The sequence below is a fragment of the Streptomyces sp. NPDC107528 genome, assembly GCF_055639295.1.
In genome coordinates this window covers 210825-435496 of the sequence record NZ_JBVKAV010000002.1, presented here as the reverse complement: position 1 = coordinate 435496, position 224672 = coordinate 210825, and the positions used below count along the sequence as shown (strand labels likewise).

The window sequence follows — 224672 nt, the reverse complement described above, 5'->3', positions numbered from 1 at the left end:
GAGACCTCGACGTTCATGAGCGACCTGCTCGGCGGCCGGCTGGGCGTGGACGCGTACGCGCGCTACACCGAGCAGCTGTGGTTCGTGTACGAGGCACTGGAGACCGGCACCGAGCGGCTGGCGTCGGACCCGGTGACCGGACCCTTCATCCAGCCGGAGCTGTTCCGGCTGACGTCACTGGAGCGGGACCTGGCGCATCTGCGGGGTCCGCGGTGGCGGACGGGGCTGTCGGCACTGCCCGCGACGCAGGCGTACGCGGACCGGGTGCGGGAGTGCGCCGACACCTGGCCGGCCGGCTACATCGCCCACCACTACACGCGCTACCTGGGCGACCTCTCCGGCGGCCAGATCATCCGCGACAAGGCGGAGAAGACCTGGGGCTTCGCCCGCAAGGGCGACGGGGTCCGCTTCTACGTCTTCGAGGAGATCACCAACCCGGCGGCGTTCAAGCGGGGTTACCGCGAACTCCTGGACCAGGTCCGCGCCGACGACCTGGAGAAGCAGCGGATCGTGGCGGAGTGCAAGAAGGCGTTCGCCTTGAACACGGCGGTGTTCCGGGCACTGGGCGAGGAGTTCCCGCTGAGCGCCTGAGCGTACGAGCTTGCGAGGCTCAGCGCTCCAGGAGGACCCGCCCTCCGATCTCCACCCAGCCCTCGGGCTGCGGTGCCGTGAGGATCTGGGACCCGGCTCCCTGGGTGATGTTGAGGGCGCGGCCCAGGCGGTCGGTGAGCAGCAGGGCCGCCGCGCCGGTCGCCTCGTCCTCGTCGATGCCGTCACCGCGGCCGGGGAAGGCACGCGCCCGGATACGGCCGGCCGCCTCGTCCTCCCACGCCCACGCGTAGATCCACTCTCCTGGCGGGGGCACGTCGAGGTCGTCCACCTCGGCCGCCGTCCCGTACTGCCGCAGGGTGCGCGGCGGAGCCCACTCCGCCCGTGCCTCGATCCAGCTGAACTCGCCGTCCAGCCGTGCCCCGACCACGCCGGCCGGGGTGATCAGTTCGGGCACGTCGAGGAGCCAGGCCGTGCCGACGCAGGGGTGACCGGCGAAGGGCAGGCGCAGGGTCGGGGTGTAGATGTCGATGACTCCGCGCTCGGGGTCGTCGACGAACACGGTCTCGCTGAAGCCGAGCTTGCCGGCGAAGGCCTGCCGGTCGGCCCGGTCGGGCATGACGGAGCCCTCGCGGACGACGCCGAGTTCGTTGCCGTATCCGCCGTTGGGGCCGCAGAAGACGCGCAGGACGTCGAAGTCAGTCACGGGGGAAATTGAAACATCACCCGGGCGGCGAGCTCGTCCCAGGCGGCGGCTCCGCCGGGGAGGGGCAGGAAGCGGGTGGGGGGCACGCCGTAGGGCAACGAGGCGATCGTGTCGCCGTACGCCCTTTCCATGCCGGCACGTTGGCGTTCCGCGCCCGGGTCGTCGGCGCGCGCCGCCAGGCCTTGCATACGGTGCTCGTGGGCCTCGGTCACCTCGCCGGCAGCCCGGCGCCACTCCTCCTCGTCGGGCACCCGGCCCAGTTCCACGCACTGCGGCGTGCGGTCCTCCGCCAGTGCCGCCACCGCCCGGTCGTGACCGTCGAGGATCACCCAGCCGTCCAGGAAGGACACCCACCACAACAGGACGGGCGCGAGTGTGCCGTCGCGGGCGTGCTTGCGGTACGCCTTCACCCGCGCGGCATCCGGCGCGGAGAGCCGGCGCAGCGGGAGGACTCCGTGCCAGCCGCCCCCGCAGTACAGACCCAGTCGGCCGCCGGGCCAGTCCCGTACGAAGTCCTCGGTCCAGATGCCCGGCGGGAAGCCGGTCCGCAGGGCCAGCTCCCAGCGTCCGTCCCGCAACGGGGTCCCGTCCGCTCCCTCAAGCCAACGTGCGTACTGGTGCGGCCAGTTGAGCGACGACCGCATGGCCGACGAGCGCAGCGGCGGCAGCGGTGAGCGGTAGCCGTCGAGGCGGTGCAGATGGAGCTCCGGGCAGCAGCCCTCGCCCACCGACCGGCCCAGCAGCACAGGGCGGTCCCCCTGCCGCAGCAGCAGCCGTCCCCGGTCCGCGGTCTCGAAACGCAATGCCGGCGGGCCGGGACGGTCTCGTACGTTCAGTACCAGCCGCCCCGGCCCCAGCAGTTCTCTGTGCCCCCTGTTCATGGGGACAGTCTTACGCGTCGGTACGCCGCCTGCGCATCGCGAACACCACGGCCGCGCCCGCGGCTGCGGTCACCGCGGCGGCCGTGCCCAGCGCCGCCACAGGCACGTCCGAACCGGTGTTGGCGAGGCCGCCCGTCACACCGCCGGTCGTCGAGCCCGTGCCGCCGGTGGTCGAACCCGCCGTGCCGGAGGAGCCGCCGCTCGAACCGCCCGTGGAACCGCCGGTCGATCCCCCCGTCGAGCCGTCGTCGTCGCCGGGCAGGTCCGCGTCGGCCGTCAGGGCCACCGCCAGGTCGACCGGGTCGAGTTCGGTGCCGGCGGTGTAGAAGCCGCCGAAGGCCTTCGCGCCGGCCTCGGTGAGGGTGGCCTCGACGTCGTCGACCGTGATGACGTCGTCCTGCGCGGTCAGGTCGGACTCGTTCGCCTTCAGGTCGGCCAGGACCACGTCCTCGGTCTTCTCGCCGAGGCTTGTGACATTGGCGGTGAGTTCGCCGGTGCCCTCGTCGAGGGTCGCGCGGAGGTTGTTCAGGGTGAGGTCGAGGCCGTACCCGCCGTTCTCGCCCTCACCCTTGTGGCCCTTGAAGTTGAAGGCGCCCTCGAAGCTCGCGGAGAGGGTGCCGGCGTCGGTGTCGTACTCCCCCGTCGCGTCGACGAAGGTGAAGGCCCCGTTGCCGGTGGCCTGCGAGGCGCCGTCCGACGTCGTGATCTCACCCTTCGCCACATTGCCCACGACGTACGTACGGAAGGACTGCTTAACGCCCCAGTCGAGCGTGCCGTCGGCTATGTCGCCCTGGGCCGGCGCCTCGGGGGCGGACTCGGAGGGGTCGGCGCTCGTGGACGGCGAGGCGGATCCGGTCGCCGTGGCGGTCGGGGTCGGGGACTGCGTGGCCGTCGCGGTCGGCGTCGGGGTCGGGGTCGGGCTCGGGGACTGCGTGGCGGTGGCCGTGGGGGTCGGCGTGGGCGTCGGCGACTGGGGCGGAGTCTTCTGTACGACGGTGAGCGGGTCCCCCGCCGCGCCCTCGTAGCTCGCGCTGCCGAAGACGTCCGCGGCCTCCTTCGTCAGCTTGGTCGCCATGTCGCTCATCGCCCGGGTCACGGTGACGTCGGCGAGCGGCACGTCCTGCGCGGTCGTACCGGACTTGGTGACATCGGCGGTGATCTCGGCGGCCGCGCTGTCGAACCGCACGTCGGACAGGGCGATGTCGAAGCCGTGCAGCTTGGAGACGATCTGGAGGTCGCCCTTGAAGGCGAGGTCGACGGTGTGGGCCGTGGAGTCGTAGGTGCCGGTGCCGTCCGTGAAGGTGAACGCGCCGTTCCCGGCGGCCTGCGAGGCACCGTCCTTCGCGGTGAAGCTGCCGGCCGCCATGCCGGTCACGTAGGTGCGGTACGACTGCTTGATGCCCCACGTCAACTCGTAGCCGCTGAGCGGGACTTCGGCCGCCGATGCGGTGCCGGCGCCGAGGGTGGCGAGTGCGGTGGCGCCCAGCGCGGCCGCGGTGGCGACAGCGGCGGCGAGGGTGACGGGACGGCGTCTGCGGGAAGTGGCGGACATGGTCGGGGTTCTCCTTGCGGTGGGTGGGAGTCCGTGGGCGGGTGTCCGCCGCGGCGGCCGGGGGCGGCGCGGGCACGGCGGTCGGGGCTTGGGGGGAAGTCCTCTTGGGACGTTCAGTCCTCGTCGGACTGAGGGACGGCCTCACCGGCCGGCCGGGTACGGCGCCTGCGTACGGTGACGAACGCGAAGGCCGCGCCCGCGAGCAGCAGGAACCCGGCCGCGAGGCCGATGGGCAGGGCGGGGACGCCGTCATCGTCGGAGGTGCTCGCGACGGGTTCGGCCGACGGGCCGGGGGACGCCGACGACTGGTCCGGCGTCGCGCTCGCCGTGGGGGTGCTGCCCAGGTCGGGCAGGGCGGGCAGTTCGGCGTCGTCGGTGGTGGCGACGGCCAGCGACACCGGGTCCATCTCGGTGCCCGCCTTGTACATCCCGCCGAAGGCCTTGGCACCCTCGGCGGTGAGCCTCGCGGGGGCTTCGGTGATCTTCGCCAGGCCGTCCTTCGCCTTGAGGTCCTCGGCCGTGAAGGTGACCAGGGGGACTTTGTCGCCTGTGAAGCCGGCGCCGGCCACGTCGGCGAGGAGCGTGCCCTTGCCGTCCGCGACGGTGGCACGGACGCCGCTCAGTTCCAGGTCGAGGCCCTGTGCCCCGGTGAAGCGGACCGCGCCCTTGAACGACGCCCTGAGGTCACCTTCCTTCAACGTCCCCTCCCCGTCGGGGAAGCGGAACAGCGCACCGCCGTCCTCGGCGCCGGACGACAGGGCCCACTCGCCCTTGGCGATGTCCCCGGTGACGTACTCCCGGAACGTGCGGCGCACACCCCAGTCGACGGCGCCGTCCACGAGCTTGCCGCCGGAAGTCTCCTTCTTCGCCGGGGACTTGGTGGCACTCGGCGTGGGCGAGGGTGCCGGCTTCTTGGTCGCCGCCGCCCGCACGTCCGCCGACAGGCTCACCGGGTCGAGCGCGGTCCCGGCGGTGTAGTACCCGGCGAAGGACTTGGCGCCCTGCGCGGTGAGCGTGGCGGGCAGGTTGTTGAGGGCGACCGTGTCGCCTCCGCCCCTCATGTCGATCCCGCCGAGGGAGAGGGAGGCGAAGGGCACCTGCGAGGACGTCGTGACCGCCCCGGTGCCCTTCGCCTTGCTGGTGACGTCCACGAACAGCGTGCCGCTTGAGCCGGAGATCCGGACGGTGGGCCGGCTGATGGTGAGGTCGAGCTGGTAGGTGCCGCCACCCGTCTTGTGGCCGACGAAGTGGACGCCGCCGGAGAAGGACGCGGTGAAGGCGCCGGTGTCGCCGTCGTACGTCCCCGTGGCCGAGTGGAAGCGGAAGCCGCCGCTGCCCACGGTGGCCGCGCCGCCGGTCAGGGAGTAACTGCCCTTCGCGATGGGCCCGGTGACGTAGCTCTGGAAGGACGCTTTGACGCCCCAGTCGAGCCGCCCGCCCTGCACGGTGCGGCTCGCGGCGGACGCGGCGGTCACCGGGAGCAGGGCTCCGAGGACGACCGCGCAGAGCACGGCGACCAGGACACGTAGGCGGACAGGCATGAGAGGTCCTCCGGAGACGACGGACACGACGACCGGTAGCGAACGAAGGTAAGGCTAACCTAAGCTTTGGCCAGCTGAAACGGCCGTGACCGAGCTGAAACGGCATACCGAGAGGAACGGACGGACCGTGCGACCCTTGCGCACACGACTGACGGGCGCCCTGCTGGCGGTGCTCGCCCTCACCACGGCGACGGCCTGTGGTGGCCCGTCGGCAGCGGACCCGGCGAAGAAGCCGGCCCCCACGACGACGACCGCCAACCGGGTCGAGCCCCTGGAGAACACCCCGGCTCCGAGCCTTCCCGCCACGGTCTCCGCGGCCGACGGCAAGAAGGTGACGGTCGAGAAGGCCCGGCGCCTCGTCCCCCTCTCCGGCAGCCTCAGCGAGATCGTCTTCACGCTCGGGCTCGGCGACCGTGTCGTCGCCCGGGACATCACCGCCACGTTCGAACAGGCGACGAAGCTGCCCGTCGTCACCCGGGGCCATGACGTCTCGGCGGAGAGCGTGTTGTCGCTCAAGCCGGACCTGGTGCTCGCCGAGACCACCACCGGCCCCGAGGAGGCCATGGACCAGATCCGTGCCGCGGGCATCCCGGTCCTCGTGGTCGCCCCGGCCCACGGCCTGGCCGACGTCGGCCCGCGCATCCAGGCCGTCGCCGACACCCTTGGCGTGCCGTCGGCCGGCCGGCAGCTGGCCGAGCGGTCGCAGGAACGGATCACCGCCGTACGCAAGGGAGTTCCCCGGCAGAGCGAGAAGCCGCGGGTCGCCTTCCTCTATCTGCGCGGCTCCGCCTCCGTCTACCTCATCGGCGGCAAGGACTCCGGCGCCGGCTCCCTCGTCGAGGCGGCCGGCGCGGTCGACGCCGGGGCCGAGTCGGGACTGGACAAGGACTTCACCGCCATCACCAGCGAGGCCCTCATCAAGGCGGCGCCGGACGCGATTCTCGTGATGTCCAAGGGACTTGATTCCGTCGGCGGCGTCGACGGACTGGTGAAGATCCCGGGCGTCGCCGAGACCCCGGCGGGAATGAACCGCCGGGTCGTCTCGATCGAGGACGGCGCACTGCTGAGCTACGGCCCGCGCACCGACCAGGTGCTGAGGTCGGTCGTGGAGCAGCTCTACAAGAAGAGAGACGCGGCATGACCGTGCTGGAGAAGGCCGCGCCCGAGGCGGTGGCCGAAAGGCCGCTCCGCAGCCGGCACACCACCGCGTGGCTGCTGACCGTCGGCATGAGCGTCGCCCTCCTCGTGCTCGTCCCGGTCGCCGCCGGGATCGGCGCCTACCCGATTCCGGTCGGGGACGTCCTCGGCTCCCTGCAGCACAAAGTCGGGCTCGGGGGCGGCGAGTTGGACCGGGTCGCCGAGTCCGTGCTGTGGAACGTGCGCTTCCCTCGGATCGTGCTCGCGCTGCTCATCGGGGCCTCGCTGGGCTGCGCCGGAGCGCTGATGCAGGGCGTGTTCGGCAACCCGCTCGCCGAGCCGAGCACCATCGGCGTCTCCCTGGGCGCGGCCGTCGGGGCGGTGGCCTCCATCTCGCTCGGGCTGACCTTCCTCGGCAACTGGACCCTGCCCGCGATGGCCTTCGTCGCCGGGCTCGGCACCGTACTGCTGGTGTACTCGATGTCCCGGTCGGCCGGCCGTACGGAGGTCGTGACCCTGATCCTCATGGGCATCGCGGTCAACGCCTTCGCCGGGGCGCTCATCGGCCTGTTCATCTACCTCGCGGACACCGCCGCGGTGAACCAGATCACCTTCTGGCAGCTCGGCTCCCTCGCCCAGTCCACCTGGCCCAAGGTGACGGCGGTCCTGCCCTGTGCGGTCGTCGGTCTGGTGGCGGCACCGCTGTACGCACGCCGCCTGGACCTGCTCGCGCTCGGCGACCGGCCCGCGCGGCATCTGGGGGTGGACGTGGAGCGGATGCGCGTTGCGTTGATCCTGGTCGTCGCGCTGCTCACCGCTGCCGCCGTGAGTGTCTCCGGGGTCATCGGGTTCATCGGGCTCGTCGTGCCGCATCTGCTGCGGATGGCGGCGGGGCCGGGGCATCGGTTTCTCATTCCGGGGAGTGCGCTGGGTGGGGCGGTGGTGCTGCTCGCGGCGGATCTTGCGGCGCGGACGGTTGCGGCGCCGGCGGAGTTGCCGCTCGGTGTTTTGACCGCGCTCCTCGGCAGCCCGTTCTTCTTCTGGTTGTTGCGCAGGACGCGGCGGCGACAGGGAGGTTGGGCCTAGGGGGAGGTCGTGTGTCGTCCGCGGGTGGGTGGGGGCTCGTCGCACAGTTTCCCGCGCCCCTTAGGTTCCTCAGTCCCCTTCTCAAGAAGGAGCCCTCTCATGAGACTTCTCCGCCCTCGTCCCGTTCCCCCGGCCCCCGCCGACCCCGGCGACACCCTCGCCGAGACCGAGAACCTCCATGTGCGCCTCGGCTCCCGCGAGGTGCTGCACAGCGTCTCCGTGACCGTCCGCGCCGGCGAGGTCCTCGCTCTCGTCGGGCCCAACGGCGCCGGGAAGTCCACCCTGTTGAGCGCGCTGGCCGCCGATCTTCCGGCCGCCGAGGGGGTCGTACGGATCCACGGGCGTCCGGCGGGCGACTGGTCGGCGCCCGAACTCGCCCTGCGCCGTGCCGTGCTTCCCCAGTCGGCGTCCCTCTCGTTCCCCTTCGCGGTCGAGGAGGTCGTCCGGATGGGCCGCGCCCCCTGGGCGGCCGTACACCCCGGCGGGGACGACCGCGCCGTCGCCGAGGCCATGGCCGCCACCGAGGTGACGGAGTTCGCCGTACGGCCGTTCTCCGCGCTCAGTGGTGGCGAGCGGGCCCGGGTCGCGCTCGCGCGGGTGCTGGCGCAGCGTGCGCCGTTGCTGCTGCTCGACGAGCCGACGGCGGCGCTGGACCTCAAGCATCAGGAGCTGGTGCTGCGGTTGTGCCGGGAGCGGGCGCGGGCCGGGGACGCGGTGGTGGTCGTGCTGCACGATCTGGGGCTCGCGGCGGCTTACGCGCACCGGGTGGCGATCCTGCGTGCCGGGCGGGTCGCGGCGGACGGGCCGCCCGCCGAGGTGTTCTCCGACCGGCTGCTGTCGGAGGTCTACGACCAGCCGGTGGAGGTGCTCCCGCATCCGCGGACGGGAGAGGTCCTGGTGACTCCGCGGCGCTGAAGGCGGGCAACCTTTGACGTTCCTTTGACTTCCCCATGGGGGCGATTTTGGCCAATTCGGCGATCCTTAGGTGCGTTAGGTGAGCCTCACCTTCCCGTTCCGCGTGAGGCCCGTCCCCGTCGTGCACTCTTTTCGGCCACCCACTGGAGCCCTCATGCGACCCGCCAGACTCTCCGTCGTCACCGCCGCCGCCACCGTGGCGGCCCTGACCGCCGTCACGGGGTGCACCGAGAAGGGCAGCTCGGCGGGCGATGACCGGGTCGTCAACGTGACCGCGACGGACGACAAGTGCGAGGTGTCGAAGAAGGAGTTCCCGGCCGGGCACGTCGAACTCGCCATCGAGAACAAGGGTTCCAAGGTCACCGAGGTCTACATCCTCTTCCCGGACGACCGCATCGTCACCGAGCGCGAGAACATAGGCCCCGGCACCAAGCAGACGGTGACCGCCGAGGTGAAGGCGGGCGACTACACCATCGCCTGCAAGCCCGGCATGAAGGGCGACGGCATCCGGCAGACCGTCAAGGCCACCGGCAAGGGCACGGCCGCCAAGCGCGACCCCCGGCTGGACAAGGCCGTCGCCGCCTACCGCGAGTACGCGCAGGAGCAGGCCGACGAGACACTGCCGAAGGCGGAGGCGTTCGCCAAGGCCGTCAAGGACGGCGACATCGAGGCCGCGAAGAAGGCCTACGCCCCCTCCCGCATCGGCTGGGAGCGCACCGAGCCGGTCGCGGAGTCCTTCGGCGACATCGACCCGAAGGTCGACGTCCGCGAGGACGGCCTGGAGGACGGCCAGAAGTGGACCGGCTGGCACCGCCTGGAGAAGTCCCTCTGGCAGGACAAGAAGCTCACGGCGGAGGACACCACCCTCGCCGACCAGCTGATCACCGACCTGAAGGACTGGCAGAAGCGGGTCGGCAAGGCCGAGATCACCCCGACCTCCATGGCCAACGGCGCCAAGGAACTCCTCGACGAGGTCGCCACCGGCAAGGTCACCGGCGAGGAGGAGCGCTACTCGCACACCGACCTGGTCGACTTCAAGGCCAACGTCGAGGGCGCCGAGAAGGCCTACGAGCTGCTGAAGCCGGTCGCGCAGGAGAACGACCCGGCGCTGGTCACCGAGCTCGACAAGCAGTTCGCGGCGCTGGACACGCTGCTCGACAAGTACCGCGCGGACAAGGCGTCGTACGACTTCACCTCGTACGACAAGGTCGGCAAGGCCGACCGCAAGGAGCTGTCGGACGGCGTCAACGCCCTCGCGGAGCCGCTGTCCAAGCTCGCCGCCGCCGTCGTCGTGAAGTAGGGACAACGCCATGACGGAATCGACCGAAGGCACTCCCTCCCGGCGTTCCCTGATCGGCTGGGGCGGTGCCGGGCTCGCGCTCGGTGCCGTCGCGGCCGGCGGTGCCGTGGCCATGACGCGCACCGGCAACGACGTGGAACCGGTGGGCGCGGCGGCAGGCGGTGCCGTCGCCTTCCACGGTGACCACCAGGCCGGTATCGCCACGCCGGTGCAGGACCGGCTGCACTTCGCCGCGTTCGACGTGAAGACCGACGACCGGGCCGAGTTCGTGCAGATGCTGAAGGACTGGACGGCCGCCGCACGCCGGATGACCGCCGGGCAGGCGGTCGGCGAGGGCGGGTTCGGCGGTCTGGCCGAGGCGCCGCCGGACGACACCGGTGAGGCCCTCGGGCTGAAGCCGTCGCGGCTGACCCTGACGATCGGCTTCGGGCCGTCGCTCTTCGAGAAGTACGGCGAGAGCTTCGGCATCGCTGACGCCCGCCCCGAAGCCCTCGTCGAGCTGCCGAAGTTCGCCGGCGACAACCTGGACCGGAACCGCAGCGGCGGCGACCTGTGCATCCAGGCCTGCGCGGACGACCCGCAGGTCGCCGTGCACGCGATCCGCAACCTGGCCCGCATCGGCTTCGGCAAGGTCGTCATCCGCTGGTCCCAGCTGGGCTTCGGGAAGACCTCGTCTACGACCCCCGAGGAGCAGACCCCGCGCAACCTCATGGGCTTCAAGGACGGCACCCGCAACATCGCGGGGACGGAGACGGACCGTCTGAAGAAGTTCGTGTGGGTGGACCCTTCGGAGGGTCCCGCGTGGATGAGCGGCGGTTCCTACCTCGTCGCGCGCCGCATCCGGATGCACATCGAGACCTGGGACCGCACGTCCCTCCAGGAGCAGGAGGACATCATCGGCCGGGACAAGGGCGAGGGCGCCCCGGTCGGCAAGGCGAAGGAGCGCGACGAGCCGTTCCTGAAGGCGATGCTGCCCGACGCGCACGTCCGGCTCGCGCACCCCGACTCCAACGACGGGGCGACGCTCCTGCGCCGCGGCTACTCCTTCACCGACGGCACCGACGGCCTCGGCCGCCTGGACGCGGGCCTGTTCTTCCTCGCCTACCAGCGCGACCCGCGCACCGGGTTCATCCGGATCCAGCGCAACCTGGCCCCCGACTCGCTCAACGAGTACATCCAGCACGTGGGTTCGGCGCTGTTCGCGGTCCCGCCCGGCGTCCGCGACAAGGACGACTGGTGGGGCAGCACGCTGTTCTCCAAGGAGGCGTAGTCCGTGTTCTCCAACTACCTGATCGGCCTGCGCGAGGGACTGGAAGCGAGCCTCGTCGTCTGCATCCTCATCGCGTACCTGGTCAAGACCGACCGTAGGGACGCGCTGAAGCCCATCTGGATCGGCATCGCGGTCGCCGTCGCGATCGCGCTCGGCTTCGGCTGCGCGCTCGAATTCGGCTCGCAGGAGCTGACGTTCGAGGCACAGGAGGCGCTCGGCGGCTCCCTGTCGATCATCGCGGTGGGCCTGGTGACGTGGATGGTCTTCTGGATGCGGCGCACCGCCCGGCACCTCAAGTCCGAGCTGCACGGCAAGCTGGACGCGGCCCTGCAGATGGGCACGGGCGCGCTGGTCGCGACCGCGTTCCTGGCCGTCGGCCGGGAGGGCCTGGAGACGGCCCTGTTCGTGTGGGCATCGGTGCGCGCGGCCGGCGACGGCACCCCGCGCCCGCTGATCGGCGTCGCCCTCGGCATCGCCACGGCAGTCGTCCTGGGCTGGCTGTTCTACCGCGGCGCCGTGCGCATCAACCTCGCCAAGTTCTTCACCTGGACGGGCGGCATGCTGGTCGTCGTGGCGGCGGGCGTCCTTGCGTACGGTGTCCACGACCTCCAGGAGGCGCGCTGGGTGCCGGGCCTGAGCGACAAGGCGTTCGACATCAGCGACACCATCGATCCGTCCAGCTGGTACGGCACCCTGCTGAAGGGCGTCTTCAACTTCCAGCCGGACCCGACCGTCCTCCAGGTCACGGTGTGGCTGCTGTACCTGATCCCGACACTCGCGCTGTTCCTCGCCCCGGTAGGGTTCGCCTCCGGGAAGGGGAAGGTGAAGGCACCTGATGAGCAGGGATCGCGGCCCTCGAAGGCTCCGCAGGCTTGACCGGAGCGCACTGATAGCGGCATCGCTGACCGCTTTGTCGTTGACGGCAAGCGGATGCGTGGTGGTCCACGGGGAGAAGGAAGTGCTCCCCTCGGCCACCAAGGCGGAGGCCGCCAAGGCCCTCCAGCAGTTCACAGCCGCGTACAACAAGGCCGACAAGGCCTACGACAGTTCCCTGGACGCCGACCATGTCACGGGCGCCTTCGGCGCCATCGACGAGGCGCGGCTGAAGGCGGGCAAGGCGGTCAGTCCCGACGGCAACGCGAAGCACGCGCCGCTGGAGCTGTCGGACACCAAGTTCACGATCCCGAAGAAGGCGGGCTGGCCGCGCTGGTTCGTGGCCGACGCGGCCGCCAACAAGGGCGGCAGCGCCCGCTGGGTCTTCGTGTTCAGCCGGGACAGCCTGGCCGATCCGTGGGAGGCGGCGTATCTGACGCTGCTGGCCCCCGATGACGTACCGCAGTTCAAGACGGACAAGGACGGCTGGGCCGAGGCCGTGCCCGCGAACTCGACCGAACTGGCCGTGGCGCCCGAGGACTTGAGCAAGGACTACGTGACCTACCTCAAGGACGGCGGCGACACCTTCGCAAGCGGCCGCCACACCAGCGCCTGGCGTACCGAGCGGTCGCAGAAGGCCGAGCGGCCGGGCTTGGTCAGGCAGTACATCGACGAGCCGTTGACGAGCGGCGACTACCAGCCGCTGGCGCTGCGCACGAAGGACGGCGGGGCGCTGGTGTTCTTCACCACGCGTCACTACGAGAAGGAGACCGCCCACACGGGTGCGGCCGTCCCCACGCCGGGCAAGGGCGTGCTGGCGCTGACGAACGGCGAGATCAAGCAGTCGCTGACGATGGAGTTCGTCTCCACCGATGTGGCGCTGGACCCGAAGGGCTCCGGAAAGGTGAAGGTCATCGGCCGGATCCAGGGAATGACCTCGGCGAAGGGCGAGTAGCGCGCCGCCGGGACTCAGTGGCGGCGCAGGGGCCAGGCCGCGGAGACGTGGTCGGGCTCCTCGCCGACGTAGCGGGCGCAGGCGTCGGTGAGTGTCTCCAGGAGGCTGAGCGGGTCGGGCAGCGGGTGTTCGAGGCCGCGTACCCAGTGCACGGACTGGTCACCGGGCAGCTGCGCCGGCGGTACGAGGACGTACGAGCCGCGGCAGTGCCAGCGCAGTCCCGGGTGCTCGTCCATGGTCTCGGGGTGGCAGTCCAGCTCGCAGGGCCACCACTCGTCCTCGTCCTCGGGGGTGCCGCGGGTGAGGGTGAAGAACAGCAGGCGGCCGTCGTCGCTCTCGGCGACGGGACCGACCTCGATGCCGGCGCCGAGCAGCCGCTCCAGGGCCTCCAGCCCGGCCTCGACCGGGACGTCCATGACGTCGTGCACCATGCCGGTGGCGGTGATGAAGTTGGCCTGCGGCTGGTGGCGGGCCCAGCGCTCGATCTGGGCACGGTCGGTGGTGGACTGCGTCTGCCAGGCGAAGGACACCGGGTGCCGGGCGGGCGTGGGACAGCCGACGCGATCACAGGAACATCGGTAGCCGGCCGGGTGTGCGGCGGGCGCGAGCGGCAGTCCCGCCGCGGCGGCGGCGAGCAGCAGGGCCTCCCGGCCACCGTCGCCGGCGGCCTCCTTGGGGCGGCGTCCGCGCAGCCACTGGGAGAGTTTGCCCTGCAGGCCGGTCCGGCCCAACTCCGCGCTCATCTATCCCCTCGCCTCGCTGTCGTGCGGAACAGCATGCCCTATGGTCCCACCATCGTGCGCTTCGGGGGGCCGTAGCGGACAACCGGGCCAGGTGGGGCGAGGCGTACACAGCACCTGGATCATCAGCAATGCGCCGCTTCGGCGTCATTCACGCCCTTACCGCGTGCGCGGGGCGATGCCGTGGAGGGCGTAGTCGACCAGGGTGTCCGTGTACTCGTACGTGATCGGGCCCGTGTACTGGAGCCAGCGCTGGGCGAGCGGGGAGACCCAGAGTTCGAGGGCGATGCGCGGATCGACATCCTGGCGGACCTGGCCGGCCTCCTGGGCGGCGCGCACCCGGTCGACGTACAGCTGGAGCGAGGGCGCGAGGAGCTTGGCCACGAAGACCCGCCCGAGCTCCTCGTTGACCACGCCCTCGGCGGCCAGGGCACGGGACGGGATCTCGAAGCTGGGGTCCTTGAGCTGGTCGACGGTGAGGCGCAGCACGGCCTTGAGGTCGGCGGCGAGGTCGCCGGTGTCCGGGATGGCGAACTCGTACTCCGGGCCTGCGTCCCGGGACGCCTGTTCACTCAGGTCGAGGAAGGCCTCCAGCAGGACGTCCGCCTTCGACGACCACCAGCGGTAGATCGTCTGCTTGCCGACACCGGCGCGGGCGGCGATGCCCTCGATCGTGGTCCTGGGGTAGCCGACCTCCCCGACGAGGGCGAGGGCGGCGTCGTAGATGGCCCGGCGGGACTTCTCGCTCCGGCGGGTGCTGTTGGGTACGGGTTGAACGGACTTCTGAGCTGCCATGGCTCGAATTTATCAGGTTGACAAGACGGAGCGTCTCGCCGGATCCTGAGAGGGCAATCGAGACGATACGTCTCGTCACCCTGCGGATGGCGAGAACGGAAGCGGAGAGGAGCCACACCATGGCCCGAGGCGGAGGAAACATGCTGGGCGTCGGCGGCACCCGCCGGCACCTCGGCCGCACGGAACTGCGCGGCGGCGGCCGCAACGGCCGGATCGGCGGCGCGGTCGACCCTCAGGCGCAGAAGAAGGAGCTGCTGCGCAGGTTCCAGGAGAAGAACGCCGACCACGAGGCGCACGAGGAGGGGGCGGAGGTGTCCCAGGAGAACGAGCAGGCGTCCTAGGCCTTGTCGTTTGGATCATCCCGGCGTCGCGGGGTCTGGCACGCACATCTGCGGCGTTGTCGTCGGTCGCCGACTCCCTCCTCCGCCTTGCAGCTGCACGCCCCGGACCCCGCTCGGGTCCGCCGAGAGGAACCGATCCTCACAGCCGAGCTGATCCAAACGACGGGGCCTAGTCGACCGCCGGCGGCCACGCGTCGCCCCAGTCCGCGTCGCGGGCCGCCTTGTAGAGGTCGCCGTGGCGCTTGGTGACCGTGGTGCGGCGCAGGGCCGGTTCGGACTCGCAGAGGTCGAGCAGGACCTGGCCCTTGCGGATCTGCGGCTTGCGGACGATACGGGCGGGGGCCGGGGTGACCGGGAGGCGGGTGGCGGCGACGTAGCTGAACTTCTCGTCCTCGTAGGCGAGGGAGCCGCCCTTGATCTGGCGGTGCAGGGAGGAGCGGCTGACCCTTGCCGAGAAGTGGCACCAGTCAGTGCCGGGGACGATCGGGCAGTCGGCGCTGTGCGGGCAGGGTGCGGCGACGTGGAACCCGGCGCCGATCAGGCGGTCGCGGGCCTCGATGACGCGGGCGTAGCCGTCGGGGGTGCCGGGCTCGACGATCACGACGGCCTGGGCGGCGGACGCCACGGTGTCGATGAGGGTGGTGCGGTCGGGGGCGGTGAGCTCGTTCAGGACGTAGGAGACGGTGACGAGGTCGGTGGGGTCGAGGGTGAGGGCCGAGCCGATGCGGGCCCGCTGCCAACGGGCTTGTTGCAGCGCCGGGTTGGCGGCGGCGATCTCCCTGCCGGTCTGCAGGGCGGGCTCGGCCCAGTCCAGCACGGTGACGCTGCGCTCGCCCGGCCAGGTCGCGGTGACGGCCCAGGTCGCGGCGCCGGTGCCGCCGCCGACGTCGGTGTGGCTGCCGGGGGTCCAGTCCGGTACGGCCTGTGCGAACGCCTCCAGCGCCGAGTGGACCGCCTCGAAGGTCGCGGGCATCCGGTACGCGGCGTAGGCCGCCACGTCGGCGCGGTCGCGGAGGATGGGGGCGTCGGTGGGGGTGGCGCCCCGGTAGCTGGCGATCAGCCGCTCCACGGCCTGCGCGGCCTGGCGGGGCGGGAGGCCGTCGAGAAGGGTGGCGAGGCTGCTGCGCAGGGCGTCCGCCGGGGATGCTGGGTCGTTCACCCGGCGATTCTATGGGGGCGGAGGGGCTGGGTTTCCAGCGCCGGTCCAGGAAATCCAGCCCGTCTGGGGGTGCCCCCTCTGGGGGAGTTTGAGGACGAGGCCCGTTCGGGGCCGAAGCGGGGGGCTGGGGGCGGCAGCCTCCAGGAGCGGGACGGGTAGGGGCGGCGGGGGCGAGGACAACGGCCCTACAACCCCCGCACCGCCCGCGCCACCCGAGTCCCCGCCCGCGCCCGCGGCCCGCTGTCCGGCGGCCGGCGTCGCGGATGCACCGCATTCGCCAGCAGCACCACGAACGTGTCCGTCACCGGATCCACCACCAACGACGTCCCCGTGAACCCCGTATGCCCCGCAGCCCCGTGCCCCGCCAACTCCCCCATGAACCAGGGCTGATCCACCGCGAACCCCAGCCCGGGCGCGTCCAGCAGCAGCTCCACGAAGTCCGGGCCGAGGATCCGGGCCGGACCGTACGCGCCGCCGGAGAGCAGGGCCCGGCAGAAGACCGCGAGATCACGCCCCGTGGAGAAGAGGCCGGCGTGACCCGCCACCCCGCCCAGTGCCCAGGCGTTCTCGTCGTGGACGACACCCCGCAGCATCCCCCGGTCCGCCTTGGCCCACGGCCGCCGCTGGTCCTCGGTCGCCGCCGCATCGGGGCAGGGGCCGAAGTGGGTGGCGGTCATGCCGAGGGGCCGGGTGATCCCGTCGTGGATCAGGACGTCGAGCGTGCGGCCGCTGATGCGTTCCAGGACGTGTTGCAGCAGCAGGAGGTTCAGGTCGGAGTAGCAGTACGTCCCCGGCACCCCCACCGGCGGCTCCGCCCGCAACCGCTCCAGCCGGTCCGCGTCGTCCGCACAGTCGTACAGCGGCAGTTCGGGCCGCATCCCCGAGGTGTGCGTCAGTAGCTGACGCACCGTGACGTCATGCACGGCCGCCGCGCGGAAGTCCGGCAGATACGCCCCGACGCGCGCGTCGATCCCGAGCGTGCCGCGCTCGATCTGCTGCACCGCGGCGACCGAGGTGAAGAGCTTGGTGAGGGAGGCGAGGTCGAAAGGGGTCGAGGTGGTCATGGGGACCTGCCTGTCGGGCGGCAGTTCCACCCCGGCGTCCTTCTGCTCGTCGTAGGAGGCATACCGCAGCGCCCAGCCCGCGGCCTCCTCGACGGCGAGGTAGGGTCCCCGCCCGACGATCAGCACCGCCCCGGCCGCCCAGGGGCGGGAGCCGGTCGTGAGGTCGTGGACCTCGCGGACGAGCTGACGGATCTCCTCGGGGTCGAGCCCGGCTCTCTCCGGCGTGTCCCCGCGCAGTCTCGGCGCGCTCAGCTCTCTGCTCCCTCCGCACCCGCACGGCTGTTCCAGGGACGGCACATTCCCATGAAGCAGGCCAGGGCCACCAGTGCTGCGGCCAGTTGGACGACGGCCATCGGGACGGCGGTGTCCTCGCCCGCGATACCCACGAGGGGCGAAGCGACGGCGCCGATGAGGAAGGAGGACGTACCGAGCAGCGCGGACGCGGACCCGGCGGCGTGCTTGGTGCGCAGCAGGGCGAGGGCCTGGGTGTTGGGCAGGGTGACGCCCATCGCGGACATCAGGACGAAGAGCGCCGCCGCCACCGGTACCAGTCCGACCTCGCCGAAGACGCCCAGCGACATCAGCAGCAGCGCGCTCGCGGCCAGGATGACCACGGCAAGACCCGCGCCCAGCACCCGGTCCAGGCTGACCCGCCCCACCAGCACCTTGCCGTTGATCTGACCGACGATCACCAGCCCGACCGAGTTGAGCCCGAACAGCAGGCTGAAGGTCTGCGGCGAAGCCCCGTAGATCTCCTGGATCACGAACGGCGACGCGGCTATGTAGGCGAACAGCGCGGCGAAGGCGAACCCGCCGGCCAGCATGTACCCGGCGAAGGCGCCGTCGGCGAGCAGTCCGCGCATGGCCCGCAGGGCCTCGCCGACCCCGCCGCTGTGCCGGTCCTGCGGCGCCAGGGTCTCGGGGAGGCTGCGCCAGACGAGGGCGGCGAGCAGTACGCCGACCACTGTCAGCACGACGAACACGCCCCGCCAGTCCGTCACCCGCAGGACCTGGCCGCCGATGAGCGGCGCGACGATCGGGGCGACCCCGGAGATCAGCATGAGGGTGGAGAAGAAGCGGGCCATCGCCACGCCGTCGTACAGGTCGCGTACGACCGCCCTCGCGATCACGATCGCCGCCGCCCCGGCGAGGCCCTGCGCCAGCCGGAAGGCGACGAGGAAGCCGATGTTGGGCGCGAGCGCGCAGAGCGCGGTGGCGACGACGTACACGGCAAGGCCCGTCAGCAGCGGGCGCCTGCGGCCCCATCGGTCGCTCATCGGGCCGACCACCAGCTGCCCGAGCGCCATGCCGGCCAGGCAGGCGGTGAGCGTGAGCTGCACGGTCGCGGCGGGCGCGTGCAGGGACCCGGTGACCTCGGGGAGCGCCGGGAGGTACATGTCCATCGCCAGCGGAGGTGTCGCCGTCAGACCGCCGAGGATGAGGGTGACGAGCAGACCGGTGGTCCGCAGGGACCGGGTGGGCGGTCTGTCCTTCTTCGGTACGGCCGACCGCGACACGTCCGGTATCGGCTCCGCCGGCTGTATCGGCCCCCCACGGTCGCCCATGCGCCCCTCCCTCTCCGAGTGATCCGCCCTCTATGCTCTCAGCTCGAACGGAGTGCCGAGGGTCACATGAGCGAGGGGCGGGGCCGCAGTGACGGAAGGAAGCGTGCGGTGGGGGATTCTGGCGACCGGTGGGATCGCGGCCGCGTTCACCGCGGATCTCGTGGACCTGCCGGATGCCGAGGTGGTGGCCGTGGCCTCGCGGAGCCAGGGCTCCGCCGACGCGTTCGCCGAGCGCTTCGGGATCCCGCGGGCGTACGGCGACTGGAACGCGCTCGCCGAGGACGGCGATGTCGATGTCGTGTACGTCGCCACCCCGCACTCGGCGCACCGAGTCACCGCCGGGCTGTGCCTGGAGGCCGGGCGCAACGTGCTGTGTGAGAAGGCGTTCACGCTGAACGCGCGGGAGGCCGAGGAACTGGTCTCGCTGGCGAAGGCGCGCGGCAGCTTCCTGATGGAAGCCATGTGGATGTACTGCAACCCGCTGATCCGGCGGCTCAAGGCGCTGGTGGACGACGGCGCAATCGGCGAAGTGCGCCATGTGCAGGCCGACTTCGGGCTGGCCGGCCCCTTCCCGCCCGCGCACCGGCTGCGCGACCCGGCACAGGGCGGCGGCGCGCTGCTGGACCTCGGCGTGTACCCGGTCTCCTTCGCCCAGTTGCTGCTCGGGGAACCGTCGGACGTCACGGCGCGCTCGATGCTGTCCGCCGAGGGCGTCGACCTCCAGACCGGCGCCCTGCTGTCGTGGGACAGCGGTGCCCTCGCCTCCCTGCACTGCTCCATCGTCGGCGGCACGGCCACCTCCGCGTCGGTCACCGGCTCGGGCGGCCGTATCGACATACCGCACGGCTTCTTCTTCCCGGACCGTTTCGTCCTGCACCGCGACGGCCGTGACCCCGAGGAGTTCACGGCCGACCCGGCGGACGGACCCCGCAACAGCCTGCGGCACGAGGCCGCCGAGGTGATGCGGGCCCTGCGCGCCGGCGAGACCGAGTCACCGCTGGTCCCGCTGGACGGCACGCTGGCCGTGATGCGGACGCTCGACGCGATCCGGGACCGCGTCGGCGTCCGCTACCCGGGCGAGGCCCCTGAAGCGGACCGCGCGCCCGAACTCACGCCTGCGTGAGCCCCGGCTCCCCCACCTCCGTCACGAAGGACGCGGCCGTCGTGACGGGCGCCCCGGGCCTGGTCACGTACGGCACCGTCTTGAAGTCGGTCCGCGCGAGCTGCTGCCCCAGCGCGACGGTCACATAGCCGCGCCGCCCGTTGTAGAACTTCATGTGCGGGTTGGCCTGCATGTACGTGTCCCAGTTGGCGGGCTTGTCGATGCCGTCCCGGCCGCTGGCGATCGACGTGGCGACGATCTCCGTGCCGAGGGTGGCGGAGTCGGGGTCGTCGAAGTCGGCCTTGATGTCGAAGCCGTACCCGACGTGGACGTCACCGGTGAGCACCATCAGGTTCTCGACGCCGGCGGCCCTGGCGCCGTCCAGCACACGGCGGCGGGAGGCGCGGTAGCCGTCCCAGGCGTCCATCGACACCCGTGACGGCTCGGTGAGGTCGAACTTGCGCTGGGCGAAGGTGACCTGCTGCGGTACGACGTTCCACAGCGCCGCCGAGTCGCGCCAGCCGTCGAGCAGCCACCGCTCCTGCGTCGCCCCGGTCATCGTGCGCGCCGGGTCGTCGACGTCCGGGCCGGGGATCTGCGAGCCGTCGCCGTATGCCTGGTTGGAGCGGTACTGCCGGGTGTCCAGCACGTCGAACTGGGCGAGCCGGCCCCAGCGCAGACGCCGGTAGAGCTGCATGTCGGGGCCGGCGGGCCGCTGCGGGCGGCGCAGCGGCTGGTTCTCCCAGTAGGCGCGGTAGGCGGAGGCCCGGCGCAGCAGGAACTCCTCCGGCGGGACGCTGTTCTCCGGGATGTCGTCGGCGTAGTTGTTCTCGGTCTCGTGGTCGTCCCAGGTGACGACGAACGGGTGCGCGGCGTGCGCGGCCATGAGGTCGGGGTCGGACTTGAAGAGGGCGTAGCGCAGGCGGTAGTCCTCCAGGGTCACCGTCTCGCGGTTGAAGAGCGCGGGGAGCGTGCGGTCGGTGTAGTTGCGGTAGCCGCCGACCGAGTTGACCGCGTACTCGTACAGGTAGTCGCCGAGGTGGAAGACGATGTCGACGTCGTCCTGGGCGAGATGGCGGTACGGCGTGTAGTAGCCGTCCGTGTACGCCTGGCAGGAGACGGCCGCGAGGGTCAGCGCGGTCGCCGTGCCGGTCGGCGCGGGGGCGGTGCGGGTACGGCCGGTCCCGCTGATCCAGGTGCCGGCGCGGAAGCGGTAGTAGTAGACGCGGTCCGCGTCGAGCTTGTCGACCTCGACGTGGACCGTGTGGTGGAACTCGGGGTACGCGATGGCGGCGCCGCGTCTGGCGATCCTGGTGAACTGCTCGTCGTGCGCCAACTCCCAGTGCACGGTGATCCGTTGGGCGGGCAGCCCGCTGTCGGGCTGGTACGGGGCGGGGGCGAGGCGGGTCCACAACAGGACGGAGTCGGGCAGCGGGTCGCCGGAGGCGACGCCGAGGGTGAAGGGATTGTCGGTGATCCGGCGGGCGTCGAGCTCGGCGGCGCTCGCGGCGCCCGCGGCCGGCAGGTTCACGGCGAAGGCGAGCGCGGCGGCGGCGCCCGTGACGGTCAGGAAGCGGCGGCGGCCGATGTGGCGGGCTGCCGCACGCAGTTCGGGGGCGTGCTGCTGGGGGTGTGCTGCGAGTGTCATCCGGTCCTCCCCTGACTGATGGATGCATGAGGCATTGGAGTGGCCGGGGACGACACTCGCTTGGCGCGTACACAACACTCGGATGGCGGATAAATGAGTTCCGGATGGCGGACCGTCCCGTACCCTGCGGCCCCATGAATGACAGGCAAACGGACACGAGGACGGACGCGAGGACCGCCGTGGTGACCGGCGCCGGCTCCGGCATCGGCCGCGCGGTCGCGGTGGAGCTGCTGCGCGCGGGCTGGTCGGTGGCGCTGGCGGGGCGGCGCGTCGAAACCCTGGAGGAGACGGCTGCGCAGGCACCCGGGGCCGCCTCGCTCGCCGTACGGACCGACGTGTCACGGCAGGAGGACGTGGCCGCGCTCTTCGCCGCCACGGTGGAGCGGTTCGGGCGGGTGGACCTGCTGTTCAACAACGCGGGGACGTTCGGGCCGGGCGGAGTGCCGGTCGAGGAGCTGCCGTACGACGCCTGGCGGCATGTCGTGGACACCAACCTCAACGGGGCGTTCCTGTGCGCACAGGCGGCGTACCGGCAGATGAAGGAGCAGGACCCGCAGGGCGGCCGGATCATCAACAACGGCTCGATCTCCGCGCACACACCCCGCCCGCACTCCGTCGCCTACACGGCGACCAAGCACGCGCTGACCGGACTGACCAAGTCCCTGTCACTGGACGGGCGGCCGTACGACATCGCCGTCGGCCAGATCGACATCGGCAACGCGGCGACCGACATGACCGCACGCATGCAGACGGGCGCCCTGCAGGCCGACGGCTCGGTGGCGCCCGAGCCCGTGATGGACGTGGCCGATGTGGCCCGGACCGTGCGGCACATGGCGGAGCTGCCGCTGGCGGCGAACGTGCAGTTCGCGACGGTGCTGGCGACGGCGATGCCGTACGTGGGCCGTGGCTGACGGCTCACCCGCCCACCCGCGATCTCCACAACTCACACAATCGGAATGTTGAATTCCGGCACATCGCGGCCGGTAAGCGACTTATGCTCAAGTCGTTCTGCACCAGAGCTTCACATATGAAGCAGACGGCTTCCGCAGGCCACTCCGAGGGGGGAGGCGGCAGCCGTTCCATGACACCGGGTGGGGGTGGACCTCGCGTGGGACCGCGAGGTACGCACCGGTGCGTGGAACGGCTGCCGGTTGAGCGGTACGACGGCGCTCAGCGGCCGAGGATCCGGTCGACGTCGGCCAGCTGCGCGGCGGTGAGCGGCCCCTTGGCGATCGCGCCCGCATTCTGCTCGGCCTGCTCGACGGAGCGGAACCCCGGGATCGGCACCGTGCGCGGGCTACGGCCCCACAGCCGGGCGAGGGCGCCCTGCCCGAGCGTACGGCCGCCGCTGGTGAGGACGTCCTTCAGCGCGTCCACGCGGGCGACCCACTCCGGATCGGCGTTGGACCCGTCCTCGAACCCTTCCAGCCACTGCGGCGGCCGGCTGCGGATGTCCCCGGCCTCCAGGGCCTGCCCGGTCCTGCGCCTACCGGTCAGCAGGCCCATCGCCAGCGGGCTGCGGATGGGTCCCCCCTAGAGCGGAGCCGAGAGTGAGGGAGCTCGCCAACTCCAGCTCCTCACACAGCGCGAACATCTCGGGGGGCGTCCCGGAGCACGTTGGCCGCGTGCTGCACCGCCGCGCAGTGCACCCCCCGCGCGAACACGGCGGCACGGGCCGGGTCGTCGGTGCTCCACGCGTAGGCCCGGATGAGCCCCTCGCGCACGAACTCCTCGCAGACGTCACGCAGCTCGGCGGCACGTTCCGGGTCGGCGTCGGACAGGTGCAGCTGGTACAGGTCTACGTAGTCGGTGCCCAGGCGCTTCAGCGAGGCGGTGTGTGCCCGGCGCGCGTACGGCACGGTGTCGTCGGCGCCGGTGAGGGTGCGGGCCTCCTCGTCGAGGACGTTGCCCCACTTGGTGGCGACGACGACATCGGCGCGGCGCTTGCCGAGAGCGCGGCCGAGGACGCGTTCGCTGTGTCCGGCGCCGTAGGTGTCCACGGTGTCGAAGAAGGTGACGCCCAGGTCGAGGCGCGCCGGACGGCCCGTACGGACTCCTCGTCGTCGACCTTGCCCCAGCCGAGCGGCTGCCCGTCCGCGGACTGCCACTCACCGCCGATGGCCCAGCAGCCGAAGCCGAGCGCGCTGACCTCGATGCCGGTCCGTCCCAAAGTCCTCTTGGTCTCCATGAGGGGGGACGTTGGAAGTTGGAGCGCACACGAGGGCAAGCGCTTGAGCGGTTGTGAGGGTGGGGGTGGCTTTGTGGCTCCCGGCTATGCCTGGCCGGTCTCGAAGCGGGAGATCCTGCCGTCGCCCTCTACCTCGAAGTGCCAGCGGGTGCGCATCTCGCCATAGGTGTCGTTGCGGTAGCTGGCGAGGAGGTCGCGACCGCGGTTCGACTCGTTGTCGACTTCCATGTGGCCGTTGGAGGAGAAGATCTCCCGCTCGATCCAGTCGGCGAGGTCGCGGTCGTTGCCGTCGTCCGCCATGGTCGCGCCGGGCGCGAGGATGCTCATGAAGCCCTCGCGGTCGTGGGCGTTGACGGCAGTGACGAAGGCACGGACGGCGGGGTCGCTGAGCTTGGACGTCTGAATCGTCATACCGGTCAGCCTCACACCGCCCCTGCGGCCCCGCCACCCGAACGGCGGCCAGGGCGGGCCGGGCGGGTGACCGAGATGCGACGGTGGAGCCGAGGGAAGGGATCCGCCACCGGTGGTCCGTTTCCGGGAGTCATCGTGCGTCATCGGGAGTCATTGTGAGTGCTTACGACCGACGTGATCTGGGCCTGCTGTTGCTCCGGCTGGGCGCCGGCGGCGTACTGTTCGCGCACGGCACGCAGAAGCTGTTCGGCTGGTTCGGCGGACACGGCATCGAGGGCACCGGCCAGTTCATGGAGTCGATCGGCTACCAGCCGGGCAAGGCCAGCGCGACGGCGTCGGGCCTCGCGGAGGCCGGCGGTGGCACCCTGCTGGCGCTGGGCCTGGCGACACCGGCGGCCGGTGCGGCGGCGGCCGGCGGCATGGCGGGCGCGGCCGCGGTGCACGCCCCCAACGGCTTCTTCAACCAGGAGGGCGGCTACGAGCACGCGGCCACCCTCGGTCTCGCCGCGACCTGCCTCGCGATCGCGGGCCCCGGCCGCCTCTCCCTCGACCACGCCCTCGGCCATGTCGTCGACCGCGGCTGGATGGTTCCCACGGCCCTGGCGACGACGGCGGCGGTGACGGCCGTGGTGATCGGGGTGCGGAACAAGAGGCTGGCCGAGGGGAGGACGGAGAGGGAGGAGCAGGCGGGGGTGTCGCAGGATCAGGAGGCCTTGTTCGAGGAGTAGGCAGCCGCTGTGCCAAGCTGCCCGCATGACCGATCAGGCAGCCCCTCCCGGCACCGCCGCCGAGCCCTCCGCCGACCTCTGGGCAACCATCGACGCCCTGTGGACCTGGCTCGACACCGACCAGCCGATCGGCGGCAAGGAGGGCATGCTGCTGCGCATGCTGAAGCTGTCGGAGGAGGTCGGCGAGGTCGCCGAGGCGGTGATCGGGGCGACCGGCCAGAACCCGCGCAAGGGCGTCACCCACACCTGGGATGACGTACAGGGCGAGCTGTGCGACGTGGTGATCACGGCGCTGGTGGCGCTGCGGACGCTGACGCCGGAGACGCGGGAGGTGTTCACCCGGCATTTGGCGCGGGTGCGGGAGCGGTCGCTGGGTCAGCCGGGCCGGTAAGTCCGAAGACTGCCTGAGTAGATGAAGCCCGATACTCCGGCCTCCGAATACGGACCGCAAGTAGGAGGGATGCGCGCGGCGGAGCCCGGAACGGCCGCCACTGACGGCCCGCGCGGATGGGCCGACGATCCGGCAGGCGGCATGCCGACCGGATCTTCGGCCTCTGTATGGTGCAGTTGATGATCGGTACGACCGGTCATCTCGGCGTGACATTGGTGGCTGGCACGGGGAGACACCCGTCCATGGGGGATCACTTCAAGACGGATGTGGATCAACTCGCGCGGTTCCTCAAGAACCTTGAGGACTGCGTGCGCGAACTGGACGAGTTCCTGTTGATCCGGGTCCGGCACGGACGGCGCCTCGGGGTGTGTGAGCAGGTGCTGCGCACGTATCCCCTGGAGTACCGCGACCGCGTGGACAAGCGCGGCTCCGAGCGGCTGTTGCTCGGCACCGTGCACACGGTGAAGCTGTCCGTCCGCGGGCAGCACGATGCGCGCCGTCAGCGCGTCCACGGTCCGCCGCTGGCCCCAGGGCGCCGAGAACGGCGCGTGGTTCGCGGGAGACCCGGCGTTCGGCGGCGTCATGGTCGTCGCCGGCACGGGCGACATGCTGTTCCTGCAGCCCGCCGACTGGCAGAAGTACGAGGCCGAGCGCGCCCAGGCCGAGCCGCAGCGCCGTGCCCTGGCCGCACAGGCGGGAATCTCCGGCCTCTTGGAGAAGGAAGTGAACACGATCGCGGCGCTGGGGGGCTGAGCAACGCCGTCCGTACGCGCGTCAGGCACCTCGGCGCTGCTGTCGCAGGTCAACGCCCGTGCCCGGCCGGGCGCTTCCGGATGCCGCGCGGCAGTCGGCCCTGGGGGCCAGGGGCGCGTTCCCCGGCCAGGGGGCCTGAGCGGCAGACGAGTCGGGCTGTACGCCGGGTTCTGTTCCCAGCGTTCCTCGCGGAGCCCTGGGCGACGGCCATCCATCTACGACCGGCGTTGCCGCCGGCCTCTTGCGGTCTACCCGCGGACTCGGGCGGGCAGCCCTCGAACGTCCGCGCAGGGTCACCGGTTAAGGCGGCCCCTTCTTGACCTTGCTCCGGGTGGGGTTTACCTAGCTGCCCAGGTCGCCCTGGGCACTGGTGGTCTCTTACACCACCGTTTCACCCTTACCCGGCGCCGAAGCGCCGGGCGGTTTGCTTTCTGTGGCACTGTCCCGCGGGTCACCCCGGGTGGCCGTTAGCCACCACCCTGCCCTGTGGAGCCCGGACGTTCCTCGGGAAGCCCCCTGAGGGACTTCACGCGGCCGCCCGCCCGGCTCGTCTGCCGTGTGGACCATGTTACCGGCCTGCGGGGGGCCGTCGTCGCCAGGACCGAGCCCGCCAGGATCAGGGCGAAGGCCACGGCGATCCCCGCGGTCAGGGATTCGTCCAGGAACAGGGCCCCCGCCGCCACCGCGACCGCCGGATTGACGTACGTGAAGACCGTCGCCCGCGTCGGGCCGACCTCCTTGATCAGCTCCAGGAAGGCCACGAAGGCGACTGCCGTGCAGATCACGCCCAGGGCGGCCAGGGCGGCCAGACTCTCGGCCGACGGCATCGCGGCAGGCCACGTCAGCGCTGCCGCGGGGGCGTAGACCAGGGCCGCCAGGGTCAGGCAGGCTGCCGTCAGGTGGAGGGAGGGGACGTCCCGCAGCCAACGCGCCGCGATCAGCGGGGCCGTCGCATAGCCCAGCACCGTCAGCAGGACCTCCGCCAGGGAGCGGGCGTCGCCGCCGGTCAGGTGGGGGACGGTGAGGGTCGCCACGCCTGCCAGGCCCAGGGTGAGGCCGGTCAGGCGGCGGACGCCCAGGTGTTCCGTCTGGCCGAAGAAGCGGGCCAGGGCGACGCCGACTATGGGTACGCCTGCGATGAGCAGGCCCGCCGTCGAGCTGGACAGGTGGCGTTCCGCGTCCGTCAGCGTCCACCACGGGCCGATGATCTCTATGCACGCGAAGGCCAGCATCGGCTGCCAGTGCCGTCGTATCGTCCGGGGCAGGCCGCCCTGGCGGATTGCGAAGGGGAGCAGGAGCGCCGCGCCGAGGGCGCATCGCGTGAAGACCACCATCGACGGGGAGACCTCGTCCACCGCCACCTTGATCATCAGGTACGGGATGCCCCAGACCACGCTCATCAGGGCGAAGAGAAACCAACCGCGTGCTGTCATGCGGCGAGTTTCGGTCGGCTCACCCTCCCGTGTCTTGAACGCTGTTGCGGTACGCCGCCGGGGTGACGCCCAGTACTCGGCGGAACCAGCGCGTCAGGTGCGCCTGGTCCGCGAAGCCGACCAGTCCGGCGACCTCGGCCGGGCGCAGGCCGGTTTCCAGCAGAACTCGTGCCCTGCTCACCCGGTGCTGGGCGAGCCAGGCGTACGGCGGTACCCCCATCGTCGTACGGAAGGCACGCAGGAGCTGGTAGCGGGAGAGGCCGAGGTCGGTGGCCAGGGACGCGAGGGAGGGTGGGGCCGTGAGCTCGTCGGCGAGGCGGTCGCGGACACTCCTCGCTATGTGATCGGCGCCCGCGACCGTGTCGGTCGTCGCCCGGGCTGTGGAGTGGCGGCGGGTCAGGGCCGTCATCAGCCACGGGATGCGGGACTCGGCCTCCAGGGGGTCCGGGCAGGCGGCGAGCTCGGCGTGCGTGCGGCTCAGGGCCGTGGCCAGGTCGGGGTCGTCGAGGAGGGGGTCGCGGAAGTGCGGGGCTGCGGTGCCGAGGGTGCCGTCGGTGAGCAGGGACGTATCGGCGTACAGGGCTCGGTAGGCGTATCCGCCGGTCTCGGCCGGGCCGCCCGTGTGCATCTCGCCCGGTGCCAGTACGACGATGGAGCCGGGGGCGGGGCGGAGGCGGCCGCCCCGGTAGTCGATGATCTCGCTGCCGCCGACGCAGACGCCGATCGTGAACTCGTCATGGGCGTGCGGGGCGTACACGTGCCGGTCGAAGCGGGCGGTGAGCAGATCGAGAGGCGGACCGTCCCGGCCGAGCCTCGCCCTGGTCCACAGTGCCTGTTCCTTCACCGCGCACCCCCAGCGTGTCCTCCTGGGGGTGCAACACCGGAAGCGTCACAGAAAGTCCGCTGTCTCCAGCTCGAAACCGAAGGGCTCCGGGAGAGAGAGTGGTTTGCCCATCGGACGGGTGCAGTGCTCCCGGTAGTCGTCCTTCTCGGGATCGCTGAACAGCGTGATCGAGGAGGCTTCGCGGTCAACGAGCAAGTAGAGCGGGATGCCTCCGCGGGCGTAGCACCGTCGCTTTGCCTCACGATCGGCCCTGGGCTTGGTGGATGTCACCTCAAGGACCAAGGTGACGCCGTCGCAAGGCATCCATGGGGCGGCACCTCGGTAGAGGCGGAGTTCCCTGGGCGCGAAGGTGCCGTCAGGGATCACACGGTCTTTCTGGCCACCCTCGCTGCCCCGCAGGATCAAGCCCTTGGTTCCGGCGAACTGCATCCTGGTCCGGGAATTCAGATACACCTGCTCCACGATCAGCCCGATGTAATCCTCGTGATCCCCGTCCGGCGGCGGCGTCACAACGATCTCCCCCTCGATCAGCTCGGCCCGGAAGCCCTCCGGCGTGTCCAGGGCGAGGAATCCCTCCAGCAGGACCTCTTCCTGCGTGAGCGGCTCATGGGCCATGGCAGTCATGTCACGCCCCTCCTTCGGTCGCTCGCCAGCCTGGGACATCGGAAGATCACCTGTCCGAGAGATCGGGAACCGTTCCCTCGATCGTGGCACACGACCAGCGCCACCGTCAGGCGCCGAGCCGGTCACTTGACCCTGCCGCAACGTCAACGTCTCTACTGATCCCATGCGGATCGGAGAACTCGCCGCCGCCGTCGGCGTCACCACGCGCACGGTGCGGCACTACCACCATCAGGGGCTGTTGCCCGAGCCTGATCGGCGGCCCAACGGCTACCGGGAGTACACGTTGCGGCATGCCGTCGTGCTGGCGCGGATTCGGCGGCTGACGGAGCTGGGGCTGGGACTCGCGGAGGTGCGGGACGTGCTCGCGGAGGATGCCGGGAAGGATCTTGTCGAGGTGCTCACCGAGCTCGATGCGGATCTTGCCCGGCAGGAGGAGGCCATCCGGGAGCGGCGGGCGCGGCTGCGGGCGTTGCTGGAGGCGGAGGGCGGGCTGCCCGTCGAGGGGCCCGTGTCGCCGCAGTTGGCCGCGCTGTTTCGGGACATGGCGCATGTCACCGACTCCCCCATGGCGGCCAAGGACCGCGAGATGCTCGCGCTGATCGAGACCACGGCCGGTCCCGAGGCACGGGAGCAGCTCATGGGCGCGCTGGGGAGCGCGCTGGACCGGCCGGGCGGCAAGGAGCGGGCCCTCGCCGCCTACGCCCTGCTCGACGACCTCGCCGACGCCGACCTCGCCGATCCGCGCGTGGAGGAGGCGGCCCGGGCCCTCGCCGAGTGCCTGCCCCGCGATCTGCTCCCGGAGCCGTTGGACGTCGACCCGGACAACAGCTTCCTGCGTGCCTTCTACGCCGACTTCGCCCCTGCCCAGGCGGCGGCCATCCGCCGCACCTTGCGCCTGCTCATGGAAGGGGACGGGCCGTGATGCGGACCGCGCTCACCCTTCTCCGGCACGAGGTGCGGCTGGTCGCCAGCATCTGGCTGTGGGCGATCCGGCGCCGGCACGGGATCGGGGACGGTACCGGCTTCGGGTACGCGCGCGGGCAGGGCACGATGCTGCTGGGATTCGGGTTCGTGATCGTGATCGAGTCGATCATGATGTCGGTGCTGCTGCGGAACTACCCGGCGGTGCAACGGGGGTGGTTCATGGTCGACATGTACACCCTCGTGATCATCATCGGGATACACGCCGCCTCTGTCGTACGACCGCACGTCCTCGACGCGGGCTTCCTGCGCATCCGCCGTGCCGCGCACGTCGATCTGCGCATACCGCTGGAGAAGATCGCGCACGTGCGCCGCGAGCTGCGCACCACGCATGAGCGGGCTGACGGTGAGCTCAATCTCCCCATCGGGGCGCAGACCACCGTGACGCTCGAACTCGCCGAGCCCGTCGCCCACTTCACCTTCCTCGGCCGCCGGCGGGACGTCCGCCTCGTGCGCTTCCACGCCGACGAGTCCGACGGCCTCGTGCAGGCGCTGGTGCCGGCGGTCAGGCAGGCTCGAACCGCACCTTCGGCGCTGCCGGATCTGCCTGTGTGAGGCGGACCCGGATCCGCTCTCCCAGTGGCAGCGCGTCCGCGCCCTCGATCCGGCCGATGATGGCCGGTGACTCCAACTGCACGGTTCCCAGGGCGGGTTGACGTTCCTCCACCTCCACCACCCAGCCGTCGAACACCTCCCCCACCCGGTCCTTCAGCAGCGCCGCCTCCACGAGGTCGACGCAGGCACGCTCGACCGTGCCCGCGCGTCGCGTGCCCTCGGCCATGCGGGCGGGCAACGCGTCGAGAACCATGAGAACCCAGTCGGGAATCGGCCGCCCGGCGGCGGCCGCGAGGCAGATCTCGGAGGTGTGGCGATCGGCCAGGCGGCGCAAGGGGGCCGTGCAGTGGGCGTAGGGGGCCGCCACGGCGGAGTGGGTGGTGATGTCCGGCAGGGCTCCGTCCCGGAAGACCGTGTAGCCGGCGCCGCGCAGCAGCGTCGTGCACTCCTGGAGGAAGGCCGCGTGGTTCGGGCGGTGGGGGTCGAGGGAGCGGACGAGTTCCGCGTACGAGACGTGGTGCGGCCAGTCGATGTGCAGGGCGTGCGCGGTACGGCGCAGGCGGCCGACGGCGCCGTCGGGGGCGGCGGGGAGGGTCCGCAGGATGCCGGTGCCGGCCGCGAGCATCAGGTCGGCCGCGGCCATACCGGTCAGCAGGGAGATCTGGGAGTTCCAGCCGTCGGCGGGGAGCGGGGCGCGGAAGGCGAGCTCGTAGGCGTGATCGCGCTCCACGATCTCCTGCTCGGGCACGTTGAGCGAGATCCCGCCCCGCTCCACCTCCAGCCGCTCCCTGAGCTCCCCGACCGTCTTGAGCAGGGCCGGCGATTCCTCGGCGGTTCCCTCGTCGATCTGCTTCTGCACGCCGGCGTAGTCCAGCTTGGCCCGGCTGCGGACGAGGGCGCGGCGGACGTCGACGGCGAGCGTACGGCCGTCCCCGTCGAGGTCGATGGTCCACAGGACGGCGGGCCGGTCCTGGTCCGGGAGCAGGCTCGCCGCGCCCTCGCTCAGCAGCTCGGGGTGCAGCGGGACCTTCCCGTCGGGGAAGTAGAGGGTGGTCACCCGGCGCTGCGCCTCCTGGTCGAGCGCGCCCGACGGTGCGACGAAGGCGGCGACGTCGGCGATGGCGTACCGGACGCGGTAGCCGGTGCCCTGCCGGGACAGGTGCATCGCCTGGTCGAGGTCGGTGGAGGTGGGCGGGTCGAGGGTGAAGAACGGGATGTCGGTGGCGTCGGACGGAGGGAGGGCCGGGGCCTTCGCGGTCCGCTCGGCCTCCGCCAGCACCTCGGGCGGGAAGCTCCCTGGGACGCCGAGTTCGGTGCGCAGCGTGGTGAGGGCGGCCCGGAGGGGGGCTTCGGGGGCGCCGGTCACTCGGATGTGGCGGCGGGGCATGAGTCGAGCGTAGGGCGAGGCCGGCCGGGTGGCACGCCGTACCCTGTGGCGGGGTTCGATCGAAGGAGTACGTGTGCTTGTCCTGCTGCCGCCTTCCGAGGGGAAGGCCCCGTCCGGTCGGGGTGCCTCGCTGAAGCTGGAGTCGCTGTCCTTGCCGGGACTCACCGAGGCCCGGGAGGCCGTACTGAGTGAGCTGGTCGAGTTGTGCCGCGGCGACGAGGACAAAGCGCGGGACGTGCTCGGGCTGAGCGAGGGGCTCCGGGGGGAAGTCGCGAAGAACGTCGGCCTGCCCACGGCGGGGGCGCGGCCGGCCGGGGAGATCTACACCGGCGTGCTGTACGACGCCCTCGACCTGGCGTCGCTGGACGCGGCGGCGAAGAGGCGGGCGACTCGGTCGCTGCTCGTCTTCTCGGGGCTGTGGGGCGCGGTGCGCGTCAACGACCGTATTCCCTCCTATCGCTGCTCGATGGGCGTGAAGCTGCCCGGCCTGGGTGCGCTCGGGGCACACTGGCGGGCGCCGCTGGCGGACGCGCTGCCCGAGGCGGCCGGGGACGGGCTGGTGCTGGATCTGCGGTCGTCGGCGTACGCGGCGGCGTGGAGGCCGAAGGGCGAGGTGGCCGGGCGGACGGCGTCGGTACGGGTGCTGCATGCGCCGACCCGGAAGGTCGTCAGCCACTTCAACAAGGCGACCAAGGGGCGGATCGTACGGAGCCTGCTCACGGCGGGGGCCGTGCCCGCGGGTCCGGCCGAGCTGGTGGAGGCGCTGCGGGACCTCGGGTACGAGGTGGAGGTGGAGGCGCCGGCCAAGGGCGGGAAGGCGTGGACGCTGGATGTGCTGGTGACGGAGATCCACTAGCGGTTCGGCGGCCGCACAGGCGCCCATTGCAGCATGCGCAACACGCTTTGCGCATGCTGCGCGCCGTCGGCAGGATGAGGCCATGACCTCAGTCCTTGATCTCGCGCCCGTCGTCCCCGTGGTCGTGGTCGACGACCCCTCCGACGCCGTACCTCTCGCGCGGGCCCTGGTCGCAGGAGGGCTGCCCGCCATCGAGGTGACGCTGCGGACACCAGCCGCCCTGGAGGCGATCCGGGCCATCGCGGACGCGGTGCCGGACGCGGTGGTCGGCGCGGGCACCGTGATCACACCGGAGCAGGTGACGCGGGCGGTCACGGCGGGGGCGCGTTTCCTGGTCAGCCCCGGCTGGACGGACCTGCTGCTGGAGGCCATGCGGGCGTCCGGAGTGCCGTATCTGCCGGGAGTGTCGACCACGTCCGAGGTGGTGGCGCTGCTGGAGCGCGGGGTCCGGGAGATGAAGTTCTTCCCGGCCGAGGCGGCGGGCGGCACCGCCTATCTCAAGTCGCTGAACGGCCCGCTGCCCCAGGCCCGGTTCTGCCCGACCGGCGGAATCGGTCCGACGACGGCACCCGACTATCTCGCGCTGCCCAACGTCGGCTGCGTGGGCGGCAGTTGGATGCTTCCGGCGGACGCGGTGGCGGCACGGGACTGGGGGCGGGTCGAGGCGCTGGCGCGGGAGGCGGCCGGCCTCACAGGCTCACGCGCGCAAGTGTGACGTGTCGTTGAACAGCCGCACGCTCGCGTTGCCGTCGGCGTAGTACGCCACCGCCGAGAGGGAGGCGGCCGAGAGTTCCATGCGGAACAGGGACTCGGGCGGGGCGCCCAGGGCCAGGCGTACGAACGTCTTGATCGGCGTGACGTGCGTGACGAGGAGGACCGTGCGGCCGGCGTACGCCGCGATCAGCTTGTCGCGGGTGGCGGCGATGCGGGTGGCGGTGGCCGCGAAGCTCTCGCCGTCGCCGGTGGGCCGGGCCCCGGGGTCGGCCAGCCAGGCGTTGAGGTCGTCGGGGTACCGCTCGCGGACCTCGCCGAAGGTGAGCCCCTCCCAGGCGCCGAAGTCGGTCTCGCGCAGCCCGTCGTCGACGCTCACGTCGAGGCCGAGGCGGGCGGCGACGATGCCGGCGGTCTCCCGGGTACGGGCCAGCGGCGACGCCACGACGGCCTGGATGGTCCCGCGCCGGGCGAGCGCGGCCCCGACCCGCTCGGCCTGCTCGCGGCCGACGTCGGAGAGGGACGGATCGGTACCGCCGCTCCCCGAGAACCGCTTCTGCGGCGTCAGAGGCGTCTCTCCGTGCCGCAGCAGAACGAAGGTCGCGGGCGCCCCCATGTCGGCAGGAGCCCAGCCGGACGACGGAGCGGCCACGGTGCGGGCAGCCCTGACATCGGCCTCGGCCTTCACGGCCGCGCCGGCAGTGTCTCCCGGTGGGCCGGAGGGTTGACCGGAGGGCTGATGGGACGGCTGGCCGGAGGGCTGATCGGAAGGCTCGGCCTCAGCCGCGGCCCGCGCTGCCCGTGCGTCCGCCGCCGCCAGCTCCGCCGTGGACGCCGCGGCCGACCACTGCTCGCCCCGCTTCCCGGCATCCATCGCCTCGTTGGCGAGCCGGTCGGCGTGCTTGTTCTGCTCGCGGGGGATCCACTCGTACGTCACCTGGGACGCCGGCAGGACGGCCGCCGCCTCGAAGGCCAGCGGCTTCATGTCGGGGTGCTTGATCTTCCAGCGGCCCGACATCTGCTCGATGACCAGCTTGGAGTCCATGCGGACGTGCACCCGGGCCGTCGGGTCCAGTTCACGAGCAGCGCGCAGGCCCGCCAACAGGCCCCGGTACTCGGCGACGTTGTTCGTGGCGACGCCGATGTACTCGGCCGCCTCGGCCAGCGTCTGGCCCGTGGCAGCGTCGATCACGACCGCGCCATAGCCCGCGGGCCCCGGGTTGCCCCGTGACCCGCCGTCGGCCTCGACGATGAACTCCCGCACGGCACAGGCTCCTAGAGGCCGGACTCGGCCGTACGCACCAAGATCCGGCGGCAGTTCTCGCAGCGCACCACGGTGTTCGGCGCCGCCTGGCGGATCTCGTTCAGCTCGGTGATGGCGAGCTCCTGACGGCAGCCCTGGCAGCTGCGCTGGTAGAGCTTGGCCGCGCCGATGCCGCCCTGCTGCTGGCGCAGCTTGTCGTAGAGCTTGAGGAGGTCCGCGGGGACCGAGCCCGCCATGACCTCGCGCTCCTTGGTGACCGTGGCCGCCTCGCCGTCGATCTCCTCGAACGCGGCCTCACGGCGGGCGGTCGCGTCGTCGACCTTGCCCTGGACGGCACCGACCCGCTCGGTCAGCTCGGCGACCCGCTCCTGCGCGGACTCGCGGCGCTCCATGACCTCGAGGACGATGTCCTCCAGGTCGCCCTGCCGCTTGGCGAGGGAGGCGATCTCGTGCTGGAGGTTCTCCAGGTCCTTCGGGGAGGTGACGGCACCGGAGTCCAGGCGCTGCTGGTCGCGGGCGGCGCGCTGGCGCACCTGGTCCACGTCCTGCTCGGCCTTGGTCTGCTCGCGGGCGCAGTCGCTGTCCTCGGTCTGTGCGGCGACGAGCAGGTCGCGCAGCTGCGTGTGGTCCTTGGTCAGCGACTCGATCTCGGCGTGCTCGGGCAGCGACCTCCGCCGGTGCGCGAGCTGCTGGAGGCGGACGTCGAGGGCCTGGACGTCGAGGAGGCGGATCTGGTCGGCGGGCTCGGCGTTCAGTTGGGGGCTCCAGATGTATCCGTGATGGCGGACGCCGCATGGGCGGTCCAGGGGTCGGTGACCGTCTTCGAGACGTGGACGCGCAGGTCCCATCCGTTGCGGTCGGAGATCTCGTCGAGCTGGGTTGCGGCCAGCTCGCACCAGGGCCATTCAGTGGCCCAGTGCGCCGCGTCGAGCAGCGCGAGAGGACTGTGGGCGGAGCTGTGGGCGCGGTCCGCGACGAACTCCGAGGCCGGGTGGTGACGCAGGTCCGCGGTGAGGAAGGCGTCGACGCCGGCGGCGCGTACGTCGTCGAAGAGGCTGTCGCCGGAGCCGCCGCTCACCGCGACCGTACGGACCGTCGCCTCCGGGTCGCCGGCGACGCGGATGCCCTGCGCGGTGGCGGGCAGCCGCTCGGCGGCGCGGGCGGCGAGTTCACGGACGGTGAGCGGGTGGTCGAGTTCGCAGATCCGGCCCAGGCCCCTGCGGCCCTCCGGGTCGCTCGGGTCCGGCACCAGCGGGCGTACGACGCGCAGGTCCAGCGCACCGGCCAGTGCGTCGCTCACGCCCGGGTCCGCCGTGTCGGCGTTGGTGTGGGCCACGTGCAGGGCGATGTCGTTCTTGATGAGGGTGTGGACGACCCGGCCCTTGAAGTGGGTCGCCGCGACCGTCGTCGTGCCGCGCAGATAGAGCGGGTGGTGGGTGACCAGCAGGTCGGCGCCCAGCTTCACCGCCTCGTCCACGATGTCCTGGACCGGGTCGACGGCGAACAGGACCCGGGAGATCTCCTGGTCGGGGTCGCCCACGACGGTGCCGACCGCGTCCCAGGACTCGGCCCGCTCGGCGGGCCACAGGTTGTCCAGCGCGGCGATGACTTCAGACAGACGGGGCACGCAGGCAAGGCTACCTGCCTGGTCCGTACGGCTGTACCGGTACCGCAGCGGGCGCAGGGCTCCCGCGGGCAACGCCCCGGCCCTCCCCGGGTCGTCCGGGGCCAGCCCTCCGGTCACCCCTGGCCCCGCTCAGCACAACCACCCCCGTTTCCTCAGGCGAATCGTTCCTGGGCCACCCCTTTGTGTGAAGCGAACCTGGCCGGTCCCACGCCTGTGCGTGCGAAAACTAGCTTCGTTACCGGAGGTGACCGGACCATGACGGCCTGTGCGATCGAGCCCGCGGCGGAGCACGAGGACGACGACGCGCCTCGGGCGGGATGCACCATCACGGCGGACGGTTCCTACGCCGCCCGCCTCGCGCTGGACGGCGAGAGCTGGTTCCCGGAGCGCTGGACCCTGGACGGCCCCGAGCCCTACGCCGTGCCGCTGCCCGCCCACCAGCCGGAGGAACCCGGCACCGAGGTGCAGCCGATGGGCGACGGGCGGGTCCTGATCTGCCGCGCGACCGACGGACGGCACATCTTCTCGCTGCTGTACCCGACCGGGCCCGGCACCGGCGAGCTGCTGCTCGGCGCGGTCCAGTGCCCGCCGGAGCAGACCCGCCTGCGACTGCTGCCCCCGGCACCGGGCGGCGGCAGGGCCTACGCCCTCGCGGTGGGCCGGCACTCCAGCGCGGTGTGGCTGGTGGCGGGGGGTGCGTTCGGGCCGGAGCAGCTCGCGGAGGTCCCGGGGCGCTGCTCGGGCGGGGTGTGGCTGGACCGGGGCGGGCGGATGCTGGCCCTCGACCGTCTCGACCCGGAGCCAGGGGGCCGTACGAAGGCCGTCGTGGTCGATCTGGAGCGCGGCGGAGAGGTCTCCGAGCTGCTGCAGATCGCGGACGACAGCGACGACCGGCTGCTGCTCGCCGACCCGGACAGCGGGCTGCTGCTGATCGGCTCGGACGCGCCGTCGCCGGGGCAGGAACGATTGGGCTGGGGCGTGCTGGGCAGCACACTGCCGGTGCGCTTCCCGGAGTGCCTGCGGATGCCCGACTGCGCGGTGACGCCGTTCGCGATCCAGCCGGGGCAGGTGCTGACGCCGGAGAGCTGCGGGGTGGCGTTGCGTGTGGACGGGCCGGTCGGCAGTTGGATCGGGGTGTGGCGGCCCGCCGAACGGCAGGTACGTCATCTTCCGGCGCCCGAGGGGTGGTTGGCGGGAGCCGGGTTGTGGACGCCGGACGGGGTGCTGCAACTGCCGTATGCCACCGGGGCGGTGCGGTGCGGGGTGGCTCGGGTGGAGGTGCCTTCGCCGGGGGCGGCCTCCGCGAACTCGGCCTCCACCACGCCGGATTCGGCCTCACGTGAGCCGTCGGAAACGGATGCTCCGGCTCCCGTCACGCCCCGCCCCGTGCCCTTGCAGCAAGCCCCGTTGGGCGGTCTTGTAACGAAGTAGTGGCGGTTGGCGCGGCCGCCTGGATCCGGCCCCTGGGGGGTTGGTTAAACTCGCCCGGCTGTGAGCAAAAGATCATGTTGACGGGGTGAGTTTTCCGATGAGCAGCGCCAGCACGACCCAGCCGGGGCCGGCCGACGTTCACGACGTTCAGAAGGACACCGGTCACGGCAGGCACCGGGGTCCGGTGTCCGCCCAGGACGGCGAGACGGCCCCCCGCGGCCGTCACCGCAAGCCGGCTGAGGAAACCGAGACGGCAGCCTGACGCCGACTGCGCACGGCCCCGCCCTTCACCGCGAAGGGCGGGGCCGTTCTCGTTCCCACGCCCCGCTCCCGTTTCCGCGCTGTCCTCGTGCTACGCCCTTTTGAGCCCCAGCACCTCCACCGCTCCGAACGTCTCCCCCTCCGGCAGCTCCGCGTAGTGCGGGGTGAGCAGCGCGTCCAGCTCGTCGTACGTGAACGTCTCCTGCTTGCTGTCGAACTTCGCGGCCACCCGGGGCCGTTCGACGACCGCCACCATGCCGCCGTGCACGACGAGCAGCTGGCCGTTGATCCGGGCGGCGGCCCGGGAGGCCAAGTAGCCGACGAGCGGGGCGACATGCTCGGGGGCGAGCGGGTCCAGGCCGTCCTCCGGCCGGTCGAGGCCCGCGAAGACGTCCTCGGTCATGCGGGTCCGGGCGCGCGGGCAGATGGCGTTCGCGGTCACGCCGTACTTGGCGAGCGCGAGGGCGGTGGAGGTGGTGAGCCCGACGATGCCGCCCTTCGCCGCCGCGTAGTTGGGCTGCCCGGCGGATCCGGCGAGGAACGCCTCCGAGGACGTGTTCACGACCCGCCCGTACACCGGCCCGCCCACCGCCTTGGACCGCTCACGCCAGTGTGCGGCGGCGAAGCGGATGGTGTTGAAGTGGCCCTTGAGGTGGACCCGGATCACCGAGTCCCACTCCGCCTCCGCCATGGAGAAGACCATGCGGTCGCGCAGGATGCCGGCGTTGTTGACCAGGATGTCCAGCTTGCCGAACTCCGCGACGGCCAACTCGACCAGCGCGCCCGCCTGTGGGAAGTCGGCGACGTCCCCGGTGTGGGCGAGCGCCGTGCCGCCGGCCGCGCGGATCTCGGCGGCGACCTCCTCGGCGGGCGCGGCGGAGGCCTCGCCCGAGCCGTCCCGGCCGGACTGCCCGTAGTCGTTGACGACGACTGCGGCGCCGAGCCGGGCGAGTTCGAGCGCCTCGACCCGGCCCAGGCCCCGCCCGGCGCCGGTGACGATCGCGGACAGTCCTTCGAGTGGCAGTGACATCGGGCTCCTAAGGAAGCGTGGCCGTCAGATTTCTATGCAGGTACGCAGTGCCGTGCCCGTCCGCATCTGGTCCAGGGCCTCGTTGATGTCGGCCAGCGGCACCCGGTGGGTGATCAGGCCGGCGAGGTCGATCCGGCCGGCCCGCCAGAGCGCGATCGTCCGCTCGTAGGAGCGCAGGACGTCACCGCCGCCGTACATGGACGGCAGGATCCGCTTCTCGTCGAAGAACAGCTCGAACATGTTGAGCTGGAGGAAGTCGTCCATGGCTCCCGCGCCGACGACGACGAGCGTGCCGCCGCGCCGGGTGTACTCGTACGCCGTGCGGGCGGTGGCGGACTTGCCGACGACCTCGAAGACGTAGTCGAAGCCCTCGCCGGCGGTGACCTGCTGCTTGGCGTCGGCCAGCTCGTCCGGTGAGACGGCCCTGGTGGCGCCGAACCTGAGCGCGGACTCGCGGCGGGAGGCCACCGGGTCGACGGCGACGATCTCGGCGGCGCCCTTGAGCCGGGCCCCCTGGATCGCCGAGATGCCGACGCCCCCGCAGCCGATGACCGCGACCGACGAACCGGCCTCCACATCGGCCGTGTTGAGGGCGGCGCCGAGTCCCGTGGTCACGCCGCAGCCGATGAGGGCGGCGATGTCGAAGGGCACGTCGTCGGGGATCGGCACCGCGCAGCCGGCGTCGACGACGACCTCCTCGGCGAAGGTGCCGGTCCCGGCGAAGCCGAAGACGTCACCGCCGGGGCGCTTGAAGTTGGGGGTGCCGGCGTTCATGAACCCGGCCAGGCACAGCTCGGTCTGGCCGCGCTTGCAGGCGGGGCAGGCTCCGCAGGCGGGCAGCCAGCACAGGACGACCCGATCGCCCGGCTTGAGGTGGGTGACGGCCTCCCCGACCTCGATGATCTCGCCCGCTCCCTCGTGGCCGGGCACGAAGGGCGCCGGCTGGGGCAGCACCCCTCCCATCGCGGACAGGTCGGAGTGACACAGCCCGGTGGCCCGTACCCGGACCCTCACCCGGCCGGGGCCGAAGCCCACCGCCTCGACGTCGTCGAGGACCTCCAGCTTGTCCTGGCCGATCTCGTGCAGTACGGCTGCGCGCATGGTGCGGCTCCCCTCGTACGGCGTTTCTTGACTCAGGTGTGTTCGACGACGGTGTCGGCGAGAACGGGCGCGTCGTCCCGCTCGACGGCGCTCACGGCCACGCGGACGGTGCCCGCACCGGGCCACATGCGGATGCGCAGGGTCTCCCCCGGATACACGACCCCGGCGAACCGGGTGTCGTAGGACCGCACCCGGGTCACGTCCCCGCCGAGCAACGTGTCGACGACCGCCTTGAGGGTCATGCCGTAGGTGCACAGGCCGTGCAGGATGGGCCGCTCGAAGCCGGCGACCTTGGCGAACTCCGGGTCGGCGTGCAGCGGGTTCCAGTCGCCGGAGAGGCGGTACAGCAGGGCCTGGTCCTCGCGGATCGGCCGCTCGACGATACGGGCGGGCGCGCCCTCGGGGGGTTCGAGCCGGGCGGAGGGGCCGCGGTCGCCGCCCCAGCCGCCCTCGCCGCGGATGAAGATCTGGGCGTCGTTGGTCCACAGCGGGCCCTCGGCGTCGGCGACTTCGGTGCGCAGCACCAGCACGGCCGCCTTGACCTTGTCGTACAGGGCGGCGATCCGGTTGGTCGCGGTGGCCGTGCCCGCCGCCGGGATGGGCCGGTGGATCACGAGGCTCTGGCCGCCGTGCAGGACGCGGGCGAGGTCGACCTCGATGCCGGGCATGGACAGTCCGCTGATCACTCCGGGCGAGCCGGAGCCCGCGACGGTGGCGAAGCTGGGCAGCACGTGCAGCCGGGACTCCAGGGTGTAGCGCAGTTCGTCGGGGTCGGTGGCGGGGCTGCGCCGGTCGGGATTGGCGGCGGCGCCGATGCCGAGGTGGTAGAGCTGGACGTCCTTGGAGTTCCAGGAGATCTCGCCGGTCCGGGGCTCGGCGGCGAGGGCCTTGGCTGCGTCGATGGGCATACGGCTCCTGAAGGTGGCGGAGTCAAGACCCCGGTACGGCCGTCCGCACCGTCGGCCGCACCGAGGTCGTCACGGGCCGTTCTAGAACGCGTTCCAGTCCGGCGCCCTCTGTATAGCCGAGCGCTCCGCAGTTGTGAAGGCTCCTGACGTGGCATCAGATCCGGATTCGCGTCCCTCGGCTCGGCGGGGCCGTGACATTTGTCCTGCCGGAGTGCTGACAACCGGACCTGCCGTACGCGGGCCTCGATCCGTAGCGTCTGAGCCATGACACTGGGGACGGAACCGACGAACGGGGGACGGGACATGTCCTGGACGCGCAAGGTGTCGTGCACACCGACTCCGCTGAGGGCCGGACGGTTGCCCGACACCCCGGGCCCGCACCCGACCGGCTTCGCCCTGCTGCCGTGGCTGCTGCTGGGGATGGGCTCCTTCTCGAACCTCTTCCAGGGGGAGACGGCCAACCCGTGGATCGGCGGCCTGGGCCTGCTCACCTTCAACTCGCTCTACATCTACGTGTCGTTCCGCGCGTTCGTGAAGGAGAAGCGCGAGGCCCGCTCCACGCACGTGGCGCTGGGCCTGCTGGCGGCGGTGACCTGCGGACTCGGCCTCGGCTACGGAGGCAGCTGGCTGCTGTTCTTCCCCCTGCTCGGCCTCGCGACGGGCGCGGTCGTACGGATGCCGCGCCTGCGTCTGACCGGGGCGGCGGTGACCGTGCTCTCCGGCGTGGTCGCCTTCGTACGGGACGGCTGGGGCGGCCTCGACATCGCGTACGCCACCTGGATCTCGACGATCGTGACGGCGGCGATCCTGTCGCTGTCCGAGGCGGTACGGGAACTGCGCGCGGCCCGCGAGGAGCTGGCCCGGCGGGCGGTCGAGGAGGAACGCCTGCGCTTCTCCCGCGATCTGCACGACCTGCTCGGTCACACCCTCTCGGTGATCGTGGTGAAGTCGGAGGCGGCGCGGCGGCTGGCCGTGCGGGACATGGACGCGGCCGTCGCCCAGGTCGCCGACATCGAGTCCGTGGGCCGGCAGGCGCTCACGGAGATCCGCGAGGCGGTGACCGGCTACCGCAGGGGCAGCCTGGCCACGGAGCTGGACCGCGCCCACTCGGCCCTGGCGGCGGCGGGGATCACCCCGGCGTTCCACCAGTCCGGCCCTCCCCTCCCCCAGCAGACGGAGGCCCTGCTGGGGTGGGTGGTACGCGAGGCGGTCACCAACGTCGTGCGGCACAGTGGCGCGGCCCGCTGCGAGATCACGGTCGCGGGCAGCACGGAACGCGTCCGCCTGACCGTCACCGACGACGGCACCGGCACGCCCGTGACCACGCCCCGGGAGGGCGTCGGCGGCACCGGGCTGAGGGGCCAGACGGAACGCCTCGCCGCGGCCGGGGGCACCCTGACGGCGGGACCCGGGCCACGCCAGGGGTTCGTGGTGACGGCGGAACTGCCAGCGGAATCAGCCGAGTTGACGGTCGCGGCCGGCTCGCCCGACATACGTGAACCGGTACGCGCGGGCATCGGCTGAGAGCACTCACTTTCGGGGCGCCGACCAGTACGCGCAGGACAGGTTCGACCGAGCCCCGTGCGCCCTACCCTTGCCCCGTGAACGAGATGCCGCGGGATCACCGACCCGCCAAGTCCATCCGTGTTCTGCTCGCCGAGGACCAGGGCATGATGCGCGGCGCACTCGCCTTACTGCTCGGGATGGAGCCGGATATCGAGGTCGTGGCGCAGGTGGCGGCGGGCGACGTGATCGTGGACGCCGCCCTCGTCCACCGCCCGGACGTCGCCCTCCTCGACATCGAACTCCCGGGCCGCAGCGGGCTGGACGCCGCGGCCGAGCTGCGCGAGCAGGTCCCCGACTGCCGGGTGCTGATCCTGACGACCTTCGGCCGCCCCGGCTATCTGCGCCGGGCCATGGAGGCGGGCGCCGCCGGCTTCCTGGTGAAGGACGGTCCCGTGGAGGAACTGGCGGCCGCGGTCCGCCGCGTACTGACCGGCGAGACGGTGATCGACCCGGCCCTCGCCGCGGCTGCCCTGAGCGCCGGGCCCAACCCGCTCACCGCCCGCGAACGCGACGTACTCAACGCCTCGGCGGACGGTGCGACGGTCGCCGACATCGCGACCCGGCTCCACCTCTCCGAGTCGACGGTCCGCAACTACCTGTCCTCCGCGATCGGCAAGACGGGCACGCGCAACCGGATGGAGGCGATGCGGGAGGCTCGGCAGCAGGGGTGGCTGTAGGGGGCCCGCCACTCGGTCGATGCAGATCCCAGGCCCCTGCTCGTCACAAGCGACCTCACAAGCGTCGCTTCAGTGCCCAGCCCCCCGCCGCGGCAGCCAGACCACCATCAGCACCACTCCCGCGGCCAGCACCCCCGCCCCCGTCCGGAACGCCAGCGCATACCCCTCCGTCAGCGCCTCCGGCGTGTCGCTGCCGCCCGAGCGGGCCGCCGCCAACGTCGACATGACTGCGAGGCCCAGTGAACCGCCCATCGTGCGGGAGGTGTTGACGAGACCCGAGACCAGGCCTGCCTCCCCGGGCTCCGCGCCGGACGTGGCCAGGGCCGCGAGGGGGGTCGCCGCCAGGCCCGCGCCCAGCATCATCAGGATGCCCGGCACCATGATCGAGGTCAGGTACGCGCCGTCCACGCTCAGCGTCGACTGCCAGCCGAAGCCGACGACCGCGACGAGCGTGCCGGCGGCCGCGACGGTGCGCGGGCCGAACCATCGCATGAGCAGCGGCGCCAGCTTGGAGCCGAGGATCACGGCCAGCGAGCTCGGCACCAGTGCCAGGCCGGCGTCCAGCGGGCCGTAGCCGAGCACGTTCTGCGCGTACAGCGTCATGAAGTACCACATGCAGAACATCGCCGAGCCGCACAGGAACATCGCCACGTTCGCCGACGACACCGCCCGCACCCGCAGCAGCCCGAGCGGCATCAGCGGCGCCGCCGTACGCGACTCCACCACGAGGAAGACGCCGATCAGAGCGGCCCCGGCGAGCAGGGGCACAACCGTGTCCGCGGCCGTCCAGCCGGAGGCCTCCGTCTGCGAGATGCCGTACGCCAGCGTCGCCAGCCCCGCCGTCACCAGCACCGCCCCCGGCAGATCCAGCCGCCGCCGGTCCCCGGCCCGGCTCTCCGCGAGCCACAACGCGGAACCGGCCAGCACGACCGCGCCCACCGGCACGTTGATCAGCAGGACCCAGCGCCACGACAGCGCTTCCACCAGCAGTCCGCCGACGAGCCCGCCCGCCGCGCCACCGCCCGCTCCGACGGCGGTCCACGTACCTATGGCCCGCGCCCGGGCCGCCCCCTCCGGCACGGCCGCCGTGAGGATCGTGAGCGTCGAGGGCGCCAGCACCGCAGCGCCCAGCCCCTGCACGGCCCGCGCGGCCAGCAGCTGCCACTCCTGCTGGGCCAGCCCGCCGGCCAGCGAGGCCAGGGTGAACACCGCGAGCCCGACGAGGAACATCCGCTTACGGCCGTACAGGTCACCGGCCCGTCCGCCGAGCAGCATGAACCCCGCGAAGGCGATGGCGTACGCGTTGACGACCCACTGCAGTCCCTGGGCGCTCATGCCCAGGTCGGCCCGCATCGAGGGCAGTGCCACGTTCACGACGGACACGTCGAGCACGACCAGGAACTGCCCCGCACAGGCGAGCGCCACCACCAGCCAGGTGGGCGGCGCGGTACGGCGGGGGGCACGGGTGACGTCGGCGGCTTCGAGCATGCCTGTCATGCTCTCAACGACGGACGCTCCTGGCATCGGAAATTCGCCCTAGGCCAACGGCCCGGGCCGACCTGGACCGCGGTCCGGGCCGGCCCGTTCCCCAAGAGAAAGTCAAGATTTTGTTAGTGACCCAAAGCATCGGAATAGTTGCCCAGGCACACGGAGTTCGAGGTACACATGACACAAACGACGACCGAAAAGCCCACCGGCGGAGCGACCGGCCCCCTCGTCCCGGTCCTCGCCTTCGCGGGCATCGTTGTCGCGGTAATGCAGACCCTGCTCGTCCCCGTCATCAAGGACCTGCCGCAGCTGCTGAGCACCGCGCCCAGCAACGCCACCTGGGTCCTGACCTCGACTCTCCTCTCGGGCGCCGTCGCCACCCCGATCATGGGCCGCCTCGGTGACCTCTACGGCAAGCGCCGGATGCTGATAGCCAGCCTGTCCGTGATGGTGGTCGGTGCGCTGATCAGCGCGTTCACCAGCACCCTCCTCCCCATGATCGTCGGGCGCACCCTGCAGGGCTTCGCGATGGGCGCCATCCCGCTCGGCATCGGCCTGATGCGCGACATGCTGCCCCGCGAGAAGCTCGGCTCGGCCATGGCCCTGATGAGCTCCTCGATAGGCGTCGGCGGCGGACTCGCACTGCCCGCCGCGGCCCTGGTCGCCCAGCACGCGAACTGGCACGCCCTCTTCTACGGCGCCGCCGGCCTCGGCGTCCTCGCCATCGTCCTCACCCTCATCGTCGTACCGGAGTCCAAGCTCCGCGCGGAAGGCTCCTTCGACCACCTCGGCGCCGTCGGCCTCTCCGCGGGTCTCGTCCTCTTCCTCCTGCCGATCACCAAGGGCAGCGACTGGGGCTGGACGTCCGTCACCACGCTCGGCATGTTCGGCGCATCGGCCGCCGTCCTGCTCCTCTGGGGCATCTACGAGCTGCGCACGAAGGCCCCCCTGGTCGACCTGCGCACCACGGCCCGCCCGGCCGTCCTCTTCACCAACCTCGCGTCGATCATGGTCGGCGTCAGCTTCTATGTCGTCTCCCTGGTCCTCCCCCAGCTGCTCCAGCTGCCGAAGGAGACCGGCTACGGCCTCGGCCAGTCGATGGTCGTCGCGGGTCTGCTGGTGGCGCCGCTGGGCCTGACGATGATGTTCACGGCGCCGGTCTACGCCCGCCTGTCCGCGAAGTACGGCCCCAAGACGACCCTGATCCTCGGCATGCTGATCATCGCGATCGGCTACGGCGCCGGCCTCGGCCTGATGAGCGCCCCCTGGCAGAGCCTCGTCATCGCCGTGATCCTCGGCGCGGGCATCGGCCTCGCCTACTCCTCCCTCCCCGCCCTGATCATCGGCGCGGTCCCGGCCTCGGAGACGGGCGCGGCGAACGGCCTCAACACGCTGATGCGTTCCATCGGTACGTCGGTCTCCAGCGCCGTCATCGGCATGGTGCTGGCCAACACCGCGAACAACGTCGGCGGCGTCGAGATCCCGACCATGCACGGCTTCCGCGTCTCCTTCCTGATCGCGACCGCCGCCGTGGCCGTCGGCCTCCTGCTGGCCCTCTTCCTCCCCAAGCAGCGCCCGGCCGCCGCCCACCCTCAGCTGCGCGCCAGCAGCGAGGAGGACGCCAACCTGGAACGCGCCGAGGAGGCCCTGCGCGGCTTCCGCGGCCGCGTCCTGGACGCCACCGGCACGCCCGTCGCCCGCGCCAAGGTCACCCTCATCGACCGCCGCGGCCGCCAGGCCGGAGCGACCCTCTCCGCGGACGACGGCACCTACGCCCTCACCGTCCCCGCCCAGGGCCCCTACGTCCTGGCCGCGCGAGCCGACGGCCACGCCCCGCTCGCCTCCTCGGCGACCCACGCGGGCGACGACAGCCCGGTGGACGTGGACCTGTCGCTGCCGGAGGAGACGGTCTCGGCGTAGCCGGCCTCGCTTGTCGCTTCTTCTCGCTGACGCCGTACCCCCTGTCGCCCAGCGACCAGGGGGTACGGCAGCATGGGGCGCCCAGACGCACGCTCGACCGGAAGGCGCCCCTCCCATGACCCCGGCCCCCAAGCCCGAGATCCTGGCCGCGTTCGAGGCCTCGAAGGGCTTCATGCCCACGGGCGAGGGCCTGGCCCTGTACGCGGCTGCCGTGGAGGCCGGCCGCCTCGGCCTCCCCCTCCTGGAGGTCGGCACCTACTGCGGCCGCTCCACCATCCTGCTCGCCGACGCCGCCCGCGAGGCCGGCGTGACCGCCCTCACGGTCGACCACCACCGCGGCAGCGAGGAGCAGCAGCCGGGCTGGGAGTACCACGACCCGCAGACCGTCGACCCCGAGCTCGGCCTGATGGACACGCTGCCGACGTTCCGCAGGACCCTGCACCGGGCCGGCCTGGAGGAGCACGTGATCGCCCTCGTCGGCCGCTCCCCGCAGGTCGCGAAGATCTGGAACTCCCCGCTCGGCCTCGTCTTCATCGACGGCGGCCACACCGACGAGCACGCCACCGCCGACTACGAGGGCTGGGCCCCGCATGTCGCCGAGGGCGGCCTGCTCGTCATCCACGACGTGTTCCCGGACCCGGAGGACGAGTTCACCGGGCAGGCGCCGTACCGGGTGTATCTGCGGGCCCTGGAATCCGGGGCGTTCACGGAGGTGTCGGTGACGGAGTCACTGCGGGTGCTGAAGCGGACGGGGCCAGGGGTCTGAACTCCGGCGCCGCTCGACCGCGCCTTCCCGGCGCACGCCATGTTCGGCCCGTAAGGTGTCACGCGTGTCGTACGTAGGTCCGGACTTCGATCCTCCCCAGCCCCGCCGCAACCGCCGCCGAACCCTGACCGTCGCGGTCGCCGCCCTGGTGCCGGGGGCCCTGCTCGGTTGGGTGATGTACGAGGCGCTGGGCGACCCCGGCGACAGCGGCGGCTCCGGCACCGCTGCCGTACGGCCGTCCTCGCCCGCGTCGGACTCGCCGCCGACGGCCTCCTCCACGAACGACGACAAGCCGCCGGGCCCGACCCCCACCGCGGACTCCACGTCCGCGTCCGGCCCCCTCCAGGGCAAGGTCGTCGTCATCGACCCGGGCCACAACCCGAACAACTTCCAGCACGCCGCCGAAATCAACCGCAAGGTGAACATCGGCACGAACTGGAAGGAGTGCGACACCACGGGGACATCCACCAACGACGGCTACACCGAAGCCAAGTTCACCCTGGACGTCGCCCACCGGATGCGCACACTGCTCCAGAAGCAGGGCGCCACGGTCAAGTTCACGCAGGACGGCGACCGTTCCTGGGGTCCCTGCGTCGACGAGCGCGCCGAGATCGGCAACAAGGCCGACGCCGACGCGGTCGTCTCCATCCACGCGGACGGCGCCGGCGCCGGCCAACGCGGCTTCCACGTCATCCTTCCCGGCAAGGTCGACGCGGGCGCCGCCGACACCGGCCCCATCGTCGCCCCCTCCCGCGACCTCGGCGAGCGCATCGCCGGCTCCTTCGTCCGCGTCACGGGCAACGCCCCCTCCAACTACATCGGCGACGGCACCGGCCTCGTCACGCGTAAGGACCTCGGCGGTCTCAATCTGTCAACGGTTCCCAAGGTGTTCATCGAGTGCGGCAACATGCGCGATACCAAGGACGCGGCGTTGCTCACCAGCGGGACGTGGCGACAGAAGGCTGCGCAAGGGATCTCTGAGGGAATCGTGAGTTTCCTGCGCGGGTAATGGTCCACGGGTTGATCCCGGCAGACACCCTCGTCGGTCGGACGATAAGGTCATTCCTACGATGAGGGGCCACCCCCGCGCTTCACTCAGGGGCCTGACGGCGACATGGTGACAGCGACGCCTCCAGCGATGCCGATGTTGAGACGACTGACGAAGGACCTGAAGTGAATATCCGCTCCCTCACTCGAGGCGACGGCGTGGTGATCGGAGCAGCGGTATTGCTGTTCATCGCGTCGTTCCTGAATTCCTATTCCGTTGAAGGGTTCAGCGTGGACTCCAACGCGTGGGACTCCCTTGGCATGGGCCTCGGCATCTACATGGGTGGTGTCATCGGCGGCGCCCTGATCGTCGTCAACCGCAGCCTGCCGCAGCCGCGCAAGGTATTGGGCCTGGACCTCGGTACGGTCGGTGCGGCGTTCACCGTCCTCACTGCGTGGAGCATGTTCTGGGCACTGGTGGACGTCCCTGAGCGCGCCAGCGCCGCCGCAGGTCTGATCCTCGGCTTCATCGCCGCCCTGATCCTCGCAGCCGGCGCCATCGCCACCCCCCTCGTCCCCGCCCTCCAGGCCGCCCTCCTCCCGGCCCCCCGCCCCGCAGCCCCGCAGCCCTACGGTGCCCAGCCCCCCGGTGGTTACGGCTACCCGGGTGCTCAGCAGCCGCAGCAGCCGTACGGTGGGCAGCCGCAGGCCGGGCAGCCGTTCGGGGGTGGGCAGCCGCAGGCGCCGCAGGCTCCGGCCGGGGACTTCTCGCCGTTCTGGTTCGCCGTGCCCGTGCCGCGCCCGCTGTTCGGGGAGGACGGCTCGCCGAGCCCGATCGCCGAACTCGCGCCGGGCACCTGGTACCTGGCCGTCGAGCAGCGCGGCGCCACCCTGGTCGCGCAGACGCAGGACGGCCGCCGTGGCGTGCTGCAGGACACCTCGGGTATTCAGCGCGGCTGACTCCCTGACCGTCCCGTACGGCCCCTCGCCCTTCCCGGTGAGGGGCCGTCGTCGTACAGTCGCAAGCCCAATGCGTAACTGACGGCACGTCAGGAGGCGGACATGCGGATCGGGCTCGCACTCGGCTACTGGGGCCGCGGTCCCTCCGCGGACCACGTACCCCTCGCCCAGGAGGCCGAGCGGCTCGGCTACGACTCCGTGTGGACCGCCGAGTCCTGGGGCTCCGACGCCTTCGGGCCGCTCACCTGGATCGCCGCGCGGACCTCAAGGATCAAGCTGGGTACGGCCGTTGCGCAGATGGCCGCCCGCTCCCCCACGACCACGGCGATGCACGCCCTCACGCTCGACCACCTCTCCGGCGGTCGCATGATGCTGGGGCTCGGGCTGTCTGGGCCGCAGGTGGTGGAGGGGTGGTACGGGCGGCCGTTCCCGAAGTCGCCGTTGACCGCGACGCGGGAGTACGTGGACGTCGTACGGCAAGTGCTCCGGCGGGAGGCGCCCGTGGAGCTCGACGGGCGGTTCCATTCCCACCCGTACCGCGGTCCGGACGCGTCCGGCATCGGCAAGGCCCTGAAGCCGATCACCCATCCCCTCCGCCCGGACCTTCCCGTGCTTCTCGGCGCCGAGGGTCCGAAGAACGTCGCCCAGACCGTCCGCATCGCCGACGGCTGGCTGCCGTTGTACTGGTCGCCGAGCAGGCCGGACGTGTACGGGGAGGCGGTCGGTGATCTTCCCGACGGTTTCCTCGTCGCCCCCATGGCCCGGGTGCAGGTCTGCGACGACGTCTCCGAAGGCCTCCTCCCGGTCAAGGCCATGCTCGGCTTCTACATCGGCGGCATGGGCCACGCGGCCCGCAACTTCCACGCCGATCTCATGGCGCGCATGGGGTACGAGGAGGAGGCCCGGCGGATTCAGGAGCTGTTCCTCGGCGGCCGTAAGCAGGAGGCCGTCCTCGCCGTGCCCGATGCCTTCGCCGACGAGATCTCGCTCGTCGGGCCCCGTGAACGGATCGCCGAGCGGCTGGAGTCGTGGCGCAAGGGGCCGGTGACCGATCTGCTCGCCCTCTCGCCCGATCCGCACACGCTGCGGGTGCTCGCCGAGCTCAACTCGTAGCCGAGGAGCGGTCGTTCACTGGAAGACGGAGATGGGGTCCAGGGTGAGTTCGCCCGTGGTGCCGTTCCAGGTGCGTACCCGGCCCAGACATGTGGCCGGGAACTCCTCGTCCGCCGAGAAGCTGTCGACCCTGAACTCCTCCTCGCGGACCCAGGACCGCTCGCAGGTGATCTTCATCTGAGCGCGCGGCTCGCCGGTGCCGTAGCGGGCGCGCAGGACGACGTCCTCACCGTCCCTGCGGACGGTGAAGAGGCCGGAGACCGAGACGTAGGTTCCCCTGACGGCGGTCAGCGGTGTGCCCCTGGCCTCCGTGCCCCGCAGTTGATCGGCGAGGGCCGCGGTGAGGAAGAGCTGCTCGGTCGCGAGGTCGGCGTCCACCACCATGTCCCGCTCCCGCAGCCGGTCCATGATCAGGCGGATCGTCTTCATGGGGGTGTTGGGTTCCCAGTACTCCGTGCGCGTCTGCGTGTTCCGGTCGCGCTCGGCCCGGCCGCCGAGGGTGAACCGGCTGAACAGCCCGAAGCCGGTGGAGAGGCTGGTCTCGTGGGAGACGTTCACGTCCGCCTTCGGTATGCCGAGGATGTCCGCGACGCCCTCGACCCGCGTCTCATGCAGGTAGATGCACATACCGGAGAACATGCGCCCGTCCCTCAGGCGCCGCCTGCGCCGGGCGGCCACCCAGCGCGCCACCACGTACTGCGCCACCACGGCCACGCAGGCCGCCGTCAGGAGCCAGACGGCCATCCACGGCCACCGCATGCTCCACCACTGACTGTCAATGACACCCACGGATCTCCTTGAACGCGTCGGAGAGGGAGGAACGATTGGCGTCGACCATGCGCCCGCCCGTCGCGTCGGCCGCCTTCTTCAGTGCCGCAGCGTCGGCCTCGCCGAAGTGGACGGGGAAGGTGGGCACTTCGCGGGCATCGGCGCCGAGCCGGTCGCGGCGGCGCAGGAACTCCTCGTAGGAGATGCCCGCGTTGCTCTCGCCGTCCGTCATCAGCACGATGGCGACGGGCCGTTCGGGGGCCTCGCGCACGGCGTCCGCGGCGATGCGGTAGCCGCGGTCGAGGGCCGACCAGACGGCGGTGGAGTCGTCGAAGGATTCGGCGGCCACGACCTTGCCGAGGGTGCGCAGATCGCCGTCGCCGCGCACGGTCACCGTGCGTTCCTGAAGGACCCGGCCGCCGAACCGTACGACGGTGAGGTGCTCGCCCCGGTAGAAGCGGGCGAACTTGCCGGTGGACGTGGGGTCGGCGCCGCTCAGCCCGGCGAAGGCGGCGCGCAGGTCGGCGATGCGTCCGCCGCGCATGGAGCCGGAGAAGTCGAGCAGGAACACCACCTGGTCGGTGGTGGCGCTCGCGGGGTCGCCGTAGTCGGTGACCAGTTGCTCCACGATGGAGAGCCGGTCGGGGAAGGACAGGGCGTTGCCGATCGCCGTGCGCAGGGGCTCGGCCGGAGTGACGTCCTGGTTGACGGGCCGGCGCCAGGTGCGCTGCATCAGCTTTTGCTGCACGTCGTCCGTCAGCAGCCAGTCGACCACCTTGCGGTACGCGGCCCGCCGACCGGGGTCGAGCAGGAGCAGCGGGAAGTCGGAGAGCACCATGCCGTCCTCGGGGTGGACGATCCGCAGGGGCTCGCGCAGCTTCTTCGTGGCGTTGAGGGACAGCAGCTCGGATTCGTGGGCGATGAGTGCGTTGGCCTCTTTCTGATGGGCCGGGTACGACGCGATGAGCTCTTGTGAGCTGGCGGCGGTGAGTGTCTGCCCGGAGCGGAAGCCGCGCAACCGGTCGCAGGAGACGTCCTGTTCGCGCAGCGCGCTGCCGGTTCCGGCCGCGGCGGTGGCGACGCCGACGAGGGCCGCGCGCCCGGTGTCGCTGCTGCGCGGATCGGCCATCCCGAACCGTACGGTCCCGTCGGCGGCGGCGTCCGCGATGTCGGCCCACGACAGCCGTCCGCCGGGTACGTCGGCGCGCAGCTTGTCGGCGACTTCCGGGGTGAGGCCGACCACCACGGGCGAGCGCATGATCGAGGTCGACTCGGGCCGGGCCGTCTGCTCGCCCTTCGCCAGGAGCCGCAGCAGATACGAGCGGTCGGAGGCCGGCCAGGCGAGGTCGTACGACGAGCTGCGGGCGCCGGACAGGTCGGCCGTGGCCCGGTAGTCCATGTCCAGCGTGACGCCGGTGTCGTCCTTCAGCTCGCCCAGCAGGGGCTCCAGGTCGGCGAGTTCGGGGCTGGCGAGGACCCGCAGGGTCACCTCCTCGTCGCCCCGGGTGCAGGAGGTGAGGGCGGCGAGCAGGGTCAGTGTCAGACAGGCGGTGAGGGTGCGTGCGTACCGCTTCATGGCGCGTCCGGCACGGGTGGCGGGCAGGAGCCCACGGAGTTGATGATCTCCTGGAGGACGTCCAGGTCGGGTTCGTACACCTTGGTCTCGTCGCGGTTGGGCGTGGGCACCTGGATGCCGTGTGCGCTCAGGTAGTCGTTGAGCTGGTCGCTGGTGCCCTCCTCGCCGGAGAAGCGGACGCGGAAGCCCAGCTCGATGGCCCGCTGGCGCAGTTCGGGGTCGTCCTCGATGGCGCGGACGAGCCGGTCGCCCTTGCCGGTCAGGGAGATGAGCTGGGGCTCGGTGAGGGCGTAGGGGGTGGGGTAGAGCAGGACCCGGTCGGTGTCCTGCTTGCCGTATTTCTTCCGGTACTCGATCTGGTGGGCCAGGTACTGGTGCTCGTAGATCAGGGAGATGGGCGCGATGCTCTCGCCGAGGTCGGAGAGGTAGCTGTCGGCCTGTTCGTCGGCCCACATGCCCTGGAGGTCGATGAGGGGCTTGATCTTCCGTGCGACGGTCTCGGCCTCCCGCGTCGCCCTGGCCTCGTCGTCCGCGCCCGCGCCGGGTGTGCTGTCGCCGTTCGCGACGAAGGCGAGGATGCTCAGGTAGGTGCCCGCGGCGTTGGACTCGCAGACGCTGGAGGTGCGGACCAGGACGCGGCCGCTGTTGCTGCGCACGCCGGCCTTGTCGAAGCCGATGCCGTTCCAGGTGTCGGCGCGTTCGGAGGTGCCGTCCCCGTCCTGGTCGCCGGTCTCGCGGCCGCCGGCCTTTCCGTCCAGCAGGTCCATGAACTTGCGCATGTCGAGGTCGTAGTAGAGCGTCCCGCCGCTGTCCGTCATGGGCTGCGGGGTGGCCACGCCCATCTTCCGCAGGGTCTCGGCGTAGTCCCGGAACGTGCCGAGCACCAGCGGCGTCACGAAGGGGCGGACCGAACGCACGGAGTGGTCCTGGCGGTTGAGGATCAGCTTCGCGGCGGGCTGGCCGGACGGGAAGACCGCGTCCATGCCCTTGAGGGACTGGGTGGCGATGCCGCGGGAGCCGAGGCGGTGGATGTCGACGCGCAGGCCGTGCTTCAGCAACAGCCGCTGCACCTCGGGATCTTTGAAGTAGTCCGACTTGGAGGCCATCCTGGCCTCGATGGTGGTGATGCGGTCGAACGGCCGCAGCGCGTTGCCCGTGATCAGCAGGGCGATCAGCCCGGCCAGGGCGAGCGGAAGAGCGATGACGACGTGGATCGGTAACCGTGCGCGGGGCCGGCCCCTGTCGCGGGTGCGCAGTCGTGGTTCCGGCGCGGTGCGTGGTCGGTCGGCTTCGGATGTGGCGTGCGGTCTGTCTGCTTCGGACACCGGCTCTCCTGCCCTCTCCGGGAGGAGGATCGTCGGGGATCACGATGAACGGTGAACGACCTTGTGTGGAACGTCAGTTGAACGTGAGGACCCGTTCGGGTTCCGGTCACGGCCTCGGGAACGAGTTCTGGCCAGGGGTTTTCGGTAGCGGGTTTCAGTCACGCGTCCCGGGCAACCCGCAGGGCATGTCCCCTAGATATCGCAACGGTTCCAACCAGGCCGGCACGGCCATAGCGATCGTCGCTGACGTCATGGCCCTCATCCTGGGCATGTGGATCCTGATGTACCTGCTGGACGCCAACCGGGCGAACGACTTCGTCCAGTTCGTCCATGACGCGGCCCGCTGGTTGGCGGGCTGGTCCCACGACCTGTTCACCTTCGACGAGGAGTGGGCGAGGGTCGTGGCGGGGTACGGCCTGGCGGCGGTCGTGTACCTGTTCGTGGGCCACGCCATCGCCAACCGGGTCCACCGCCACTGACCCCGTCGTCAGCCGCAGCAGTCCGGGTCCAGCCCGGTCGGCAGACGATCCCCACCGAACACCGCGCAGGTCGCGTCGTGCCCACCCAGCGCGGCGACGGCCAGCAAGAGCGACCCCGCCGTCCACGTGGTCAGCTCGCGTGGCCAGACTGCGGCGTCCTCGAAGACATAGCCCGTCCAGTAAAGGCCGCTCTCCGGGTCCCGCAGGTGCTGGATCGACTGGAGGATGTCCAGCGCGCGGTCGGACTCGCCCATCGCCCACAGGGCCAGGGCGAGTTCGGCCGACTCGCCGCCCGTGACCCACGGGTTGGGCACGACGCACCGCACCCCGAGCCCGGGCACGACGAATCGGTCCCAGCCCTCCTCCATACGGGACTTGGCCTCGGCGCCCGTCAACGCCCCGCCCAGCACCGGGTAGTACCAGTCCATCGAGTAGCGGTTCTTGTCCAGGAATCGCTCGGGGTGGCGGCGGATCGCGTGCCGCAGCGCGCCCGCCGCCAACTCCCAGTCCGGCTGGGGCTCTTCCCGCTGCTCGGCGATCGCGAGCGCACACCGCAGCGCGTGGTGGATCGACGACGAACCGGTCAGCAGCGCGTCCGCGGTCGCCGTGCCGTCGTCGTCGCGCCTCCAGCCGATCTGCCCGCCCGGCTGCTGGAGCTGGAGGACGAACTCGACGGCCGCGTAGACGGACGGCCACATCCGGTCCAGGAACGTGTCGTCGCCGGTGGAGAGGTAGTGGTGCCAGACGCCCACGGCTATGTAGGCGACGAAGTTGGTCTCGCGGCCGGAGTCGGTGACGTCGTCGTGGGCCCCGTCGTGGTACGCGGCGTACCAGGAGCCGTCCTCGTTCTGGTGGGTGGCCAGCCAGGTGTACGCCCGCTCGGCGGCCGCGTGTTCACCGGCCGTGTCCAGCGCCATCGCCGCCTCGACGTGGTCCCACGGATCGAGGTGGTGCCCGCGGAACCACGGGATCGCCCCGTCCTCCCGCTGTACGGCGACGATCCCTGCGACGGTCGCGGCGGCCTGCTCGGCGGTGAGGACCCCGGGCAGGACCAGGTGTTCCGTCCGGGGGGTCGTCACTTGGCGGCCGCCTCGGAGAGCCGGGGCAGGTGGGGCTTGGTCGCGTACGCCACGAAGCTCTTGCCGATGAGCGGGTTCAGCGCCTGTTCGGCGACCCGGGTGGCCAGCGGTTTCTTCATGATGTCCCAGACCAGCAGCTTGTGGTACGCCCGCACCGGCAGCGCCTTGTCGTTGTCGACGCCGAACGCGCACTTCAGCCACCAGTAGGGCGAGTGCAGCGCGTGCGCGTGATGCGTGCCGTACGGCTTCAGCCCGGCCTCACGGATCTTCGCGAGCAGTTCGTCCGCCTTGTAGATGCGGATGTGGCCGCCCTCGACCTCGTGGTACGCGTCGGAGAGCGTCCAGCAGACCTTTTCGGGGCCGTAGCGCGGGACGGTGATGGCGATCCGCCCGCCGGGCTTCAACACCCGCACCATCTCGGCGAGTACGCCCTTGTCGTCAGGGATGTGCTCCATGACCTCGGAGATGATCACGACGTCGAAGGACTCGTCGGGGAAGGGCAGCGCGAGCGCGTCACCCTCCATCGCCGTGGCGGTGGCACCCTCGGGGGCCTCCCCCGCCTCCTCCATCGCCGCGAACCACTTCGCGACCTCGCGGATCTCCTCGGCATTCTGGTCCAGCGCCACGACCTGGGCACCGCGCCGGTAACACTCGAACGCGTGCCGGCCGGCCCCGCAGCCGAGATCCAGAACACGGTCCCCCGGGGCAAGCGGGAACCGGGAGAAGTCGACGGTCAGCACGTGGCCCTGCTTTCGCGGTCGGAAGGGTGAGAGGAGGAGCGGGAGCAGCTGGGGTGGGCGGGCGGGCGTACGACGGTCACTGGGCGGCCTCGGACACGCGCGCGACTTGGCCGATTCCGGCCGCCGGCACGGCGTCTCCCGCCACGGCGACCTCAACTTCCTTCACCTGTACGGAATCACCGGACTGCGCGGCCTCGGCCGCCTTGCCTGCCCCGGCCCCCCTGCGCTCCCCGTCGCGGCCCCCCGAGCGGGCTATGGCCTCGCGGTAGCGGGACACGGTCCCCTCTGCGGCCTTGGCCCAGGTGAAGTTGCGCAGGACTCGGTCGCGTCCGGCCGCGCCCAGGCGGTCGCGGAGTTCGGGGTCGCCGAGCAGGCGGCTCAGGCCGGCGGCGAGGGCGCCCGGGTCGCCCGGTGGCACCGCCAGACAGGTCTCGCCGTCGCGGCCGGCGACCTCGGGGATCGCCCCGCCGGTCGTGGCGACGAGCGGCGTGCCCGTGGCCATGGCCTCGGCGGCCGGCAGGGAGAAGCCCTCGTAGAGCGAGGGCACGCAGGCGACCTGTGCCGAGCGCACGAGGTCGACGAGCTCCGCGTCGGAGATGCCCTTGACGAACTCGACAGCGCCTTCCAGGCCGTAGCGCTCCATGGCCTGGGCGACCGGGCCCTCCTCGGGCCGCTTGCCGACGACGACGAGGTGGGCGTCCGGGTGCTCGGTGCGGACCTTGGCGAGGGCCTCGACGAGGAAGACCAGGCCCTTCAGGGGGACGTCGGCGCTGGACGTCGTGACGATGCGGCCCGGGATCTGCCGTACCGAGGGATCTGGCGAGAACAGGTCCGTGTCCGCTCCGATGTGCACCACGTGGATACGGTCCTGCCGGACGCCGAGATGGTCGACGATCTCCGCGCGGGAGGTGCCCGACACGGTCAGCACCGACGGCAGCCGGCGCGCGACCCGCTTCTGCATGCGTGTGAAGGCGTACCAGCGGCGTACGGACATCCGCCGCTTCCAGCCCTCCGCCGCGTCCAGCTCCAGCTGCCGGTCCACGGTGATGGGGTGGTGGATGGTGGTGACGAGGGGCGCGCCGACGTCGCCCAACAGGCCGTAGCCGAGGGTCTGGTTGTCGTGCACCACGTCGAACTCGCCGCGCCGGGCGCGCAGATGGCGGCGGGCACGCAGCGAGAACGTCAGCGGCTCGGGGAACCCGCCGGTCCACATGGTCGCCACTTCCAGCGCGTCGACCCAGTCGCGGTACTCGTCACGCTTCGGCGTGCGGAAGGGGTCGGGCTGGCGGTAGAGGTCGAGGCTGGGGAGCTCGGTGAGGGTCAGACGGTCGGCGTAGTCATCGCCCTCGTCGAGGACGGGGTAGGGCTGGGAGCCGATGACCTCGACGCGGTGCCCGAGGCGGGCCAGCTCGCGGGAGAGGTGCCGTACGTAGACGCCCTGGCCGCCGCAGAACGGGTTCCCTTTATAGGTGAGAAGCGCGATGTCGAGCGGTCGCTCGCCGTCGGCGGCAGGGTCCGTCGGGGACCCGGCCTCCCTGGCCTCAGCGGTCACTCTGGGCCCCCTTCTCCCTGCACTGTCCCGCGAGATTACGCCGGGACGCTAATCTAGAACAAGTTTCAGACTTGATCGTTCAAGAGGCTCTGAATCTACCGGCAGGTAGCGCCGCTGTGAGCGATGGATCAGGTGATTCACGCCACGACCGACGCGCTGGCATGCTCTGTCCGGTCACTCACCCTCACCGACTGTCACGGAACGGGATCCATGCCTGCGGAAGTCAGTAGCGCGAGCCCCGCCTCACCGCCCCTCACCGAGCGGCAGGAGGCCCGCCGTCGGCGCATCCTGCACGCCAGCGCGCAGCTCGCCAGCCGGGGCGGTTTCGACGCGGTGCAGATGCGCGAGGTCGCGGAGTCCTCGCAGGTGGCGCTCGGCACGCTGTACCGCTACTTCCCGTCCAAGGTGCATCTGCTGGTCGCCACGATGCAGGACCAGTTGGAACACATGCACGGCACGCTGCGCAAGAAGCCGCCGCAGGGGGAGACGGCGGCGGAGCGGGTGGCGGAGACCCTGATGCGGGCGTTCCGCGCCCTGCAGCGCGAGCCGCACCTGGCCGACGCGATGGTCCGCGCCCTGACCTTCGCCGACCGCAGCGTCTCCCCCGAGGTCGATCAGGTCTCCCGGCAGACCACGGTGATCATCCTGGACGCGATGGGCCTGGAGAACCCGACGCCGGAGCAGCTCTCCGCGGTCCGCGTCATCGAGCACACCTGGCACTCGGCACTGATCACCTGGCTGTCGGGCCGTGCCTCGATCGCCCAGGTGAAGATCGACATCGAGACGGTGTGCCGGTTGATCGACCTGACGGCGCCCCCGGACGCGTGAAGGACCTACGAGACGGGTTCCCTTCGCCGGTATGGTCCGGATCAGGTGCTGGAGGTCGCCTTCCGGCCCGACTGCTGCCTTCCGGCCTCTCAGCCCGGACCGTCGATGTCGGCCCCAGCGGAAGCCGTCTGCTTCTCGCCAGAGTCGGCTACTCCGGTTCGGACTCCCTCACTCGTCCCGTAGGCCGGTTTCCAGAATAGAACATTCGCCCGGAAATGAACCCGCCGAAAGGGGATTTTCTGGTGCTACTCCTCCGGCGGAAACACCGGCTCCCCGCTCCCCAGCAGCGTGATCACGATCGCCTCCACCGGGCAGCTCTCCGCCGCCGCCAGGATCGTCTCGTTCGCGTCGGTCTCCGGGTCGGCCGGATGGGACTGGCGGGCGGTGTCGAGGTGGAAGGCGGCGGGGGCGTGGTGGACGCACTGGGCCGAACCGATGCACACCGACCGGTCGACCTCGACGTGCCAGCGGTCGCCCATCCCTATGCCTCCCAGCCGGCCGGCAGGTGGATCATCTTGTGCTCAAGGAACTCCCCGTACCCCTCGGGGCCGAACTCCCGCCCCAGGCCTGAGTTCTTGTAGCCGCCGAACGGGCCCAGCATGTCCAGGCTGAAGGTGTTCACCGAGTAGGTGCCGGTACGGACCTGGCGGGCGATGTCGATGCCGTGCGCGGTGTCGGCGGTCCAGACGCTGCCGCTCAGGCCGTAGTCGGAGTCGTTCGCGATCTTCACGGCCTCGGACTCGTCGCCGTAGGGCAGGAGGCAGATCACCGGGCCGAAGATCTCCTCGCGGGCGATGCGCATCGAGTTGTCCACGTCCCCGAAGAGCGTCGGCTCGACGTACCAGCCCTTCTCCAGCCCGGCCGGACGCCCGCCGCCGGTCAGGATCTTCGCGCCCTCTTCCTGGCCGATGCGGATGTAGTCGAGGTTCCTGCGCTGCTGGCGCTGCGCCACCAGCGGGCCCACCTGGGTCGCCGGGTCCAGCGGGTCACCGACCACCAGCGCGCCGGCCGCCGCGGCGAAGGCCTCGGCGAACTCGTCGTAGCGGGAGCGCGGGAGCAGGATGCGGGTCTGGGCCACGCACGCCTGGCCGTTGTTCATCCAGGCCGCCGGGACGACACCGGCGACGGTCGCCTCGACGTCCGCGTCCGGGAGGACGACGGCCGCCGACTTGCCGCCCAACTCCAGCGTCACACGGGTGAGGTTGCGGGCCGCGACCTCCATGACACGCTTGCCGGCCGCCACCGACCCGGTGAAGGAGACCTTGTCGATCCCCGGGTGCCCGACCAGGTACTCACTCACCTCGCGGTCCGCCGGGAGGATGGACAGCACGCCCTCCGGCAGCCCGGCGTCCTTCGCGATCTCGGCGAGGAGGTAGGCGTCGAGCGGCGATTCCGGGGACGGCTTGAGGATCACCGAGCACCCGGTCAGCAGCGCGGGCCCGAGCTTGGCGGCGGCGACGAACTGCGGGACGTTCCAGGGCACGACGGCGGCCACGACCCCGACCGGCTCACGCCGCACGAGGATCTTCCCCAGCACGCCGTCGCGTGCCTCCTCGTACGTGAAGTTCCGCGCGACCGTGATCGCCGAGTCCCACACCATCATCGCGCCGAGCGCCTGCGCGAGGACGCTCCAGGAGTACGGGGAGCCGTTCTCGGAGGAGATCACGCGGGCGATCTCCTCGTGCCGTACGGCGATCGCGTCCTTGATCCGCGTGACGACCTCGATCCGCTCGTCGAGGCTCATCCGCGGCCAGGGCCCCTCGTCGAACGCCTTGCGTGCCACCGCGACCGCCCGGTCGACGTCGGCCGGCGAGGCGTGCGGCACGCGGCCGATGACCTCTTCCGTGTGCGGCGAGATCACCTCGATGACGCCCTCGCCCAGGGGATCGGTCAACTCCCCGCCGATGAACAGCTGTCCGTGTTCCACGAGCTCGGTCATGGCGACTGCCTCCCCTGGAGCGAGACTCTGACTCTGGCTCTGACTCTGTTCTCTGCTTATGACTCTGACGATCCATCAGATATCCCTGAACTGATACCAGTTCCACTCCGAGGAGTCCACGGACCGCACATGGATGACTCGGGCTCCCATCGAAACGCGTTCTAGTTATAGTGGGCCGAGTCGGCCGGAAACGTGTCGCGGCGATTGGGGAGCCCATGGCGCAGGTGTATGACCACGGCGGCGGCGTCCGGTCCATCCAGGTCCCCATCCCCGACAACCCACTCGGCCACACCCTCGTCTACGTCGTCGACACCGACCGCGGCCCGGTGCTGATCGACACCGGCTGGGACGACCCGGCCTCCTGGGACACCCTCGCCGAGGGCCTGGCGGCCTGCGGCACCGCGCCCGCCGACATCCACGGCGTGGTGATCACCCACCACCACCCGGACCACCACGGACTGTCCGGCAAGGTGCGCGAGGCCTCCGGTGCCTGGATCGCGATGCACGCGGCGGACGCGGCGATCGTGCGGCGCACCCGCACCACCCAACCCGAGCGCTGGTTCACCTACATGGCGGCCAAGCTCACGGCGGCCGGCGCCCCCGACGCGCACGTGGCCCCCCTGCGCACGGCCCGCCGCCCGAGCACGCTGCCCGGCTTCTCCCCCGCCGCCCCCGACCGCGAGATCGTCCCCGGCGACCTCCTCGACCTCCCCGGCCGCCGCCTGCGCGCGATCTGGACCCCGGGCCACACACCGGGCCACGTCTGCCTGCACCTGGAGGAGGACCACCCGGCCCGACTCCCCGGCCACGGCCGCCTGTTCTCCGGCGACCACCTGCTCCCCCGGATCACCCCGCACATCGGCCTGTACGAGGACCCCGACGACACGACCGTCACCGACCCCCTCGGCGACTACCTCGCCTCCCTGGAACGCGTCGGCCGTCTCACCCCCGCCGAGATCCTCCCGGCCCACCAGCACACGTTCACCGACGCCCCGGCCCGCGTGAGCGAGTTGCTGACCCACCACGAGACCCGCCTCACCGACCTCCTCACCCTGCTCGCCACTCCCCTCACCCCCTGGCAGCTCGCCGAACGCATGGAGTGGAACCGGCCGTGGGAGCAAATCCCGTACGGATCACGGAACATCGCGATCGCGGAGGCGGAGGCCCATGTGCGGCGACTGGTGAAGCTGGGGCGGGCGGAGGCGGTGGCGGGGAGTGAGCCGGTGACGTACGTGGCGGTGTGAAGCATCACCATGAACGCCATGAACCCGGTGGACCCCGTGGACCCCGTTGACCCCTAGGCCCCCTTGGAACTGCTGCTCGCCGAGCGAGCCTGCGAGCGCCTCGTCATCGACTTCGTCCACCGCCTCGACTCGTCGCGGGGCGGAACGCGCCGGCCGCGTACTTCGGCTCCCGTCCCGCCGACCGGCTCTCGCGTCGCCTGATGTCCAACGTCCTCGTGACGGTGCCGTCCCCCGGCACCGCGACGGCGACCTCGTACTTCACGACGTACCGCGTCGACGGCCACGAGTCCGGCGGTCGCCGGACGGCACCTGGCCTTCGGCGGCCCGACCCCGCGGCCGCCTAGGCCATGAACGACCGGACCAACTCCGCCGCCTCACCGAGCACTTCGACTTCCGGCACGGTCATCGTCGGGTTGGCGGCCCGTCGGCGCAGGGCCTCCGTCAGGCCGTCACCGGTCAGGTCGGAGGGGTCGGCGAGGAGGGCGGCGAGCGTCGCGCGGACGGGCTGTGCGAACTGCTCGTCCACCAAGGCCACCTGCGCGAGGATCACGGCGGACATGCCCCAGTCCAGGCCCGGGTCGCCCTCCTCGGCGTTGGCCCAGTCGATGACGTAGGGGCCGTCGGGCGTGAGCATCACGTTCTCCGGGTGGAGGTCCAGGTGGACCACTCGGCCGGGGACGGCGTGCAGCTGCCGCAGGAGGCCGGCCAGCATCGCCCCGGACTCACGCGGGTCGATCCGTCCCGCGACGAAAGGCCTCCAGCATCGTCGGCCCGTACAGCCGCTGCATCACCAGCTCGGAGCGCGAGGAGTCGGCGAGCCGCACCCGGGGGCACCGGGTAGCCGTGGGCGCGCAGACGTTCCATCAGGGCGCCCTCGGCGAGGCCGTCGGCGTAGCCCTCCCGGTCGCGGCGCAGCACCCACGCCTCGTCGATCTCGTACACGTCGGACGCGCGCCCCGAACCGAGCAGCCGTCCCGCCCTCCCGCTGATCCCCATGATCCCCCTGCGCCCGAAGCTGCCCCCGCTCACAGCCTCCCCTCAGCCACTTCCCTACGGGCCGGTAGAGTGGCGGCGTCGTCATCACACCCGTACGGGGGAAAGCCGGTGCAAATCCGGCGCTGACCCGCAACCGTGAACCGGTCGTCGAAGGCCGGTGAGCCGGATCGCCGCGTACGGGACAGTGACCGGCTCACGTGCACCGGCAGCCTGCCGGAGCGCGGCACCGTCGAGGTATACGGAGCCGAGCCGCCGGGGGTTTTCCCTGTGCTGCCCGGTTCCCCTTAGGGAAGGGCACCCGCCGATCATGTACGTCCGCCGCAGCGCAGCGGTCCTGGCCGCCACCGTCGTGATCGGCGCGGCCGCGCCCGCCGTAGCCGCCGACCCGACCCCCTCCACGTCGCCGTCGCAGGCGTTCCCCGCCGAGCTGTACGGCGACTCCGACCCCACGTACGACGGCGTCTGGCGCCAGTCCCTCGCGCTGCTCGCGCAGGACACCGTGGACGTGACGCCGGCGAAGGGTGCGGTGGACTGGCTGGTCGGGCAGCAGTGCGCGAACGGGGCCTTCGCGCCCTACCGCGCCGACACGGGCGCGGACTGCGGCGCCAAGACCATGATCGACACCAACAACACGGCCGCCGCCGTCCAGGCACTGACCGCGCTCGGCGGGCACGACGCCGTCGCCGACAAGGCGGTGTCCTGGCTGAAGTCGGTCCAGAACAAGGACGGCGGCTGGGGCTACACCCCGGGCGGGGCCACCGACGCGAACTCGACCTCGGTCGTGGTCGGCGCGCTGGCCGCAGCCGGCGAGAAGCCGGCGGAAGTCGTCAAGGGAGGCAAGTCCCCCTACGACGCCCTGCTCGAACTCGCCCTGCCCTGCAAGGGCGCCGACGCGGGTGCCTTCGCGTTCCAGCCGGACAAGAAGGGCGGCCTGGCCGCCAACGCGGACGCGACCGCGGCGGGCGTCGTCGGCGCGCTCGGCAAGGGCCTCGTGGTGAGCGCCGGCAAGCAGTCGGACCCGTCCTGCAGCGACGCCGGCTCAGCCACCCCCGAGCGGGCCGCGGCCAACGGCGCCGCGTACCTGACGAAGGCGCTCGCCAAGGACGGCCACCTGAAGTCCGCCCTCCCCGGCGCCGAGGACCAGCCCGACTACGGCAACACGGCCGACGCGGTCGTCGCCGTCGCCGCGCAGAGCGGGGCGAGCGCCGCCCGGAAGCCGCTGGGCTGGCTGGAGCAGAACTCCTCGAAGTGGGCCGTGCAGAGCGGCCCGGCCGCCTACGCCCAGCTGATCTTCGCCGCCCACGCGACCGGCGCCGACCCGCGTGACTTCGGCGGCACTGACCTGGTCAAGCAGCTCAACGCGACGGGCCCGGCACCGCAGTCGGCGCCGAACGGGTCGGTGACGACGTCGGCGAAGGCCTCGGACAAGCAGGAGGACGACGACAAGGGCTTCGGCGTGTGGTGGTTCGTCGGCGTCTGCCTGGTCGCCGGAATCGGCGTCGGCTTCCTGCTGAGCGGCCGCTACAAGGCCAAGCGATCGTGATCCGCCGCGCCCTCACCCTCCTCCTGGCCGCGCTGGTCCTCGTGACCGGCGCGGCCCAGGCCGCCCAGGCGACCGGCTACCGCTACTGGTCCTTCTGGGACCGCGACGGCGACAAGTGGACGTACGCCACCCAGGGCCCGTCCACCGCCCGCCCCTCCGACGGCGACGTCCAGGGCTTCCGCTTCGCGGTGAGCGAGGACTCGAAGGACGCCGCCCAGCCGAGGGGCGCGGCCGTGTTCGCGGTGATCTGCGCACGGACGCCCGCACAGGACGGCAAGAAGCGGGTGGCTCTGGTCATCGACTTCGGTACGACGGCCGACGCCCCGTCGGGCGGAACGCCCCCGGCCCGCCGCACCGTGTGCGCCCGCGTCGCCCCGGACGCGACCACCGCAGAGGCCCTGGCCACGGTGGCCAAGCCCCTCCGGTACGGCACGGACGCGCTGTTGTGCGCGATCGGCGGCTACCCGGAACAGGGGTGCGGGGAGCAGGTGGCCGGCGGCGACACGTCGACGACGGCGTCCCCGAAGTCGCCCTCCGAGGAGTCGTCCTCCGCGCAGTCGTCCTCCGCCGAGTCGTCTTCCGCTGAGAAGAAGGACGCCTCGGACGACGGTCCGTCCCTGGGCCTGGTGGCGGGGATCGCCGTGGTGGCGGTGCTGGGCGCGGCAGCGGTCTGGCAGGCACGGCGGCGGCGAGGCTGATGGCAAGCCGCCCCAGCCGGCCCGCGGGCACTCGTGCCGCCGGGGCGGCGCCCGTCCCGAAGAGCGGCGGCACCGCACCGGCGCCGGCAGGCGGCCCCACCCCCCAGCCGCGCCCCCGCGCACAGCTCCACCCCGGCGCCTGGTGGCTCTGGGCCCTCTCCCTGGGTACCGCGGCCACCCGCACCACCAACCCCCTCCTCCTCACCCTCCTCATCGCCACGTCCGCCTACGTGGTGGCGACGTGCCGCCCGAACACCCCCTGGGCCCGCTCCTACTCCGCCTTCGTCAAGCTCGCCCTTGCCGTCCTCCTCATCCGCCTCTTCTTCGCCGTGGCCCTCGGCTCCCCCATCCCCGGCACGCACGTGGTCGTCACCCTTCCCGAAGTCCCCCTCCCCGACTGGGCCCAGGGCATCCGACTGGGCGGCAGGGTCACCGCCGAGGCCCTCGTGTTCGCCCTGTACGACGGCCTGAAGCTCGCCACGCTGCTGATCTGCGTGGGTGCGGCGAACGCCCTCGCCAACCCCACCCGTCTGCTGAAGTCCCTCCCCGGCGCCCTGTACGAGATGGGCGTGGCGGTGGTCGTCGCCCTCACCTTCGCCCCCAACCTGATCGCCGACGTCCAGCGCCTGCGCGCCGCCCGGCGTCTGCGCGGGCGACCCGACCGCGGCATCCGCGGCCTCCTGCACGTCGGACTCCCGGTCCTGGAGGGCGCGTTGGAGCGTTCGGTCGCCCTCGCCGCCGCGATGGACGCCCGCGGATACGGCCGTACCGCACAGGTCCCCGCGCCCGTCCGCCGCACCACCACCGCCCTCACCCTCGGCGGCCTGCTGGGCGTCTGCGCGGGAACGTACGGCCTGCTCACCGCCCAGGGCGCCGCCTACGGCCTGCCCGTCCTCCTCGCCGGCCTGGCAGCCGCGCTGGCCGGCCTGTGGCTCGGGGGCCGCCGTACCCCTCGTACCCGCTACCGGCCCGACCGCTGGGACGTCCGCGCCTGGCTCGTCACCGGTTCCGGCGCCGCGGTGGCCGTACTGCTCACCCTCGCCGCATCCCGGGACCCCGAGGCGCTGCACCCCGGTGTGGTCCCCCTGGTCGCCCCGACCCTGCCCCTGTGGCCTGCGGCGGCCGTACTGCTGGGCCTGCTGCCCGCCTTCGTGATCCCCAAGGAGCCGTCGTGATCCGCTTCGAGGATGTATCGGTGACCTACGACGGTGCCCTCGAACCCTCCGTCCAGGGGGTCGACTTCGAGGTGCCGGAGGGCGAGCTCGTCCTCCTGGTCGGGCCGTCGGGCGTGGGCAAGTCCACCGTCCTCGGCGCCGTCAGCGGCCTGGTCCCGCACTTCACCGGCGGCACCCTGCGCGGCCGCGTCACGGTGGCCGGCCGCGACACCCGCACCCACAAGCCGCGCGAACTCGCCGACGTGGTGGGCACGGTGGGGCAGGACCCGCTCTCCCACTTCGTCGCGGACACGGTCGAGGACGAACTCGCCTACGGCATGGAGTCGCTGGGCCTGGCCCCCGAAGTGATGCGCCGCCGCGTGGAGGAAACCCTGGACCTCCTCGGCCTCACCGACCTCCGGTCCCGCCCCATCGCCACCCTCTCCGGCGGCCAGCAGCAACGCGTCGCGATCGGCTCGGTCCTCACGCCGCACCCCCGGGTCCTCATCCTCGACGAGCCGACGTCGGCCCTCGACCCGGCCGCCGCGGAAGAGGTCCTCGCGGTCCTCCAACGCCTGGTCCACGACCTCGGTACCACGGTACTGATGGCCGAACACCGCCTGGAACGGGTCATCCAGTACGCCGACCAGGTCGTCCTGCTCCCGTCGCCCGGTGCACCCCCGATCCTGGGCACCCCGGCGGAGGTCATGGCCGTATCGCCGGTGTACCCGCCGGTCGTTGCCCTGGGCCGCCTGGCGGGCTGGTCCCCGCTACCACTGACGGTCCGAGACGCGAGGCGGAGGGCGGCAAACCTACGTCAACAACTTGAGGGGCGGAACTGCAACGCCGCCAAGGGGCGCGGGGAACTGCGCGACCAGCCACGACGGGCCCGCACCCGCAACGAATCCGCACCCTCCACCCCCGTGGGCGCCACCCCCCGCTGGTTCCGCCGCAAACGCACCGAACCCACCCCGCCCTCCCCCCACACAGCCGAGGTACAAGCCCTCTCCGTAACCCGCGACGGAATCCAAGCCCTGCGCCACGTCGACCTCACCGTCACCCCCGGCGAAACCATCGCCCTCATGGGCCGCAACGGCGCCGGAAAATCCACCCTCCTCAACACCCTCGTCGGCCTCGTGGAACCCTCAGCCGGCACAGTCCAAGTAGGCGGAGCCACCCCTCACCGCACCCCGCCCCGCGACCTCGTACGCAAAGTGGGCCTCGTCCCCCAGGAACCCCGCGACCTGCTCTACGCCGACACGGTCGCAGCCGAGTGCACGTCAGCCGACGCCGACGCCGGCGCAGCCCCCGGCACCTGCCGCACCCTCGTCTCCGAGCTCCTCCCGGACATCCCGGACGACATCCATCCCCGCGACCTCTCCGAGGGCCAGCGCCTCACCCTCGCCCTGGCCGTCGTACTGACCGCCAAGCCACCGCTTCTCCTGCTCGACGAACCGACCCGTGGTCTGGACTACGCGGCGAAGGCCCGTCTGCTCGGCATTCTGCGCGGGCTCGCCGCCGAGGGGCACGCCATCGTCCTGGCCACCCACGACGTGGAGCTGGCCGCCGAACTGGCCCACCGGGTGATCCTGCTCGCCGACGGAGGGGTGATCGCGGACGGCCCGGCGGCGGACGTGGTGGTCGCCTCCCCGTCCTTCGCCCCGCAGGTGGCCAAGATCCTGGCCCCGCAGAAGTGGCTCACGGTCGCCGAGGTACGGGAGGCCCTGGCATGACGGGCCGCTCCGCTCACCCCACCCCCCAGGCCCGAGCCGTCCGCCTGGGCCCCCGCTCCATCGCCGCCCTGGCCCTGGTCAGCGCGGTCGGTGTCGCGGCGTTCGGCTGGCCGTTCCTGACCCCGCCCACCTCTCAGCTCAGCGCGCACGCCCAGGACGCCCCCTGGCTCTTCTCGGCTCTCCTGGTCCTCCTCGTCGCGGTGGTCGCCGCCACGATCTCCGAGTCGGGGCTCGGCCCGAAGGCGGTCGCGATGCTCGGCGTACTGGCGGCGACGGGGGCGGCACTGCGGCCGATCGGGGCGGGTACCGCCGGTCTGGAGCCGATGTTCTTCCTGATGGTGCTCAGCGGGCGGGTCCTCGGGCCGGGCTTCGGGTTCGTGCTCGGCGGGGTGACGATGTTCGCGTCGGCGCTGCTGACAGGCGGGGTGGGCCCCTGGATGCCGTTCCAGATGCTGGCGATGGGCTGGTTCACGATGGGCGCGGGCCTGCTGCCGGGCCAGGACCGCCTGCGCGGGCGGGCGGAGCTGCTGATGCTGGCCGTCTACGGCTTCCTCGCGGCCTTCGTCTACGGCACGATCATGAACCTCGCCGGTTGGCCCTTCATGGGCGCCCTGGCCTCGAACGTCGCCTTCGACCCCGACGCGGCCGTCCCCTCGAACCTGGCCCGCTTCGTGACGTACTGCCTGGCGACCTCCCTCGGCTGGGACCTCGGCCGGGCCCTCGTCACCGTCGTCCTGACCGTCACTCTCGGCCCGGTGATCCTGCGGGCGCTTCGCCGTGCCACGCGCCGGGCTGCTTTCGAGAGCCCGGTCACATTCGACGCACCCACAGGGTGAGGGGTCACGCGCGGTCTGTGATCCACACGGTGAACCACCCCACATGACTCACATCACCTACGATCCACCCTAGTCGGACAAATCGGATGCCATGCGCATGACGATAGCGGTCCTGACCTGTGCATTGAGAGCCACGTCACACGAAGACCGCTGCCCCCGCATACGACCACAACTAGCAAAAGGGACCATTGCGGACACCCTCCCGGCCTGTTTCTCTGGACGACGTCGCACGGCGCCGACGTGCCCTCAGGGGCCGCGGCGCCGACGTACGCCCCCGCCCCGCATCGCGTGGTTCCGGCTTGCCTGCGGCCCCTGTCCCCGAAGAAAGGCTCTCCGTGTCCGCGATTTCCACCTTCCGTCGCATCTCCGCCCCGAAGAAGGCTCTCGCCGGTGCCGCCCTGGCCGCCACCGCCGCGGGCACGATGTTCGCCGCCGCGCCCGCCCAGGCCGCGACGACCGAAGCCGGCTCGGCGCAGAAGGTCGCGAAGAAGATGATCTCGGACTCGGCCCAGTACCAGTGCTTCTCCAAGATCGTCGACCACGAGAGCGACTGGAACGTGAACGCCACCAACTCCTCCAGCGGCGCCTACGGCCTCGTCCAGGCCCTGCCGGGCAACAAGATGGCCTCGGCCGGCTCGGACTGGAAGACCAACGCGGCCACCCAGATCGAGTGGGGCCTGGACTACATGAAGGACCGCTACGGCAGCGCCTGTGGCGCCTGGGACTTCTGGCAGTCGAACGGCTGGTACTGAGCCGACCCCGCCAGACCCTGAACCGAAGGCGGCGGCCCCCGATCCCCGGGCCGTCGCCTTCGCCATGTCCACGAGTCCCCCACGCACGGACGGAGCCGTCTCGGGGGAGGCAGGAACGGGGCGTAGGGATAAGGGGTGCTCCTGCCTCCCTCGGGACGGGCCGACGGCGCCGGGAAGCCGTCGGCCCGAGTGTGGCGCCGTGCGTCTCGTCAGTCGGCGGTCACCTGGAGTTCCTTGACGCCGTTGATCCAGGCGGAACGCAGTCGGCGCGGGTCGCCGACCATCCGCAGGCCGGGCATGGCGTCGGCCACGGCGTTGAAGATGAGGTCGATCTCCAGGACCGCCAGGGACTTGCCGAGGCAGTAGTGGGGACCGCCCCCGCCGAAGCCCAGGTGAGGATTGGGGTCACGGGTGATGTCGAAGGTGTCCGGGTGGTCGAAGACCTCGGGATCGTGGTTCGCCGAGGCATAGAAGATTCCTACCCGGTCCCCCTTGTTTATGCGCTTTCCGCCCAACTCCGTGTCCTGAGTGGCGGTCCGCTGGAAGGAGACGACGGGCGTCGCCCAGCGGACGATCTCCTCGGCCGCCGTCGCCGGACGCTCCCTCTTGTACAGCTCCCACTGCTCGGGGTGGGTGAGGAAGGCGTGCATCCCGTGCGTGATGGCGTTGCGGGTGGTCTCGTTGCCGGCCACCGACAGCATCAGCACGAAGAACCCGAACTCGTCGGAGCGCAGGTTGCCCTCGTCCTCCGCCGCCACCAGTGTGGTGACGAGGTCCTTCGCCGGGCACTCCTTGCGGTCGGCGGCCATGTTCATCGCGTACGAGATGAGTTCGGTGGCCGACTCCTGCCCGACCTCCTCGGTGATGGCGTACTCGGGGTCGTCGTACGCGATCATCTTGTTGGACCAGTCGAAGATCTTGGCCCGGTCGTCCTGCGGGACGCCGATAAGCTCGGCGATGGCCTGCAGGGGCAGTTCGCAGGCGACCTCGGTGACGAAGTCGAAGGGGCCGGAGTGCTGCCGGGCGTTGGCGGCGATCGACAGCGCCCGCGCGCGCAGGCGCTCCTCCAGGGCCCGGATGGCTCGCGGGGTGAAGACGCGCTGCACGATCTGGCGGACCCGGGTGTGCTCGGGCGGGTCCATGTTCAGCAGGATCAGCCGCTGCGCGTCGATGGCGTCGCGCTCGATGTGCTCGTTGAAGCGGATGATCGCGGTGTTCAGTGAGGACGAGAACAACTCCGGATGCGTGGATACGTACTTGACGTCCGCGTGCCGGGTCACCGCCCAGTAGCCCTCGTCCTGGAACCCGGCTACGTTGCCCGACTGCGGGATCCAGCGGACCGGTTCAGCCTGGCGCAGCTCGGCGAACTCAGGGAGGGGTACGCGGTGTTGCAGCACATCGGGATCGGTGAAGTCGAACCCGTCGGGAAGCGCTGGACAAGGCATCGGCAACTCCAGCCATCTAGCCATGTAGCCATCTGACGGACCATCAGAGCAAGGATTGCCGCGAAGGTAGTAACGGGTTCTACAAGTGGCAAGAGGCGCGGCACCCCGAATTGCGTGCGGGATTCGTGCAGATCTCCGCAGATCAACACTTCAGACGCTGCACGACTCTTGCGGCAGTCGACACGCTGTCAGCAGACTGCAATGGGAACTAGTACGTGTTCTAGTTCCGCGTGGCGGGGCCGGCCGGGACGCCCCCGCGCCGCGCGGGTAACCGAGGAGAGGACACTCCCCATGGCCGCGGAACCCGTGATCGTCGAAGCAGTACGCACCCCCATCGGCAAGCGCGGCGGCGCGCTCGCCAACCTCCACCCCGCCTATCTCCTGGGCGAGACGTACCGCGAACTCCTGGGCCGCACCGGCATCCCCGCCGACGCGGTCGAGCAGATCGTCGGCGGCACGGTGACCCACGCCGGCGAACAGTCCATGAACCCCGCGCGCACGGCCTGGCTGACCATGGGCCTGCCGTACGAGACGGCCGCGACGACCGTCGACTGCCAGTGCGGGTCCTCGCAGCAGGCGTCGCACATGACGGCCAACATGATCGCGGCGGGCGTCATCGACGTCGGCATCAGCTGCGGTGTCGAGGCGATGTCGCGGGTGCCGCTGGGGTCGGGGTCGAAACACGGGCCGGGCAAGCCGTTCCCCGACGAGTGGAACGTGGACCTGCCCAACCAGTTCGAGGCGGCGGAGCGGATCGCCCGCCACCGGGGGCTGACGCGCGAGAACGTCGACTCACTGGGGCTGGTCTCGCAGGAGCGGGCGGCTGCCGCCTGGGCGGAGGAACGCTTCAAGAGGGAGACGTTCGCCGTCCAGGTCCCGACGACCGAGGACGAGCAGCGCGCCGGGCAGGGCATGTGGCGGCTCGTCGACAAGGACGAGGGCCTGCGCGACACGTCCATGGAGGCCCTGGCGGGGCTCAAGCCCGTCATGCCGACGGCCGTGCACACGGCGGGCAACTCGTCCCAGATCAGCGACGGCGCGGCGGCGATCATGTGGGCGTCCAAGCGGATGGCGCGTGCGCTGAAGCTGCGGCCCCGGGCGCGGATCGTCGCCCAGGCGCTGGTGGGCGCCGACCCGCACTTCCACCTCGACGGCCCGATCGACGCGACGAACGCCGTGCTGGGCAAGGCCGGGATGTCCCTGAAGGACATCGACCTCGTCGAGATCAACGAGGCTTTCGCGTCAGTGGTGTTGAGCTGGGCTCAGGTCTTCGAGCAGGACCTGGAGAAGGTGAACGTGAACGGCGGCGCGATCGCCCTCGGGCACCCGGTGGGGGCGACCGGGGCCCGCCTCATCACGACCGCCCTGCATGAACTGGAGCGGGCGGACAAGGAGTTCGCGCTGGTGACGATGTGTGCGGGGGGTGGCTTGGCCACCGGCACCATCATTCAGCGGCTATAGCCCAACCCAGGAACGCGTTGAATGCGGCGGGGTCGAGGGTGACGATCGGCCCCGCCGGGTTCTTGGAGTCGCGGATGGCGATGGTGGTGTGCGTTTCACCGACCTCGACGCAATCGCCGCCCTGGTCACTGCTGTACGGCGACTTCCGCCAGGCCAGGCGGCCGAGCGGAGCGCATTCGACGCAGGATCCGCCCTGATCACCGCTATAGCTGGACTTACGCCACTGCATCCCCGCCGGAATCGCCTTGCTCGCCATAGCGTTCCTCCATTACGCGCCGGATCAGCTTCGCCGAGTCTTTGAGGGAGAGCGCGGCGGCTTGAAGATGATCGTAACGGAGCGAGCAGTCCTTGACGGTGTCTGGGTTGGCGCTCGGATGCCCGCTGCCGTAGCCCTCCGTGTAGACGATGGTCGGGTCGCTCGGGAAGCGGAAGAGGTCGAACGAGCCTTGCATTCCCGCGTGCGCCCCAGCCGAGAACGGCAATACCTGGATGTTGATCCGGGGGTTGTCCTCGAACGACAACAGCATGGCGAGTTGCTCCCGCATCACCTCGGGGCCACCGATCCCTTGATGCAGAACTGCTTCACTGACGATCGCCCAGAACACTGGCGGCTCGACCTTGTCGAAGATGCGCTGGCGCGCTAGCCGCACCGAGGTACGGTCTTCGAGGTTGCTCTGGTCCACCGCACCGAGCACAGCACACGCGTATGCCTCGGTCTGCAACAGACCATGCACCAGGTGAGTGTGAAAGGTGCAGATCTCAATCGCCCGCCCCTCCAACTCTGCCACCTGTTGAAACCAGGCCGGAAGTTGACTACGCATCACCAGCTCGTGGAGCCGGGACAGCGCCCCGCCCGTCCCCAACGCCACATCCACCCGCTCGCTGAACGGCAACGTCGGCAGCTTGCGTGCCGTCTCGATCTGGCCGACCAGGGACCCCGTGCAGTACACGATGTCCCCGAGCTGCTTCTGGGTCAGCTCCGCGGCCTCGCGGTAGCGGCGTAGTTCGAAGCCGTAGTAGTCGAGTGGCGAGGCGCCCGGGTCGAGGATGTTGATGTGGGTCACGCAGCGGCCCCTCTCGCGCAACTCGGCCCACTTCGGGACCTGTTGTATCCGTTCGGTAGCCCAGAGTAGTTGCGCGAGGTCACGCTCGTACCGTGAACGGATACATTCCCCCCACCTCCCTGGTCCCCTTCCGTGCGCAATACCGGCTGCGCCTCACCGTCGGCGAACACTCGGCCCGGCACATCCGCACCATCGCCCGCTCGCTGCTCGCCGAGTGGGCGATGCCCGCACTGACCGACGCCGTGGAGCTGGGCGTGACCGAGCTGGTCGCCAATGTCGTACGGCATGTTCCGGACCGCCGGTGCGAGGTGCTGATCTGGCGGCAGCCGGGCGGTGTGCGGGTCGAGGTGACGGACGGCTTCGCTCAACTGCCCGCGTTCGCCGTGCAGTCGGGGCCGGACGACGAGGGCGGCCGGGGGCTCGTGCTGCTGGACGCCGTGGTCGGCAAGTGGGGTGTGGATCCTGTGGCAGGGGGCGGCAAAGTGGTGTGGTTCGAGTGCTGGTGCGGAAGTACCTGAGCGTGCCGATCCTGAGAGAAGACCTCTTCGAGAATCTGCTGCCGGGCGTTCTGGAACGCCGTGAAGTCAGCGGAAGTGGAGTGAGCGAGCGCGTCCTGCGGGAGGCCGCGCAAGCACAGCGTGAGGACATTCTCGGGGAGGCCCGGGACGCGGAGAACAGGTATCAGCAGGCTGTCTCCCGGGCCGACCTGGAGGCGGAGCTCCGCGCGCTGTTGCTGAAGATCGGCACGCTGCTGCTTCTGATGCTGCTCATCACAGTGGCCGCATACGGCTGGAGCGAGGCGCTCAAGGACGCTCTGGCTCATGACCGTCCCGTCTCGATCAGGTCTGTCGCGGGCAAGGGGCTGGAAATCCTCCTCGGCATCGCCTTGATCACCGCCGGCGTGGCCTTCGTGCCCTGGTTCGCCTACTACCTTCTGTCACGCGACGCGCGGGCGGGCACACCGGCGGCCAAGGGGCGTCAACTGCTCGTCACTGGTGGCGTCGCGTACTGCCTTCTGGCGGTGGTGGGCTCGCTCGGTGTGGGGATGGCCCCGGCGGACGTCGCCTGGCAGCTCCAGCACGACCGGCCGCTCGAAGAGGGTGCGGGGGCCGGCTGGGGCTTCCTGGTGACGACGGCCGCGTTGACGGTGTCCGTACTCCTGCCCGTGGCGCTTCGCCTCTTCGCGTCGTCCGCGGCGAGGCAGTCGCTCTCCCTCTCCTACCTGATCGCCGTGCTCGATACGCGGGAGCGGAGGCAGGCGGCACTGCGAGGGGAGACCGAATGGCGGGCGGCCTTGGAGCAGGCCTTGGTGAGCTTCATTCGGGCACGCATCAGTGAACGCACCGAGCGCGTCTTCTCCACCGAACTCACCATCACCGACGCCCCTGGCCTCAGGCAGCTCCACGCCGGCCAGGAGCACGTGCCGACTCGGGCCGACCGTCAACTGGCCGTGATCAGCGCGGGGATGGAAGGCGGGAGCATTGCTCTGGCCGGTCCGCGCGGTGTGGGCAAGAGTCAACTGTTGCGGAACTTCTGCAAGGTCGAGGGAAAAGATCGCTCACCCCAGTTGAGCCTCGTCGAACCGGTACCGGTCCTCTTCGACCGGCGGGAGTTCATGCTCCACCTCTTCTTCAAGCTCTGCGACCTCGTGATCGAGGAACGGCTCGGCACGGCGGCGGAGGCCGAGCGGCACAAGCGCTCGATCCGCTACTTGCAGACCCAGTCGGACGAGGCGGCCCTCAGCGCCGGCTGGCGGAGCTGGAACCTGTCGACGCGCAGGGCGACATCGCTCGCCGAGCAGCCACAGACGTACCCCGAGATCGTGGACGCCTTGAAGAGGTTCCTCAGCCGTACCGCACAGGAGCTGGACGAGAAGGGCCGGCGGCTGGTGATCGGGGTCGACGAACTCGACCGGATCGAGCCCGCCGCCACCGCGCGCACCTTCCTCAACGAACTCAAGGCCGTCTTCGACGTGCCGAAGTGCCTGTTCCTGTTGTCGGTGTCCGACGAGGCGCTGCGGGACGCGGAGTTGGCGCCGGTGGGCCGGCGGGATGCCTTCGACAGCGCGATCGACGAGGTCGTGCGGGTCGAACCGCTGGATCAGGAGACGGCCGAGCGGCTGCTGGCACGTCGGGTGGTGAAGCTGCCGGTCCCGTTCGCCGCCCTGTTCCACTGCCTGTCGGGCGGCATGCCGCGTGATCTCCTGCGGACGGCACGCGCGGCCTTCTCGTACGTGTCGACGGAGGACGCACGCGCGCTGGGCGACCTGGCCGCACGGCTGGTGGAGCGCGAGGTCGACCGCATAGCCAACACCGCCGGCGGCTCCGAGGAGCACGCCGAGCTGGCGCAGCTCTTCCACCGGGACGTGCTCGCCGAGGACGCCCCGCTCGGCGCACTCGGAAACATCATCCATCAGCAGGCCGGGGCGACCGCCGAACGTGCCCGGATGGGCGCGACGCTGGCCAACCGCGCCTACCACCTGGACACCGTGCAGCAGATCTTCACGAACCGACTCACCGAGCAGCGGATCATCACGGCCTCCGATCCCCACCACCCCGGCTCCTTCGCCGCCCTCGCCAGAGCCCAACGCGAGATCGGCACCGCGGACACCCTCGCCCGCGCCACACTCCAGCGGGTCAGAACAGCCTGGTCACTGCCCTCCCTGCCGTCCATGCCCATGGCCTGAAGCGGAAGGAAGGCAGCCACTTCATCGGCCGATGAACGTTCCCACCCCGTTCCACGTCTTCGATCACGTGGCCCAAGCCGACCTCACCAGCACCCGCACCCGCCCGAGCGCCCCGCAGCAGGCACCCCCTGCCCGGGAGCGGTTGCTGGACACGATCTGGGCCCGCCACCGAATACCCCTCCTCGCCACCCTCCCCACCGTCCCCCTCTACGCGATCTGGGCCCTGTTCCTCGCCACCGGCGGCGGTGACCTGGCCGCGCAGGACGCCTGGACCGGCTTCGCCACCCGGCACGGCGGTTCGGCCTACAACCTGTTCTGGTACGGGGGCACGCACACCGCCAACTACAGCCTGATCTCGCCCTACCTGATGGCCGCGCTCGGCGTCCGCACGGTGACCGTCGTCTCCGGGCTCGCCGCCACCTGGCTGGCGGCGGTCCTCATCACTCGCGCCAAGGGCATCCCGCGCCCTCTCGGCCCGGCCCTGCTCGCGGCCTTCGCCCTGTGGTGCAACGTGGCCTCCGGCCGCACCACCTTCGCGCTCGGTGTGGCCTTCGGACTGGCCGCCTGTCTGCTGCTGACCCGTGAGAAGCGGCTCGTGCTCGCCGCCGCGTACGCGGCCCTCGCTACGATGGCGAGCCCCGTGGCCGGACTGTTCCTCGTCGTCGTGGGCGCCGCGTTCCTCCTCACCCGCGACTGGGCCCGCGCCCTCACTCTCCTCCTCCCGCCCGCCGTCACCGTCGGCGCGACGACCCTCCTCTTCCCCTTCAAGGGCGAGCAGTTGATGTTCGCCGACCGCATATGGCCGCCCTTCTTCCTGGGCCTCGCCGTCACGTTCCTGGCCCCGCGCTCCTGGCGTGTCGCCCGCTGGAGCGGTGCCGTCTACGCGGCCGGGGCGGTCCTGACGTATCTCATCCCCTCCCCCATCGGCACGAACGTCGAGCGCTTCGCCGAGTTGTTCGCGCCCGCGGCCCTCCTCGCCGTCCTGGTGGCCCAGCCCCGGCTCGCGAAGGTCCGCCGGAATCTGCTGATCGCCGCCCTCGTCTTCTCGGTCGGCTGGGTCACCAAGAAGACCGGCGACGACCTCTACGTCTCCACCACCGTGCCCGCCTGGGCCGTCGAGACCCAGGGAGTGGTCCGCGCCCTGGACCATCTCGGCGCCGACCGCACCCGCGTCGAGGTCGTGCCCGCCCGCAACCACCGCGAGGCCAGCGGACTCGCCCCGCACGTGAACATGGCCCGCGGCTGGAATCGTCAGCTGGACATGGAGCGGGCCAGGCTGTTCTACGACGGGTCGTTCTCCGCGGGGACCTACCGGAAGTGGCTGGACCGCTGGGCCGTCGGATACGTCGTCCTCCCGCTGGGCAAGCCCGACGGGTACGCCAAGGTCGAGGCCCGGCTCATACACGAGGACCGGCCCGAGTGGCTGGAGCCCGTGTGGCAGGACGAGCACTGGCGGATCTTCCGGGTGCGGGAGGCCGTACCCCTCGTCTCCGATCCCGCGAGCGTGGTGTCGACGTCCAGCGCCGACCTCGTCGTACGCATGTCCCGGGCCGGATCGGCGACCGTACGGGTCGCCTACTCCCCCTGGCTGCACGCCGACGGCGGCGGCTGCCTCACGCGGCAGGGCGAGTTCACCCGCCTGACCGTCACCGCCCCCGGCGAGTACCGGATCAGCTCGGAGTACGGGCCTTCGCCGGAGCCCGGGAGTCGCTGCTGACCTTCTCGGCCTGTGCCGTGACCGTCCGCGCGCGTGGGCCCTGGAACAGGTACGTCATCCCGAAGCCCGCGCCCACGACGGCGGCGCCGCCGACCGCGTCCAGGACCCAGTGGTTGCCGGTGACGACGATCGCGGTGAGCGTGAACAGGGGGTGCAGGAGGCCCAGGGCCTTCATCCACCATCTGGGGGCGAGGATGAGGATCACCAGGCCGCACCACAGGGACCAGCCGAAGTGCAGGGACGGCATTGCCGCGTACTGGTTGGTGAGTTCGGTGAGGGTGCCGTAGTCGGGCCTGGAGAAGTCCTGTGTGCCGTGGACCGTGTCGATGAAGCCCAGGCCCGGCATCAGGCGCGGGGGCGCGAGCGGGTAGAGCCAGAAGCCGATCAGGGCGAAGACGGTGGCGAAGCCGATGGCCGTGCGGGCCCAGCGGTAGTCGACGGGGCGGCGCCAGTAGAGGACGGCGAGGATGGCGAGCGGGACGCCGAAGTGGAACGACTCGTAGTAGAAGTCGAAGAAGTTCCGGACCCAATCGACCTGCACGACGGCATGGTTGGCCCAGCGTTCGATGTCGATGTGCAGGGCGCGTTCGATCGAGTAGATCTCCTCGCCGTGTTCCTCGGCGGTGACCCGGCCTGCCGAGTTGGAGCCGCCCGCGGCTGCCAGGCGGATCTGGGCGTAGGCGTAGTACGTGACCCGGATGAGGAGCAGCTCGAAGAGCAGGTTCGGGCGGGTGATCACGCGGCGCAGGAACCGCACCAGCGGGATGTGCCGGAAGCGGGACGGGACCGGTGTGGCGTACTCGGTGGGGATCGGTGTCTGCCAGTACTGCGACGTGCGGGACAGGAAGGGCACGACGGCGGCCGTGGCGAGGGCGGCCAGGAGGACGAGGTCGGCGCGCAGGGGGTGGAGGAACACCTTGTCCGGCACCATCATCCGGGCCGGCAGCGTCATGATCAGGATGACGGCGACCGGCCACACGTACCGGTCGGAGTCCCGTTTGCCGACCTGGCCGACGATCGCGAGCAGCACCCACAGCAGCTGGTGCTGCCAGGCGGTGGGGGACACGACGATCGCCGCACAGCCGGTGACGGCCACCGCCAGCAGGAGCTGCCCGTCGTGGGCGTAGCGCACGGCCCGGCGCATGGCGAGGACGGCGACGGCGGCGCCGAGGACCAGGAAGAGGGCGATCTCCAGCGGGCCGGTCAGCCCCAGCCGGAGCAGGGCGCCGTGCAGGGACTGGTTGCCGAGGTCGTCGGCCCGGCCGCCGAGCCCGACGCCGACCATGTGGTGCACCCAGTAGGTGTACGAGTCGCGCGGCATCGCCGCCAACGCGAGTGCCGTGCACGCGGCGAACGTGGCCCCTGTGGAGAGCGCGGCCCGGCGCCGGCCGGTGAACCACAGCAGCGGGGTGAACAGCAGCAGGGTCGGCTGCAGCGCGGCCGCGACGCCGATGAGCACGCCGCTGGTGCGCTCGCCGCGGGCGGCGAAGCAGCCGAGCAGCACGAGCAGGACCGGCATGATGCTGGTCTGGCCGAGATAGAGGGTGTTGCGCACCGGCAGCGACAGCATCAGCAGGCTGATCGCGACGGGCGCGGCGAGCAGCGAGGTCCGGCGGCTCACGGGCTGCGGCAGGGCACGGGCGGCGACCAGGCCGAGGGCGACGACGAGCAGGAGCGTGCCGAAGGTCCAGCCCCAGCCGAGGGCCTGTTCGGCGGCGCGGGTCAGCGGCTTGAGGACGAGCCCGCCGAACGGCGTACCGGTGAACTGCGTCGAGTCGTACAGCGAGCCCTTCACATGCAGGACGCCGTTCGGCCCGACCCAGGTCTCCAGATCCGTCAGCCGCTCCCCGCGCGGCGTACTGAGGACGACGGCCACCTGCCGTAGGGCGAGCATCGCGACGACCAGCCACAGACCGAGGCGCGCCACGCGCACGCGTGCCTGGACCCTGCCGACGGCCGTGGCTCCGAGTGCCTCCGCCGGTCGCCCACCGTGATCCGCATTCGCCACGCCTCGTCGGCCTCCCGCCCCGGTCGTCACACACGTCCCACGCGTCAGGAATCCTTACGAACCCTATGCGGCTCGCACCCCCGGAGGGAGAGACGCAGGCAACCCCGACTTCACCTGACGTCCGCTCTCCTTTTGTCCGGAGACGATAGTCGCGGGGCTGTTCGCCCGCCTCCGGTGGGTCACCCCGGCGGGCCGGAATCGATCACATCGCCGGACCCCGGCCACGGAACCGCACCATCCGCCGTACCGTCTGAACCGCCGCCGTCATGGTGGTGGAGGGGCTTGCGGGGATGGAGGGGCTGCGCGATGGCGGACTTACTGCGGGCAGGTACGGGCAGGCGGGTTCTGACGGTCGTCCTGGCGTTGCTCGCCCTCCAGCTCGGCCGGTTCGCGGCTCCCGCCCGGGCGTGCGGCTGCGGGGCCATGGTGCCCGGCGACGCGGCGCGCGTGGCGGTCGGGCGTGAGGAGTCCGTCGTGCGGTGGGACGGGGTGCGCCAGCAGGTCGTGATGCGGCTGACCGTCGGCGGGGACGCCGAGCGGGTCGCGTGGATCATGCCGGTGCCGGGCCGCGCCACGGTTCGTCTCGGCGACCCGGCCCTCTTCGAGGATCTGCACGACATCACGGCGCCTGTGCGCCGCACCCGCTACCACTTCTGGCCCGAGGACGGCGACTGGCCTCTGGTGAGCGGCGACGGCTCCGCGGGCGCCCCGCCGCCCCCGCCCGGTGCCGGCGCTCCGGTGGGCGTCGTCGGCCGGCAGCGGCTCGGCCCGTTCGACGTGGCCCGGCTGACGGCCACCGACCCCGGTGCCCTGGACGGCTGGCTGGACAGCAACGGCTTCGCACTGCCGCCCCGCCTGACGGGAGCCCTGCGCCCCTATGTCGACCAGCGCTGGGAGTACGTGGCCGTCAAGCTCACCCCGCGGACCACCGGTACTCCCCTCACCGGCGCCCTCGACCCCCTGCACCTCACCTTCCGCACCGACGAGCCGGTCTACCCGATGCGCCTGTCGCGCCCCGCGGACACACCGCAGTCCCTGGGCCTGTACGTCCTCGCCGCACACCGTATGGAACCGGCGTCCCCGATCGGCGGGGAACGTCCTCGCGTCACCTACGCCGGCCGGGTCACGGCGCGGACGGGACCGCTCGCCGAACTGGCGGCCGGCACACCGTTCCTCACGGCGATCGGCCAGGAGTTCCCGTTCCCCGAACGCATCGTGGGCGACCACGAGCTGCGCCGGGCACCGGCCGACGACCCCTTCCAGCAGGTGATCCACGAGGACCGGCTGCGCAAGGTGGCCGGAATCCCGGCGTGGCTGCTGACGGTGACGGGCGGGCTCGGCCTCGCCCTGGCGACGGCCGCCTGGTTCGCCGTACGACGCACCCGGCGGCCGGAGCTGCCGACACCCCCCGTGCAGCCGCCTGCGCCGGCTGCCTGAATCCACCATTCTGGTATCACCGACGGCGAAGACGGGTAGTTAGCGCATCTAACTAGCCATAGGAAAGGCAAGGCGATGAGCGAGTCGCAGCTCTGGGACGACGTCGACGAGTACTTCTCCGCCCACCTCTCACCGGATGACGAAACACTCCAGGCGGCCCTGCGGGAGAGCGACGCGGCCGAGCTCCCGCAGATCGCCGTCAGCCGGTCCCAGGGTAAGTTCCTCCAGCTCCTCGCCCAGATCCAGGGCGCCCGCAACATCCTGGAGATCGGCACGCTCGCCGGGTACAGCACCATCTGGCTGGCCCGCGCCCTGCCCGCCGACGGCCGCCTGATCTCGCTGGAGTACGACCCCCGGCACGCCGAGGTCGCCACCCGCAACGTCGCGCGGGCCGGCCTGGACAAGCTCGTCGAGGTCCGGGTCGGCCCGGCCCTGGAGTCGCTGCCCAAGCTGGCCGACGAGAACCCGGCCCCCTTCGACCTGGTCTTCATCGACGCCGACAAGGCCAACAACCCGCACTACGTCGAGTGGGCCCTCCGGCTCACCAGCACGGGCAGCCTGATCGTCGTCGACAACGTGGTGCGCGGCGGCGGGGTCATCGACGCCGACAGCACGGCCCCGGACATCCGGGGCACCCGGACCGCCATCGAACTGATCGGCAGCCACCCGAGGTTGAGCGGCACGGCGATCCAGACGGTGGGCAGCAAGGGCTACGACGGCTTCGCGCTGGCGCGCGTACTGGCGTAAGGCGCGGCTCAAGCCTCGTGGTAGAAGCCGACGTTGATGCTGCGCGGCTCGGTGCGGTCATGGATGACGATCTCGCCGCTGCCGCCCCTGGGCAGCGGCACGGTCCCGCCGTAGCCGATCGGCTGGGCGTACTGCCCCACGGTCAGCCGTACCTCGGAGGACGGGTCCGGCTGAGAGCCGCGCAGCCACGTCACCTGCCAACTGCCGTCGGGGCCGCACAGGAACTCCAGGTGGACCCGGGAGATGAACAGCCACTCGTCCGGCGTCACCAGCCGGCACACCGACTTGTCGCGGCCCACCCGCAACACGGCGCCCGGCTCGCTGGGCGCGTCGGCCATGAGCATGCCGGCCGTGGCACCCTCGTCCGCCGCGGACACGGCGGCCATGGTGAGTTCGAGCACGTGCGCTCCTTCTGAAACGTCCTTGTACGGCGGCCGTTTTGGCCACCGAGGCCGCATGATAAATCGCCCGGCACCGCCGCGTCCGGCACAATGAACTCATGACCGAGCGAAAGCCCCCCGGCGTCCCGTTCGAGTCCTGGGTCGACAAGCAGATCCACGACGCACAGTCCCGCGGCGACTTCGACAGACTGCCCGGCACCGGAAAACCGCTGCCGACCGACCTGGAAGCGCCGTACGACGAACTGTGGTGGGTCAAACGCAAGATGGCCCGTGAGGGCCTGTCGGTCCTGCCCCCGGCCCTGGCCCTGCGCAAGGAGGCGGAGGACGCCCTGACCGCGGCGTACGCGGCTCCCACGGAACGGACGGTCCGGAAGATCATCACGGACGTCAACGTCAAGATCCGCGACATGCTGCTGAAGCCGCCGCCCGGCCCTCCCCTGGGCCGTAAGCCGTACGACGTCGAAGAGGTCGTACGGCAGTGGCGGGAGAGGCGCCGGGCGGCGGGCGAGTCGGGTGTTGCGTCAGAGGCGTAGGAGCCGCTCCGCCAGCTCGCGATAGTCGCGCAGCGCGAGCCGCAGCTGCTCGGTGTCGGTGGACGACGCGCCCTTGCCCTCGGCCGGATCGTTGGCCTGCCAGGCCCCGCGCAGAGTACGGCGGCGCTGCGTCACCGCCTCGGTGAAGCGGGCGGCGAGCTCCTCCAGCACCCGGTCGGCCTCCTCCACGGCACCCCGGGGGCCGTCGACGAATCCGGAGACCGCGTGCTGGAGCTTGAGCTCGTACTTGTCGGACTCGTCGTGCGGGAAGAGCCGCGCGCCCGCACGCCCGCCCTTCACGGGAGCCGCCGCACGCGCCTCACTGCCACGCCGCTCGCTCCCACCGGTGGGCGCGACCGGGGGCGCGCTCTTCGCGAGGTCGTGCTCCGTCACCTTGCCGGCACCCATGCCGGTCGCAGCATCGGTCATGTCACTCAACTCCCCTTCGCGTGACGGGTGAACGTCCACGGCAGATGCCCGCGGTGCCCGTTGCTGCGGACGGGTGCCTGCCCGTCGGTGTCCCTGCGGGACTCGTGGAAAGCCCGCCGCCGCCCGACCGGCCCCGACAGTTCCTCGAACAGGGCCCGGGCCTCGATCATGGCCTCGCGCATCTCCTCCGTACCCGCACCTCCGCCTTCCCGTTCGGCACCCCCGCGCGCGTGGGCGACGTGGTGCACGTGCCGGTAGCCCTGCACATGGTCCGCGTGGTGCACGGCCAGCGCAGCGAGCTGCTCCTCGTACCGCGCGCCGTCCGGGAACCCGCGTGCCTGCGCCAGTTCCGCGAGCAGCCGGTCCGCCTCGTGGACGGCCTCCTTGGGCGACTCGACGAAGTGCTCCTGGGCAGCAGCCCAGCGCGCCTCGAACCGCTCGGCCTCGGTCGGCTCCAACGGCCGCTCCCGCAGCCCGCCGTGCCGCTCCACCAACTGAGCCAGCTCACGCTCGGCAGCCTTGACGTCCCCGTCGTGCCGGGCCACGGCCCGCTCGTATTCGGGCCCGAAGCGCCGCTTCAGACCCCGACCGCCCTGCGCACCCCGAGTACGCAGGGCCAGCACGGCCACGCCGAGCACGACGACGACCGCCGCTATCACGATCAGAATGATCACACCTGTGGACATGTGTGCCGGGTTGCCCCCAGAACGCTCCTCAAACGGCCGCCGAACCGGCCGCCCACAAACTCGGTTGCGAGCCCACCAGTCCTCTCACCGACAATGCGGCCATGACCTGGACCGTAGCCCACGAACCCGCCGACTCCCCCGTAGCCAAGGCTCTCTGGCGGGCGTACTACACCGAGGTCAGCGACCGCTACTACCTGCTCCACAAGGGCCACCCCACCGACCCGTCCGAATTGTCCCGCGAGCTCGCCAACCCACCGACCACCGAACTCACCCTCCCCAAAGGCCAGTTGCTGGTGGCCCGCTACGAGGGCGAGCCGGCCGGATCAGTCGGCATCAGACTGCTGAACCCGAACACAGCAGAACTCACCCGGGTGTTCGTGCACCCGAAGATGCGAGGCAAGGGCGGCGGCAAACTCCTGGTCCTCTCAGCCGAGGCCACAGCCCGCACGCTCCACGCGACCCGCATGATCCTGGACACCCGCCACGACCTGACAGAGGCACGCGCCCTGTACACAGCCCTGGGCTACGAGGAAACACCCCCACACAACGACGGCGTCTACGCCGAGCACTGGTTCACGAAGCCCCTGCTCTGATGCACGGCGGATGTCGGCCCCCGCGGCGCGGCATCCGCGTACGGCGGCAAGGGGACGTGCCGGGGGGGTCCGCCCGCAGGCGCTAGGCGAACCCCACCGGACAGCGACGGGCCGCCGCAGACACCCGGCGCTCAAGAATCCCGCGGCTGCTCCCGATCGGACCCGCACAACTCCTCGGTCAACTCCTTCACCAACTGCGCCAGATCGGTAGGCCGATCCGGCCCCCACCAGTCCCCCAACAACTCCGCCAACGACTCCTCCCGAACGAGCGCCAACCGCTCGGCAACCTCCCGCCCCCGATCCGTCAGCACCAGATCGAGCCCCTCCCGAACAGCCAACCGCCGCCCCTCCACCTGCCGAGCCGCATCGAGAATCACGGACAGCGGTACAGAACTCCGGTCGGCGAGCACCCCCGGCTCCACCCACCCGTACCTCTTGATCCGCAACAACAGCCAACTGGCCGCCGGCAACAGGTCGTACCCCGCCCGCTCGGTGATGTCCCGGTACACCTCCCGCCGCCCCTCCCGGGTACCCAGCACCGACAACGCCCGGCACACCTCGTCGTAGGACGACCGCTCGACGGGATTACTGGCCAGCGTCTCGGTGACGTCGGGCGCGGTCACGGACCCCCGCAGCTTGTCCTCCCGCAGGAACCAGGCGAGCACGAACCCCACCAGCGCGACCGGCGCCGCATACAGAAACACATCGGTGATCGACGACGCATAGGCGTCCAACGCGGCCGGCCGCAACGCCGCAGGCAGTTCCCCAATGCCCCGCGGATCCGCCTCCAGCCCCTCCAACGAGACCCCGGCCGGAAGCGAGACCCCCCGGAACGCCTCGACCAGCTTGTCATCGAGCCGGCCGGCGAAGATCGTCCCGAAGATGGCCACACCGAACGACGCCCCGATGGACCGGAAGAACGTCGCCCCGGAGGTGGCCACGCCGAGATCCTCGTACGACACGGCGTTCTGCACGATCAGCACCAGCACCTGCATGACCAGCCCGAGCCCCAGCCCGAAGACGAAGAAGTAGACGCTCATCTCCCAGGCGGAGCTGTCCATGTCCAACTGGTGAAGCAGCAGCAGCCCCAGCGTGGTGACCCCCGTCCCCGCGATCGGGAACACCTTCCAGCGTCCGGTACGGCTGACGATCTGCCCCGACCCGGTGGACGCCAGCAGCATGCCGGCCACCATCGGCAGCATGTGCAGCCCGGACGTGGTCGGGCTGACTCCCTGCACGACCTGGAGAAACGTCGGCAGGTAGGTCATCGCGCCGAACATGGCGAACCCGACGATGAAGCTGATGACAGCGGAGAGCGAGAAGGTCCGCACGCCGAACAGCTTCAGCGGCAGCACGGGCTCGGCAGCCCGCCGCTCAACGGCGACGAACGCAACGGCGAGCACCACCCCGAGCACCGCCAGCCCGACGATCTGAACCGACCCCCACGCCCATGTGGTCCCGCCGAGGGAAGCAACCAGCACGAGACACGTCGCGACAGACGCGATGAGGAAAGTGCCCAGGTAGTCGATGACATGCCGCGTCGACTTACTCGGAAGGCGCAGCACGACAGCGATGACGGCAAGGGCGACGGCCCCGATGGGCAGGTTGATGTAGAACACCCACCGCCAGCTCAGATGCTCCGTGAACACACCGCCGAGCAACGGCCCGAGCACACTCGTCGCCCCGAACACGCCCCCGAACAGCCCCTGATACCGCCCACGCTCCCGCGGCGGGACGATGTCGCCGACGATCGCCATGGAGAGCACCATGAGCCCGCCGCCCCCGACCCCCTGAATGGCGCGGAAGGCGATGAGCTGGGCCATGTCCTGCGCCATGCCGCACAGCGCGGAGCCGACGAGGAAGATCACGATCGCGATCTGGAACAGCCGCTTGCGCCCGTACTGGTCACCGAGCTTGCCCCACAGCGGAGTCGCGGCCGTGGACGCCAGCAGATACGCGGTCACGACCCAGGACAGATGCTCCAGACCGCCGAGGTCGCTGACGATGGTGGGCAGGGCGGTCGACACGATGGTCTGGTCGAGTGCGGCGAGCAGCATGCCGAGGAGCAGCGCGCCGATGGAGACGAGGACGTTGCCGGGCACGTTCTCGTGCGCGTCGGCTCGCCGTTGCGGGGGCTGCGCGTCACGCACATCTCCCGTCATACCGTGCGCGTCCTCGGCCATGAAGACCTCCCGAGCGTCTCGTTACACCTCCCATGCATCTCCCATCGTGATCGATTTGATCAGTTATGGCCTGTCGAGTCCCTTTGGAAGCGGTCCTTCCGGGGGTTGCGGAGGCGACGTGATGAACGTCTGCATAATCTGGGGAGTTCGCGAGGGGAGGGACGAACACGTGACTGAGCCGACGGGGGCGCAGGGTTCGAACGGCCAGGACGGCCAGGACGGCCCGATAGGCCGGAACGGTCACCTCTGCCCGGAGTGCGGTACGCCGAGAGGGGCCGACAACACCCCGTCCTGCGGCTGCGGCCTGCGCGTGTCCGAGGCCCTGCGAGACGCCCGTACGGCGGAGGCGGCCGCGGCGGAGGACTTCGATCCCCTGCGGATACGGCCATACGTGGAGCTGGAGGGTACCGGCGAAGCGGACGGCGGGACGATGCCGCTGCGGGCGGTGCCGGCACCGCCGCCCACCCCCATGGCGCCCTCGGCCACGACGCCGAGCGCGGATGACCTGATCCTTTTCGAGCCGGACGGGAAGTCCGACGGGCCGGATCCGACCGGCGGTGATCCTGGCGTGGCCGCCGCCCGTCGGCGTCGTAGGCGTACGGTCCTGCTGGGGGCGGGCGGAGCGCTCGTGGCTGTCTTCACGGCGGCGGGGCTGGCGAGCGGTCTGTTCACGTACGAGGCGCCGGTACGAGAGACGGCGCTGCCGGACGACGTACGGGCGAGCGTGCCCGCGCCGTCGACCAGCGATACCCGGGAGACGCCGTCGCCCACGGAGGCGTCGACGCGGCCGGCGGCGCCGGCGTCGACTCCGTCGCCCACCCAGAGCGCGTCCACTTCCCCGTCGCCGTCGAGGTCGAGCGCGTCGTCCCCTCCTCCGTCACCGACGACGGAACCGACGAACACCCCGTCCACCACCGAGGCCGCCGACTCCCAGGAGGACTCCGCCGCCGCGCGGGACCCCGGCCCTGCGACCCTCCAGCGCGGCGACCGTGGCCCCGAGGTCACGGAGCTCGAACTCCGCCTGACCCAACTCGGCCTCTACACACGGGAGGCCAGGGGCAACTACAACGAGGGCGTCGAGGACGCGGTCATCCGCTACCAGTGGGCCAGGGGCGTCCAGCCGGACGAGTACGGGGTGTATGACCTGGCTACGCGGGAGAGGTTGGAGTCGGAAACGACGGAACCGTGACGCGGTGCGCCTGAGAGCTCGGGGGTCCGGGTCCCATGGCGCCTGCGGACCGCGCGTGGCTGGTCGCGCAGTTCCCCGCGCCCCTTAGGGGGTGCAGTACCGTCAGCTGTTCGGCCGGCCTGGCCTGGGCCCACCCGCCGGCGCGGGTGAGCGTCCCGGCCTCCGCGCTCAGCCCCATGCGGGGCGCCCCGCGACAGCAGCCGCTCCCTAGCCGACGTACACCCGCATCGTCCCGTCCCCCACAGCCTCCACCCGAACCTCCCGCAAGTCCGAGACCAGCGCGTCCGGTCCGTGGAACCCGGCACGGGAGCCGACCCCCACGACCCGCATCCCGGCCGCGCGCCCCGCCTCGATCCCCGCGCCCGAGTCCTCGAACACGATGCAGTCCTCCGGCGCGATCCCCAGCTCGGCGGCCCCCTTGAGGAAGCCCTCCGGGTCGGGCTTGCTGGCGCCCACGGATTCCGCGGTGACCCGCACATCCGGCTGCTCAAGGCCGGCGGCAGCCATCCGCGCCGTGGAGAGCGGCACATCGGCGGACGTCACGAGCGCATGCGGCAGCCCCCGCAGGGAGGCCAGGAACTCCGGCGCCCCAGGAATCGGCACCACGCCCTCCACATCCGCCGTCTCCTCGGCGAGCATGCGCGCGTTGTCGGCGTAGTTCTGCTCCATCGGCCGGTCGGGCAGCAGCAGGGCCATCGAGGCGTACCCCTGCCGCCCGTGGACGACCTTCATCACCTCGTCGCCGTCGAGCCCGTGCCGCTCGGCCCAGCGACGCCAGATCCGTTCCACGACGGCGTCGGAGTTCACGAGGGTGCCGTCCATGTCGAGCAGGAGGGCACGGGCGGTGAGCACGGCGGGCGTGGGCGTGGTGGGCACGGCGGTGGCCGACATCGGCAGCTCCAGGGCGAGGGGCGCGGGGGTACAGAGGTGGCCCCCGGAGGGACAAGGTGGTCCCGCCCGCCGGTCAGGGAAAACGGGCGGGGACCACTTTGTTCCCCCACGGTACAAAACGCGGCCCCCTTCGCGCCACCGTCTCCGGAAACCATTCACCGACAGTTCAGCCGGCGATCGGTTCAGCCGGCGATCGCCTCCCACAGGCTCCACAGGCCCAGCCCGAGCATCAGCAGCGCCGCCACCTTGGTGATCAGCTTCAGCGGCACCCGCCGCATCAGCGCCTTCCCGCCGACGATGCCGATCGCCGCCACACTCCACAGCGCCAGCACCGCACCGATACCGACCGACAGCGGATCGTCGTAGCGGGCCGCGAGGTTCGCCGTCATGATCTGCGTCAGATCACCGAACTCGGCGACCAGGATGAGCATGAACCCGGCGCCGGACACCTTCCAGAAGGACTGGTTCTCCGGCTTGCGGACCTCCGTCTCGTCCTCGTCCTTCTTCATCAGCAGCACCGCGGCGCCGCCGAGGAAGAGCACACCGGTGAGCGCCTGCACGAGCTGCTGCGGCAGCAGCGTCAGTACGCTGCCGGCCGCCACGGCCAGCGCGACATGCACCGCGAACGCGGCGGCGACACCGGCGAAGACGTACGAGGCGCGATAGCGGGTGCCGAGGACGAGCCCGGCGAGCGCGGTCTTGTCGGGCAGTTCGGCGAGGAAGACGACTCCGAAGACGACCGCCGTCACGGTAAAGCTGATCAAGGTTCCTCAATCGGTCGGGCTGCCCCACCGAGAGCACTGTCACTGCACTGCGACACCTCGGCACGGCAGCACACTCGGCACCCGTGCCGTAGGGCACGGGCGTGCACTGCTTGCCGAAGGTCTCGCTGGCCGACCTCGGATTCGAGGTCCGCCTCCGGGCGCCGGCTCAGACGAGCTGAGCAGTATGTCGACGGTCCGGCGAAGAGCTACTCCCCTTCTGCGCCACCCATCGTACGCGAGCCCGCTCACCGGTCCACAGAAAGAAAGTCCCGCCCTCAACCTTGTCGTGTCATGAACGCGACACTAACTTCTCACCCGACGCACACCTCCCCGCAACACGGCGAGACGAGCATTCCATCGCTCGCTCGCCAACACCCCCACCTCCCAAGGGAGTCAGCATGTCGAAGTTCTACGCGCGTCGACGGGTCAGCATACTCGCGGCCCTCAGCGGCCTCATAGCCTCCGTCGCGCTTTTCAACGCTCCGACCGCCTCCGCCGCGCTCCCCACGCCCGTCAGCGGCGCCACCGCCCGCAGCTACCTCGCCCAGCTCACCGTGGCCACCGAGGACCGCACCGGTTACGACCGCGACCTCTTCCCGCACTGGATCACCCAGTCCGGCGCCTGCAACACCCGTGAGACCGTCCTCAAGCGCGACGGCTCGGGCGTCGTCACCGACTCCTCCTGCGCCGCCACCAGCGGCAGCTGGTACTCCGTCTACGACGGCGCCACCTGGACGGCCGCCTCCGACCTCGACATCGACCACCTGGTCCCGCTGGCCGAGGCGTGGGACTCCGGCGCCGACAGCTGGACCACCTCGCGGCGCCAGTCCTTCGCCAACGACCTGACCCGCCCGCAGCTGATCGCCGTCACCGACAACGTCAACCAGGCCAAGGGCGACCAGGACCCGGCCACCTGGATGCCGTCGCGCACGGCCTACCGCTGCACCTACGTGCGCGCCTGGGTGCAGGTGAAGTACTACTACGGCCTCTCGGTCGACTCGGCGGAGAAGTCCGCCCTGACGAACTACCTCTCCGGCTGCTGACGAGGCACCGGGGCGGCGAGGCAGCGCCGACGCGTGCCTGACGCGGTCCCGCCGGAGTTCGGCAAACCGTGATCTGCGGAACCTCCCCGTTCCCCTCCGTCGTTCCGTACCGTACGGGGCGACGGAGGAGGGCGATCACGTGACCGAACTGCGGCTTGGCCCACTGCTGAGGTACGCCGACGGCACGTCCGCGACCGTCTGGGTCGAGGCGAGCCGCCCGTGCGCGGCCGAGGTGCGCGGCGCCGACGGCGCCCACGGAGAGTCCCGTACCTTCCAGGTCGCGGGCCATCACTACGCCCTGATCCCGGTGACCGGCCTCACTCCGGGCACCGCACAGCCGTACGAGGTCCTCCTCGACGGCGCCCGCGTGTGGCCGCTGCCCGACTCGCCCTTCCCGCCCTCCCTCATCCGCACCCCCGTCGACGGCGACACCGACACCGTCCGCCTCTCCTTCGGATCCTGTCGCTGGGCCGCACCGCCCGCCGGTGAGCCGGACCCGGTCGGACCGGACGCCCTGGACACCCTGGCCGCGCGGATCGCCGCCGAGCCGGACGGGGAGCGGCCGGATGTGCTGGTGCTCCTGGGTGACCAGGTGTACGCGGACGAGACGTCCAAGGCGACCAGGCGCTGGCTGGCCGCGCGCCGCGATCTGAGCGAACCGCCGGGCGACGAGGTCGCGGACTACGAGGAGTACACCCGGCTGTACTACGAGTCCTGGCTCGACCCCGAGGTGCGCTGGCTGCTGTCCACCGTGCCCAGCTGCATGATCTTCGACGACCACGACGTCATCGACGACTGGAACACCTCGGCCGCCTGGCTCGCCGACATGCGGGAAACGAGCTGGTGGCGCGAGCGGCTGCTCAGCGGGCTGATGTCGTACTGGGTCCACCAGCACCTCGGCAACCTGTCGCCGGCCGAGCTGGCCAGCGATCCGCTCTACGCCGCCGTACGTGACACCCCCGACGGCACCGACCTGTTGCGCTCCTTCGCCTGCAAGGCGGAGGCCGAGCCCGCCTCCGTCCGCTGGAGCTACCGGCGCGACTTCGGCCGCGTACGGCTGCTGATGGTGGACACCCGGGCGGCCCGCGTCCTCGACGAGGGCTCGCGATCCATGCTCAACCCGGGCGAGGCGCGATGGCTGCGCGAGCAGGCGCTCGACGCGCGTGGTTCGTACGACCACCTCCTGATCGGTACGTCCCTGCCGTGGCTGCTGCCGCACCTGGTGCACGACGCCGAGGCGTGGAACGCCTCGCTGTGCCGGGGTGAACGCGGCGAGCGCTGGGCGCGCTTCGGGGAGGATCTGCGGCGGCGGGCCGATCTGGAGCACTGGGCGGCCTTCCCGTCGTCCTTCGACGCGTTGACGGAGCTGATCGCCGAGGTCGGGTCGGGGGCGCAGGCACCGGCGACGGTGTGCGTGCTGTCGGGGGACGTGCACCACGCGTACGTGGCCGAGCCGACCTGGCCGGACGGCAGTGGGCCCGACGCCCGTGTCCTTCAGCTGACCTGCTCGCCCGTCCACAACGCCATCCATGCGGCGATCCGGCTCGGCTTCCGCTTCGGCTGGAGCGGAGTGGGCCGCTGGCTCGGACGGCGGTTCGCGGGGCACGGAGGATGTCCCCAGCCGCCGGTCGACTGGCGCCGCACGGGCGGGCCCTGGTTCGGCAACCAGCTCATGACGCTGACGCTGCGGGGGCGTTCGGCCCGGCTGCGGCTGGAGCAGGCACGGGCGGTGCGAGGGGCGGGGGCCGAGGGTGCCCGGGGCCGGGGTGCCGCGGCGCGGCTGCGGACGATCGCGGAGTCCGAACTCGCCCCGTAAACAGACGGTTCCACCGCATAGAGGCTCGCGTGTGGCGTGACGCACGTGATGTTCGTGATGCATCCCACACTCACTCGTCCCAGGACTCGGTTCACGCCGCTCCCGACGGCATGATGAGCCGGACCGTCCGCTTCCACCCGACGGTTCGCTCCAATGCGCCCCACACGCCCGGGAGTCACCCTTTTGTCTGCACCGCCCTCCGCACCGACCCCGGGCTCCCCCACGGTCTCCGTCGCCCTGGTCGGCGCCGGCCCCCGCGGCACCAGCGTCCTGGAACGCCTCTGCGCCTCCGCTCCCGAACTCCTCCCGCCCAGGGCGCGTCTCACCGTCCATGTGATCGACCCGGCACCGCCCGGGCCGGGGCGCGTCTGGCGGACCGCGCAGTCGCCCGAGCTGCTCATGAACACGGTGTCCTCGCAGGTCACGCTGTTCACCGACGACAGCGTCGACTGCTCGGGCCCGATCCGGCCCGGCCCCAGCCTGTACGAGTGGGCGGCGGGCACGCTGGACCCGGACGAGTACCCGACCCGAGCCCACTACGGCCGGTACCTGGAGTGGGTGTTCGCGACGGTCGTCCGCGAGGCGCCGCCGGCCGTGCACGTCGAGACGTACGCGGCCCGCGCCGTACGGCTGGACGACGCCCCCGACGGCAGCCAGGCCCTCACCCTCGACGACGGCAGCGTGCTGCCCGGCCTGTCCGCCGTGGTCCTCGCGCAGGGGCATCTGCCGACGGCCGCCGACGCGCTTCAGCGCCGCCTCACCGCGTACGCCGAAGGCCACGGCCTGCACTACGTGCCGCCCGCGAACCCGGCCGACATCGACCTCTCACCCGTATCCCCCGGCGAACCGGTGCTGTTGCGCGGCCTGGGCCTCAACTTCTTCGACCACATGGCCCTGTTGACGACGGGCCGCGGCGGCAGCTTCGTCCGCGCCGAGGGCCGTCGGGGTCTGCGCTACGTCCCGTCCGGCAACGAGCCGCGCCTGTACGCCGGTTCGCGGCGGGGCATCCCGTACCAGGCGCGCGGCGACAACGCGAAGGGGGCGTACGGCCGCCACCTCCCGCTCGTCCTGACGCCCGAGGTGATCGCCGGTTTCCGCAAGCGGGCGGACTCGGGCGAGGCACCGGACTTCCTCGCGGAGATATGGCCGCTGGTGGCGAAGGAGGTGGAGACGGTGTACTACGCGGCACTGATACCGCAGGCGCGACAGCGGGCGGCCTTCACGGAACGCTTCCTGCCCCTCCCCCACCGCGCACCTCAAGAGGCGCTGCTGCTCGACGAGTTCGGCGTCCCGGAGCGTGAGCGCTGGAGCTGGGACCGGGTGTCCCGGCCGTACGCGGGATGCGACTTCGCGGATCCGGGGCGGTGGCGCGACTGGCTGCTGGAGTATCTGCGCGAGGACGCGGCCCAGGCCGCCCGGGGCAATGTGCACGGTCCGCTGAAGTCGGCCCTCGACGTGCTGCGCGACCTGCGCAACGAACTGCGGCTCGTCGTCGACCACGGCGGCCTCACCGGCTCCTCCCGCCGGGACCACCTGGACCGCTGGTACACCCCGCTCAACGCCTTCCTCTCCATCGGCCCGCCCCGACGGCGTGTGGAGGAGCTGGTGGCGCTCATGGAGGCGGGTGTGGTGGAGGTGCTCGGGCCGCGGCTGGAGGTGCGGGAGGAGCGGGGAGCGTGGGTGGCGCACTCCCCCGAGGTGCCGGGCTCGGCGGTGCGGGTGACGGCGCTCGTCGAGGCGCGGCTGCCGGAACCGGACCTGCGCCGCAGCGCCGACGACCTGCTGGCGCAACTGCTGAAGACCGGGCAGTGCCGGCCGCACACCCTGAATGGCTACGAAACGGGAGGACTTGACGTCACACAGCGGCCGTACCGCCTGATCGACCGTCAGGGACGCGCACACGAACGGCGGTTCGCGTTCGGGGTGCCCACGGAGGGCCCGCACTGGGTGACGGCGGCTGGGGCGCGGCCAGGTGTGGATTCGGTCACTCTTTCGGATGCGGACGCGGTCGCCAGAGCGGTGCTACATGCGGTTGTTCCTGGGCCGGGAGGGGGCACCGAGGCGACGCGATGGCCGAATGTTGAACTTGCAAGTGTTGATTAGGGCTACCTAACGTGGGGCTTACCGATCAGTATCCGTCCCCACACCCGTCCCGCCATGGGACCGGTACACCTCAGACCGAGGGAGTCCCCACATGACCGGACGCCTCAACAGCGCCCAGCCGTATGCCATCGGCCTGTTCCGCATCGTCGTCGGCCTGCTCTTCGCCTGCCACGGCGCCATGTCCCTCCTCGGCGCCTTCGGCGGCGTCGACGGCAAGGGCGGGACCGCCGCGACCGGCGCCTGGCCCGACTGGTACGCGGCCGCCATCGAGCTCGTCGGCGGCAGCCTGGTCCTGCTCGGCCTCGGCACCCGCATAGCCGCGTTCATCGCCTCCGGCGCCATGGCCTACGCGTACTTCAAGGTCCACCAGCCCGAGGGGCTGTGGCCCATCGAGAACAGCGGCGAGGGTGCCGCGATGTACTGCTGGGCCATGTTCCTGCTGATCTTCACCGGGTCCGGCGCGTTCGGGCTGGACCGGCTGTTCGCCAAGCGCTCCGGCACGCAGGGCAGGACGGCGCCGGACCAGACGCCGGTCACCGCCTGACGGCCACGGCTCGCGCATGACGGCGCCCGCACCCGCGAGGCTCACGCGGGTGCCGGCGCCGTTCGCTTCGCTGCGGCCGTGTGAACATGCTGTGCCGAACACACGAGCCCCCGATGAACCTCCTGTCACACCCCCGGCGTACGCTGTATGGCTGTCATAGGCCGCCCCTGCCGCTCCCCCGCGACGTCGCGGCACGGTCTGGCCACGGGGGGAAACACGGGGAGTTGCGGTGCTCGAGGGTCTCGAGGACGTGGGTTCGCTGACAGCGGGCCCTTGGATCTATGTGGTGGTGGGCCTGTCGGTCCTGCTGGACGTGTTCGTACCGGTGCTGCCCAGCGGCGTTCTGGTGATCACAGCGGCGACGGCGGCGGCCGCCGGCTCGGGTGCCGCGACCGGTCAGGTCCCCGGCGAGGTCCCCGACATCCTGGCCCTGACGCTGTGCGCCGCGACGGCCTCCGTCCTGGGTGACCTGGTCGCCTACCGCCTCGCCTGGCGCGGCGGCGCCCGACTGGACCGCGCCATCGCCCGCTCCCGCCGCCTGACCTCTGCGCAGGAACGTCTCGGCACAGCCCTCGCCCGAGGCGGCGGCGCCCTGGTGGTACTGGCCCGCTTCGCCCCGGCCGGCCGCTCGGTCGTCTCGTTCGGCGCCGGCGCCACCCACCGCAGCGCCCGCGACTTCCTTCCCTGGTCCGCCCTGGCCGGCCTCGCCTGGGCCGTCTACAGCGTGGCCCTCGGCTATTTCGGCGCTCAGTGGCTGGGAGCGACGTGGCTGGCGACGGCGGTGTCGGTGGGGGCGCTGTTCACGGCGGGAGCGGTGGCGACGTACTTGGTGCGGCGCAGGCCGGCGTAGACCTCTGTGACGCTGAGTGGCCGCACGAGCACATCGCGTGCACGATGGATCCCACGCAATGGGGCAGGCGCCGCCTACCAGGTCGCTCGACGTCAGTCAGCGCGATGTCGGCCAGGTCGATGTCCATCAGGCCGACCGATGGGTTCGCGTCCGTCTCGCCCCGCCGCCGCGAGGAAAGGGACCCCCCTGGCATGAGTGCCCGCGCGCCGAAGGCCACGAGACCATCGCAGCGCTCCCGCGTGCGCGCAGCCCTGGCAGGACTGCTCCTCGCGGCCACCGGTGCCGCGACCCTGGTCTCCTGCGGCGGGGGTGACGAAGGCGACGGCGCCGCCTCTCCCAGGCCGACCCCTACTCCCCCCGATACGGCCTCGTTCTCCGGCACGGCGGCCACGGCTCTCTCCTCGCTCGAGGCATCCGCCCGCGAACGGGCCTCCGCCGCGGCCTCCTCCGCCTCCGCCCGCGCCTCGGAGTTCGAGGCATCGGTGTCGGCCGAGATCATGCGGGCCAACCAGGCCGCCCAGCGGGAACTCGAGGACGTCGACGGCCGCGGCAACGCCACCGGGGACGTGTCGCTCACCGGAAAGCCGCGCGCCGATACGGGCGGTCTGCTGGCCGTCGTCGTGAACATCACCAACCGCACCGACGAGACCGCGTCCTACGCGGTGCAGGTCGACTTCCGCGACCCCGAGGGCAAGGTCGCCGAGACCCGGTTCGTGGGTGCGGAGGACCTGGAACCCGGCGAGAAGGCACAACCGCTCGCCATCAGCCGTAAGCCCCCCGAGCCACGCCTGACCGCCGAGATCGCCAAGGCGCAGCGGTACTGACGCCCACGATCACGGGAAGGCGCGTCACCTCGATCCGGCGGGCCCCGGAGGAACCCTCTAGCCCGCCCGGCGGACGGCCTGCCCCCGGATCTCCAGGCCGGCCAGCAGGTCGGCCGTGGCTTCGGCGATCACATCCACGGCGCGGTCGAAGACCTCCTGGTTGTGCGCGGCCGGGGCGCGGAAGCCGGAGACCTTGCGGACGTACTGCAGGGCGGCGGCGCGGATGTCTTCCTCCGTCGCCTCTTCGGGCAACGCGGGCGGACGAAGTGTCTTGATGCTGCGGCACATGCCTAACAGTCTCCCTCGGACAGGGCCATGTCTGCCATGATCACGCCCAAGGCGGCCACCAGTGAGGGGCCGACCGACGAGAGGAACCGCATGACGGCGCATCGCATGACGGCGAACGACCGACGCACGGTGGCGGTACTGGGCCCGGGCGGCATAGGCGGCCTGCTCGCCGCACTCCTGTCCAGGTCCGGGCACCGCGTCATCTGCCTGGCCGGCGACGAGACGGCCAAGGCCCTGCGTACGACCGGAATCCAGGTCCGCAGTGGCCGTTTCGGGAACTTCACGGCTCAGGTGGAGGCGGACACCGAGCTCCGTGAACCCGTCGACGCCTGCCTGATCACGGTCAAGGCCACCGCCCTCGACACGGCCCTGACCCGCGCCCCGCGCACAGCGCTCGGCGACGCCGTGATCGTCCCCTTCCTGAACGGCGTCGAACACCCGGAGACCCTCCGCGCCCACTACGCCCCGGACCGCGTCGCCCCCGCAGTCATCCGCGTCGAGTCGACCCGGGTGGCGCCCGGGGAGATCGAGCACACAAGCCCCTTCGCGGAGATCGACCTGACGGGCGACACCGCCCCCCGCGACCACCTCGAAGCCCTCGCACAGACCCTGAACACAGCCGGCCCCACCACCCGCGTCCTCCCGGACGAGACGGCGGCCCTCTGGGCGAAGATGTCCTTCCTGGCCCCCTTCGCCCTCCTCACCACCCGACACGCCCTCCCTCTCGGCGACGTACGCACGCACCACCGCGAGGAGTTGACGTCCCTGGTCGAGGAGACGGCAGCCGTCAGCCGTGCCTGCGGCGGCCCCGCCGACCCGATCGCGGCCCTCGCCCGCTACGACGCCTTCCCGGCCGCCACCAAGTCGTCCATGCAACGCGACGCCGAGGCCGGCCGCCCCCTCGAACTGGACGCGATCGGCGGGGCGTTGCTACGAGCCGCCGAACGCCACGCGGTACCGGCACCCGTAACGGCACGCCTGGTGGCCGAGTTGAGGGACGCGGGCCACTAGCCACCGCACACCCGTTGTGACTGAGCGCTCCGGTCAGCGGGTGGCGAGGAACTCGAGCGTGTCGATCACGCGGTTCGAGAAGCCCCACTCGTTGTCGTACCAGGCGACCACCTTGACGTGGCGGCCGTCGACGCGGGTGAGGGCCGAGTCGAAGATCGACGAGGCGGGGTTGCCCACGATGTCGGACGAGACCAGCGGGTCGTCCGAGTACTCGAGGACGCCGGCGAGCGGCCCTTCCGCCGCGGCACGGTACGCCGCCAGCACGTCGTCGCGGGTCACGTCGCGGGCGACGGTCGTGTTGAGTTCGACGATCGAGCCCACCGGCACCGGTACGCGGATCGAGTCGCCCGACAACTTGCCTTCGAGGTTCGGCAGCACCAGGCCGATCGCCTTGGCGGCACCGGTCGTGGTCGGCACGATGTTGACGCCGGCGGCCCGGGCGCGACGGGCATCGCGGTGCGGGCCGTCCTGGAGGTTCTGCTCCTGCGTGTAGGCGTGCACCGTCGTCATGAACCCGTGCTCGATACCGGCGAGTTCGTCGAGCACCTTGGCCAGCGGCGCGAGCGCGTTGGTGGTGCAGGAGGCGTTCGAGACGATCGTGTGCAGGGCCGGGTCGTAGGAGTCCGTGTTGACCCCGAACGCGAGCGTGACGTCGGCGCCGTCCGACGGCGCGCTGACGAGTACCTTCTTCGCGCCCGCGTCGAGGTGGGCGCGGGCGGCCTTCGCCGAGGTGAAACGGCCTGTGGCCTCAAGGACGATGTCGACGCCCAGCTCGGCCCACGGCAGCTGCGCCGGTTCACGCTCGGCCAGCACCGTGATCCGGCGGCCGTCGACGACGAGGGCGTTCCCGTCGACGGTCACCGGGCGCCCGAGCCGGCCGGCCGTGCTGTCGTAGGCGAGCAGCCGGGCGAGAGTGGCGGGCTCCGTCAGGTCGTTGACGGCGACGACCTCCAGGTCGCTGCCGCGCTCCAGCAGTGCGCGCAGCACATTGCGTCCGATGCGGCCGAAACCGTTGATGGCGATGCGAGTCATGAGTGATGTCCCTTCCCTTCGCCACCAGGGTCGCCCGCGGCTCGCGCCCCTGACAGTGGCGGGATCGCCATGGTTCAAAAGGATCACGCCACACGACTCAAGAGGACCCCGCCACACTCCGCCATACGGTGCGGACGGGTCACTCGCCCCGGGTGAAGGTGCGCCGGTACTCGCTCGGTGTGGTGCCGAGGATGCGCTGGAAGTGCAGGCGCAGGTTCGCGCCGGTGCCGAGCCCGATGTCGGCGGCGATCTGTTCGACGCTGCGCTGCGAACGTTCGAGCAGCTCACGGGCCAGGTCGATGCGGGCGCGCATCACCCACTGCATCGGCGTGTATCCGGTCTCCTCGACGAAGCGCCGGGAGAACGTCCGCGCCGAGACCTCGGCCTGCCGCGCCAGTGTGTCGAGGGTGAGGGGCTCGCCGAGCCGGTGCAGCGCCCACTCGCGGGTGGCGGCGAACCGCTCGCCGAGCGGCTCCGGGACACTGCGCGGCACGTACTGGGCCTGACCGCCGCTGCGGTAGGGGGCGGCGACCAGACGCCGGGCCGCGTGGTTGGACGCGGCCACGCCGAGGTCGCTGCGCAGGATGTGCAGGCACAGGTCGATGCCGGAGGCGGCGCCGGCCGAGGTGAGCAGGCTGCCCTCGTCGACGAACAGCACGTTCTCGTCGACCTGGACGAGCGGATGCCGGGACACCAGCGCTCGCGTGTAGTGCCAGTGCGTCGTGGCGCGCCTGCCGTCGAGCAGGCCCGTGGCGGCGAGCGCGAAGGCGCCTGTCGAGATGGCGGCGAGCCGCGCGCCCCGCTCGTGGGCGGCGATCAGCGCATCGACGACGGCCTGCGGCGGGTCGTCGCGGTCCGGGAACCGGTAGCCGGGGACGAAGACGATGTCGGCCCACGCCAGCGCCTCGAGACCGTGCTCGACGTAGTACGCCAGACCGTCGCCACCGGCCACGAGCCCGGGCGCAGCCCCACACACCCGCACTTCGTACGGCATGCTCGCGCGGGTCGTGAACACCTGCGCGGGAATCCCGACATCGAGCGGCTTCGCACCCTCCAGCACAAGGACGGCGACGCGATGCAGAGGGGAGGCAGGCACAGGAAGAGGTTACGTGGGCGCTCACCAGCCAACTGACCTCTCAGTCCCACCCGTTCGCATGAACCCCCCAAAGACGCTCGCAACCCAAAATCGAACAGGCGTAGCATTGAGCCGTGGCTACGCCCTATGACTTTCCGAGTGACCTTCTCGCCGGTCAGGAGGAGCTACATCAGGTCCGGGCCGAGCTGTCGGCCCTCCTGAAGCAGCTTCCCTGGTCGGTCGTACCCCTGGACGGCTTCAGCGACGACAACGGCTGGCGCAAGGTCGAGCGCCCCGCCTCCCCCGGCTGGACCCAGGACCAGCAGGCCGAAGTGGAGAAACTCCGGCAGCGCGAGCACGAACTCGCAGTCTTCGTCAGCGGCCACCGCTTCTGGTCGGAAGTCACGGGGGCAGAGCGCGTGGACGCCCGCACAAAGCTGAAGCACGCCCACGCGCCGTCGGCCGACGAGCAGTAGCCGGCCCGGACTTGACGGCACGGAGCCCCGGGGCATGACCGGCCCCCGGAGCAAAGGCCCGCCACTGTGCGGGCCTTCGTCATTTCCTGACCGTGCTTCACATAAGTCACAGAATCATTTCAGCGCCTTCACACATCCCACACATCGGCTAGGTTCACCCTCCACGCAGATTGCGCCAAGGGGGCACATGAGCCAGCAGTACCCGCAGCAGCCCGGATACGGGGCACCACAGGAGCCGACGCAGCCCGGATACGGCTACCCGCAGCAGCCCGGCTGGGGGGCTCCCCCGCCCCAGCCGCCGAAGCGGAAGACCGGGAAGATCCTCGGCATCGTCGGCGCCGTGTTCGTCGGCCTCATCGTGATCGGCGCCATCGCCGGGGGCGGCGACGACTCCACCGACAGCAGCAACAAGGACAAGGCCGTCGCCGCCACCTCCGACAAGCCCAAGGCTGCCGAGGAAGCCGCCGACAAGCCCGCGGAGGAAGCCGCTGACAAGCCGGCGGAAGAGGCACCGGCCGCCGACAAGAGCCAGGCCGAGCAGTTCAAGGACTGCGTCGGCAAGTCCGGCACCGGCGCCGAGAAGGCAGCGGTCGGGCACGTCACCAAGGTGACCGGCGCCGACAAGAGCAACGACATCCTCGACGCCGCCGAAGTCTTCACCGACTACAGCGGCGGCTTCATGAGCGAGAACGCCGGCGACGCCAAGCTGATCGCGTCCGCGTTCGCTTCCTGCTACGAGTCGAAGAACGGGCTCGTGACGGTGTACGGCAAGGACGGGGACATGATCTCCAACGGGAACTACTGACCCGTCGCCGACTGACCGTCGCTGACCGGCCCGGCTCGCGCCCGTGCGCGGCCGGGCCTTCGCACGCCCGGCGGTGTGGACCCCGGCCACGAGAACGGCCCCCCGGAGATCTCTCCGAGGGGCCGCGAAACCCAAGCTGAGCTGGGGCTTGAAACTGGTGGGCGCGGACGGTTTCGAACCGCCGACATCCTGCTTGTAAGGCAGGCGCTCTACCCCTGAGCTACGCACCCGAGAACGATTCGACAGCCTACCTTGCCAGGGGCCATGCCCCGCAAACCCGTATCGCGGACGTCCGGGAAGGCCGTGAAGACCGGGGATCCCCCTGGGGTTATCCCCACCACGGATCCGGGAGCGGCCCGGATCCCGCCCCGAGCCGCGGGTCCGTACGGTCGAACCACCACCGCACCCCTGGACCGAAAAGGTCGGTTCCAGGGAAGTCCGAGGAAGCCCTGGGGGAGATCGTCATGGCCCGTACCGTTCCCGTCCGTGCTGTCGTGGTTGCCGGGGCCGTCGTGGTGCTTCTCGGTGGGGTCACCGCGTGCGGGGCCTCCGCCGGGGACGACAAGGAGCCGGACCGGCGGTCGTTCGCGCTGCAGGGGCGGACGCTGACCATCGACTCCGACGACTCCGCGCTGGAGATCGTGGCCGCCGACACGAACAAGGCAGGCGCGGTGCAGGTGACCCGGTGGTTCCAGGGGTCGGTCGCGCTCGGGTCGGATCCGAAGGTGACGTGGGCGATGGAGGACGACCGGCTGGTACTGCGGGAGAAGTGCTCGGGCATGATCGCGAACTGCTCGACCAAGCACCGTATCGAGGTGCCGCGCGGAGTCACCGTGAAGGTCGAGGACGGGGACGGGAGCGTGCGGGCGCGGGGGTTCCGGGATGCGTTGAGCGTGCGTACGGGAGACGGGTCCGTGCGGGTCACCGACTCCAGCGGGCCGCTGGACCTGAGGACGGGGGACGGGTCGGTGCGTGTGTCCGACGTGTCCTCGCGGCAGGTCAAGGCACAGACCGGGGACGGTTCGGTGCGCCTCGAACTCGACACCGTGCCGGACCTGGTGGAGACCCGCAGCGGCGACGGTTCGGTGACCATCGAGCTGCCCCGGGCCACGTACCGCGTGTCCACCGAGACCGGTGACGGCGCGGTCGATGTGTCCGTGCCCCGGGACGACACCAGCTCCCACGTCGTCTCCGCCCGCACCGGTGACGGAAAAGTCACTGTCCGAACCGCGAACTAACCGGCCCGTGTGTTCGTCCTAAACCGGTGGGAGAATGACACCGGGCAGGGTGAATGACAGCACGGGAGAGGGATGTGACGGCGACACCTCCGCAGCCGAACTCGCCGTCAGTGCCGGGCGCGCAGGGACATCCCGCGCGGCAGGCCGCATTTCCCGTACGTCGTGCCCGGGGCGCGCGCCTCGCCGTCCGCGACACCCTCGCCCTCATCGCGCTTCCGCTCGTCGCCGCTCTCGTCCTGCCCGCCGCGTTCGCCGGTGGGGGTACGAGGCGGTGGTTCGGTGGGCGGGCCGAGAGTCAGCGCGCCGAGGCGCAGGCCGCGAAGGATGCCGCGGCCGCCGCGTTCTACGAGCTGGACACCGCCCAGCGGGATCTGCGGATCTCGATCGAGACGATCTCGGCCGTCGACGACTCCCCGGCGGCCCGCCGGGCGATCACCGACTTCGAGGCGCTCGGGCGGCGTATCGACGAGGTCAGTCACCAGTACATCCAGGCTGTCGACGTCCATGACCTCGACCGTGACGACCTGGAGGCGTCGGCCGCGGCGCATGCCCGTACGGAGCTGACGAAGGCCAAGGACGAGCTCGACAACGCCAAGCGCGAGCTGGATCGGTTCACGGACGGGCTCGGGCCGCTGCTCGGCAAGGCCGAGACTCAGCTGGCCCGTCTCGCCCCGGCCGTGGAGCGCGCCCGGCAGGGCCTGCTGTCCGCGTCGAACGCCCTGGATGCCGTACGGGGATCGGGGCTCCAGGCGGACGACCTGGCGGCCCGGCTCGCCGCCCTCGCCCCGGAGCTGACCAAGCTGAACCAGGGCGCCGGGCAGCATGGCGTGCCGCAGACGCTGGAGCGGGCCGAGCGGGTCGCGCGGGAGGCGGAAGCGGTCCGGGTGGAAGCTGAGCGGCTGCCGGAGAAGGCCGCCGAGATCGATCACCGGCTGGTGTCGCTGCGGACACGCGCGCAGGCGCTGACCACGCGTGCCGGGCAGGTGGAGCCGGTGCTGAGCGAGCTGCGGCGGCGGTTCACGGTGGCCTGCTGGCAGGACCTGCAGGGCGTCCCGGACCACGCCGGGGAGAACGTGCGGCAGGCCGAGCTGAAGCTGAAGGAGGCGCAGGCAGCGCGCGACGAGCAGCGCTGGCCGGACGCCACCGCGTTGCTGTCGACGGTGCGGGCGCTGCTGAACAGCACCGACGAATCGGTGTCCGCCGCCGGCGACCGGCTGAGGCAGCTCAACGCCGTGCAGAAGGATCCGCAGCAGGAGATCGACCGGACCCGTTTCGCGATCCGGGACGCCCAGCGGCTGGCCATGGCGGGACGGAACACACCCGATCCACGGCACGCGCGCCCCCTGGACGACTCCGTCGCCCGGCTGGAGCGGGCCATCGGCACGCTGGAGGGCCGCCACCCGGACTACTGGCACTTCCTGACCGAGACGGAGGCGGTACGGCAGACGGTGGCCCGGGTCGTCGCCCAGATCCGCGAGGAGCGCGGCGGCGCTCACTGACGGGGCTCAGCTCGGTCCCAACGACGGCCCGGGACGCCGGTTAACCTGTGCGCATGCCTCGCTACGAGTACCGCTGCCGCAGCTGCGGCGACACGTTCGAACTGAGCCGCCCGATGGCGGAGTCCTCCGCCCCCGCCGCGTGCCCTGCGGGGCATGACGACACGGTGAAGCTCCTGTCCACGGTCGCCGTCGGCGGCACGGCAAGCGCCCCCGCGGCCCCGAAGCCGAGCGGCGGGGGTGGCGGGTGCTGCGGCGGAGGTCGCTGCGGCTGAGCTGCGGCTGAGCTCCGCGGGCTGAACGGAGTTGGACCGGGTTGGACGGGGCTGCTCGGACGGCTCCGCGGCCGGGCTGACGCCGACCGCGGCGGGTTCCCTGACTGACGTCGCTTACGGCGAGCACTGGCGCGACCGGGCGCCGCGTCGGCGCCAGTTGGGTCGACGCTGCTGCCGGCGTCGCCCACGGTGAGGACGGACGATCACGGCTGACAGCGTGCTGAGGCGCCGGCCCCACCAGCGAGACCCCTACCTATGCGGCCAGACCCCTCGGTTCTGCCCCCCGCTGACCGGCGCCACGCCGCCGGCCCCGCGGGCGTACGGCCCTGAGGGCGCCCGGCACCCACCCCGGCCGTCCACCACACCGCCGTGCCGCAGGCGCCCGCAAGCCCTGCCGCAGGCGCTCTCCGGTTGCGAGCCGCGGCACCCGCCGGCCGCCGACACCGCCCCCGGGCGCCCGCGGCGCCCACCCGGGCCACCCGGGCCACCCGGCCCCCGGCACCGGCTCCCCCCCCAGCGGTGCCTCGCGCCTACTCGGCTCCCCGAGTCACGCTCAAGAACTCCCGAAGAATCCGCTCCCCCGCCAGCACCCCCCGCTCCGGCAGCGCGCTGATCGCCGGGGCGGTGAAATCGGTGTCGGCCAGCTCGCCGTGCCCCGGGCGCCAGCCCTTGTCGGCGGCCAGCAGCAGGTCGGCGTCCAGCAGGGAGTCACCGGCCGCCAGCGTCAGTTCCGCACCGGTGCGGCGGGCGACCTCGTGCATGGCGGCGCTCTTGGTGAGGGGCTTGGGGACGGCGTAGAGCTTGCGGCCCTGCAGGGACACCGTCCAGCCGCGGTTCTCCGCCCACACCGCGAGCTCCTTCACCCACTCCTCGGGCAGCAGTTCGCGCTCGACGACGAGGTAGGCGAAGAGGTCCTCGGCGATCCGGTGCTTGCGCACCCACGCCGGGGACGCCGACGCCATGAGGTGGTCCTGCACCTCGGCGAGCGGCGCGCACTGCTCGGCCAGCCGGGCCGTGACCTGTGCGTTCCAGTCGGGGTCGGAGACTCCGTCGACGAGCAGGTGGCCACCGTTGGCGCAGATCGCGTACTTGGGCTCGGGGCCCGGCAGGTTGATGCGCTGGTACTGCTTGCGGGTCCGGGTCGTCGTCGGCACGAAGACCGCCGCGTCGCCGAGGTCGGTCAGCAGCTGGGCCGCGGTCTCGGTCATGTACGACAGCGGCTTGCTCTCGTGGACCTCCACACACAGCAGCCTGGGCGCCCGCGCGTCCGGCATGGTCAGCGCGAGGGCCGCGGCGGAGTAGATGAGCGTACGGTCGAGGTCGCTCGCCACCAGTACCGGCATCAGACGTTCACCGCCTTGCCGTCGGCACCCGTCGCGCCCCGCGTGTACTTGGGGTGAATCAACCCCACGCAGGTGTACGGCAGTTCGGCGACCTCTTCCACCGGGACCCCTCTCTGTTCGGCCAGCAGACGTACATGGTCCAGGTCGGCTCCGGCGCCGGCCCGGGCCAGGATCTTCCAGGGCACCCGGCGCAGCAGCACGCGCGTGGTCTCGCCGACGCCGGGCTTGACGAGGTTCACGTCGTGGATGCCGTACTCCTCGCTGATGCGCTCGACGGCGGCCCAGCCCTCCCAGGTCGGCGTGCGGTCGCCGGACAGCAGTTCCTTGGCCGTCGCCTCGACCGCGTCGACGACCTCGGGGAAGCGTGCCGCCACGGCGTCCAGGAAGGCGACGGAGACGTCGGCGCCGGCGAGTTCGCGGTAGAACTTCGCGCCGTGGTAGTCGTTCGGTCCGACCAGGTCCGCGCGCAGGACCGTACGCGAAATCAGGCCGGACACCGTGGAGTTGAGGCACGCGGACGGGATGAGGAAGTCCTCGCGGGTGCCGTACGTCCGCACGCACGAGCCCGGGTCGGCCAGTACGGCGATCTCGGGGTCGAAGCCGGTGACGCCGTCGGACTTCTCGAACTCCTCCAGGGCCACGGCGAGTTCGCGGGTGATGGCGCCCTTGCCGGTCCAGCCGTCGACGAAGACGACGTCACGCGGGTCGTGGTGCCGCGCCAGCCAACGCAGGGCGTTGGCGTCGATGCCTCGGCCGCGCACGATCGACACGGCGTAGTGCGGGAGTTCGAGGTCGTGCCGGAACTGGGCCCAGCGGCGCATCAGGACGCCTACGGGGGTGCCCGCGCGGGCGAGCGAGACGAGCACGGGGCGCGGTGACCGCTCGGCGAGCACGAGTTCGGTGACGGCGCCCACGGCCTGCGCCAGTCGCGCCGCGGACTCCTCCAAGGCCGTGTGGAACAGGGCCTGGTACTGCTCGCTCGGCTGGTACTCCACCGGCAGCGACTCGGCGTAGTGCGCGCCGCCGCTCTGGATGGCCTCCTCGCGTTCCTCGGTCGGCGCCTCCAGCGTCACGTCCGAGAGGTCCTGCAGCAGCCAGCCGACCTCCTCGGGGGCGTACGAGGAGAAGGCGGGGCCGCGGAGGGGCTCGTGCAGCATGGTGGTGGTGTCTCCAGGAGAAACGGCGAGGCGCGGCGGCGGCTCGGGGACGTACGACGGCACGACCGCGAGCAGGACGCGCGGGGTGTGGGCGGCGAGCTGGGCCAACAGGCCGTCGGGCGCGTGCAGTTCGGGGGTGTCGGCGGCCGAGTCGACGACGGCTATGACGGCGTCGAAGCCCGCGCCCGCGACGTTGTAGGCGTAGCGCTCGCCGGGGCCGTCGTCCGGGTCGTCGTGGGCCGGGAAGACGAGGCGGGTGCGTATCGCGTAGCCGGGGTCGTCGACGGCGAGGACGGGTGAGCGGGTGGTGGTCGAGTAGCGGACCTCCGCGTCGGCGACCTGCTCCAGCTCGCGGGCGAGCCTGAGGGGCGCGTACATCAGCTCTTCGAACCCGAGCACGAGGACGCTCCGCGCGTCGGCCGGGAGCGCCTCCGCGAGGCGGGCTGCCATGGCGGGGAGGGCGGCTTCGAGGCGGGTGCGGTGCGCGGGCGTGAAGCCGTGCCGGCCGCCGTCGGGGAGCCGGCGGGGCCAGGCCAGGTCGACACGGGTGATGTGGGGGGCGGTGCGGTTGTCGTCCGGGTGCGAACCGGTGGGGGCTGGTCGCGCCCCCGCGGCGGAAGCCGCAGATTCAACACAGTCCCGCGCCCCTGAGGGGTGGTCGTGCACGTCGGCTTCGAGGCTCGGCGCAGAGCCGACCGTCGCCTCCTCGGACGGGGCCACGGCAACGCCGCTGTTTGGGGGCGCGGGGAACTGCGCGACCAGCCCCGACGGCGCCGCAGACGACGAACCACCCCCCGCGGCACTTTCCGCCTCGAATCGCGCCACCAACGCCTGCCCCTTCTCCAGCACCCCCTCAGGCAGCTGCACGGTCCCCGAAGCGGCCGCCACCAGGTCGACCCGCGCACCGATCTCCCCGGCGAAATCCGCGAGGCGCCCCGCGTCAGCGGCCGACCGCATGTCGACCAGCGCCACCACGACGTACCTCCGCCGCGGATACCGCGAATGAAGATCCCGAACGGTGTTCAGCACCGTGTTCCCCGTGGAGAACTCGTCGTCGACCAGAACCAGCGGCCCGTCACCGGCCAGCAGCGCCGGGTCCTCCGGCAGCAGCAAGTGAGACGTGGCGTGCGAGTGGGACTCCTCGAAGCCGCCCGCACGGGCAACCCCGGCGACCGGGCGGCGCGTGGAGTGCAGATACGGAGCGAGACCCACACCGTCGGCGACGGAGTGGCCGAGCCCGGTCGCCGTCTCCGCGTAGCCGAGGACGACCGCCCTGGCGGCCTCCTCCGCGCCCAGCAGGTCCCGCACCCGGCGTCCGAGGGCGAAGCCGGCGCCGTACACCACGGAGGGTGACTGCGGTACGTGCTTGCCGAGCACGTTGGAGACGAGCAGATGCGCCCGCTTGGGGTTGCGGCGCAGGGCGAGCCCCAGCATCTGGGTGAGCCCGTCGTCGCCCACGAGCTGGACTCCGAGCCGCTCGGCGACCCAGCTCCCGGACCAGACCCCGTCGTTCACTGCGTTGTTCATGCGTCCCTTGGTCAACAGTCGTTCGGCCGGTGGATTGCGGCCGTTCGGCCTGGTCAGGCCGGGATTCCGGCGGCGAGCAGTTCCACGAAGCCGATGTCCTCGTTGGCCACGCCGAACACCTCGGCCCGCAGCATGGTCCGCTCGGCCCACGCCCGGTGCGGCTTCACCTCGTTCATCTTGTTCGTGTACTGCGACCTCAGTACACCCCCGCCGCAGCGCTCGGGCTGCAGGATGTCCTTGGCATCGCTGTACTCCTCGTGGCTGACCACGGACAGTGCGTGTACGGGCAGCACGTGGGAGGGGTGGATGCAGGTCTTGCCGAGCAGGCCGTTGGCGTGGTCGAGCGTGATCTCGCGCAGCAGGCCGTCCATGGAGTGCTCGATGAGGGCCTCGCGCAGCTCCTCGGCCTGCCCTTCGAGGAAGGGGCTGCGGCGCAGCTGCGGCTTGAACATACGTTCCTGCACGCGGAAGTACTCCCACACCGGGCCGGTCACCGTGAACCCGGTGCCGTCGGCCCGCCCCAGCATGTTCACCACGTCGGCGATCACGGAGGCGACGATCTGGACGTCGTACGCGGTCATGTCAGGGGCCCGGCGCAGTCCGTACGACGAGCAGAAGTCGGTGACCCCGAGGCGCAGCGCCAGCACCCGCTCCCGGTACTTGTCGACGGCGCGGAAGATGCCCTCCAGGCTCTCCACGCGCGACTCGCGGTACAGCAGGGCGGGCGACTCCAGCACCGGCATGGCGAACAGTCGGCGCCCGCTTTCGGCCTCCGCGAGGGCGAGGGCCTCCAGGAAGGGCATGCCGCGCTCTTCGGTGAACTTCGGCAGCACGAATCCGGACAGCAGCCGTACGGCGGGTCCGAACCGGCGTACGAGATCGGGGATCTGCTCGGGCGTACGGACGCGGACGAAGAGCAGCGGGAGATCCGCCGCGCCCTCGCGCCCGGCGAGGTCGGTGAACTGGCGGACCAGGTTCTCCTCGCCCTCCGCCACGTCCTCGTCGCGGATGGAGTCCTCAAGGCACAGCACCATCGAGACCACGCCGCGTCCGGTCTGCTTGACGATGTCGTCCGCGAGCCGCGGTCGCGTGGCCGGACTGTAGAGCGTGGCGCCCAGGGCCGCGGAGAGCAGCCTCGCCGGAGAGTCGGCGGAGAATTCACATGGCTCCCGGTGGAAGAGGCGCTGCCGCACCTCCGGGGCGATGTGCCCGAAATGACGCATAGAGCTCCCCCGTGGTGGCTATGTGGCCCCTGTGACCGGTTCACAGGTGGCCGGTAATAGTACGTAGATACCCATGTCAGGGGTTCCCGACAGGCATGAATTTCTGGTAACGCGGACAAACACGGGCGCACACGGCCTGTGTACCCCGCGTTGTCGTGATCAGGACGGAGAGGGCAGGATGATCGCATGACGCACGCGATGTTGAAGGGGTCGAACGTCCCGCTCGAAGCCACGACGGTACGCGCCGTGCTGCGCTGGACGCCCGGGCAGGGGGTCCCGGATGTCGATGCCTCGGCACTCCTCCTCGGCCCCGACGGTCGCGTGCGCTCCGACGAGGACTTCGTCTTCTACAACCAGCCCCGGCACCCCTCGGGGCAGGTCTGGCGGCTCGGCAAGAAGCGGGGCGCCGAGGGCCTCACCGACACGATCCAGACAGATCTGTCCGGTGTCGAGCCGAGCGTCGGCCAGATTCTTCTGGTCGCCTCGGCGGACGGCGTCGCCTTCGACCGCGTACGGGATCTGCGCATCCTGCTGTACGACGCGGCAGCCCCGGACGGCGATCCGCTGGCGTACTTCGACATCAAGCCGGAGACGGGCGAGGAGACCGCCCTGATCTGCGGCGAGCTGTACCGCCGTGGCGAGGTCTGGAAGTTCCGCGCCCTGGGCGAGGGCTACTCGGACGGCCTGCGGGGCCTGGCCACGGACTTCGGTATCTCGGTGGACGAGTCGGAAATGGCCGAGGAGCCGACGCCGGTCCCCGCACCGGAGATCTCCCAGCCCCTGCCCCCGGAGCAGCCCACGACGACGCTCCCGCCCCAGCCGTCGTACGGCTACCCCCAGGCCCCGCAGCAGCCCCCGCCGACCCAGCCTGCCTACGGCTACCCGCAGCCGACCAGCCAGCCGGCGACGGCCCAGTCGGGTTACGGCTACCCGCCCCCGGTGACGGCCCCCGCGACCCAGGGCTTCAGCCTGCCGCCGCAGGGCCCGCAGTTCATCGGACGCTAGCCGCAACGCCCCGAGGGACGCGGGGCTGCATCGATGTGCGGCTCCGTCGCGCGGGCGCGACCAGCCACAACACACCCACAGCCGCGACACGACGGTGCGCCCCGAGCTACTGGGCGCACCGGCCAAGGCCCGGCGTCAGCGCTCCGCCTTCGTTTTGTAGCCGCGCCCCCACTGCAACCCCCACCCGAACAACCGGTCCAGCTCGGCCTGGAAGCCGTAGACGAACTTGACCTCACGCCGGACCCAGATCTCCCCCTTCACGTTCTCGATCATCACCACCGCACAGGACCGGGCCTGCGGATGCCGCTCGTCGAGGCCGATCTCGATACGGGGCCCGTTGCTCGGGTAGAGCGTGACGATCGCGTGCGTGCGGTCGAACGCCGGCGTCTGGTCGTAGATGTACACGAAGACCAGCAGCCGCTTGATGTGCTCCCGGTGGTCGAGGTTGACGTAGATCGTCTCCCCCGACGCCGACCCGAACCGGTCGTCCCCGCTGAGCTTCACGTACGGCGGCCCGTTGGCGTCCCCGAGGAACCCGCCCAGCGGCTGGACGACGCCCTTCGTCCCGTCGGTGAGTTCGTACAGCGCCCCGAGGTCGAGGTCGACGTTGACCATGCTCTGGCTGTGTCCGACCACCTCCGGCGGCTTGAGCGCCTTGAACGGATGCCGCAGCAGGCTCTCCCGCTGTGACCCGCCGATGTCGGACGTGCGCATGCGCCACGTCAGGTTGATCCGCAGATGCCCCGTGGCTGCGCCCTGCTTGGTGAGCGAGACGCGGTCGTGCCGCTTCGTCAGCTCGATCGAGTTCGATGACGCGCTGCCCGAGTCGAACTCGGCCGCCCGGCCCCGCCAGAGTCCGTCCAAGAACCCCATTCCGCCCCCACGTCCCACGATGACCTGCGTTCACTTGGAAAAACCGGCGGGGCGGCCGGACGTCCGGCCGCCCCGTCGAGAGCGTTCCTCAACCGCAGGGGTGTCACACCCCGGACGAGACCTCAGTCTTCTCGTCCGAGCCCTCCGCTTTTCCCTCCGCTGCCGCCAGCGCGCGGTTGCGGCGCACCGAGGACCAGAAGGAGGCGCCGATCAGGACGACACCGATCAGGCCGGTGATGATCTCGTTGATCTCGTACTGGATGGTGACCAGCAGGATCATGGCGAGGGCGCCGATGGCGTAGTGCGCGCCGTGCTCCAGGTAGACGTAGTCGTCGAGGGTGCCCTGGCGGACCAGGTAGACGGTGAGCGACCGGACGTACATCGCGCCGATGCCGAGGCCCAGCGCCATCAGGACGATGTCGTTGGTGATGGCGAAGGCGCCGATCACGCCGTCGAAGGAGAAGGACGCGTCCAGGACCTCGAGGTACAGGAACATGAAGAAGGCGGCCTTGCCGGCCAGGGCGACCGCGGAGCGGGGCTTGCCGGTGCGCTCGGCTTCCTCCTCCGCCTCGTGCTCGCGTTCCTCCTCCTCTTCGAGCTTGTCCTCGAAGAAGCCGGAGAGACCGCCCACGATCATGTAGGTGATCAGGCCGCCGATGCCGGAGAGCAGGACCGTCTCCGCCTTGTCGACATGCGCGCCGCCGTGCTGGTGGGCGTTGGCCGCGAAGGTCAGCGCGGAGATCAGCAGGACGATCAGCGCGATGCAGACCGACAGCATGTCGACCTTGCCGAGCTTGGCCAGCGGGCGCTCCAGCCAGCCGAGCCACTTGATGTCCCGGTCCTCGAAGATGAAGTCCAGGAAGATCATCAGCAGGAACATGCCACCGAAGGCGGCGATCGCCGGGTGCGCGTCGGTGACGAGCTCCTGGTAGCGGTCCTTGTCGCTGAGCGCGAGGTCGACCGCCTCGATCGGGCCGAGCGATGCACTGATCGCGACGATCACGACGGGGAAGACCAGTCGCATACCGAAGACGGCGATCAGGATGCCGATGGTGAGGAAGATCTTCTGCCAGAAGGCATTCATCTTCTTCAGAATTCCGGCGTTGACCACCGCGTTGTCGAACGACAGCGAGATCTCGAGGACGGAGAGGATCGCCACGATGCCGAGGGCGGTCCACCCCCCGAAGAGGACCGCTGCAACGAGGCCGAGCGCGGTGACCGCGAACGACCAGCCGAAGGTTTTCAGAACCACTGGCTACCCAATCCCTGTGTGTACGGGTCTGCCCCGCGCACCCGGCTTTACGAAACTTTGAACCGAAGTCTAGTCGGCCACCCTTCGTACCCCACCGGGGCCCGGCTTTTGCTCATAACGCGTTATGAGACGTTGACCCCGAAGTCGAGTGCGATGCCCCGGAGTCCGGACGCGTACCCCTGTCCCACCGCTCGGAACTTCCACTCTCCCTGGTAGCGGTAGACCTCGCCGAAGATCATGGCGGTCTCGGTGGAGGCGTCCTCGCTCAGGTCGTAACGGGCGAGTTCCTGGCCGTCGGCCTGGTTCACCACGCGGATGAAGGCGTTGCTGACCTGACCGAAGGTCTGGCCGCGCTCGTCTGCCATGTGGATCGAGACGGGAAAGACGATCTTGTCGCAGTGGGCCGGCACCTTGGAGAGGTCGATCAGGAGCGACTCGTCGTCGCCGTCACCTTCGCCGGTGAGGTTGTCCCCGGTGTGTTCCACCGAGCCGTCCGGGCTCTTGAGCTGGTTGTAGAAGACGAACCACTCATCGCCCAGGACCCGGCCGCTGCTGCACACCAGTGCGCTGGCGTCGAGGTCGAAGGGGGCTCCGGTGGTGGAGCGCGCGTCCCAGCCGAGCCCGATCATCACCTGGGTGAGATTGGGTGCGGCCTTGGACAGGGAGACGTTTCCTCCCTTGGCGAGCGTGACGCCCATGATGCTGGTCCTCCCCGCGTGATGCTTGTTTGGTTGTCCTGCGCATCCGGCGCCGCACCCAAACGGATGCGACGCCGGACTCAGCCAGTGGTGTCCTGAACGGTCACCCCCGATGTCGAACTCAGACGTTCACACCGAAGTCCTGCGCGATGCCGCGCAGACCCGACGCGTAGCCCTGGCCGATGGCGCGGAACTTCCACTCCGCACCGTGCCGGTACAGCTCGCCGAAGACCATCGCGGTCTCGGTGGACGCGTCCTCCGAGAGGTCGTAGCGCGCGATCTCGGCGCCGCCGGCCTGGTTCACGACGCGGATGAACGCGTTGCGCACCTGACCGAAGGACTGCTGGCGGTTCTCGGCGTCGTAGATCGACACCGGGAAGACGATCTTCTCGACGTCCGCCGGGACGCCGGCGAGGTTGATCTTGATCTGCTCGTCGTCGCCCTCGCCCTCACCGGTGAGGTTGTCGCCGGTGTGCTCGACCGAGCCGTCGGCGCTCTTCAGGTTGTTGAAGAACACGAAGTTCGCGTCGCTGGCGACCTTGCCCTCCGCGTTCGTCAGCAGCGCGCTGGCGTCGAGGTCGAAGTCGGTGCCGGTCGTGGTGCGGATGTCCCACCCCAGACCGACGATGACCGCAGTGAGGCCCGGGGCCTCCTTGCTCAGTGATACGTTGCCGCCCTTGCTGAGGCTGACTCCCACGAGTCCTCCATTGGTTTCCAGGGGCGGGGAGCCCCGCCGTGCGTTTGATATCGGATCAACGAGTCGATCCTAGTAACGGGTTCCCGTGGCTTGCATGCCTTGGTACCGAAGAATCACGGGTGTCGGTCACCAGAGGGACCGGACGGGATCAGAGGGTGTCGAGCGCCTTGACGTACTCGCTCAGGTCGCGCGCGTCCGGCAGGGCGTTCACGACGGTCCAGCGGACCACGCCCTCCTTGTCGATGACGAAGGTGCCGCGCACCGCGCAGCCCTTGTCCTCGGCGAAGACACCGTAGGCACGGCTGACCTCGCCGTGCGGCCAGAAGTCGCTGAGCAGCGGGTACTCAAGGCCCTCCTGCTCGGCGAAGACGCGCAGGGTGTGGATGGAGTCGTTGGAGACGGCGAGGACCTGCGTGTCGCGGTCGGAGAACTGCGGCAGGTTGTCACGCACCTCGCACAGCTCGCCGGTGCACACGCCGGTGAAGGCGAAGGGGTAGAAGAGCAGGACGACGTTCTGTGAACCGCGGAAGTCGGAGAGCTTCACGGTCGCGCCGTGGTTGTCCTTGAGCTCGAAGTCGGGGGCCTTGTCGCCGACCTGGATCGCCATCGTCGTGAATGTCCCTTCGGTGAGGCTGTTCGGGTGGCATCCACCCTACGCAGCGATCTCCGGGGCACACGCATGAGCCGGGCTGGACTTTGCAGTCCAGCCCGGCAAGGTGGGCCCGTACGGCCGCTCCGGCACCTACGGAGCCTCTCAGCCGTGGGTCACTTCGATTCGACTACTTCTTGGACTTCGCGGCCTTGGGCGTCACCAGCCGGCTGCCACTCCAGTCCTTGCCGACGCTGACGCTCTTGGACGCCGACAGACCCGCTGTGGTCGACGCTTCAGAGATGTCGCTGGGCTCCACGTAGCCATCACGGCCGGTCTTGGGCGTGAGGAGCAGGATCGAGCCGCCTTCTTCGATGTACGTGGTGGCGTCCACCAGCGCATCCGTCAGGTCGCCGTCCTCGTCGCGGAACCACAGCACCACGGCATCGGCTACGTCGTCGTAGTCCTCGTCCACGAGTTCGCTGCCGACGACTTCCTCAATGGACTCGCGGAGTTCCTGGTCTACGTCCTCGTCGTAGCCGATCTCCTGGACCACCTGCTCGGGCTGGAACCCCAGCCTGACGGCAGGGTTCGTCCGCTCCTCCGCGTGGTCCGCGGTCGCGCTCACGGGTTGCCTCCTGATCATGTCTTGGGAATAACTCAGCCACGCGCGTGCGCGAAGCATTGGCCGTAGTCCACACGGGCGGGGCGGATCGCGCAAGTACCCGGCCGTTCAGACCGCCGAAACGGTGACGTTCCTGAACGTGTCACCGCAACTCCAGGCACGCCACCATCGTCTCAAGGTGACGCCCGCCACACCAATCTGCCCCCTTTGTGCGTTTGGGAACCATCCATGGTCACTCCGCCGTTCACCAGGCCCCGGGTTACCTCACAGTAGAGATGACGTTTGGCGCCCCGAGGTACACGATGGGGAGCGGTGCAGACCATCAGAAACACGGCCCTCTGACAGGTAAGGAACAGCGTGGCTTCCGGATCAGATCGCAACCCGATCATCATTGGCGGCCTTCCGAGTCAGGTTCCTGACTTCGACCCCGAGGAAACCCAGGAGTGGCTCGACTCCCTCGACGCCGCCGTGGACGAGCGCGGCCGGGAGCGGGCCCGCTATCTGATGCTGCGGCTGATCGAGCGGGCCCGCGAGAAGCGCGTGGCCGTGCCCGAGATGCGCAGCACGGACTACGTCAACACGATCGCCACCAAGGACGAGCCGTTCTTCCCGGGCAACGAGGAGATCGAGCGCAAGATCCTGAACGCGACCCGGTGGAACGCCGCGGTCATGGTGTCCAGGGCCCAGCGCCCCGGCATCGGCGTCGGCGGCCACATCGCCACGTTCGCCTCCTCGGCCTCCCTCTACGACGTGGGCTTCAACCACTTCTTCCGCGGCAAGGACGAGGGCGACGGCGGCGACCAGGTCTTCTTCCAGGGCCACGCCTCCCCCGGCATCTATGCGCGCGCGTTCCTGCTGGACCGCCTCAGCGAGCAGAACCTCGACGCCTTCCGGCAGGAGAAGTCGAAGGCACGGCACGGCCTGTCCAGCTACCCGCACCCGCGGTCGATGCCGGACTTCTGGGAGTTCCCGACCGTGTCGATGGGCCTCGGCCCGATCGGCGCGATCTACCAGGCGCGGATGAACCGGTACATGGAGGCGCGCGGCATCGCGGACACCTCCAAGTCGCAGGTGTGGGCGTTCCTGGGCGACGGCGAGATGGACGAGCCGGAGTCGCTCGGCCAGCTGTCCATCGCCGCGCGCGAGGGCCTGGACAACCTCACCTTCGTGGTCAACTGCAACCTCCAGCGCCTCGACGGGCCGGTGCGGGGCAACGGCAAGGTCATCCAGGAGCTGGAGTCGATCTTCCGGGGCGCCGGGTGGAACGTCATCAAGCTGATCTGGGACCGCACCTGGGACCCGCTGCTCGCGCAGGACCGCGACGGCCTCCTGGTCAACCGGATGAACACCACGCCGGACGGCCAGTTCCAGACGTACGCCACCGAGACCGGCGGCTACATCCGCGACCACTTCTTCGGCGACGACCAGCGGCTGCGCACGATGGTCGAGGGCATGACCGACGACCAGATCCTCCACCTGGGCCGTGGCGGTCACGACCACAAGAAGATCTTCGCGGCGTTCTCGGCGGCCAAGGCGCACAAGGGTCAGCCGACGGTGATTCTGGCCAAGACGGTCAAGGGCTGGACGCTCGGTCCGAACTTCGAGGGCCGCAACGCCACGCACCAGATGAAGAAGCTGACGGTCGACGACCTCAAGCGCTTCCGCGACCGGCTGCACCTGCCGATCGCCGACAAGGACCTGGAGAGCGGGCTCCCGCCGTACTACCACCCGGGGCGGGACTCCGAGGAGATCCAGTACATGCACGACCGCCGCAAGGGGCTCGGCGGGTACGTCCCGACGCGTGTCGTGCGCTCCAAGCCGCTGGCGCTGCCGGACGACAAGACGTACGCGACCGTGAAGAAGGGCTCGGGGCACCAGTCCATCGCGACGACCATGGCCTTCGTCCGGCTCCTCAAGGACCTCATGCGGGACAAGGAGATCGGCCGGCGGTTCGTGCTGATCGCGCCGGACGAGTACCGCACGTTCGGCATGGACTCGTTCTTCCCGAGCGCGAAGATCTACAACCCGCTCGGCCAGCAGTACGAGTCGGTCGACCGAGAGCTGCTGCTCGCCTACAAGGAGTCGCCGCAGGGACAGATGCTGCACGACGGCATCTCGGAGGCGGGCTGCACGGCCTCACTGATCGCGGCGGGTTCGGCGTACGCCACGCACGGCGAGCCGCTGATCCCGGTGTACGTCTTCTACTCGATGTTCGGATTCCAGCGCACCGGCGACCAGTTCTGGCAGATGGCCGACCAGCTGGCGCGCGGTTTCGTGCTGGGCGCGACCGCCGGCCGTACGACCCTGACCGGTGAGGGTCTCCAGCACGCCGACGGCCACTCGCAGCTGCTCGCCTCGACGAACCCGGGCTGTGTCGCGTACGACCCGGCGTACTCGTACGAGATCGCGCACATCGTGCAGGACGGTCTGCGGCGGATGTACGGCGGGGACGCCGAACACCCCCACGGCGAGGACGTCTTCTACTACCTCACCGTCTACAACGAGCCGATCCAGCACCCGGCCGAGCCGCAGGACGTGGACGTCGAGGGCATCCTCAAGGGCGTCCACCGGATCAGCGAGGGCACTTCGGGGTCGATTCCGGCGCAGATCTTGGCGTCCGGTGTGGCGGTTCCCTGGGCCGTCGAGGCTCAGAAGCTCCTCGCCGAGGAGTGGGACGTCAAGGCGGACGTCTGGTCTGCGACGTCGTGGAACGAGCTGCGGCGCGAGGCCGTGGCGTGCGAGGAGCACAACCTGCTGCACCCGGAGGAGGAGCAGCGGGTGCCGTGGGTGACGCGGAAACTGAGCGGCGCCGAGGGTCCGTTCGTGGCCGTTTCCGACTGGATGCGGTCGGTGCCGGACCAGATCGCGCGGTGGGTGCCGGGGACGTACCAGTCGCTGGGTGCGGACGGGTTCGGCTTCGCGGACACCCGCGGTGCGGCGCGGCGCTTCTTCCACATCGACGCGCAGTCGATCGTGGTGGGGGTGCTCACCGAGCTGGCCAAGGAGGGCAAGGTGGACCGGTCGGTGCTGAAGCAGGCGATCGACCGCTACCAGCTGCTCGACGCGTCGGCGGCGGACCCGGGGCCCGCGGGCGGCGACGCGTAGCGTCCGTCAACTGCTCGATGGGGTGGTGTGCCCGAGGGTGACCTGCGGGCTACACCACCCCTTCACGTTTCCTACGATGCGGCCATGAAGCGACCGCTCGCGCAAGTCCGTTGGGAACGGTTCACCCAGCGACCCCTTTTCGCCCTCGCCCTGGCCTTTGCCGTGGCCTATGCCGTGCCGATCGTCTCGCCCGACGCGGGCCGGGACGTGGTGGACGTGTGCCTCGCGGTGGAGTGGGTGGTGTGGGGTGCGTTCGCGTTGGACTACGTGGTCCGGCTCGGACTCGCCGAGCGGCGCGGGGAGTTCGTGCGGTCGCACTGGCTGGACCTGGGCGCGGTGCTGCTGCCGGTGATACAGCCGCTTCGCTTGCTGCGGCTCGTGTCGACGCTGCTGCTGGTGGGGCAGCGGGCGCGGATGGCTTCGCAGATACGGCTGACCACGTATGTCGCCGGGGCGGTGGTCGGGCTGCTGATGTTCGGGTCACTGGCGGTGCTGTCCGTGGAGCGGGACTCGCCGAACGGGAACATCAAGACGCTGGGTGACGCCGTGTGGTGGTCGTTTACCACCATGACGACGGTCGGGTACGGGGATCATGCGCCGACCACCGGGGTGGGACGGATGCTCGCGGTGGGGCTGATGCTGTCCGGGATCGCCCTGCTGGGTGTCGTGACGGCCAACATCGCCGCATGGTTCATAGCGCGGTTCGAGAAGGACGACGTGGAGGAACGACGGCAGACGGAGGCGATACAGGTGCTGACGGAGGAGGTTCGGGCGCTCCGGGCGGAGGTTGCGCTGCTGTCGGGGGCGACTGTGCCGGGGCAGGTTGTCGAGAAGCGGCCACGTTGACCGATGGGGCGGGGTCGGCACGCTCGCCCGCGCCGGCGGAAGCGGGGCGGGTCGGCTCAGGTTGCTGGTGACAGCCCTGTTCAGCCGGAACCCCGGCAACGGGCTGACGCAGGGTCGGCGCGCTCGCCCGTGCCCACACGGGGTGCCGCTGCACCCGCCCGTACCGCCCCACCGGCACGCATGCCCGCGGCTCGGGGGCGCCGCCACTCGGGCACGGTTGCCTGTAGCCAGGCGGACACGGCGCCCGCGGCCGCACGGCACTGCCGCACGGCACTGGAGACGCAGCCACATCCGCAGCAGGGGGCACAGCCACACCGGCACAACGGTTGCCGCAGCGAGGTGGACCCGGACACTCGTGGCCGCATCGGCGTGCTGGGCGCGACGCCCCGGCCAATCCGCGCCGGCGGCGCAGGACCAAGGCACAATCCACCGCAGCCGTACGGGTCCGGGCACACCGGCCACGTCGGCACGCGTGCGCGCAGCCACCCCCGCGCAGTGGTCCGCGGCCATGCGGACCAGGCGCCCCTGGCCGACTCAGCAGGGTGGCCCGCAGTCGGCCCAGGCGCCTTCGCCCGCGGCTGTGTCAGAAGAAGCCGTAGCCCGGTGTCGCCGTTCCCGCCAGCCACAGGATGGCCAGCAGGGTGTCGATGGCGCCCAGGACCACCGCGACCAGAGCGGGGACGGGGCGGGCTCCTGACCAGGTTCGGCCCATGGCCAGCCAGCCGCAGATAATTGCTGCCGGGCCGAGGATCAGGCCCAGTACGAAGAAACCGGCGACCGCGCAGATGGTTCCGACGATCCCCAGAGTCGCGCGATCCGGCCCGGTCCGTGACCACGTCCGGCCACGTGAGCGGGGGTGCCTGCGCGTTCCGTGCGAGAAGCCCGCCATCGTCAACTCCCTGATTCGGCGTTCGACTTGGCGAGTACCCACGGTGCGCGGCTCATGCCTGCGCGTCCGGGCCTGTGGCGCGCCGACCCCCTCCGGCAGCGCGCCACAGGCCCTGGCTTGACCCACTGTGACCTGCACGCTTGCCGGAGGGGAGGGATCTTCGGCGGAGTCACTCTGATAGGCGAACTCCGGTGGAATCCCGTCAGATGTGGGCCGCGCCCGCACCCGCTTCCGCGTTCTCGCCCCGCTTGGTGAGGAACGCCACGAAGACCGCGACGACCGCCACACCGGCGGCGACCAGGGACGCCAGGCTCATGCCCGAGATGAACGTGTCGTGCGCGACGTCCGTGATCTTCGCGGCGATGGCGTCCGGCGTACCGGGAGCCAGCGGCGCCACGCCGACCTGGACCGCCTCGGAGGCCTGGGCCTCCTGCGCGGTGGTGAGCGGCGGCAGGCCCGCGGACGTCCAGTTACCGGCGAGGTCGCTGTCGACCTTGGAGGCCATGACGGCGCCCAGGACGGCCGTACCGAGGCTGCCGCCGATCTGCATCGCGGCCTGCTGGAGACCGCCGGCGACACCGGACAGCTCCATCGGCGCGTTGCCGACGATGACCTCCGTGGCGCCGACCATGACCGGCGCGAGGCCGAGGCCGAGCAGGGCGAACCAGACCGACATGATGCCGCTGCCGGTGTCCGTCTCCAGCGTGGACATGCCGTACATGGCGATCGCGGTGAGCGCCATGCCGCCCGCCAGCGGAACACGCGGACCGAACTTGGTGATCATCGCGCCCGCGAGCGGGGAGCCGACGATCATCATTCCGGTGAGCGGCAGCAGGTGCAGACCGGCGTCGATCGGGCTCATGCCGTGGACGTTCTGGAGGTAGAACGTCACGAAGAACAGGCCGCCCATGAACGCGATGGCCATCAGGACCATCAGCACGACACCCGCGGAGAGCGGGACCGAGCGGAAGAGGGCCAGCGGGATGAGAGGTTCCTTGACCCGCGTCTCCCAGAACGCGAAGAGCGCGAAGCCCACTACCGACCCTGCGATGAACAGCCACGTCTGACCGGCGCCCCAGCCCCACTCCGGGGCCTTGATCAGGGCCCAGACCAGGGAGAACATCGCCGCCGAGAGCAGGGCTATGCCGAGGATGTCGAAGGAGCGCGGCGCCTTCTCCGCACGGTGGTCCAGGAGGATCACGACGCCCAGGACGACGGCGAGGATGCCGACCGGCACGTTGATGAAGAACACCGACTGCCAGTTGACGTGCTCGACGAGGACACCGCCGAGGATCGGGCCGCCGGCGGTGGAGGCGCCGATGACCATGCCCCAGATGCCGATGGCCATGTTGAGCTTCTCGGCCGGGAAGGTGGCCCGCAGCAGGCCGAGCGCGGCCGGCATCAGCAGCGCGCCGAACAGGCCCTGGAAGACACGGAAGGTGACGACCGCCGCGATGCTGCTGGACAGGCCGATCGCACCAGAGGCGGCGGCGAAGCCGACCACACCGATCAGGAAGGTCTGACGGTGCCCGAACCGGTCACCGAGCTTGCCTGCGGTGATCAGGGCGACCGCGAGGGCGAGGAAGTAACCGTTGGTGATCCACTGGACCTGGGCGAAGGTGGCGCCGAGGTCCTTCTGGATGGCCGGGTTGGCGATGGCCACGATGGTGCCGTCGAGGGCCACCATCATGACCCCGACCGCGACGGTGATGAGAGTGAACCAAGGGTGGCCTCGCAGCCCCTTGGCCGGCGTCGCATCCGACGGGGCTACTGGCGCCCGGTCCCCCGGCCCCGTCGTTTTGATGGTGGTCTGACTAGTCATGCGTTCGAGGCTAATGACAGCCACTGACAATTGACAAACCAATTCACAAGTCGGTTACTGACACGTATGGAAACACTGCGCGAACGCAAGAAGCAGCGCACCCGGGAAGCACTGCTGCGTACCGCGCTGGAGCTCTTCACCACCCAGGGTTACGAGCACACCACCGTCGACGACATCGCGGCGGCCGTCGACGTGTCACAGCGCACGTTCTTCCGCTACTTCGCCGGCAAGGAGGAGGCCGCCCTCGCCCTCCAGGACATGACGGTGGCGCACTTCCTGGAGGCGGTGCGCGAGCGCCCGCCGCACGAGGCCCCCATGGAGGCGCTGCGCCAGGCGGTGCTGGAGGGCTGGGACACGCTCAACGAGGTGATCCAGTCCGTCGTACCCGTCGAGCTGTATCTGCGGATGTACCAGGTGGTCGAGTCGACACCCGTCCTGCTCGCCGCGCATCTGCGCCGCTCGGTGGAGATCGAGGAGGCGATCGCGCGCATCCTCGCCGAGCGCGAGGGGGTCGACCTCGACACCGATCCGCGACCGCGGCTGGCGGTGGCCCTCTTCGGCGGGGTGATGCGGCTGACGGAGCGTCAGTGGAGCTCCGGGGAGGACGTCAGCCTGGACGCCATGCGGGCACTGACCGTCTCACATCTCGAACAGGTGGGCCCGGCACTCAGCGAGAGCTGGCGAACACGCTGAGGTCATCGGCCCGTTTACAGCACCTTGATCGAAACGTGATACCTATCACTTGGTTAACGCGAGACCCTCTCGTTCTCCTAGTGTGTCCTCCCAGTGACTTCCTTCGACACGTCCCCGCAACTGAACGTCTGGCGCGCCCTGCTCGCACTGGCCGTGGTGTTCGTGATGCTGGCGACCACCGGCTGGACCGCTCTGCGCCACCACCGGAGCGCCGCACCGCTGCAGGCCTCGGTCAGCGCCTGGGAGCACGGCAGCATCGCCGGACGCGCCCTGCCGGACGTCGGCTCCTCCCCCACGAAGCTCGCCCGGTTCTTCGCCTCGCTCACCGATGCGCAGCGCGCCGGCCTCGTGCAGCGCTATCCGCTCGCGGTCGGCAACATGAACGGCGCGCCGGTCGAGCTGCGCTACAACGCCAACCGCGTCGCGCTCGACCAGGCCCGCAAGGTCGAGCGCAAACGCATGCACGACGAACGGCTCACGCCCTCCGGTCAGCGCGAGGCCGGGCGCCGTATGCACCGATTCGAAGCGATGATGGAGCCGGACCGGCACATCCTCGCCTTCGACCCGGACGGCGCGGGACGCGTCGCGGAGGTGTTCGGCGATCTGAACCGGGCCGAGCGGATCTCGGTCGTCGTCCCCGGCGTCGACACCGACGTGCTCACCTTCCAGCGCACCAACACCAGCCGCAAGTACTCCGCCCCGGTCGGCATGGCGCAGTCCCTGTACGCGACCGAGCGCGAGGTCAGCCCCTCGACACGCACGGCCGTGATCGCCTGGGCCGACTACACCTCCCCCGGCGGACTCGGCATCGAGTCGGCGACCGCGATGCGGGCGCAGAGCGGGGCCGTACGTCTGAACGCGCTGGTGCGCGGCCTGCCCGGCAGCTCGCCTGTTTCCCTCTTCTGCCACAGCTACGGCTCGGTGCTGTGCGGCCTCGCCGCGCCCGAGCTGCCGGACCGCGTGGCCGACATAGCGGTGGCCGGCAGCCCCGGCATGCGGGTCGCGAAGGCATCCCACCTGCACACGTCCGCGCATGTGTGGGCGATGCGGGACGCGGACGACTGGGTCCAGGACGTGCCGTATCTCGAGGTCGGCGGGCTGGGGCACGGCGAGGACCCGGTGTCTTCGGCGTTCGGGGCGCGCGTGCTGTCGGCGCGCGAGGCGAAGGGACACGGCGGCTACTTCGAGCCGGGTACGGACAGTGTGGCGAACTTCGCCGAGATCGGAGTTGGCGCATATGACTCCGTGCAGTGCGCGGACGATGCCGAGGCCTGTCGGGTGGGTTTGTCCGACACGGCGTCGGCCGGACGCGCGTAGAAGCACAGGAATTGCGGTCTGCGCGGGGTGGCGACGGAGGAGCACGTGCCGCATACGATGAGCCGCATGGGTGACGTACTGGCCGGATTTCATGCCGCCTGGGAGTTCGAGTCCGACTCCGTGCTCATCCGTTACGAACGCGGGATTCGAACACCCAAGCTGTTTCAGGCGCTTGGGGAACGCCGGGTGCCGCTGGAGGCGATCGCCGGGGTGACGCTGACTCCGGGCAGGCGCGGGACGGTCGTGCTGCGCGTCGAACTGCGGCCCGGTGCCGATCCGTTGATGGAGGCGGCCGCCGGGCAGCTGAAGGAGGGCGGCGATCCGTATCGGCTGGTGCTGCCTGCCGAGCGGGAGACCCTGGCCGAGTACTACGCCGACGAGTTGCGGGCGCAGCTGAAGGCGTCGGGCGCGGCGGACGAGTTCCTCGTGGACGCGCCGGAAGTGCCGTTGTCGTTCAAGGCGTACGACGGGAAGGCGTCCTTCGACGGCGAGAACGTGCGCTTCAGGTGGTTCTGGACCGGAGCCTCGTCGGCGAAGTGGAAGGCGGGGGATCAGAGCTTTGCCGTCGCCGAGTTGAGCGGGGTCGAGTGGCGGTCACCGGAAGTCTTCGAGGGGCATCTGCGGTTGCTGCGGCGGGACTCCGTGGACGACCAGCCCGCGCAGGTCGATCATGATCCGGCGGCTGTGGTGTTCGGGCTGGGGTACGGGCCGGTGCACGAGTCGTTGCCGTTCGCTGCGGCGGTGTTGTCCGCGGTGCGGGACCGCTCCGCGGGGGACGCGGCTGTCCCGGCTGCGGCTGTGCCGCGCCGGGATCCTGCCGACATCGCCGAGCGGATTCGTCACCTCGGGGAGTTGCATCAGGCCGGGTTGGTGACGGATGAGGAGTTCTCGTCCAAGAAGGCTCAGTTGTTGGCGGAGTTGTAGGGCCAGCTCGTCTGCCGGGTTCTGCTGTTCGGCGGGTGCGGGCCCGATGTGGCTGGTCGCGCAGTTCCCCGCGCCCCTGACGGCGTTGCGGCTCCCGGCGCCTTCAAAGGCGCACTCACTCCCCGCCGGCCAAGGACGTACTCACTCCCTGCCCGCGGACGTGAAGGACATGTCCGTGTAGCGGTTGCCGGAGACCTTCGCCGCGATCGGCTCCAGCAGGGCCAGCTCCTCCTCGCCCAGCACGATCCTTGTCGCCGCCGCGTTCTCCGCCACCCTGGCCGGCTTGCGTGTGCCCGGGATCGGGACGATCGGCAGGCCGTGGACCGAGGCTCGTTGCTGCACCCAGGCCAGCGCGATCTGGCCGAGGGTGGCGCCGTGGGCCTCGGCGACCGTGCGGATCGGGTCCAGGAGTGCGGCGTTGGCCGCCGCGTTCTCGCCGGTGTAGCGGGGCTGTTGGCGGCGGAAGTCACCGGCCGTCAGGTCCTCGGCCTTGGCGAACGAGCCGGTGAGGAAGCCGCGGCCCAGCGGGGAGTAGGGGACCAGGGTCACGCCCAGGTCGCGGGCTGCCGGGACCACGCTCGCCTCGATGTCCCGGCTGAACAGGGACCACTCCGACTGCACGGCCGCGATGGGGTGGACGGCGTGGGCGGCGCGCAGTTCCGTCGCCGTCACCTCGCTCAGGCCCAGGTGCTTGACCTTGCCCTCGCGGACCAGTTCCGCCATGACGGCGACGGTCTCCTCCAGAGGAACGTCCACGTCACGGCGGTGCATGTAGTAGAGGTCGATCGCCTCGACGTCGAGGCGCTTGAGGCTCGCCTCGATGCACTGGCGGATGTAGGGCGTGTCGTTGCGGATGATCCGCTTCGTGGGGTCGTCGGGGTGAATCGCCAGGCCGAACTTGGTGGCGATGACGACCTCGTCGCGGTGCGCCTTGAAGAAGGGGGCGAGGAACTTCTCGTTCTCGCCGGCGCCGTACGCGTCCGCCGTGTCGTACAGCGTGACGCCCAGTTCGAGTGCCCGCTCCAGGGTCGCCCTGGACTCGCCCGCGTCGGAGGGGCCGTACCCGAAGTTCATGCCCATGCAGCCGAGGCCCTGGACCCCCACCTCGGGGCCCTGCGCGCCGAGTCGTGCTGTCGCGATCCTGCTGTCCGTCATCCGGCCTGCTCCGCCTTCTCCTGCTCGTACGTGTCCTGCTTGTACGTGTCCTGCTTGTACGTGTCCTGCTTGTACGTGTCCTGCTCGTACAGACGGCCCGCGTCCGCGTAGAAGCTGATCTTCCGGTCGAGCACGGCCAGCGTGTCCTGGAGCTCGGCGATCCGGGCGAGGACGTCGCGGCGGGTGGTCTCCAGGAGCTCGAAGCGCGCGCCGAACGTGTGGTCGCCCTCGCGCACCAGCTCGGCGTACCGGACCATGTCGGCGACCGGCATGCCGGTCAGCCGCAGCTTGCCGACGAGGTCGAGCCAGTCCAGGTCACGGTTGCTGTAGCGGCGCTGACCCGTGTGCGAGCGGTCGATGTGCGGCATGAGGCCGATCCGCTCGTACCAGCGCAGGGTGTGGGCCGTCAGGCCGGTGAAGGCGACGACCTCGCTGATCGTGTAACTGTCCTGGCCCGCCGGCCGCCGGTGCGGATGCGGCGGGGCGGCACAACTGTCGGTCCTGGTGCTCGTGGTCTCCATCACCGTCATGCGTTCCACGCTATGGCCTTGGAGTGCGCTCCAAGCAAGCGGAAACGGTAAGAAAACCGCGGGACATGGCGTGATCAGCGTGGTTAGCGTGCGGGGCATGAGTCTCGTACGCCGTGCCCTGCCCGAGGACGCCGCCGAAGTGCTGCGGCTGCGTCAGGTGATGATCGACTCGCTGGCCCGGACGGCCGGGGCGACTCAGTGGCACGGGGAGGCGCTGCCGACGCTGCGGGCCAGGCTCGCCGAGCCTCAGGGAGACTTCGCGGCGTTCGTCGTCGATCACCCCGAGCGGCCGGGGACGCTGGCCGCGCTGGTGGCGGGGACGCTGGAGTACCGGATCGGCCGGGCCGGCCACCCGCACGGGATGATCGGGTACGTCTTCAGCGTCGCCACCGACCCGGACGCCCGGCGCCGCGGGTACGCGCGCGCGTGCATGGAGGAGCTGCTCGACTGGTGCCGCGAACGGGGTGCCAGTCACGTCATGCTCACCGCGTCCGCCGACGCCGAGCCGATGTACACGGCACTCGGCTTCACCCGGGACTCGGACCCCTCGATGCGGCTCTACCTGTGAGCGGCTTAGGCTCACAGGCATGTCGCTGAGCAGCCTCGCACTGATCGATAACTGGCCGGTTCCCTCCGCCGCGGCGGGTGTCGTACGGGCGGACGGCACGGTCCTGGGTACGCACGGCCCGGTCGCGCACCGCTTCCCGCTGGCCTCGGTCACCAAGCCGCTGGCCGCCTACGCGGTCCTCGTCGCGTACGAGGAAGGGGCCGTCGAGCTCGACGAACCGGCCGGGCCGCAGGGCTCGACGGTGCGGCATCTGCTCGCGCACACCTCGGGGCTGGCCTTCGACGAGCACCGGGTGACGGCCCCGCCCGGGGAGCGGCGGCTGTACTCGAATGCCGGGTTCGAGCAGCTCGGAGACCATGTGGCCAAGGCGACGGACATCCCGTTCGGGGAGTATCTGCGGCAGGCGGTGCTGGAGCCGCTGGGCATGACGGCCACGTCGCTGGAGGGCTCCCCGGCGAAGGACGGGGTGTCGACGGTCGAGGATCTGCTGCGGTTCGCGGCGGAGGTGCAGGCGCCGCGGCTGCTGGACCCGCGGACGGTGGCGGCGGCGATGACCGTGCAGTACCCGGGGACGAAGGGTGTGCTGCCGGGGTACGGGCACCAGAACCCGAACGACTGGGGGCTCGGCTTCGAGATCCGGGACGGCAAGTCGCCGCACTGGACGGGTTCGGCGTCCTCGCCGCGCACCTTCGGGCACTTCGGTCAGTCGGGCACGTTCCTGTGGATCGACCCGGACGCCGGGGCGGCCTGCGTCGCGCTGGCGGACCGGGCGTTCGGGCCGTGGGCGGCCGAGGTCTGGCCCGGCTTCACGGACTCGGTTCTCGCCGAGCTGTAGTCCCGTCCGCCGCGAGGGCCTCGCCCTCCCCTTCGGTGTCGATGTGCGGCAGCAGCCGGTCCAGCCAGTGGGGCGTCCACCAGGCGTGCGGGCCCAGCAGCGTCATCACGGCGGGCACCATGAGCAGCCGGACCACCGTGGCGTCGATGAGCACACTGACGGCGAGGCCCAGCCCCAGCATCTTGACCACGATGTTGTCGCTGATGATGAACGCCGCGAAGACGCTCACCATGATCAGCGCGGCGCAGGTGATGACGCGTGCGGTGATCTCCAGCGCGTGGGCGACCGAGTCCTTCGCGTTCCCGGTGCGCAGCCAGGCCTCGTGCACGCGGGACAGCAGGAAGATCTCGTAGTCCATGCTGAGCCCGAAGATGATGGCGAACATCATCATCGGCACATAGCTCTCGATGGGCACCTTCCCGTGGACGCCCAGTGCGGGCCCGCCCCAGCCCCACTGGAACACGGCGACGACGACGCCGTACGAGGCCGCGATCGACAGGACGTTGAGGACGGCCGCCTTCACGGCGACGAGCAGGCCGCGGAAGACCGCGAGGACGATCAGGAAGGCGAGGCCGACCACGACGGCGATGATCACCGGCAGCCGCTGGGCGATGATGTCGCGGAAGTCGACCTGGACGGCCGTCGTCCCGGTGACGTAGCCCTTGGCATCGGTGCCGGAGGCGGCGTCGGGGAGGGTGTGGTCGTAGAGCCGGTTCGTGAGGTTGGTGGTGTCCTTGTTCTGCGGGGACACCGACGAGTAGACCGTGCCGACCAGGACGTCGCCGTCCTGCGTCGGCATCAGCGGGCTGACGAAGGACGTCCCGGGCTCGTCGTTCAGGGCCTGCTGGATCTTCGAGGCCAGGTCCGAGCGCTGCGAGTCCGGTACGGAGGTCTGGTCGACGACGACGGTGAGCGGCCCGTTGGAGCCGGCGCCGAACGCGTCGGTCATCAGATCGAAGGCCCGCCGGTCGGTGAAGGACTTGGGGTCGGCGCCGTCGCCGATGTGGCCGAGTTGGATCGAGAAGACGGGGATGGCCAGCACCGCGACGGTGACGACGCCGGCGGACAGGTACCGCCACGGATGGTGCTCGACGCGCTTGGCGTAGCGGTGCCAGGTCCCCTCGGACGTGTCGCTGCCGGCCTCGGTCTCGGCGATGGGCTTGCGCACATGCCAGCGGTCGATGTTGCGGCCGATCAGCCCCAGCAGGGCCGGGACCAGGGTCAGCGCGCCCAGGACGGCGGAGACGACCGTGACGGCCGCGGCGACGCCGAGCAGGCCGATGAAGCTCACGCCGGACACCCACAGGCCCATGAGGGCGACGATCACCGTGGTGCCGGAGACCAGGACCGCGCGTCCGGAGGTGGCGGCGGCGTGGCCGGCGGCGTGCACAGGGTCGGCGCCGTCCATGAGGTTCTGCCGGTGCCGGGTGAGCAGGAAGAGGGCGTAGTCGATGCCGACACCCAGGCCGATCATCGTGGCCAGGGTGGGCGAGACCGTGGCGAAGGTGAACGCGAGGGCAAGCAGTCCGAGGCAGGCCAGGCCGCCGACCACCGCGATCAGTGCGGTGACCAGGGGAAGTCCGGCGGCGAGCACACTGCCGAAGCCGATCAGCAGGACGACGATGGCCACCGCGAAGCCGATCAGCTCGCTGATCCGGTCGTTGCCGGCGGGACGGGCCAGCTCGCCGAGCGATCCGCCGTACTCGACGTCGACGCCGGCCTGTCTGAGCGGCTCCACAGCGCTGTCGACGCCGTTCAGGTAGCTCTCGCCGAGAAGGGAGGGCTGTTCGTTGAAGCGGATGGTGATGTAGCCGGTCTGCCCGTCCGAGGACAGCGGCCCGACCTTCGAGGAGGTGGCCTCAAGCGGGTTCTGCACCGACAGCACCTTCGGCAGCTTCTCCAGGTCGGCGACGGCGGTCGACATCTGCGAGCTGACCGAGGTCAGGGACTTGTCCGCGTCGTGCATGACGATCTGGCTGCTGTAGCCGCCGGCCTGCGGATCATGCTCCTTGAGGACGTCCAGGCCCTCCTCGGACTGCACGTCGGACAAGGCGAAGTTGTTCTCGTACTCCCCGCCGTGGATGTGGTTGAGAGCCTGGAGCACGCCGAGCGCCACGACCCAGGCGACGATCACGATCACGAAGTGGTGGGCGCACCACTCACCGAGCCGTCGCAGTCCCCCGGCCCGGGTCCGGTCCTGTCCCCCTGCTGCTCTGCCTTTTGCCATGGCCCCCGGCTCTTCTCTGCCGAGCGAGTGTCGGACCCCTTCATTTGAAGTCCCTGGGATCACTCCGGCATCCCGAGCCCCGCACCTACTGGGCCATTGGGGCCATCTCCCACACCAGCAGTTCCGCCGCGGTCACCGCGACGGCCTCCACGTCCTTGGCGTCCGTGATGCGCCCCGCGTCGCCGGCGCCCAGCTCCTCGCCGTCCAGGCGCACGTCGCCGCGCACGACATGCACGTACAGGAACGCCCCGTCCGGCACCGCCGTCCGCTCCCCCGCCCCCAGCCGCCGCACATGGAGCATCGCGCCCGCCTCCGGGACGGCGTACGGCGTCGAGTCCGCGATGCCATGGACGATCTCGTACGCCGGGTCGCCGCCCGGCGTCAGCGGGGCCAGCCAGGTCTGGATGAAGGTGAGGGGCGTGCCCGCGTCGTTGCGTTCGACGTGCCGTACGCCGCCCGCCGAGCTCAGCCGCTGGACGTCCCCGGGGCCGACCCGGGTCTCGTGGCCCGTGGAGTCGCGGTGGGTCAGTTCGCCCTCGACGACCCAGGTCACGATCTCGGTGTGGCTGTGGGGGTGCTCGTCGAAGCCGGCGCCGGGGGCGAGCCGCTCCTCGTTGCAGGCGATCAGCGCGCCGAAGCGGAGGTTGTCGGGGTCGTAGTGCGGGCCGAAGGAAAAGGCGTGGCGTGACTCGATGCCCGCTGCCGGATCCCCTCCGGGATAGCGCTCCGCGGCGCGCCGTACGTCCATCACGGGCACCACGGTAGCCCTGCCGGGCGGCCGGGCACGGCTAAGTGCCCACCAAGGCTCACTGTGCCGACGCGGAGGCCCGATGGGTCGAGCACGATCGCCGTCCCGACACCGGCTGAGGCGCCCCGGAGGCGACCGAGCCATCAAGCACAACCCCCCTCTGGCACGCACTCGCGTCCGGATAAGGCAGTCTTGTCCCCGTGCCCGAACCCGTATCCCGAAAGTCCGAACCCGCCGCGCGCGACGTCCACCAGCACGCAGCGACCCTGAAGCGGCTCGAGAAGTCCTCCGGATCGCTCGCCGCGCAGGCCATCACGCGGATGGACGAGACGCTGCCGTGGTACCGGGCCATGCCCCCGGAGAACCGTTCCTGGATCGGCCTCGTGGCCCAGGCCGGTATCGCCGCCTTCACCGAGTGGTTCCGGCATCCCGACGCGCCCCAGGCGATCTCCACCGACGTCTTCGGGACCGCCCCGCGCGAGCTGACCCGCGCGATCACCCTGCGCCAGACCGTCGAGATGGTGCGCACGACCATCGAGGTCATGGAGTCGGCCATCGACGAGGTCGCCGCTCCCGGCGACGAGAGCGTGCTGCGGGAGGCCCTGCTCGTCTACGCCCGGGAGATCGCCTTCGCCACCGCCCAGGTCTACGCCCAGGCCGCCGAGGCGCGCGGTGCCTGGGACGCGCGCCTGGAGTCGCTCGTCGTGAACGCCGTGCTCAGCGGCGAGGCCGACGAGGGAGCCGTGTCACGGGCCGCCGCACTCGGGTGGAACTCGCCCGAGCATGTGTGCGTGGTGCTCGGGACGGCGCCCGACGGGGACAGCGAGCTGACGGTCGAGGCCATCCGGCGGGCCGCCCGGCACGCGAAGCTCCAGGTGCTGACCGGGGTGCTCGGGGACCGGCTGGTCGTCATCGCGGGCGGCAGCGACAGCCCGCTCGCGGTCGCCAAGTCGCTGATCGGGCCGTATGCCGCGGGTCCCGTCGTCGCCGGGCCCGTCGTACCTGATCTGCTGGCCGCCACGCGGTCCGCACAGGCCGCGGCGGCCGGGCTGAAGGCGTGTACCGCCTGGCAGGACGCCCCGCGGCCGGTCCTGGCGGACGATCTGCTTCCGGAGCGTGCCATGGCGGGCGATCCCAGTGCGCGCGAGCAGTTGGTGGAGGAGATCTACAGACCGCTGGAGGAGGCCGGGTCGGCGCTTCTGGAGACGCTTTCCGTCTATCTCGAACAGGCGAGCAGTCTGGAGGGCGCCGCGCGGATGCTGTTCGTGCATCCCAACACCGTGCGCTACCGGCTTCGACGTGTGACTGACGTCACCGGCTGGTCGCCGTCCGATGTACGCTCCGCGTTCACTTTGCGGATCGCGCTGATCCTGGGGCGTCTGGTCGACGGCGATCTCCAGCTCTAGGCTTTTGTCGGGGGCCCACAAAACGCCCCCGTGTTCTTCGTCCTTGTCCTCACGGGCGGCCGTGCCCGTCCCCAAGAGAGAGTGTGAGAGTGCTCGTACTCGTCGCTCCCGGCCAGGGCGCCCAGACGCCCGGCTTCCTGACCCCCTGGCTCGAACTCCCCGGTGTCCGCGGTGCCCTCGAGGCATGGTCCGACGCCGTGCAGCTCGACCTCGTCCGCTACGGCACCGAGGGCGACGCGGAGGAGATCCGCGACACCTCGGTCGCCCAGCCGCTGCTGGTGGCTGCCGGGCTGGCCTCCGCGTACATGCTCTTCGACGACCCCGCCGAGCTGCCCCGGAAGGTCGGCGCGATCGCCGGGCACAGCGTCGGCGAGCTGACCGCCGCCGCCCTCGCCGGAGTGCTCCCCGACGAGGAGACCGTCCGGCTCGTCCGCGCTCGTGGCCTGGCCATGGCCGAGGCCGCCGCGATCACCGAGACCGGCATGTCGGCGCTGCTCGGCGGCGACCCCGAGGTCAGCGTCGCGCACCTGGAGAAGCTGGGCCTGACCCCGGCGAACATCAACGGCGCCGGGCAGATCGTGGCCGCCGGCACCATGGAGCAGCTCGCCGCGCTGAACGAGGACAAGCCCGAGGGCGTGCGCAAGGTCGTGCCGCTGAAGGTGGCCGGTGCCTTCCACACGCACCACATGGGCCCCGCCGTCGAGAAGCTCGCCGAGGCCGCCAAGGAGCTCGTCCCCGGCGACCCGCGGCTCACCTACGTCTCCAACAAGGACGGCAAGGCGGTCGCCACCGGCACCGAGGTGCTGGAGCGGCTCGTCGGGCAGGTCGCCAACCCGGTCCGCTGGGACCTGTGCATGGAGACCTTCAAGGAGCTCGGCGTCACGGCCCTGATCGAGGTGTGCCCGGGCGGCACGCTGACCGGTCTGGCCAAGCGCGCGCTGCCGGGTGTGAAGACCCTGGCCCTCAAGACCCCCGACGACCTGGACGCTGCTCGCGAGCTCATCGCAGAGCACGCCTGACAAGGAGCCCTGAGCATGGCGAAGCTGAAGCCCAGCAAGGGCGCCCCGTACGCGCGCATCCTCGGCGTCGGCGGGTACCGTCCGACCCGGGTCGTGCCCAACGAGGTGATCCTGGAGAAGATCGACTCGTCCGACGAGTGGATCCGTTCGCGCTCCGGCATCGAGACGCGGCACTGGGCGAACGACGAGGAGACCGTCGCCGCGATGTCGATCGAGGCGTCCGGCAAGGCGATCGCCGACGCGGGGATCGCCGCCGAGCAGATCGGCGGCGTCATCGTCTCGACCGTGTCGAACTTCCGGCAGACCCCGGCCGTCGCCACCGAGATCGCCGACAAGCTCGGCACGAACAAGGCAGCCGCCTTCGACATCTCGGCCGGCTGCGCGGGCTTCGGCTACGGCCTGACCCTCGCCAAGGGCATGATCGTCGAGGGTTCCGCCGAGTACGTCCTCGTCATCGGCGTGGAGCGCCTGTCCGACCTCACCGACCTGGAGGACCGTGCGACGGCCTTCCTGTTCGGCGACGGCGCCGGGGCGGTCGTGGTCGGTCCCGCCCAGGAGCCGCACATCGGTCCGACGGTGTGGGGCTCGGAGGGCGACAAGTCCGAGACGATCAAGCAGACGGTGCCGTGGGACCAGTTCCGGATCGGCGATGTCTCCAAGCTTCCGCTGGACAGCGAGGGCAACGTCAAGTTCCCCGCGATCACGCAGGAGGGCCAGGCGGTGTTCCGCTGGGCCGTGTTCGAGATGGCGAAGGTGGCCCAGCAGGCGCTGGACGCGGCCGGAATCACCTCGGACGACCTGGACGTCTTCATTCCGCACCAGGCCAACGAGCGGATCATCGACTCGATGGTGAAGACACTGAAGCTGCCGGAGCACGTCACGGTCGCCCGCGACGTACGCACCACCGGCAACACCTCGGCCGCCTCGATTCCGCTCGCGATGGAGCGGCTCCTGGCGACCGGTGAGGCGAAGAGCGGCGACACCGCACTAGTCATCGGATTCGGGGCGGGTCTCGTTTACGCCGCCACGGTCGTTACTCTCCCCTAGGCACTCCGTGCCGGATCATGCGAGCCGGCACGGGAAAACGCACCACCTGCCGCTGCTGCGGCGGGCGCGCCAAACCCTCTGAAGAACCTGAACAACAACGAAGGAGCGCCAAGATGGCCGCCACTCAGGAAGAGATCGTCGCCGGTCTCGCCGACATCGTGAACGAGATCGCCGGCATCCCGGTTGAGGACGTCCAGCTGGACAAGTCCTTCACCGACGACCTGGACGTCGACTCGCTGTCCATGGTCGAGGTCGTCGTCGCCGCCGAAGAGCGCTTCGACGTGAAGATCCCGGACGAGGACGTCAAGAACCTCAAGACCGTGGGCGACGCGACCGACTACATCCTCAAGCACCAGGGCTGATCCCCTGATCAGGCCCCAGGGCTGACTGCCCCGCCACCCGGCGGTGGCGCCGCTGAATCCTCGTATCCGTTGGAGAAAGAATTCCCGTGAGCTCGACCAATCGCACCGTGGTCGTCACCGGTATCGGCGCAACCACACCGCTGGGTGGCGACGCAGCCTCTACCTGGGAGGGCCTGATCGCCGGACGTTCCGGTGTCAAGCCCCTGGAGCAGGACTGGGCCGCCGACCAGGCGGTCCGTATCGCCGCGCCGGTCGCGGTGGAGCCGACCGAAGTCATCCCGCGGCCGCAGGCCCGCCGACTGGACCGCTCGGCGCAGTTCGCGCTGATCGCCGCGCAGGAGGCCTGGAAGGACGCCGGCTTCGAGGCGAAGGCCGGGGAGGACGCCACTGTCGACCCGGACCGCCTCGGTGCTGTCATCGCCTCCGGCATCGGCGGCGTGACGACCCTGCTCGACCAGTACGACGTGCTCAAGGAGAAGGGCGTCCGCCGCGTCTCCCCGCACACCGTCCCCATGCTGATGCCGAACAGCCCGTCCGCGAATGTGGGTCTGCTGGTGGGCGCCCGCGCGGGTGTGCACACGCCGGTCTCCGCCTGTGCGTCGGGCGCCGAGGCCATCGGCTACGCCATCGAGATGATCCGCTCCGGCCGCGCCGACGTCGTCGTCGCGGGTGGCACGGAGGCGGCGATCCACCCGCTGCCGATCGCCGCGTTCGGCAACATGATGGCGATGTCCAAGAACAACGAGAACCCGCAGGGTGCGTCGCGTCCCTACGACATCGCCCGCGACGGCTTCGTCCTCGGTGAGGGCGCCGGCGTGATCGTCCTGGAGTCCGCCGAGCACGCGGCCAAGCGCGGTGCCCGCGTGTACGCAGAGGCGGTCGGGCAGGGCATCTCGGCCGACGCGCACGACATCGTGCAGCCGGAGCCCGAGGGCCGCGGCATCTCGCACGCGCTGCAGAACCTGCTGGACCGCAACGACCTGAACCCGGCGGAGATCGTGCACGTCAACGCGCACGCGACGTCGACGCCGGCCGGTGACATCGCCGAGCTCAAGGCGCTGCGGAAGGTGTTCGGCGACGACGCCGACCACATGGCGGTGTCCGCGACGAAGTCGATGACCGGGCATCTGCTCGGTGGCGCCGGTGGCGTCGAGACGGTGGCGACGGTGCTCGCGCTGTACCACCGGGTCGCTCCGCCGACCATCAACGTCGAGAACCTCGACCCGGAGGCCGAGGCGAACGCCGACGTCGTCCGCGGTGAGGCGCGCAAGCTGCCCGTCGAGGGCCGGATCGCCGCGCTGAACGACTCGTTCGGCTTCGGCGGCCACAACGTGGTGCTGGCGTTCAGGACGGTCTGACTTTCCTGCCGTGAACGGCGAGTGGCCCGCACCCCGGGTTGGGGGCGGGCCACTCGCCGTTTCGTCATCTGCTGTGGGCCGGGTGCGGGCCGGTGGGGGGCTTCTCGCGCAGTTCCCCGCGCCCCTGAAACGCCCGGCGTCGCCGCCCTGCCTCTCTAGACCACCTGGTGGAGCCAGCGGACCGGGGCGCCCTCGCCCGCGTATCTGAAGGGCTCCAGTTCGTCGTCCCACGGCTTCCCGAGCAGCTTGGCGATCTCTGCCTCCAGGTCCGTCTCGCCGTGCTGGGAGCGGGTCAGGGCGGCGCGCAGGCGGTCCTCCGGGATGAGGATGTCGCCGTGGATGCCGGTGACGGCGTGGAAGATGCCCAGGTCGGGGGTGCAGCTGTAGCGCTCGCCCTCGGCGGTGGGGCAGGGCTCGGCCGTGACCTCGAAGCGCAGGAGGTGCCAGCCGCGCAGGGCGGAGGCCAGCTTGGAGGCGGTGCCCGCCTCGGCCTGCCAGGAGAACTCCGAGCGCCAGGTGCCGGGCGCGGCCGGCTGCCGGATCCAGTCGAGGTTGACGCGCGTGCCGAGCACCCCGGCGACGGCCCACTCGACATGCGGGCACAGCGCGCGCGGCGCGGAGTGCACGTACAGAACTCCACGTGTCGTCACCGGGACCTCCGGGCAGAGCGGACATCTTGCGAACTGGCGGACGATAGTGGCCGGGCAGCCACGTTGATGGCGAGGCTACCGTGCGGCGGCGCAAGGAGTGTGACGTACCGTCGGTCCAGGTGCCGGGAAACGCCCGTCATTCACCCGGCAGGACGCTTGTACGGGTGTGAGCCGTTGCATGAGACGGCCGGGAACCCTCGTGCGTTGTTATTGGTTGTGCACCATGACAGGGCCGAGTGAGGGGATGGACCGGGTATGCGGAAGCGGCGGCATCTCTCACGCGCTGTCCTCGCCGCCGTGACCACGGCAGTGCTGGGCGTGGCCGGTTGTGACGCCGTCGGCGGCAACTCCCCGGAGCCGTCCGGCAGCGACGCGCCGAGTGCGCGGCCGAAGCCGACTCCGACCTGGGACCGCAGCCCTGCCTCGGTGGCGGCCGTGGGCGACTCCATCACGACCGGTTTCGACGCCTGTTCGGTCCTGTCGGACTGCCCCGAGGTCTCCTGGGCGACCGGCAGCAGTCCCCGCGTCGACAGTCTCGCCGTCAGGCTGCTGGGCAGGGCGAAGGCGGCGGAGCGGAGCTGGAACTACGCGGTGACCGGGGCGCGGATGGCCGACGTGCCCGGGCAGATGGCGCAGGCGGTGACACGCAGGCCGGAGTTGGTGGCGGTGATGGCGGGGGCGAACGACGCCTGCCGGGACACGACCGCCGCGATGACCTCGGTGGCCGACTTCCGGACGCAGTTCGAGGACGCGATGGGCACGCTGCGCGAAGCGCTGCCGAAGACTCAGGTCTACGTCGCGAGCGTGCCGAATCTGATGCGGCTGTGGGAGCAGGGCCGTACGAGCCCGATGGGTAAGCAGGTCTGGAAGCTCGGCATCTGCCCGTCGATGCTGGGCGACGCCGACTCCCTGACCGCGGCGGCGAACCAGCGGCGCGAGACGGTGCAGGAGCGGGTCGAGGCGTACAACGACGTGCTGGAGCAGGTCTGTGCGAAGGACCGCCGGTGCCGGTTCGACGACGGCGCCGTGTACGAGTTCCGCTTCGGCGGCAAGCAGCTGAGCCAGTGGGACTGGTTCCATCCGAGTGTCAACGGCCAGGCACGGCTTGCCGAGATCGCCTACCGGACCGTCACGAACTAGTGTTTCGCTCATGAGCGAACACTTCGGCACACTTTCCGACGGCACCCCGGTCCATCGCTGGACGCTGGAGCGCGCGGGCCTGCGGGTACGGGTGCTGTCGTACGGCGGGATCGTGCAGTCGCTGGAGGTGCCCGACCGGGAGGGGCACGCCGCGAGCGTGGTGCTGGGGTTCGCCGACCTGGAGGGCTATGTGTCGCACCCGGGGCCCTATCTCGGCGCCCTGATCGGGCGGTACGCGAACCGGATCGCGCACGGCCGCTTCCCGCTGGACGGCCTGACGTACGCGCTCGACCCCAACGACCCGCCCAACTCCCTGCACGGCGGCGCACGCGGCTTCGACAAGCGGGTGTGGGAGATGACGCCGGTCGAGCACGGTGTGCGCCTGAGCCGGGTCAGCCGGCATGGCGAGGAGGGCTTCCCGGGGCAGCTGGAGGTCTCGGCGACCTACACGCTGTCGTCCGACGGAGCGCTGCGTATCGCGTACGAGGCGGTGACGGACGCGCCGACCGTGGTGAACCTGACCAACCACAGCTACTTCAACCTCGCCGGAGCGGGTTCGGGCAGCGCGAGCGGCCATGAACTGCGGCTGGCCGCCTCCCGGTACACCCCGGTCGACGCGGACCTGATCCCGACCGGCGACCTGGACGAGGTCGCGGACACCCGCTTCGACTTCCGCCGGACCAGGAAGGTCGGCGCCGGGTACGACCACAACTTCGTGCTGGACAAGGGGGTGACGGGAACTGCGGAGGAGGTCGCCGAGCTGCACGACCCGTCGACCGGGCGGGCGCTGACGGTGGCGACCACCGAGCCCGGTCTCCAGCTGTACACCGCCGAGCATCTGACCGAGCCCTTCGCCCCGGGCGACGGCATCGCGCTGGAGACCCAGCACTTCCCCGACTCCCCGAACCGGCCGGAGTTCCCGAGCACGGTGCTGCGGCCGGGCGAGGTGTTCCGGTCGGAGACGGTGTACGGCTTCTCCGTCCGCTAGCGGGAGCCCAATCCGCGGCCTGCCCGGGGACGAGCCCCGGCCCGGGCGTCAGGACCGGACCGGGGCTGTTCCTGGGGCACTTCTCCCGCGTCAGACGTTAATCGTCGCCGTCACCCGACGGTCGGCGATCGAGCGGCCCACCTGAATCTCGTACGAACCCTTCACAAACGTCCACGAATTGGTCTGCTCGTCCCACATCTCGAAAGCGCGGCGCGGAAGTTCGATGACGGCCTCGGCCGTCTCGCCGGACCCCGCCGCCACGCCCGCGAATCCGGCCAGCCCGCGCGCCGGGCGGTCGGTGCCGGGCTCGGCCGGCGCCAGGTAGACCTGCACGACCTCGCGCCCCGCACGCTCGCCGGAGTTGCGGAGGCGGACCGTGACCGTGGTCCCCTCGACCTTGACGGACTCGTACGTCCACTCGGTGTAGCCGAGGCCGTGCCCGAAGGGGTACGACGGGACCCGGCCCTCCTTCTCCCAGGCGCGGTAGCCGATGAAGGCGCCCTCGTCGTAAGGGAGTTCGCCCGCCGAGGGCACTACCTGGGTGACCGGGGCGTCGGTCAGGGAGCCCCAGGTGGTGGGCAGCCGGCCGCCGGGCTCGTGGGCGCCGGTGAGGACGTCCGCGAGTGCCGCTCCGGCCTCCTGGCCGGGGAACCAGCCGAGCAGCACCGCGGCGACGTCCTCGCGCCACGGCAGCTCCACCGGGGAGCCGGAGTTGACGACCACGACGGTGTTGGGGTTGGCGGCGGCGACGGCGCGGACCAGGTCGTCCTGGTGGCCGGGCAGGGTGAGGTCCGTGCGGTCGAAGCCCTCGGACTCCACGCGGTCGGTGGTGGCGACCACGACGACGGCCGTGTCGGCGGTGCGGGCGGCCTCGACTGCTTCGGCGATCAGCTCGTCGGGGTCGCGCTGCGGCTCCTGGTGCGCGAGGGTGAAGCCGACGACCCTCAGCGGGGCGCCCTCGGGGAACTCGACGACGTGGGTGAGGGAGACCTCGACCGGTGCGCCGGCGGTGAGTTCGGGCTGGGCGCGGGGGACGGGAGCGCCGAAGAAGGCGGCGAAGGGGTCCTCCTTGGCGGGGCGCTCGACGTCGTCGTAGTACGTCGTGCCGTCGATCGTGAGCCTGAACGCGCCGATGCCCTTGATGCCGAAGGTGTGCGGGCCGGTGTCGCGCGGGGTGAAGGTGCCGGTCAGCTCGACGGTGCGCAGGGTCTCGTGGGTCACGCCCTCGGGGAGGTCGCCGCCCATCCACTGGATGTGGCCGTTGGGGGCGGAGCCGGTGCCGATGACGTTCCCGTCGGCGTCCCGGCACACGGCCCGCAGTTCGAAGCCCTTGTCGGCGATGCCGAGTTCGGTGTTCGGGTCGGCGCCGACGGCGTAGGTGAGCGTGCCCTCGGGGAGGGCGGCGGTGAGGCCGTCGAGCGGGGAGACGATCCGGTCGGGGAAGACGGTGGCGGAGCCGCCGCCCAGGACCCGGGCGTCCCGGGCTGCGGCGCCGATCAGCGCGACGGTGGCGTTCGGCCGCAGCGGGAGGGCGCCGGCCTGGTTGCGGACCAGGACGAAGGAGCGGCGGGCGATCTCGCGGGCGAGTTCGGGGCCGTCGACGCTCTCGGGGTACTCGGTGACGACGGGTTCGGCACCGTCGAGGATGCCGACACGGGCGGCGAGCCGCAGGACGTTGCGCACGGCGTCGTCGACCTTGGCCTCGGTCACCTTCCCGTCCCGTACGGCCTGGGCGAGGGGCTCGCCGTACACGGTCTGCGGGCCGGGCATGGCGACGTCGAGGCCGCCCTCAATGGCGCCGACGGTGGACCGGGCGGCCATCCAGTCGGAGACGTTGTAGCCGTCGAAGCCCCATTCCCCGCGCAGGACTTCGTTCACGAGGTACTGGTGCTCGCTCATCGTCGTGCCGTTGACCGTGTTGTAGGCGGTCATGATGCCCCAGGGGTGGGCGTTTTCGACGATGATCTCGAAGGGCGCCAGATACAGCTCGCGCAGGGCGCGTTCGGAGACGAGGTTGTTGACGGTGAAGCGCTCGGTCTCGGCGTCGTTGGCGACGAAGTGCTTCACGGTGGTGCCGACACCGCCGGACTGGACGCCGTTCACATAGCCCGCGCCGATGGTCCCCGTCAGGTAGGGGTCCTCGCTGTAGGCCTCGAAGTGGCGGCCGCCGAGCGGGGAGCGGTGGAGGTTGACGGTGGGGGCGAGCAGCACGTGGACGCCCTTGCGGCGGGCCTCCTGGGCGAGGAGGGTCCCGGCACGGCGGGCCAGGTCCGGGTCCCAGGTGGCGGCGAGGGCGGTGGGCGAGGGCAGCGCGACGGACGGGTCGTCGGCGGTCCAGTGCACGCCCCGCACACCGATCGGGCCGTCGGACATGACGAGGGACTTCAGGCCGATCTCGGGCAGTGCGGGCAGGGTCCAGGTGTCCTGGCCGGAGAGCAGCCGCGCCTTCGCGTCGAGGTCGAGCGCGGCGAGGGCGGCCTCGACAGCCGCCTCGCGTGCTTCGTCGGCCTGAGTACGGGTTCCCGCCATCGCGGTTCCTCCTCGTTGAGTCCGGACTGTGCCTCCATCCTGCATCGGCTACCTGTAGACCGGTAGGTTTCGTTATCTTGCTGTTATATTATGGGTACGACGATGCCGTACGGTGACGCCATGAACGCCAGGGTCAGAAGCGAGGAGCGCCGCGCCGAAATCGTCCGGGCGGCCCTTGAGGTGATCGCCGAGCGCGGTTACCGGGGGGCGAGCCTCGCCGCGGTGGCCGAGCGGGTCGGGCTCACCCAGCAGGGGCTGCTGCACTACTTCCCGACCAAGGACGCGCTGCTCGTCGCGGTGCTCCAGGAGCGGGACCAGTGGGACGCCGTACCCGACACCCGGTGGCGCGTCGACCTGCTCGCCTCGCTCGTCGAGTACAACGCGATGCGGCCCGGCATCATCCAGACCTTCTCGGCGCTGCTCGGCGAGAGCGTCACCGAGGGGCACCCCGCGCGCGAGTACTTCACCGAGCGCTACACGCGCGTGCGGGCGAGCATGGCGGAGGTCCTGCGCGTCGAGTACGGCGACCGGCTGCCGAACGGGCTGACACCGGAGCGTACGGCGCCCCTGCTGGTCGCCGTCATGGACGGATTGCAGTACCAGTGGCTCCTGGACCCGGAGTCGGTGGACATGCCGGGCGCGTTCCGCGACTTCCTCAGCCTGCTGGGCGAGGACGCGGACTGAGGGCGGCGACGACCTCTACCTCCACGCGGGCCTGAGGCCTGAACAGCCTCGGCACCTCGAAGGTCATGCTGGTGGGCGGGGTGCCGGCGAGGAACTGCCGCCGTACGGTGCCGTATTCGTCCAGGGTGCCGATGTCGGTGAGACAGGTGCGGATGTTGATGACGTCCGCCAGCGTGGCGCCATGCGCCTTGAGCAGGGCGGCGATGGTCTCGAAGATGCCGCGGGTCTGCTCGGCGACCGTGGCGCCCTCGGCGATCTGCCCGGAGAGGAACAACAGCGCGCTGCCGTCGGCGTGTTCGACGCGGGCGACCTGGGAGTAGTAAGGGCTCAGGGGCTGGGGTGCGGAGGGCGGGTTGTCGACGGTGATCTGCATGCCGTCGACGCTAGGTGCGGGCTTGCGATGCGACAAGCGAATGTCCAGCATGGCTGCCATGTCGAAACAGCATGAGTATCAGCAGGAGACTCAGCTTGAGTTCCCCGAGGTCTCCACTGTGTGGCTGAGGGCGTTCCTGGAGGTCGCCCGGCTCGGTTCCTTCACCGGCGCCGCCCGGACCCTCGGGTGGACGCAGTCGGCGGTGTCCCGCCAGATCTCCACGCTGGAAGGGGCTCTGGGCGGGGCCCCGCTCTTCGACCGGCTCCCGCGGGGCGTACGGCTCACCGAGGCCGGGCGGGTTCTCGTGCCGTACGCCGAGGCGATCGCGGAGTCGTTGCACGGGGCCGTGCGGGAGCTGGCCGCGCTGCGTGAAGTGGCGGGCGGACGGCTGCGGTTCGGTGCCTTCGCCACGGCCGACGCGGGGCTGGTGCCGCAGGCACTGGCCGCCTTCCGCGCCGCGCACCCTCGCGTCCGGGTCACCCGCGAGGAGGGCTTCACCCCGGCCCTCCTGGACCGGCTCACCGCGGGCCACCTCGACCTCGCGGTCGTCTCGACCACGGGCCGCGCCCCGCTGGAGGCGTACGAACTCCACCACCTCCTCGACGAGTCCCTGTACGTCGCCGTCCCCGCCGGTCATCCGCTGGCCGGCAGCGAACCCGTCCGGCTCGGCCGGCTCGCCGATGCCGAATGGATCTCCGGCAGCTCCCGCCCCGAGGGCACCCTCCTCGACGTGGCCCTGCGGCAGGGCTTTCGGCCACGTGTGGCGCACGTCGTCGGCGAGTGGACCGCCAAGCAGGGGTACGTCGCCGCCGGCCTCGGAGTGGCGCTGGTCCCGGCGCTGGCCGCGGCGTCCGTGCGCCCGGACGTCCGGCTGGTACCGGTGCTGGACGAGGGCGGGCCGGCGCGTGCGGTGTACGCGGCGACGGTGCGGGGGCGGTCACCGGTGCCGGCTGCGGAGGCGTTCGTGGGGGCGCTGCGGGAGGCGGCGGCGCCGGTGGGGGTGCCGGCGCGCGCCACGGGCTAGTCCACACCATGGCGTAGTCCCCTCCCGCCACGCGATACTTCCGGCGTCCCGCACGACGCAGCGCTCTGCCTCACCCCCCACCGTGACGGAAGGACCGTAATTCCCTTGAATTCCATACGTGTTCGGATCGGCGTCCTCTCAGTGGCCGTGCTGGCCGGACTCTCGGCTCCCACGACAGGAGCTGCCGCCGCCCAGTCCGCGCCCGCGCCGACGTTCGAGGAACAGCGCCTCGACAAGGCCGTACCCCAGGAGATCCTGCGGCGCTCCGGATTCGACGCCGCGGCGGCGGAGTTCGCCGACGATCTGGCCGGCGCGCGCTCCTACGCGCAGGCCCACCGGGTCGTCACACGCGAGGGGTCGGCGCTGTGGCGCAGGGCCGTGGACCGGGCGCAGGGGCGCGGGGCGGCGGGCGGCGATCTGAGCCGGGACGATGATCGGCCGCTGTACTGGGCGCGGTTGTCGATGACGCGGGACGTGCGGACGTGGGAGCCGGCGTTCGGGCTGAGCGACGTCCAGCGGGGTGCTCTCATCGGCGCGTTGGAGCGGGTCTCGCGTGGCCAGACCGACATTCGCCATACGGCCGGTGCGGCCGGGGCGGGCATGAAGCGGATCCTCGTCACCGGGTTCGACCCGTTCACGCTCGACCGGGACATCCGTATCTCCAACCCGTCCGGCGCCACCGCGCTCGCCCTCGACGGCGCGGTGATCGAGACCACGGACGGGCCGGCCCGGGTGGAGACCGCCATGTTCCCGGTGCGGTGGCAGGACTTCGCGGACGGGACGGTGGAGCGGGCGCTGCGGCCGTATCTGAAGCAGGTCGATCTGTTCACGACCGTGAGCCAGGGGCGCGTCGGGCGGTTCGACGTCGAGCGGACCAACGGGGCCTGGCGGGGTGGCTTCCAGGACAACGACAACATCGGGCGGACCGAGACGATCCCCGTCGCCGATCCGGCCTCGCAGCCGCAGTGGACCACGACGACGCTGCCGTACCGGGAGATCGTCGCCGCGAACACGGGGCGGTTCCCCGTGTACGACAACACGAGCGTGACCGAGATTCCTGCGGGCGGCACGACGGCGGTCGTACGGCCGGACGGACCGACTCCGGGCTCCACCGCGCGGGCCGGCGGCGGCGGGGACTACCTCTCCAACGAGATCGCCTACCGGGCGACACTGCTCCGGGACCGGCTCGGGCTGCACGACTCGCTGCCGGGCGGGCATGTGCACACGCCGGTGCTGCAGTTCGGGGCGGGCAACACGGATCCGGCGTCGGGGGCGGTGACTGATCCGGAGTTCGTGCGGAACCGACTGGACATCATCGCGCAGGTGCGGGGGATCTTGAGTGCCGCGGTGGAGGCTACGGAGGGTTCGTAGGCACCCGGCGTCGGGGCGGGCGTCCCTGGGGGCCCCGCGGCCCCCAGACCCCCGCTTCGGCCCTGAACGGGCCTCGTCCTCAAACGCCGGACGGGCTGGTTGGCGCGGGCCGGCCCTTGAACGGGGAGGCGTCTTCCCCGCCGCTCTCCTCCTCCGTCTCCTCCCCCATCAGCTCCCGAGCCATCAGCGTCGCCCCCGCCACCGCGCCCGGCATCAGGAACACCGCGACGAACGGCACCAGGAAGGCTGCTGCGAGGGGGGCTCCGAAGCCCCAGATCAGGGTCTTGCGGGAGCGGAGCATGGTGAGGCGGTCGCGGAGTTCGACGCGGCGGCGCTGGAGGGCGACCGCCGTGAGTTCCTCGGTGAGGAAGAAGCCGGTGACGAAGACGCCGATGACCGGTACGGCCGTCTGGCCGACGACCGGGATGAAGCCGAGGGCGAAGAGCAGGACGCCCCAGAGGGCGGCGCGCAGGACGATCCGCAGGCTGTCGCGGCCCGAGATCCACAGTTCGCGCCAGAGCGGCAGGCCGGACTCGGGAGCCGTGCCGTCGGGAGAGACGTCCCGGTCGACCTTCTCGGAGAGGTTCTCGTAGAAGGGCTGGCCGATCAGCAGGGTGACCGCCGTGAAGGTGATGACGGACAGGAGCAGGCCCAGCGCGAACAGGACGGCCGTGAGGAAGCCGCGGAACAGGCCCTGCCACGGGCTCGACCAGTCGTCCGCGAACGGCGTCGACCAGGACACGAAGTCCTCGCCCCAGAGCGCCAGCCCGACCAGCGCGGCCACGTAGAGCACCATGGTGATCAGGCCCGGGATCAGCCCGAAGCCGTACTGCTTGCCGTGCCGGGCCACCCACCGCTGGCCCCTGAGGAGATACCTGAACCCGGCCCCAAGATCGCGCATGGTTCGCACTCTAGTCGGGCCGTGTCACACGGCAGTCACGGTCGCTTCGGGGCCCGGTCACCGCGGCACCCGCCCCCGCATGGGCCATCCGGGGCATCCGTGACACCAACTCCCTCTTGTTGCGGTTGAGTCGAACAGGTACACCTCGCCGTACCGATCTCAGGAAGTTCCGAGGAGGTACGCGTGCGCACGACGAGAACCGTTCCCGCGAGACCCGTTCCTGCCAGGCCCGTTTCCGCCCGATCCGTTCTGATCACCGCCCTCGCCCTCACCACGGCGGGCTCCCTGCTCCTCACCCCGCACACCGCCGTCGCGGATCCCCAGCCGCCGGGCCACCCCTCGGGCCGCCCCCCGGTCCACCGCGAGGCCGCGCTCGACCGGGAAGCCGCGCGGACGCCCGCGAGCGCCGCCCAGCGGGCCCTCGGCACCGCCGAAGCGCCCTCAGCGGCGATCGCCGACGACAGCCGCGGCTACCCGCGCCGGCAGGTCCTCACGCCCGACCCCGAGAACCCGGCCGACAAGTCCATCAAGCTCGGCCTCACCCCGTACCACGCCATCGCGCCGAAGCTGAACGCCCTCCAGGCCCTCGGCGACCGCGTGAGCGTCGAGGTCGCGGGCCGCTCGGCGGGCGGGCACCGGCTCTACCTCGTCACCGTCACCGCGCCCGAGACCGGCCGCCAGGCCCGCACGCAGGCGCGGATGCGCGAGCTCATCGAGAACGCGCCCGCCCTCGCCGCCAAGTCCCCGGAGGTCAGGAGGAGTTACAAGGCGCCCGTCTTCCTCAACAACAACATCCACGGCAACGAGTGGGAGGGCACCGACGCCAGTCTGAAGCTCATCGAGCGGCTCGCCACCGCCACGGACGCCAGGACGCGCGACCTGCTCGCCCACAGCCGCCTGTACTTCAACATCACCGCCAACCCGGACGGCCGTATCGCCGGAACCCGCGCCAACGCGGGCGGCTTCGACATGAACCGGGACTTCGTCACCGCCTCGCAGCCCGAGACCCGGGCGATGCGGCAGATCATGGTCGACAAGCAGCCGGCCGTCATGCTCGACCTGCACGGCTACGTCAACGGCACCCTCATCGAGCCCACCACTCCCCCGCACGGCGAGAACTACGAGTACGACCTGTTCCTGAAGAACACCTACGCCAACGCCCTGCGCATGGAGGCCGCCGTCAACGGCCTCGGCTACACGCCGGCGAAGGACGGGGTCGAACCCGCGCAGATTCCCTTCCGGGACCAGGAGGAGGGCTGGGACGACTGGCCGCCCATCTTCACCCCGCAGTACGCGGCCTTCCACGGCACGGTCGCCGCGCACACGGTGGAGATCCCGATGCAGGTGAACAACAACGCCTACAACACGCTGCCGCAGGCCGAGCTGCGGCGCCGCTCCGCGATCAACGTCGACGTCGCCGGGGCGGCCCTGCGCGCCACCCTCGACTTCGTCCGGGAACGGCGTACGTCACTCGTCGCCGACCAGATCGAGGTCTTCCGGCGTGGAGCCGCGGGCGCCGCGCAGGTGCCGGTGTCCGAGGAGACCGTCCCGGGCGTCCCCGGCATCGGCCCCGAGGACGTCTACACGACCACCTTCCAGCGCGCCTACGTCATCCCGGCCGGCACCGGCGCCCAGCGCTCGGCGCCTGCCGCCGCCCGCCTCGTCGACCACCTCATCGCCAACGACGTACGGGTCACCCGCGCGGACCGCTCCTTCCGGCTGGGGGGCCGGACGTACGCCAAGGGCTCGTACGTCGTCGACATGCGCCAGCCCAAGCGCGGCCTGGCGAACGTGCTCCTCGCGGACGGGCGGGACATCAGCGACAAGGTCTCGGCGATGTACGACATCTCGGGCTGGAGCCTCGGCCGGCTGTGGGGCGCGGCGGTCGAGACCCTGCCGGGCATGCCCTACGGCGCCGCCCTGCGCCCCGTCCGTGCGGCGGCCCCCGTCGCGTACGTCGCCCCGCGCGGTGACCTCCGGCTGAGGCTCGACGACCCGAACGAGGTCGCCGCCCTCAACGCCCTGCTGCGGCAGGGTGTCGAGGTGCGCCGCGCCGCCGACGGCAGCGCGATCGTGCCAGGCAAGGCGCGGCGACAGGCCGTGGCAGCCGCCCGCGCGCACGACGTCGCCTTCCACGCGACGAAGCTCACCGGCACCGTCCCGCTGCACCGCACCCGCGTCGCCGCCGCCGTCACCGCGGGCGAGCTGTTCGCGCTGCGGGAGATGAACTTCGAGGTCACGCCGGTCTCGACGGACGTGCTGAACGCAGGGTTCGACTGGTCATCGGTGGACGTGCTGTTCGTGTCGGCGGGCTTGGAGTACGACGACCTCACCGCCCCCGCCCGTACGGCCCTCGACGCTTTCCTCGACGGTCACGGGCTCGTCGGCAGGGGTGCCACCGGCGCCGCGCTCAACACGGCGACGGGACTGCTGGCGGCCAAGCCGGTCGAGGGCAACGGGGACGCCAACGGTGTAGTACGCGTCGTGAATTCGGGCAGCACTCTGATGTCCGGTGCTCCGGGCCACGGCTTCGTCTACGCGCCCGTGTGGTTCACCGACCTCGGTCCGGGCGTGCGGGTCGAGCAGGCGTACGCGGCCGGGAACCCGCTCGTCTCCGGGCACTGGCGGGCGTCGGCGGACGGCTCCGGCGGGCCGGCGGACGCGGCGGGGCAGGCGTCGGTGGTGAGCGGCACGGGAGCCGTGCTGTTCGGCACGGAGCCGCTCTTCCGGGACCATCCCAAGGGAGAATTCGCCCAGGTCGCCAGGGCGTTGTTCAGCATGGCGCAGGCCAGTGGCACCACATGAGGAGAGCGGATGACACCAGTGATCCACGGCACCGTAGTGGACGGCTTCGAACGGGTACGTGAGGAGTTCGCCGCGTTCGTATCGGGTGAACTCCCGGACTACGAGGGCCAGTTGTGCGCGTACGTGCACGGCCGGAAGGTCGTCGATCTGTGGGCCGGTGACGGCTGCGAGGCCGACTCCCTCTACGGCGTGTTCTCGTCCAGCAAGGGCGCCGCTCACCTCGTGGTCGCACTCCTGATCCAGGAGGGCACGCTCGAACCGGACCGCAAGGTGACGTACTACTGGCCGGAGTTCGGTGCCGAGGGCAAGGGCTCACTGACCCTGCGCGATCTGCTCGCCCACCGGGCCGGGCTGGTCGGGCTCGACGCCGGGTTCACCGACGACGAGCTGGCCGACGACCGGGCCATCGCCGAACGCCTCGCCGACCAGCGGCCGTTCTGGCGCCCGGGCACGGCCTTCGGCTATCACGCGCTCGTCGTCGGCGCGCTCACCGGTGAGGTCGTACGCCGTGCCACCGGCCGTACGCTCCAGGAGGTGTACGAGGAGCGGGTCCGGGCGCCGTACGGCCTGGGCTTCCACCTCGGGCTGCCCGCGGACCTGGATCACCGCTACCGCTCCGTGCAGCCGATGGCCCCGACGCCGGAGCAGCAGGCGGTGCTGGACTCGGTGCCGCAGGGGCCGCACACGCTGTCGTCCATCGCCTTCAACACGCATGTACCGGAGCCGGGGGGACTGGCGGACTACCCCAACTCCCGTACCGTGCGCGCCAAGGGTCCCGCATCGGCGGGCGGCGTCGCTTCCGCGCGCGGGCTCGCCGGCATGTACGCGGCGGCGATCAGCGAGTTGGACGAACGGCCGCCCCTGCTCAAGCCGGACACCATCGCCGAGGTCGGCCAGATCCACTCGACCGGGTACGACCTGGTGGCCCGGGCCCACAAGTCGTACGCCCTCGGCTTCCAGGCGACGGCCGACACCTGGTACCCGTTCCTGGGCGCCGGCACCTTCGGCCACAGCGGCGCCGGCGGCTCCCAGGCCTTCGCCGACCCTCGCAGCGGCCTGACCTACGGCTACACCCGCCGCCGCTGCGCCTTCCCGGGCGGGGCGGCACCGGAGAACCAGCGGTTGGTGAGGGCGGTCCACTCGGCAGCGCTGGCGAGCTGAGCAGCGGGCACGACAGAGGCCGCACCCCAAGGTTTCCGGGGGTGCGGCCTCCTGCCGTACGGATCGAACCGGCTCAGACCAGCGTCACGGTGATGTTGCCGCGGGTCGCCTTCGAGTACGGGCACACCTGGTGGGCCTTCTCGAGCAGGTTGCGGGCCGTCGCGGCGTCGACGTTCGGGATGGCCGCCGAGATCTCCACGATGATCCCGAAGCCGTCGTCGTTCTTGCCGATGCCGACCTTCGCGGTGACGGTCGAGCCCGTGATGTCGGCCTGCTCCTGGCGGGCGACGACGCCCAGGGCGCCCTGGAAGCAGGCGCTGTAGCCGGCCGCGAAGAGCTGCTCCGGGTTGGTGCCGGCGCCGCTGCCGCCCATCTCCTTGGGCGGGTTGACGACGACGTCGAGCTTGCCGTCGTCGGTGGCGACGCGGCCGTCACGGCCGTTCTCGGCGGTGGCGACAGCGGTGTACAGGACCTCGGACTGCTGGATGGACATGCGGTGTCTTCCTCCTCGGTCCGCCGCGACTCGCGCCCACGATCGCGACGGATTTCGGAAAGAAGTTACCGCATGTCGGAAACCCAGCACAGGGCCCGACCCAGTCCTACAGCTGGACGATCATCTTCCCGGTGTTGTCACCGCGCAGCACCCCGAGGAACGCCTCCAGGTTGTTCTCGATCCCCTCGACGAAGGTCTCGCGGTACTTGAGCTGCCCCGAGGCGACCCAGGGGCCGACCTCCTGGACGAACTGCGGCTGCAGGTCGTAGTGGTCGCCGACGAGGAGGCCCTCGATGCGGGCGCGGGTCGCGATGAGGCGGGCGAGGTTCCTCGGGCCGGGGGCCGGCTCGGTGTTGTTGTAGACCGAGATCATGCCGCAGACGGCGATCCGGCCATGGAGGTTGATCTGCCCGATCGCGGCCTCCAGGTGGTCGCCGCCGACGTTGTCGAAGTAGACGTCGATGCCGTCGGGGGCGGCCTCGCGCAGCTGCTCGGCGACCGAGCCGTTCTTGTAGTTGAAGGCGGCGTCGAAGCCGTACTCCTCCACGAGGAGCTTGACCTTCTCGTCGGAGCCGGCGGAGCCGATGACCCGGGAGGCGCCCTTGAGCTTGGCGATCTGCCCGACCTGGCTGCCGACGGCGCCCGCCGCGCCGGACACGAAGACGGAGTCGCCCTCCTTGAAGACGGCGGTGCGCAGCAGGCCGGCGTAGGCGGTGAGGCCGGTCATGCCGAGGACGCCGAGGTACGTGGACAGGGGCGCGGCCTCCGGGTCCACCTTCACGGCGTTCTTGGCGTCCACCGCGGCGAACTCGCGCCATCCGAAGAAGTGCAGGACGTGGTCGCCGACGGCGATGCCCTCGGCGTTGGACTCGACGACCTCACCGACGGCGCCGCCCTGCATGACCTTGCCGAGCTCGAAGGGGGCGACGTAGGACTTGGCGGCCGACATGCGTCCGCGCATGTACGGGTCGACGGAGAGGTATTTGTTCCGTACGAGCACCTGGCCCTCGCCGGGGGTCGGCATCTCGGCCTCGACCAAGGCGAAGTCCTCGGGCTTGGGCCAGCCGACCGGGCGGGAGAGGAGGTGCCATTCGCGGTTGATCATGGGAGGGGTGCGCCTTTCCGTGCGTACGTTTTTACTTCAGTACCTGAAACAACCATGCTCCTGAATATTTCAGGATGTCAAGTAATGGGGGTACCCTGAGAGCATGGCCACCATTCCGCAGAAGACCCATCGTCCCGATGACATGACCCTGGAAGTCGTCGACCTCATCGGCTCGGTCGTGGCCCGCTATCACCAGGAGTACGAGGAGGCCGCCGCCGAGCACGCCCTGACCGGCGCGCAGGCGCGGCTGCTGAGCCTGCTGTCGCTGGAGCCGCTGCCGATGCGGAAGCTGGCGCAGCGGCTGCGCTGCGAGCCGTCGAACGTGACCGGCATCGTGGACCGCCTGGAGTCCCGCGGGCTGGTGGAACGCCGGCCGGACCCGGCGGACCGGCGCGTGAAGCTGGCCGCGGCGACCGAGGAGGGCCGCCGAGTGGCACGCAGCCTGCGGGAGTCCCTGCGCTTCGCCCGGGAGCCGCTGGCGGGGCTGTCGGACCAGGAACGGCTGGCTCTGCGGGACCTGCTGCGACGGATGCTGGACGCCTGACCGGCTGGAGCCCCGCGAGCTGGCGGACACCGGCGGACCAAGGCGTGACGCCGGCCGCGGCGACCGAGGCGGGATGCCGGGCGGCGCCGAAGGACCTGCTGCGGCGGATGCGGACGCCTGACCGGCTGGAGCCCCGCCCGCGAGCCGGTGGACGCCGGCCGAACCCGGCAGACCGGTGCGTGAAGCCGGCCGCCACGACCCAGGCGGGACGCCGGGACCCGGAAGGGCCAGCCCTGACGCACCTCCCGCAGCGCGTGCTGGACGCCTGACCGGCTGGAGCCCCGCGAGCTGGCGGACGCCGGCGGACCAGCACGTGACGCCGGCCGCGGCGACCGAGGCGGGATGCCGGGCGGCGCCGAAGGACCTGCTGCGGCGGATACGGACGCCTGACCGGCTGGAGCCCCGCCCGCGAGCCGGTGGACGCCGGCCGAACCCGGAAGACCGGTGCGTGAAGCCGGCCGGCACGGCTCAGTCGGGGTGCCGGGACCCGGAACACCACCGTCGCTGGAGGGCCTGCTGCTGTGGATGCGGACGCCCGACCGGCTGGACTTCCGCGAGCTGGCGACGGCGGACCAGCGCGTGAAGCCGGCCGCCACGACCCAGGCGGGATGCCGGGACCCGGAGCCACCGGCGCTGTAGGGCCTGCCGCAGCGGACGCTCGACGCCCGACCCGCTGGGGCCCTGCGGACTGGCGGACCGCCGGCCCAACCCGGCAGACCGGCACTTAAAGCAAGCCGCGACCACCCAGGCGGGGCGCCGGGGCCCGGAATCACCGGCGCTGGAGGACCTGGCCCGGCGGACGCTCGACGCCCGACCCGCTGGGGCCCTGCGGACTGGCGGACCGCCGGCCCAACCCGGCAGACCGGCACTTAAAGCAAGCCGCGACCACCCAGGCGGGGCGCCGGGGCCCGGAATCACCGGCGCTGGAGGGCCTGCTGGGGCGGAGGCTGGACGCCTGGGCCCCTGCCCGCTCGGTTGTCGACGGTGGCCGGGTGGGCTGATCGCTTGCGGGCGGGCCGGTCCGGGGCGACGATCGGATGGTGGGTGTTGAGGGTGTCATGTCGCTCGGGCATCCACGAGGCGTGTGATGGGTGCGAAGTCACGCTCGGCCGACGGGAGCCACGGCGATGCCGTCATGAGGGCGGTGACCCCGGGCGGTGACCCGGTTCTCGCCGCACGGTTCGCCGTGCCGACGGTCCCCCGGACGTTCGTGCGCCGGGCGCGGCTGCTCGATCAGCTGGCCGAGGGCCTGCGCACTCCGCTGACGTTGGTGAACGGACCCGCGGGGGCCGGCAAGACCCTGCTGGTCGCCGACTGGATCACGGCCCGCGAGCCGGGGGACGTCGCCTGGCTGACGGTGGAGCCGGAGGACAGCGCCCCCGGCGTGTTCTGGGCCTACGTCCTGCATGCCTTCCGGCACCACGGAATCGCCCTCCCCTCGGACATCGGCAGCCCCGCCCGCCCCGGCGAGGTGGACCACTCGCTGCTGGCGCGGGTCGCGGCCTGGCTGGACGGACGGGACAGGCCGGTGACCCTCGTCCTGGACGAGTTCGACCGGGTGGCCGGGTGCGCCGAGGTGGCCGACGGACTGCAGTTCGTGCTCCGCCACGCGGGCGACGGCCTGCGCCTGCTGGTCATCAGCCGTACGGAGCCGCTGCTGCCGCTTTACCGCTATCGGGCCGCCGGTGAGCTCGTCGACATCCGGGGCGCCGATCTGGCGTTCCGCGCCGAGGAGACGGCGGCCCTCGCCGACCGGCACGGACTGGCACTGTCGGGCGCCGGCGCGCGTGTGCTGACCGCGCGCACCGGAGGCTGGGCGGCGGGACTGCGGCTGTGCACGCTGGCCGCCCAGCGGGCCGACGACCCGGAGGCCTTCCTCGCGGAGTTCGAGCCGGGGCACAGCACGGTGGCCGACTTCCTGCTGGGCGAGGTGCTCCGCGCCCACCCGTCCGACACCCAGGATCTGCTGCTGCGGGCGAGCATCCTGGAGGAGATCCACCCCGATCTGGCCAACGCCCTCACCGGCCGGGTCGACGCGGAGCCGATCCTGGAGGGCCTGCAACGGGCGAACGCGTTCGTCGAGCCCATCGGGCACTCCTGGTACCGGCTGCACCCGCTGTTCGCCGAGATCCTGAGGGTGCATCTGGGCGTCCGCCATCCCGGCCTGGAGCCCGAGCTGCACCGTACGGCCGCCCATTGGCTGAGCCGAACGGGGTTGCTCGACGAGGCCCTGTCGCATGCGGCGGACGCGGGTGACTGGGAGCTGGCCGCGGACGAGTTCATCGGCCGGCTGGCGATCGGCCGGTTGCTGACGGGGCTGTCCGCCGAGCGGCTGGACGGCCTGTTCGCCAGGATGGCGCCGGAGACGTCGGGGCCGGCCTCCGATCTGGTGCGCGCGGCACGCGAGTTGGCCCACCACGACGTCGAGCGCGGCGTCACCTACCTGGGGCGTGCGGAGCAGAACCTGCCGGACGACGACTCCGGCGACGCGGCCGCGGTGCGGCTGAGCTGTGCGGTGCTGCGGGTGCTGGCCGCGCGGGTGGCGGGTTCGGCGGACCTGGCCGAGCTGGCGGCGAAGGCCGCCGCGGAGGCGGAGCGGGCCCTGCCCGCCGACCGGCTGGAACAGTGCCCGGAGCTGACGGCCCTCATGCTCACCGACCTCGGATCGGCGCAGCTGTGGGCGGGCCGCTTCGATGCCGCGCGCTCGACGCTGTCCGAAGCCGTCCGCTCCCCCCAGGAGCCCTCGACGGCCTTCGCGCGGCACGAGGCGCTCAGCCGCCTGGCGCTGATCGACTTCCTGCAGGGCCGTCCCGGCCAGGCGGAGTCGCACGCCAGGAGCGCGGTCGCGGAGGCGGAGCACTCGGGGCTGCCGGTGTCCGACCGGACCGGGATGGCCCAGCTCGTGCTGGCCGCCGTGGCCATCGACCGCGACGACCTGGCGGCGGCGCAGGGCCAGCTCGACCGCGCCGCCGCCACGTCCGCCGCCTCCCGCGATCCCGTCGTGGCCGTGGAGCTGGCGATCCTGCGTTCGCGGATGCTGTTCGCGAAGGGGGACCCCCGCTCGGCGCTGCTGGCCCTCGACGACATGGCGAAGCAGCCGCTGGTCTCCGCCGAGCCGTCCCCGTGGGTGAGCGACCGCATCGCGATGGCCATGGCCGCGGCGCACCTGGCCGACGGCGATCCGAAGGCCGCGGTGAAGGTCTTCGAGGACCGGCCGGCCCACGGCCCGGAGAGCCTGGTGGCGGAGGCCAGGGCGCGGGTCGCCGCCGGTGAGGGCGAAAAGGCCCTGCGCATCCTCGACGAGCTCCAACTCCCCGAGCACCGCGACCCCGGGCCCGTCATCGACGTATGGATTCTACTGACCCGTGCGCAGGCCGCCGACGCGCTCGGCGACTCCGCCGCCGCCGAGAGCCTGCTGCTGCGGGCCCTGGCCGCCGCGCGCCCGCATCACCTGAGGCGGCCGTTCCTGGACGCCGGGTCCTGGGTCAGGCGGCTGCTGCTCCGCCGGCCCGCGCTCGCCCGGGAGCATGCGTGGCTGACCGGCACGCCCGCTCCCGGGCGCGAGGAGCCCGTGGGCCCGCGCCCGGAAACGCTCAGCGCGCGGGAGCGGGACGTACTGGAGCGGTTGGCGCAGCTCATGTCGACCGAGGAGATCGCCGCCGACCTGCATCTGTCCGTGAACACGGTGAAGACGCACCTCAAGAGCATCTACCGCAAGCTCGCCGCCACCCGGCGCGGCGAGGCGGTCCGCCGGGCCCGTGAGTTCGGGCTGCTGTGACGTGTCACCTCGCCCGGGTGATGCCACCCGTGCCCGAGGTCGCCGAGCATGAGGTCATGCGCTACGAGATCCGCGTCGACGGGCAGATGTCGGATGAGTTGACCACGGCGTTCCCCGAGTTCGACAGCTTCGTCGTCCCCAACCAGACGGTGCTGTACGGCCAGGTCGACGACGAGGCGCACCTGTACGGCCTGTTGATCCGTTTCCAGTCGCTGGGGCTGCGCGTGGCGGAGTTCCGCCGGCTTCCGGAGTGAACGTACGGCTCAGCCCGCGAGCACCTTCGCCTTCGCCCGCTCGTACTCGGCGTCGCTGATGTCGCCGTGGTCGTGCAGCCCGGCGAGCTTGGTCAGCTGGTCCGCGTGGGTCGGCCCGGTGGTTCCGGTGGTCCCGGTCGCCGGGGCATCGGCGGCCGCCTCCTGGACGTAGGAGCGGAACGCCTCCTCCTGCCGCCGTTGCTGGCGCACATCACGCTCACCCATGCCGCGTCCGCGGGCGATCAGATAGACGAACACGCCGAGGAACGGCAGCACACAGACGAAGACCGCCCAGCCCGCCTTGCCCCAGCCGCTCATGCTGTCGTCCCGGAAGATGTCTCCGAAGACCCGGAACAGCATCACGAACCACAGCACCCACAGGAAGAACCAGAGCATCGTCAGGAAAGCGTTGAGCAGCGGATAGTCCACGGTCGCCTCCACCTGCCGGCCGTCGTGGGGCCACGGCGGCACTCCAAGCCTGATGTGCTCCACGCTGCGCCTGTCGTCCCGGGACGGCATCACCCGGAGCGGGTGGGGTGCCGCCGCCGACCGCGGCGGTCCCCCGCCCGGGCGGGCCGCGCGCCCGCTGCCGCCGGGTTTCACCTGTCAGGGGTGAAGCCCCGCTCGGAGCTCTTCTCCAACGATGAACGTGGAGAGGGAGGCAGGCATGGTCGACCGCTATCCGCCCATCGCCGAGCACGGAATGGTCGGCGACCTGCAGACCGCGGCTCTGGTCTCGTCCGCCGGGACCATCGACTGGTGGTGCACACCGCGCTTCGACTCGCCCAGCGTCTTCGCTTCGCTGCTGGACAGCGAGCGCGGGGGCCACTGCCGGTTCGCCGTGGATCTCCCGGAGGGCGAGGGGCTGACGGTGCGACAGCTGTACCTGTCCGACACGGCGGTCCTGATCACGCGGTACATGGCGCCCGGCGGCGTGGGCGAGGTCGCCGACTTCATGCCTCCCGTCGACTCCCCGACGCCGACGGACCGGCACCGGATCATCCGGATCGCCCGCGTCGTCCGGGGCAGCCTGCCCTTCACCTTCTCCTGCCGCCCCCGCTTCGACTACGCCCGCGCCCCGCACACCCTCACCCTCCCGCCGGACGACGACCGCTCGGCGGTCTTCCACGGCCCGGGAACCGACCTGCACCTCCAGTGCACCCCCGGGGTCGCCTTCCACGCGGACGGCGACGACGTCACCGGCCGCTTCACCCTCTCCGCCGGGCAGGCGGTGGCCGTCGTGCTGACCGGCACCGCGAGCGGCGGCGCCCCCGGGCCCGCGCCGCAACTGGGCGGCCTGGTCGACGACATGGGCTCGTGCCGCACCTTCTGGCTGTCCTGGCTGCGCTCCTGCTCCTACCGAGGGCGCTGGCAGGACACGGTGAACCGTTCGGCGATCACGCTCAAGCTGCTCACCTACGCCCCCACGGGCGCGCCCATCGCCGCCGCCACCATGGGACTGCCCGAGCAGATCGGCGGCGAGCGCAACTGGGACTACCGCTACACGTGGGTGCGTGACGCCTCGCTCTCCGTGCGGGCGCTGATCGACCTGGGCTTCGAGGCGGAGGCGTACGCGTACCGGCGCTGGCTGCGCGAGCGCGTCGACGCCGGCGGCACCGCCACGGGGGACCCCCTGCAGATCATGTACCGGATCGACGGCGACCCTCATCTCACCGAGGAGACCCTCGACCATCTGGAGGGCTACCGGGGCTCACGGCCCGTCCGGGCCGGCAACGCGGCCGCCGGCCAGCTCCAGCTCGACATCTACGGCGAGGCGGCCGACGCGCTGGCGGTGCGCGGCGACATCGGGGCGATCCGCGGCTGGAACGCCATGCGTGACGTACTGGACTGGCTCTCCGAACACTGGGACCAGCCGGACGAGGGGATCTGGGAGACCCGCGGCGGCCGGCAGAACTTCACCTACAGCCGGCTGATGGCCTGGGTCGCCTTCGACCGCGGCATCCGTGCGGCCGTCTCGCACGCCCGCCCGGGCCGGATCAATCACTGGACCGAGACCCGCGACGCGATCTTCCGGCAGATCGTCGAACGCGGCTGGCACCCCGGTCGCCAGGCCTTCGTCCAGCACTACGACACGGACGTCCTGGACGCCTCGCTGCTGCTGATGCCCCAGGTCGGCTTCATCTCACCGCACGACCCGGACTGGCTCACCACCCTCGACGCCATGGACAAGGAGCTGGTCAGCGACAGCCTCGTCTACCGCTACGACCCCGGGGCCTCGCCCGACGGGCTGCGCGGCGCCGAGGGCACTTTCAACCTCTGCAGCTTCTACTACGTCGAGGCCCTGGCCCGCAGCGGCCGGCTCGGGCGGGCCCGGTACGCCTTCGACAAGATGCTCACCTACGCCAACCCCGTCGGCCTCTTCTCGGAGGAGATCGGTCCCTCCGGCGAACAACTCGGCAACTTCCCCCAGGCGTTCACCCACCTCGCCCTGGTCAACGCGGCCACGGCCCTGGACGAGCAACTCGGCCGGGCAGCGGCGAGCCCGACACACGGCGTCGGCCAGTACGACCCGCCCCACAGCTACACGACGCCCGGGCCACCGACCGGCGGGGGCGACGACGGTGGCTGACCCGGACCGGCAACCGCACCCCCAGCCACAACCACAGCCACAGCCACAGCCACAGCCAGGGCGCCGGACCGTGCTCGCCGCCCTTGCGCTGGCCCAGTTCATCTGCAGCTTCGCCGGCTCCAACATGAACGTGATGATCAACGACATCAGCGAGGACCTGGACACCACCGTGCAGGGCGTGCAGGTGGCGATCACGCTCTTCCTGCTGGTCATGGCCGCGCTGATGATCCCCGGCGGCAAGCTCACCGACCGCTACGGGCGCAAGCGCTGCTTCCTGGCGGGCCTCGTCGTCTACGCCGTCGGCGCCGTGCTGTGCGCCGTCTCCCCGGGGCTCGGCGTGCTGATCCTCGGCAACTCGATCCTCGAAGGCATCGGCACCGCCCTGCTCATCCCTCCCGTCTACATCCTCGCCACCCTGCTCCACCCGGACATGACCTCACGGGCCCGCGCCTTCGGGGTGATCATGGCGCTGGGCGGCATCGGGGCCGCCGCCGGGCCGCTGATCGGCGGACTCATCACCACGTGGATCAGCTGGCGGGCGGCCTTCGTCTTCCAGGCCCTGGTCATCGCGCTGATCGTCGTCCTCAGCCGCAGGATGAAGGACCCGCTGCCCCCGGATCCGACGCGTTCCTTCGACACCGCCGGGGCGGTCCTGTCCGCCGTCGGTCTGGTTCTGATCGTGACGGGCATCCTGGCCGCGGACAACGACGTCTGGCTGATGCTCGGTCTGCTCGCCGCCGGCGTCCTCGTGCTGGGGTGGTTCTTCCGCCGGGTGCGTGCCGAAGAGGCGGCCGGCCGGGAGCCCCTGCTGTCACTGGGTCTGTTCCGCGACCGCACGTCCAACCTCGGCCTCGTCACCCAGAACGTCCAGTGGCTGCTGCTGATGGGCACGTCGTTCACCGTGGCCGCCTACCTCCAGGTCGTGCGCGGCTACGACGCCATCGGGACCGGGGTCATCTTCACGGCTGCCACGCTCGGCCTGCTCGCCTCGTCCCTGGCCGCCGCGAGCCTGTCGAAACGCCGGTCGCAGCGCACGCTCATCATGACCGGCTTCGTCCTGTCCGTCGTCGGTATCGCGGTACTGGTCACCCTGGCGTCCGCGTCGGTCAACCCATGGGTCTACGCCCCCGGGCTCCTCCTGATCGGACTCGGCCTGGGCGTGATGCTCACCCCGTCCGTGAACGTCGTCCAGTCGAGCTTCCCCGAGGAACAGCAGGGCGAGATCTCCGGCCTGTCCCGCAGTGTCTCCAACCTCGGCTCCTCCTTCGGGACGGCGATCGCGGGCACGATCCTGGTCTCCGGACTCACCCGCGGCGCCTACGCCGCCGCCCTGATCGTCCTGGGCGCCGTCGGCATCGCCGGCCTGGTGGCCGCGGCACTGCTGCCCCGGGAGGCGGACCCGAGCGTGCGGGTCAGGCCGTGAGGACCTTCGACTTGGCCTGCTCGTACTCGGCGTCGGTGATGTCGCCCTTGTCGTGCAGCGCGGCCAGCTTGCCGAGTTCGTCCGCCTTGGCGCCCGGCGCCTTGGGCCGCGGGGCCGCGGCCTCCTGGACGTAAGAGCGGAACGCGCGCTCGCGGTCCTGGGCCATGCGCAGCTCGCGCTCGCCCATGCCGCGTCCGCGCGCGATCAGGTAGACGAAGACGCCGAGGAACGGCAGCACGCAGACCATCAGTGTCCAGCCCGCCTTCGCCCAGCCACTGAGCGCGTCGTCGCGGAAGATGTCCATGACCACGCGGACCAGCAGCATGATCCACATGATCCACAGGAAGAACCAGAGCATGGTGAGGAAGACGTCGAGCAGGGGGTAGTCCATGGTCGCCTCCGCTTGCCTGCCGCCGCGACGACCGCGCGGCTGACGGGGCCCCGGTGGTCCCGTGGCCTTCACGATGCGCCAGGGCGGTCCGCCCGGCATCACCCCTCACGGGTGGGCGGCGAGGCCTCGGCCCGGCCGCCGGCCGCGAGCAGTGCCAGGACCGTCAGGGTGCCGAGCAGGACGAGCGCGAAGGCCAGGATCGTGAGCGGGGTGGGGCGGTTCCACACGGCGAAGACGAAGGCCAGGACCGCCAGTGCGGACAGGGCGATCGACCGGCGGTGGTCCTGTGCCCACGCGCCGACCCGTCCGGCCCGGATCTCGTGCCGGTAGGCCCAGGTGGCGAGCGAGTCCGCGGTGCGGTCGCAGGCGCGGCGGATCGCGACCGGCAGGCGGCCGGGGCCGATCAGGTAGGCGCCGAGCGCGACCACGACCCCGAGCACGATCGTGGTGCGCAGGGCGGCCTTCAGGAAGCGCAGCAGCGTGTCGAACACGGCCGCGGCGGCCGCGTCCGACTGCACGGCGGCCGGGAGGTGGTCCAGGTAGTAGCGGCGTACGACGACCAGGGCGATGACCACCACCAGGCAGGCGAAGGCGGCGCCCAGCGCGGTCCAGGCGAGCGCCCGCCGGTGGCGGCGGGCCAGCAGCACCCCGGCCGCGCCGATGACGACGGTGAGGACGGGCAGCCAGTAGCCGACGACGTCCAGCAGGTGCACGCCCTCGCGGATCTTCTCCAGTTGCTCGGACTGGAACAGCACCAGCTGCTTGTCGACCTGAGGGATCGCCTTGGCGGGCGACAGGCCGGCGTTGACGAGTTCCTTTTTCACCTGCTCGACGAGCGCGCCGACGTCGAGCGTGACCGTGCCGCCCGCGACCCCGACGGCGCCCCGGCCCTCGCCGGTGAGAGCGTGCACGACGGCTCTGTGGGCCTCTTTGTTGGCGTTGCGCCACACGGTGTCGAAGGCGCCGCTGTGCACGATCCGCGTGACGACCTTCTTCACCGCGCCGTCCACGGCCGAGTCGATCTGCGGCCCGAGCCCCTGGATGGCGGTGACGGCCTGGGGCGGCAGGCCCTGGGACCGCAGCCAGCCGGCGAGTTCCGCGGCGGCGCGGTCCCCGTCGATGCGGACGTCCACCGCCTCGGAGATCCGGTCGACGGCCGCGTCCTGGATGGCCGGCTCGGTGGCCAGCGGGGCGACGGTCTTCACGTAGCGGTCGGTGTCGAGGGCGATGTCGTGGACCCAGACCGTCATCAGCGCGACGGGTACGAGGATGCAGGTGACCACGATCAGCACCGCGGAGGCCGTCGCCCGGGCGATGCGCACGGGTGCGGAGGTCTTGTGCGCGGCGCTCATGCGGACTCCAGGTCTTCCGGGGTCCCCGCCCTCCCTTCAATTGCGTCCGCGCACCACGGAAACGGCCTGCCGAACTGGCCCATACGGGCGCCGATAGCCGTCCTAATCAGCGAAGGGGTCCCGCTTCACCACGCACAGAGCCCAGATGATGAACGCGTACAGCGCGATCAGCGTGAGCGACCACACCGGGTAGTACGGGATGGACAGGAAGTTCGCGATCAGCAGCAGTCCCGCGACGCCTACGCCGACGACCCTCGCCCAGGTCTTCGCCCCGAACAGGCCGATGCTCACGATCACGGCGAGCGCCCCGAACACCAGGTGGATCCAGCCCCAGCTCGTCAGGTCGAACTTGAAGACGTAGTTGGGGGTGGAGACGTACACGTCGTCGTCGGCGATCGCCATGATGCCGCGGAAGACGTCGAGGATCCCGGAGATGAAGAGCATCACTCCGGCGAACAGTGTCAGGCCGGTGGCGGCTGTCTGCTTCCCCGCACCGTGGCGGGTAGCGGTGGTGGCCATGTCCGGCCTCCTTTCCACACCGGGCTGCTGCGCGCAGCCGTCCACCACCGAGCCTGATCCCTTGGGGGCATGCCCGTCGTCACCCACGGAGGGTGAGGAGGCGCCGACCGCCGCGCTGCCACGGAAGGGACGCGACGCCAGGCCCCGCCAGGCCTGAGGAAGGCGGCGCCATGAGCGACGGCGGGCCGGGCCGGCGGTGGCGGGTGTCACGGCCGTCCACGCCCTCGGCTCCCGCCGGTCTGCCCCGGTCGCACCGAGAGCCACCCCCACCAAGCCTCCCCACGGGCCCGCACGGCCGCCGACCGCCCTCCCCGGCAGCCGCGCCCCGGGCAGGCCCCTGTCAGGCCACCGGCCCGCTCCGCGCGGTCGCACGACCGACGGTCAAGCCTCGGACAGGGCCCATCGCGCCGCACTCAACCGCCCCGGCCACCGAGGCTCACGCCACACCACCGGCTCTTCCCCCGCTCCGGGATGACGCGTCCCGGCATCCGTGCCCCCGTCACGCCGCCAAGTCGCTCCGTGCCGTGACGCGGCCCGTGCTGACCGCGTCGGTCAGGGCCTGGTGGTCGCGTTCGTTCTGGCTGGCGTAGGAGTGGGCGAAGTCGGCCAGGGCGCGGTCGAAGGTGTCGCTGCGGCCGAGGTAGGCGGCGATGGCGATCGGGTCGCCGGAGCGGGCGTGGGCGCGGGCCAGGGAGGCGCCGCACAGGCGGGCGAACAGGCCCAGGGTCCGGGCGTCCATCGTCTCGGGGCGGGCGATGCCCTTCCAGTCGTGCAACTGCCGTACGTAGAAGTCGCGTTGGCGGCCGTCGATGCCCGTGACGTGCTGCCAGCCGAGGAAGATGTCACCGGCGGCCTGCATGAGCCGCTGGCCGGCGACCACCCGCTCGCCCTGGTTCTCGTACGTGCTGGCGCCGCAGTGGGGGGCGAGGACCGAGTCGCCGGCCTCCTTGGCCTGGAGCAGCAGCGGGTCGTCGTCGTCGCGGCCGAGCAGCAGGATGATCCAGCAGCGGGTACCGACGCTGCCGACCCCGACGACCTTGCGCGCCATGTCGACCACGCGGAACCGGCTCAGCAGATGCCGCCGCTCCGACGACAGGGTGGTCTGGTATTCGGTGACCAGTCCCCGCAGGGTCTGCGCCACCTCGTCGCCCTGCGTGCCGGGCAGCAGCTCCGCGAGCGGCGTGATCAAGGGAGGATCCGAGATGATCCGGGGTACGCCGTCCACCTCCCGGGTCAGCTTCGCGGCCGCCTGCAGACTCGTGCGGGTACGGGCCTTCGTCGCCGCCCGCACGGCCCGCTGCCTGTCCTGCTTGCCCGGCCGCTCGGGCAGCAGCACCCCGATCTGGTCGAAGTCGTCCCGCGCGTACCAGACGTCGAGGGTGCGCAGCCCGGCGAACTCGCGCATGCGCTTGCGGTAGGACCCCACGCCGGCCCGGACGACGTTGTCGCACTGCTTCGCCGAGAACCCGTTGGCCCGTCCGGCGATCACCAGACTCGCCGCCAGCCGCTTGACGTCCCACTCGAACGGGCCCGGCAGGGTCTCGTCGAAGTCGTTGATGTCGAAGACGAGGTGGCGTTCCGCGGAGCCGAGGAGCCGGAAGTTCAGCAGATGCGCGTCACCGCACAGCTGGGCGTACAGCCCGGTGTGCGCACCGGCGCCGAGATCGGACGCCATGATCGCCGCGGCTCCCCGGTAGAAGCGGAACGGCGATTCGAGCATCCGGCCGTACCGGATGGGCACCAGCTCGGGGACCCGTTCGGCGGACTGCCTCTCGATGATGTCGATCGGATCGGGCCGCTTCTCGTCGGGCGCGAAGACGCCGTGCTCGGAGCGCCGCACCCGGGCACGCGCCTCCTTGCCGAGGGCCGCGCGCTCGACCGGGGTGAGCGGACGGTCGTGCATCACCGAGAGCGGACCGCGGTGCGTGGTGATGGCCATGGCCGGGCCTCCTTGCCCGCAGGGCCGACCGGCCCTCCCTGCCCGCGTGGTCGACCGTCCCCCTGACCTGCATGCTCGCAGCCCCCGCGCGCCGACGGGATCACCCGGAGCAGGTGATGCGGGGCCGGTGCGCGGGCGGTGGGATGCCGTTGTGGGCGGTACGCGAAAGCCCGCCGGGACGTCCGGTACGTCCGGTCGTCGCCGTGCGGCGGCTCAGCGGTGGGCGGCACGCCTGGCCCTGCTGGTCGCGGCGGGCGCGATCGCCGTGCTGCTGGCGGCCGCCGGCATCAAGAGCCTCGCGCTGCTGGCCGTCGGTCTGGCGGGTCTCGCCGCGACAGCCGCAGCCCTGTGGTGGGCGCTCTCCCGGCGCGGCCTGGCCCGGCTGCTCGCCGCCGCACTCGCCGCCCTGCTGCCGATCGCCGTGCTGCTGAACTACGCCGTGGTGGGCCTGCTGTGGGCCGCGCTGTCCGCCGTGGCGCTGTGGATCGCGGCGCTGCTGATCGGGCGGGCCGCCCTCGCCGCGCACGCCGGCCGGTCCGGCCCCCGGGAACACCCGGCCCCACCGCCGCGCGCACCGTTCTTCATCATGAACCCGCGCTCCGGCGGCGGAAAGGTCGGCAAGTACGACCTCGTGGCCAAGGCCCGGGCCCTGGGCGCCGAGGTCGCCGTACTCGACCCGGCTCACCCGCAGGACGTCGCGGAGCTCGCCGAGCGGGCCGTGGCGCGGGGCGCGGACCTGCTGGGGGTCGCCGGAGGGGACGGAACCCAGGCGCTGGTGGCGGGTGTGGCGGCCCGGCACGACCTGCCGTTCGTCGTCGTCTCCGCGGGCACCCGCAACCACTTCGCCATGGATCTCGGTCTCGACCGGACCGACCCGTCGACCTGCCTCGACGCCCTGACCGACGGCGTCGAAGTGCGTATCGACCTCGGTCTCATCGGCGAGCGCGTCTTCGTCAACAACGCGTCCTTCGGCGTGTACGCGGTGGTCGTGCAGAGCCCCGCCTACCGCGACGACAAGGTGCCCACCATCCTCCGGGAGCTCCCGGACCTGCTGACCCATCAGGTCGGGCCTCGGCTCACCGTCCGCGCGCGGGACAGCGTCCTCGACGCTCCCCAAGGGGTCCTGATCAGCAACAACCCCTACCAGTTGGGCGATGCGGCCGGCCTCGGCCGGCGCCCGCGGCTGGACTCCGGCACCCTCGGCGTCCTCGGTGTGCAGGTCGACAACGCCGCGCAGGCGGCCGGGCTGCTGCGCGGCAGGCAGGCGCGCGGGCTCACGGTGCTGGCCGTGCACGAGGTGGTGGTCGAGGCCGACGCCCCCGACGTCCCGGTCGGTGTGGACGGCGAGGCCCTTCTGCTGCCGACGCCCGTCATCTGCCGCATCACGCCCGGCGCCCTGCGGGTCCGCGTGCCGCGCGACCGTCCGGGCGTGCCCGTGGCGAAGCCGCGGATGGACTGGCGGACGCTGGGCCGGCTGGCGTTGCCCAGCACGCGTCCCTCAGACGGTCACACGCCTCTGGATTCGCGAAGGTGAACGGATTCAGGCGGCCCTACGGCCGCCTCACGTGCACCCGGCTCACGTGCACCACCACAGGAACCGGTTGCAGGTCTCCGTGGGCGTCGGGTCCGGGTTCGGGTCCGACGTGGTCGGTTCCTGGGTCGGGGTCGTGGGATCAGGGTCGGACGGGGTGGTGGGCGCCGAGGTGGTGTCGCCCGAGCCGCCGCTGCCCGTCGTCGCCGACTGGCCGTCCTTGTCGGGGGTCTTGTCCTCGTCCTTCTTCTTCTCGTCCTCGTCCTTGGGCGACTTGGAGGCCGAGGGAGACGCCGAGGGATCCGCCGACGGCGAGTCCCCGTCGGTCCGCGGCGTCCCGTCCGTCGCCTCGGGGGACGCGGTCACCTCTTCCGACGCCGCGCCCTCCGCCGACTCGTCCCCGGCGGCCGCGGGCTGGGGGCTCGTGCCCGGGGCGTCCATGCCGAGTTCCGCGAGGCTAAGCCCACCGGCGGCCAGGACGAAGCCGGCGGTCACCAGCAGGACCCGGCGACGGCGGCGCCGGTGCGCGGCAGCCTTGCGATCGCGACGGCTGGCGCCCGACGAGGAGCCGTCGTCCAGGTCGTCACCGTCGTCGTCCGCTTCTTCGTCGTACGCGTCGTCCTGTGCGTCGTCGTACTCGGCGTACTCGTCACGGCCTCGACCCCTGCCGCGCCGCTGCGCCGCCCGCCGCGCGGCCCGTCCGCCGGCCGGCGCGACCGGCGCCGCCTCCGAGGCCACCTCACCGGTGTCCGCGGCCTCTGCGGCCTGCGCGGGGCGCGCCTCGTCGTAGTGGTCGTCATGACGACTCGCGCCGTACTCGCCGCCGCCGTACTGTCCGGCGCCGCTCCCGTACTGCCCCGAGCCGTCCCCGTACCGGACCTCGCCGCCGGCGTACTGACCCTGGTACCCCTCGTACGCCCCCCGGCCTCCCACGCCCCGCTCGGCCATCTGCGGGTACACCTCGTTCTGGGTGCCCGCGTACACGCGCAGCTCTTCGATCGCGGCGCCGCACCCCGGGCAGGCGAGGGCGCCATTCAGGTGCCGTCGGCACGGGTGGCAGTAGTCCATGACGCGGGAAGACTAGGTTCCGCACAGGCACCGTTGATAGTCACAGCTGTGAAAGTTGTGTATGGAACTTTCTGTTCCGGCATGGCGAGTTGACGGATATGCCGGGACTCGCCAGACACGCCCCCCACACTCCGCGACCGACTGCCCGAAATCCGTATCGAAAGCGGTGTCGAAACCGTTATGTGTTCGACCCATTGACACTCCCGGCGCCGCCTCCCTACTGTCACGTCAGCATTTCGAACGTGTGACGAAATTTCGAACACGTCGGGGTGCGACGCCAAATGAGCCGACGACGCAGCAAGGGGCAACTGCCGTGCGCATCACCGGAATCAGCACACACGTGGTCGGGACGCCGTGGCGCAACCTGACATACGTCCTGGTGCACACCGACGAGGGCATCACCGGAGTCGGCGAGACCCGGATGCTGGGCCACACCGACGCGCTGATCGGCTATCTGCGGGAGGCCGAGGCCAACCACATTCTGGGTTCCGACCCGTTCGCTGTCGAGGACCTCGTCCGGCGCATGAAGTACGGCGACTACGGGCGGGCCGGCGAGATCGTGATGTCCGGGATCGCCGTGGTGGAAATGGCGTGCTGGGACATCAAGGGCAAGGCCCTCGGCGTGCCCGTGTGGCAGCTGCTCGGCGGCAAGGTCACCGACAAGGTCAAGGCGTACGCCAACGGCTGGTACACGACCGAGCGGACGCCTGAGGCGTACCACAAGGCGGCCCAGGGCGTGATGGAGCGCGGGTACAAGGCGCTCAAGATCGACCCCTTCGGCACCGGCCACTTCGAGCTCGACCACGAGCAGACCCTGTACGCCGTCTCGCTCATCGAGGCCGTGCGGGACGCCATCGGCCCCGAGGCCGAGCTGATGCTGGAGATGCACGGCCGCTTCTCCCCCGCCACCGCGGTACGGCTCGCGCGCGAGCTCGCGCCGTTCAAGCCGGCCTGGCTGGAGGAGCCCTGCCCGCCGGAGAACCTGAAGGCGCTGGAGAAGGTCGCCGCCAAGGTGGACATGCCGGTCGCGACGGGCGAGCGGATTCACGATCGCATCGAGTTCCGCGAACTCTTCGAGAGCCAGGCCGTCGACATCATCCAGCCCGACGTCGGCCACATCGGCGGCATCTGGGAGACGCGCAAGCTCGCCGCGACGGCCGAGAGCCACTACGTACTCGTCGCGCCCCACAACGTCGGCGGCTCCGTCCTCACTGCCGCCTCCCTCCAGGTGGGGTTCACCTCCCCGAACTTCAAGATCCTGGAGCACTTCAACGACTTCGCCGACGCGGAGATCAAGAAGGTCGTGAAGGGCGCCCCGCAGGTGAACCCGGAGGACGGCTGCTTCCACCTCTCGGACGCCCCCGGTCTCGGTGTCGAGTTCGACGTCGACGCCGCCGCCGAGTTCCCGCAGCAGCAGGCCCGGTTCGACCTGTGGGCCGAGGGCTGGGAGCAGCGCAAGCCCAAGGGCGCGCAGTGAGCACCGCCGTCGTCGTCGAGGCGCCCGGCGAGCACCGGCTCACCGAGCACACGCCGCGCGAGCCGGAGGCCGGTGAGGCGCTGGTCCGGGTCCACGCGGTCGGCATCTGCGGCAGCGACCGCGAGGTGTACCAGGGCAACCGGCCCGCGGGATATGTCCGTTACCCGCTCACGCCGGGCCACGAGTGGTCCGGGACCGTCGCGGCGGTCGGCGCCGGGGTGCCGGACTCGCTGGTCGGCCGCAAGGTCGTCGGCGAGGGCTTCCGCAACTGCCAGGTCTGCGACCGCTGTCACGCCGGTGAGACCACGCTGTGCAGCGCGGGGTACGAGGAGACCGGGTTCACCCAGCCCGGCGCCATGGCCGCCACGCTGACGCTTCCGGCCCGGCTGCTGCACGTCCTGCCGGACGACTGCGACCTCACCGCCGCCGCCCTGCTGGAGCCGGCCGCCTGTATCGCCGCCGCGGCGATCAAGGCCGACGCGCTGCCGGGTGAGCGCGTGGCGGTCGTGGGGACCGGGACGCTGGGCATGTTCGCCGTTCAGTTCCTGAAGGCGGGCTCGCCGGCCGAGCTGCTCGTGGTGGGCACCCGGGGCGACCGGGAGGCGCTGTCGCGGCAGTACGGGGCGACCGACTTCCGCACGAAGGACCAGCTGCTCCCGGACGACTTCGACGTCGTCATCGAGACCGCCGGGTCCGCCGACGCCGCGCGCACCTCCGCCGCGCTGCTGCGGCGCGGCGGGCGGCTCGTCCTCACGGGGATCCCGGCGCCGGGCGCCCTCGGACTCGACCCGACCGATCTCGTCGTACGGCAGCTGGAGGTGCACACCGTGTTCGGGGCGCCGCCGGATGCCTGGGCGCACACGGTGCGGGTGTTCGCGGCCGGGCTGCTCGATCCGCTGCCGCTGGTCACGCACGAGTTGCCGCTTCAGGAGTTCCCGCAGGCGATCGAGCTCGTCGGGTCCGGCGATCCGAAGGTGGGCAAGGTCCTCCTTCGCCCCTGAGTGCCCCTCAGCCGTACGCCGGTACGGGGGCAACCTGACGGTCCCCGTACCGGCGTACACCAAGCCACGCACACCCTGAGCCGCGAACCTCGTCCGACATATCGAACAAGAAGGACAGCTTGTGACCGACGCTTCCGCAGCCCGCCGACCCGGTGAGCGGGTTCTCGCCGCCCTCGGCCTGGCCGCGCCCGACCTCTCCCCCGCCGACGCCTCGCCCCACACGTTCCCGGGCGGCGGTCGCTGGCGCACCGAGATCCCCTCGTGCGAGGGCCCCGAAGCGCTGGCCGTCGTCCTGAAGGAAGCCTCGCTGCTGGACGTGCCGATCCACCGGATCAGCCAGGGCAGTGGTGTGTGGATGCTGACCGACACCGAGATCACCGAGATGGTCGAGGCCACGGCCGAACGCGACATCGAGCTCTGCCTGTTCACCGGCCCGCGCGGCACCTGGGACATCGGCGGGTCCACGCGCACCGACTCGCGGGGGGCCGGACTGCGCGCCCGGGGCCACGACGCCGTCGCCGGCTGCGTCGAAGACGCCGTACGGGCAACGGAGTTGGGCGTGAAGTGCCTGCTCGTCGCGGACGAGGGCGTGCTGTGGACGCTGCACCGGGCGAGAGCCGCCGGGATCATCCCGGCCGACACGACGCTCAAGGTGAGTGCGCTGATCGGGCCGGTCAACCCGGCGGCGTACGCGGTGTACGAGAACCTCGGCGCCGACTCGGTCAACGTGCCCAGCGACCTGACGCTCGATCACCTCACCGAGATACGGCGGGTTTCCGCCGCCCCCATGGACATGTACATCGAGGCCCCCGACGACCTCGGCGGCTATGTGCGGATGTACGAGGTCGCCGAGCTGATCCGGCGCGGCGCACCGCTCTACCTGAAGTTCGGGCTCTCCAAGGCCCCCGGTATCTATCCCTACGGCCACCACATGCGGGACCTGACGCTGGCCACCGCCCGGGAACGCGTACGGCGCGGACGGCTGGCACTGGACCTGCTCGCACGGCACGGAGCTGACGGCGACATGGCGCCCCTCGGTTCACGGCTGCCCGGAACGCTGAGGCGATTCGAAACTCCCGCATAACGTTCCGGACAAACCCCCTTCACAGAAGAAGACGCAGTCGAACACAATCCCACACACCCTTGTTCTACTCCGTTCAGTACTCGAAGCGTCTTCGCTCCGCCCGACCGAGCCCTGCTCACACACATCAAGGATGATGATCATGCGTACTCGCAGAGCCGCACTCGCCGCCATAGCCTCCGCCGCGTCCCTCGCACTGACCCTGACCGCCTGCGGCCAGAGCGGCGAGGGCGGCTCCAAGGAGGACTCGGGCAGCTCCGAGGGAGCCACCATCGGCATCGCGATGCCGACCAAGTCCTCCGAGCGCTGGATAGCCGACGGCAACAACGTCGTCGCGGACCTGAAGTCCAAGGGCTACAAGACCAAGCTGGTCTACGGCGAGGACGACCCGGACCAGCAGGTCTCACAGATCGAGAACCTGATCACGCAGGGCGTCAAGGCGCTGATCGTCGCGGCCATCGACAACAAGTCGATGAACAACGTGCTCCAGCAGGCCAAGGACGCGAACATCCCGGTGATCTCCTACGACCGCCTGATCCTCGGCACGGAGAACGTCGACTACTACGCGTCGTTCGACAACGAGAAGGTCGGCGAGCTCCAGGCCAACTACATCATCGAGAAGCTCGGCCTCAAGGACGGCTCCAAGAAGGGCCCGTTCAACGTCGAGCTGTTCGCCGGCTCCAACGACGACAACAACACCCGCTACTTCTTCGGCGGGGCGATGAAGGTCCTGCAGCCCTACATCGACAAGAAGCAGCTCGTCGTCCGCTCCGGCCAGACCAAGCTGACCCAGGTCACCACCCTGCGCTGGGACGGCGGCACCGCCCAGAAGCGCATGGACGACATCCTGACCTCGGCGTACAAGAGCGAGCGCGTCGACGCGGTCCTCTCGCCGTACGACGGCATCTCCATCGGCATCCTGTCGGCGCTGAAGTCGGACGACTACGGCTCCAAGAGCAAGCCGCTGCCGGTCGTCACGGGTCAGGACGCCGAGGTCGCCTCGGTGAAGTCGATCATCGCCGACGAGCAGTCGATGACCGTCTACAAGGACACCCGCGAGCTCGCCAAGGTCGCCTCGGGCATGGTCGACGCCCTGCTCAACGACAAGAAGCCCGAGGTCAACGACACCAAGACCTACGACAACGGATCGAAGGTCGTCCCGGCGTACCTGCTGGAGCCGGTCGCGGTCGACAAGACCAACTACCAGAAGGAGGTCGTCGACTCCGGCTACATCAAGGAGAGCGACCTCAAGTAACCGCCGGCCCACTCTGATTGGAAGGCACGACCATGGCGGGACCCGTCCTGGAAATGCGCTCGATCGTCAAGACCTTTCCCGGCGTCAAGGCGCTGTCGGACGTCACGCTGACCGTCCGGCAGGGCGAGGTCCACGCCATCTGCGGGGAGAACGGCGCCGGCAAGTCGACCCTGATGAAGGTCCTCTCCGGCGTCCACCCGCACGGCACCTACGAGGGTGACATCCTCTTCGAGGGTGATGTCTGCGAGTTCAAGGACATCCGGGCGAGCGAGCAGCGCGGCATCGTCATCATCCACCAGGAGCTGGCGCTGTCGCCGTTCCTCTCCCTCGCGGAGAACATCTTCCTCGGCAACGAGCACGCCAAGGGCGGGTTCATCGACTGGCGGGAGACCCTGCGGCACGCCACCGAGCTGCTGCGCCGGGTCGGTCTCTCCGACCACCCGGACACCCGCGTCGCCGACATCGGCGTGGGCAAGCAGCAGCTGGTGGAGATCGCGAAGGCGCTGTCGAAGAAGGTGAAGCTGCTCATCCTCGACGAGCCGACCGCGGCCCTGAACGACGAGGACAGCGGCAAACTCCTGGATCTGATCCTGGAGTTGAAGAAGCAGGGCATCACCTCGATCATCATCTCCCACAAGCTCAACGAGATCCGCAAGGTCGCCGACTCGGTGACGATCCTGCGCGACGGCCAGACCATCGAGACACTCGATGTGAAGGCCGCCGAGACCACCGAGGACCGGATCATCAGCGGGATGGTCGGCCGGGACCTGGAGCACCGCTTCCCCGAGCGCACCCCGCACGAGCCGGAGAAGGGCGCGGCACCGGCCCTGGAGATCCGCAACTGGACCGTGCACCACCCGATCGACCAGCAGCGCAAGGTGGTCGACGATGTGTCACTGTCGGTGCGCCGCGGGGAGATCGTCGGCATCGCGGGCCTGATGGGCGCCGGCCGCACCGAGCTCGCGATGAGCGTCTTCGGGCGGACGTACGGCCGTTACGCGGGCGGCACGGTCCTCAAGGACGGCACGGAGATCCGTACGAAGTCCGTCCCCGAGGCCGTCAAGAACGGCATCGCGTACGTCACCGAGGACCGCAAGCACTACGGCCTCAACCTCATCGACACCATCAACCGCAACATCTCGCTCAGCGCGCTGGGCAAGGTCGCCAAGCGGGGCGTGGTCGACGAGCACGGGGAGCGGCAGGTCGCCGAGGGCTTCCGCAAGTCCATGAACATCAAGGCGCCGACCGTCTTCGAGCCGGTGGGCAAGCTGTCCGGCGGCAACCAGCAGAAGGTCGTCCTCAGCAAGTGGATCTTCGCGGGTCCCGATGTGCTGATCCTGGACGAGCCGACGCGTGGCATCGACGTCGGCGCCAAGTACGAGATCTACACGGTCATCGACCAGCTGGCCGCCCAGGGCAAGGCGGTCGTCTTCATCTCCTCCGAGCTGCCGGAGCTGCTCGGCATGTGTGACCGCATCTACACGATGGCCGCGGGGCGGCTGACCGGCGAGTTCTCGCGGGCCGAGGCCTCGCAGGAATCGCTGATGCGTCAGATGACAAAGGACAAAGAGGTATCCCGATGAGCACGGATGTGACCGCCAAGAGCCCGGCCCCCGCGCCGCCGGGCAAGAGCTCGGGGGCCGCGGGCGCGGGCCTGCTCCAGCTGGTGATGGACGGTATGCGCCGCAACATGCGGCAGTACGGCATGCTGATCGCGCTCGGCCTGATCGTGGTGCTGTTCGCCGTGTGGACCGAGGGCGACCTGCTGCTGCCGCGCAACGTCTCCAACCTGGTGCTGCAGAACAGCTACATCCTGATCCTCGCGATCGGCATGATGCTGGTCATCATCGCGGGCCACATCGACCTGTCGGTGGGATCGCTGACGGCGTTCATCGGCTCGATGGCCGCGGTGTTCATGGTCAGGAACGACCTGCCATGGCCGGTGGCGGTGATCCTCTGCCTCGCCATGGGCGCCCTCGCGGGTGCGGCACAAGGGTTCTTCATCGCGTACGGCGGCATACCGTCCTTCATCGTGACCCTCGCGGGCATGCTGATCTTCCGCGGTCTGACGGAGATCTTCCTGGAGGGGCAGACCCTCGGCCCGTTCCCGGAGGGCCTGCAGAAGGTCGCCAACGGCTTCCTGCCCGAGGTCGGCCCGAACACGAACTACCACAACCTGACACTGCTGCTCGGCTTCGCGATGATCGCGTTCGTGGTCTTCCAGGAGTTCCGTGACCGCCGCCGGCAGCAGGAGTTCTCCCTGGAGGTCGCGCCCTTCAACCTGTTCCTGCTGAAGCTGGTCGCGCTCGGCGCCGCCATCCTCACGCTGACGATGCTGCTGGCCAGCTACAAGGGCGCTCCGATCGTGCTGCTCATCCTGGGCGTGCTGCTCGTCGGCTTCGGGTACGTCATGCGCAACGCGATCATCGGCCGCCACATCTACGCCATCGGCGGCAACCTGCCCGCGGCCAAGCTGTCGGGCGTGAAGGACAAGAAGGTCACCTTCCTGGTCTTCCTGAACATGGGCATGCTCGCGGCCCTGGCGGGTCTGGTCTTCGCCGCCCGCTTCAACGCGGCCTCTCCCAAGGCCGGCCTCAACTTCGAGCTGGAGGCGATCGCGGCCTCGTTCATCGGCGGCGCGTCGATGAGCGGCGGCGTCGGCACCGTCCTCGGCGCGATCATCGGTGGCCTGGTCCTGGGCGTGCTGAACAACGGCATGAACCTCGTCGGCATCGGCACCGACTGGCAGCAGGTCATCAAGGGCCTCGTGCTGCTGGCGGCGGTCGGATTCGACGTGTGGAACAAGCGCAAGGTCGGTTCGTAAGTCCAGACGGGGCCCCGCCGAAGAGGCGGGGCCCTTCCACTCTCGGTTCAACTTCCTGAGCAGGAGCCGCACATGGACATGAGCAGACGTACGGTCATAGCCGGAGCCGCGGCGGCGGGGATCACCGCCGCGACCGTCGGCAGCGCACACGCCACGGGAGGCAGGACCCCGGTGAAGTCGCTCTTCGGCAAGCTCGCCGACGGCACCAAGGTCTACAGCTGGGCGCTGGCGAACGGCGGCACCCGCATGAAGGTCCTCTCGTACGGCGGCGTCGTGCAGTCCCTGGAGATCCCGGACCGCCGCGGCCGGCTGGCCAACGTCTCCCTGGGCTTCGACAAGATCGAGGACTACGTCGCGAAGAGCCCGTACTTCGGCGCCCTGATCGGCCGGTACGGCAACCGCATCGGCAAGGGCAAGTTCACGCTCGACGGCAAGGCCTACCAGGTCAACGTCAACGACGGCGAGAACACCCTGCACGGCGGCGCCCAGGGCTTCGACAAGCGCGTGTGGGACGTCGAGCCGTTCACCAAGGGCTCCGACGTCGGACTGCACCTGTACTACACGTCCGTCGACGGCGAGATGGGCTACCCGGGCACGCTCAAGGTGAAGGTGACGTACACCCTGACCAAGCACGGCGACTGGCGCATCGACTACGCGGCCACCACCGACAAGGCCACCGTCGTCAACCTGACCAGCCACGTCTACTGGAACCTCGCCGGCGAGGGCAGCGGCACGATCGAGAACCACCAGCTGAAGATCGACGCCTCCCGCTACACCCCCGTCGACTCGGGCCTCATCCCCACCGGTCAGCTGGCCCCCGTCGCCGGCACCCCCTTCGACTTCCGCCGCACCAAGGCGATCGGCGAGGACCTGCGCGAGCCCCACCAGCAGCTGCTGTACGGCAAGGGCATCGACCACAACTGGGTCCTCGACAAGGGCATCTCGCCGCGCCCCGAGTGGATCGCCACCCTGAAGGACCCGTCCTCCGGCCGCACCCTGCGGATGGCGACCACCGAGCCCGGCCTGCAGTTCTACTCCGGCAACTTCCTCGACGGCACCCTCGTCGGCACGAGCGGCCGCACCTACCGGCAGGGCGACGCGCTGTGCCTGGAGACGCAGCACTTCCCGGATTCGCCGAACAAGCCGTCGTTCCCCTCGACGGTGCTGCGACCTGGGCAGACGTACCGTTCGACGACGGTCCACTCGTTCAGCTGCTGACAGCTGCCGACCCCGCTCGACCGTCCGTTCTGCCGGTTCTTCACAGGTGACACACAAGTTCTCACCGGTTTCTCAGTGGTTGAACAGCGTCACCCCAGCCTCCGTATGTAAGGGCGGCCCGCGCTCCCCCGCGCGGGCCACCCGAAGACGACGGGCCCGGCCGTCCCCGCCGGGCCCGCCCCATACGGAGGTTCCATGGCCGACAACGTCACCTCGCTGTTCCGCAGCACCGCGGCACACAGCCCGTCGATGGCGGCGCTGACGCGTGAGGGCGGCGACGGGGCCGGTCCGGTCGACTTCTGCATTCCCTGCAACCCGTACTTCCCGACGCCGGAGATGTTCCAGGACATGGGGGCCCGGCTGCGGGACATCATCACGTACTACCCGAGCAGCGCGGACACGATCACGGCCGAGCTGTGCAGTCTGCTCCAACTCCCGCCGCAGTGCGTGGCGATGGGCAACGGCTCCACGGAGCTGATCACCTGGATCGACCACCTGATGGTCCGGGAGTCCCTCGCCATCCCCGTCCCCACCTTCGGCCGCTGGACCGACCAGCCCATGGAGACCGGCAAGCGCGTCGACATGTTCCCGCTCCAGGAGTCCAGCGGCTTCGCCCTCGACCTCGCGCAGTACTCCGAGTTCATCCGCGCCCGGGGGACGCGGGTGGCGGTCATCTGCAACCCGAACAACCCCGACGGCGGCTATCTCCACAAGCACGCGCTCGTGCAGTTCATGGACGCCATGGCCGACCTGGACCTCGTCATCATCGACGAGAGCTTCCTGGAGTTCGCCGACGCCGAGCAGGAACCCTCGGTCGTCCAGGAGGCGATGATCCGCCCGAACGTCATCGTCCTGCGCTCCCTCGGCAAGAACTTCGGTCTGCACGGCATCCGCTTCGGCTACCTGGTCGCCAACCCGGCGCTCGCCGGCAGGGTCCGCTCGATGCTGCCGAAGTGGAACCTCAACGCCTTCGCCGAGCACGTGGTGTTCATGCTGAAGAATCATGGTGCCGAGTACGCGCAGAGCCTGCACCAGGTGCGCCGGGACCGCCTCGACATGGCCAGTCAGCTCTCCTCGCTCCCCGGCCTGACGGTCTATCCGTCGCAGGGCAACTTCCTCTTCGTACGCCTCCCCGTGGGCGCCGAAGGCACCGTGGTCCGGGATCGGCTGCTCACCGAGCACCGGATCCTGGTCCGCGAGTGCGGCAACAAGATCGGTTCGTCCAGCCGCTTCCTGCGACTCGTGGTGCGCCCCCAGGTGGACGTGCGTCGCCTGGTGTCCGGCCTGGAGCAGGTGCTCTACGGGTCCAGGAGGGGAGCCGCCGTACCCGAGCTGGGTACAGGGACCAACTACAGCTCGGGTACGGCGGCCGTGGACCGGTTGGTCAGCTCCACGAACGGTGCGGGGATGCCGGGGCTCGCCGCGCAGGCCATGGGGTCGCCCATGCCGGCGCCGGTTCCGCCTCAGCCACAGCCGCAGCCGCAGGTGGTGGCGCCGGCCGCCGCCACGGTGCCTCCGCAGGGCACGGGGATGCCCATGCCGGCGCCGGTTCCGGTGGCTCCGGCACCGGCCCCTGCACCGATGCCCACACCGATGCCCACACCTGTGCCTGTGCCGGCGGCTGCGCCCGCCCCTGCTCCGGCGCCCGCGCCGACGCCGTTCCCGTCGCCCATGGCGCCGATGGCGCCCGCCGCGGCGGCGATGCCCGGGCCCACGCCGCCCGGGGTGCCGGCCCGGGGGGGCCTTACGGCCGCGCAGGTACGGGGCACCACCGGGCCGGGGCTTACTCCGGCGCCGGCGACCGGGTGGCCCAACAGTCAGTCCTGGCCGAATGCGGCGGGGATGGGGGCGGCCGGGTAGCGCCCTTTCGTTGACGGCGTCAGTAGGCGACGGGCCAACCCGTGGCCCAGTTCAAGAGGTTGATGCCCAGCTTGGGTGTGCCGTTGTCGTTGGCGTCGTAGTAGTGGTAGACGATCAGGTCGCCGTCGACGTCGTTCGTGATCGACTGGCCGCCGGGGCCGATGACGCTGCCGTGGGACTCCAGGACCGGGGTCCCGCCGTTGTTCATCATCGAGACGCCGCTCTTGTCGAGGTACGGCCCGGTGACGCTGGTGGCGCGGCCCACCTTGACCTTGTACGTGGAGCTGGTGCCCGCGCAGCAGGTGTCGTAGGACGCGAAGAGGTAGTAGTAGCCGCCCCGTTTCACGATGAAGGGTGCCTCCACGGCCTTGGTGCCGGTCGGGCGGGAGGCGAGGGAGTGGCGGGTGGTGTTGGAGGAGAGCTGCTTCCCCGTGGACGGGTTGATCTGGATCATCTTGATCCCCGTCCACCAACTGCCGAAGGACAGCCACCACTTGCCGTCGTCGTTCACGAAGAGGTTCGGGTCGATGGCGTTGTAGTCGCTTGAGGAGCTGGATGTGTAGACGGTGCCCTGGTCGGTCCAACTCCCGGGCTGCCCGGTGCTGGAGGTGGCGAGGCCGATGGCCGACGTGTTCGAGCCGAACTTCGAGACGGAGTAGTACATCAGGTACTTGCCGCCGTGGTACGAGATGTCCGGCGCCCAGGCCTCCGGCACCGAGGAGTAGGTCGACCACCAGCCCGGCCGGGAGGAGAACGCGTCGGCGCCGTTCCTGAAGGCGGTGCGGTCGCTGGAGGTCTTGTTGGCGATGCCGCCGCCCGTGGCGTACAGCAGGTACTGGCCGGACGAGGTGCGGAGCATCGTCGGGTCGTGGGTGACGATGTCGCCGGTGACACGGCCGGGGTTGGGGTACGCGGTCGCCGAGGACGGGACGAGGGCGAGGAGAGCGGCGGCGGGGAGCGCGATCAGGGCCGTGCGCTTGCGGAGGGTGCGGGGCATGCGGGTCCTCCTTGCGGTGGGGGTGACAGCCGGACTGTTGGCCGACATACCGAACAGTGCTCGCAAGTTCGAACGGGACCGTAGAATCGAACCCCTTGCGCGTCAAGGCTGTTGACCGGTTCCGCGCCTTCGGATCAGAGCCAGCCACCCGGGCAGGTCGACCTCGGCACAGACGGTCTTGCCGGGCGAGTCCCCCCGCTCCACCACCTCCCACCGATCGGCCAGCGCCTCGACGAGGACGAGCCCGCGGCCGTGTTCGTCCAGGAGGTGTGGACGACGTACGTCGCCGGGCTTCGGGGGATGGGACTCGGTACGGGTGTCACTGACCTCCACGCGGATGCTGCCCGTAGGCAGGGAGAGCCGCAGCTCGAAGTCCCGGCCGGGAACCCGGCCGTGGGTCACTGCGTTCGCGGCCAGCTCGGCGACGATCACCGCGACCGCGTCGGATGCGTCACTGCCGTGCGGGACACCCCAGGCGTGGAGCTGGTTCAGGGCGAGGCGCCGGGCGAGGCGGGCGCCGCGCGGGGTGGCGCTGAGGCGCTGGGTGAACACACGTACGGTGACCGGGGGTTGGGGGGTGTGAGGTGCGGGCATGCGCTCAATCTGGCGGCTGGGGCAGGCAGTTCACCAGGTGAGAGGCGCGTACGCTGCGGCAGCGTACGCGGTTACGGACTGGACAGTACTCATCACCACCCGTGACCATGAGCGCGGGAGGTGACCGACCGTGGTCGATGGCGTGGCGGGTACGGGTGGCGAGCCGGAGTCGTCGGACAGTCTGCGGACGTTCGGCGCGGTGGTCCAGGCGCTGCGGGAGCATGCGGGGTTGAGCCGGGAGGAGTTCGGGGACCTGGTGGGGCTGTCCAAACACACGGTGGCGTCGGTGGAGTTGGGGCGGCGGATGCCGGACCCGACGTTCTCGGACCGGGCGGAGCCGGTGCTGGGGAACACGGGGGCGTTACGGAAGTCGGCGCCGTGTCTGAGTCGGCAGCCGGGGTTGGCGGCGTGGTTTCGGCGGTGGGCGCGGTTGGAGGCGACGGCGATCACGCTGTACACGTACGAGTGCCGGTTGATTCCGGGGTTGTTGCAGACCGAGGCGTACTCGCGGACATTGTTCACGAACCAGCTGCCGCCCATGGACGACGAGCAGATCGAGGCGCAGTGGGCGGCGCGCGCCGAGCGACAACGACTGCTGCGGGAACGGCCGAACACGGCGTTCGCCTTCATCCTGGAAGAGCACCTGTTCCGACGGCGTACGGGTGGACTGGAGGTCACGCGGGAGCTCATCGACCACGTCCTGGCGATCGCCGAACTGCGGAACGTGGAGATCCAGGTCATGCCGACGGAGCAGGAGACGCACGCGGGGCTGGACGGTCCGATGCAGCTGCTGGAGACGCCGGAGAACAAATGGTTCGCCTACTGCGAGGGCCAGGAAAGCGGCCAGTTCATCGTCGACTCAAAGGTGGTCAGCATGCTCCAGATGAGGTATGCCAGGATGCGCTCACAGGCTCTCACTCTGAACGACTCCGTGAGCCTGTTGCAGCGGATGCGAGGAGACCTATGAGCACCAGCGAACTGGCCTGGTTCAAGAGCAGCTACAGCAGCGGCAGCCAGGGCGACTGCGTCGAAGTGGCCCTCGCCTGGCGCAAGTCCAGCTACAGCAGCGGCGGTTCCGGCGACTGCGTTGAGGTAGCCGCCTGTCCCCACACCATCCACGTACGCGACTCCAAGAACCGGCGGGGCCCCGCCCTCACCCTCTCCCCCACCACCTGGACGGAGTTCATCGCGCACGTCCGTCCAGCAGGGCAAGCCCCAACGGCGTAACGGAGTGCAGCGCCGCCTTCCCCGCCCTGCACGTGCTCAGTAACCCCGCCTTGCGCAGGATGCCCACGTGATGGCTGGCCGTGGCCGGTGAGATGCCCGCGTCGTGGGCGAGTTCGGTCGTCGTCACGCCGTGGTCGGCGACCGATTCGAGGATCCCGGCGCGGGTCCGCCCGAGGAGGGCGTTCAAGGAGCGGAGTCCCGGCGTGCCGCCGTTCAGGGGCGTCTCGTGGGTCATCGGGTAGACGACGACGCACGGCAGCGCCGGATCCTTGAGCAGCGTCGGCTTGCGCCAGCAGAAGTACGACGGGAGGACCAGGAGCCCGCGTCCGTCGAGGCGGACGTCACGGTCAGCGCCCAGCCCCGTCACCTCCAGTACGGGCCGCCGCCAGACGAGGCCGGGGTGGAGGGCGCCGAGCAGCGCGCCGAGGTCGCCGTCGGCCAGATACCGTCCGTGGGCGGCACGTTCGGCGCCGAAGCGGGTGCGGAGGCGACTCCACCAGGGGGCCAGCGCGGCCGTGAAGTACGCCCGGAAGACGCGCGCGAGGTGGCCGACGGCCTCCTTGTCGCCGTCGGCGAGGGAACGCGCCCAGGGCGGCATCCGTCGGCCCGCGCGGGACAGTTCCATCAGGTCGCCCCGCAGCCGCTGCCGTGGCGTGGACAGCAGGGCACCGATCCCGGCGTCCAGGCCGCCCGTGCCGGCGGCCGGGGTGAGGAAGTCGGCCGAGTAGCCGACGGGCGGGGCCATGCGGAGCAACGGGCGTACGGCAGCGGGCAGTTCGCGTCGTACCCGGCGCCGCCAGCCGCCGAAGACGGCGGAACCGGTGTCCGTCTGAAGCATGTGCATGCTGAGCAGCGCCTCCCACATCGGGTCGGGGGCCTGCGCCAGCCTGATCTGGGCGAGATCGTCGTCGGTGAAGTGAATACGTACGGCCATGTGAGCCATCCCCGTTCGGCACGTCGTGCACTCACATGCTCCGGGGTTCGTCGCCTCTTGACACCCTCAGATGTCATGGGCCGCCCCGCCGCACCGCAAGGGTGCGACGGGGCGCTCGTCGTCCGTCAGGCCCGGCAGGGCTTCTCAGCACTCCCCGACGGAGCTGACCTGGTCCCGGACGGGCGACGCCAGGTCCAGCGCCTGTCCGTCCAGGATCACCTGGATCTCGTTCTCGTAGTCCGCGTCCCGGTACAGGCACCACGAGTCGCCGGAGATGTTCTTCACCGACCACACGTGGTCGTTGAGACCGCCCGCCAGCCGGCCCAGGTTGGACGCGCCGTCCGACAGCGAGTAGTGCGCGCCGCCGCCCTGCCCGTCGTGGTAGATGCAGAACTCCGACGGGTCGCAGGGCCAGGTCGCCGGGTCCCCGGCCGCCTGGGCGGAGGTGGGCACGGCGAGCATGGCGGCGGTGCCGACGAAGGCGGCGAGGGTGAGAGCGAGTCGGCTATTGCGGATGGACATGAGGTACTTCCTTCCCCGTTGTTCCCCGTTGTTCCCCGTTGTTCCTCGTACGCCGACCAGCCTGGGCCCGGGCGGCCGTACCCCGCGAGCGCCTTCGATCTCCGTCGAATCGATGTGACGGCTGCACACGCAAGTGACGTGTCCGACAAGAAACTTGACGGATGCTCACTTTGCTCAACTGACAGCCCACCAACAGGATCAGTTCCTACGGTGCCGTGCTCATGACAGACACTTCAGGGACAACCCCCACCGTGATCGGGCGCCGAACCGTGCTCATCGCCACCGGCGCCACGGCCGTATCGCTGGCCGTCGCCGCCGCGCCTGAAGCCCCCACAGCCGAGGCGGCCGACCCGGCCCCCGTCGCCGCCGCGGCCGTCTGCACACTCACGAAGGAGATGACCGAAGGCCCCTACTACCTCGACGGACAGCTCGTCCGCGCCGACATCAGCGAGGACAAGACCGGCATCCCGCTGCAGCTCACGCTCACCGTCGTCGACGACAGCACCTGCGCGCCGCTGAACAGCGCCCTGGTGGAGATCTGGCACTGCGACGCCCTCGGCGAGTACTCCGGCTTCGTCGGCAACAACGGCCACGACGAGCCCGACAACGGCACCTTCCTGCGGGGCGGCGTCCTCACGGGGCCGGACGGCGTCGCGCGCATCACGTCCGTGTACCCCGGCTGGTACCGCGGCCGGTGCGTCCACATCCACGTCAAGGTGCACACCGACGTCACGCTCACCGACGACGGCTCGTTCACCGGCGGCCAGGAACTCCACACCGGCCAGCTCTTCTTCGACGAGACGATCACGACCCGCGTCGCCGCGCTCGCCGTCTACGCCGCCAACACCGTCCCGCGCACCACCCTCGCCCAGGACTCCATCTACGACGACGGAGGCGCCGCGTCCGGGCTGCTGACCCTGACCGCACTGGGCAGTTCACCCTCCGCCGGCTATGCGGGGGCGCTCACCCTGGGAGTGGAGAGCTGACCCGACACCCACACCGACGCCAAGCCGCGCCCGACTGCGATCATCGGGCGCGGCTCGGCCTGTGCAGGCGGTGCTGCTACTTGCCCGGGCACTCCTTCCACGCCAGGTGGTACACCGTGCTGATGTCACCGTCGGTCGAGTCCATGGTCATGAAGCTGACCTTGCTCGGAGACGACGAGCCGGCGTTGACGCGCAGCTCAGTGTTGATGTTGAAGTTGCGCTGCTTTCCACAGGGCGCCCAGATCAACTGGGCCCAGTCCGTCTCGTCGGTGGCCTGCCAGTTGTCGTTGAGGGGGCCGCTGTAGGGGTGGTTGCGGAACTGCGTGTTCGGTGAGCCCTGGAAGTAGTACGAGGCTCTCTGTATGGCGCTCGCGCCGGACTGGAGGGAGGCGAAGCCGCGGTAGTCGGCGCTGGCGATGGCGTAGGTGAAGCCACCGGGGACGTGCACGACCAGGCTGAGCTGGCAGTTCTTACGGAACGCCGTGGGGTCGGAGTTGCCGCCGACCTGGGCGAGGTAGTCGCTGTAGGTCACGGTGAAGGCGGTGTTGTCCTCGGAGACGGCGACGGCGGTGGTGCCCTGGGGGCAGCCGGAGCCGTTCACCGTGGCGACCTTGATGACGATCTTGTCCGGCGGCGGGTCTTCGAACGCCGGCGCGGCCTGAGCGGGCAACGTCGCGGTGAGCAGAGCGGCCAGCGCGCCGCCGCTCAGCAGGAGTCGCAGGAGTCCACGTGCCATGGAGCTCTCCTTGGGGATGGGGGGTGGCTGCGCCTCCGACCCCGTTTTCAAGTCAGTTGAACCTTTGAAGAAACAGTGACTTTTCTGTGAAGGTCGAAGGCGTTCGCATCGTAGGGGGCCGAGCATGGCATGGCCACGACGAACTCCAGCCATTCACAGGTGAGTTGAGGCATGTGAGCGCGTCCGCCCGGTCGGTCAGGTGCCGACCGGCTGACGCTCCTCGGCGGACTCGGCCACGGTCGCGTTCCGCTCCTTGAGGTGGACACGGACCGAGTACGCGAGGGCGGCGGCCCACAGCGCGTACAGGGCGACGTAGAGCACGTCACTGGTCGGCAGGGTGCGGGCGTTGGTCACGACGATCACTCCGCCGACCGCCGATCCCAGCACCCGCGGCGGCAGCAGCCGCACCAGCCACGCGGCGAGGGGCGCGGCGACCAGACCGCCCAGCAGGAACGCGGCGACCCACATGACGTCGATGCCCTGGGAGCCGAGGGAGAACAGGAAACCGAGGCCGGCGGCCACCGCGACGAGGAACTCGCTGGTGTCGATGGAGCCGATGACCTTGCGCGGCTCCATCCGGCCGGAGGCGAGGAGGGCGGGCGTACCGACGGGGCCCCAGCCGCCTCCCCCGGTGGCGTCGAGGAAGCCGGCGACCAGCCCCAGCGGGGCCAGGAACCGGCGCCGGAGCGGCCTGCCCAGCCGGCCCTCCGGCAGCCCCCGGAAGGTGAACCGGACCAGGACGTACACGCCCAGCCCCAGCAGGATCGCGGACATCACCGGCTTCGCGACCTCCGTCGACAGCGGGACAGCACGGTCGCCCCGAGGAACGCGCCCACCGCGCCCGGTACGCCGATCCGCGCGACCACTCTCCAGTCGACGTTCCCGAAGCGCCAGTGCGCCGCCCCCGACATCAGCGTCGTACCGATCTCGGCGAGATGGACAGTCGCGGAGGCGGCGGCGGGGCTGGTGCCCAGGGCCAGCAGCAGCGTGGTCGAGGTGACCCCGTACGCCATGCCGAGGCTGCCGTCCACGAGCTGGGCCCCTAGGCCCGCGAGGGCGAGCAGGATCAACGTGCGCATGGGCGCCGACGGTAGGGCCCCGAGCTGAGCAAACCCTTAGGGAAGCTGAACGCAGTCTTGGGGCCCTGTGAAGATCGTCCGCCAGGTCAGCTCAGGCGGATCACGTTCCAGGACAGCGGTTCCAGTACGGCGGTGAGGCTGCCGTCCTTGAGTGCCGTGCCCTCGACGGCGTGCGGGGTGACCCGTTCCGGCTCGTCGAGGGTGTTGCGGGCGTCCGGGTCGGCGTCCGCGAGGGCGCTGTGCTCGACGACCGCCGTCAGGGCGAGGCCGTTCAGGGCGACGTCGAGGGGCAGGGCGTCGGTGCGGCTGCGGTTGACCGCGAAGACGGTGACCGTGCCGTCCTCGGCGCGCACGGCGGTGGCGTGCAGCAGGTCGGCCTCGCCGTACTTCTTCGTCTCGTAGGCCGGGGAGTCCACCCGGACGTCCAGCACCTGGCCGCGGCCGTACTTGGCGGCCTGCGCGAACGGGAAGAACGTCGTCTGCCGCCACGCCGGGCCGCCCGGCTCGGTCATGATCGGCGCGATGACGTTGACCAGCTGGGCGAGGCAGGCCACGGTGACGCGGTCGGCGTGCCGCAGCAGCGCGATGAGGAGCGAGCCGAAGACGACCGCGTCCATGACGCTGTAGTTGTCCTCCAGGAGGCGGGGAGCCTGTGGCCAGTCCGTCAGCGTCTTGGCGTGTTCCTCCCACTCGGGCAGGTACCAGACGTTCCACTCGTCGAAGGAGAGGTTGATCCGCTTCTTCGACTTCAGCCGCGCGCCCACGTGGTCGGCGGTCGCGACGACGTTCTCGATGAAGGACTCCATGTCGACGGCGGAGGCGAGGAAGGAGTCGATGTCGCCGTTCTCGGGCCAGTAGTAGGCATGCAGCGAGATGTGGTCGACGAGGTCGTACGTCTCCTTGAGGACCGTCGCCTCCCATTCGGCGAAGGTCGGCATGGACTGGCTGGAGGAGCCGCAGGCGACGAGTTCGACGTCCGGGTCGATCTGGCGCATGGCGCGGGCGGTCTCGGCGGCGACACGGCCGTACTCCTCGGCCGTCTTGTGGCCCGTCTGCCAGGGGCCGTCCATCTCGTTGCCGAGGCACCACAGCCTGATGCCGAAGGGGTCCTTGTCGCCGTGCGTGACACGGAGGTCGGACAGGGCGGTGCCAGGCGGATGGTTGGCGTACTCCTGGAGCTCCAGGGCTTCCGCGACACCGCGGGTGCCGAGATTGAGGGCCATCATGGGCTCGGCCTGGGGACCGATCTTGCGGAGGAAGTCGATGTACTCGGACAGGCCGAAGCGGTTGGTCTCCGTGGAGTGCCAGGCGAGGTCGAGGCGGCGGGGGCGGTCCTCGGCGGGACCGACCGAGTCCTCCCACTTGTAGCCGGAGACGAAGTTGCCGCCGGGGTAGCGGATGGTGGTGACGCCGAGTTCGCGGACGAGGTCCAGGACGTCCTGGCGCAGGCCCGTCTCGTCGGCCGTGGGGTGGTCCGGTTCGAAGATGCCGGTGTAGACGCAGCGGCCGAGGTGTTCGACGAAGGATCCGAAAAGACGGGGGTTGACCTCACCGACCGTGAAGGCGGGGTCGAGGGTGAAGCGGGCGGTTTGCATGGTCGCCTTTCGAAGGGGGTGATTCTGGGTGGTTTCGAATCGTTGGCGGCTGCGGGTGGGTGGGGGTTGATCGCGCCCACGCGGCGGAGCCGCATATGGCGACGGCCCCGCGCCCCTTGGGGCGCTACTGGCCTGCCAGGCCCGTATGTGCGACGCCTCTGACGATCTGGCTCTGGAACAGGACGAAGGCGGCGATCAGGGGGAGGCCCGCGATGATGCCGCCGGCCATGAGCTGGGGCCAGACGATGCCGAAGGCGTTCTGCACGGTGGCGATGCCGTTCGGCATGGTCATCAGGTCGGGGTTGTTGGTCACCATGTACGGCCAGATGAAGTTGTTCCAGGAGGCGATGAAGGTGAAGATCCCCACCGCCGAGAGGGACGGCTTCGACAGAGGCAGGACGATCGTGAAGAAGATCCGCCAGCGGCCCGCGCCGTCGATGAAGGCCGCCTCCTCCAGTTCGCGGGGCAGCGACTGGAAGAACTTGTAGAGGATGTAGACCATCGCCGCGGGCGCGCACTGCGGCAGGATCATGCCCCAGTAGGTGTCCACCATGCCGAGCGACTGCACGGTGGTGAACAGCGGGACGCCGAGGACGGCCGGGGAGAACATCAGGCCCGCCATCGTGACCGCCATCAGGGCCGACTTGCCGCGGAACGCCGTGCGGGCGAAGCCGTACCCGGCGAGCGACGACACCAGCAGCACGATGAAGGTGACGCAGACGGACACCACGACGGAGTTCACGAACCAGTTGGGGATGTTGCCGGCCTCCAGGACCGCCTGCCAGGAGTCCAGCGTGAAGTCGTCGGGGATCCAGTGCGGGGCGGTCACCGACTCGGTCGGCGTCTTGAGGGAGGTGGACAGGGCCCAGAGCAGCGGGGCCACCCAGACCGCCGAGAGGGCCGCGGCTACCAGGGTCAGGGCGATCTGACCGGGGGTCCAGGTGCTGCGGAGCCTGCGCGGCACGGGGGTCGTCGGGTTCGTCATCGGGCGCTCTCCTCGCGGTTGCGCAGCAGCCACATCCGTCCGAGGGCGACGACCGCGATGATCAGGAACAGGATGAAGGAGATCGCGGAGGCATAGCCCACGCGGTAGCTGGTGAAGCCCTGTTCGAGGGTGTACTGGACGAAGGTGCGCGTCGATTCCTCCGGGCCTGGCCCGAACTGGTACATGACCACGGCCTGGTCGAAGACCTGGAGCGAGGCGAGGATCTGGAGCGCGATCACCAGGCCGGTGATGTCGCGCAGGTTCGGCACGGTGATGTGGAGCAGCCGCTGGAAGGCGTTGGCCCCGTCCAACTCAGCCGCTTCGTAGAGGTGTTGGGGGATGTTCTGGAGGGCGGCCAGGTAGAGCAGGAAGCTGAAGCCGACCGTCCACCACAGAGTGGCGACGACGACGGCGAGCAGGGCCGTGGACTTCTGGGTGAGCCAGGGGGTGTCCAGGCCGAGGACGTGGTTCACCATGCCGTTGGTGGGCTGGAAGAGCCACCACCACAGGTTGCCGATGACCGCGGACGGCAGCAGGAAGGGGGCGAAGAAGCAGAGCCGCCACAGCCACTTGAAGTGCACGGTGTGGTGGGCGACGAGCGCCATCAGCAAGGCCGTGACGACGATGGCGGGCACGACGTAGAGCGTGAACTGCACACTGTGCGTGAGGGACTCCCAGACCAGGTCGTCCTTGAGCGCTTCCCGGTAGTTGTCGAGGCCGACGAAGGTCGTGTGGTCGCCGGAGATGTTCGCGTCGGTGAAGCTGAGGTAGAGGCCGCGGACGACCGGCAGGACGACGAAGAGGCCGTACAGGACGAAGAACGGGGCGACGAACCAGCCGCCGTGCTGGAAACGGTTGCCCCAGCGCAGTCGGGCGGAGTCGGCGGCGGTGGTCGCGCGGGGGCGCAGCACTCCGTGGGCGACGGTCGTGGTCGTACTGCTCATGCGCCCGCTCCCTTCAGTTCCCGGGCTGCCGTCAGGCCGGTCATGGGGTTCTTGGCCGCGAGCAGTTGGTACAGGAGGGACTTCAGCCGGCGGGCCGCCGCGTCGGGCTTCGCCGAGCCCAGGGTGGACGAGGCGATGACCGGGCCGAGGCGGGTGGCGAGGATGCCGGTGGAGCCCGCGAACCAGATGTGGGGTTCGGTGGCCGGGTGCTCCATGGCGGGCCCGGAGTACTCGTTCTGCGGGGTGAGTTCGAGGTAGCCGGGGTCCTTGAAGGTGGGCAGATAGGCGGGTACGTGGCCGCCGTTGGCCCAGGTGGTGGCGTGGGAGACCATGTAGGCGGCGAGTTCGTAGGCGCCGTCGTTCGGGGCGCCGCCGCGGTCGGCCTGGTGGGGCAGGACGAAGGCGTGCGACTCGACGTGGGTGGCCGGGGTGCCGAAGACCGGGGGCAGCGGCTGGGCGCCGTACTCGATCTTCTCGCCGTTGAAGTACGGCACCGACCAGTTGCCCTCCCAGGTGAAGGGTGATCCGGCGATGAAGGCTTCGCCGTCCGCCTCGCCGACGGTGACGTAGCCCTCGGTGACGTTCCTGCGGAGGAACTCCAGGACCTGGGTGGCCTTGTCGGTGTCGAAGGTGACCTGGGTCTGGTCCTCGTCGAAGTAGGCGCCGCCGAGCTGCTGGTAGAAGGAGACGAAGAACCACCAGGCGAAATTCTGGTCGTTGGCGTGCAGCCCGAGGGTCTGCTGCCCCTTCTTCAGCTGTCCCTTGGCCGCCTTGAGGATCTCGAACCACTCGTCGGGGTCGCCGGCGGCGGGCAGCCGCCCGTCGGAGTCCAGCAGGCCGGCCTTCTCGCACACGTCCTTGCGGTAGAAGTTCAGCTGGACGTGGATGTCGAGGGGCAGGGCGTACAACTCGCCGTCGACGATGCCGCGGCGCCACAGCACGGGGTTGAAGTCGGCCTCCCGTACGCCGTATTCGGCGAGCAGGTCCATGTCCCAGGGGTCGAGCAGGCGGCCCGGCGCGAAGCCGGGGATACGGCCCTGGTGCATGACCGCGAGGTCGGGTGCGCGGTTGCCCGCGGCGGCCATGGCGAGCTTGGTGTAGTAGGGCCCGCCCCAGGTGAGGGTGGAGTCCTTGACGGCGACGTCCGGGTTCGCCTTGCGGAAGGCGTCCACCATCGCGACCTGGTTGGTGCCGTCGCCGCCTTGGAAGAGGTTCCAGTACCGCACCCGGGTACGAGCACTGGACGCGAGCGCGTCGGCCCCCGTCCCGAGCGCCGCGAACCCAAAGCTGCCGGCCACCGCCAATCCGCCCGCGGTGGCCAGAAGTTGCCTGCGATTGAGGTCAGGTCGTCCCATTCCCTGCCCTATCTGTTCGAGATACCGACATACGCCCGTAACTTCGAACGGACCGTAGGCTGCAAGCGCTTACCAGTCAATGGTTTGTGCACGAATCCGAGCAACGCGGTCTTCCCCGGCTCATCCGCGGTCGTTCCCCGTTTAACCACAGCCGCCGGACCACATGACGGGGACACTTCCGGACGCGTAGGCTCGAACAGCCCGCCGACAGGCGGAGGAACTGGGGGTGCGATGGACATCGCGGGCGCGCGCACGAGGGCGGCCCGGGTCGCTGCGCTGCTGCGGCTGCGGCGCTCCCGTTCCGGTTCCGGTTCCGGGATGCGTGAGCTGGCCTCCGAGCTGAGCGCCGCCCTGCGTGCCGGACCCCACCCCCCGGCCGACGTACGCGAGTTGTGCCACGCGCTGTGCGTGGAGATGAGTGCGCGGCGCGGCGGACGGCCCGTCGAGCTGCGGTTCGAGCGGTTCCCCGACGAGATCGAGGTGACCGGGCTGTGGGTGGAGTTCCAGGACTTCGACCTGGTCATCGTCGAGGAGCGCGCCGAGACGATGCAGCAACTGGTCATCCTCGGCCATGAGTTGTGGCACATGCACGCCGGCCACGGCCACCACCACACCGACGGCACGGCCGCCGCGCACGCGCTCGCCGGAACCCCCGGCTGGAAGGGCATCGCCCTCGCGGTCGCCGCCCGCAACGGCTCCCGGGAGCGGGACGAGGCCGAGGCGGACGACTTCGGGCACCGGCTGGCGGCGGCGTTCCGGCCGCTGCTGTCGGGGCCGGGCGCGGACGCGCCGCTCGGGCCTGTGCAGCGTTCGATGGGCTACCGCGGGAGCGGGAGCGGGAGGACGGCGCGGTGACCGTGCTGGCGTCGACCTCCTCAAAGCTCTTCGGCGATATCCACATCTCCTTCTGGATCCCCACCGTCGCGCTGGCCGCCGCCCTGGCGATCAAGCTGCCCAGCATCCTCAGGATGTGGCGGGACCCCCTGCTGCGCGCCGTCGGCGGCCTGTTGCTGTTCGCCTGCGCGGTGTTCGTCTTCGCCGCCCCTGCCACCATCGCCTGGACCAACCGCGTCACCAGGGTGCCCAACATCTCGGCCCCATGGGTGTATTCGCTCATCACCGCGCTGTGCGCGTCCTGGCTGCTGATGATCATCGCCTGGCGCAACGGCCTGTCCAACCGCTCGGCCGCCACCCGCCGGGCGACCCGCTGGGTCGTCTCCGTCTACGCGGGCGTGGTCATCACCCTGTGGGCGCTCTTCGCGCTCGCGGACGCTCCCGTGGAACGACTACGGGACCTGGACACGTACTACGCCACGACACCCTTCATGCGCGAGCAGATCCTGCTCTACCTGCTCGCGCACACCGTGGCCTGCACGATCACGGCACGGCTGATCTGGAACTGGATCCGCACCGAGGGCCTCGACGCCTGGCTTCGCGCGGGCCTGCGGTTCCTGGGCGTCGGCTACGCGACGAACCTGCTCTTCGACGCGTCCAAGCTCACGGCCGTCGTCGCCCGGTGGACGGGCCACGACCTGGACTGGCTGAGCACCGACCTGGCGCCGTCGGCCGCCTGCGTCTCGGCCTCCCTGGTCGCGGTGGGCTTCATCATCCCGCACGCCGGCCAGTACCTGCACGAGCGCTGGCGCATCCGGCGACGCCATCGGCACCTGCGTCCCCTCTCCGTGCTGATGCGGTCCGTCAACGGCGCCCGTGAGCCCTTCACCCTGCGCGGCACCCCGGAACTCCGGCTGATCCGCCGAGAGACGTTCGTCCGCGACGGACTCCTGCAGGTGTCCCGGCACCTCGACGAGAACCTGCGCGGACGGTCGTACGACGCGGCCCTCGCCCTCGGCTTCGAACCCACCCGGGCGGAGGCCCTCGCCGCGGCCGTGACGATCCTGGACGCCGTCGACATCAGGCAGCGGTCACCGAAGGCCGACGCCGACACCTCCCCGTCCGGCCCGGACACCGCGTATCTGCTGCGTGAGATCCAGGCCGTGTCCCGAGCCCTCCGCCATCCCAACGACATCGAGGCGGTACGCGCCCGAGCGACCGCCCCGGCAGAGAGTGCCCCCGCATGAATGAACGCCCCGCCCCAGACGTCAGAACCGCCGTCGTCCTGGGGGGATCCCACACCGGCATGCTCGCGGCCAGCGCGCTCACCGGATTCGTCGACCGTGTGCTCGTCGTGGACCGGGACACCCTGCCCGGCGACCCCGGCCCCCGCAAGGGGCTGCCGCAGGCGCGGCACGCGCACATGCTGTGGTCGGGCGGGGTCCGGGCCATGGAGAAGCTGCTTCCCGGGGTCACCGAGGTGCTCGGAGGCGCCGGGGCGCGCCGGCTGCCGGTCACGACGGACGTGGTGGCGATGTCGGCGCGGGGCTGGTTCCGGCGTTGGCCCGAGTCCCACCATGTGATCCTGGCCGGCCGGGATCTGCTGGACGCGACGATCCGGGCGCAGGTCCTCGCCGACAAGCGGATCGAACTGGTCGAGCGGGCGGAGGCGGTGGCACTGGCCGGTACGGACGCCGCCGTGACAGGCGTACGGATCAGGGCGCACGACGGCGCCGAGCGCATTCTTCAGGCAGGCCTGGTCGTCGATGCCACTGGCCGCGGCTCCGGGGCACCGCGGTGGCTCAGGGCCCTCGGCCTTCCCGCACCTCAGCGGCGCGAGGTCGACTCCGGGCTGGCGTACGCCAGTCGGCTCTACCTTGCCCCCGAGGACGCCAGGGACGGCTTCCCGGTCGTCAACGTACAGCCCGACCCGCGCGCCGGAGGGCCGGGCCGGGCGGGCTTCCTGCTGCCGATCGAGAACGGTCGGTGGATCGTCACCCTGTCCGGTACCCGGGGCGGCGAACCCACCGACGCGGCCGAGGACTTCGTCCCGTGGGCCCGCGAGAAGCTACGGCACCCGCTGATCGGCGAACTGCTCGAGAACGCCGAGCCGCTGTCCGACGTCTCGGTCACCCGCGCCACCGTCAACCGCCGCTACTTTTACGAGCGGATGCCGGTGTGGCCGGAGAACTTCGTCGTCCTCGGCGACGCCCTCGCCGCGTTCAACCCGGTCTACGGGCACGGCCTGGCGGTCGCCGCCCAAAGCACCCTGATCCTGCGGGACGTGATATGCCGTCAGGGCTGGGCCGCACCGGGCCTGTCACGCCGCGTCCAGAAGGCGGTGGCCCGCCCGGTCGGCGCGGCCTGGGACCTCGCCATCGGTCAGGACGTCTTCTACCCGGGCGCAACCGAAACCGGCCCCACCCTCCGCGAACGGCTCGTGGCCGCCTACGTGGACCGCCTCATGCACACCGCCACCGGCAACGGCCGAATCGCCCGCCGCGTCACGGACGTGACGTCCCTGGAGCGCACCGCCGAGGTACTGCTGTCCCCGTCCGTCCTACTGGCCGCGGCGATCGGCCCGCTCAAGCCGGCGCTCAACGGCCCGCCGTTGACGGCGGAGGAGCGGAAGGCGGCAGGGCTGGGGTAGGGCTGTTGGGACCGTACGCGATATTCGCGGCGACCCGGACGGTCGATCGGGATACTCGTCGCCATGGATGAGGTCAAGGTGGTCGTCGCCCATTCCGAGCGCGCGACCCTGCGCGTCGGCGACGTGTTCCTGAAGGTGGACGCCGATCAGGCGCGCATCGACGTCGAGGTCGAGGCGATGGCCATGGCACCGGTCCCCACCCCGAAGGTCCTGTGGCGCAAGCCGCCCGTGCTCGCGATCGCCGCGGTCCCGGGGACGGCGCTCGGCCGCCTCGGCGAGCCGTCGACCGCGTCCCCGGCGGCGTGGGCCGCCGCGGGTGCCGCCGTCCGGAAGCTGCACGACGCGCCGTTGCCTCCCCGGCCCGGCCGGGCCGGCCGGAGCGTCGACGAGTTGGTGGCGGAGCTCGCCGGCGAGTGCGACTGGCTCGTCACGCATGGTGTCCTGCCCGCCGGCCTGGTCACGCGCAACCGTCAGGTCGCCGAGGCCGCGCTCCGGCCGTGGACGCCGGCGTTCACGCACGGCGATCTGCAGATCGCTCACGTGTTCGTCGACGGTGACGAGGTCACGGGCATCCTCGACTGGTCGGAGGCGGGCCAGGGTGACGCCCTGTACGACCTCGCCACCTTGACGCTCGGACACGAGGAACACCTCGGCGACGTCATCGCCGGGTACGGCACCGACGTCGACCTCGACGTGATCCACGCGTGGTGGTCGCTGCGAAGCCTGCTGGGGGTTCGCTGGCTGATCGAGCACGGCTTCGACCCGTCCGCGCCGGGCGGTGAAGTCGACGTGCTGAGATCCCGGATGTGAGGCCGCGCCGGCCCGCGTCCCGTGACGACAGGCCGCGTCAGCCGGTGAACGCCGGCTGCGCCAGCCCCTTCCCGGCCCCCGGCACCACGAACACCGAGCCCGACAGGGCGGGGGGCGAGGCCAGGCCGACGCGGGCCGTGGTGACGTAGAGGTCGGTCAGGTCGGGGCCGGCGAAGGTGCAGGCCGTCACGCGGGGTACGGGCAGCGGGACGATCCGGTCCAGCTCGCCGGCCGGTGTGTAGCGCCGTACCGCCGCGCCGTCCCACAGGGCCACCCACACGCAGCCCTCGGCGTCGACGGTGAGCCCGTCCGGGAACCCGGCGCCGTCCTCGATCTCGACGAGCGGACGCCGGTTCACGGGCCTCCCGCCGGCGAAGTCGAAGACGTCGACACGACGCGTCGGGGAGTCGATGTAGTACATGAGCCGTCCGTCCGGGCTCCAGCCCGTGCCGTTGCTCACCGCCACGTCGTCGAGGACCACCTCGACGGAGGCCTCACCGGTGATCCGGGACAGGGTGCCGCCGCCCGCCGCCTCGTCGTAGCGCATGGTGCCCACCCAGAGGGACCCGTCGGGCGCGACGGCGGCGTCGTTGGCGCGGCGGCCGGGGACGGGTTCGTGATGCAGCCAGCGGAAGTTGTGGTCCGGGTCGAGCACGGCCACGCCGTCCCGCAGGTTGAGGACGAGGCCACCGCCGGCGCGCGGCTTGACGGCGCCGATGTGCTGGTGGGTCGTACGGACCGTGCGACGCCCGGAGACGGGGTCGTAGGTGTGTATCCGCGCACCGAGGATGTCGATCCAGACCAGCCGGCCACTCGCCGGATCCCAGGTCGGCCCCTCACCGAGTTCCGCCTCCGCGCGCACCGCCACCTCGTACGGCGCCCTCACGCAACGCTCCGGTGCCCCAGGCGCTCCGACAGTTCGGCGGCACCCTTGGCGGAGAGCTGCTCCAGCTCGGCGAGCCGCTCGTCGCTCCAGCGGATCATCGGCACGGAGATGGAGAGGGCGGCGACGACCTGCCCGGTACGGTCCCGCACGGGCGCGGCCACGCACGAAACGTCCGGGTTGGACTCCCGGCTCTCGACGGCGATCCCCCGCTGCCGAATCTCGGCGAGGGCCTCGCGCAGGGCGCCGGGGTCGGTGATGCTGTTGGGCGTCATGGCGACGAGCTCGGCCCCGTCGGGGATACGGGACGACAGCTCCGAGTCGGGAAGGGAGGCCAGCAGCATCTTGCCGACGGACGTGCAGTGGGCGGGCAGCCGACGGCCCGCCGCGGACACCATCCGCACCGCGTGCGTCGAGTCGACCTTGGCGATGTAGATGACGTCCGTGCCCTCCAGGATCGCCACGTGCACGGTCTCGTCGCACGTCTCCGCCACGGACCGGGCCACCTGCTGCCCCTCGGCCGCGAGGTCGAGCTGCTCGGCGTACCGGCTGCCGAGCTGGTACGGCCGTACGCCCAGCCGGTACCGTCCCGGCTGCCCCGGCACCTGGACGATGTACGACCGAGCGGCCAGAGTGGTCACCAGCTCATGCACGGTGGTCCGCGGCAACTGGAGCTTGCGCACGATGTCGGGGGCGGAGAGCGTCCCGTCCCCGTCGAGGAAGAGCTCGAGAATGTCGAGAGCCCGGGTCACGGCTGGTACGAGGCGTCCCACGTGCGGCCCCCTCCCTTGCATGCGAGGCTGCGTTCGAGATTTCAACAGCCGATCGGAATAACGAACACAGGCTACTCAAAGTGCGTTTCCCCCGGCAATGGCCTTGCGCGGACCGGCTCGATTCCTGTCACGCCGGCCCCATCGGTCAGTCACTCTCAGCTCCGCGGCTCCCCCGCCCCCTTCCGGACGTACGTCACGTCGAAGTCCGTAGTCCACTGCTCGCCGTCGGAGACTGCTCCCACTGGCCCTCGATCGTGTTGCCGTCGGGGCTGATGGTGGCGGTGAGGCGTTGGTGGAAGCCTGGGGCCGAGCGCCACTGGTGCCAGGTGCGGGCGGTCATGGTGGCTCGGTAGGTGCGGGCGACGGCTCGGCCGTCGGCGTAGAGGGCGGTGAATTCGTCGGCCGTGTCGTCGTAGCCGATGAGGGAGACGGTGGGGAAGGGGGCGTTCGGGCCCCAGTCGCCGGGGAGGGACGTCTCGGGGACGACGTCCGAGCGCTGGACCAGGAAGGCGCCGCCCTCCAGCCAGGCGAACTCCGTCCTGAAGGGGCCGACGCTTCGGCCGAGGGCCCACAGGTCCCACTCGCCGACGAAGGCGTCGAGCTGTTGCAGGGCGGGGTGGGGTGACGGTTGGCGCATCAGGGTCTCCTCTGCTCGGAAGCGGGGCGTTGTCTCGTCGTATCCCCGCTGCTCCCTTGATGACCTGGCCCGGCGGCCGGATTCATCGCCCTCGCATGGCGAACGGAGCAGGGAGGGAGGCGCCGGGTACGCCGAGGTCAGTACGCGGGGTTACTCCCGCCGTCAGACGCCCTCGCAGGCCTGGCCCGGCACGGTGGTGCCATGTCTTCCTCGCCTTCCTCGTCTTCTTCGCCTTCTTCGCCTTCCTCGCCATCCGTGTCGTCCGCGTCGTCCGCCTCGTCGAGGAAGCTGAGCCGGCCCGCCCGGCGGGCCGCCCTCGTCGTCCATGTCGTCGCCTCCGCCGGCTGGCTCGGGCTCACGGTCGGGCTGCTCGCGCTCGGGGTCACCGCGGCCACCACCGGGTCCGCGGTGACCGTGGAGGCGTCCGTGCGGGCCATGAAGCTGTTCGCCGACTGGCTCCTGCTGCCGGTCGCCTTCCTCACGCTGCTCAGCGGGCTCGTGCTGTCGTTGGGCACGCAATGGGGGCTGGCGCGGCACCGGTGGGTCTACGTCAAGTTCTGGGTGACCCTGGGCACGACCGTCGCCACCGTCTTCGCGCTGCGCCCAGGCGTGAACTCCGCCGTCGAGGCCGTCGCCGCGGGCGGGCCGCTGCCCGACGCCGGGGACGTTCTGTTCGGGCCGATCGTGTCGCTGTCCGCGTACGTCTTCATGACGGTGATCTCGATCCTCAAGCCCTGGGGGCTCACGCGCCGTGGCCGACGCCTGCGCGCGGCGTCCGCCCGCACCCCGTCCCGCCGCACCGAGCCCGCCCGCCAGACCACCTGACGGGGGACCGACGGCAGACCGACGGGGGAAGAAGCGGACACAGTCGGGTTCTGAGCACAGCGGCAGCTCCTACTTGCGTGCCTCCCCCAGCGCCCCCCTCAACCGCTGGGCCCGCAACACCAACTCCAGCTCGAACCGCCGATCCGGGTCGTCCATCTCGTCGCCCCACAGCTCCCGGATCTGGCGGAGGCGGTACCTGACCGTCTGAGGGTGAACTCCCAGACGGGCCGCCACCTCCGGTGCCCCGCCCCTGGTCTCCAGCCACGCCAGTAACGTCTCCGCCAGCCGCCGCCCGTGCGTGGGACCGCAGTGCTGGAGCGGTGCCAGGCACCGCACCGCCAGGTCGTCGATCAGTTCCTCGGGCTGGAGCAGCACCAGAGCTTCCGTGTGCTCGGTGCAGTACAGGACGTCGCCGGCCGGCAGCAGCGCCCGTTCCATCAGGCGTACGGCCGCCTCGGCCCAGCGCAGCGACTTCGCCGCGTCGGCGAGGGGCACCGGAGGGCCGATCGCGCCCGACCAGCCGGTCAGGGCCCGGTGCAGCAGTTCGGGGCGGCCGCCGGCGTCCGGCTCGGGGACGACCATGCGCGGCTGCTCGTACTCCATGTCGAGCAGCACTCCCTGCCCCACGGCCGGCGCCACCGCTTCCCGCGCCGGGCGCAGTAGCACGCCCACGGCGACCTTCTCGGGCAGCGGCCAGCCGATCCGGGCCGCCCGCTCCGTCAGGGCGTCCGCCGGATCACCCCGGTGGTGCTCGGCCAACAGCAGCTCCATCAGGCGGCGTTGGAGACGCAGCCGCTCGCCCGCCTGCCGTGCCGCCGCCTCGGCGTAGCCGCGCACCGACTGGTCGACCAGGCCGTCCAGGTACTCGTAGCCCGCGTCCACCAGCTCGTACATCGCGGGCGGCGGAATGTCGACGCGCTGGCCGATCTCGGCGAAACGGCGCCAGGCCAGCCGTACGCCCAACCGGTAGATCGCCTGGAGCGAGTCCAGGGAGCGGCCGTTGTAGCCCTCGCCGCGGCCGAAGTCCTGGAAGACGCCCGGCGGTACGGTCGGGCGGCCTTCCGACTTCTCCAGGTGCTCGACGAAGACCTCGATCGCGCGCCGGATGCCGACCAGGGCCATCGGCTCGCCCGACTCGTCGAGGACGACGGGCAGTTGGGGGTACTCGCGCTGGATCTCGCGCAGGATCTGCTCGGCGAGGGCCGGGGCGTCCGCCATGACCAGCTCCGCGAAGCGGCGGACCTGGAAGCGGGGTACGTCACGCCAGGCCGAGCGGGCCGGCACGGCCGGGGCGGCAGGGGAAGCCGTGGCGGCGGGAGATGCCGTGGATGCCGTGGAGCGGGTCGCTGCCACGGTCAACTCCCCTGGCCCGCTTGCTCGTACGTGATCAAGGGTGTGTTCGGCTGGTCGGGTGTCGCTTCCAGCAACGCGACGACGCCGAGCGCGGCACCCACCGCGAGTACGGCGGCGAGCACGACGGTCAGCGCGGCGGCGAGCAGTCTGGACATCGCAGGGTCAGCCTCTCTGCATCCGGAGGTCGTCCCCACCCCGGTGGTGCCAGCCTTGTCCGACCCCTGCCTGTCGGCTTCAGTCTCGACAAGCCGGGACATCCCGTCAAGACATTGACACTCCGTCAAGGGGCGCCTACGGTTCCCGGCCCAAGAACGGCCAGGCAACGACCGTGCACCGACAGTGCATCGATCATGCGTCAACCTCCCAGGAGTGCCGGATGCGCCGTACAGCCTCACCTCTCTCGTTGATTCTGCTGGGCCTCGGCACGTTTTTGCTGGTACTGGCGCCCATGCTCGCCTGGTACGTGGCCCCGCGTGCCGCCGTGAACCCCATCGACATCGACACCACCGCCGTCTACAAGGGCACCGGCAGCGTCTTCGACACCGACAAGGTCGAGACCGTGCCGGACCAGAACATCACCGTCACCCAGCGCGTGCGCGGCAATGTGGCGGAAAGTGAGCGCAGCGGCAACGCCGTCTGGGACGTCATCACCACCGTCGACACGGACAAGTCGCTGCCGGCCGACGACCCGCACGACGCGCTGGACTTCACCCCGCACCGCTGGGTGATGGACCGTACGACGACGAAGCCGGTGCACTGCTGCGAGGAGACGCCGTACATCGAGGGCGAGGCGTATCTGAAGTTCCCGTTCGACGTGGAGAAACGCTCCTACCAGTGGTGGGACAACACCGGCGGCACCACGATCACCCTGCGGTACGACGGCACCGAGAAGATCCAGGGCTACACGGGATACCGGTTCACCGGCACGGTCGCGCCCCGCAAGGTCGGCACGCGGCTCGTCCCCGGCACCCTCGTCGACGAGCCGGACCGGCCGCAGGTGCTGGCCGAGGAGTGGTACTCCAACCACGGGTTCAGGCTGGTCGTGGATCAGGCCACCGGCCGTGTGATCTACGCGCAGACCGGCCCGCGCCGGACCCTGCGGGCGCCCGGCGGCGAGAAGGACGCGGCGGTGCTGCTGGACAGCGAGAAGATCGCGTTCACCACGGCCACGCAGAAGGAGGCCGTACGGCAGGCGAAGCGGGACAGCAGTCTGCTGCGCACGGTGGGCGAGACGCTGCCGATCGGGACTGCAGGGGCGGGATTCGTGCTTGTGGTGGTGGGTGGCGTTTTGGTGGCACGGGGCCGGAAGCGCCCTGAAGCGCCCGGTACGGTCGAGATGCCCCAGCCGTCGCTCACAATGTGACGTGACGTCAGCTCTAATAAAGCCGGAAATTGTCACGCCGGTGAGTAGCCGTGGCGAACTGCTGGGCGAAAACTGTCCACCCCCACCCGGACACAGCCTGTTCACAGCCCCCGCAAGATGACCGTAAGAGGCCGAGAAACCCCGAGAACGTCCGAGAAGCCCCGCATCTCCCCACAGGAACCAAACCCTCCCTCCCCCACGCTGAGTTCCGCACCCTGAGACGAGTTGGAGCACACATGCCCCAGCACGTGCCCTCCCCTCCCCCGTTCTCGAATTCGCTCGAGCGGGGGGACCCCCATCGCGCCACCCCTCCCTGGGCGTCGCAGCAACAGCCTCCGGCGCTTCCCCCACATCCGCGCCGAATCGTTTTTCTCGCCCACCGTGACCTGGGCAACCGATCCGCCGGCGGCTCCGAGCTGCTGGTCGACCGCCTCGCCGACGGCCTGACCCACCTCGGCCACCAGGTCACCCTCCTGTGCGGGGGCCCCGCGGCCTACCGCGACTACCGGGTCGTGTCCGCCGGCGGTTCCTACGGCCACTACCTGCGCGCCCGGTCCGCCTTCGCCCGTCAGGTCGGCGACTGCGATCTGCTGGTCGAGGTCTGCAACGGGATGCCGTACTTCGCCCCCGTCTGGCATCGCGGGCCGACGCTGTGCCTGGTCAACCATGTACACACCGATCTGTGGAAGATGCGGTTCGGCGGGGCGCTGGCGCCTGCCGCGCGGCTCGGGCGAAGACTGGAGCACTGGGCGCTGACCGGTGCGCAGCAGCGGAGTCTGATGGTTGCCGTGTCTCCGTCGACCGCGCAGGCCCTGCGCGGAATCGGCGTCGACCGGGAACGTATCCGTGTCGTCCACAACGGCGTGGAGGAGCCCGGCCCCTTGGGCGACCGCTCGCCGGAGCCGCTGTTCGTGGCCGTCGGACGGCTCGTCGAGTACAAGCGGATCGATCTGCTGCTGCGGTTGTGGGAGCGAGTGCGGCCCGTGACCGGCGGGCGGCTCGTCATCGTCGGGGACGGGCCGGAGCGTCAGCGCTTGGAGCGGGCGGCCGGCGACGGCGTCGAGTTCACCGGCCATGTCTCGGAGGCGGAGAAGCATCGGCTGCTGTGTGCGGCGTGGCTGCTGCTGCATCCGTCCGCCGTGGAGGGGTGGGGGCTCGTCGTCACCGAGGCCGCCACCCGGGAGACGCCGACCATTGCCTTCGATGTGCCCGGGCTGCGGGATTCCGTCGTGGACGGAGAGACGGGGGTGCTTGCCGCCGGGGAATCGTCCTTTGCCGCCGCCTGGTGCACGCTCGCGCTGTCCGGGCACCGCCGGGAGCTGATGGGCAAGGCTGCGCGGGACCGGGCGGCGCGGTATCGCTGGGACCGGACTGTGCGGCAGTTTCTTGCGGTTGCCTCGGAGGCCGTACGCCGTGACGCCTAAACGCCGTAGTGGGTCGGCCGGCTCGCGAGTGCCGGTGCGTCGTGGCTGGTCACGCCCGCGCGGCGGAGCCGCAAATGTCACAGCCCCGCGCCCCTATGGGGGCGCTTCACCACCCCCAGTTGCCAAGGACCCCTCCTTTCGGCGGTCCCTTGCTCTCTTCCGGGCGTTCCTGCATGAACAGGACGATCCCGAAGCCTGCTACTCGCTGCTCGCCCGTGACGCCGTCGATCAGGTCGAGGCCTACGACGGTCCCGTCTCCGGGCGTACCGTCGTCGATGTCGGCGGCGGTGGCGGGTACTTCACGGAGGAGTTCCGGCGGCGAGGTGCGTACGCCTGTCTCTTCGAGCCGGACGTGGCGGAACTCGGTGTGAAGCCGCCCGAGGGGGCCGTCGTCGCCGACGGGTACCTGCTGCCGCTGCGCGACGGCGTCGCCGACGTCACCTTCTCCTCCAATGTGCTGGAGCACGTGGCCGATCCGCAGACGTTCCTCAGTGAGCTGGCACGGGTGACCCGGCCCGGTGGGCTGATCTACGTGTCGTTCACGAACTGGCTGTCCCCGTGGGGCGGTCATGAGTGGGCCCCCTGGCACTACTTCGGTGCCGAGCGGGCCCGCGCCCGCTACCTGCGCCGTACCGGACGGGCCGCCAAGCACACCCTCGGCGAGAACCTGTTCGCCGTGCACATCGGCGCCACCCTGCGTCAGGTCCGCGCCCGTGACGACGTAGAGGTCGTCTCGGCGCGCTCCCGCTACTGGCCGTTCCTCGCGGAGGCCGTCGTGAAGGCGCCCGGCATACGCGAGTTCGCCACCTGGAACCTCCTCCTCATCCTCAGGCGGTGCCCACCATGACGACGACCACGGTCCAGGCTCCTCCCCCGGCAGCCGTGCCCACCTCCGCGCCCTCCTCGGGGCCGCCGGAGGGGCCGCGCTCGCGGCGCTGGCTGCTGGGGTTCTGGGCCGTGGTGTTCGTGCTGTTGCTGGCGGTGCAGCCGGGGCGGCAGACATTCGACACCAAGCTGGGTGTGACCGTCGATCCGGGGCAGTTCCTCGCCGATCTGGGGCAGTTGTGGCAGGACGAGGGCAGTTTCGGCGGCATCCAGAACCAGTACTCGGGCTATCTGTGGCCGATGCTGCCGTTCTACTGGCTGGCCGATGTCGTACGGCTGCCGGTGTGGCTGGCGGAGCGGCTGTGGCTGTCGCTGATCGTGGCGGTGGCCTTCTGGGGTGCGCTGCGGCTGGCCGAGCGGCTGCGGGTGGGCAGTGGGGCGTCGCGGCTGGTCGCGGCCGTGGCGTATGCACTGTGGCCCGTCTTCACCGTCGTCGTCGGGTCCACGTCCGCTGCCGCGCTGCCCGGGGCCTTCCTGCCGTGGGTGCTGCTGCCGCTGACCGACGAGCGGTATGCCGCGCGGGTCGCCGCGCTGCGGTCGGCGCTGATCATCCCGTTCATGGGTGGCGTCAACGCGGCCTCCACACTGGCCTCACTGCTTCCCGTCGGGCTGTATCTGCTCTCCCGGCCGCCCGGGCCACGGCAGCGCAAGCTGATCGCGTGGTGGGTGCCGGGGGTCCTGCTGGCGACCGCCTGGTGGGTGATCCCGCTTCTGCTGCTCGGCACATACGGCGAGAACTTCCTTCCCTACGTGGAGAGTTCGCAGACCACGACCGAGACGATGGCGGCGACGGAGGCGCTGCGCGGCGGCGGCAACTGGGTCGCCTATCTGCACTTCGGTGAGGCCTGGCTGCCGGCCGGATGGACCGTCGCCGCGTCCGTCGTCGTGATCGTCTGCTCGGCCCTCGCGGCCGGGCTGGGGCTTGCGGGGCTGGCCCGGCGGGACATGCCGGAGCGGCGCTGGCTGGTGCTGACCGTGGTGACGGTCGCGCTGATCCTGCTCGCCGGGTACGGCGGGGCGTTCGGGGCGCCCTTCCACGGGGTGGTGCAGGACTGGCTGGACGGCGGTCTTGTTCCCTTCCGGAACATCTACAAGTTCCAGACGGGGCTCGCCCTGGCGCTGGTGCTGGGCCTCGCCCATCTGGCGGGCGTGGCGGCAGAGGCGCGCGGGGCACGGCAGGTGCGGGGGCGGCGGTTCGCTCCGCTGATCGCGGCCGTGCTGGTGCTGCCGGGGCTGATGTGGCCGTACCTCAACGGCTCGATCCTCAACCCCGGGTCCTTCAAGGAGATCCCCAAGTACTGGCAGGCCACGGCCGACTGGATGGAGAAGTACTCCCCCGATGCCCGCGCCCTCGTCGTGCCGGCCACCGCGCACGGCATCTACACCTGGGGCTCGACCATCGACCAGCCGCTGGATGTCCTCGCCGACTCGCGCTGGGCACAGCGGGACTACGTCCCCTTCGGCACCCCCGGCAACCGGCGCGCGATGGACGCCGTGGAGCAGGCGCTGGTCAGCGGCGGCCAAGTACCGGGCCTGGCTGACTACTTGAGCCGTGCCGGCATCCACTACGTCGTCGTCCGCAACGACCTCGACCCCGACCAGATCGGCCACATACCGACGACGACGGTGAAGCGGACCCTGGAGCAGTCCGGATACGAGCGGGTGACGGGCCTCGGGCCGATCACGACCGGCGGGACGATCGCGCCGGGCACTCCGCTGCAGGTGGAGGGGCTGTATCCGCGGCAGCGGGCGGTGGAGATCTACAAGCCGGCCGGGGCGGACGTGCCGCGTCCGCACCAGGCCGGGCTGCAGCCGGTGGCCGACACGGCCGTCGTCTCCGGCGGGCCGGAGGCGCTGCTGCCGCTGGCGTCCGAACTGCGGGGCCGGGCGAGCGTGCTGACCGGCGACAACCACCCGGGGCTCGGCTCACCGCAGGTGCAGGTGATCGGCGACGGGCTGCGGCGGGCGGACACCCGGTTCGGGCTGGTCAACGCCAACACGTCGTACACGTACACGCGCGGCGAGCGCAACGCGCCCGACGCCGCGCAGGACGCGGGCGAGAAGCCGCACCAGATCCTGCCGACGTCCGGCCTCGACCACCAGACGGTGGCCGAGCTGCGCGGCGCGCGGTCGGTGACGGCCTCGTCCTACGGCAGCTGGCTCTTCCACCTCCCGCAGTTCGATCCGGTGAACGCCTTCGACGGCAACCCGGACACGGCGTGGACCGAGGGCTCCGAGGGGTCGCCGGTCGGCGAGTGGCTGCGGATCGCGTTCGCGGGCGGCTCGTACGACATGCCGTCGTCGTTCAAGGTCAGGCCGCTGCCGCAGGAAGGTGTGCGGGAGGCGGCGACGCGGGTGCGGGTGGAGACGGAGAAGGGGGCGGTGAGCTCGGTCCTGCGGCCGGACGGCACCACGCAGACGGTCAAGGTGCCCCCGGGGGCGACGAGTTGGATGAAGCTGACGATCACGGACTCCGTGTCCCGGCGGCCCGGTCTGACCGGGGCGGGCTTCTCCGAGATCGACCTGCCGGACGTACAGGTGACCCGGCTGCTGCGGCTGCCCGCCGACGCCGGGAAGTCGGGGGCCGCCGCCGAGATCGTCTCCCTGTCCCGTACGGCCGACCCCACGGGCCTCTCGCCGACGGGAACGGAGGCCGGCCTGCACCGGCGCTTCACCACGTCCACGGCGGGGACGTACGAGGTACGGGCGAGCGCCGTGCCGGTGCCGGGCGAGGAACTGGACCGGCTGCTGTACGAGGTGGCGCCGGAGCAGCAGAACCGGATCGTCGCCACCGCCGACTCCACGGCGCGGCTGGGGGCGGGACTGTCGCCGCGCAACCTCACCGACGGCGATCTGACCACGGCGTGGATAGCGGGCGACCGGCCCACGATCCACCTCAGCTGGCCCGGAAAGCAGGCGGTGGGAGAGGTCGTGCTGGCTCCGGCGGGCGGTCTGTCCACGCGTCCGACCGAGGTGCACATCAGCTCGCCGGACGGTGCGGTGATCGCCGGGGTCGACGAGAACGGCTGGGTCCGCTTCCCGCCCATCACGACCGACCGGCTGGACATCACCATCACCAAGACCGCGCCGCTCACCCTCTACAACCCGATGGTCGACGAGGACCTACGGCTGCCGGTGGGTTTGACGGAGGCCTACATCCCGGCCCTCGACCAGTACCGGACCCCGCAGCCGAGGGAGTCCAGGCCGTTCTCGCTGCCGTGCGGGAAGGGGCCGGTGGTCGCGGTGGACGGGGAGCTGTACCGGACGAGTGTGCGCGGAACGGTACGGGACCTGATGGAGCGGCGGCAGCTCGATGTGACGCTGTGCCGGCAGGGGCGTGACGATGCCGAGTTGCAACTGTCCCCGGGTGACCATCGAGTCGAGGCAGGGGACGCGGGGCCGCTCACGCTGACCGCGGTGACGCTGACGCGCGGCACGGTTTCCGAGGCCTCGGCCGCCGGGCGTCAGCTGGGGATACGGGACTGGCTCGGCGACCGGCGCGCGGTGACCGTCGGATCGGGCGCGGCGAGCTACCTCACCACGTACGAGAATTTCAACGACGGCTGGCGCGCCACCCTGGGCGGCAAGGAACTGACGCCGGTACGGCTGGACGGCTGGCAGCAGGGCTGGCGGATCCCGGCGGGCGCCGGCGGCACGGTCGAGCTGTCGTACGAGCCGGCGGTGATGTACGAGGGCGGGCTGATCGGCAGCGCGGTCGCGATCGCGCTGCTGGCCGGGCTGGCCCTGTGGCGCCGCCGCGCACCGAACCCGGACGAGCCCCAGCCGGCCCCGCCGCTGCCCGGCCTGTGGCTCGGCACGGTGGCCGTGACGGTGGTGGGCGTACTCATCGCCGGCTGGTTCGCCCTGCTGGTACCGGCCCTGGCGCTGGTGGCGTGGCGCAGGCATGCCCTGCTGGTGCCGATCGCGTTGGTGGCGCTCGCGGGGGCGGGCGTTGCAGCGGCGGTCGGCGCCGGGGAGCCGGTGGGCGCGCAGGAGGGTGCCTTCGGGCCTGCGGCTCAACTGCTGGCGTTGATCGGGCTGTTCGCCGGTGTGGTGGGGGTTCGGGAGTCGGCGGCGGGAGCCGGATCCGCGGGCGGCCCCGACCATGGATCGGGTCTGCCCGGCTCCACGGCTGTGCTGCCGCCAGTCGCCGGTGGTGGCGGTGGTCCCGGATCGGCCGCCCCGGAGCGGCCGACGCGCCCCTTGCCGCAGCGGGAGCGGGGCCGCAGTCCGATGGGGACCGAGCCTCCGGGGCCGGCGGATCCCCGTACCGACTCCGGGCCGACCGTGTCCGCGCGCGGTCCCGGTGGGCCGGTTCCGGACGCGCCGACCGCGCGGATCGCGCCCCGCAAACCGCGCGTGCGGGCGACCGGTCCCGAGACCCCGCCGGAGTCCGGCGACACCGGGAAGACCGGGAAGGGCGAAGCCACATGACGGCACTGCAGCAGCCCGCACGCGCCGGAGGTCCGCTGCGGCCGCCGGTACGCGTTCCGTTCCCCGTCGTGGACGAGGTCGCCCGGCACTGCCTCCAGGAGGAGGAGCCGGAGACGGTGCACATCGAGGTCCATCTGCCGGGCCCGCTGGACGCGGGGCGACTGCGTACGGCCTTCTCGGAGGCACTGCGCCGGCATCCCCGGATCCTCATGCGGGAGGCGCCGGGGCGGTGGTACCGGCGCCGCTACGAGTGGGAGCTGACCGCGGAACCGGACGTGGAGGTGGTGAGCTTCCCGGCCCCGGGACGTGACGCGCTGCGGGACGCACGCACCCGGGCCCTGACCCAGGCACCGCCGCTGTCGCTGTCGCCGCCGATACGGCTGGAGGTGGTTCAGGGGCCGGGGCCGGTCGAGGGGAGCGAGGCGACGGACGCCGTGGGGGACCCACGCGCGGCAGGTGCGTCCACCCGTGCCGCCCCGAGCGGCGCGACTGCCGGCAGGCCGGGCGGGGGCGGGTCGCACGGGACCGTGCTGTTCCTGACCATCAATCACACGGCGCTGGACGGTCCCGCCTGCCTCCGTGTCGTGGCCACCGCCGCGGAGCTGTACGGAGGCAAGGACAACTCCCCTGCGGCCCCGCCCACCCGAACGACCGAAACCCAGCCCCTCACCGAGGAAACGCCCTCCAACTGGTCACCCCCCGCCCGAGTGGCTCCCGGCACCCCCGAACCCTCCCCCGGCAACGGCATGCTCGTCGCCGAACTCCCCCTCCCCCACCGCCCCAAGGGCTCCCCCTACACGGTCAACGACCAGCTGATGGTCACCACCGCGCTGACCATCGCCCACTGGAACCGCGAGCACGGTGCCCGGACCCGTCCCCTGCGCATCACGATGCCGGTGGACGACCGCCCCCGTGACGCCACCATGCCCATCGGCAACGGCACCAGGCTCGTGGAAGTCCCTTTCAGTCAGGCCGAGTTGGCCGTGCATGACCCGGGAGACATGCCCGCCCTGCTGCACCGCACGGCCACCCGCACCCGTGCCCTCAAGTCCCTCCCGCGCCCCCAACTCGGCCACGGCGCCTCCCTCCTCACCGCCCCCTGGGCACCGGTCGGCGTCCGCGCCGCCCTCACCCGTGGCCTGCGCAGAGCCGCCGCGCCCTGGACCTCGACCACGCTGCTCAGCAACATCGGCCGTATCCCGTACCCGCTGGACTTCGGGGAGGAGGCCGGCCGCGCGCACGCCGTGTGGTTCTCGGCGCCCGCCCGGATGCCCCGCGGCCTCACCGTCACCACCGCCTCCACCGCGGGCCGCCTCCACCTCGCCCTGCGCTGGTCGCGCGCCCTGCTCAGCCACGGCGACGGCGCCCACCTGCGGGACCTCTTCGAGCACTACCTGCACCGCACGGAGGTGACCCCGTGACGACCTCCCCCGTGAAACCCCCCGAACTGCGCGACTTCTACGAGAACCCCGCCGTCCCCGTCGCCTCCGGCACCCCCCGCAGCCGCCGCCAGGCACGCATGCTCGCCGAGGCGCTGGGGCCGGCGTCCGCCGAACGGACGGCCACGATCCTCGACGTCGGCTGCGGCGACGGCACCGCCGCGGCCACCGCCGCCCCGTTCCTCCCCGGCCACCGCATCGTCGGCATCGACTGGTCCCAGGACGCCCTGCGCCGGGCCCGCAGCCGGATCCCGTACGCCGTCCGCGGCGAACTCACCGACGGCGGGCTGCCGTTCCGGACCGGCTCCGCCGACGCCGTGCTGTTCAGCGAGGTGATCGAGCACCTCGTCGACCCGGACGCCGCCCTGGACGAGATCCGCCGCGTGCTGCGCCCCGGCGGCCATCTGATGCTCTCCACCCCGAACCTGGCCGCCTGGTACAACCGCGCCCTGCTGCTGGCCGGGGTGCAGCCGGTGTTCTCCGAGGTCAGTCTGCGGGGCATCCACGGCCGGCCGGGGCGTGAGGTCGTGGGGCATCTGCGGCTCTACACCGCCCGCGCGCTGCGGGAGTTCGTGGCCGCGTCCGGCTTCGACGTCGTACGCCTCGCCGGCGCCCCCTTCCATGGTGTGCCGCGCCCGCTGCGCCCCCTGGACCGGCTGGCCTGCGCCAGGCCGCCGCTCGCGTCGATCCTGCTGCTGCACGCACGACGGGCTTAAGGGGGCGGACACCATGTGGTGGGGAGTGGCCGCGGCCCTGATGGCGAACACCCTGTACAGCCTCGGTTTCGTCCTGGAGAAACGGGCGCTCACCGCACTTCCGCAGGTGAACATCCGGCAACCCGCCCGGCTGCTGCGGCTGGTGCTCGGCAGTCCGTTGTGGATCGGCGGGTCGCTCGCCCTCGCCGCCGGTTTCGGCGCGCAGCTCGTCGTCTACCGCACGCTGCCCATCGCCGCCGCGCAGGGCATCTTCGTCTCCGGGCTCGTGCTCCTCGTGCTGCTCTCGGCGCGGCTGCTGGGCGAGGAGACCAGCGGGCGGGAGCGGTACGCGCTCGGCGCGATCCTCGCCGCGCTGCTGATGGTCGTGCTGTCACTGCGGGAGGGCCCGGGCGGCGGGGAGGCCGTGGGCCGGGCCGCCCCGTATCCGCTGATCCTGCTGGTGTGCGTGCCCTCGCTGGCGGCGGGCGTGTGGCTGTACAACTCGGCGGAGCGCAGGGCCCGGCACCGGCACCGGCTGCCGACGGCAGGTGTGGAGTACGGCGTGGCGGTGGGGCTGCTGTACGGCGTCAGCTCGCTGGCCATCAAGGGGGTGTCGAGCTACCTGACGACGAGCGGAGTCGGCGACGCCGTGCTGGACCTGCTGCGCTCCCCGTACCCGTATCTGCTCCTGTTCACCGGCGCGTTCGGGCTGGTCATGTCGCAGGCGGCGCTGCAACGCTGCCGGGCCTCGCTGATCGTGCCGGTGTGCACGACGGTGACCAGTCTCTACACGGCTGTGCTCGGCACGCTGTCGTTCGGCGAGGCGCTGCCGGAGGAGCCGCTGCGGCTGGCGCTGCGGGTCGCGGGCACGGCGCTCGCCGTAGTCGTGCTGCTGTCGATGCCGAGGCACGACCCGCCGGCCCCGCCTTCTCCCCAACCCGCCGTCGGCGCCAAGGAGTTGACCCCACCATGAAGCCCGATGACCCGTTGCTCCAGATCCTGGCGTGCCCGCTCGACAAGGGGCCATTGCACCTGGTCGTACCGGACGAGCCGAGTGCCCGGACGGCGGCCGAGGCGCTCTACAACCCGCGCCTGCACCGCCGCTACCCGATCGTGGACGGCATCCCGCAGCTGCTGCCGGCCTCCGGGGAGCAGGTCTCCGACGACGAACACGAGGAACTACTCAAACGGATGGCCCCATGACCCTGGCCGCGAGCATCGCCCCACTCCTGCCGACCCGCGTGGTCGCCGCTGTCGCCCGGGCCGTGTACCCGCGCTTCGAGCCCGAGCTGGCCCGGCTGGCGGAGCTGTGCCCCGCCGGGTGCGGGACGGCCGTGGATGTCGGCGGGTGGTACGGCCCGTGGACGCGGCGGCTGTCGCGGCGGGCCCGCCGGGTGGTGACCGTGGAACCGGTCCCGCACCTCGCGCGGCTCCTCGCCGCGACGGCCCCGCCCAACGTCCGGGTCGTGCAGGCCGCGGCGGCCGAGCGTCCCGGCACGGCCCGGCTCTGGCTGCCGCCGCACGACGCGGGCGACCGGGGGGTGTCCTCCCTGGTCCGCCGGAACATCCACGCCACGGCACTCCCGGTCAGCTGTGTCACCCTCGACGAACTCGGCCTCAAGGACGTCGGGTTCGTCAAGGTCGACGTGGACGGCAGCGAGCTCGCGGTGCTGCGCGGCGCGACCGGTCTCCTCGCGCGCGACCGGCCCGCCCTGTTCGTCGAGCTGGAGTCCCGCATCCAGCCGATCGCCCCGGTGCTGACGTATCTCTCCCTGCTCGGCTACGACGGCTGGGTCCTGCCCGGCCGCGACTGGATCCCCCTGTCCGCCTTCCCGCTGGAGGCACACCAGGCCGAGGCCGCCCACGTCGTCACCCACGGCCTGCTGCGCCGCGTGCTGCCGTTCCGAGGCCCCCGGTACGTCAATTCGGTCCTCTTTCTTCCCGACGGCCGCCGCCCCGTGGGCGACGATGGACCGCATGCCCTCCGGAAAGCACCCCGCTAGCCCCTTCACCCCGCTCGACTTCCAGCTGGTGCTGCTGCGCCGCATGGCCGACCACAACCCGGACCTGGTGGACGGTGCCCGCCACGAGCTGGGCGTCTCGATCGCCGACATGCGCGAGGCCAACAAGCGCTGGCAGGCGATGGTCCGCTCCCCGCGCGCACGCGGGGCCGCCTCCCGCTACCGCTCGGTGCTGGGCGCCCCCGAGTCGGTCGTCACCCGCAAGGTCGGCGACCTGGACTGCGAGGCCTGGCTCTGGCCGGTCCCCCTCTGGCCCGACCTCCGCTTCGAGGTGCTGCTCGCCCCGAACGGCGCGGTCTGGAACGAGTGGCTGGTCCGCGCCCCCGGCTCCGAGGCCCCGGCCCTGCGCACCCTCGCCGACCTCACCCCCTGGTCCTGCACGGTCGACGAGGCGGCCCGCGCCTTCGCCCCCGCCCGGCCCCTGGAGGGAACGGCCCCGTCACGCTGGGGGCTGGCGTTCGCGGCGCCGGACGGGGAAGGGGTGCGGCGGGAGGTGGTTGCGGAGTTCAGCTGGGGGTTGTTGCAGCGGGTGGCGGTTCGCGGCTAGGAGGTGCCGTCCGAGTCGGCCAGAACGGCGCGGACCTCCTCGCGCAGCCTCGCCGCCTCCTTGGCGCGGCCCAGCGTGTCCAGCCGGATGGACAGCGTGTTGAGGCTTCTGGCGAGGGCACGCCGGTACTTCCGCGGTTGCGTGGCGAAGAGCCGGCGGTAGAGGTTGGCCGCCTCCCGGGCCGCGTCGGCCGCCCGCGGCCTGCCGTCGCCGAGCAGGTCGAGGGCCCAGGACCGCATCTCCAGGGCGTCCGCCAGATCGGCGCGGTGCAGGCCCGACTGTTCGGCCTCCAGCTCCCGGTAGTGTCCGACCGCCTCGGACGCCGCCGACACCGCCTCGGCGGGCCGGCCCTGGGTGCCCAGCCAGAGCGCGAGGTTGCGCTGACTGCGGGCGAGGGGTTGGCGGAGGTCCACCGCTCCGTGGGCGACGAGCTCGCCGTAGGTTCCCACGGCCTCGCGCGCGGTCATGATCGCGCCGTCGACGCGGCCCAGGTCCGCGAGGCTGATGGCGAGGCAGTTGAGACTCTCGGCGAGCTGCGGGCGATACGTTTCTGGGTGCAGCGCGGCCAGGTCCCTGCGCATGCTCACGCACTCGAACATCGTCGCGTGCGCCGCCGCGACGTACTGCACGGCACGTTCCCAGTACCAGCGAACGTGCAGACTCCTCGCCAGGTCGGCCCGGCCGCCCGGATCCGCCTCGGCCTGCTCCCGTCGCACGGCCGCGGCCGACACGGCGGCCTGCAGGGCCTGTTGCCGCCGGCCCAGCGACCCGTACCGGTTGGCGAGGCTGCTCAGGCTCACCGCCAGCGCGGGACGGTGGGTGAGGGCATCCTCGTCGGCCAGCCGGCGGAACAGGTCGACCGCCTCGGCGGCGGCGCTCAGGGCCGCCTCGTGCTGTCCGCTGCCGTGCAGGACCAGAGACCACAGGTGCAGGCTCTCGCCCAGCCGGGGCCGCTGCTCCGGCCGGTCGACGGCGAGTCGGCGGCGCAGCGCCACGGACTCCTCGACGGCCGGGCCCGCCTCCGCCCAGCGGTATGCCTCGGCCTGCCGGCTCGCGAGACCGTACAGGGAGGCCCCGAGCGCCGGCAGCGCCTGGAGGGGCAGTTGCTCGACCAGGGGTCGCAGCACGGTGATCGCGTGCCGGTGAGCGGCGGCCGCGTCGGTGCGGCGGCCGACCGCGGCAAGGCGTTCCGCCGCATCGTCCAGGGCGCCGGCGGCCTCGACGCCCCGGTCCGGTCCCAACAGCACCATGTTCGCGACGGCGAGGTCCCGGTCCTCGCGCGAGGTGGTGACGTCGCCGATGACCTCGCCGAGGAACGCGGCGGCCTCGTGGGCGTACGCCTCCCCGAAGTCGGCCGGGTTCAGGTCGTCGGGGAAGCGCCGCAGGGCGAAGCGCGGGTTGAGCAGCAGTTCGCGCGGCACGCCCGTGGCGAAGTCCCGCGGTGTCGACGGATACTCACCCGGCCAGTCCGTGCCGACCGCCCGCAAGACCTCTCCGCCGGTGATGAACCGGTCCCGCGGCGACCAGCCCCACCCCTGGGGAACCTCGTCCGGGCCGCGCCGCAGCAGCCGTACCAGCCAGGAGCCGAACAGCCTGTCCCATCCGGTGTCGTGGGGTACGACGACGGCGATCCGGCCCGTCCAGCTCGCCGTGGTCAGGTCCATGGGCGGGGGCGGATAGCCCCAGTCGACATCGCTGCCCGGCGGCCGCACGGTGTCGAGCAGGACGAGTACCTGGTCGGCGCCCGAACCGGCGGCGAGGCGGAAGAGCGTTTCGCTCGGCAGGGCGGTGTCCGGCCGGGCGGGGTCACTGTCGCGGAAGGCGAGCCGCGGGCCGCCCGGACCGGGCAGGGCGTACCCGCGGACATACACCACCAGCGGGCCGTCGTGCCGCAGCGCCGCCAGCCGCGTCAGCCGCTCGGTGACCGCGGCGAGGGACGGGTCGGCCAGGTACTCCTTGGCGTAGGTGTCGCCGAAGGCGGCCCCCACCTCACGGCACACGCCGCGGGAGTGGTCCAGCGGGGGCAGCTGCGCGTGCTCGTACCGGGCGACGGCGATGCCGAGGAAACGGCCGGCCGGTCCCCCGCCGCGCTGCGCCGGAGCCTGGTCCGGCAGGCGGAACACCTGCCCGCGTGCGCTGCGCAGCAGGACCGGTCCCGGACCGACCTGTACGCGGATCTGCCAGGTCACCGGAACGGACAGATCTTCGTCCCGCTCCCGCGGACCGCCGGCCAGCAGGGTCAGTACGCGCGGTGCCGTGTCGGGCACCGGGAGGGCGTACGTGCCCGGCGGCACGTCGATGAGCGCGTCCGGGTCGATCGCCCGGCCGTCGACCTCCAGCTCGTCGCCGTCCCGGCGTACGGTGATCCGGATGTCGTCGAGGACGCGGGCGAGGTCGCCGAGCCGGCGGGCCGGCAGCGGAGCGCGTTCCACGGCGAACGGGAAACGCCGGGCCGGGACGCGGGGGCGTACGGTCTGGGCGAGCTGCCAGCCCGTGGGCGAGTCGCGGACGGCCTGCGGCAGCCGGTCCCAGGCCGAGGCCAGCCATTGTCTGAGGCCGTCACGATTCTGCTGGGTGATGGCCTTGAACGCCGGGGCCAGGGCGCCGTCGATCTCGGCGAGGCGTCCGGCCACGGCGAGCCAGGTGACCTCTTCCTCCAGCAGCAGGGCCGGTGACAGATCGGCGTGCACATGCTGGACGATCCGCCACAGGGAATGCACCGGGGCGTCCTGCGGCTGCTGTCGCAGCCATCGCTCCAACCGGCGTTGCAGCCGGTGGCGTTCGGCGGTGTCGAAGACGATGCCCGTGGGCCCCTGGGACCGCACGAGTCCGCTGAACCACAGGTCGGACTCGGTCTGGACGCCGAGCCGCGGGAACAGCGCCAGCCGCACGGCCCGGATCAGTTCGGGCTCCACGCGCACGGCCACGCTGAGCGCGGTCGCCAGCTTCTCGACGGGGTCGACGGCCTGCCGGTCGCGTGTCACGGTCACCGCCGCGGCCCGACCAGGGCGGAGACCGTGCTCACGGTCGTGGTCCGGTCCCAGGTGAGGACGGACAGCAGCGGGGCCAGCTCCGCGGGCACCCGGTTGACCGGATAGGGCACGAGGGCCAGGACCGTGCATCCGGCCCGGACGATCTCGTCGAGCACGTGGTACCACTCGGCGACCGAGGCCCGCCGCGGATGCAGCACGGGCCCGCCCACACCGAGGTCGGAGACGACCAGGACACGGGTCCCCGGACTGGGTGGCCGGTACGGCTGCCAGGTGCGCGGGGAGTCGGGGCCGGTGCCCCGGGCCGGCACATCGGCGAAGCAGCGGACCTGGGTGAGTTCCGCGCCGACCAACCCGGTGATCTGGCGGGCCAGTTCCTTCTGGTCACGCCGGTACGGCTCCATGCTGTCGCCCTGGTCGAGAAGGACCTGCACGCCGAAGCGGAGAGTGGGACGGGCGGCCCGCGGCAGCCGGGTCAGCGGGATGCCCCGGGCGAAGGCCTCGACGAGGGCGTCGATGTCCGGTTCGCCGTCGTCACGGACCAGGGTGGTCAGGGCGGCGTTGAGGATGGCGGCGGAGGACCGTCTGGTGAGCAGCGGCTCCAGCGGCGGCCGGGCGGTGAGGTGACGCTCGGTCACCTCGTCGAGGGAGCGGACGGCTTCCCAGTCGGTGGGGTCGAGGGCGTCGAGGCGGACGGGTTCCAGCACGGGCAGGCCGGTCGGTCCGGTACGCCCGTCGGACGGCCCCGGGCCGATGTCGGGTGGCGGTGGTTCGGGAGGGGCGCCGCCGTCACCGGGGCGGCGGGTGGGCGGAGGGAGCGGCGGCTCCTCGGCCGGCGGGCCGGGCGGGGCAGGCGCGGGCGCCCCGGGCGCCGGGTCCGGCGGCGGCCCGGGCGGCGGTGGCTCATCGGCGAAGCCGAGCAGCCGGGCGGCGCGACGCTGCAGTACGGGGTCATCGCCCACCGCGTCCAAGGCCCGGGCCAGATCGGCCACCCAGATCTCGGGGACCTGTCCGGTCACGCCACGTTGTCCTGCTTCAGCAGCGCCATCCGGCGCAGCGTCCGCCAGCGCTCGTCGCTGTCCTCGACCCGGATGCCCAGTTGCCGGCAGGCGTGGAAGGCGTCCAGGAACTCGGCGGTGCTGGGCTTGCGGTGCGCTCTTCGGTCCGCGTCCTTGCGCAGGCGCTGCACCGCCTCCGCCAGGTCCTGGGCGAGGAGCAGGTCCGCTTCGGTGAAGGGGCCGTCGTAGGCGTCCACATGGGCGCGGGCGACCTCGACCAGCTCCGCCGGTTCCGGGTGTTCGAGCTTCACGACCAGACAGCGCCTCAGGAACGCCTCGGGCAGCTCGCGCTGTTCGTTCGTGGTGATGACCACGAGTGCCTTGGTGTCGTCCTCGGGTTCGATCTCACGCCCCGTCTGGGAGAGGGTGAAACGGCGCGAACCCAGCGGGACGAGCAGTCCGTTGGGCAGCTCGGGGTCCGCCTTGTCGATCTCGTCGATCAGTACGACGGAACGGGCGCGCAGATCGGCGGTGTCCGTCCTGACGGGCCGTCGGCCACGGGACCGGGGCAGGCGGTGGGCGCGCAGCGCGTGGGCGCGGGCGGAGTGCGGCGCGAACGCCTTCCACAGCACACCGGGCTCCACATACGCGTCGATCGGCTTGAGCCGCTGTGCCTGGGCGTCCGCCAGCCGCAGCACATGGTCGAAGGACCACAGCAGGTCCGGCGCCTGGGTGCGCGAGGTCACCACGTGCTCGTGATACGCCCAGTTGTGCTGCCACGCGACGTGCGCGGCGAAGGACGACTTGCCGGAGCCGGGATCGCCGCGCAGCAGCAGCGGCCGTCCGGTGGCGAGGGCGATGTCGACGGCCAGGTCGAGGTCGCCGCGTACGACGTAGGCCCGGCCGTCGGGGCGGTCGGGGGCGTTGCGGGCGGTCGGTTGCGGCGGGGTCGGCTCGGGGATCACGACTCGGGGTCCTTTCCGTGACCACTTCTCCTGTCGCGGATCTCCTTCAGCGCCCGCCGCGTGCGCTCCATCTGCTCCTCGGCACCGGGCTGCACCGGGATGTGCACGGCGCCTGCGGTCGGGACGCCCAGGTCCGCGGGATCGGTCCGGTCGGTGAGGACGATGATGTTGAGCCAGTGGAATCGCCCGATCAGCGTGCGCACCAGATGTCCGACGACGCCGAGTTCGGTACCGGCGGGGTCGATGACGAGGAAGAGGATCTCGCCCTCGATCGGCAGCTCGTTCTCGTCGTCCGACTTGAGCAGCGCGCGTATCGCCGCCCGACAGGCCTTCATGTGCTCCTCGTGCTGGGCCTCGCCGGCCACCAGGTCGACTGCCTTCACCCAGTAGGCGCCCGAGAAGCAGGAGGCGCGGTGGATGTGCTGTTCGGCCGTCTCGGCCCGGGCACCGGTCAGCGTGGCGACCACCCGGCGCTCGCCGGGGAGCAGCTGCCGTACGCCCAGGGGATCGATCCAGGTGGGGAGCAGCAGGCTGATGAGCTTGTTCAACCGGTCGAGGGAGAGAAAGAACTCCACCTCGTTGACGGCCGACGGCACCTTCTGGGTGGGCACCGGGGCCAGGACCTGGTGCGCGACATGGCGCCTCTCCTCGGAAGCGGTCGGGAAGCGCCAGTCCCCCTCGGAGCCGAGTCGGTGGGCCATGGACCGCAGTGTGAACCGGTCGGTCACCTCGTCCAGACAGTGTTCGATCTTGGTCGTCATGGCGCGCATGGCCGAGTTGTCCGCGCATCCGCCGAGGTCACCGAGGCGTTCGACGATCCGGGAGACCAGGTCCGCGGGCTCGGTCTCGTCCTGTTGGACGCACTGCAGATCGGCGAGCTGGGACAGCTCCGAGCGCCGCAGCTCCCGCGGCGAGAGCCCCTTCAGCAGCACGGGCACGATGGTGAGGCGTGACCCCACCGCCCGCCGCCACAGCAGGATGTGGACCTCGCGCTTGAGCCAGGTGGACTCCAGCCCGTCCTTGCTCACCAGCACGACCGCCGCGTCGCAGTCGGCCAGCCAGCCGTAGAGGACCGACCGCCAGTCCGTCCCGGGCGGCAGCAGGTCGTCCACGCGCACGTCCCAGCCGAAGTCGGGCAACCGTTTGATGAGTTCGGTCCGTACCGAATCGGCGTTCGCCTGATCCTCTTCGGTCTTCGCCGAGCTGTGACTGATGAAGGTGATCGCCATCGACCACTGACCGTCCTGCCGCACGTGCCCAGTCGGGACTCACTCGCCCCTGTAGGACGGAGAGGTTGACAGGTGATCGGGACATAGGTCAACTCGGCGCTATGTCGACGAATTGACGGCCCCTTATGTGAAACTTACGTGTGGTGGGCTCAGCTGCCGGAAATCCTCACGGAAGCAGCGGACCGCCGGTCGACGACGACCGCGGGGGAAGCGGGGGATGGTGTCGACCGACAGAGCACGCCCGGTCATCGCGATAGTCGGCAGCGTCGAGCCGGGCCGCACGTACTCACCCGGGCTGAAACACCCCGAGGCCGCCCCGGCCGCCTGCCGCGAGCTGGGCCGTCAACTCGCGCTGGCCGGCTACGACCTCGCCGTCTTCTCCGCCAAGCCCAGATACATCGAGTACGACGTCGTCCAGGGATACGCCCAGGAAGTGGACGGCGCGGGCGTGGTGTTCCTTCACGTACCCCGGCACCAGGACCACGACTTCGGGCTGCCGGAGGGCAGTGCGGCGGAAGTGCGGGTGGTCCGGGACACCGGCCCGGAGTGGGAGGTCTCCTTCTACCGGACGCTGCTGGCCAGTGACGCCGCGTTGCTCGTCGGCGGGGGCCAGTCGACCCGGGTGGCCGGGGTCATCGCCATGGCTCAGCGCGTTCCGCTGCTGCCGGTCGCCGCCTTCGGCGGCGGGGCGAGCCAGGTGTGGGCCAACCTGGACAAGGTCCGCAACGACACCACCGACGACGACATCGTTCTCCTCGGACAGGACTGGCGGGCCGACTCCGCGCGCCGGCTCGTCCGGTGCCTGGACCATCAGCGGCTGCGCCGCACGGACTGGCAGCGCGAACGCGACCGGAGCGAGCGCCGGTCCCTGCTCTCCGCCGGCCTGGGTACGGTCGTTGCCCTGCTGTTACTGGTGTGCTCGCTGCTGGGCTTCGTGCTCGCCGGGGAGCCCGGCCCGGCGACCGGCCGCCGGCTCGGGGTGCTGGTGGTGACGCCGTTGCTGGCGGCCATGGCCGGTGCGGTGATCCGCAGTTCCTTCGAGACGGCCGGTCAGTGGCCGAGAGCGGCGGTGCGCGGGCTGGGCGCAGGGGTGGTCTCCGTCCTGCTGTACGTGGCGTCCCAGCTACTCACGGTGCCTTCCCTGCTGGACGAACTGGACGTGCGCAGGCTCCTGTTCTTCACGCTGCCCCTCGGATTCAGCGCCGGTTTCACCTTCGACCTCGTCTTCGAGCGCCTGCGCTCGGGAGCGGCCCCCGATCCCCCCGCGCTGCCGGGCGGGCCCCCGCCCGGGCCCGGCCCGGCCGACCGTCCCTGACCGGCGGCCGCAGGACGCGTCCGACGGGCCCGTCCGGCGTGGTCTCACCGAACCGCGGCCGCGAGAATGGCCTCGACAACCCCCGGCACCGACCCCGCATGCAGCGACAGGAACAGATTCGGCTCGACGAGTTCCAGCTCCATCACCCGCGGCTGCCCGCCCGGCCCGTCCTCCCCGTCGACGAGGTCCACGCGCGCGTACAGCAGCTCGGCGGTGTGCGGTACGGCGGCCAGGGCGCGTTCGGCGACGGTGAGTTCGGCCGGGGTCGGGGTCCAGGGTTCGAGGCCGGGATGGGCGACCTTGCGCTGGTCGTACGGCGTGCCGGGGGTGAGGACGGCACCCTTGCGGCTTGCGTGCAGCAGGCGGCCACCGAAGAACTGCAGGGCCCGCTCCCCGCTGACGTCGATGCCCTTCACATACGGCTGCACCATCGCCGTGAGCCCCTCGGCGTGCATGCGCGCGAGGTGCCGTACGGCCGTGTCGTGCTCGTCGGGCGTGTACCGGGCGGCGAAGCGGGCGCCGGCGCCGGAGGTGGGCTTGATGACGTACTCGTCGTCGAGGGGGAGGTCGGCGGCGCTCGGGGTGCCGCCGGGCGCGAAGTAGCGGGTGGGCACCACGGGCACCCCGGCCTCGGCGAGGTCGCCGAGGTAGCGCTTGTCGGCGTTCCAGCGGACCACCTCGGCGGGGTTCGCGAGCCGGGTGGCCTTGCCGCAGCTGTCCGCCCACGCCAGGAACTCGGCCGCGCGCCAGCTGTAGTCCCAGGTGGAGCGGAGCACGGCGAGGTCGTACCCGCCCCAGTCGGCCCGCTCGTCGTCCCAGTACACGGACTCCGCCTCGGCCCCGGCCTCCCGCAGCGCCCGCACCAGCACCGGGAGGTCGCGGTCGACGCTGACCTCGGGGCCGGGACGGCAGGTGACGAGGGCGATGCGGGCCACGATGGGTTCCTCCGGGTCGGACGCGGGCGGGACGGCGGGCAGCACGGCAGGTAGCACGGCTGTGCGATGCGCAGGCTAACAAGCGCGTCCCGGACAGCGCTCCCGGAACCGGGGCGGGCCGCTTGACCTTCACCTTCGGTGAAGCCACAGCATCGGTGCCGAGGAACCGGAGGGGATCGGAATGCGCGAGGACATGCTGACGATCGGGGCCTTCTCGAAGGCCTGCCGACTGTCGCCGAAGGCACTGCGGCTCTACGACGAGCTGGAGCTGCTGAAGCCGCGGCGGGTCGATCCGGACACCGGGTACCGGTACTACGCCGTCGACCAGCTGGAGCGGGCGCGCCTGGTGGCGTGGCTGCGCCGGCTCGGCATGCCGCTGGTCCGGATCCGTCAGGTGTGCGCGCTGCCGGCGGCCGACGCCGCCCGCGCGATCCGTGCCTACTGGGCGCAGGTCGAGGCGGAGACGTCGGTACGGCGGGATCTCGCCGCGTTCCTCGTGGACCAACTCGTCGCAGTACCGAGGAAGGACACCACCATGCTGGAACTCCGCTACGCCGCCCACTCCGACCGGGGCCGGACCCGCCCCGCCAACCAGGACACCGCCTACGCCGGCACCCGGCTGCTCGCGGTGGCCGACGGCTTCGGCCCCGCGGGCGTCCCCGCGAGCAGCGCGGCGGTGGAGGCGCTGCGTTTCCTGGACACGGCCGAACTCCCGGCGGGCGACGTCCTGAACCTGCTGGAGGAGGCGGTGCGGGGTGCCACGGAGGCGGTCCGGGACGCGGTGGACGGCGCCGATGACGCCGGTACGACTCTGACGGCACTGCTGTGGACGGGATCCCGCCTCGCCCTGGTCCACATCGGTGACTGCCGCGCCTATCTCCTGCGCGACGGTGCCCTGTTCCGCGTCACCGAGGACCACACGGTGGTCCAGTCGCTGATCGACGAGGGCCGGCTGACACCGGAGGAGGCCACGAGCCACCCCCAGCGCTCCCTGCTCCTGAAGACCCTCTCCCCGGCCACTCCCCCGGACCTGCGCCTCCGGGACGCCGAGCCCGGCGACCGCTATCTCCTCTGCTCCGACGGCCTGTCCACGGTCGTCCCCGACGCCCGTATCCGCCATCTGCTCACCACCGCCCCCTCCCCCGACATCGCCGTACACGCCCTGATCGACGCGGCGAACGAGGCGGGCGGGCCGGACAACGTGAGTTGTGTGGTGGCGGACGTGGTGGAGGGGGCGGCCTGATCGAACGCCGGGCCGGACAACCTACGGTTCCCGCTCCTCCTCCGGCTCCCAGTCCAGCAGCCGCACTTTCGCCACCGTACGGACGTGCCGCCGCATCGCCGCTGCCGCCCGGCCGGGCCGCCGGTCGGCGATCTCGTCCAGGATGGCCTGGTGCTGGGCGAGGGAGCGGGCGGGGCGGTGCGGCTGGCGGAGCGACTCCGTGCGGCTCTCGGCGATCTGGTCGGCGATGGAGCGCATGAACTCGGCGAGGATGCTGCTGTGGGCGGCGGCGGTGACCGCGGCGTGGAAGAGGCGGTCACCCTCCACGCCGTGACCGTCGCCCTCGATCTCCTCGGCCATGTGCGCGAGGGCCGCCCGCATCGCCGCGAGGTCCTCGTCCGTACGGCGTTCCGCGGCCAGTTCGGCGAGTTTCGTCTCCAGCGCCTCGCGGGCCTCCAGGACATCGGGGAGGCGTCGCCGGCGCTCGACCAGCTTCTCGACCGGCTCCACGTCGAGGCTGTCGCGGACCAGGTACGTGCCGCCGCCGTGCCGCGCCTCCACCAGGCCCTGGACCTCCAGGACCACGATGGCCTGCTTCACCGAGGCCCGGCTGACGCCCAGCCGCTGTGCCAGGTCCCGTTCGGGCGGCAGCCGGTCACCGGCCCGCAGGCCCCCCTCGGTGACGTATTGACGCAGCCGGTCGAGCACCTGCTCGTACAGTCGCTGCTTGGCCATGGGGCGCAGAGCGTCGGTCACGGGCTCCCCCTCTCGCCGGGAGCGTAACACCGGCACCCCGAGTGGACGAGTGGCTGAGCCAATTCATGCGCGACCTCTTGACGCGCCCGCCGAGCACGCCCACGCTAACCAGCCAGGCGCCCCGATTGGCTCAGCCACTCGTCCACTCATTCCCTTCGCTCGGGACCCAACGACGGGAGCCCGCATGTCCCCCGAACTCATTTCGATCCTCGTCCTCGCCGTGGTGTTCGTCATCGCCACCACCCGCTCGATCAACATGGGCGCACTCGCCTTCGCGGCCGCCTTCGCCGTCGGCACCCTGGTCGCCGACCTCGACGCGGACGGCATCTTCGCCGGCTTCCCCGGCGACCTCTTCGTCGTCCTCGTCGGCGTCACGTACCTCTTCGCCATCGCCCGCGCCAACGGCACCACCGACTGGCTGGTGCACGCCTCGATCCGGCTCGTCCGGGGTCGGGTGGCGCTCATCCCCTGGGTGATGTTCGCCCTCACCGGCGCGCTCACCGCCATCGGTGCCGTGAGCCCGGCCGCGGTCGCGATCGTCGCGCCGATCGCGTTGAGCTTCGCCGCCCGCTACGGGATCAGCCCGCTGCTGATGGGCGCGATGGTCGTGCACGGCGCCCAGGCCGGCGGCTTTTCGCCGATCAGCATCTACGGCTCGATCGTCAACGGCATCGTCGAGCGCGAGAAGCTGCCGGGCAACGAGGTGGCGCTCTTCCTGGCGTCCCTGGTCGCCAACCTCGTCATCGCGGCGGTCGTGTTCGCCCTCTTCGGCGGGCTGAAGCTGTGGGCGCAGGGGGCGGTGGCAGTGTCGGAGGAGGAGGACAGGACCTCCGGTGGCGGAACCTCACCCGCCGGTACCCCCACCACCCGCACCACGACCACCGGAACCACCACCACCGGAACCACCGCCACCGCCGTCGCCGTCCGCCCCGAGGCGCCCCCCGCCGCCCACCTCACCCCCGCCCGAGTCGCCACCCTCCTCTCCCTGGTCGCCCTCGTCGTCGCCGTCCTCGCCTTCGATCTGGACGCCGGTCTGACCGCGATCACCCTTGCCGTCGTCCTGAGCACGGCGTGGCCGGCGGACAGCCGTACCGCGGTCGGCGAGATCGCCTGGCCGACGGTGCTGCTGATCTGCGGTGTCCTGACGTACGTCGGTGTGCTGGACGAGATGGGCACCATCACCTGGGCCGGCGAGGGCGTCGGCGGCATCGGCGTGCCGCTGCTGGCCGCCGTCCTGCTCTGCTACATCGGCGCGCTCGTGTCGGCGTTCGCCTCGTCCGTCGGCATCATGGGCGCACTCATCCCGCTCGCCGTGCCGTTCCTGGCGCAGGGCGAGATCGGGGCGGTCGGCATGGTGGCGGCGCTCGCGGTGTCGGCGACCGTCGTGGACGTGAGCCCGTTCTCGACGAACGGCGCTCTGGTGCTGGCCGCGGCCCCGGATGTCGACCGTGAGCGTTTCTTCCGGCAGCTGATGGTGTACGGAGGGATCGTGGTGGCGGCGGTACCCGCTGTGGTGTGGCTGGTGCTGGTCGTGCCCGGCTGGGGGTAGGTCGTGGGACGGCAACACTCGGTGTCCGTTGAACAGTTAAGGAGTACGACGCGTGTCCTCTCTCTTCCCGGCCCTGACGGCCGGTCCGGCGGGGCGGGTTGCCCTGCGGTTCGGTGACCGGGCCCTGACGTACGCGGAGCTCTCCGCCGCGACCGGCGCCCTCGCGGGCCGGATCGCGGGTGAGGCGCGGGTCGCCGTGTGGGCGACACCGACCCTGGAGACCGCTGTCGCCGTGGTCGCGGCGCTGGAGGCCGGGATCGCCGCCGTACCGCTCAACCCGAAGTCGGGCGAGAAGGAGCTGGGGCACATCCTGTCCGACAGCGCGCCGAGCCTCGTACTCGCCGCGCACGGCGATGAACTACCGTCACCCGTCGGTAAGTTGGCGCGAGTGGACGTCGACGTACGGGCCGCCGCCGCCCGGCCGGCCGAGCGGGCCACCGAGAGCGACCCGGCCCTCGTCGTCTACACCTCCGGCACCACCGGGCCGCCCAAGGGCGCGGTCATCCCCCGCCGGGCGATCACCGCCACCCTGGACGCGCTCGCCGACGCCTGGCAGTGGACCGGCGACGACACCCTCGTGCACGGCCTGCCCCTGTTCCATGTGCACGGACTGGTCCTCGGCATCCTCGGCCCGCTGCGCCGCGGCGGATCCGTGCGCCACCTGGGCCGGTTCGACACCGAGGGGGTCGCGCGCGAGCTGAACGACCGCGCGACGATGCTGTTCGGCGTGCCGACGATGTACCACCGCATCGCCCAGGCGCTCCCCGAGGACCCGGGGCTGGCGCAGGCGCTCGGCAAGGCCCGGCTCCTGGTCTCGGGCTCGGCCGCGCTCCCCGTGCACGACCACGAGCGGATCACGGCAGCGACCGGACAGCGGGTCGTCGAGCGGTACGGCATGACGGAGACGCTGATGAACACCAGCGTCCGCGCGGACGGCGAGCCGCGGCCCGGGGCGGTGGGCGTGCCGCTGCCAGGTGTGGAGCTGCGGCTGGTGGAGGAGGACGGGACACCGATCGCGTCGTACGACGGCGAGACCGTGGGCGAGATCCAGGTGCGCGGCCCGAACCTGTTCACCGAGTACCTCAACCGCCCCGACGCCACGGCGTCCGCGTTCACCGAGGACGGCTGGTTCCGCACCGGCGACATGGCGGTGCGCGACCCCGACGGGTACGTCCGGATCGTCGGCCGCAAGGCCACCGACCTGATCAAGAGCGGGGGTTACAAGATCGGGGCGGGGGAGATCGAGAACGCGCTCCTCGAACACGCGGGTGTCCGGGAGGCCGCCGTCACCGGCGAACCGGACGCCGACCTGGGCGAGCGGATCGTGGCGTGGATCGTCCCAGTGGACCCTCAAGCACCGCCGGACGCCGATGAGTTGGCTGATCACGTCGCCGCCCGCCTCGCCCCGCACAAGCGTCCGCGCCGGGTCCACTACCTCGACGCCCTCCCCCGCAACGACATGGGGAAGATCATGAAGCGGGCCCTGGCCCATGACTGAGCGGCGCCCGTCGGCACGCGAGACGAT

At 71.1% G+C, this 224672-nt stretch carries 205 protein-coding genes, 1 tRNA gene, 1 other RNA gene and 6 pseudogenes (2 of these 213 cut by a window edge); 115 read left to right on the top strand and 98 right to left on the bottom strand.

Features of this window, described 5'->3' with window-relative positions; genetic code table 11:
- Positions 1-591: the 3' portion of a biliverdin-producing heme oxygenase gene (locus ACZ7L5_RS07075; protein WP_369270645.1), read on the top strand. Its footprint begins 57 nt before the window's first position; only the last 591 of its 648 coding nucleotides appear in the window; its start codon lies off the left edge, out of view; it ends in the stop codon at positions 589-591.
- 19 nt (positions 592-610) lie between these two features.
- Here ACZ7L5_RS07075 and ACZ7L5_RS07070 read toward each other — a convergent pair whose 3' ends face one another.
- From ACZ7L5_RS07070 to ACZ7L5_RS07055, 4 genes are all read right to left on the bottom strand, one after another.
- Positions 611-1255: a PhzF family phenazine biosynthesis protein gene (locus tag ACZ7L5_RS07070; protein ID WP_467482350.1), complete on the bottom strand. Its 645-nt coding sequence runs from the start codon at positions 1253-1255 to the stop codon at positions 611-613.
- On the bottom strand, positions 1252-2136 hold the full coding sequence (locus ACZ7L5_RS07065) for a hypothetical protein (protein ID WP_471515067.1): 885 nt from the start codon (positions 2134-2136) through the stop codon (positions 1252-1254). Before ACZ7L5_RS07065 ends, ACZ7L5_RS07070 begins: the two co-directional genes overlap by 4 nt.
- Positions 2137-2146: 10 nt before the next feature.
- Positions 2147-3688, bottom strand: coding sequence for an HtaA domain-containing protein (locus ACZ7L5_RS07060; RefSeq protein ID WP_471515065.1), 1542 nt, complete (start codon positions 3686-3688; stop codon positions 2147-2149).
- A 113-nt stretch (positions 3689-3801) separates the two neighbouring features.
- A complete protein-coding gene (locus ACZ7L5_RS07055; protein WP_471515063.1) occupies positions 3802-5229 on the bottom strand; it encodes an HtaA domain-containing protein in 1428 nt (475 codons plus the stop codon).
- A 136-nt stretch (positions 5230-5365) separates the two neighbouring features.
- Between ACZ7L5_RS07055 and ACZ7L5_RS07050 the strand changes: the two genes are divergently transcribed.
- The 7 genes from ACZ7L5_RS07050 (at position 5366) to ACZ7L5_RS07020 (ending at position 12765) form a co-directional block, all read left to right on the top strand.
- The gene (locus ACZ7L5_RS07050; RefSeq protein ID WP_471515061.1) at positions 5366-6370 is read left to right on the top strand and encodes a heme/hemin ABC transporter substrate-binding protein; all 1005 of its coding nucleotides are present in this window, start codon (positions 5366-5368) and stop codon (positions 6368-6370) included.
- Positions 6367-7452 carry a FecCD family ABC transporter permease gene (locus ACZ7L5_RS07045; RefSeq protein WP_471515059.1) on the top strand — a complete coding sequence of 362 codons (1086 nt, stop codon included), beginning with the start codon at positions 6367-6369 and terminating at the stop codon, positions 7450-7452. Before ACZ7L5_RS07050 ends, ACZ7L5_RS07045 begins: the two co-directional genes overlap by 4 nt.
- Before the next feature lie 99 nt (positions 7453-7551).
- A complete protein-coding gene (locus ACZ7L5_RS07040) occupies positions 7552-8367 on the top strand; it encodes a heme ABC transporter ATP-binding protein (protein WP_471515057.1) in 816 nt (271 codons plus the stop codon).
- A 154-nt stretch (positions 8368-8521) separates the two neighbouring features.
- A complete protein-coding gene (efeO, locus tag ACZ7L5_RS07035) occupies positions 8522-9667 on the top strand; it encodes an iron uptake system protein EfeO (RefSeq protein ID WP_471515056.1) in 1146 nt (381 codons plus the stop codon).
- Positions 9668-9677: 10 nt separating this feature from the next.
- On the top strand, positions 9678-10937 hold the full coding sequence (gene efeB, locus ACZ7L5_RS07030; protein WP_363044220.1) for an iron uptake transporter deferrochelatase/peroxidase subunit: 1260 nt from the start codon (positions 9678-9680) through the stop codon (positions 10935-10937).
- Between the two features lie 3 nt (positions 10938-10940).
- Positions 10941-11813 (top strand): iron uptake transporter permease EfeU, encoded by an 873-nt coding sequence (gene efeU, locus ACZ7L5_RS07025; RefSeq protein WP_471515052.1) that lies wholly within the window; start codon positions 10941-10943, stop codon positions 11811-11813.
- Positions 11773-12765, top strand: coding sequence for an SCO2278 family lipoprotein (locus ACZ7L5_RS07020; RefSeq protein ID WP_471515050.1), 993 nt, complete (start codon positions 11773-11775; stop codon positions 12763-12765). The genes efeU and ACZ7L5_RS07020 overlap by 41 nt, the downstream gene beginning before the upstream one ends.
- Before the next feature lie 14 nt (positions 12766-12779).
- On the opposite strand, the gene ACZ7L5_RS07015 is transcribed toward ACZ7L5_RS07020, so the two are convergent.
- Both ACZ7L5_RS07015 and ACZ7L5_RS07010 read right to left on the bottom strand, forming a co-directional pair.
- On the bottom strand, positions 12780-13508 hold the full coding sequence (locus tag ACZ7L5_RS07015) for a bifunctional DNA primase/polymerase (protein ID WP_362377977.1): 729 nt from the start codon (positions 13506-13508) through the stop codon (positions 12780-12782).
- Between the two features lie 156 nt (positions 13509-13664).
- The gene (locus tag ACZ7L5_RS07010) at positions 13665-14300 is read right to left on the bottom strand and encodes a TetR/AcrR family transcriptional regulator (RefSeq protein WP_471515048.1); all 636 of its coding nucleotides are present in this window, start codon (positions 14298-14300) and stop codon (positions 13665-13667) included.
- 119 nt (positions 14301-14419) lie between these two features.
- On the opposite strand from ACZ7L5_RS07010, the gene ACZ7L5_RS07005 reads away from it, so the two are divergent.
- A complete protein-coding gene (locus tag ACZ7L5_RS07005) occupies positions 14420-14641 on the top strand; it encodes a DUF6243 family protein (RefSeq protein ID WP_471515046.1) in 222 nt (73 codons plus the stop codon).
- A 169-nt stretch (positions 14642-14810) separates the two neighbouring features.
- Here ACZ7L5_RS07005 and ACZ7L5_RS07000 read toward each other — a convergent pair whose 3' ends face one another.
- The 3 genes from ACZ7L5_RS07000 to ACZ7L5_RS06990 all read right to left on the bottom strand — a co-directional run bounded on the left by ACZ7L5_RS07000 (position 14811) and on the right by ACZ7L5_RS06990 (position 18429).
- Positions 14811-15800, bottom strand: a complete 990-nt coding sequence (locus tag ACZ7L5_RS07000) for a small ribosomal subunit Rsm22 family protein (RefSeq protein WP_471515044.1) — start codon at positions 15798-15800, stop codon at positions 14811-14813.
- A 185-nt stretch (positions 15801-15985) separates the two neighbouring features.
- Positions 15986-17161, bottom strand: a complete 1176-nt coding sequence (locus tag ACZ7L5_RS06995) for a serine hydrolase domain-containing protein (RefSeq protein ID WP_471515042.1) — start codon at positions 17159-17161, stop codon at positions 15986-15988.
- Positions 17113-18429: a multidrug effflux MFS transporter gene (locus ACZ7L5_RS06990; RefSeq protein ID WP_471515040.1), complete on the bottom strand. Its 1317-nt coding sequence runs from the start codon at positions 18427-18429 to the stop codon at positions 17113-17115. Before ACZ7L5_RS06990 ends, ACZ7L5_RS06995 begins: the two co-directional genes overlap by 49 nt.
- An 88-nt stretch (positions 18430-18517) precedes the next feature.
- Here ACZ7L5_RS06990 and ACZ7L5_RS06985 point away from each other — a divergent pair, with 88 nt between their 5' ends.
- A complete protein-coding gene (locus tag ACZ7L5_RS06985; RefSeq protein ID WP_471515038.1) occupies positions 18518-19552 on the top strand; it encodes a Gfo/Idh/MocA family protein in 1035 nt (344 codons plus the stop codon).
- Here the strand turns inward: ACZ7L5_RS06985 and ACZ7L5_RS06980 are convergent.
- A complete protein-coding gene (locus ACZ7L5_RS06980) occupies positions 19539-21179 on the bottom strand; it encodes an alkaline phosphatase D family protein (protein WP_471515036.1) in 1641 nt (546 codons plus the stop codon). The genes ACZ7L5_RS06985 and ACZ7L5_RS06980 overlap by 14 nt on opposite strands.
- 134 nt (positions 21180-21313) lie before the next feature.
- On the opposite strand from ACZ7L5_RS06980, the gene ACZ7L5_RS06975 reads away from it, so the two are divergent.
- Complete coding sequence (locus ACZ7L5_RS06975) at positions 21314-22090, top strand: SDR family oxidoreductase (protein WP_471515034.1); 777 nt, start codon at positions 21314-21316, stop codon at positions 22088-22090.
- A gap of 259 nt (positions 22091-22349) precedes the next feature.
- On the opposite strand, the pseudogene ACZ7L5_RS06970 reads toward ACZ7L5_RS06975, so the two are convergent.
- A pseudogene (locus tag ACZ7L5_RS06970) lies at positions 22350-23367 on the bottom strand (aldo/keto reductase).
- A gap of 84 nt (positions 23368-23451) precedes the next feature.
- Positions 23452-23778 carry a nuclear transport factor 2 family protein gene (locus tag ACZ7L5_RS06965; protein WP_328882050.1) on the bottom strand — a complete coding sequence of 109 codons (327 nt, stop codon included), beginning with the start codon at positions 23776-23778 and terminating at the stop codon, positions 23452-23454.
- 155 nt (positions 23779-23933) lie between these two features.
- On the opposite strand from ACZ7L5_RS06965, the gene ACZ7L5_RS06960 reads away from it, so the two are divergent.
- Together ACZ7L5_RS06960 and ACZ7L5_RS06955 are read left to right on the top strand one after the other, a co-directional pair.
- A complete protein-coding gene (locus ACZ7L5_RS06960; protein ID WP_471515033.1) occupies positions 23934-24506 on the top strand; it encodes a DoxX family protein in 573 nt (190 codons plus the stop codon).
- Between the two features lie 25 nt (positions 24507-24531).
- Positions 24532-24897, top strand: a complete 366-nt coding sequence (locus ACZ7L5_RS06955) for a MazG-like family protein (protein ID WP_471515031.1) — start codon at positions 24532-24534, stop codon at positions 24895-24897.
- Here the strand turns inward: ACZ7L5_RS06955 and ACZ7L5_RS06950 are convergent.
- The gene (locus ACZ7L5_RS06950) at positions 24882-25409 is read right to left on the bottom strand and encodes a hypothetical protein (protein ID WP_471515029.1); all 528 of its coding nucleotides are present in this window, start codon (positions 25407-25409) and stop codon (positions 24882-24884) included. The two genes, ACZ7L5_RS06955 and ACZ7L5_RS06950, sit on opposite strands and share 16 nt — an antisense overlap.
- On the opposite strand from ACZ7L5_RS06950, the gene ACZ7L5_RS06945 reads away from it, so the two are divergent.
- On the top strand, positions 25387-25650 hold the full coding sequence (locus tag ACZ7L5_RS06945; RefSeq protein ID WP_471515027.1) for a hypothetical protein: 264 nt from the start codon (positions 25387-25389) through the stop codon (positions 25648-25650). The two genes, ACZ7L5_RS06950 and ACZ7L5_RS06945, sit on opposite strands and share 23 nt — an antisense overlap.
- Positions 25651-25793: 143 nt before the next feature.
- On the opposite strand, the gene rnpB is transcribed toward ACZ7L5_RS06945, so the two are convergent.
- The 4 genes and pseudogenes from rnpB to ACZ7L5_RS06925 all read right to left on the bottom strand — a co-directional run bounded on the left by rnpB (position 25794) and on the right by ACZ7L5_RS06925 (position 28551).
- An RNA gene (gene rnpB, locus ACZ7L5_RS06940) (RNase P RNA component class A) lies at positions 25794-26200 on the bottom strand.
- A 100-nt stretch (positions 26201-26300) separates the two neighbouring features.
- Positions 26301-27083 (bottom strand): annotated as a pseudogene (locus ACZ7L5_RS06935) (DMT family transporter); the annotation flags it as partial.
- Between the two features lie 19 nt (positions 27084-27102).
- The gene (locus tag ACZ7L5_RS06930; protein ID WP_471515025.1) at positions 27103-27927 is read right to left on the bottom strand and encodes a helix-turn-helix domain-containing protein; all 825 of its coding nucleotides are present in this window, start codon (positions 27925-27927) and stop codon (positions 27103-27105) included.
- Between the two features lie 45 nt (positions 27928-27972).
- Positions 27973-28551, bottom strand: a complete 579-nt coding sequence (locus ACZ7L5_RS06925; RefSeq protein ID WP_471515023.1) for a Uma2 family endonuclease — start codon at positions 28549-28551, stop codon at positions 27973-27975.
- Between the two features lie 163 nt (positions 28552-28714).
- Between ACZ7L5_RS06925 and ACZ7L5_RS06920 the strand changes: the two genes are divergently transcribed.
- Both ACZ7L5_RS06920 and ACZ7L5_RS06915 read left to right on the top strand, forming a co-directional pair.
- The gene (locus tag ACZ7L5_RS06920; RefSeq protein WP_471515021.1) at positions 28715-29473 is read left to right on the top strand and encodes a MerR family transcriptional regulator; all 759 of its coding nucleotides are present in this window, start codon (positions 28715-28717) and stop codon (positions 29471-29473) included.
- On the top strand, positions 29473-30087 hold the full coding sequence (locus ACZ7L5_RS06915) for a hypothetical protein (RefSeq protein WP_471515842.1): 615 nt from the start codon (positions 29473-29475) through the stop codon (positions 30085-30087). Before ACZ7L5_RS06920 ends, ACZ7L5_RS06915 begins: the two co-directional genes overlap by 1 nt.
- Here the strand turns inward: ACZ7L5_RS06915 and ACZ7L5_RS06910 are convergent.
- Positions 30038-31474, bottom strand: coding sequence for an RNB domain-containing ribonuclease (locus ACZ7L5_RS06910; RefSeq protein WP_471515019.1), 1437 nt, complete (start codon positions 31472-31474; stop codon positions 30038-30040). The two genes, ACZ7L5_RS06915 and ACZ7L5_RS06910, sit on opposite strands and share 50 nt — an antisense overlap.
- A gap of 73 nt (positions 31475-31547) precedes the next feature.
- On the opposite strand from ACZ7L5_RS06910, the gene yaaA reads away from it, so the two are divergent.
- Both yaaA and eda read left to right on the top strand, forming a co-directional pair.
- Positions 31548-32330, top strand: a complete 783-nt coding sequence (gene yaaA, locus ACZ7L5_RS06905; RefSeq protein WP_471515017.1) for a peroxide stress protein YaaA — start codon at positions 31548-31550, stop codon at positions 32328-32330.
- 82 nt (positions 32331-32412) lie between these two features.
- Positions 32413-33045: a bifunctional 4-hydroxy-2-oxoglutarate aldolase/2-dehydro-3-deoxy-phosphogluconate aldolase gene (gene eda / locus ACZ7L5_RS06900; RefSeq protein WP_328882024.1), complete on the top strand. Its 633-nt coding sequence runs from the start codon at positions 32413-32415 to the stop codon at positions 33043-33045.
- Here eda and ACZ7L5_RS06895 read toward each other — a convergent pair.
- Genes ACZ7L5_RS06895 through ACZ7L5_RS06885 form a run of 3 tightly spaced genes read right to left on the bottom strand, consistent with a single transcriptional unit; the run spans position 33028 to position 35932 of the window.
- Positions 33028-34305 (bottom strand): bifunctional RNase H/acid phosphatase, encoded by a 1278-nt coding sequence (locus ACZ7L5_RS06895; protein ID WP_471515016.1) that lies wholly within the window; start codon positions 34303-34305, stop codon positions 33028-33030. The genes eda and ACZ7L5_RS06895 overlap by 18 nt on opposite strands.
- Positions 34306-34316: 11 nt before the next feature.
- Complete coding sequence (locus ACZ7L5_RS06890; RefSeq protein WP_471515840.1) at positions 34317-35060, bottom strand: zinc ribbon domain-containing protein; 744 nt, start codon at positions 35058-35060, stop codon at positions 34317-34319.
- Positions 35057-35932, bottom strand: coding sequence for a Nif3-like dinuclear metal center hexameric protein (locus tag ACZ7L5_RS06885; protein WP_471515015.1), 876 nt, complete (start codon positions 35930-35932; stop codon positions 35057-35059). Before ACZ7L5_RS06885 ends, ACZ7L5_RS06890 begins: the two co-directional genes overlap by 4 nt.
- Before the next feature lie 255 nt (positions 35933-36187).
- On the opposite strand from ACZ7L5_RS06885, the gene ACZ7L5_RS06880 reads away from it, so the two are divergent.
- Entirely contained in the window at positions 36188-37363 is a 1176-nt protein-coding gene (locus ACZ7L5_RS06880; protein WP_471515014.1) for a hypothetical protein, read from the top strand.
- A 352-nt stretch (positions 37364-37715) separates the two neighbouring features.
- On the opposite strand, the gene ACZ7L5_RS06875 is transcribed toward ACZ7L5_RS06880, so the two are convergent.
- Genes ACZ7L5_RS06875 through ACZ7L5_RS06865 form a run of 3 tightly spaced genes read right to left on the bottom strand, consistent with a single transcriptional unit; the run spans position 37716 to position 40663 of the window.
- Positions 37716-38654 (bottom strand): 3-oxoacyl-ACP reductase, encoded by a 939-nt coding sequence (locus ACZ7L5_RS06875; protein WP_471515013.1) that lies wholly within the window; start codon positions 38652-38654, stop codon positions 37716-37718.
- Positions 38655-38678: 24 nt separating this feature from the next.
- Positions 38679-39755, bottom strand: a complete 1077-nt coding sequence (locus ACZ7L5_RS06870) for a Zn-dependent alcohol dehydrogenase (RefSeq protein WP_363040542.1) — start codon at positions 39753-39755, stop codon at positions 38679-38681.
- Between the two features lie 32 nt (positions 39756-39787).
- Positions 39788-40663 carry a MaoC/PaaZ C-terminal domain-containing protein gene (locus tag ACZ7L5_RS06865; protein WP_384188001.1) on the bottom strand — a complete coding sequence of 292 codons (876 nt, stop codon included), beginning with the start codon at positions 40661-40663 and terminating at the stop codon, positions 39788-39790.
- A 303-nt stretch (positions 40664-40966) separates the two neighbouring features.
- Here ACZ7L5_RS06865 and ACZ7L5_RS06860 point away from each other — a divergent pair, with 303 nt between their 5' ends.
- Positions 40967-42187 carry a sensor histidine kinase gene (locus ACZ7L5_RS06860; protein WP_471515838.1) on the top strand — a complete coding sequence of 407 codons (1221 nt, stop codon included), beginning with the start codon at positions 40967-40969 and terminating at the stop codon, positions 42185-42187.
- A gap of 86 nt (positions 42188-42273) precedes the next feature.
- Entirely contained in the window at positions 42274-42906 is a 633-nt protein-coding gene (locus ACZ7L5_RS06855; protein ID WP_471515836.1) for a response regulator, read from the top strand.
- 69 nt (positions 42907-42975) lie between these two features.
- Here ACZ7L5_RS06855 and ACZ7L5_RS06850 read toward each other — a convergent pair whose 3' ends face one another.
- Entirely contained in the window at positions 42976-44403 is a 1428-nt protein-coding gene (locus tag ACZ7L5_RS06850) for an MFS transporter (protein ID WP_471515011.1), read from the bottom strand.
- A gap of 168 nt (positions 44404-44571) precedes the next feature.
- On the opposite strand from ACZ7L5_RS06850, the gene ACZ7L5_RS06845 reads away from it, so the two are divergent.
- From ACZ7L5_RS06845 to ACZ7L5_RS06825, 5 genes are all read left to right on the top strand, one after another.
- Complete coding sequence (locus tag ACZ7L5_RS06845; protein WP_384187997.1) at positions 44572-46314, top strand: MFS transporter; 1743 nt, start codon at positions 44572-44574, stop codon at positions 46312-46314.
- 115 nt (positions 46315-46429) lie between these two features.
- Positions 46430-47080 carry a class I SAM-dependent methyltransferase gene (locus ACZ7L5_RS06840; RefSeq protein ID WP_471515009.1) on the top strand — a complete coding sequence of 217 codons (651 nt, stop codon included), beginning with the start codon at positions 46430-46432 and terminating at the stop codon, positions 47078-47080.
- A gap of 64 nt (positions 47081-47144) precedes the next feature.
- The gene (locus tag ACZ7L5_RS06835; protein ID WP_471515007.1) at positions 47145-48089 is read left to right on the top strand and encodes an N-acetylmuramoyl-L-alanine amidase; all 945 of its coding nucleotides are present in this window, start codon (positions 47145-47147) and stop codon (positions 48087-48089) included.
- Positions 48090-48286: 197 nt separating this feature from the next.
- On the top strand, positions 48287-49027 hold the full coding sequence (locus ACZ7L5_RS06830) for a hypothetical protein (RefSeq protein WP_471515005.1): 741 nt from the start codon (positions 48287-48289) through the stop codon (positions 49025-49027).
- Positions 49028-49129: 102 nt separating this feature from the next.
- Complete coding sequence (locus tag ACZ7L5_RS06825) at positions 49130-50140, top strand: LLM class F420-dependent oxidoreductase (protein WP_471515003.1); 1011 nt, start codon at positions 49130-49132, stop codon at positions 50138-50140.
- Positions 50141-50155: 15 nt separating this feature from the next.
- Here the strand turns inward: ACZ7L5_RS06825 and ACZ7L5_RS06820 are convergent, their stop codons facing one another.
- The 3 genes from ACZ7L5_RS06820 to ACZ7L5_RS06810 are packed head-to-tail and all read right to left on the bottom strand — an operon-like array spanning position 50156 to position 53809.
- A complete protein-coding gene (locus ACZ7L5_RS06820; RefSeq protein WP_471515000.1) occupies positions 50156-50884 on the bottom strand; it encodes a hypothetical protein in 729 nt (242 codons plus the stop codon).
- A gap of 31 nt (positions 50885-50915) precedes the next feature.
- A complete protein-coding gene (locus ACZ7L5_RS06815; RefSeq protein ID WP_471514998.1) occupies positions 50916-52484 on the bottom strand; it encodes a vWA domain-containing protein in 1569 nt (522 codons plus the stop codon).
- A complete protein-coding gene (locus ACZ7L5_RS06810) occupies positions 52481-53809 on the bottom strand; it encodes a hypothetical protein (RefSeq protein WP_471514996.1) in 1329 nt (442 codons plus the stop codon). The genes ACZ7L5_RS06815 and ACZ7L5_RS06810 overlap by 4 nt, the downstream gene beginning before the upstream one ends.
- Before the next feature lie 185 nt (positions 53810-53994).
- On the opposite strand from ACZ7L5_RS06810, the gene ACZ7L5_RS06805 reads away from it, so the two are divergent.
- Positions 53995-54288, top strand: a complete 294-nt coding sequence (locus ACZ7L5_RS06805; RefSeq protein WP_328428111.1) for a hypothetical protein — start codon at positions 53995-53997, stop codon at positions 54286-54288.
- Between the two features lie 8 nt (positions 54289-54296).
- Here ACZ7L5_RS06805 and ACZ7L5_RS06800 read toward each other — a convergent pair whose 3' ends face one another.
- The 3 genes from ACZ7L5_RS06800 to ACZ7L5_RS06790 form a co-directional block, all read right to left on the bottom strand.
- On the bottom strand, positions 54297-55367 hold the full coding sequence (locus tag ACZ7L5_RS06800; RefSeq protein WP_471514994.1) for a prenyltransferase/squalene oxidase repeat-containing protein: 1071 nt from the start codon (positions 55365-55367) through the stop codon (positions 54297-54299).
- A complete protein-coding gene (locus ACZ7L5_RS06795; RefSeq protein ID WP_328882006.1) occupies positions 55364-56107 on the bottom strand; it encodes a class I SAM-dependent methyltransferase in 744 nt (247 codons plus the stop codon). Before ACZ7L5_RS06795 ends, ACZ7L5_RS06800 begins: the two co-directional genes overlap by 4 nt.
- 76 nt (positions 56108-56183) lie before the next feature.
- Positions 56184-57659 (bottom strand): glycosyltransferase family 4 protein, encoded by a 1476-nt coding sequence (locus ACZ7L5_RS06790; RefSeq protein ID WP_471514992.1) that lies wholly within the window; start codon positions 57657-57659, stop codon positions 56184-56186.
- A gap of 210 nt (positions 57660-57869) precedes the next feature.
- On the opposite strand from ACZ7L5_RS06790, the gene ACZ7L5_RS06785 reads away from it, so the two are divergent.
- Complete coding sequence (locus tag ACZ7L5_RS06785) at positions 57870-58487, top strand: TetR family transcriptional regulator (protein WP_383236122.1); 618 nt, start codon at positions 57870-57872, stop codon at positions 58485-58487.
- Between the two features lie 245 nt (positions 58488-58732).
- On the opposite strand, the gene ACZ7L5_RS06780 is transcribed toward ACZ7L5_RS06785, so the two are convergent.
- On the bottom strand, positions 58733-58966 hold the full coding sequence (locus tag ACZ7L5_RS06780) for a ferredoxin (RefSeq protein ID WP_471514990.1): 234 nt from the start codon (positions 58964-58966) through the stop codon (positions 58733-58735).
- Positions 58967-58968: 2 nt separating this feature from the next.
- Complete coding sequence (locus ACZ7L5_RS06775; RefSeq protein WP_471514988.1) at positions 58969-60426, bottom strand: aldehyde dehydrogenase; 1458 nt, start codon at positions 60424-60426, stop codon at positions 58969-58971.
- A gap of 215 nt (positions 60427-60641) precedes the next feature.
- On the opposite strand from ACZ7L5_RS06775, the gene ACZ7L5_RS06770 reads away from it, so the two are divergent.
- Positions 60642-61670 (top strand): MBL fold metallo-hydrolase, encoded by a 1029-nt coding sequence (locus ACZ7L5_RS06770; protein WP_362377875.1) that lies wholly within the window; start codon positions 60642-60644, stop codon positions 61668-61670.
- Between the two features lie 72 nt (positions 61671-61742).
- A pseudogene (locus tag ACZ7L5_RS06765) lies at positions 61743-61963 on the top strand (nuclear transport factor 2 family protein); the annotation flags it as partial.
- 47 nt (positions 61964-62010) lie between these two features.
- On the opposite strand, the pseudogene ACZ7L5_RS06760 reads toward ACZ7L5_RS06765, so the two are convergent.
- Positions 62011-62666 (bottom strand): annotated as a pseudogene (locus ACZ7L5_RS06760) (phosphotransferase).
- Between the two features lie 307 nt (positions 62667-62973).
- Here ACZ7L5_RS06760 and ACZ7L5_RS06755 point away from each other — a divergent pair.
- The 6 genes from ACZ7L5_RS06755 (at position 62974) to ACZ7L5_RS06730 (ending at position 69382) form a co-directional block, all read left to right on the top strand.
- Positions 62974-64209 carry a prenyltransferase/squalene oxidase repeat-containing protein gene (locus ACZ7L5_RS06755; RefSeq protein WP_471514985.1) on the top strand — a complete coding sequence of 412 codons (1236 nt, stop codon included), beginning with the start codon at positions 62974-62976 and terminating at the stop codon, positions 64207-64209.
- Complete coding sequence (locus ACZ7L5_RS06750; protein WP_471514983.1) at positions 64206-64907, top strand: SCO2322 family protein; 702 nt, start codon at positions 64206-64208, stop codon at positions 64905-64907. Before ACZ7L5_RS06755 ends, ACZ7L5_RS06750 begins: the two co-directional genes overlap by 4 nt.
- Positions 64907-66082, top strand: a complete 1176-nt coding sequence (locus tag ACZ7L5_RS06745; protein ID WP_471514981.1) for an energy-coupling factor transporter transmembrane component T — start codon at positions 64907-64909, stop codon at positions 66080-66082. The genes ACZ7L5_RS06750 and ACZ7L5_RS06745 overlap by 1 nt, the downstream gene beginning before the upstream one ends.
- The gene (locus ACZ7L5_RS06740) at positions 66079-67794 is read left to right on the top strand and encodes an ABC transporter ATP-binding protein (protein ID WP_471514979.1); all 1716 of its coding nucleotides are present in this window, start codon (positions 66079-66081) and stop codon (positions 67792-67794) included. Before ACZ7L5_RS06745 ends, ACZ7L5_RS06740 begins: the two co-directional genes overlap by 4 nt.
- On the top strand, positions 67791-68630 hold the full coding sequence (locus tag ACZ7L5_RS06735; protein ID WP_471514977.1) for an ECF transporter S component: 840 nt from the start codon (positions 67791-67793) through the stop codon (positions 68628-68630). The genes ACZ7L5_RS06740 and ACZ7L5_RS06735 overlap by 4 nt, the downstream gene beginning before the upstream one ends.
- A 335-nt stretch (positions 68631-68965) precedes the next feature.
- Positions 68966-69382, top strand: coding sequence for an aggregation-promoting factor C-terminal-like domain-containing protein (locus tag ACZ7L5_RS06730; protein ID WP_328881995.1), 417 nt, complete (start codon positions 68966-68968; stop codon positions 69380-69382).
- 209 nt (positions 69383-69591) lie between these two features.
- On the opposite strand, the gene ACZ7L5_RS06725 is transcribed toward ACZ7L5_RS06730, so the two are convergent.
- Positions 69592-70827: a cytochrome P450 gene (locus tag ACZ7L5_RS06725; protein ID WP_471515834.1), complete on the bottom strand. Its 1236-nt coding sequence runs from the start codon at positions 70825-70827 to the stop codon at positions 69592-69594.
- Between the two features lie 291 nt (positions 70828-71118).
- Here ACZ7L5_RS06725 and ACZ7L5_RS06720 point away from each other — a divergent pair, with 291 nt between their 5' ends.
- Positions 71119-72288, top strand: coding sequence for a steroid 3-ketoacyl-CoA thiolase (locus ACZ7L5_RS06720; protein WP_363040576.1), 1170 nt, complete (start codon positions 71119-71121; stop codon positions 72286-72288).
- Here the strand turns inward: ACZ7L5_RS06720 and ACZ7L5_RS06715 are convergent.
- The gene (locus tag ACZ7L5_RS06715) at positions 72272-72544 is read right to left on the bottom strand and encodes a DUF397 domain-containing protein (RefSeq protein ID WP_471514975.1); all 273 of its coding nucleotides are present in this window, start codon (positions 72542-72544) and stop codon (positions 72272-72274) included. The genes ACZ7L5_RS06720 and ACZ7L5_RS06715 overlap by 17 nt on opposite strands.
- Entirely contained in the window at positions 72504-73352 is an 849-nt protein-coding gene (locus tag ACZ7L5_RS06710) for a helix-turn-helix domain-containing protein (RefSeq protein ID WP_471514973.1), read from the bottom strand. The genes ACZ7L5_RS06715 and ACZ7L5_RS06710 overlap by 41 nt, the downstream gene beginning before the upstream one ends.
- Before the next feature lie 92 nt (positions 73353-73444).
- On the opposite strand from ACZ7L5_RS06710, the gene ACZ7L5_RS06705 reads away from it, so the two are divergent.
- From ACZ7L5_RS06705 to ACZ7L5_RS06695, 3 genes are read left to right on the top strand one after another with little or no spacing between them, the layout of a single operon-like run.
- The gene (locus tag ACZ7L5_RS06705) at positions 73445-73870 is read left to right on the top strand and encodes an ATP-binding protein (RefSeq protein WP_471514972.1); all 426 of its coding nucleotides are present in this window, start codon (positions 73445-73447) and stop codon (positions 73868-73870) included.
- Positions 73871-73872: 2 nt separating this feature from the next.
- Positions 73873-76038 (top strand): P-loop NTPase fold protein, encoded by a 2166-nt coding sequence (locus ACZ7L5_RS06700; RefSeq protein WP_471514970.1) that lies wholly within the window; start codon positions 73873-73875, stop codon positions 76036-76038.
- A gap of 31 nt (positions 76039-76069) precedes the next feature.
- A complete protein-coding gene (locus tag ACZ7L5_RS06695) occupies positions 76070-77755 on the top strand; it encodes a hypothetical protein (protein ID WP_471514968.1) in 1686 nt (561 codons plus the stop codon).
- Here the strand turns inward: ACZ7L5_RS06695 and ACZ7L5_RS06690 are convergent.
- Positions 77709-79763 (bottom strand): bifunctional glycosyltransferase 87/phosphatase PAP2 family protein, encoded by a 2055-nt coding sequence (locus ACZ7L5_RS06690; protein WP_471514967.1) that lies wholly within the window; start codon positions 79761-79763, stop codon positions 77709-77711. The genes ACZ7L5_RS06695 and ACZ7L5_RS06690 overlap by 47 nt on opposite strands.
- Positions 79764-80069: 306 nt before the next feature.
- Here ACZ7L5_RS06690 and ACZ7L5_RS06685 point away from each other — a divergent pair, with 306 nt between their 5' ends.
- Together ACZ7L5_RS06685 and ACZ7L5_RS06680 are read left to right on the top strand one after the other, a co-directional pair.
- Positions 80070-81200: a DUF2330 domain-containing protein gene (locus ACZ7L5_RS06685; protein WP_471514965.1), complete on the top strand. Its 1131-nt coding sequence runs from the start codon at positions 80070-80072 to the stop codon at positions 81198-81200.
- A 75-nt stretch (positions 81201-81275) separates the two neighbouring features.
- A complete protein-coding gene (locus ACZ7L5_RS06680; RefSeq protein WP_471514963.1) occupies positions 81276-81947 on the top strand; it encodes an O-methyltransferase in 672 nt (223 codons plus the stop codon).
- An 8-nt stretch (positions 81948-81955) separates the two neighbouring features.
- Here ACZ7L5_RS06680 and ACZ7L5_RS06675 read toward each other — a convergent pair whose 3' ends face one another.
- Positions 81956-82348 carry an FHA domain-containing protein gene (locus tag ACZ7L5_RS06675; RefSeq protein ID WP_328881989.1) on the bottom strand — a complete coding sequence of 131 codons (393 nt, stop codon included), beginning with the start codon at positions 82346-82348 and terminating at the stop codon, positions 81956-81958.
- Between the two features lie 98 nt (positions 82349-82446).
- Between ACZ7L5_RS06675 and ACZ7L5_RS06670 the strand changes: the two genes are divergently transcribed.
- Positions 82447-82881, top strand: a complete 435-nt coding sequence (locus tag ACZ7L5_RS06670; RefSeq protein WP_363040584.1) for a DnaJ family domain-containing protein — start codon at positions 82447-82449, stop codon at positions 82879-82881.
- Here ACZ7L5_RS06670 and ACZ7L5_RS06665 read toward each other — a convergent pair.
- A complete protein-coding gene (locus ACZ7L5_RS06665; RefSeq protein ID WP_363040585.1) occupies positions 82870-83310 on the bottom strand; it encodes a hypothetical protein in 441 nt (146 codons plus the stop codon). The genes ACZ7L5_RS06670 and ACZ7L5_RS06665 overlap by 12 nt on opposite strands.
- A gap of 5 nt (positions 83311-83315) precedes the next feature.
- Positions 83316-83996, bottom strand: coding sequence for a hypothetical protein (locus tag ACZ7L5_RS06660; protein WP_471514960.1), 681 nt, complete (start codon positions 83994-83996; stop codon positions 83316-83318).
- Positions 83997-84097: 101 nt separating this feature from the next.
- Here ACZ7L5_RS06660 and ACZ7L5_RS06655 point away from each other — a divergent pair, with 101 nt between their 5' ends.
- Positions 84098-84589: a GNAT family N-acetyltransferase gene (locus ACZ7L5_RS06655; protein WP_471514958.1), complete on the top strand. Its 492-nt coding sequence runs from the start codon at positions 84098-84100 to the stop codon at positions 84587-84589.
- 131 nt (positions 84590-84720) lie between these two features.
- Here ACZ7L5_RS06655 and ACZ7L5_RS06650 read toward each other — a convergent pair whose 3' ends face one another.
- Positions 84721-86772, bottom strand: coding sequence for a DHA2 family efflux MFS transporter permease subunit (locus ACZ7L5_RS06650; protein ID WP_471514957.1), 2052 nt, complete (start codon positions 86770-86772; stop codon positions 84721-84723).
- Between the two features lie 169 nt (positions 86773-86941).
- On the opposite strand from ACZ7L5_RS06650, the gene ACZ7L5_RS06645 reads away from it, so the two are divergent.
- On the top strand, positions 86942-87961 hold the full coding sequence (locus tag ACZ7L5_RS06645; RefSeq protein WP_471514955.1) for a peptidoglycan-binding domain-containing protein: 1020 nt from the start codon (positions 86942-86944) through the stop codon (positions 87959-87961).
- A 207-nt stretch (positions 87962-88168) separates the two neighbouring features.
- On the opposite strand, the gene ACZ7L5_RS06640 is transcribed toward ACZ7L5_RS06645, so the two are convergent.
- Both ACZ7L5_RS06640 and ACZ7L5_RS06635 read right to left on the bottom strand, forming a co-directional pair.
- Positions 88169-88852 (bottom strand): HAD family hydrolase, encoded by a 684-nt coding sequence (locus ACZ7L5_RS06640; protein ID WP_471514953.1) that lies wholly within the window; start codon positions 88850-88852, stop codon positions 88169-88171.
- A 182-nt stretch (positions 88853-89034) separates the two neighbouring features.
- A complete protein-coding gene (locus ACZ7L5_RS06635; RefSeq protein ID WP_328881981.1) occupies positions 89035-89616 on the bottom strand; it encodes a TMEM165/GDT1 family protein in 582 nt (193 codons plus the stop codon).
- Between the two features lie 398 nt (positions 89617-90014).
- On the opposite strand from ACZ7L5_RS06635, the gene ACZ7L5_RS06630 reads away from it, so the two are divergent.
- From ACZ7L5_RS06630 to ACZ7L5_RS06605, 6 genes are all read left to right on the top strand, one after another.
- Positions 90015-90659, top strand: coding sequence for an HNH endonuclease family protein (locus tag ACZ7L5_RS06630; RefSeq protein WP_363035878.1), 645 nt, complete (start codon positions 90015-90017; stop codon positions 90657-90659).
- 139 nt (positions 90660-90798) lie between these two features.
- A complete protein-coding gene (locus tag ACZ7L5_RS06625) occupies positions 90799-92475 on the top strand; it encodes an alkaline phosphatase D family protein (RefSeq protein ID WP_471514950.1) in 1677 nt (558 codons plus the stop codon).
- 153 nt (positions 92476-92628) lie between these two features.
- Positions 92629-94578 (top strand): FAD/NAD(P)-binding protein, encoded by a 1950-nt coding sequence (locus ACZ7L5_RS06620; RefSeq protein WP_471514948.1) that lies wholly within the window; start codon positions 92629-92631, stop codon positions 94576-94578.
- A 91-nt stretch (positions 94579-94669) separates the two neighbouring features.
- Positions 94670-95122: a DoxX family protein gene (locus tag ACZ7L5_RS06615; RefSeq protein WP_362377844.1), complete on the top strand. Its 453-nt coding sequence runs from the start codon at positions 94670-94672 to the stop codon at positions 95120-95122.
- 229 nt (positions 95123-95351) lie between these two features.
- Positions 95352-95972, top strand: a complete 621-nt coding sequence (locus ACZ7L5_RS06610; RefSeq protein WP_471514946.1) for a DedA family protein — start codon at positions 95352-95354, stop codon at positions 95970-95972.
- Positions 95973-96163: 191 nt separating this feature from the next.
- Positions 96164-96796 (top strand): hypothetical protein, encoded by a 633-nt coding sequence (locus ACZ7L5_RS06605; protein WP_471514944.1) that lies wholly within the window; start codon positions 96164-96166, stop codon positions 96794-96796.
- A gap of 57 nt (positions 96797-96853) precedes the next feature.
- On the opposite strand, the gene ACZ7L5_RS06600 is transcribed toward ACZ7L5_RS06605, so the two are convergent.
- Positions 96854-97084 carry a DUF2277 domain-containing protein gene (locus ACZ7L5_RS06600; RefSeq protein WP_328881974.1) on the bottom strand — a complete coding sequence of 77 codons (231 nt, stop codon included), beginning with the start codon at positions 97082-97084 and terminating at the stop codon, positions 96854-96856.
- A gap of 105 nt (positions 97085-97189) precedes the next feature.
- On the opposite strand from ACZ7L5_RS06600, the gene ACZ7L5_RS06595 reads away from it, so the two are divergent.
- Complete coding sequence (locus tag ACZ7L5_RS06595) at positions 97190-98095, top strand: ketopantoate reductase family protein (protein ID WP_471515832.1); 906 nt, start codon at positions 97190-97192, stop codon at positions 98093-98095.
- 33 nt (positions 98096-98128) lie between these two features.
- Here ACZ7L5_RS06595 and gap read toward each other — a convergent pair whose 3' ends face one another.
- Both gap and ACZ7L5_RS06585 read right to left on the bottom strand, forming a co-directional pair.
- A complete protein-coding gene (gene gap / locus ACZ7L5_RS06590; protein WP_471514942.1) occupies positions 98129-99127 on the bottom strand; it encodes a type I glyceraldehyde-3-phosphate dehydrogenase in 999 nt (332 codons plus the stop codon).
- 139 nt (positions 99128-99266) lie between these two features.
- A complete protein-coding gene (locus ACZ7L5_RS06585; protein ID WP_471514940.1) occupies positions 99267-100223 on the bottom strand; it encodes a GlxA family transcriptional regulator in 957 nt (318 codons plus the stop codon).
- A 113-nt stretch (positions 100224-100336) separates the two neighbouring features.
- Between ACZ7L5_RS06585 and ACZ7L5_RS06580 the strand changes: the two genes are divergently transcribed.
- Positions 100337-100678, top strand: coding sequence for a hypothetical protein (locus tag ACZ7L5_RS06580; RefSeq protein ID WP_328881971.1), 342 nt, complete (start codon positions 100337-100339; stop codon positions 100676-100678).
- A 187-nt stretch (positions 100679-100865) separates the two neighbouring features.
- On the top strand, positions 100866-101483 hold the full coding sequence (locus ACZ7L5_RS06575) for a hypothetical protein (protein ID WP_363035865.1): 618 nt from the start codon (positions 100866-100868) through the stop codon (positions 101481-101483).
- A gap of 155 nt (positions 101484-101638) precedes the next feature.
- On the opposite strand, the gene ACZ7L5_RS06570 is transcribed toward ACZ7L5_RS06575, so the two are convergent.
- A tRNA-Val gene (locus ACZ7L5_RS06570) sits at positions 101639-101713 on the bottom strand.
- A 234-nt stretch (positions 101714-101947) separates the two neighbouring features.
- Here ACZ7L5_RS06570 and ACZ7L5_RS06565 point away from each other — a divergent pair.
- The 3 genes from ACZ7L5_RS06565 to ACZ7L5_RS06555 all read left to right on the top strand — a co-directional run bounded on the left by ACZ7L5_RS06565 (position 101948) and on the right by ACZ7L5_RS06555 (position 104492).
- Positions 101948-102721 carry a DUF4097 family beta strand repeat-containing protein gene (locus ACZ7L5_RS06565; RefSeq protein ID WP_471514938.1) on the top strand — a complete coding sequence of 258 codons (774 nt, stop codon included), beginning with the start codon at positions 101948-101950 and terminating at the stop codon, positions 102719-102721.
- A gap of 74 nt (positions 102722-102795) precedes the next feature.
- Complete coding sequence (locus ACZ7L5_RS06560; RefSeq protein ID WP_471514936.1) at positions 102796-104220, top strand: hypothetical protein; 1425 nt, start codon at positions 102796-102798, stop codon at positions 104218-104220.
- 53 nt (positions 104221-104273) lie between these two features.
- Positions 104274-104492 carry an FmdB family zinc ribbon protein gene (locus tag ACZ7L5_RS06555; RefSeq protein ID WP_363035859.1) on the top strand — a complete coding sequence of 73 codons (219 nt, stop codon included), beginning with the start codon at positions 104274-104276 and terminating at the stop codon, positions 104490-104492.
- Between the two features lie 530 nt (positions 104493-105022).
- Here ACZ7L5_RS06555 and ACZ7L5_RS06550 read toward each other — a convergent pair.
- The 3 genes from ACZ7L5_RS06550 to ACZ7L5_RS06540 are packed head-to-tail and all read right to left on the bottom strand — an operon-like array spanning position 105023 to position 109742.
- Positions 105023-105835 carry an HAD family hydrolase gene (locus tag ACZ7L5_RS06550; RefSeq protein ID WP_471514934.1) on the bottom strand — a complete coding sequence of 271 codons (813 nt, stop codon included), beginning with the start codon at positions 105833-105835 and terminating at the stop codon, positions 105023-105025.
- A complete protein-coding gene (locus ACZ7L5_RS06545; RefSeq protein WP_471514933.1) occupies positions 105835-108519 on the bottom strand; it encodes a phosphoribosyltransferase in 2685 nt (894 codons plus the stop codon). The genes ACZ7L5_RS06550 and ACZ7L5_RS06545 overlap by 1 nt, the downstream gene beginning before the upstream one ends.
- A 53-nt stretch (positions 108520-108572) precedes the next feature.
- Positions 108573-109742, bottom strand: a complete 1170-nt coding sequence (locus ACZ7L5_RS06540; protein ID WP_471514931.1) for an HpcH/HpaI aldolase/citrate lyase family protein — start codon at positions 109740-109742, stop codon at positions 108573-108575.
- Between the two features lie 186 nt (positions 109743-109928).
- On the opposite strand from ACZ7L5_RS06540, the gene ACZ7L5_RS06535 reads away from it, so the two are divergent.
- Positions 109929-110747: a TerD family protein gene (locus ACZ7L5_RS06535; protein WP_471514929.1), complete on the top strand. Its 819-nt coding sequence runs from the start codon at positions 109929-109931 to the stop codon at positions 110745-110747.
- A 135-nt stretch (positions 110748-110882) separates the two neighbouring features.
- Here the strand turns inward: ACZ7L5_RS06535 and ACZ7L5_RS06530 are convergent, their stop codons facing one another.
- The 6 genes from ACZ7L5_RS06530 to ACZ7L5_RS06505 all read right to left on the bottom strand — a co-directional run bounded on the left by ACZ7L5_RS06530 (position 110883) and on the right by ACZ7L5_RS06505 (position 115484).
- Positions 110883-111620: a TerD family protein gene (locus ACZ7L5_RS06530; protein ID WP_471514927.1), complete on the bottom strand. Its 738-nt coding sequence runs from the start codon at positions 111618-111620 to the stop codon at positions 110883-110885.
- Positions 111621-111723: 103 nt separating this feature from the next.
- On the bottom strand, positions 111724-112872 hold the full coding sequence (locus ACZ7L5_RS06525) for a DUF475 domain-containing protein (RefSeq protein WP_328428047.1): 1149 nt from the start codon (positions 112870-112872) through the stop codon (positions 111724-111726).
- 122 nt (positions 112873-112994) lie between these two features.
- Entirely contained in the window at positions 112995-113570 is a 576-nt protein-coding gene (locus ACZ7L5_RS06520) for a TerD family protein (protein ID WP_362377828.1), read from the bottom strand.
- A gap of 121 nt (positions 113571-113691) precedes the next feature.
- The gene (locus ACZ7L5_RS06515; RefSeq protein ID WP_328881959.1) at positions 113692-114267 is read right to left on the bottom strand and encodes a calcium homeostasis/redox stress adaptation protein; all 576 of its coding nucleotides are present in this window, start codon (positions 114265-114267) and stop codon (positions 113692-113694) included.
- 148 nt (positions 114268-114415) lie between these two features.
- Positions 114416-114874 carry a peroxiredoxin gene (locus ACZ7L5_RS06510; protein ID WP_471514924.1) on the bottom strand — a complete coding sequence of 153 codons (459 nt, stop codon included), beginning with the start codon at positions 114872-114874 and terminating at the stop codon, positions 114416-114418.
- Between the two features lie 172 nt (positions 114875-115046).
- Positions 115047-115484 carry a DUF3052 domain-containing protein gene (locus ACZ7L5_RS06505; protein ID WP_328428043.1) on the bottom strand — a complete coding sequence of 146 codons (438 nt, stop codon included), beginning with the start codon at positions 115482-115484 and terminating at the stop codon, positions 115047-115049.
- A gap of 354 nt (positions 115485-115838) precedes the next feature.
- On the opposite strand from ACZ7L5_RS06505, the gene aceE reads away from it, so the two are divergent.
- Together aceE and ACZ7L5_RS06495 are read left to right on the top strand one after the other, a co-directional pair.
- The gene (gene aceE, locus ACZ7L5_RS06500; RefSeq protein ID WP_471514922.1) at positions 115839-118586 is read left to right on the top strand and encodes a pyruvate dehydrogenase (acetyl-transferring), homodimeric type; all 2748 of its coding nucleotides are present in this window, start codon (positions 115839-115841) and stop codon (positions 118584-118586) included.
- A gap of 84 nt (positions 118587-118670) precedes the next feature.
- Positions 118671-119432: a potassium channel family protein gene (locus ACZ7L5_RS06495; RefSeq protein WP_471514920.1), complete on the top strand. Its 762-nt coding sequence runs from the start codon at positions 118671-118673 to the stop codon at positions 119430-119432.
- A 583-nt stretch (positions 119433-120015) separates the two neighbouring features.
- Here the strand turns inward: ACZ7L5_RS06495 and ACZ7L5_RS06490 are convergent.
- Positions 120016-120321, bottom strand: coding sequence for a small hydrophobic protein (locus tag ACZ7L5_RS06490; protein ID WP_363035844.1), 306 nt, complete (start codon positions 120319-120321; stop codon positions 120016-120018).
- A gap of 202 nt (positions 120322-120523) precedes the next feature.
- Positions 120524-122143 (bottom strand): MFS transporter, encoded by a 1620-nt coding sequence (locus ACZ7L5_RS06485; protein ID WP_363035842.1) that lies wholly within the window; start codon positions 122141-122143, stop codon positions 120524-120526.
- Between the two features lie 66 nt (positions 122144-122209).
- Between ACZ7L5_RS06485 and ACZ7L5_RS06480 the strand changes: the two genes are divergently transcribed.
- From ACZ7L5_RS06480 to ACZ7L5_RS06470, 3 genes are all read left to right on the top strand, one after another.
- Positions 122210-122836 (top strand): TetR family transcriptional regulator, encoded by a 627-nt coding sequence (locus ACZ7L5_RS06480; RefSeq protein ID WP_471514918.1) that lies wholly within the window; start codon positions 122210-122212, stop codon positions 122834-122836.
- Positions 122837-122929: 93 nt separating this feature from the next.
- A complete protein-coding gene (locus ACZ7L5_RS06475) occupies positions 122930-124153 on the top strand; it encodes an alpha/beta hydrolase (protein WP_471514916.1) in 1224 nt (407 codons plus the stop codon).
- A 57-nt stretch (positions 124154-124210) separates the two neighbouring features.
- Positions 124211-125077, top strand: coding sequence for a DUF4429 domain-containing protein (locus ACZ7L5_RS06470; protein ID WP_471515830.1), 867 nt, complete (start codon positions 124211-124213; stop codon positions 125075-125077).
- Between the two features lie 141 nt (positions 125078-125218).
- On the opposite strand, the gene ACZ7L5_RS06465 is transcribed toward ACZ7L5_RS06470, so the two are convergent.
- Positions 125219-126232, bottom strand: a complete 1014-nt coding sequence (locus ACZ7L5_RS06465; RefSeq protein ID WP_471514914.1) for an aldo/keto reductase — start codon at positions 126230-126232, stop codon at positions 125219-125221.
- A complete protein-coding gene (locus ACZ7L5_RS06460) occupies positions 126229-126762 on the bottom strand; it encodes a MerR family transcriptional regulator (protein WP_471514912.1) in 534 nt (177 codons plus the stop codon). The genes ACZ7L5_RS06465 and ACZ7L5_RS06460 overlap by 4 nt, the downstream gene beginning before the upstream one ends.
- Before the next feature lie 97 nt (positions 126763-126859).
- Between ACZ7L5_RS06460 and ACZ7L5_RS06455 the strand changes: the two genes are divergently transcribed.
- On the top strand, positions 126860-127330 hold the full coding sequence (locus ACZ7L5_RS06455; protein WP_363035833.1) for a GNAT family N-acetyltransferase: 471 nt from the start codon (positions 126860-126862) through the stop codon (positions 127328-127330).
- Between the two features lie 19 nt (positions 127331-127349).
- Positions 127350-128165, top strand: a complete 816-nt coding sequence (locus ACZ7L5_RS06450; protein WP_328881947.1) for a serine hydrolase domain-containing protein — start codon at positions 127350-127352, stop codon at positions 128163-128165.
- Here the strand turns inward: ACZ7L5_RS06450 and ACZ7L5_RS06445 are convergent.
- From ACZ7L5_RS06445 to ACZ7L5_RS06435, 3 genes and pseudogenes are all read right to left on the bottom strand, one after another.
- On the bottom strand, positions 128137-129114 hold the full coding sequence (locus ACZ7L5_RS06445) for an MMPL family transporter (RefSeq protein WP_471515828.1): 978 nt from the start codon (positions 129112-129114) through the stop codon (positions 128137-128139). The genes ACZ7L5_RS06450 and ACZ7L5_RS06445 overlap by 29 nt on opposite strands.
- 141 nt (positions 129115-129255) lie before the next feature.
- Positions 129256-130392 (bottom strand): annotated as a pseudogene (locus ACZ7L5_RS06440) (MMPL family transporter); the annotation flags it as partial.
- 85 nt (positions 130393-130477) lie between these two features.
- Positions 130478-131140, bottom strand: coding sequence for a pirin family protein (locus tag ACZ7L5_RS06435; protein WP_471515827.1), 663 nt, complete (start codon positions 131138-131140; stop codon positions 130478-130480).
- A 200-nt stretch (positions 131141-131340) separates the two neighbouring features.
- Here ACZ7L5_RS06435 and ACZ7L5_RS06430 point away from each other — a divergent pair, with 200 nt between their 5' ends.
- The 5 genes from ACZ7L5_RS06430 (at position 131341) to fabF (ending at position 136332) form a co-directional block, all read left to right on the top strand.
- Entirely contained in the window at positions 131341-132546 is a 1206-nt protein-coding gene (locus ACZ7L5_RS06430; protein ID WP_328881945.1) for a PucR family transcriptional regulator, read from the top strand.
- An 89-nt stretch (positions 132547-132635) separates the two neighbouring features.
- Positions 132636-133565, top strand: a complete 930-nt coding sequence (locus tag ACZ7L5_RS06425) for an ACP S-malonyltransferase (RefSeq protein WP_328881944.1) — start codon at positions 132636-132638, stop codon at positions 133563-133565.
- 15 nt (positions 133566-133580) lie between these two features.
- Positions 133581-134612 carry a ketoacyl-ACP synthase III gene (locus ACZ7L5_RS06420; protein WP_362377806.1) on the top strand — a complete coding sequence of 344 codons (1032 nt, stop codon included), beginning with the start codon at positions 133581-133583 and terminating at the stop codon, positions 134610-134612.
- 113 nt (positions 134613-134725) lie between these two features.
- Positions 134726-134974, top strand: a complete 249-nt coding sequence (locus ACZ7L5_RS06415) for an acyl carrier protein (RefSeq protein WP_004001566.1) — start codon at positions 134726-134728, stop codon at positions 134972-134974.
- An 86-nt stretch (positions 134975-135060) separates the two neighbouring features.
- The gene (gene fabF / locus ACZ7L5_RS06410) at positions 135061-136332 is read left to right on the top strand and encodes a beta-ketoacyl-ACP synthase II (RefSeq protein ID WP_471514909.1); all 1272 of its coding nucleotides are present in this window, start codon (positions 135061-135063) and stop codon (positions 136330-136332) included.
- Between the two features lie 155 nt (positions 136333-136487).
- Here the strand turns inward: fabF and ACZ7L5_RS06405 are convergent, their stop codons facing one another.
- Entirely contained in the window at positions 136488-136982 is a 495-nt protein-coding gene (locus tag ACZ7L5_RS06405; RefSeq protein WP_328881941.1) for a DUF3145 domain-containing protein, read from the bottom strand.
- Between the two features lie 255 nt (positions 136983-137237).
- Between ACZ7L5_RS06405 and ACZ7L5_RS06400 the strand changes: the two genes are divergently transcribed.
- On the top strand, positions 137238-138122 hold the full coding sequence (locus ACZ7L5_RS06400; protein WP_363035823.1) for an SGNH/GDSL hydrolase family protein: 885 nt from the start codon (positions 137238-137240) through the stop codon (positions 138120-138122).
- Between the two features lie 10 nt (positions 138123-138132).
- A complete protein-coding gene (locus ACZ7L5_RS06395; RefSeq protein ID WP_471514907.1) occupies positions 138133-139110 on the top strand; it encodes an aldose epimerase family protein in 978 nt (325 codons plus the stop codon).
- A 90-nt stretch (positions 139111-139200) separates the two neighbouring features.
- Here the strand turns inward: ACZ7L5_RS06395 and ACZ7L5_RS06390 are convergent, their stop codons facing one another.
- Complete coding sequence (locus ACZ7L5_RS06390) at positions 139201-141639, bottom strand: beta-glucosidase (RefSeq protein WP_471514905.1); 2439 nt, start codon at positions 141637-141639, stop codon at positions 139201-139203.
- Between the two features lie 102 nt (positions 141640-141741).
- Here ACZ7L5_RS06390 and ACZ7L5_RS06385 point away from each other — a divergent pair, with 102 nt between their 5' ends.
- Entirely contained in the window at positions 141742-142323 is a 582-nt protein-coding gene (locus ACZ7L5_RS06385; protein WP_365060537.1) for a TetR/AcrR family transcriptional regulator, read from the top strand.
- Here ACZ7L5_RS06385 and ACZ7L5_RS06380 read toward each other — a convergent pair.
- The gene (locus tag ACZ7L5_RS06380; protein ID WP_471514903.1) at positions 142295-142696 is read right to left on the bottom strand and encodes a RidA family protein; all 402 of its coding nucleotides are present in this window, start codon (positions 142694-142696) and stop codon (positions 142295-142297) included. The genes ACZ7L5_RS06385 and ACZ7L5_RS06380 overlap by 29 nt on opposite strands.
- Positions 142697-142754: 58 nt before the next feature.
- Here ACZ7L5_RS06380 and ACZ7L5_RS06375 point away from each other — a divergent pair, with 58 nt between their 5' ends.
- Positions 142755-143720 carry a LysR family transcriptional regulator gene (locus tag ACZ7L5_RS06375; protein WP_471514900.1) on the top strand — a complete coding sequence of 322 codons (966 nt, stop codon included), beginning with the start codon at positions 142755-142757 and terminating at the stop codon, positions 143718-143720.
- Between the two features lie 105 nt (positions 143721-143825).
- Entirely contained in the window at positions 143826-145091 is a 1266-nt protein-coding gene (locus tag ACZ7L5_RS06370) for a pyroglutamyl-peptidase I (RefSeq protein ID WP_471514898.1), read from the top strand.
- A gap of 79 nt (positions 145092-145170) precedes the next feature.
- Here the strand turns inward: ACZ7L5_RS06370 and ACZ7L5_RS06365 are convergent, their stop codons facing one another.
- The gene (locus ACZ7L5_RS06365; protein ID WP_471514896.1) at positions 145171-145992 is read right to left on the bottom strand and encodes an EI24 domain-containing protein; all 822 of its coding nucleotides are present in this window, start codon (positions 145990-145992) and stop codon (positions 145171-145173) included.
- A 183-nt stretch (positions 145993-146175) separates the two neighbouring features.
- Here ACZ7L5_RS06365 and ACZ7L5_RS06360 point away from each other — a divergent pair, with 183 nt between their 5' ends.
- Positions 146176-148797 carry a M14 family zinc carboxypeptidase gene (locus tag ACZ7L5_RS06360; protein WP_471514894.1) on the top strand — a complete coding sequence of 874 codons (2622 nt, stop codon included), beginning with the start codon at positions 146176-146178 and terminating at the stop codon, positions 148795-148797.
- A 9-nt stretch (positions 148798-148806) separates the two neighbouring features.
- The gene (locus ACZ7L5_RS06355) at positions 148807-149958 is read left to right on the top strand and encodes a serine hydrolase domain-containing protein (RefSeq protein WP_328881932.1); all 1152 of its coding nucleotides are present in this window, start codon (positions 148807-148809) and stop codon (positions 149956-149958) included.
- 73 nt (positions 149959-150031) lie between these two features.
- Here the strand turns inward: ACZ7L5_RS06355 and ACZ7L5_RS06350 are convergent, their stop codons facing one another.
- Together ACZ7L5_RS06350 and ACZ7L5_RS06345 are read right to left on the bottom strand one after the other, a co-directional pair.
- Complete coding sequence (locus ACZ7L5_RS06350) at positions 150032-150451, bottom strand: organic hydroperoxide resistance protein (protein ID WP_362377790.1); 420 nt, start codon at positions 150449-150451, stop codon at positions 150032-150034.
- A 106-nt stretch (positions 150452-150557) separates the two neighbouring features.
- A complete protein-coding gene (locus ACZ7L5_RS06345) occupies positions 150558-151556 on the bottom strand; it encodes an NADP-dependent oxidoreductase (protein ID WP_471514892.1) in 999 nt (332 codons plus the stop codon).
- Positions 151557-151659: 103 nt separating this feature from the next.
- Between ACZ7L5_RS06345 and ACZ7L5_RS06340 the strand changes: the two genes are divergently transcribed.
- On the top strand, positions 151660-152100 hold the full coding sequence (locus tag ACZ7L5_RS06340; RefSeq protein ID WP_363035803.1) for a MarR family winged helix-turn-helix transcriptional regulator: 441 nt from the start codon (positions 151660-151662) through the stop codon (positions 152098-152100).
- Positions 152101-152544: 444 nt separating this feature from the next.
- A complete protein-coding gene (locus ACZ7L5_RS06335; protein ID WP_471514890.1) occupies positions 152545-152739 on the top strand; it encodes a hypothetical protein in 195 nt (64 codons plus the stop codon).
- Between the two features lie 275 nt (positions 152740-153014).
- Here the strand turns inward: ACZ7L5_RS06335 and ACZ7L5_RS06330 are convergent, their stop codons facing one another.
- Positions 153015-153173: a hypothetical protein gene (locus ACZ7L5_RS06330; RefSeq protein ID WP_471514888.1), complete on the bottom strand. Its 159-nt coding sequence runs from the start codon at positions 153171-153173 to the stop codon at positions 153015-153017.
- Between the two features lie 62 nt (positions 153174-153235).
- On the opposite strand from ACZ7L5_RS06330, the gene ACZ7L5_RS06325 reads away from it, so the two are divergent.
- Both ACZ7L5_RS06325 and ACZ7L5_RS06320 read left to right on the top strand, forming a co-directional pair.
- Positions 153236-155878, top strand: coding sequence for a helix-turn-helix transcriptional regulator (locus ACZ7L5_RS06325; protein ID WP_471514886.1), 2643 nt, complete (start codon positions 153236-153238; stop codon positions 155876-155878).
- A gap of 56 nt (positions 155879-155934) precedes the next feature.
- A complete protein-coding gene (locus tag ACZ7L5_RS06320; RefSeq protein ID WP_328881926.1) occupies positions 155935-156132 on the top strand; it encodes a hypothetical protein in 198 nt (65 codons plus the stop codon).
- A 9-nt stretch (positions 156133-156141) separates the two neighbouring features.
- Here the strand turns inward: ACZ7L5_RS06320 and ACZ7L5_RS06315 are convergent, their stop codons facing one another.
- Positions 156142-156528: an SHOCT domain-containing protein gene (locus ACZ7L5_RS06315; RefSeq protein WP_365060540.1), complete on the bottom strand. Its 387-nt coding sequence runs from the start codon at positions 156526-156528 to the stop codon at positions 156142-156144.
- 247 nt (positions 156529-156775) lie between these two features.
- Here ACZ7L5_RS06315 and ACZ7L5_RS06310 point away from each other — a divergent pair, with 247 nt between their 5' ends.
- Both ACZ7L5_RS06310 and ACZ7L5_RS06305 read left to right on the top strand, forming a co-directional pair.
- Positions 156776-158722, top strand: coding sequence for a glycoside hydrolase family 15 protein (locus ACZ7L5_RS06310; RefSeq protein WP_471514884.1), 1947 nt, complete (start codon positions 156776-156778; stop codon positions 158720-158722).
- A gap of 70 nt (positions 158723-158792) precedes the next feature.
- Positions 158793-160145: an MFS transporter gene (locus tag ACZ7L5_RS06305; protein ID WP_471514882.1), complete on the top strand. Its 1353-nt coding sequence runs from the start codon at positions 158793-158795 to the stop codon at positions 160143-160145.
- Here the strand turns inward: ACZ7L5_RS06305 and ACZ7L5_RS06300 are convergent.
- From ACZ7L5_RS06300 to ACZ7L5_RS06285, 4 genes are all read right to left on the bottom strand, one after another.
- On the bottom strand, positions 160135-160536 hold the full coding sequence (locus ACZ7L5_RS06300) for an SHOCT domain-containing protein (RefSeq protein ID WP_369270804.1): 402 nt from the start codon (positions 160534-160536) through the stop codon (positions 160135-160137). The two genes, ACZ7L5_RS06305 and ACZ7L5_RS06300, sit on opposite strands and share 11 nt — an antisense overlap.
- 98 nt (positions 160537-160634) lie before the next feature.
- Entirely contained in the window at positions 160635-161888 is a 1254-nt protein-coding gene (locus ACZ7L5_RS06295; protein ID WP_471514880.1) for a hypothetical protein, read from the bottom strand.
- Between the two features lie 102 nt (positions 161889-161990).
- Positions 161991-162407: a DUF7144 family membrane protein gene (locus tag ACZ7L5_RS06290; protein WP_362377780.1), complete on the bottom strand. Its 417-nt coding sequence runs from the start codon at positions 162405-162407 to the stop codon at positions 161991-161993.
- Between the two features lie 499 nt (positions 162408-162906).
- Positions 162907-164346: a DUF2252 domain-containing protein gene (locus tag ACZ7L5_RS06285; protein WP_471514877.1), complete on the bottom strand. Its 1440-nt coding sequence runs from the start codon at positions 164344-164346 to the stop codon at positions 162907-162909.
- A gap of 151 nt (positions 164347-164497) precedes the next feature.
- Between ACZ7L5_RS06285 and ACZ7L5_RS06280 the strand changes: the two genes are divergently transcribed.
- Positions 164498-165880, top strand: a complete 1383-nt coding sequence (locus ACZ7L5_RS06280) for a diacylglycerol/lipid kinase family protein (RefSeq protein ID WP_471514875.1) — start codon at positions 164498-164500, stop codon at positions 165878-165880.
- A gap of 42 nt (positions 165881-165922) precedes the next feature.
- Here ACZ7L5_RS06280 and ACZ7L5_RS06275 read toward each other — a convergent pair whose 3' ends face one another.
- Positions 165923-166945, bottom strand: coding sequence for an SCO2400 family protein (locus tag ACZ7L5_RS06275; protein WP_471514873.1), 1023 nt, complete (start codon positions 166943-166945; stop codon positions 165923-165925).
- A 313-nt stretch (positions 166946-167258) separates the two neighbouring features.
- Here ACZ7L5_RS06275 and ACZ7L5_RS06270 point away from each other — a divergent pair, with 313 nt between their 5' ends.
- The 8 genes from ACZ7L5_RS06270 to ACZ7L5_RS06235 all read left to right on the top strand — a co-directional run bounded on the left by ACZ7L5_RS06270 (position 167259) and on the right by ACZ7L5_RS06235 (position 177661).
- A complete protein-coding gene (locus ACZ7L5_RS06270) occupies positions 167259-168422 on the top strand; it encodes a mandelate racemase/muconate lactonizing enzyme family protein (RefSeq protein WP_471514871.1) in 1164 nt (387 codons plus the stop codon).
- On the top strand, positions 168419-169423 hold the full coding sequence (locus ACZ7L5_RS06265; RefSeq protein WP_471514869.1) for a zinc-dependent alcohol dehydrogenase: 1005 nt from the start codon (positions 168419-168421) through the stop codon (positions 169421-169423). The genes ACZ7L5_RS06270 and ACZ7L5_RS06265 overlap by 4 nt, the downstream gene beginning before the upstream one ends.
- A 121-nt stretch (positions 169424-169544) precedes the next feature.
- Positions 169545-170507 (top strand): glycosyltransferase family protein, encoded by a 963-nt coding sequence (locus tag ACZ7L5_RS06260; protein WP_328881917.1) that lies wholly within the window; start codon positions 169545-169547, stop codon positions 170505-170507.
- Between the two features lie 139 nt (positions 170508-170646).
- Positions 170647-171759, top strand: coding sequence for a multiple monosaccharide ABC transporter substrate-binding protein (gene chvE, locus ACZ7L5_RS06255; protein ID WP_362377770.1), 1113 nt, complete (start codon positions 170647-170649; stop codon positions 171757-171759).
- Positions 171760-171791: 32 nt separating this feature from the next.
- The gene (gene mmsA, locus ACZ7L5_RS06250; protein ID WP_471514866.1) at positions 171792-173342 is read left to right on the top strand and encodes a multiple monosaccharide ABC transporter ATP-binding protein; all 1551 of its coding nucleotides are present in this window, start codon (positions 171792-171794) and stop codon (positions 173340-173342) included.
- Positions 173339-174583, top strand: a complete 1245-nt coding sequence (gene mmsB, locus ACZ7L5_RS06245; protein ID WP_328881914.1) for a multiple monosaccharide ABC transporter permease — start codon at positions 173339-173341, stop codon at positions 174581-174583. Before mmsA ends, mmsB begins: the two co-directional genes overlap by 4 nt.
- A gap of 72 nt (positions 174584-174655) precedes the next feature.
- On the top strand, positions 174656-175801 hold the full coding sequence (locus ACZ7L5_RS06240) for an aldose epimerase family protein (protein WP_471514864.1): 1146 nt from the start codon (positions 174656-174658) through the stop codon (positions 175799-175801).
- Positions 175802-175996: 195 nt separating this feature from the next.
- On the top strand, positions 175997-177661 hold the full coding sequence (locus tag ACZ7L5_RS06235; protein WP_471514862.1) for a pyridoxal phosphate-dependent aminotransferase: 1665 nt from the start codon (positions 175997-175999) through the stop codon (positions 177659-177661).
- A gap of 19 nt (positions 177662-177680) precedes the next feature.
- Here the strand turns inward: ACZ7L5_RS06235 and ACZ7L5_RS06230 are convergent, their stop codons facing one another.
- Both ACZ7L5_RS06230 and ACZ7L5_RS06225 read right to left on the bottom strand, forming a co-directional pair.
- Positions 177681-178658: an arabinan endo-1,5-alpha-L-arabinosidase gene (locus ACZ7L5_RS06230; protein ID WP_471514860.1), complete on the bottom strand. Its 978-nt coding sequence runs from the start codon at positions 178656-178658 to the stop codon at positions 177681-177683.
- A 102-nt stretch (positions 178659-178760) separates the two neighbouring features.
- Positions 178761-179252, bottom strand: a complete 492-nt coding sequence (locus ACZ7L5_RS06225) for an ATP-binding protein (protein WP_471514859.1) — start codon at positions 179250-179252, stop codon at positions 178761-178763.
- Positions 179253-179382: 130 nt separating this feature from the next.
- Between ACZ7L5_RS06225 and ACZ7L5_RS06220 the strand changes: the two genes are divergently transcribed.
- The gene (locus ACZ7L5_RS06220; RefSeq protein WP_471514857.1) at positions 179383-180219 is read left to right on the top strand and encodes a helix-turn-helix domain-containing protein; all 837 of its coding nucleotides are present in this window, start codon (positions 179383-179385) and stop codon (positions 180217-180219) included.
- Positions 180216-180479, top strand: a complete 264-nt coding sequence (locus tag ACZ7L5_RS06215; RefSeq protein WP_471514855.1) for a DUF397 domain-containing protein — start codon at positions 180216-180218, stop codon at positions 180477-180479. The genes ACZ7L5_RS06220 and ACZ7L5_RS06215 overlap by 4 nt, the downstream gene beginning before the upstream one ends.
- On the opposite strand, the gene ACZ7L5_RS06210 is transcribed toward ACZ7L5_RS06215, so the two are convergent.
- Complete coding sequence (locus ACZ7L5_RS06210; protein WP_471514853.1) at positions 180436-181413, bottom strand: helix-turn-helix domain-containing protein; 978 nt, start codon at positions 181411-181413, stop codon at positions 180436-180438. The two genes, ACZ7L5_RS06215 and ACZ7L5_RS06210, sit on opposite strands and share 44 nt — an antisense overlap.
- A 144-nt stretch (positions 181414-181557) precedes the next feature.
- Positions 181558-181935, bottom strand: a complete 378-nt coding sequence (locus tag ACZ7L5_RS06205) for a peptidase inhibitor family I36 protein (protein ID WP_471514851.1) — start codon at positions 181933-181935, stop codon at positions 181558-181560.
- 221 nt (positions 181936-182156) lie between these two features.
- On the opposite strand from ACZ7L5_RS06205, the gene ACZ7L5_RS06200 reads away from it, so the two are divergent.
- Entirely contained in the window at positions 182157-182921 is a 765-nt protein-coding gene (locus ACZ7L5_RS06200; protein ID WP_471514849.1) for an intradiol ring-cleavage dioxygenase, read from the top strand.
- A gap of 76 nt (positions 182922-182997) precedes the next feature.
- Here ACZ7L5_RS06200 and ACZ7L5_RS06195 read toward each other — a convergent pair whose 3' ends face one another.
- The 6 genes and pseudogenes from ACZ7L5_RS06195 to ACZ7L5_RS06170 all read right to left on the bottom strand — a co-directional run bounded on the left by ACZ7L5_RS06195 (position 182998) and on the right by ACZ7L5_RS06170 (position 189615).
- Positions 182998-183657 carry a DUF4360 domain-containing protein gene (locus tag ACZ7L5_RS06195; RefSeq protein WP_471514847.1) on the bottom strand — a complete coding sequence of 220 codons (660 nt, stop codon included), beginning with the start codon at positions 183655-183657 and terminating at the stop codon, positions 182998-183000.
- A gap of 195 nt (positions 183658-183852) precedes the next feature.
- Positions 183853-184670, bottom strand: a pseudogene (locus ACZ7L5_RS06190) (sulfite exporter TauE/SafE family protein).
- A 152-nt stretch (positions 184671-184822) separates the two neighbouring features.
- Positions 184823-186331 (bottom strand): arabinosylfuranosidase ArfA, encoded by a 1509-nt coding sequence (gene arfA, locus ACZ7L5_RS06185; RefSeq protein ID WP_471514845.1) that lies wholly within the window; start codon positions 186329-186331, stop codon positions 184823-184825.
- Between the two features lie 124 nt (positions 186332-186455).
- Positions 186456-187316 carry a carbohydrate ABC transporter permease gene (locus ACZ7L5_RS06180; RefSeq protein WP_471514843.1) on the bottom strand — a complete coding sequence of 287 codons (861 nt, stop codon included), beginning with the start codon at positions 187314-187316 and terminating at the stop codon, positions 186456-186458.
- Complete coding sequence (locus ACZ7L5_RS06175) at positions 187313-188260, bottom strand: carbohydrate ABC transporter permease (RefSeq protein ID WP_471514841.1); 948 nt, start codon at positions 188258-188260, stop codon at positions 187313-187315. The genes ACZ7L5_RS06180 and ACZ7L5_RS06175 overlap by 4 nt, the downstream gene beginning before the upstream one ends.
- Positions 188257-189615, bottom strand: coding sequence for an extracellular solute-binding protein (locus tag ACZ7L5_RS06170; RefSeq protein ID WP_471514839.1), 1359 nt, complete (start codon positions 189613-189615; stop codon positions 188257-188259). Before ACZ7L5_RS06170 ends, ACZ7L5_RS06175 begins: the two co-directional genes overlap by 4 nt.
- Before the next feature lie 231 nt (positions 189616-189846).
- Here ACZ7L5_RS06170 and ACZ7L5_RS06165 point away from each other — a divergent pair, with 231 nt between their 5' ends.
- From ACZ7L5_RS06165 to ACZ7L5_RS06150, 4 genes are all read left to right on the top strand, one after another.
- Positions 189847-190470 (top strand): toxin-antitoxin system, toxin component family protein, encoded by a 624-nt coding sequence (locus tag ACZ7L5_RS06165; protein ID WP_471514837.1) that lies wholly within the window; start codon positions 189847-189849, stop codon positions 190468-190470.
- 2 nt (positions 190471-190472) lie between these two features.
- Positions 190473-191696 carry an MAB_1171c family putative transporter gene (locus tag ACZ7L5_RS06160; RefSeq protein ID WP_471515825.1) on the top strand — a complete coding sequence of 408 codons (1224 nt, stop codon included), beginning with the start codon at positions 190473-190475 and terminating at the stop codon, positions 191694-191696.
- The gene (locus ACZ7L5_RS06155) at positions 191693-193099 is read left to right on the top strand and encodes an NAD(P)/FAD-dependent oxidoreductase (RefSeq protein ID WP_471514835.1); all 1407 of its coding nucleotides are present in this window, start codon (positions 191693-191695) and stop codon (positions 193097-193099) included. Before ACZ7L5_RS06160 ends, ACZ7L5_RS06155 begins: the two co-directional genes overlap by 4 nt.
- A 63-nt stretch (positions 193100-193162) precedes the next feature.
- Positions 193163-193909 (top strand): phosphotransferase family protein, encoded by a 747-nt coding sequence (locus ACZ7L5_RS06150; protein WP_471514833.1) that lies wholly within the window; start codon positions 193163-193165, stop codon positions 193907-193909.
- Positions 193910-193946: 37 nt separating this feature from the next.
- Here ACZ7L5_RS06150 and ACZ7L5_RS06145 read toward each other — a convergent pair whose 3' ends face one another.
- The 3 genes from ACZ7L5_RS06145 to ACZ7L5_RS06135 all read right to left on the bottom strand — a co-directional run bounded on the left by ACZ7L5_RS06145 (position 193947) and on the right by ACZ7L5_RS06135 (position 196202).
- Entirely contained in the window at positions 193947-194795 is an 849-nt protein-coding gene (locus ACZ7L5_RS06145) for an SMP-30/gluconolactonase/LRE family protein (RefSeq protein ID WP_471514832.1), read from the bottom strand.
- On the bottom strand, positions 194792-195565 hold the full coding sequence (locus ACZ7L5_RS06140; protein WP_328881892.1) for an IclR family transcriptional regulator: 774 nt from the start codon (positions 195563-195565) through the stop codon (positions 194792-194794). The genes ACZ7L5_RS06145 and ACZ7L5_RS06140 overlap by 4 nt, the downstream gene beginning before the upstream one ends.
- A 193-nt stretch (positions 195566-195758) precedes the next feature.
- Positions 195759-196202: a hypothetical protein gene (locus ACZ7L5_RS06135; protein ID WP_471514830.1), complete on the bottom strand. Its 444-nt coding sequence runs from the start codon at positions 196200-196202 to the stop codon at positions 195759-195761.
- A gap of 255 nt (positions 196203-196457) precedes the next feature.
- Between ACZ7L5_RS06135 and ACZ7L5_RS06130 the strand changes: the two genes are divergently transcribed.
- Positions 196458-197027 carry a DUF2269 domain-containing protein gene (locus ACZ7L5_RS06130; protein WP_471514828.1) on the top strand — a complete coding sequence of 190 codons (570 nt, stop codon included), beginning with the start codon at positions 196458-196460 and terminating at the stop codon, positions 197025-197027.
- A gap of 69 nt (positions 197028-197096) precedes the next feature.
- Here the strand turns inward: ACZ7L5_RS06130 and ACZ7L5_RS06125 are convergent, their stop codons facing one another.
- Together ACZ7L5_RS06125 and ACZ7L5_RS06120 are read right to left on the bottom strand one after the other, a co-directional pair.
- The gene (locus tag ACZ7L5_RS06125) at positions 197097-198311 is read right to left on the bottom strand and encodes a PucR-like N-terminal domain-containing protein (protein WP_471515823.1); all 1215 of its coding nucleotides are present in this window, start codon (positions 198309-198311) and stop codon (positions 197097-197099) included.
- Positions 198312-198382: 71 nt separating this feature from the next.
- Positions 198383-198535, bottom strand: coding sequence for a hypothetical protein (locus ACZ7L5_RS06120; protein ID WP_004001513.1), 153 nt, complete (start codon positions 198533-198535; stop codon positions 198383-198385).
- A gap of 221 nt (positions 198536-198756) precedes the next feature.
- Here ACZ7L5_RS06120 and pgfA point away from each other — a divergent pair, with 221 nt between their 5' ends.
- From pgfA to ACZ7L5_RS06070, 10 genes are all read left to right on the top strand, one after another.
- Positions 198757-199743 carry a cell envelope lipid trafficking protein PgfA gene (gene pgfA, locus ACZ7L5_RS06115; protein WP_471514826.1) on the top strand — a complete coding sequence of 329 codons (987 nt, stop codon included), beginning with the start codon at positions 198757-198759 and terminating at the stop codon, positions 199741-199743.
- Positions 199744-199979: 236 nt separating this feature from the next.
- The gene (locus ACZ7L5_RS06110; RefSeq protein ID WP_471514824.1) at positions 199980-201167 is read left to right on the top strand and encodes a glycosyltransferase family 4 protein; all 1188 of its coding nucleotides are present in this window, start codon (positions 199980-199982) and stop codon (positions 201165-201167) included.
- 28 nt (positions 201168-201195) lie between these two features.
- On the top strand, positions 201196-202014 hold the full coding sequence (locus tag ACZ7L5_RS06105; RefSeq protein ID WP_471515821.1) for a class I SAM-dependent methyltransferase: 819 nt from the start codon (positions 201196-201198) through the stop codon (positions 202012-202014).
- Positions 202011-206486: an alpha-(1->3)-arabinofuranosyltransferase domain-containing protein gene (locus tag ACZ7L5_RS06100; RefSeq protein WP_471514822.1), complete on the top strand. Its 4476-nt coding sequence runs from the start codon at positions 202011-202013 to the stop codon at positions 206484-206486. Before ACZ7L5_RS06105 ends, ACZ7L5_RS06100 begins: the two co-directional genes overlap by 4 nt.
- Positions 206483-207907, top strand: coding sequence for a condensation protein (locus ACZ7L5_RS06095; protein ID WP_471514820.1), 1425 nt, complete (start codon positions 206483-206485; stop codon positions 207905-207907). The genes ACZ7L5_RS06100 and ACZ7L5_RS06095 overlap by 4 nt, the downstream gene beginning before the upstream one ends.
- Positions 207904-208641 (top strand): class I SAM-dependent methyltransferase, encoded by a 738-nt coding sequence (locus ACZ7L5_RS06090; RefSeq protein ID WP_471514818.1) that lies wholly within the window; start codon positions 207904-207906, stop codon positions 208639-208641. Before ACZ7L5_RS06095 ends, ACZ7L5_RS06090 begins: the two co-directional genes overlap by 4 nt.
- Before the next feature lie 25 nt (positions 208642-208666).
- Positions 208667-209593: a hypothetical protein gene (locus tag ACZ7L5_RS06085; protein WP_471515819.1), complete on the top strand. Its 927-nt coding sequence runs from the start codon at positions 208667-208669 to the stop codon at positions 209591-209593.
- A complete protein-coding gene (locus ACZ7L5_RS06080; RefSeq protein WP_328881883.1) occupies positions 209590-209823 on the top strand; it encodes a Trm112 family protein in 234 nt (77 codons plus the stop codon). Before ACZ7L5_RS06085 ends, ACZ7L5_RS06080 begins: the two co-directional genes overlap by 4 nt.
- Positions 209820-210623, top strand: a complete 804-nt coding sequence (locus tag ACZ7L5_RS06075; protein WP_363035733.1) for an FkbM family methyltransferase — start codon at positions 209820-209822, stop codon at positions 210621-210623. The genes ACZ7L5_RS06080 and ACZ7L5_RS06075 overlap by 4 nt, the downstream gene beginning before the upstream one ends.
- A complete protein-coding gene (locus ACZ7L5_RS06070) occupies positions 210589-211188 on the top strand; it encodes a hypothetical protein (RefSeq protein WP_471514816.1) in 600 nt (199 codons plus the stop codon). The genes ACZ7L5_RS06075 and ACZ7L5_RS06070 overlap by 35 nt, the downstream gene beginning before the upstream one ends.
- On the opposite strand, the gene ACZ7L5_RS06065 is transcribed toward ACZ7L5_RS06070, so the two are convergent.
- Genes ACZ7L5_RS06065 through ACZ7L5_RS06050 form a run of 4 tightly spaced genes read right to left on the bottom strand, consistent with a single transcriptional unit; the run spans position 211185 to position 217370 of the window.
- On the bottom strand, positions 211185-214178 hold the full coding sequence (locus ACZ7L5_RS06065; RefSeq protein WP_471514814.1) for a hypothetical protein: 2994 nt from the start codon (positions 214176-214178) through the stop codon (positions 211185-211187). The two genes, ACZ7L5_RS06070 and ACZ7L5_RS06065, sit on opposite strands and share 4 nt — an antisense overlap.
- The gene (locus tag ACZ7L5_RS06060) at positions 214175-215197 is read right to left on the bottom strand and encodes a hypothetical protein (RefSeq protein WP_471514812.1); all 1023 of its coding nucleotides are present in this window, start codon (positions 215195-215197) and stop codon (positions 214175-214177) included. Before ACZ7L5_RS06060 ends, ACZ7L5_RS06065 begins: the two co-directional genes overlap by 4 nt.
- Entirely contained in the window at positions 215194-216141 is a 948-nt protein-coding gene (locus ACZ7L5_RS06055; protein ID WP_471514810.1) for an AAA family ATPase, read from the bottom strand. Before ACZ7L5_RS06055 ends, ACZ7L5_RS06060 begins: the two co-directional genes overlap by 4 nt.
- Positions 216138-217370: a toll/interleukin-1 receptor domain-containing protein gene (locus ACZ7L5_RS06050; protein WP_471514808.1), complete on the bottom strand. Its 1233-nt coding sequence runs from the start codon at positions 217368-217370 to the stop codon at positions 216138-216140. Before ACZ7L5_RS06050 ends, ACZ7L5_RS06055 begins: the two co-directional genes overlap by 4 nt.
- Before the next feature lie 217 nt (positions 217371-217587).
- Here ACZ7L5_RS06050 and ACZ7L5_RS06045 point away from each other — a divergent pair, with 217 nt between their 5' ends.
- Positions 217588-218685: a hypothetical protein gene (locus tag ACZ7L5_RS06045; RefSeq protein ID WP_471514807.1), complete on the top strand. Its 1098-nt coding sequence runs from the start codon at positions 217588-217590 to the stop codon at positions 218683-218685.
- Positions 218686-218729: 44 nt separating this feature from the next.
- Here ACZ7L5_RS06045 and ACZ7L5_RS06040 read toward each other — a convergent pair whose 3' ends face one another.
- Complete coding sequence (locus ACZ7L5_RS06040; protein ID WP_471515817.1) at positions 218730-219620, bottom strand: ATP-grasp domain-containing protein; 891 nt, start codon at positions 219618-219620, stop codon at positions 218730-218732.
- Between the two features lie 181 nt (positions 219621-219801).
- Between ACZ7L5_RS06040 and ACZ7L5_RS06035 the strand changes: the two genes are divergently transcribed.
- A complete protein-coding gene (locus ACZ7L5_RS06035) occupies positions 219802-220863 on the top strand; it encodes a MerR family transcriptional regulator (protein ID WP_471514805.1) in 1062 nt (353 codons plus the stop codon).
- A 21-nt stretch (positions 220864-220884) separates the two neighbouring features.
- Here the strand turns inward: ACZ7L5_RS06035 and ACZ7L5_RS06030 are convergent, their stop codons facing one another.
- Positions 220885-221598, bottom strand: a complete 714-nt coding sequence (locus ACZ7L5_RS06030; protein WP_471514803.1) for a FadR/GntR family transcriptional regulator — start codon at positions 221596-221598, stop codon at positions 220885-220887.
- Positions 221599-221782: 184 nt separating this feature from the next.
- On the opposite strand from ACZ7L5_RS06030, the gene ACZ7L5_RS06025 reads away from it, so the two are divergent.
- The 3 genes in view from ACZ7L5_RS06025 to ACZ7L5_RS06015 are tightly spaced (at most 52 nt apart) and all read left to right on the top strand, a layout consistent with a single transcriptional unit that may run on beyond the window.
- Positions 221783-223147, top strand: coding sequence for an SLC13 family permease (locus ACZ7L5_RS06025; RefSeq protein WP_471514801.1), 1365 nt, complete (start codon positions 221783-221785; stop codon positions 223145-223147).
- Positions 223148-223199: 52 nt separating this feature from the next.
- Positions 223200-224645, top strand: coding sequence for an acyl-CoA synthetase (locus ACZ7L5_RS06020; RefSeq protein WP_471514799.1), 1446 nt, complete (start codon positions 223200-223202; stop codon positions 224643-224645).
- Positions 224638-224672 carry the 5' end (the start) of a carboxyl transferase domain-containing protein gene (locus ACZ7L5_RS06015; RefSeq protein ID WP_471514797.1) on the top strand. The gene runs 1306 nt beyond the window's last position, so 35 of the gene's 1341 nt are visible here — the first part of the coding sequence; the start codon lies at positions 224638-224640; the stop codon falls past the right edge of the window. Before ACZ7L5_RS06020 ends, ACZ7L5_RS06015 begins: the two co-directional genes overlap by 8 nt.

Excerpts from the sequence above, each read along its gene's own strand:
- ACZ7L5_RS06845 (WP_384187997.1), top strand. The coding sequence starts at position 44,572 with ATGACACAAACGACGACCGAAAAGCCCACCGGCGGAGCGACCGGCCCC.
- ACZ7L5_RS06310 (WP_471514884.1), top strand. The coding sequence starts at position 156,776 with ATGAACGTGGAGAGGGAGGCAGGCATGGTCGACCGCTATCCGCCCATC.
- ACZ7L5_RS06815 (WP_471514998.1), bottom strand. The coding sequence starts at position 52,484 with ATGAAGCGGTACGCACGCACCCTCACCGCCTGTCTGACACTGACCCTG.
- ACZ7L5_RS06605 (WP_471514944.1), top strand. The coding sequence starts at position 96,164 with ATGAGTGCCCGCGCGCCGAAGGCCACGAGACCATCGCAGCGCTCCCGC.
- ACZ7L5_RS06415 (WP_004001566.1), top strand. The coding sequence starts at position 134,726 with ATGGCCGCCACTCAGGAAGAGATCGTCGCCGGTCTCGCCGACATCGTG.
- ACZ7L5_RS06365 (WP_471514896.1), bottom strand. The coding sequence starts at position 145,992 with ATGCGCGATCTTGGGGCCGGGTTCAGGTATCTCCTCAGGGGCCAGCGG.
- ACZ7L5_RS06865 (WP_384188001.1), bottom strand. The coding sequence starts at position 40,663 with ATGCCCATCGACGCAGCCAAGGCCCTCGCCGCCGAGCCCCGGACCGGC.
- ACZ7L5_RS06240 (WP_471514864.1), top strand. The coding sequence starts at position 174,656 with ATGGACATGAGCAGACGTACGGTCATAGCCGGAGCCGCGGCGGCGGGG.
- ACZ7L5_RS06460 (WP_471514912.1), bottom strand. The coding sequence starts at position 126,762 with ATGACGGTGATGGAGACCACGAGCACCAGGACCGACAGTTGTGCCGCC.
- ACZ7L5_RS06435 (WP_471515827.1), bottom strand. The coding sequence starts at position 131,140 with ATGGACGTACGGCGCGCCGCGGAGCGCTATCCCGGAGGGGATCCGGCA.
- ACZ7L5_RS06920 (WP_471515021.1), top strand. The coding sequence starts at position 28,715 with ATGCGGATCGGAGAACTCGCCGCCGCCGTCGGCGTCACCACGCGCACG.
- ACZ7L5_RS06990 (WP_471515040.1), bottom strand. The coding sequence starts at position 18,429 with ATGGGCGACCGTGGGGGGCCGATACAGCCGGCGGAGCCGATACCGGAC.
- ACZ7L5_RS06925 (WP_471515023.1), bottom strand. The coding sequence starts at position 28,551 with ATGACTGCCATGGCCCATGAGCCGCTCACGCAGGAAGAGGTCCTGCTG.
- ACZ7L5_RS06910 (WP_471515019.1), bottom strand. The coding sequence starts at position 31,474 with ATGCCCCGCCGCCACATCCGAGTGACCGGCGCCCCCGAAGCCCCCCTC.
- ACZ7L5_RS06155 (WP_471514835.1), top strand. The coding sequence starts at position 191,693 with ATGAATGAACGCCCCGCCCCAGACGTCAGAACCGCCGTCGTCCTGGGG.
- ACZ7L5_RS07055 (WP_471515063.1), bottom strand. The coding sequence starts at position 5,229 with ATGCCTGTCCGCCTACGTGTCCTGGTCGCCGTGCTCTGCGCGGTCGTC.
- ACZ7L5_RS06175 (WP_471514841.1), bottom strand. The coding sequence starts at position 188,260 with ATGAGCAGTACGACCACGACCGTCGCCCACGGAGTGCTGCGCCCCCGC.
- ACZ7L5_RS06510 (WP_471514924.1), bottom strand. The coding sequence starts at position 114,874 with ATGGCGATCCAGGTCGGCGACAAGGCCCCCGACTTCGAGCTCAAGGAC.
- ACZ7L5_RS06195 (WP_471514847.1), bottom strand. The coding sequence starts at position 183,657 with ATGGCACGTGGACTCCTGCGACTCCTGCTGAGCGGCGGCGCGCTGGCC.
- ACZ7L5_RS06385 (WP_365060537.1), top strand. The coding sequence starts at position 141,742 with ATGCCGTACGGTGACGCCATGAACGCCAGGGTCAGAAGCGAGGAGCGC.
- ACZ7L5_RS06540 (WP_471514931.1), bottom strand. The coding sequence starts at position 109,742 with ATGCGTCATTTCGGGCACATCGCCCCGGAGGTGCGGCAGCGCCTCTTC.
- ACZ7L5_RS07065 (WP_471515067.1), bottom strand. The coding sequence starts at position 2,136 with ATGAACAGGGGGCACAGAGAACTGCTGGGGCCGGGGCGGCTGGTACTG.
- ACZ7L5_RS06450 (WP_328881947.1), top strand. The coding sequence starts at position 127,350 with ATGTCGCTGAGCAGCCTCGCACTGATCGATAACTGGCCGGTTCCCTCC.
- ACZ7L5_RS06665 (WP_363040585.1), bottom strand. The coding sequence starts at position 83,310 with ATGACCGATGCTGCGACCGGCATGGGTGCCGGCAAGGTGACGGAGCAC.
- ACZ7L5_RS06870 (WP_363040542.1), bottom strand. The coding sequence starts at position 39,755 with ATGCGCGCAGCCGTACTGCACGAGATCGGCCAGGACAAGCTGGAGGTC.
- ACZ7L5_RS06470 (WP_471515830.1), top strand. The coding sequence starts at position 124,211 with ATGAGCCGCATGGGTGACGTACTGGCCGGATTTCATGCCGCCTGGGAG.
- ACZ7L5_RS06120 (WP_004001513.1), bottom strand. The coding sequence starts at position 198,535 with ATGTCCAGACTGCTCGCCGCCGCGCTGACCGTCGTGCTCGCCGCCGTA.
- ACZ7L5_RS06520 (WP_362377828.1), bottom strand. The coding sequence starts at position 113,570 with ATGGGCGTCACGCTCGCCAAGGGAGGAAACGTCTCCCTGTCCAAGGCC.
- ACZ7L5_RS06235 (WP_471514862.1), top strand. The coding sequence starts at position 175,997 with ATGGCCGACAACGTCACCTCGCTGTTCCGCAGCACCGCGGCACACAGC.
- ACZ7L5_RS06080 (WP_328881883.1), top strand. The coding sequence starts at position 209,590 with ATGAAGCCCGATGACCCGTTGCTCCAGATCCTGGCGTGCCCGCTCGAC.
- ACZ7L5_RS06630 (WP_363035878.1), top strand. The coding sequence starts at position 90,015 with ATGTCGAAGTTCTACGCGCGTCGACGGGTCAGCATACTCGCGGCCCTC.
- ACZ7L5_RS06545 (WP_471514933.1), bottom strand. The coding sequence starts at position 108,519 with ATGAACAACGCAGTGAACGACGGGGTCTGGTCCGGGAGCTGGGTCGCC.
- ACZ7L5_RS06555 (WP_363035859.1), top strand. The coding sequence starts at position 104,274 with ATGCCTCGCTACGAGTACCGCTGCCGCAGCTGCGGCGACACGTTCGAA.
- chvE (WP_362377770.1), top strand. The coding sequence starts at position 170,647 with ATGCGTACTCGCAGAGCCGCACTCGCCGCCATAGCCTCCGCCGCGTCC.
- ACZ7L5_RS06150 (WP_471514833.1), top strand. The coding sequence starts at position 193,163 with ATGGATGAGGTCAAGGTGGTCGTCGCCCATTCCGAGCGCGCGACCCTG.
- ACZ7L5_RS06600 (WP_328881974.1), bottom strand. The coding sequence starts at position 97,084 with ATGTGCCGCAGCATCAAGACACTTCGTCCGCCCGCGTTGCCCGAAGAG.
- ACZ7L5_RS06595 (WP_471515832.1), top strand. The coding sequence starts at position 97,190 with ATGACGGCGAACGACCGACGCACGGTGGCGGTACTGGGCCCGGGCGGC.
- pgfA (WP_471514826.1), top strand. The coding sequence starts at position 198,757 with ATGCGCCGTACAGCCTCACCTCTCTCGTTGATTCTGCTGGGCCTCGGC.
- ACZ7L5_RS06480 (WP_471514918.1), top strand. The coding sequence starts at position 122,210 with ATGGAAACACTGCGCGAACGCAAGAAGCAGCGCACCCGGGAAGCACTG.
- ACZ7L5_RS06285 (WP_471514877.1), bottom strand. The coding sequence starts at position 164,346 with ATGGCCATCACCACGCACCGCGGTCCGCTCTCGGTGATGCACGACCGT.
- mmsA (WP_471514866.1), top strand. The coding sequence starts at position 171,792 with ATGGCGGGACCCGTCCTGGAAATGCGCTCGATCGTCAAGACCTTTCCC.
- ACZ7L5_RS06135 (WP_471514830.1), bottom strand. The coding sequence starts at position 196,202 with ATGCGCCAACCGTCACCCCACCCCGCCCTGCAACAGCTCGACGCCTTC.
- ACZ7L5_RS06650 (WP_471514957.1), bottom strand. The coding sequence starts at position 86,772 with ATGGCCGAGGACGCGCACGGTATGACGGGAGATGTGCGTGACGCGCAG.
- ACZ7L5_RS06535 (WP_471514929.1), top strand. The coding sequence starts at position 109,929 with ATGACGCACGCGATGTTGAAGGGGTCGAACGTCCCGCTCGAAGCCACG.
- ACZ7L5_RS06455 (WP_363035833.1), top strand. The coding sequence starts at position 126,860 with ATGAGTCTCGTACGCCGTGCCCTGCCCGAGGACGCCGCCGAAGTGCTG.
- ACZ7L5_RS06490 (WP_363035844.1), bottom strand. The coding sequence starts at position 120,321 with ATGGCGGGCTTCTCGCACGGAACGCGCAGGCACCCCCGCTCACGTGGC.
- gap (WP_471514942.1), bottom strand. The coding sequence starts at position 99,127 with ATGACTCGCATCGCCATCAACGGTTTCGGCCGCATCGGACGCAATGTG.
- ACZ7L5_RS06975 (WP_471515034.1), top strand. The coding sequence starts at position 21,314 with ATGAATGACAGGCAAACGGACACGAGGACGGACGCGAGGACCGCCGTG.
- ACZ7L5_RS06180 (WP_471514843.1), bottom strand. The coding sequence starts at position 187,316 with ATGACGAACCCGACGACCCCCGTGCCGCGCAGGCTCCGCAGCACCTGG.
- ACZ7L5_RS06945 (WP_471515027.1), top strand. The coding sequence starts at position 25,387 with ATGCGCGCCGTCAGCGCGTCCACGGTCCGCCGCTGGCCCCAGGGCGCC.
- ACZ7L5_RS06725 (WP_471515834.1), bottom strand. The coding sequence starts at position 70,827 with ATGCCTTGTCCAGCGCTTCCCGACGGGTTCGACTTCACCGATCCCGAT.
- ACZ7L5_RS06735 (WP_471514977.1), top strand. The coding sequence starts at position 67,791 with ATGACGGGCCGCTCCGCTCACCCCACCCCCCAGGCCCGAGCCGTCCGC.
- ACZ7L5_RS06855 (WP_471515836.1), top strand. The coding sequence starts at position 42,274 with ATGCCGCGGGATCACCGACCCGCCAAGTCCATCCGTGTTCTGCTCGCC.
- ACZ7L5_RS06775 (WP_471514988.1), bottom strand. The coding sequence starts at position 60,426 with ATGACCGAGCTCGTGGAACACGGACAGCTGTTCATCGGCGGGGAGTTG.
- ACZ7L5_RS06640 (WP_471514953.1), bottom strand. The coding sequence starts at position 88,852 with ATGTCGGCCACCGCCGTGCCCACCACGCCCACGCCCGCCGTGCTCACC.
- ACZ7L5_RS06620 (WP_471514948.1), top strand. The coding sequence starts at position 92,629 with ATGCGCCCCACACGCCCGGGAGTCACCCTTTTGTCTGCACCGCCCTCC.
- ACZ7L5_RS07040 (WP_471515057.1), top strand. The coding sequence starts at position 7,552 with ATGAGACTTCTCCGCCCTCGTCCCGTTCCCCCGGCCCCCGCCGACCCC.
- ACZ7L5_RS06300 (WP_369270804.1), bottom strand. The coding sequence starts at position 160,536 with ATGGACTACCCCCTGCTCGACGTCTTCCTCACCATGCTCTGGTTCTTC.
- ACZ7L5_RS06485 (WP_363035842.1), bottom strand. The coding sequence starts at position 122,143 with ATGACTAGTCAGACCACCATCAAAACGACGGGGCCGGGGGACCGGGCG.
- ACZ7L5_RS06780 (WP_471514990.1), bottom strand. The coding sequence starts at position 58,966 with ATGGGCGACCGCTGGCACGTCGAGGTCGACCGGTCGGTGTGCATCGGT.
- ACZ7L5_RS06820 (WP_471515000.1), bottom strand. The coding sequence starts at position 50,884 with ATGGCCGTCTGGCTCCTGACGGCGGCCTGCGTGGCCGTGGTGGCGCAG.
- ACZ7L5_RS06670 (WP_363040584.1), top strand. The coding sequence starts at position 82,447 with ATGACCGAGCGAAAGCCCCCCGGCGTCCCGTTCGAGTCCTGGGTCGAC.
- ACZ7L5_RS06045 (WP_471514807.1), top strand. The coding sequence starts at position 217,588 with ATGGTGTCGACCGACAGAGCACGCCCGGTCATCGCGATAGTCGGCAGC.
- ACZ7L5_RS06615 (WP_362377844.1), top strand. The coding sequence starts at position 94,670 with ATGACCGGACGCCTCAACAGCGCCCAGCCGTATGCCATCGGCCTGTTC.
- ACZ7L5_RS06755 (WP_471514985.1), top strand. The coding sequence starts at position 62,974 with ATGTACGTCCGCCGCAGCGCAGCGGTCCTGGCCGCCACCGTCGTGATC.
- ACZ7L5_RS06355 (WP_328881932.1), top strand. The coding sequence starts at position 148,807 with ATGACACCAGTGATCCACGGCACCGTAGTGGACGGCTTCGAACGGGTA.
- ACZ7L5_RS07020 (WP_471515050.1), top strand. The coding sequence starts at position 11,773 with ATGAGCAGGGATCGCGGCCCTCGAAGGCTCCGCAGGCTTGACCGGAGC.
- ACZ7L5_RS07045 (WP_471515059.1), top strand. The coding sequence starts at position 6,367 with ATGACCGTGCTGGAGAAGGCCGCGCCCGAGGCGGTGGCCGAAAGGCCG.
- ACZ7L5_RS06215 (WP_471514855.1), top strand. The coding sequence starts at position 180,216 with ATGAGCACCAGCGAACTGGCCTGGTTCAAGAGCAGCTACAGCAGCGGC.
- ACZ7L5_RS06745 (WP_471514981.1), top strand. The coding sequence starts at position 64,907 with ATGGCAAGCCGCCCCAGCCGGCCCGCGGGCACTCGTGCCGCCGGGGCG.
- ACZ7L5_RS06070 (WP_471514816.1), top strand. The coding sequence starts at position 210,589 with ATGGACCGCATGCCCTCCGGAAAGCACCCCGCTAGCCCCTTCACCCCG.
- ACZ7L5_RS06200 (WP_471514849.1), top strand. The coding sequence starts at position 182,157 with ATGACAGACACTTCAGGGACAACCCCCACCGTGATCGGGCGCCGAACC.
- ACZ7L5_RS06025 (WP_471514801.1), top strand. The coding sequence starts at position 221,783 with ATGTCCCCCGAACTCATTTCGATCCTCGTCCTCGCCGTGGTGTTCGTC.
- efeO (WP_471515056.1), top strand. The coding sequence starts at position 8,522 with ATGCGACCCGCCAGACTCTCCGTCGTCACCGCCGCCGCCACCGTGGCG.
- ACZ7L5_RS06210 (WP_471514853.1), bottom strand. The coding sequence starts at position 181,413 with ATGGCCGTACGTATTCACTTCACCGACGACGATCTCGCCCAGATCAGG.
- ACZ7L5_RS06230 (WP_471514860.1), bottom strand. The coding sequence starts at position 178,658 with ATGCCCCGCACCCTCCGCAAGCGCACGGCCCTGATCGCGCTCCCCGCC.
- ACZ7L5_RS06050 (WP_471514808.1), bottom strand. The coding sequence starts at position 217,370 with ATGGCGATCACCTTCATCAGTCACAGCTCGGCGAAGACCGAAGAGGAT.
- arfA (WP_471514845.1), bottom strand. The coding sequence starts at position 186,331 with ATGCAAACCGCCCGCTTCACCCTCGACCCCGCCTTCACGGTCGGTGAG.
- ACZ7L5_RS06395 (WP_471514907.1), top strand. The coding sequence starts at position 138,133 with ATGAGCGAACACTTCGGCACACTTTCCGACGGCACCCCGGTCCATCGC.
- ACZ7L5_RS06340 (WP_363035803.1), top strand. The coding sequence starts at position 151,660 with ATGGCCACCATTCCGCAGAAGACCCATCGTCCCGATGACATGACCCTG.
- ACZ7L5_RS06915 (WP_471515842.1), top strand. The coding sequence starts at position 29,473 with ATGCGGACCGCGCTCACCCTTCTCCGGCACGAGGTGCGGCTGGTCGCC.
- ACZ7L5_RS06400 (WP_363035823.1), top strand. The coding sequence starts at position 137,238 with ATGCGGAAGCGGCGGCATCTCTCACGCGCTGTCCTCGCCGCCGTGACC.
- ACZ7L5_RS06805 (WP_328428111.1), top strand. The coding sequence starts at position 53,995 with ATGTCCCCTAGATATCGCAACGGTTCCAACCAGGCCGGCACGGCCATA.
- ACZ7L5_RS06330 (WP_471514888.1), bottom strand. The coding sequence starts at position 153,173 with ATGCCCGAGCGACATGACACCCTCAACACCCACCATCCGATCGTCGCC.
- ACZ7L5_RS06685 (WP_471514965.1), top strand. The coding sequence starts at position 80,070 with ATGGCGGACTTACTGCGGGCAGGTACGGGCAGGCGGGTTCTGACGGTC.
- ACZ7L5_RS06075 (WP_363035733.1), top strand. The coding sequence starts at position 209,820 with ATGACCCTGGCCGCGAGCATCGCCCCACTCCTGCCGACCCGCGTGGTC.
- ACZ7L5_RS06110 (WP_471514824.1), top strand. The coding sequence starts at position 199,980 with ATGCCCCAGCACGTGCCCTCCCCTCCCCCGTTCTCGAATTCGCTCGAG.
- ACZ7L5_RS06980 (WP_471515036.1), bottom strand. The coding sequence starts at position 21,179 with ATGACACTCGCAGCACACCCCCAGCAGCACGCCCCCGAACTGCGTGCG.
- ACZ7L5_RS06035 (WP_471514805.1), top strand. The coding sequence starts at position 219,802 with ATGCGCGAGGACATGCTGACGATCGGGGCCTTCTCGAAGGCCTGCCGA.
- ACZ7L5_RS06550 (WP_471514934.1), bottom strand. The coding sequence starts at position 105,835 with ATGCCGGTACTGGTGGCGAGCGACCTCGACCGTACGCTCATCTACTCC.
- ACZ7L5_RS06295 (WP_471514880.1), bottom strand. The coding sequence starts at position 161,888 with ATGAGCGCCGCGCACAAGACCTCCGCACCCGTGCGCATCGCCCGGGCG.
- ACZ7L5_RS06565 (WP_471514938.1), top strand. The coding sequence starts at position 101,948 with ATGGCCCGTACCGTTCCCGTCCGTGCTGTCGTGGTTGCCGGGGCCGTC.
- ACZ7L5_RS06875 (WP_471515013.1), bottom strand. The coding sequence starts at position 38,654 with ATGTCACTGCCACTCGAAGGACTGTCCGCGATCGTCACCGGCGCCGGG.
- ACZ7L5_RS06465 (WP_471514914.1), bottom strand. The coding sequence starts at position 126,232 with ATGACGGACAGCAGGATCGCGACAGCACGACTCGGCGCGCAGGGCCCC.
- ACZ7L5_RS06420 (WP_362377806.1), top strand. The coding sequence starts at position 133,581 with ATGGCGAAGCTGAAGCCCAGCAAGGGCGCCCCGTACGCGCGCATCCTC.
- ACZ7L5_RS06225 (WP_471514859.1), bottom strand. The coding sequence starts at position 179,252 with ATGCCCGCACCTCACACCCCCCAACCCCCGGTCACCGTACGTGTGTTC.
- ACZ7L5_RS06375 (WP_471514900.1), top strand. The coding sequence starts at position 142,755 with ATGTCGAAACAGCATGAGTATCAGCAGGAGACTCAGCTTGAGTTCCCC.
- ACZ7L5_RS06445 (WP_471515828.1), bottom strand. The coding sequence starts at position 129,114 with ATGACCGACGCGTTCGGCGCCGGCTCCAACGGGCCGCTCACCGTCGTC.
- ACZ7L5_RS06715 (WP_471514975.1), bottom strand. The coding sequence starts at position 72,544 with ATGGCGAGCAAGGCGATTCCGGCGGGGATGCAGTGGCGTAAGTCCAGC.
- efeB (WP_363044220.1), top strand. The coding sequence starts at position 9,678 with ATGACGGAATCGACCGAAGGCACTCCCTCCCGGCGTTCCCTGATCGGC.
- mmsB (WP_328881914.1), top strand. The coding sequence starts at position 173,339 with ATGAGCACGGATGTGACCGCCAAGAGCCCGGCCCCCGCGCCGCCGGGC.
- ACZ7L5_RS06165 (WP_471514837.1), top strand. The coding sequence starts at position 189,847 with ATGGACATCGCGGGCGCGCGCACGAGGGCGGCCCGGGTCGCTGCGCTG.
- ACZ7L5_RS07060 (WP_471515065.1), bottom strand. The coding sequence starts at position 3,688 with ATGTCCGCCACTTCCCGCAGACGCCGTCCCGTCACCCTCGCCGCCGCT.
- ACZ7L5_RS06655 (WP_471514958.1), top strand. The coding sequence starts at position 84,098 with ATGACCTGGACCGTAGCCCACGAACCCGCCGACTCCCCCGTAGCCAAG.
- ACZ7L5_RS07015 (WP_362377977.1), bottom strand. The coding sequence starts at position 13,508 with ATGAGCGCGGAGTTGGGCCGGACCGGCCTGCAGGGCAAACTCTCCCAG.
- ACZ7L5_RS06530 (WP_471514927.1), bottom strand. The coding sequence starts at position 111,620 with ATGGGGTTCTTGGACGGACTCTGGCGGGGCCGGGCGGCCGAGTTCGAC.
- ACZ7L5_RS06345 (WP_471514892.1), bottom strand. The coding sequence starts at position 151,556 with ATGATCAACCGCGAATGGCACCTCCTCTCCCGCCCGGTCGGCTGGCCC.
- ACZ7L5_RS07010 (WP_471515048.1), bottom strand. The coding sequence starts at position 14,300 with ATGGCAGCTCAGAAGTCCGTTCAACCCGTACCCAACAGCACCCGCCGG.
- ACZ7L5_RS06770 (WP_362377875.1), top strand. The coding sequence starts at position 60,642 with ATGGCGCAGGTGTATGACCACGGCGGCGGCGTCCGGTCCATCCAGGTC.
- ACZ7L5_RS06785 (WP_383236122.1), top strand. The coding sequence starts at position 57,870 with ATGCCTGCGGAAGTCAGTAGCGCGAGCCCCGCCTCACCGCCCCTCACC.
- ACZ7L5_RS06720 (WP_363040576.1), top strand. The coding sequence starts at position 71,119 with ATGGCCGCGGAACCCGTGATCGTCGAAGCAGTACGCACCCCCATCGGC.
- ACZ7L5_RS06350 (WP_362377790.1), bottom strand. The coding sequence starts at position 150,451 with ATGTCCATCCAGCAGTCCGAGGTCCTGTACACCGCTGTCGCCACCGCC.
- ACZ7L5_RS06965 (WP_328882050.1), bottom strand. The coding sequence starts at position 23,778 with ATGACGATTCAGACGTCCAAGCTCAGCGACCCCGCCGTCCGTGCCTTC.
- ACZ7L5_RS06840 (WP_471515009.1), top strand. The coding sequence starts at position 46,430 with ATGACCCCGGCCCCCAAGCCCGAGATCCTGGCCGCGTTCGAGGCCTCG.
- ACZ7L5_RS06860 (WP_471515838.1), top strand. The coding sequence starts at position 40,967 with ATGTCCTGGACGCGCAAGGTGTCGTGCACACCGACTCCGCTGAGGGCC.
- ACZ7L5_RS06825 (WP_471515003.1), top strand. The coding sequence starts at position 49,130 with ATGCGGATCGGGCTCGCACTCGGCTACTGGGGCCGCGGTCCCTCCGCG.
- ACZ7L5_RS06575 (WP_363035865.1), top strand. The coding sequence starts at position 100,866 with ATGAGCCAGCAGTACCCGCAGCAGCCCGGATACGGGGCACCACAGGAG.
- ACZ7L5_RS06170 (WP_471514839.1), bottom strand. The coding sequence starts at position 189,615 with ATGGGACGACCTGACCTCAATCGCAGGCAACTTCTGGCCACCGCGGGC.
- ACZ7L5_RS06660 (WP_471514960.1), bottom strand. The coding sequence starts at position 83,996 with ATGTCCACAGGTGTGATCATTCTGATCGTGATAGCGGCGGTCGTCGTC.
- ACZ7L5_RS06680 (WP_471514963.1), top strand. The coding sequence starts at position 81,276 with ATGAGCGAGTCGCAGCTCTGGGACGACGTCGACGAGTACTTCTCCGCC.
- ACZ7L5_RS06880 (WP_471515014.1), top strand. The coding sequence starts at position 36,188 with ATGACGGCCTGTGCGATCGAGCCCGCGGCGGAGCACGAGGACGACGAC.
- eda (WP_328882024.1), top strand. The coding sequence starts at position 32,413 with ATGACCTCAGTCCTTGATCTCGCGCCCGTCGTCCCCGTGGTCGTGGTC.
- ACZ7L5_RS06290 (WP_362377780.1), bottom strand. The coding sequence starts at position 162,407 with ATGGCCACCACCGCTACCCGCCACGGTGCGGGGAAGCAGACAGCCGCC.
- ACZ7L5_RS06390 (WP_471514905.1), bottom strand. The coding sequence starts at position 141,639 with ATGGCGGGAACCCGTACTCAGGCCGACGAAGCACGCGAGGCGGCTGTC.
- ACZ7L5_RS06205 (WP_471514851.1), bottom strand. The coding sequence starts at position 181,935 with ATGTCCATCCGCAATAGCCGACTCGCTCTCACCCTCGCCGCCTTCGTC.
- ACZ7L5_RS07005 (WP_471515046.1), top strand. The coding sequence starts at position 14,420 with ATGGCCCGAGGCGGAGGAAACATGCTGGGCGTCGGCGGCACCCGCCGG.
- ACZ7L5_RS06095 (WP_471514820.1), top strand. The coding sequence starts at position 206,483 with ATGACGGCACTGCAGCAGCCCGCACGCGCCGGAGGTCCGCTGCGGCCG.
- ACZ7L5_RS06100 (WP_471514822.1), top strand. The coding sequence starts at position 202,011 with ATGACGACGACCACGGTCCAGGCTCCTCCCCCGGCAGCCGTGCCCACC.
- ACZ7L5_RS06955 (WP_471515031.1), top strand. The coding sequence starts at position 24,532 with ATGACCGATCAGGCAGCCCCTCCCGGCACCGCCGCCGAGCCCTCCGCC.
- ACZ7L5_RS06320 (WP_328881926.1), top strand. The coding sequence starts at position 155,935 with ATGCGCTACGAGATCCGCGTCGACGGGCAGATGTCGGATGAGTTGACC.
- ACZ7L5_RS06380 (WP_471514903.1), bottom strand. The coding sequence starts at position 142,696 with ATGCAGATCACCGTCGACAACCCGCCCTCCGCACCCCAGCCCCTGAGC.
- ACZ7L5_RS06495 (WP_471514920.1), top strand. The coding sequence starts at position 118,671 with ATGAAGCGACCGCTCGCGCAAGTCCGTTGGGAACGGTTCACCCAGCGA.
- ACZ7L5_RS06315 (WP_365060540.1), bottom strand. The coding sequence starts at position 156,528 with ATGCTCTGGTTCTTCCTGTGGGTGCTGTGGTTCGTGATGCTGTTCCGG.
- ACZ7L5_RS06275 (WP_471514873.1), bottom strand. The coding sequence starts at position 166,945 with ATGGACTACTGCCACCCGTGCCGACGGCACCTGAATGGCGCCCTCGCC.
- ACZ7L5_RS06695 (WP_471514968.1), top strand. The coding sequence starts at position 76,070 with ATGAACGTTCCCACCCCGTTCCACGTCTTCGATCACGTGGCCCAAGCC.
- ACZ7L5_RS06325 (WP_471514886.1), top strand. The coding sequence starts at position 153,236 with ATGAGGGCGGTGACCCCGGGCGGTGACCCGGTTCTCGCCGCACGGTTC.
- ACZ7L5_RS06850 (WP_471515011.1), bottom strand. The coding sequence starts at position 44,403 with ATGACAGGCATGCTCGAAGCCGCCGACGTCACCCGTGCCCCCCGCCGT.